Origin of the sequence: Sphingomonas sp. CFBP 13706, assembly GCF_014842355.1 — a bacterium.
Taxonomy (GTDB): Bacteria; Pseudomonadota; Alphaproteobacteria; order Sphingomonadales; family Sphingomonadaceae; genus Sphingomonas; species Sphingomonas aerolata.
This window is the reverse complement of sequence record NZ_JACYVM010000001.1, coordinates 230,687-458,949: the sequence shown is the minus strand read 5'-3', so window position 1 is coordinate 458,949 and position 228,263 is coordinate 230,687. Positions and strand designations below refer to the sequence as shown.

The window sequence follows — 228,263 nt, the reverse complement described above, 5'->3', positions numbered from 1 at the left end:
GGCCAGATCCGCGCGACCCTGCGGCGCAGGAAGCCGGGGATGGCGCGCCAGCGCTGCACGGCGATCCGGTCGGCATAGCTCAGCCAGATCACGAAGCCCGAGAGCAGGAAGAAGAAGTCGACCGCGAGATAGCCCTTGGCGAGAAAACGCTGCACGCCGTCGGACACGCCGAGCACGGCGCGGAGATGGAACAGCACGACGAACCAGGCGGCGACGCCGCGCGCGCCCGTCAGCGCCCTCAGTTCGCTCATGCCGGCAGGGGGCCGGGGGCGGGGCGTCGCATCGGGCGGAAGCTCGCGTCACGGCGCTTGCGCCCGAGATAGGTGTCGAGCCCGATCTGCGCACCGATCAACATGTAGATGAACGGCTGGAACGCGATCGCGATGAACGCCGCGCCGAGCAGATAGACGAGATGGCCGCTCTGCAATGCGGCGGCGAGCGGGCCGGCCCAGGCGAACTGCCCCTCCGGATCACGGTAGCGGCGGCGCAATATCTCCATCCGGACGAGGCCGCCGAGATTGAGGACCAGCCATAGCGCGAGCCCCAAATAGCCCTGTTCGCCCAGCATCTCGAAATAGGCGCTGTGATAGGCGCGCGCCTTGTCTTCCTCGACACGGCCCGGCGTGGCAGCACCGGTGCCGGCGAGGTCGTAGCGGATGCGGTTGCCGCGATAGGCCTCGAACCCACCGCCGAACGGATGCGATTTGGCATAGTCGATCGTCCACTGCCACACCGCGATCCGGGTCGAGGCGGATTCGTCGGCTTGGTAGGTCTTGATCGTGTTCATGCGGTCGGTGAAGGTCGAGGGCAGGAAGGGGATCGCGATCAGCCCGAGTGCGCCGAGCCCCGCCAGATACAGCGCCTTGCGCTTGACGACGCGCAGCGACAGGACCGCGAGCAGCGCGATGCAGAGCAGACCGGTGCGCGTCGAGGTGCCGACCGGGATCAGCAGGCAGGCGAAGACGAGCGCGACGCAGAAGCCGCGCACGCGCCAGTCGGGTCTGAAGATCGTCCCGTAGCGCATGAACCAGATGATGATCGGGATGATCGCGACCGCGACCGCGCTGATCGTGCTGCCTTCGTAGAGCCCCGAATTATTGTCGACCATCAGGTTCAGCTGGCCGTAACCGCCGCCGCCGCTGGCGATCGTCTTGATCCCGCCGACGATGATGATCGAGGCCGCCGATAGGATCATGAACAGCAGCAGCGCCTCGATCCGGAGCCGGGTGCGCAGCGTCAGCGGCAGGAACGCGGCAAAGGCGAGCGCCTTCCAGACCCAGTCCCATTTGTCCTTCGCCTCGATCGGGAAGTCCGCGGCGAGCGTGGTCGCCCAGCAATAGAGCAGCAGCACGACGATCAGCAGCTGACGCGGCGCGACGCGGGTGTCGCGCTTGTCGTCGGCGATCAGCCAGCCGCCGACCGCCAGCGCGACCGCGATCAGCGAGATGGGGACGGTGTTGAGCAGCAGATAGGTCAGCCGCTGCGGCGAGACGATGTCGATATAGACATAGGCGAGGACGAGCAGGAACGGACGCCGGAACCCCAGCGCGAAGATCGCAGCCAGAAAGGCGATGAAGGCGAGATCACGCACGCGGGCGGCGTCCGTCACGGTCGAGCGTGTCGGTACCCGTGCGATCGTCGTCGGATTTCGGCTCGGAATCGAGATCGGGGCGGCGCAGGAGCAGGATCGCGGCGATCATCATCAGGCCGTGCGTCAGGCCCAGCGCGAAATTGTCGATCATCGGCCCGCCTTTCCGTGTCTGCGCGGTCCCGTTGCCGCCCGTGTCCGTCGCAGCGGCATAGGCCATGGCGGTTGACGCGCCGTTAAGCGCTGTCATGGCAACACGCTACTCACGATGCGCATTCTTCATATCCTCGACCACGGCCTGCCCCTGCAGAGCGGCTATACCTTTCGCACGCGGGCGATCCTCAAGGCGCAGGAGGCGCGCGGCTGGACGGTCGCGGCGGTGACCGGGCAGCGTCATGGTCCGGCCGCCGCCGCGGTGGAGTCGGTCGACGGGCTGACCTTCCACCGGACGCCGGCGACGCGCCGGTCGGGGCCGCTGGGCGAAATTGCCGGGATCCGCGCCTTTGCCCGGCGGATCGAGGCGGCGGTCGATGCCTTTCGCCCCGATATCCTGCACGCGCATTCGCCGGTGCTCGATGCGCTGGCGGGGTTGATCGTCGCGCGGCGGCGCAAATTGCCGCTGGTCTACGAGATCCGGGCGTTCTGGGAGGATGCCGCGGTCGGCAACGGGACCGGGACCGAGGGATCGCTCGCCTATCGCACGACGCGTGCACTCGAGACCTGGGCGGTCGGCCGTGCCGACGGCGTCGCGGTGATCTGCGAGGGGCTGCGCAACGACCTGATCGCGCGCGGGATCGACGGGGGCAAGATCATGGTGTCGCCCAACGGCGTCGACCTGACGCTGTTCGGGGCGGTGCCGCCGCGCGACGACGCGCTGGCGGCGACGCTGGGGCTCGACGGCAGGGACGTGGTCGGCTTCATCGGCAGCTTCTATGACTACGAAGGGCTGGACGACCTGATCGCGGCGATGCCCGCGCTGGTCGCCGCACGGCCGGACGCGCGGCTGCTGCTGGTCGGGGGCGGGCCGATGGCGGATGCGCTGGCGGCGCAGGCCGCGGCCTCGCCGGTCGCGGACGCGATCCATTTCGTCGGCCGGGTGCCGCATGCCGAGGTCGAGCGCTATTACGGGCTGATCGACATCCTCGCCTATCCGCGCAAGCGGATGCGGCTGACCGATCTGGTGACGCCGCTCAAGCCGCTCGAGGCAATGGCGCAGGGGCGGATGGTGGCCGCGTCAGACGTGGGCGGACACCGCGAGTTGATTCGTGACGGGGATACGGGCACGCTGTTCCCACCCGACGATCCGCCAGCGATCGCGGCGGCACTGGCGGGGATGTTCGACGATCGCGCGGACTGGCCGTCGCGCCGCCAGCGCGCGCGGGCGTTCGTCGAGGGCGACCGTAACTGGTCGTCAAACATTTTGCGTTACGAACCGCTTTACCATCGGCTGATACAGGCTGAATGACGGACCATGGCATGACCGAATTCCATCGACAGTCCCCGATCCGCCACCTTCCCGTCGCCGCCGCGCTGCTCGTCGCGGTCGCCGCGATCATTGGCTTCGTCGCGATGCCGGGGACGCTGCTCGAGGAACTGGTCTGGCGGACCGGCGTCGCCGCGCTGATCCCCGCCGCACAGCCTCCGCTGGGGACGACAGCGCGCGTCGTCCTCGCGCTGGCCACCGCAGTCATCGGCGCGGCGGTGACCTGGTCGGCGCTGTTCCTGCTGGTGGGGCCGGGGGGCCTGCTGGTGCGTCCGCCGCGTCGCCGCGACGACGGCGTGCCAGTCGTCCGCCGGGCCGATGCGCACCCTGACGCGCCGCCACGCCGGCCGATGACCGCCGCCGATCTCGGCACGCCGATGATGGAGGTGACCGCGGCGAACCCGGTCACGCTCGAGCGGTCGATCCCCGCGGACCTCGACCAGCCGCTCGCGGCGTTCGACCCGCATGCGATCCTGCCGGTGCCGATGGCGCCGATCCGGCCGGTGACGCCGCTGGTGCAGGCGGAGGCGGCGCCGGTCGCGCCAGCCGCTCCGGTGGAAGACGAGGAGCGGGTCGAAGCATTAGCCGACGCATCCGTCGCGATCGACGAGCCGGTGGAGGCTGCGACGGTCCCGATCATGGTCAGCGAGCCGGTTGCGCCTCGGGTCTCGGTGGCCTGGTCGGCGCCATCGCCGGTTCCACCGTCAGCTGGGGCCGTCAACGGCGCGGCGCGGCATGAGCCGCGTCTGGTCGATACGCCGGCGCCGGCTGCATCGCCGTCACCGCCTTCGATCGAGTCGCTGTTGCGGCGGCTGGAGCAGGGTGCGACCCGGCGGCGTCAGGCGACATCGGGCTGACATACCGCGACCGCGTGAAACCGCTGTCGATACGAAGAAACCTCTGATACCGATTGCTCGAAAACGACGGTCGGAGGGGTCATGGCGCAGGTCGCGGATCAATCGAAGTTCGAAGAAGCGCCGCCGACGGCGGAGCCTGACGGGCAGGCGGGGGCGACCCGCTATGGCTGGTATGTGCTGTCGATCCTGTTCCTGGTCTATGTACTCAACTTCGTCGACCGGCAGATCATCTCGATCCTTGCCGAGGACATAAAGCGCGATCTGGGGCTGAAGGACCAGGATCTCGGGTTCCTCTACGGGACCGCTTTCGGGGTCTTCTATGCGCTGTTCGGCATTCCGCTCGGGCGGCTTGCGGACAATTGGCACCGGGTGCGGCTGATGACGATCGGCCTGACGCTTTGGTCGGTGATGACGGCGGTGTCCGGCCTGTCGCGGACCGGCGGGCATCTCGCGGCGGCGCGGATCGGCGTCGGCATCGGCGAGGCGACCGCCAGCCCGTCGGCCTATTCGCTGATCTCCGATTATTTCCCCAAAAGGCTGCGCGCGACCGCGTTGTCGATCTATTCGGCCGGGCTTTATGTCGGTGGCGGCTGCTCGCTGTTCATCGGCGGGGCGATCGTGCAGGGCTGGAACCGGGCCTATCCGGGGGGCGGGCCGTTCGGGCTGGTCGGGTGGCAGGCGGCGTTCATGGCGGTCGGCATCCCGGGGCTGCTGCTTGCGATCTGGATCGCGACGCTGAGGGAACCCATCCGCGGGCATGTCGAGGGGCTTCCCGAACCGGCGCCGCACCCCGCACCGTTCCGCGCCTTTGCCGGCGAGCTGCTGACGATCGTACCGCCGCTGACGCTGATCGGTGCGGCGATGGGCGGGGTCGGGGCGTTCGTCGTCAACCTCGCCGGGCTGGCGATCGTCACGCTGGCGGTTGTCGGGCTGGTGGCAGCGGGCGAACCCTGGCCGCAATGGGTGGCGATCGGGACCGGCGTCTATGCCGTATTCTCCTGGGCCTGTGCGCTGCGCCGCCGCGATCCGCCGACCTTCGCGCTGATCATCGGTACTCCGGCGTTCCTGTGCACGGTCGTCGCCTATGGCCTGAACGCGTTTCTGAGCTATGCGGCGAGCTTCTGGGCGGCGCCCTATGCGCTGCGCGTGCTCGGCGCGACGCCGTCGAGCGCGGGGTTCCTGCTCGGCGGGCTGGGCGCGCTTGCGGGGTTTCTCGGGCTGACGATGGGCGGGGTCATGTCCGACCGGTTGCGGCGGACCAACCCGGCGGGGCGGCTCTTGGTGGTGATCTTTGGCGCGGTAGTGCCGGTGCCGTTCCTGTGCCTCGCCTTCACCGCGTCGGCGCCGCTGCCCTTCTATGCCGGGATCTTCCTCGCGCAGATTACCGCGAGCTGTGCGCTCGGTGCTGCGGCGGCGACGACCCAGGACCTGGTGTTGCCGCGGATGCGGGGGACGGCGACCGCGACCTTCTTCATCGGGACGACCCTGATCGGGCTGGCGCTCGGGCCGTATCTGGCGGGCCGCATCTCGACGCTCAGCGGGAGCCTGTCGGTCGGGATGCTGTCGCTGCTGGTCAGCGTGCCGATCACGCTGGCCACAGCCGTGGCGGCGTACCGGCTGGTCCCCGCCGCCGAGGCTTCGCGCGAGGCGCGGGCCCGGGCGGCGGGGGAGGTCGCCTAGCCATGGCCCCTCGTTGAGGATGTCATGGCTAGGCTAAGTGGTTCAGCTCGGCTGGAACACGCCGCAGGCGATGCGGCCGCCGCTGTTGCCGGACGGATCGGTCATCAGATCGTCGGGACCGGCATGGACCACGAACGCCGAACCATCGGCATCGAGCAGCCCGGCCATGGTCGCGCCCGGGATCGTGACGCCGACCGTGCCGCGGCCGTCGGTGCCGGTGATCAGGTTGGGCAGATCGCCCTCATGCGGCCCCTGCGGGTTCATCGACCCGTGCTTCATCGATGTCGGGTTCCAGTGGCCCCCGGCGGTCGTGAAGTCGGGCGCGTCGCAGCGACCGGTCGTGTGGATGTGGACGCCGTGCGTGCCCGGCGGCAGCGCCTTGGCATCGACGGTGAAGCGCAGTCCGCCCGCGACGTCGGTCGCGGTCGCCCGGCCGACATCGACCCCGGCGGCGTTCATCAGCATCGCGCGCGCGCTCTGCCCGCCTGCGACCGGCGTCCCGGTCTCGAGCCCCTTCTGATCGCAGGCCGCCAGCCCGAGCGCTGCTGCACCGACCAGCGCAAATGTTGCAATCCGCATGTCCGTCTCTCCCTATTGATCCGACGCGAACCCGCCAAAGTCGCCGGCGGTTCCGGTGTCGGGTTCGAGCGGCCAGCGCAGCAGCGGTTCGTACCAGGCACCGTCGCGGCCGAGGTGGCTCTGGTACAACGTCAGGTGGGTCATCGCAAACGGCGCGCTGGCGAGCCCGGCATGGCGGGCGATCCAGCCGTCGATCTCCGGCGACGTGCCGAGCGACCGCGGCAGCCGCGCGAGCGTGACGTGCGGCAGATAGGCGCGGCGGTCGGGGGGAAGCCCGGCGCGGACCACCGCCTGATCGACCTTGCGGTGCAGCGCGGTGAGCGCGGCGTGCGGGGTGACGCCCGCCCAGAGGGTGTCGGTACGCCCCCGGCTCGCAAACTGGCCGACCGCGTGCAGCGCCACCGTTGGCGCCGCCGGCGTCAGCGACAGGCGGAGCCGGTCGATCTCGGTCACGATGTCGTCGGCCAGACGCGGATCGACCTCGCCAAGGAAGCGGATCGTGACGTGGAGCTGCTCGTCATCCTGCCAGCGCGCACCGCCGATCCCGTCCATCAGGTCGAACAGCTGTTCGCGGATGTCGAGGGGCGGGCGGAGCGCGAGAAACAGGCGTAACATCGGCAGGAATCATAGCGCCGATCACCCCGAATTGGGAACGTCTCCGCTTGAAAATCGTCCTTCCAGCACCGATGTTGCACGCAACCGGCATGTGGCCGGATAGAGGAGTTGTAATTTCAATGGCTAATTGGTCTGATCCCCGGCCTCGTGCCGCGCCGTTCGGAGCGACGGCCACCACCACCGGTTCGGCAGCGTATGACGCGGGTCTCCGCTCGTACATGCTGTCGGTCTATAACTATATGGGCTCGGGCGTGTTGCTGACCGGCATCGTCGCGCTTCTGTTCGCCTGGGGCGGTGCATCGTCGCCTGCCGCACAGGTGTTCATGGGCGGCGGTCCGCTGAAGTACGTCATCATGTTCGCGCCGCTCGCGATCGTGTTCGGCATGAGCTTCGGCCAGAACCGGATGAGCACCGCGACGCTGCAGATGCTGTTCTGGGGCTTTGCGATCCTGATGGGTCTGTCGCTGTCGACGATCTTCCTGGTCTATAGCGGCACGTCGATCGCCAGCGCGTTCTTCGCGACGGCTGCCGGCTTTGCCGGTCTGAGCCTGTACGGCTATACCACGAAGCGCGATCTGTCGGCGTTCGGGACGTTCCTGATCATCGGCGTCGTCGGTCTGCTGGTGGCGAGCATCATCAACATCTTCCTCCAGTCGGGTGTCATGCAGCTGGTCATCAGCGGCGTCGGCGTGCTGCTGTTCGCAGGTCTGACGGCCTATGACACGCAGCGTACCAAGAGCCTGTACATGCAGGTCGCGGGTACGGACATGGTCGGCAAGGTCGTGATCATGTCGGCGCTGAGCCTGTATCTCGACTTCATCAACATGTTCATGTTCGTGCTTCGCCTGTTCGGCAGCAGCCGCAACTAAGCGCTTCGCACCTTCTCTCAGTGACGGTCCGGCGGGAAACCGCCGGGCCGTTTTTGCATCCTGGCCAGGATTTAAGACCACAATGCGTCTCTCGATCGACGTTCATCTGGATTATGGAATTGCCGGCGACGCCGACGTGTTGCTGCAGATCGAGGCGGCGGCGATGCCCGACCAGCGGATCGAGGAACAATCGCTGACGATCTGGTCGGACAGCCCGATCCGCGCGGTGCCGGGCGAGGACGGCATCGGCCAGCGCTGCTGGGCGCGGGGACATGGCAGGCTTACCGCGGCGTACCGCGCGGTGGTGAAGGTCGAGCGGCCGGTCGTCGCGCTCGGCGCCTATGGCACCACGCCGCCGCGGCTGCTGCCCGGCGACGTCACCGCCTATCTGATGCCAAGCCGCTATTGCCAGTCGGACCGGTTCGAGGGGTTCGTCGCGCGCGAGTTTCCCGGGCTTGACGGCGGTGCGCTGGCGGCGGCGCTGAGTGCGTGGGTCGGCAACGCGCTCGATTATAGGATGGGATCGAGTTCGGGCGAGACGACCGCGCTCGACACCTTCGCGTCGAGGTCGGGTGTGTGCCGCGACTATGCGCACCTGCTGGTCGCGCTCGCACGCGCGGGGGGGATCCCGGCCCGGTGCGTCTCGGCCTATGCGCCCGGAGTCGATCCGCCCGATTTCCACGCGGTCGCCGAGCTCTGGCTCGATGGCGCGTGGCGGCTGGTCGATCCGACGGGGATGGCATCGTGCGGCGATATCGCGCGTGTCTGCATCGGGCGCGACGCCACCGACATCGCGTTCATGACGGTGTTCGGGCAGGCGACGCTCTGGACGCAGACCGTCCGGGTCCGCGCGCTCGACGACGAAACCGCGTGACCGGGTCGCGACGCGAGTCGCTCGTCGCAGGAGCAGGAACACCGGGCGTGCTGAACCGTTTGCGTCCGTAACGATTTTCACAGGAGTCTCGACATGACCGATATCGACAAACGCGCGCTCGACAGCCTGTCGGTGGCACCGGATGGGCAGGATGGCGATGCTGTCACCGGCCGGACCGATGGCCGCGACCCGCGCCAGGAGGCCGGTCAGGACAAGTCGATCGGCAAGCGGCTGCAGAAGAACCCGTCGAGCAACGATGCGCGTCTCGACAATGCGCTCGACGAGTCGATGGATGCGAGCGATCCGCCCGCCTCGACTCAGCCGGTGCACAATCAGGGGCCGGCGCCGTCGTCCGGCTATGATGCGGAAGCAGAACGAAAGCTGGCCGAAAAGAACGGCTGATCTATCCTGGGGTCTGCTCGCGCCCGGCCGATGCCGGGCGCGGGCGGCGCTCCGACGTCCCAAGTTCGATTGTTGCGTAAATACCGCCCTTGGCGAAAACTTTGATGCCTGGCCTCGACTGGTCGCATTGCGTGTTGCAGCGCAACAGATTTCATGGTCGCTTATAATTGTGACGTGACGATGCGTTAGGGACCATCCTCTGCCCCAAATGCATGGGAACGCCTGTTACTTGCAGCAAGGCGGGGTGACAATATGGCTTCACGGATGAAACCGGCAAAGGGCATCACGACGCTCGCCGAGATGAAGGAATTCGCAGGCTTTTCCAGCGCGACGCAGCGCTACATCCGGCGCTCGCTCGATGTCGGCCTCGACCGCGAGGATGCGATGACGCGCTGGTCGCGCGACGTCGTCGAGGAGGCCAGCATCCGCGCACAGGCGCGGCTCTATCTTGGCCTCGACGATGTTCGCGAGCTTCTGCCCGAGGATGCGGGACTTGGCGGGGCGGACCGTTTCCTGGGAAAACTGGTGACGCTGGCCGCGTTCGACCTGGGACAGGGGCGGCTGACGAGCTTTTCCGCCTTCCGGTTCCTGTACGAGCGGCTTGCCGGCGCGGATGTCCGACCCTGGTTGCCATCCGCCTTCTGCGCGGCGGCGGCGTTGCCGCATCTCCATCCCGAACTGCGCCGCAAGCTGCTCCAGTCGATCAGCGAAGCCGCGGCGACCGCGTCTGGCTGGTCAAGCCGCGAGCCGGTCTTCTTTCCCTATTGGGTGGAAAAGGTCGACAGCGGGACGTCGCTCGCGACCTGAGCGTTCAGCGGCAGGCCCGCCAGCCCATCGCGCCGCGATCCGCCTGATCGAGATGGAAGTGGTCGGCATGTGCGGCGTTGTAATCGGGCGAGAGCGTCGTCGCGAACAGCTGGCAGGCGCCGTCGCGTACCTCCCGGAGGAAGGCGGCCTTGGCGGCATCGCCTTTCCAGTCGCGGGCTACGGTAATCCGCGTGCCATTGCCCAGCCGAAAGCCGGCAATGTCGACCGCGTCGGCGGTCGAATGCTCGCTCCACGTGCCGGCATCGCGGCCGTAGATGCGGCGACAGCTATAGCTGCCGAAATGGTCGATGCTCGTGACTTTGGTGCCGAAATGCCGTTCGGCCGCGGGCTGGACGACATTCCATTCCCATATCGCGAGCGCGGCGGCGACCGGACAGGCGACGCCCAGCCCCGCGGGCGCGAAGTCGATCCGCCTTGCGCCGCCGGATGTGAACCGGACGCCGTCGCTATAGCCGCATTGGCCTTCACCGCTGCGGGGCGGCAGCGCGGTGTAGCGGACGCCGGCACGCTCGAGCGCGGCGCGACAGGCGGGATAGGACTGGGTCAGCGCAGTGAGCTTGCGCCCGGTCATCAGCCCGATCGGCTGGCCGAGGTCGAGCGGGGTCCAGGGCAGGTCCTGCGGACGACCGCGCAGTGTCGACCAGAGTATCAAGCCGAGGCCCGCGATCACCGCCAGTGCGACGATCCAGCCCAGTGTCCGTCGCACCGCACGCATCAGCCGTGCGCCACACGCGTGACGGGCTCGCTGGTCACTGGATAGCCGAGATCGTCGGGGATGCAGAAATGGTCGATCCCGTCGCGCGGCTCGATCCACGGCGTCACGGTGCGGACCGGTCTGCGCCGCGCGTCGGCGACTGCTTCGTCGAAGCCGGCGAACAGCGCGAGGCGTTCGAGGTTGCGGCGGGTCGGGAAGATCACCTGTGCGCGGCCGGCATCGGCATGCGCGAGGATCTCGGCAGCGGTCGCCCAGAGCAGGCGGACATTCTCCGTCTCGTCGACGCGGGCGGGGGCGGCGTCGGCGGGCAGGCGCGCGAGATAAAAGCGGGTGTCGAAGATGCGGGTCAGATGATGCGCCGGCCGCCACCGCGCGAAATAGGTGAGCATGTGCGGATCACAGCGGAGCCCCAGCGCGTCGAGCATCGGCCCCAGTTCCCGTCCGGCATGCAACGCCGCGCGCAGTGTCGCGAGCGTATCGGCGGACGGTGCGGGGTGAAGACCGATGGCGAGCCCGACCTCCTCGATCGTCTCGCGGATTGCGGCGATGCGGGCGGCGGTCTCGTCGATCGCAGCCTGATCGCTACGCTGCGGGATAAGTTGCTCTGCGAGCGTGCGGTCGGCCGGGTCGACCCGGCCACCGGGGAAGACAAGTGCACCGCCGGCAAACGCCATCGATCCCGCGCGCTCGACCATCAGCAGTTCGGGGGCGAGCGACGGGCGATCGCGAAAGATCACCAACGTGGCAGCCGGTATGGCGGGGGAGATCGGTTCGGTCATCGATCTGTGTAACGCGCGAAACCCGGATCGGGCCAGACGGCAGTATAGCGTGATTCAGGGCGCGACCGGCAGAGCGCTCAGAATGGCTTTAACGGTCGGGGAGGGCGATCAGCCCTCCCCGTGGCGCATCAATCGTCGCTGCCGAGCGTACGCTTGGCGGCATCGAGCGCGGCCTTGCCGGTCTTGCGCGAAGTCTTGCCGGCGTCTTCCGCAGCGGCTTCGACCTTCGAGCCCGCCTTGCGGCCGAGGCCGATTGACTTCGCCATCGCACGGCGTGCTTCCGAATAGGTCGCAGCGACCATCGGATAGTCGGCCTTCAGGTTGAAGCGTTCGCGATACTGCTCCGGCGTCATACCATGCGTCGTCAGGTGGCGACGCAGTGTCTTGTATTTCTTGCCGTCGATCATCGAGACAATGTGGTCAGGCGATGCAAGCGACTTGCGCGCCGTCACGGCGGGCTCATAGGTCGTCGCCTCGGCGGTATCGCCCGTCATCTCTGCGCCGGTCGTGAGCTTGGTCACGGCGGTGTGCATCGACAGGAGAAACGCAGGAACGTCTTCGGCAGCGGTGCGGGTGTTGGGGTTCGCCAGCCAGGCTGCCGTCAGTTCTGCCGCCAGTTCGACGGTATTGATGGTTTCGGTCACACGGGATCCTTGATTGTTGAAAAATTTTCCCCCTCCATTCGCGCGACTACGCGCTATTGGCAGAAAATGACACCCGCAAATATTATTAAAGCGCTCAATTGACCGGGAATTCTGTTCGCGACGTCGAATCCGGGCGCTGATCTTGCGATTTGCTGAGTTTATACGCGCGCCAGACCAACCCTATAGATCCTCACAAATACGCGCATTCGCGGTTGTAGCATGCGTGCGCTCGCAGCGGGTCCGACATCCGGCGCAGTCATCAGATCCGGCAGATCAGGTTGCGGATCGAGACGCCCGATCGGGACGTCGCGATTGGCGGACGCATCTTATCGCGCAGGGGCAGCCGGTCGGCGCGGCGTGATCTTGGTACCGAGCAGGACCAGCCCTTCAGGCCCAACACCGAAGCCGTGCGGAACGCCGGCGGGGATAAGCAGGACGTCGCCGGGGCGGAGCGCGCGGGTCGTGCCGCCCTCGATCCGCGCGCCGTCGGTCAGGCCGGGGTTGACGACATGCGGATCGACCAGGCGTCCGCCCGAAAGCAACGTCCCCGATCCCGCGACGACAGTCGCATATTCATTCTCATCGGGGTGCACCGCGGGACGGCCTTCGGCTTTCCAATATTCGAGCGCGACGACGCTGCCCCCGCCGCTGACGAGCGTCTGCATCGCAAAGCCCTGACCGGGTTTCATCGTCGCTTCGAGCGCCGCGACCGCGCGGGGGATATCGGTCGCCGCGGCGAAATCGCGCGCCGCCTCCTGGGCCGGCGCGACCGTGGCGACCGCGAGCGTCGCCAGCGCGAGCAGGACGCGCATCACGCCTTGGTGCCCGATGCCAGCCGGATCGTCCGCCCCTCGCGCGCCGAGCGATAGATCGCCTCGACGATACGCAGGTCGCGCAGGCCCTCCGCGCCCGACACGATCGGCTCGCGGCCGGTGCGGATGCAGGTGACGAGATGATCGAGCTGGCCGGCGAACTGGGTGCGGCCCGACGCCGCGGGCGTGACATCGCGTTCGCGGCCGTCGGCGCCCGTCCACATCCGGTTGTCGGCATAGCGGGTCGCGGGTTCGAGTTCGATCCGGCCGCGTTCGCCCATCAGCAGGATGTGGTTCTGGTTCGCGCTGTACATCGACTGGCAGCTGGCGATCGCGCCGGACGGGAATTCGAGCGTCCAGTCGATCATGTCCTCGACCTCGCGAAACCGCGGATCGGTGCGATCGGTGGACTCGCGCGCGGTCACCGCGACGGGCTCCTCGCCGGTCATGTAGCGCGCCGCCTGGAGGCTGTAGATGCCCATGTCCATGAGCGAGCCGCCGCCCGCCAGCGCCTTGTTCAGCCGCCACTTCGACGGATCGCGCTGGACGAAGCCGTGTTCGGACCGGACATAGCGCGTCCTGCCCATCGTCCCCGCGCGCGCGAGCCGCATCGCCTCGACATTGCAGGGCTCGAAATGGCAGCGATAGCCGATCATCAGCTTGCGATCCGCCGCCTTGCACGCCGCGATCATCGCCTCGCATTCGGCGACCGAGACCGCCATCGGTTTTTCGCACAGCACATGCTTGCCGGCACGCGCGGCCCGGATCGTGTATTCGGCATGCATCGCGTTGGGCAGGCAGATATAGACGATATCAATATCGGGATTGTCGCGGATCCGGTCGAAGGTCGCATAGCTGTAGACCGACCGGTCGGGCAGGCCATGTGCCGCCGCGACGCGCCGCGCCTTGGCAGGATCGCCGCTGACCACCGCGGCGAGCCGGCTGTGCGCGCATTTGGCGAATTCGGGGATGATGACGTCGAGGCCATAATAGCCCAGCCCGACGATCGCATAGCCGAGCTTGCGCGTCGGGTCAGCCGCCTGCGTGATCGCGGGCACCGCGGCCAGCGCGGTTGCGCCGATGACAAATTCGCGTCGTCCTATCGTCACGATCAGATCCCCCATCCTGCAAGCGCTGTCGGCCACCCTGTTCGGCTACCAGTTGTCGCGTGGCCATTACGACCTTGGTCGATCTTATCGCCGATCCGTGCCGTTAGCGCCATCCGCGCTGGCGCGGTCATCGATCCAGGCCCACACGTCGCGGATCAGTGTGTCGGGCGTGGCCTGCGCATCGAGCGTGATCGCGGTTTCGTCTGGCCCCGGACGCTCGAGCGTCGCGCGCTGGCTGTCGAGCAGGCTGGCCGGCATGTAATGCCCCGCGCGCGCGCCGAGCCGTCGTGCGAGTTCCGCCGGATCGGTATCGAGCAGCACGAACAGAAGCGGGACGCCCGCCGCAGCGCCGAGCCGCTCGCGATAGACCCGCTTCAGCGCGGAGCAGGCGGCGACAGCAAAGCCGTCCGTCGCGACCGCGTCGCCGATCGCGTGACCGACGCGGTCGAGCCAGGGCCAGCGGTCGGCGTCGTCGAGCGGATGGCCGGCGCGCATCTTGGCGACCGCCTCCGCGCTGTGGAAGCCATCGCCCTCGAGGAAGCGGTGGCCGGTCTGATCGGCGAGACGCTGGCCGAGCGTCGACTTGCCGCTGCCGCTGACGCCCATGACGATGATCGCGCAACCGCGCGGGACCGCGTGGGGCATGCCGTCGCCGGAGCGGGCCTGGGGGGAGGGGGTGGTTTGCACAGTTCCTGACTCGCGGGTTGAGCGCGTCCGGCGGCGCCTGGTTCCAGGCCTCTATCCGGTCGATCGCGACAATTGGCCATTACGACCATCGTCGCGCCCTTGTCGACCGGCGTCGGGACGGGCATCGAGACCGGCCAATCACAGAGGTCGATGCATGTCCGCTCGCAATCATCATGACGTCCTGATCGTCGGGGCCGGCCATGCCGGTGCGCAGGTCGCGATCGCACTGCGGCAACGCGGCTATGCGGGGACGATCGGGCTGATCGGTGACGAGACATCGCCCCCCTATGAGCGGCCGCCACTGTCGAAGGACTATCTGGCCGGCGAAAAGGCGTTCGATCGCATCCTGTTGCGGCCTGCCAGCTTCTGGGGGGAGCGCGGGATCACGCTGATCCCCGGGCGTCGCGTCAGCCATGTCGACGCGGCCGCGCATTGCGTCAGCCATGTCGACGCGCAGGCGACCGAGAGCGCCGACGCGACGAGCCTGCACTATGGCACGCTGGTCTGGGCGGCGGGGGGATCGCCGCGGCGGCTGGGGTGCGACGGGCATGATCTCGCCGGGGTGCACGGGGTGCGCACCCGCGACGATGTCGACCGGATGATCGCCGAACTGCCCGGCGTCACGCGGGTCGTGGTCGTCGGGGGCGGCTATATTGGGCTCGAGGCGGCGGCGGTGCTGACCAAGCTCGGCAAGCAGGTGACGGTCCTCGAGGCGCAGGACCGGGTGCTCGCGCGGGTGGCGGGAGCGGCGCTGTCGCGTTTCTACGAGGCCGAGCACCGCGCGCACGGCGTCGATCTGCGGACCGGCGTGACGGTGGCGGCGATCGAGGGCGCTGGCGGAGCCGCGTCGGGCGTGCGGCTGGCCGACGATACGGTGCTGCCGTGCGAGATGGTCATCGTCGGGATCGGCATCGTGCCTGCGGTCGCGCCACTGATCGCGGCAGGGGCCGGATCGGCGGGCGGTAACGGTGTGATGGTCGACGCGCAGTGTCGCACGACCCTGCCCAATGTCTTTGCGGTCGGGGATTGCGCGGCGCATGCCAGTCGCTTTGCCGGCGGGGACTTGATCCGCGTGGAATCGGTGCAGAACGCGAACGACCAGGCGGCGATCGTCGCCAAGGCGCTGACCGGCGTGGAGGAGGCGTATGGCGCGGTGCCGTGGTTCTGGTCGAACCAGTATGACTTGAAGCTGCAGAGCGTCGGGCTGTCGACGGGGCATGATCTCGCGCTGCTGCGCGGCGATCCGGCGAGCCGCAGCTTCTCGGTGGTGTATCTGAAGGCGGGGCGGGTGATCGCGCTCGACTGCGTCAACAAGACGCGGGATTATGTGCAGGGGCGCGCGCTGGTCGTCGCGTCGGCGCGGATCGAGCCGGCGCTGCTGGCCGATATCACGGTCGACCTGAAGACGCTGGTGCCCGTGGATTGACGTCCGGCCCGGCGGCGTGCAGCGTGAACCGCGTCATCTCTGACGGGCGGCCGAGCCGGACCGCGAAGCCCGGCCACAACCCGGTGCCGTTGCCGACATAGAGCGTCATCCCCGCGACGTCGTAGCGGCCGGACACGAACCCGCCATTGGCGCGCGCGAATAGCCGGTCGAAGCCGGGCGCGACGCCACCATGCGTATGCCCCGACAGCTGGAGCGCGACGCCGTGTGCCGCGGCGTTGCGCGCATTGCGGGGCTGGTGATCGAGCAGCAGTACCGGGGCACCAGCCGGCGCCCCCCGCAACGCGCCGTCGAGATCGGGACCGGGCTGGCCGACCGAGGGGGCGGACAGATCGGTGAGCCCTGCGAGCACGAGCTGCGCGTCGCCGCGGGACAGCACGGCGTGGCTGTTGGGGAGCATGCGGAAGCCGAGCCCGTCGAGATGCCGCATCCAGGCGGCGTAATCGAAGAAATATTCGTGATTGCCCGGGATCGCATAGACGCCGTCGGGGGCGCGGAGCGCGCGTAGCGGGGCGACGTCGGCGCGGCGCATCGCGACCGATCCGTCGATGAAATCGCCGGTGACGACGATCAGGTCCGTGCCCGCGGCATTGGCGCGGGTGACCACCGCCTCGGCCCAGCGCGCCGGGAACAGCCGGCTGATGTGAAGATCGGTGAGCTGGAGGATGCGATACCCCTCGAACCGCGGCGGCAGTCCGGTGATCGTGACCGCGACGTCCTTGACCGGCGGCACGCGCAGCGCGTTCGAGACACCGATCGCGGAGATCAGCGCCGCGAGCCCCGCGATCGCATAACGCAGCCCGTCGGGCGCGGCGGTCGTGCTGCGACGCAGGATCGCGGTCGCGAGCGTGCCGATGTCGAGCAGCAGCTGGAGCATCGCGAGCAGCACGATCGCCGCGAACGCCCAGTTGAACAGGATGACGACGCTGCGCGGAAATTCGGGCGCGAAGATCGATCCCGAGGACAGCCGGTTCCAGAAATGGAACTGCGAGGCGAACAGCAGCAGCAGCGCCACGCCGGCCTTGAGCCAGAGCGACATCGACAGCGGCCAGAGCCAGCGGGCAAGGACGACCAGGCAGGGCGTCGCGAAAATGAGATTGAAAATGACGGTCTCCGTTCGTCCCCGCGCCGCCTGTGGGGGAGTTGGCCGTGCGTCGCAAGGGCCCGGACCCGCCGACGCGAGCAGACCGGTCAGGCGGTGGCGGGTGGGCGCGCGGTCGAACGGCGCACCGTCAGTTCCGCCGCGACGGTGATCGGTGCGTCCGGCGGGGGATCGCCCGCCAGCCCTGCGATGATGAGGCTGACCGCGCGCGCCGACGCCTCGGCGATCGGCTGGACGATCGCGGTCAGCGGCGGGTGGGCGAGGCGGATGATCGGGGTGTCGTCGAAGCTGATCAGCGACAGATCCTCGGGCACGCGCCGCCCTGTTTTGCGCGCCAGTTCGAGCGTCGCGAGCGTCATCTGGTCATTGCTGCCGATGATCGCGGTCGGCGGCTCGGAGAGCGCGAGCAGCGTCCGGGCGGCGGCCCGGCCCGAGGCATGGCTGAAATCCCCCGATGCGAGCAGGTCGGTACAGGCCAGCCCTGCATCCGCCATCGCCGCGCGCCAGCCATCGACGCGCCAGCCGCTGAGTTCATATTCGGCAGGCCCGGCGATGAAGCCGATCCGCCGGTGGCCGAGCGCGACGAGATGCTCAGTCGCGATCCGCGCCGCGCGCGCGTCGTCCATCATCAGGCGGACGCCGGGCCCTTCGCTGATCGAGCCGATCCGCACGAACCGGATGTCCTGCGCCTCGAGCAGATCGATGATCAGCGGATTGCCCGAATGCGGCGGGGTGAGGATCACGCCGTCGGGCTGCAGCGCGGCGATCGCGCCCAGCAGCTCGCGTTCGATATGATCGCTGTGCGTATCGACCAGCTCGACGATCAGGCGATAGCCATGTTCGGCGCAGGTCAGCATCCCGCCGAGCAGCATCTGGTCGACCCAGTCGGTCCCTTGCCGCGCGCGCCAGTCGGCGATCGTGCGTTCGCGGTCGTTGAGCGCGAGGATCAGATAGGAGCGCGAACCGCCCATCCGCTGGGCGGCGATCGAGGGGACATAGCCGAGCCGGTCGATCGACGCCTGCACGCGCTCGGCCATTTGGGGGCGGACGCCGGTTTCCTTGTTGACGACGCGGCTGACCGTCTGCAGCGAGACGCCGGCGTCCGCTGCAACATGCTTTATCGTCACGGCCTGACGGCGCCTAGCCAAGATGCGGGGATCCCGCCGAGGCGGACGGCGCGGTGCTGCAGTAGTGCGCGACATAGGCGGCATGGTCGGGCAGCGCATCGACGGTCGCGTTGGTCGTGTCGCGCAGCCCGCCGAGCAGCCGGACGAGTTCGTCGTCGCGCATCTTGGTCGCGATCGGGTGATAGCTTTCCGGGACGATGCCCTGGCCGAGCATCACCTGGACCCAGCTATTCTCGGCGAACAGCTCGTCATTCTTGCGGAAGACGCGGCCGGTTTCGCGAAACAGCGCGATCTTGTGCGCGAGCGAGTCGGGCACCGGCATTGACGCGCATTGCCGCCAGAACGCGCTGTCGCGGCGGTCGGTCGCCTTGTAGTGGAGGATCAGGAAATCGCGGATCTGCAGCATGTCGGTATGCTGCTGTTCGTTGAATTCGGCGACGTCGCGCGGGCTGATCCCGGCCGATGGGAACATCCGCAGCAGACGGAGGATGGCGCGCTGGATCAGATGGATGCTCGTCGATTCGAGCGGCTCCATGAACCCGCCGGACAGGCCGATCGCGACGCAGTTGCGATGCCATTGCTGGCGTCGCGCGCCAGTGACGAAGCGGATCTTGTTCGGCTCGGTCAGGGTTGGTCCCTCGACGGTGCCGAGCAGACGCTCGAGCGCGGCATCGTGATCGAGATAGCGGCTGCAATAGACGATGCCGTTGCCGGTGCGGTGCTGCAGCGGGATGCGCCACTGCCAGCCGGCATCGTGCGCGATCGCGCGGGTATAGGGCAGCGCCGGCCGGACGCTTTCGGTCTGGACCGCGATCGCGGAATCGCACGGCAGGAAATGCGTCCAGTCGTCGAACCCGGCATGCAGCGCCTGTTCGATCAGCAGCGCGCGAAACCCGGTGCAGTCGAGGAACAGGTCGCCCTCGATCCGTGCGCCGGAGTCGAGCGTCAGCGCGGCGATGTCGCCGCTTTCGCCGTTCAGCTCGACCTGCGCGATCCGGCCTTCGACCCGGGTCGTGCCGTCGGCCTCCGCCATCTTGCGCAGGAAGCGGGCGTAGAGGCCTGAATCGAGCTGATAGGCATAGTTCATCCGGCCATCGGGAAGATGCGCGAACTTGCCCTGGAGTGCGGCGCGCAGTTCGAGGCAGTAATCGTCGAATGGCTGGTGATGCCCGCGCGTCAGCCCGTGCAGCCAGAAATGCTGGAAGCCCGCAGACCAGTGATCCTTGCCGGTCGTGCCGAACGAATGGAAATAGGTGTCGCCGCGATCCTTCCAGTTGTCGAACAGGATGCCGAGCTTGAACGTCGCCTGCGTCTCTCGCATGAACTCGGCTTCGTTGATCCCGAGCAGGCGGTTGAACGTCACGATCGGCGGGATCGTCGATTCGCCGACGCCGACGGTGCCGATCGCCTCGGATTCGACCAGCGTCACCGCGACCGTGCGGCCCATCGTCCGGGCGATCGCGGCGGCGGCCATCCAGCCGGCGGTGCCGCCGCCGGCGATGACGACGCGGTGGATCGGGGGCGTGGTCATCGGCTGAGTGCTCTCAGGAGGAAGGCGCGCAGCTTGCCTGCGCTGTCGGGCGTGAGCGGGGCGAGGACGCCGCGCTCGGCTTCGGGGATATGCGCCGCGACCGCGGGGTCGTCGGAGAAGACATAGTGATCGAACATGGCGCGCCAGTGACGTTTCTCGTCCTCGGGCAGGTCGCGGATCGCGAGCAATGCGTGGTTGAGCGCGTCCTGCGGCTGGCCGAGCCAGCGCGGCGTGTCGCGCCACCAGTAGTTCACCAGCACGTTGAAGTCCGAAAGCCCCTCGACATGGTGCCACCACAAGGCCGGGATGTAGAGCGCATCGCCGGCGTCGAGCTCGGCGACCTGCGCCTGCGCCAGCGCATCGCGAAAGCCCGGATAGGCGGCGAAGTCGGGGTCGTGAAAGTCGACCATGCTCACCGCGCGGCCTGCGGGCGTATTGTCGACCGGCCCGAGATAGAGATTGCGGAACTGGTCGCGCGGAAACAGCGTGAAGCGGCGACGACCGACCGCGACGCAGGCGAGATTGTCGGGCGCGTCGTTATGCGCCGCGATCCGCGTCGGCGTCCCCATCCAGATGCTCGCGAGCGGCGTGCGGCCGCCGAGGTCGACGTGATTGGCCTCGTGCAGTCCGGTAAAGAAATTCTGCATGTCGATCGAGGCGAGATAGATGGACGGTGCGCCGTCGACCCCTTCGTTCTCGGTCATCCGCGCAAAGATCTCGGGCAGCGGGGCGCGCATCATCTGGAAGTTCATGCCCTGCATGTCGCCGTAGAACAGCCGGCCGCCACTCTGCGGCGCACCGACCGAGACGGCAAAGGGCGTGGGCCGGGCATGGCGTTCGATATAGTCGCGCGCCGCACGTCCCGATTGCCGACCGGCCTCGACCATCGGCCAGTCGGCGACGAGCCCGCGGACGATGAACGGCGTCGTCGCCTGGCGCAGCAGCGTGTCGAGCGCCGCCGGCCCGCTGACGGCGACTTCGCGGATCCGCGGCAGGGCGGCGAAGATCCCCGCGGTGCCGGCGTCAGCCATGCGCGAGCCGTCGGTTCTTGCGCGCGACGAGATCCCCGATCTGGCCGAGCGAGGCGAGCGCCATGAAGATCGGTAGCAAATGGCCCTCGGCGTGAAGCTCGGCGATCGATGCGGGGTCGAGCGCTTCAAGGCGATCCTCGTCGATGACGTGATAGCCGACCAGCCGGTTCTTCGAGCCGTCCTCGAGCGTGACGTCGAGCGTCAGCGGTTCGAGCAGGTCGTGACGCTGGAGCGCGGCGAAGAACGCGGTCGCGGCGACATAATCCTCGTCGAGTGCTCGCAGCTGATCGGCGATGCGTTCGAGAAACGGCGTCGGGCGACCGGTATCGTCGAACACGCGCATGCCTTCGCCGGTGCCGATCCGCGGGCTCGCCATGTCGATATGCACCTGGCGCAGCGACGAGCCCTCCGGCCCACGACCGACGAGGAAGGGCTGGCTGTCGATCGCGAGCGGGCGATAGCGGGCATCCCAGCGCCCGTCCTCGAGAAACAGGTTTTCGCCCGCTTCGAACCCGAACATCGCGAGCGCGGTGAAGCCGTCGCGGGTCTGGTCGCGCTGGAAGAGGATCGGATAATGGGTCTGGACGCGGCGGAATTCGCTGGGGACGGTGATGCACGCCATCACGGCGTCGCCGAGCGCATCCGACCGGTCGGTGCGGATCCGCAGGTCGCGGTGCTCTTCGGGCGTCAGGATCGCGTGGTCGGGCATCAGGCTCTCGTTTCCATGGTAGCGCCCGTCATCGCATGCCGCAGGGCATCGAGATAGGCGCGATTGGTCGGCAGGGCGGCGGCGAGCATGCGTCCGTGCCGGTCGACCTGCTGCACCAGCATGTCGGCGGCACCGCGCGTCCCGGTCCGGACAGGCGTGCGGCGCGGCGCGGGAAAGCCCATGCCGTAGAGCACGTATTGATAGCTCGCCGCGGGAAAGATCTCGTCGACCATCGGGAAATCGGCGTGCGACGGGGGCTGGTCGGCCCATAGCTGGAGCAGCTCGGCGAGACGCCGCGGGATCGACCCGGGATCGCTGTGGTCACGCCAATAGGGCTCGTCGCGCTGGCTGAGGACATAGTGAAGCTTGAGGAACTCGACGATCCGGTCCCAGCGATAGCGGAACAGCGTGTTGAAGCGCGTGGCGTGGAGATCAATCGTGCGGCGGGTTGCCGGGAAATTGTCGAGCAGCGCCTCGACCGAGAGCTCGACGAGCACGATCGCGGACGCCTCGAGCGGCTCGAGGAAGCCGGCGGACAGACCGATGGCGAGGCAGTTGCGGTGCCAGAAGCGGTCGCGGTGGCGCGACTGGAACCGCAGCGGGCGAAAGTAGGGGAGCGGTGCGTCGGGGGCCGTCGCGCGCAGATAGCGAGTGAGCGTGTCCGCCGCCGCGTCGTCGTCGAGATGCGCGGACGAATAGACGCAGCCGATGCCACGACGCGCGGGCAGGCCGATATCCCAGATCCAGCCCGCGGCGTGCGCGGTGGCATTGGTCTGCGACGCGATCACGCTGTCGGCGGCGACCGGCAGCTGGACTGCGAGCGCGCGGTCATTGAAGAGTTCGCGTCCGCGGTCGATCGTGCCGACGCCGTAATGCTCGCCGATCAGCAATGCGGCATGACCCGTGCAGTCGAGGAACAGGTCACCCTCGATCCTGCCCGATGCGCGCGTGCGGACCGCGGCGATGTCGCCATCGGCCGCGCCATCGACGCCGACGACATGGTCGCGCAGGTGGCGCACGCCGAGCCGTTCGGTCGCGTGGCGGGCGAGCAGGGCCGCGAACTTGCCGGCGTCGAGATGATAGGCATAGTTCAGCGTGCCCGCATAATCGGGCATCGCGCGCTGGCGTGGGGCAAGGTCCTGGCTGCAGACGGCATGTTGCGCACAGAGCGCTTCGGCAAAGGCCAGACCGCTGTCGGACCAGGCCGAGGCGAGATCGCGGGGGGCTGCATCGGCGGGGGTCGTGAAGGGGTGGAGATAGCGGTCGTCGGGCGCGCCGGTGCGCCAGCCGTCGAAGCGCGAACCCTGTTTAAACGCGGCATCGCAGGCGAGGAGGAATTCGGTTTCCGAGATGCCGATCCGTTCGAGCGTGCGGCGCATCGTCGGCCATGTGCCTTCGCCCACGCCGATCGTCGCGACGTCGGGCGATTCGATCAGCGTGACCTGCAACGGGCGCTCGGCATCACGGTCCGCGCGGGCGGCGATCAGGCACGCGGCGAGCCATCCGGCGGTGCCACCGCCGACGATCACGATCGAGGTGATCGCGCGATCCATGTCCAGCCCGTCAGTTTGCATGTCCGACACTGTCATTCTGTGCCGCCCCGGCGCCGAAAAGACCACCCCCCGCGGGGGAGTGGTCGTTCCGTAGGCCGACGGCGCCGCGGGTCAGAAGTTGAACCGCAGGCCGGCTGCGTAGCGGGCATAACCCGGCTGCGCGAAGGTGGCGAAATTGTCCGAGCGACGGTGACCGCGACGGCCCTGGCCGGTGAGGTTGATGACCTCGCCGAACACGGCCAGCCCCGTGGTGACCTGATAGCTCGCGCTGGCGTCGACCTGCCCATAGGATTCGACATAGAGCGGATCGAAGGCGCCGCCGGCATAGAATTCGCCGCGCCAGTTATAGGCCACACGCGCCTGGATGCCGTTCTTGTCGTAATAGGCGACCGCGTTGGCGCTGTCGCTGAGCCCGGTCAGCGCGAACTGGCCGATGTTCGGATCGAGCGTGTTGTCATATTTCGCGTCGCCGTTGACGATCGTGTAGTTCAGGATGACGCCGAGCCCGGTGTTCCAGAGCCTGTGCTGGAGCGCGAATTCCCACCCGTCGATGTTGGCGGTCTGGTCGCTGTTGAACGGCTGGCTCAGCTGGAAGTTGAACAGATCGTCCTCGGGCAGACCGAAGATGTTGCCGTTCAGCAGACCGGAATCGCTGGTGCCCGTGACCTGCGACGAGGCGGGGAAGTTGCGCAGGATGTAGTCGCGAACCTGGAGATTGTCCGTCGTTCCAAGGGCTGCGACCGCCTGACGATAGCGGGGGCCCGAGCCCGGGTTGCGCAGGTTGAACGCGGACGTGTTGACCTGCGTCGTGCCGATGAAGTTCTTCACGTCCTTGTTGAAATAGCCGACCGAGATGTAGCTTTCGGCGCCGTAATACCATTCCGCCGACAGATCGATGTTCTTCGACTTGAAGGGGACGAGGTTCGGATTGCCCTGGCTGCCCGTGCCGCCGCCGATGCGCGGGTTGGAATCGATGTTCAGGCCACCCTGCAGGCTGCCGTAATCGGCGCGCGTGATCGTGTGGCTGTACGACGCGCGCAGCTTGACGTTGCGGAGGGGTTCGATGTCGAAATCGACCGCGGGCAACCAGTTGTGATAGCGGCCCTTCAGCGAGGTGAACGAATTGGCGCCGTAGGTGAGCGCGAATTCGTTCGCGCCCGTCCAGCGCGTGCCGTTCGGGATCGGCACCAGCGCCGACGAGTTCACCTGCGTCTCGTCATAGCGGACGCCGCCGATGAGGTGCGCCGGCATCGAGAACATGTCGAACTTGCCGTTGAACTGAATATAGGGCGAGATCGTGCGTTCGCGGATGCGGCGATCGTTGGTGTAATTGGCAAGGCAGGTGCCTTCCGCCGCGACGCCCGTCTGCGGTGCGCTGCAGATCGCATATTGCGAGCGCAGCAGTTCGGCCATCTGCTCGAAGTTGAACGTGTAGATCGACGGCGGCAGCGCGGGATCGTTCGACCCGGCGACACCCTTGAACTTGTCGGGCAGGCTGGTGAGGTTGAAGAAATCGTCGGGCACGGCCGCCGCGCCGAACGACGCACCGCGCGGGTCGACACCGCCCCAGGTCTCGTTCTGGATGAAGCCGTAAGCCGAGCGCACCTTGTTATCGACATAGGAGAAACCCCAGTCGATGCTGCTCAGGAAATCGCCGTCATGGTCGTAATGACCCTTCAGCTGGAGCTGGTTGATCTCGTTCTTGAAATAGGCGTTGCGGAACGCGTTGCCGGTCGGCGTGATCAGCGATGCATTCAGCGGGTCGATGCCGGGATACATCTGGTACGAGATGACCGGCAGGTCCTTCTCGAAATTGATCGTCTGCGACTGGACGCCGAAGATCGCGCCACCGATCGACGTGCTGCTGCCGTAATCATTGGTCGGCTTCGACACCGCGGTCGAATGATGCGCGTCGAGCGACATCGTGACGTTGCCGGGCGCTTCCCACGTCAGGTTGCCGCCGAGCGACTTGTTCTCGGACTTGTTCGCGGTCAACGAGTTGCTGTACGACAGATCCTTGCCGGGCGCGAAATTCTCCGAATAGAAGACCGGGCCAGCCGCGGGGCCATCGGTCCAGGCGCTGCGCGTGTCGCCGAAGTTGAACCAGATGCCGACGCTGCTGTTGCGGACTTCGACCTTGTTGCTCGAATAGGTGAAGTCGAGCGTGGCGGTCAGCGTGTCGGTCGGCTTGGCCTGCAGCACGAGCTGACCATTGATGCGCTCGCGATCGATGTCGACGACGTCGTAATTGGCGCTTTGCGGGATTTCATAGACGTCGGTCGGGCCCGGACGGTTGGTGATGTTAGCACCGCCGGGCGTGCCGGGCTGAGCGAGCGTGCCCCAGTTGTTCTCCGCGCCGAGAAAGCCGTCGCGGAAGCCGACGCCCGCCGAATTGTTGCTCGCCTTGCGCCGCTGATACGCGCCGCTGAGCAGGACGCCGATCCGGTCGTCGGCAAAGGTGGTGGACAGGATGCCCGACACTTCGGGAGTGATCGGGTCCTTGCCGTTGCGCGAGCTGTCGAGCACGCCCTTGACGGCGACGCTGCCGCGCGTGCCGGGCTTGTCGATCGGACGCGGGGTGCGGATGTTGATCGACGAGCCGATACCACCTGACGGGACCGCGGCGCGGCCGGTCTTGTAGACCTCGACCGCGGCGACGCCTTCGGAGGCGAGGTTGGCGAAGTCGAACGAGCGCGAGGCGGGCGCGCTGGCGCCGTCGCCGAGCGTCGAGGTCGGCATCTGGCGACCGTTGAGCGTGACGAGGTTGTACTCAGGACCGAAGCCGCGGACCGTGACGGTCGAGCCTTCGCCGTTCGAGCGGTCGATCGAGACGCCGGTGATGCGCTGAAGAGATTCCGCGAGGTTGGTATCGGGGAACTTGCCGATATCCTCGGACGAGATCGCGTCGACCACGCCCTGGCCGTTGCGCTTGATGTCGATCGCCTCGCGCAGCGACGCGCGGATGCCGGTCACGACGATGTCGTCGGTGACCGCGTTCGGATCGGCGGGCGTGGCAGGTGCGGCCTGCGGATCGATGTCGGACGGGCCGGGATTGCCGACCGTGGCTGCGGCATCCTGCGCCAGAGCGACGCCGGGGATGGCGGCGAACGCCAGTGCCGATGTGCCGATGACAAGACGCGAAAGCGAGCGAGCCGTGAAGCCACGCATGGTAATCCTCCCTGTAGCCGACGCTATGAGTGCGCCTTCCGTGTGAACGTTCACTTTCCCTTTTCGCGATTCGTGTCAAGGATTTGGGCTGCTGGTTGTGAACGTTCACTAAATATGCTGTGAACAGTGACAATGGTGCCACAGCCCGGCCGGACGCGTGTCGCAGTCCGCAGGGGGAGGCGGAAAACCGGAAGGGAATGAGGATGTCGACGGGGTATCGGGCGCTGATGCTGGGCGTTTCGCTGATGGGGATCGCGGCCATGGTCGAGGCGCGCGAAACGCCTGCGAAGGTGGCTCCGCCCAAGGCGCCAGCGACGGCGACGCAGGACGCCGGACCCGATGCGCGACGCCGGGCCGCGGCGATCGTCGCGCGCATGACGACCGACGAGAAGATCAAGCTGGCACACGGCCTGTTCCCGCCAATGGCGGCGGGCAAGACGACGGACACGCTGATCCCGTCGGCGGGTCATATCGACGGCATCGCGCGGTTGAGCGTGCCGTTGGTCCGCGAGAGCGACGCGTCGCTCGGCGTCGCCAATCAGGTCGAACAGCGCAAGGGCGACGTCGCGACCGCGCTGCCGTCGGGGCTTGCCACCGCGGCGAGCTTCGACCCCGAAATCGCGCGCGCAGGCGGTGCGATGATCGGTGCGGAGGCGCGGGCGAAGCGGTTCAACGTGCTGCTGGCGGGGGGCGTCAACCTGACGCGCGATCCCTGGAACGGGCGCAACTTCGAATATCTCGGCGAGGATCCGCTGCTGGCGGGCTCGATGGCCGGCGCGCATATCGCCGGGGTCCAGTCGAACCATATCGTCTCGACCGTCAAGCACCTCGCGCTTAATGCGCAGGAGACCGGTCGCATGGTCGTCGACGCGCGGCTCGGCGAGGCCGATCTGCGGATGAGCGACCTGCTCGCGTTCCAGATCGCGATCGAGCGCGGGAAGCCGGGCTCGGTGATGTGCGCGTACAACAAGGTCAATGGCGACTGGGCGTGCGAGAACAAGCATCTGATGACCGACGTGCTCAAGCGCGACTGGGGCTATCGCGGCTGGGTGATGAGCGACTGGGGTGCGGTGCATTCGACCGCGAAGGCGGCCAATGCCGGGCTCGACCAGCAGTCGGGACAGGAACTCGACAAGGCGATCTACTTCGGCGCGCCGCTCAAGGCCGCGGTGGCTGACGGCAGCGTGTCTCGGGCGAGGCTCGACGACATGATCGTCCGCTATCTGACCGGCCTGATCGAAACCGGCGCCTATGACACGCCGATGCCCGCCGCAGAGGCGCCGATCCCCTATGCGCGTCATGCCACCGTTGCGCAGGACGCGGCGGAAGCGGGGATCGTGCTGCTCAAGAACGACCGCGACATGCTGCCGATCGCACGCACGGCCAAACGCATCGTGCTGATCGGCGGACGAGCGGACGTCGGCGTGCTGTCGGGCGGGGGATCGAGCCAGGTCCGCTCGGTCGGTGGCGCGCCGATCGAGATCCCGCTGACCTCGGGCGCGGCGATGTCGTTCGCGCGCTATACCTATCATGCCTCGTCGCCGCTCAGGGCGATCACCGCGGCAATGCCGGGTGCGGTGGTGACCTTTGTCGACGGCAAGGACACCGAGGCGGCGGCGCGCGCCGCCCGCGACGCGGACATGGCGATCGTCTTTGCGACGCAGTGGACGACGGAGGCGCAGGACGTGCCGACGCTGTCGCTGCCCGACAATCAGGACACGTTGATCGCGGCGGTGGCGAAGGCGCAGCCGCGGACGGTGGCGGTGCTCGAAACCGGCGGACCGGTGCTGATGCCCTGGATCGATGCGGTGCCGGCGGTGCTGCAGGCCTGGTATCCGGGACAGCGTGGCGGCGAGGCGATCGCCAACATCCTGAGCGGCCGGGTGTCGCCGTCGGGCCGGCTGCCGATCACCTTCCCCGCCGCCGCGACCCAGGCGCCACGCCCGGCGCCGGTCGGTCTCGACCGGCTGACGTCGGTCGAGGCGCAGGCGGCCGCCAATCCCGCGAACGCCGCCGCGATCCAGCTCGAAAGCTTTCCGGTCGACTATGTCGAGGGCGCGGACGTCGGCTATCGCTGGTACGAGAAGCAGCGCCAGCGGCCGCTGTTCGCCTTCGGGCACGGGCTGAGCTTTACCAGCTTCGCCTATCGCAACCCGGTGGTGACCGGCGGCCGGCGGCTCAGCGTGACGTTCGACGTCGTCAATACCGGGCGCCGTGCGGGCGCGGACGTCCCGCAAATCTATGTCGCGCAGGCGGCGGCGGACGGGGCGGGGACGGCGACGCCGATGCGGCTGGCGGGTTTCACGCGGCTGACGCTGAAGCCGGGCGAGTCGCGGCGCGTGACGCTGACCGCGGAGCCGCGGGTCGTCGCGCAATATGACACCGCGCTGCCGGGCTGGCGGATTGCCGGGGGCCGCTACCGCGTCGCGCTGGCGCATGATGCCGCGGACCGGTCGCAGCTGCTGACGACGACGCTCGAGCCGATGACGATGAAACCCTGACCGGGGCTTAGACCAGCGGCGGCGGGGGTGGTTCGGGAGTTGCCCGACGACGGCGAGCGGGTCACAAGGGCGCCATCGTGCCGCGTTCCGTTTTCTCTCCCCCGCATCGTCGGTTACCGTCGCCCACGCCGCGACCGGCAGCTTTCCTCCTCGTCTGCGCACTCGCTTATGCGGGGGCGGTCGTCGGCTATCTGCCGCTGCTGACGCTGCTGCTGCCGATCAAGGTCGATCAGGTGGCGGGCGACGGTCGGCTCGATCTGCTGACGGTAACGGTGATCGCGGGAGCGATCGCGGCGAGCGTGGCGAATATCGGCTTTGGCTGGCTGGGCGACCGGTTGGTGAGCCGGGGCGGAGGCCGCCGCGGGATCATGGCGGGGGGCGTCGTTGCGACGATGGCGTCCTATGCGGGGCTCGCGGCCGCGACCACGCCTGCGTTGCTGGTGGCGGGGATCATCCTGTTCCAGGTCGCGCTGAACGCCGTGATCGCGCCGCTGATGGCGATCATCGCCGAAGAGGTGCCCGATGGCCGCAAGGGTGTTGCGGGCGGGCTGCTGGCGATGGCCAATCCGGTCGCGGCGACGCTGTCGGCCGCGCTGGTCGGGGCGAGCCGGTTCGGCGAGCCGGCGCGGTTCGCGGTCATCGCGGTCACCGTCGCTGCGTGCACACTCCCGCTCGTGATCGTGCGCGGGACTCGGCAGGCGGGGGCGCCGCCGCCGGTGTTGCGGTCGATGCTGCGGCGCGATCTGCTGCTCGCCTGGACCGCGCGGCTGCTCGTGCAGATCGCGGGCAGCGCGCTGTTCGTCTATCTTCTCTATTATTTCGAAACCGTCGCCCCCTCGGTACCGGAGTCGGTGCTCGCCGCAAGGATGGGGACCGTGATGATCGTCGCCTATAGCGTGCCGCTGCCGATCGCGGTGCTCGTCGGCCGGCTTGCCGATCGGACCGGGCGGACCAAGCCGTTTTTGTTCGCGGCGGCGCTGGTCGCGGCGGCGGGGCTGATCGCGATGATGGCGGCGCGCGACTTCGCCAGCGGTGCGGCGGCGTTCTGCGTCTATACGGGCGGGACGTCCGTCTTCCTGGCGCTGCACGCGGGCTTTGCGATGCAGCTGTTGCCGAGCGCGCGGCACCGGGGACGCGACCTCGGGCTGCTCAACCTCGCCAACACCCTGCCCGGGCTGCTCGGGCCGGTGATCACCTGGGCGCTGGCGACGCCGCGCGATTTCGATGCGGTGCTGGTCGTGCTCGCGGTGCTGACGCTGGGCGGGGGGATGATCCTGCTCGCGGCGCGGGGGCGGCGCTGAGGCTGACGGCGATCAGCGGCGCAACCGGTTCGGGGCAGGGCGCCAGTAGCGGACATAGTCGACCGCCATGCGCTGCGGGAAGGCGGTGTCGTCGATCCCCTTCTGCCCGCCCCAGTCGCCGCCGACCGCAAGGTTGAGGATCAGGTCATAGGGCCGGGTGAACGGCCAGGCCGCCTTGCCGCCGGGCTGGTCATTGGCGACGCGCATGACCGCGCGGCCGTCGACGCCGATCGTGATGACATCGGCGCGCCAGTCGAGCTGATAGCGATGATAGCGGGTGCAGGCGGTCGGCACGCGCTTCTGCGCGCCGCGCTGCGTGCCCTTGGTGTGGTTGAACGCGCCGCTGTGCACCGTCGCATGGACGACGTTCGGGTCCCATCCGACCAGCTCGACGATGTCGATCTCGCCCTCGTCGGGCCAGCGGCCGCCGCTCGGCAGCAGCCAGACCGCGGGCCAGCTGCCGCGACCGCAGGGCAGCATCGCGCGGACTTCGTAGAAGCCATAGCCGCGCGGCTCGCGGGAGACGAGCTTCGCCGAGCTGTAGCTCTGGCCGCCCCAGTCGGGGAAGCGCGCCTTCGACAGCGTCTCGCGACGCGCCTCGATGATCAGCGAGCCCTTTTCGATCCGTGCATTCCGGGGCCGGTCCTTGGCATAATATTGACGCTCGTGATTGGCCCAGCCCTCGGCATTGCGCGAGGTGTCGAACCGCCATTTACTGCGATCGATCGTCCGCCCGTTGAATTCGTCGGCAAAGGCGGGCGCCGTCTTGGGTGTCGGCATCGGTGCGTCGAGCCCGTAATTGGTCGCGCCGAGCGTCGCGGCCTGCGCGGCCAGCAGCAGGAGGATCATCGTGTCACCGCCGTCGGGGGCTTCGCAGCTTTGCGCTTCGGGGCGGGGTCAGGACACATGCGCGACGCTCTCCATTACGCCCCGGATCGTCGCCGCGATGTGCGGACGCGAGCCGGTGGCGTGACGGGTCTAGGGCAGCCCCGAGGCAAGCTCAACCGGGCGGCCTCGCCACGCGCAGGGCGTTTCGCAGCGGGAGACCGTGCACATCAGAACTGGCCGCCGATATTGAAGGTGATCAGCTTGCTGTCGTCGCCATCCGCCTTGAGCAGTGCCTTGGCGAGATCGATCCGCAGCGGGCCGAACGGGGAGGCCCAGTTGACGCCGATGCCGACCGACAGCCGCGGGCTGGCGCTATTGCCCGTATAGGTCTCGCGATAGGCGCCGAGCGAATAGCTGTAGGGCGTGCCGGTGTTGGTCGTGGTGCTTGCGCCGGCGGAATCGAGATAGAGCAGATTGCCGGCGCTGTCGGTATATTGGCGGGTCGCGGCGACGCACGCGATCGAGGTCGCGTTCGCGGCGGCACAGCTGTCGGTCAGCGTCGGCGTCCTGCCGCCGAACACCGCGCCGACGTCCATGTAGACGGAGGGGCGCAGGCCGAGTTCGCGCGCGCCCGAGCCAAGCGGCAGCTCGACCTCGAGGCGGGCCTGGTAATAGGCGGTGCCACCCAGCGCGGTCTGCGTGTTCGAACTGCTGTCGGTCGAGATCGTCGCGGGGATCGTGCTGGTGTCGTAATAGGTCCGCGTCACGCGCGGCCCAACGCCGCGGATATCGAAGCCGCGCATCTGCGGGTCGCCCAGATAGAAGCGGTCGGTCAGTCGCACCTGCTGCCCGAGCCCCCTGATATAGCCGCCCTCGGCATGCGCGGTGAGGATGAAGCGCGAGCCGAGATCGACATATTTCGAGTAGTTGGCGGTGCTGCGGAGATACCGCGTGTCGCCGCCGAGGCCGGCGAAATCCTGGCTGACGCTGAATTTGCTGCCCTTGGACGGGCGGGTGCGGCTGTTGGTACTGTCGAACACCAGCGAATAGCCGATCGACGAGGTCCAGCGATTGCCGACCGCGTCGCACAGATACTGGCCGGCGACCGCGGGATCGCACACGCCGTTCGTGTAATAGGTGTCCGCATCGAGCGTGACCTGATCATAGGACAGGCCGTAGCGGGCTGTGGCCGACCAATATTCGGTCAGCGGTACCGCCGCGCGGATCTGGAACCCGGTCGAAATCTGTTCATAGGTCGTGCTGTCGGTGTCGCCGGTGGTGCTGTACGAGCTGTAATCCCGCCGGAATATGTCGCCGCCCAGTGCGATGTTGGTGTCGAACAGATAGGGTTCGGTGAAGCCGAGATTGACCGATTTCGAATAGCTCGAATAGCTGACCCCGGCCCGTAGCTCCTGTCCCATGCCGCGGAAGTTGCGCTGGGTGATCGTGGCGGACGCGATGAAATTCTCAAGACTGGAATAGCCGGCGGAGAGCTGAAGCTCGCCGCTCGATTTTTCCTCGAGGTTGGTTTCGAGGATGACGCGATCGGGCGCGGAGCCGGGCTTCTGCTTGATCTCCGTCTTGTCCTGAAAATAGCCGAGCGAATTGATCCGGTCCTCCGAGCGTTTGACCTGGAAGCTGTTGAACGCGTCGCCCTCCGCCAGGCGGATCTCGCGCCGCACGACCTTGTCCTTCGTTTGTGTGTTGCCGTTGATCTCGACGCGTTCGACATAGGTGCGCTTGGCTTCGGCGATGTTGAGGTTGATCCCCATCGTCAGCGTGTCGGCGTCCTTCTGGAACTCCGGATTGACCTCGGTGAAGGCATAGCCGAACAGGCCGGCGGTCTGGCTCAGGCTGTCGACCGCGTCCTCGACCTGCTTGGCGTTGTACCAGGCGCCTTTCTTGAGCGGCAGCGTGGCGGCGAGCTTGGTGCTGTCGAAGTCGCGGATCTGGCTGTCGACGGTGACGTCACCGAATGTGTAGCGTTTGCCCTCCTCGACCACGTACGTGATGATGAAGTCCTTCTTGTCCGGGGTGAGTTCGGCGACCGCGGACGTGACGCGGAAATCGGCATAGCCCTGTGTCAGGTAGAATTGCCGCAGCTTCTGCTGGTCGTAGCTCAGGCGATCCTGGTCGTAGCTGGTTGCGGACGACAGCATGCGGCTGAGCCGTGCCTGTTTGGTCGCCATCTGCCCGCGAAGCTGCGCGTCCGAAAACACGCTGTTGCCGAGGATGTTGATCTGGCGGACCTTCGATTTCGGGCCCTCGCTGACCTCGAAGACGATGTCGACGCGGTTCTGGTCGAGGCTGACCATCTTCGGATCGACCATCGCGGCGAAGCGGCCCTGCCGGCGATAGAGCTCGACGATCCGCGCGACATCCTGCCGCACCGCGCTGCGCGTGAAGATCTGCCGCGGTGCTAGCCTGATCTCCTTGGTGATCTTGTCGCTCTTGAGCGCCTTGTTGCCCTCGACGACGATGCGGTTGATGATCGGGTTCTCGCGGATACGGACCACGATATTGCCGTCCTCGACCCCGGCGATCGAATAGTCGGCGAACAGGTCGCTGGCCTGTAGGTCCTTGAGGGCCTGATCGAGCGTCTCCGCCGTATAGGGGATGCCGGCGCGCAGCTTGGTGTAGCTCAGCACGGTCTCGGGCTCGATCCGCTGCGCGCCCTCGACGCGCAAGGTGCGGATCGTCCGGACGGCGGGATCGGCCGGTGGCGTCGGGGCGGGGGGGGTCGCATGCTGGACGGGCGCTGCGACCGCCGTGCCGCCGAGCGTGCCGGCCAAGGCCAGGGCCATCGTACTGGCGCCAAATTCGAACATCATGGGGAGGTCTCCGGGTGAGACCGGGCGCCTGGGCGGGCGATGTTTCCGGCGGATGGCGCGCGCCGGCCGGACTGCAACACTGGGTCACCAACGAGCGCGACCGCGCGGTCACCGGGCCCGGCTGACACATGGAGCAAGTGGCGGGAAATGTTCGGGACATGGTCGCTGGCTAGAGCGCCGTGCGGGCCAATCGGCTCGCCCGTTCATCCTGCGAGGACCATCGCCATGCGTGTCGCCATCAAATCCGTCCCGTCATCCGCGCCGACCAGCGCGCCGACGCTGCCGCCGCTCGTCGACAATCCGTTCGCGCCCGAAGTCTTCGCCACGGGGCTCGCCGGGCTCGCCAATCTGTCGGGCGTGATCGTGCTGACGCTGGAGAGCGCGCGGTGCGATCACACGCGCGACGCGCCGTCGGTCGAGCGGGTCGTCGTCGGGCGGGTCGCACTGACCAGCGGCGCCGCGCAGGATCTGGTCGCGGCGCTGAACCAGTTCCTCGAGCAGCAGGGGCTGAGCCCGAGCAAGGCGATCGCTGCCGGGTCGACGTTCCAATGAGCCGCGCGACCGTGCCGCCCCCAGCCGGTATCCGCGGGTCGTCGGCCACCGGCCTTACCGTGGCGATCGAAGCGCTGCGGTTCGGCGTTCGAGTACAGAGCCGCGCTGTGGATCAACGCGTGCGGAGCGTGACCGTCGTGTTCCGCCGACCGGCGGCGTGATGCATGCCTGATGTCCGCGTTGCGATCAAAGACACGATACAGTCTTGGTTGCGACATGGTTTGTCACAAACCGTGGCTGCGTAACAACAGGTCGAACGCATGACGGTTCGATGACGACTTAGCCGTTGTCGACCCCGTCAAATCCCTGCAGCTTTGCCGGACGGACCATATCCGTCATCGCAAAAAATGCCTCGCAACCCAAAGTGTTGCGGCTCAGGGAGTATCACCATGCGTCTGGACTTTCGCAAACGCCTTCTGGCGTCCACGCTTCTGCTTGGCTTGAGCGCACCGGCCGTCGCGCAGACCGTCGACCCGGCAACGCAGGCTGTGCCGGACGACGCCGCGCCGGCCGATGGCGAGACGATCGTCGTCACCGGATCGCGGCTGGGCGGTCTCCAGTTGCAGCAGGCGTCACCGATCGCCGTGGTCAGTGCGCAGGACTTCGCATTGTCGGGCCAGCCCAATGTCGAGAATGTCCTGAAGGACCTGCCGCAGCTGGTGCCGAGCACGACGGGTGCGTCGAACAACCCCGGGGGCGGGGTGGCGACCGCGGATCTGCGCGGGCTGGGTTCGACGCGAACGCTCGTCCTCGTCGATAACCGTCGCTACGTCGCCTATGACTCGAACCAGGTCGTCGATCTGAACACCATCCCCGCCGGGCTGATCGAACGCGTCGACATCGTCAGCGGTGGCCGGTCCGCGGTCTATGGCTCCGACGCGATCTCGGGCGTGATCAACTTCGTCATGAAGAAGGATTTCAGCGGCGCGGAAATTAATGCGAATTACCGCATCAACGAAGCGGGTGATGGCGGCACGTTCAACGGCAATTTGCTGCTCGGGGGGAATTTCGAGGACGGGCGCGGCAATGCGACGGTCTATTTCGATTATACCAAGCGCAACGGCATCCTGCAGTCGGCGCGCGACTATTCGCGACAGGCGCAGGTCGATGACGGCGAGGGTGGCCTGATCGCAGGCGGGTCGGGCTCGATCGAGGGCACGCGGTTCGCGATCGGCGGGGTGAACCGCAAGTTCGAACCCGATGGGAGCTTTTCGGCCTATAGCGCCGCGACCGACGCCTATAATTACGCGCCGTCCAACTATCTGCAGGTCCCGCAGGAGCGGTTCCTGATGAGCGCGCAAACGCATTACGACGTCAGCGATGCGCTGACCGTCTATGCCGAGGGCCAGTTCATCAACAACCGCGTGAAGAACCAGCTCGCGCCGACGCCGTTCACCGGGTCGGTCTCGCTCGACGCCGATTCCTCGTTTCTCTCCGCAGGCTCGCGCGCGCTGCTCCAGGGGCTCGATACGGATGGCGACGGCTTTGTTACCTCGACCATCTACCGGCGGCTTAGCGAGGTCGGCAATCGCGTGTCGAGCCTCGACAACACTGCCTATCGCACGGTGCTGGGCGCGAAGGGCGATATCGGTGGCGGCTGGAACTACGACGCCTATTACAGCTATTCGCGGACCAAATCGATCGAGAGCCAGACCGGCAACGTCTCGCGCAGCCGCGTGCTCCAGGCACTGCGGACGACCTATGACACCGGCGGCAATCTGGTGTGTTCGGATACGAGCAATGGCTGCGTCCCGCTGAACATCTTCGGGGCGGGCAACATCAGCGACGCGGCCGCCGCGTTCATCACCATTCCGGTGCAGAATTCGAGCACGATCAGCGAGCAGGTCGCCAGCGCGTCGATCTCGAACCGCGAGCTGTTCGATCTGGGTGCGGGCCCGGTCGGGATCGTGTTCGGGACCGAATATCGCCGCGAGCAGGGCAGCTACAATCCCGACTTCTCGCTGTCGTCGGGCGACGTGGTCGGCTTCAACGCGGGCGAAGGCCTGGGCGGCGGGTACAACGTCAAGGAAGTCTATACCGAGGTCGCGGTGCCGCTGCTCGCGGATCTGCCCTTCGTAAAGAAGCTCGAGGTCAACGGCGCCTATCGCTATTCCTATTATTCGACCGCGGCGAAATCGGTGAACACCTATTCGGGTGGCGCGGTCTGGTCGCTGATCGACGACATCGCACTGCGTGGCCAATATTCGAGGGCAGTGCGCGCGCCGACCGTGTCGGACCTGTTCAGCGGCGCGTCGCAAAATTTTCCCGCCGCGACCGATCCCTGCACGACCGCGGTGGCGCTGACGAACACCAATCTGAATGCGAGCTGCCTGTCGAACGGTGTCGCGGCGTCAATAATCGGCACCGCCTATGACGGCGGCAGCACGCAGATCCAGACGGTGAACGGCGGCAACCCCGCGCTGCGCGAGGAAACGTCCGACACCTATACCGCGGGCATCGTGCTTCAGCCGCGCTTCCTGCCCGGTTTCTCGTTCACCGCGGATTACTACAAGATCAAGATCGCGAACTATATCTCGACGGTCGGCACCACCAACCTGATCCGCGCCTGTTACGGCGACGCGGACAATGGCTACACGCCCTATGACGCGAGCTATTGCGGGTCGTTGCCGCGCGATGCGAACAGCTTTGCGATCACCGATGCGGCCAACACGCTGGCCAATACGGGGGGCGTGACGACGCGCGGGGTCGATTTCGAGGCGCGTTACGGCCTGCCGCTCGGCTTCGGGGCGTTCGGCAGCGACACCAGCCGGCTCGACCTGCGCTTCAGCGGTACGCGGCTGATCGCGTTCGACTATAATCCGCTGGCGGCGATCCCCGACCTGACGATCGACTGTGCGGGCAAGTTCGGTCAGACCTGTGGCAACCCCTATGCGAAATGGCGGCTGTCGACGCGCGCGACCTATTCGACCGGGCCGATGACGGTATCGGTGCTGTATCGCCATCTGTCGGCGGTGAAGGACGACGACAGCGCGACGACCTATGCGGTCGAGCGGATCAAGGCCTATGACTATTTCGACCTGACCGCGGCGTTCCGGATCAAGGACGGCTTCACCTGGTCGGTCGGGGTCAACAACCTGTTCGACAAGCAGCCGCCGATTCTGGGCGACAACCAGCAACAGGCGAACACCTATCCGTCGACCTACGACCCCTATGGACGTGCCTTCTTCGTCAGCACGAACGTGAAGTTCTAGGAGAAACGACCGGTACAACTGCGAAACACCCCGCCATCGATCGTGATGGCGGGGCTTTTCGTGTCTGGACGTCGAAGCCGGCAGGTCGTGGAAATATTCGGGACAAACCGCGCTGCGATATCCGGCACGACGGAATGAACCGGGGAGCCAGCCATGCCGATGCCATCACCGCGCACCACCGATTGCAGCGTCGGGCGTCATCTTCCCCGGTCGCGGCACCGCGATGTAGCCGGCGTGTCGATCCAGCGCGCCGCCTGCCGTGGATGCGGGGCGACGATCACCAAATCCGCGCTGAGCCGGCGCTGGATCATATCCGGGATGCTCGGCTGACACCGGCGCCGGAACGGGGAAAGTACGATGAAGATGATGATGACGAAACCGCGTTCGGCACGCTGGCTGGCCGCGATGCTGCTGCTCGGTGTGACCTGCACGGCGAGCGCGGAGCGCCCACGCGGGCCCGAGCGTGGGCCCGCAAATGTCGACGCGATGCAGGCCCGGGAGGCTGACGATATCGCGCTGCTGCTGCACCTGCGGCCCGATCAGCGTGGCGCGCTCGTTGCGTTTCTGTCCGCCTGGGGGCCGCCTCCGCCGCCGCGCGATGGCGGGGAGGGGCCGAACATGCGCCCGGGCCCGTCGATGCCGGGTGGCGAGGATTTCGCCCGCCATCTCGAACGGTTCGAAGCGCAGGCGACTGCGCACGCAGCGCATGACCGGTCGCGCTTGATCGCAGCACGCAGCTTCTACGACAGTCTCGACACGCCCCAGCGCGCGGGGTTCGAGGCGCTGATGCGGCTTCGCCATGCGCCCCCGGGTCCGGGTGGGCCGGGCGGTCCGTTGGGGGCCGGGCCGCCACCCGGCTGATGCGGCCTGTCAGCGCGCGGGCGTCAGCGGTGCCGTCCCGAGTTGGTCGTCGCCGTTGCGCCAGGTGTCGCCGCCTGCGCGCGGCACTTCGCGACGGCGGATCGCGCCGTCGCCATTGCGGTCGAGCGCGGCGAACCGGTCGGCGGCGGCCTTGGCGAACTCCGCCCGGTCGACGCCGCGGTTGAAATCCAGATCCGCCGACGTCACCGGCTCGGGCAGGTCGAAAAGCCCGAAGCGGCCGGCGCCGATCCGCAAGGTCGCGTCGGCGGTGCTGGTCCGGCGGCTGGCGGCGTTGCCACGCTTGCCCGGCCCGGTGTCGGGACGTCCCGCCGATCCGCCGCGTCCTCCACCGCGGACGCGGATTTCGGGGACGAGGATGTTTTCGTACCAGGCGATGTCCTCAGGATCGATCTCGCCATCGCGGCCGCGGTCGAGATGCGCGAAGACCCGGGTCGCATCGGCCTGAAACTCCGCGCGGGTGATCCGGCCATCGCCGTCGCGGTCGGCGCCCTGGAACCATAATGCCTGCGCGGCGCCGGCCTTCTGGGTCGAGCGGAACGGCTCGCCCATCGGGCTGATGAACAGCTGGCCGCGGCCCTGTTGCGGGCGCTGCCGGGCAGGTCGCGCCGGCTCGGGGCTCAACTGCGCTGTTGCCGCGGCATTCGGGGCGGGCGCCAGCGCGGCCAGCATCCCGCCGGCGATCACCGTCCATGCGCGCATCGACATCGGTCTTCTCCTGTCTCGGCGCCGGATCATGCCGGCAGAATGACGCGCACGATCAGACCGCCTTCGGGGCGATTTTCCAGCGTCGCGGCGCCGCCATGCGCATGCGCCACCGCGCGGACGCTGGCGAGCCCAAGGCCGGTGCCACCCGTGTCGCGGTTGCGCGACCGCTCCGCCCGGAAGAACGGCTCGAAGGCATGCGCCGCATCGGCGGCGGAGAGGCCCGGACCGCGATCGCCGACCTCGATCACCACCGTGTCGCGGTCGCGGTAGAGTTGGACCTCGGCATGCCCGGCATATTTGACGGCATTGTCGACCAGATTGACCAGCAACGCCTTGAGCGCGGGCGCATCGCCGTCGATCGCGAGCGACGTACCGGGCGACAATACCACCTGCTCGCCGCGGTCGGCATAATCATCGGTGATGCTTTCCGCGAGCGAGCGCAGGTCGAGCCGCTGGCGGCGGACATGCCGGGTCATGTCGCGGACGAACGCCATCGCGGCGCCGATCCGCTGGCTCATCTCCTGGATATCCTCCTCGCTGGCCTCGCGGATCTCGTCCGGCGCCTTTTCGAGCCGGAGCGCGAGACGCATCAGCGGCGTGCGCAGGTCATGCGCGACCGCGGCGATCAGCGTCGTGCGATCCTCGACATAGCGATTGAGCCGCTCCTGCATGACGTTGAAGGCGGTCGCGGCCTCCATGATCTCGGGCGGTCCGGTCAGCGGGATCGGATCGGCGCGGGGGTCGCGACCGAGCCGGTCGGCGGCGGCGGCGAACAGCGCGACCGGCCGCGCTATGCGTCGTGCTAGCACCAGCGCGACCGGTGCCGCGACCGCCATTGCGACGAGGAACCACAGGATCAGCCGCGCCTGCCACAAGCCGAACGCCGGACGCGCCGGGCGGATCGTCCGCCACTGGCCGTCGGGGGCATGAACCCAGACGACGAACGCGCCGAACAGCGTGTTGTCGACGACCGACTGTGGCGGCATCTTCGGCATGCCCATCGGCATGGGCGGACGAAACGCGCCCGCCATCAAGGGTGGACCATAGCGCCGCGCCTCGACGATCACCGCACGTGCCGGCACGCCCAGATCGGCAGCGATCACCCGGCCGAGATGACGATCACGCGCATCGCCCTGCTCGGTCGGCGGGGCGGTCGCGACCGCGATCGTCAGCAGCCCGCTCGGGTCGCGTCCGGCGCGCACGACCGAGGCGATCCGGCTGGTCGAATAGACCACCGGCGTCGGCGGCGGGACCAGCAGGACGGCGGCGAAATTGAGCAGCTGGACGAGCAGGACGGTGAACAGGATGAACGCGAAGATCCGCAGGAATAGCGGCCAGCGCCGCGGATGCCCGACCCTGGTGCCGGCCGGATTCGCAGCGGCCGTGCGTGGCGGCGTGGTCACAGCCGGATCACGCGGGGGACGAAGAAATACCCTTCGTTGCGGATCGTCCGGATGATCTCGTCCCCGCGCGAACGCAGCTTGCGTCGCAGCCGGCTGACCTGGACGTCGATCGCCCGGTCGAACGCATCGGTATCCGGGCCCCGCGCCGCCTCCAGCAGCGCGTCGCGCGCGAGCACGCGTCGGGGACGCTCGACAAAGGCGCGCAGAACCGCGAATTCGCCATCGGTCAGGTCGACGAGCATGCCGTCGCCGTCGAGCAGCTCGTGCGCAGCGAAATCGACCCGCCAGCCGAGAAAGCCATAGCTGCGGCCGGTCTCGACAGCCGCGCCGTTGCGTTCGCGCAGCGCGGCGCGGACGGTGGCGAGGATCTCGCGCGGGCTGCACGGCTTGGTCAGATAATGACTGGCGCCGATCTCGAGCCCGAGGATCCGGTCGGGTTCGTCGCCCAGCGCGCTGAGCATGACGACGGGGGGCGCGCCCTTGCGGGTCAGACGGCGACAGGCCGCAAGGCCGTCCTCGCCGGGCATCATCACGTCGAGCAGGATCAGCGCGATCGGATGCCGTGCGAGCGCGACGTCCATTTCCTGCGCATTGGTCGCGGTTTCGACGCGGTACCCGTGCATCCCCAGGCTCTGCGCGAGCAGCGTCCGGATCGCATGGTCGTCATCGACCACGAGCAGCATCGTATCGGCGGGTTCGGGAGCGGCGCAGTGCATCGCCGGCCACTATGCCACGTATGTGTTCGCGATGTTTCAGCGATTTCGCATCATGCCACGCCACCGCCGGTCGTTGCCGGCGCGACGGATTGCGCAACATCCAGACATATGCCGGAAAGAACTGACCTGCAGGCGAGGCGCATGATTTTGACCAACAGCGTTTCCGTCGCCGTGCCCGGCCCTGATCTTAATGCCGGCACGCGAGGGGCGGATAACAGCGCGCGAATCGTCATCGTCGACGACGATCCCGGGCTGCGAGAGTTGCTGACGGGGTTTCTGGTCGATCACGGCCTGCGCGCCGAAGCCGTGGCGAGCGGCGCCGCGTTGCGGACCCGGCTCGCGCATCGCCCCTGCGATCTCGTCGTGCTCGACATGATGATGCCCGGCGAGGACGGGCTGTCGGTGCTGCGCGCGCTGACCCAGACGCAGGATCCGCCGCGCGTGATCATGTTCTCCGCGCTGTCGAGCGAGATTGACCGGGTCGTCGCGCTCGAGCTGGGCGCGGACGATTATGTCACCAAGCCATCGAGCCCGCGCGAGATCCTCGCGCGGATCCGGTCGGTGCTGCGGCGGCAACGGGCGCAACTGGCCGTCGGTGCGTCGCCCGATCCTGCCGACCTCGCGGCAGCCGAACGACCCGTTGGCGCCGCAAGTCCCGTGCAGAGCCACGATCTGGTCGGCTTTGCGGGCTGGGCGCTGAACTGCCGGATGCGGACGCTGACCGCCCCCGACGGCACCAATGTCCGGCTGACCGATGGCGAGTTCCAGATGCTGCATCTGTTCGTGGCGCAACCGCAGACGATCCATTCGCGCGACGACATGATCGCGACGCTGGGGCGCAGCGACGGCCCGGCGAAGGGCCGCACGATCGACGTCAATATCAGCCGGCTGCGGCGCAAGGTGCAGCGGCACGACCGCACCGAACTGATCCGGACGGTACGTGGCAACGGCTATATCTTCATGCCGGACGTGTCCCCGCTCTGAGCGGCGGGCGGACCCGGTCGGCGCGTTGCGGGCTGCGGCCAGGAAAATAGCGTTGGGGCGGGATATTGGCGCACGCCGCGACGTTCATGTCCGACCACGGCTTCCCCAGCGTCGAATACCCGGCCTGGTAGGGGGCAAAGACGCGATCGGACAGACACTTCCATGGCCAAGACCCTTGCCGCATTGGCCAGCGACGTGCTGCGCGCCACCACCCGACCCGCGCGCGACGACGTACGAGAGGGGGCGCGCGAGGACGGCTATCTTCGGCTGGAGGATTATGGCGCGCTCGGCGACGGGCGGTCGGTCGCGCTGTCGGGGGCGGACGGGTCGATCGACTGGTGGTGCGTCCCCAATCTCGATTCGCAGCCGCTGTTCGACCGGCTGCTCGATCCGGAGGAGGGGGGACGGTTCAGCATCACCCCGACCGAGCCGTTCACCGTCGAGCGCCGCTATCTGCCCGGCAGCAACGTGCTCGAGACGCTCTTCATCACGGACAGCGGCCGCGCGCGACTGACCGAGTCGATGAACAGCGGTACGGCGGGCCGGTTGCCCTGGACCGAACTCGCACGGCGGATCGACGGGCTCGACGGTGCGGTCCGGTTCAGAATCGAGATGCGCCCGGGACGCAGGGCCAGCGGGGCGAGCCCGTATCAGTCGAAGATTGGCGAATATCCGGTTTTCCATGTCGACCGCGTGCTCGGGCTGTTCCTGCACAGCGATGGCGTGGTCGTGGAACGCACCGACGAGGCGGTGACGGGCGTGCTGACGGTCGCGCAGGGCCAGCGCGAGGTCGTCGCGATCGTCGCGGGTGAGGACGAGCCGCTGGTCGTGCCGACGATCGCCGACATCGACGAGCGTATTGATATTTCGGACGCGGAATGGCGGCAATGGTCGCACCGGATCGACTATGACGGCGAACGGCGCCCCGCGTTCATCCGCAGCGTCCTCGCGCTGAAGCTGCTGCTCTATTCACCGACCGGTGCGATCGCAGCCGCCGCGACCACCTCGGTTCCCGAAGGGATCGGCGGCAAGAAGAATTACGACTATCGCTACGCCTGGATCCGCGACGCCGGCTATACGATCAAGGCGTTTCTCGCCGCGGGGGCGCAGATGGAGGCCAAGGCGGCATTCACCTGGCTGCTGAAGCGACTGGCCGAACACGGGCCGCGCGTCTGCTATACGCTCGACGGCGCACTGGTCCCCGATCTGAGCGAAATCGACGTGCCGGGATATCGGCGGTCGAAACCCGTGCAGGTCGGCAACACTGCGACCGACCAGAACCAGCACGGCGTCTATGGCGACATATTCGAGACCGCCGCCCGCTTCGTCAGTTGCGGCAATATCCTCGATGCGTCGAGCGCCGAGCTGCTGTCGCATCTGGCGGACCGGTGTGCGGACGCGTGGCGGCAGAAGGATGCCGGCATCTGGGAGCTCGAAGAGTCGCAGCATTACACCATGTCGAAGATCAGCTGCTGGCAGGCGCTGGCGCGCGCGGTCGAACTGGCGGACCAGGGGCAGTTGCCGACCACGTGCCGCGACCGCTGGTCGCGCGAACGCGACCGGATCGCGCGGTGGATCGAGGATGAATGCTGGTCCGAGACCAAGCAGGCGTTCGTCTTCTACCCCGGCAGCGACAAGCTCGACGCGTCGCTCGCGCTGGCGGTGCGGTTCGGCTTCGACGGGCGCGAGCGGCTGGAAAAGACGCTCGACGCGATCGACCGCGAACTGGGGGCGGGGCCCTATCACTATCGCTACACCGACGTGTGGGCGGAAGAGGGGTGTTTCCTGGCGTGCACCTTCTGGATGATCGAAGCACGCGCTCTACTTGGCCAGCGTGATCTGGCAGAGGCGGCGCTTGCGGGCATTTCCGAGGCGCTCGATCGCGGCGTCGGGATCATGACGGAGATGGCCGATCCGAAGACCGGGATGTTTCTCGGCAACCTGCCGCAGGGTCTGTCGCACCTTGCGCACGTCATGGCGCTCGACGTGCTGGGCGGACAGGACGCCTGCTAGAAGTGCGGGCGGCGGGGCGTCTCACCGCCCCGCCGTCAGCCTGTCGCCGGACGTGTCAGCCCGCGTCGACGCCCTGTTTGCGCGCGCCGGTGATCATGCGCGCGGCGATCTGACGCACGCCGGCATCATCCTTGGTCTCGTCGGTCGCCGGGTCGCCGAGATGGTCGAGGCTGGCTTCCATGAAGTCGAGCAGCCCAGGGTGCTGCGCCTCGACATATTCCATCAGTTTGAACAGCAGATGTTCGGACGCGATCTCGCGCTGGCGGGCCATGATGGCGGTAGTGTCGGTCATGTCGAATTCCATGGTGTCGGGGAGGGAGTAAAGACGGTCGCAGGGGCGGGGCGGTCACCGTGTCGTCCGCCCCGCCCTCACGGCGTTTAGCGCTCTGCCACCTCGGAGGCGTCGAACTCGGCGAATGCGGCCTTGATGTCGCTGGCGCGCCCGGCGTCGGCGATATCGACCGAGACGATGATCTTGCCCTCGAGCGCGGCGTCGGCGCGCGACGCGGGCGTGGGATTATCGCCTGCGGTGTCGGCGCCCGCGCGTTCGTCGCCAGCGCTATTGTCCGCGCCGTCGGTCGTGATGAAGATGTCGGTCCGCTCGACCTGCATTTCCTGGACGAGACGTTCCACCGTCATCTCGGCTTCACGGCGCGTGTCGAACTTGGCTTTGAGAGTGGTCGGCATCAATGGCTCCTCGGGATGCGAAAGGTCCTGCACGACGGGCTTTCGGCCGTCCTGCAACGCGTGATGACAACGCGCATCGGCGGATTTCGCCCAGCCGTTTCGAAGAATTTGACCCGGCGGCAAAGGCGGATCGCCGATTTAGGGCTCACTCTGCCGGACCGGGCGAACAAGACCTGCTTCCGTGCGTTACACGGTGATTCCGGGAGGTGACGCCATGATGCAGGATGATGAACGATGGATGCGCGAGGCGATCGCGATCGCACGGTCGAAGGGATCGGATCCGTCGACCTCACCACTGGGTTGCGTGATCGTGCTCGACGGCAAGATCATCGCGGGCGAACGGAACCAGACGCACGAGCTTCCGGACGCGACCGCGCACGCGGAGATGATGGCGATCCGACGCGCCTGCGAGGATACGGGCGAACTCGAACTGCGCGGGGCGACGCTCTACTCGACATTGCAACCCTGCGGGATGTGCACGATGGCGTCGATCTGGTCGAAGGTCGGGCGCGTCGTCTATGGCGCCGGCCGCGACGACGTGCATCCGATGTATTTCGAGGCGAAGCACGTCGACACGCTCGCCTTCATCCACGACGCCTATCGCGACGATATCGTCATCGAGGGCGGGTGCCTGAAGGCCGAATGCGCCGTGCTCTATTATGGCCCCGACGCGGAGCTGCCGACCGACGAACAGGCCAATCTCTGACCTGAGGCGACGCGTCGGGTCAGGACTTTCCGACGCTCATGCCGCAACCCCGGGCGCGTCCTGGGCGCAATAGCGATCGACGAACGCCTGGTGCGGGGGCAGCCGCTCAACCTGTTGTGCGATCCCCGCCTTCAGGTCCGCGAGTGACGATCCGAGCCGTTCGGGCGGCATCATCCGCGCGAGGCGATGCCAGTCGCGCGGCTCGAGCCGCTGGCCCAGCATGACCTGGGTCCAGGAACTGACGCGGAACAGGTCGTCCGGCGACTGATAGGCCTGCGCTGCGTCGGCGAACAGCGCGATGCGCTCCGCCAGTGTGTCGGGGATCGGCATTGCGGCACAGGCCTTCCAGAACGGTTCGCTGCGCTGGTTCAAATGATAGTGGAGGATGATGAAATCGCGCACCCCTTCGATCTCGCGCCGCGTCTGCGCGTTGAACTGCGTAACGACCGCGGGGCTGATCCCGTCGAAGGGGAAGGCGCGGAGCAGCCGCGTCAGCGCGGTCATGACGAGGTGGATGCTGGTCGATTCGAGCGGCTCGACGAACCCGCCGGCGAGGCTCAGCGCGATGCAATTGCCCTCCCACGCGCGCAGGCGACGACCGGTCGTGAAGCGCAGCAGGCGCGGGTCGGTCAGCGGTTGGCCCTGGACGGACGCCAGCAGTCGGTCCTGGGCCGCATCATCGGAGAGGTACTCGCTCGAATAGACGATGCCGTTGCCGACGCGGTGCTGCAGTGGGATCCGCCACTGCCAGCCGGCATCGTGCGCGATCGCGCGGGTGTAGGGCCGGGCGGGCTCGACCGACGTCGTCTGCACTGCGAGCGCACGGTTAGCGGGAAGCCAGTGGCTCCAGTCTTCATAGCCGACACCCAGCGCATCACCGATCAGCAGGCCGCGAAACCCGCTGCAGTCGAGAAACAGATCGCCTGCGACACGCGAGCCGTCGGCGAGGATGACCGCATCGATATGGCCGGTCTCGGCCGAGCGATCGATCCCGGCGATCCGTCCCTCGATCCGGGTCAGCCCCGCGGTCTCGCAGCGCTCGCGCAGGAAGCGGGCATAGCGGCCCGCGTCGAAATGATAGGCATAGTTGAGTTGGGGACCCTGCTGACCGATGGTGAAGCGGCGCGCCTCTGCGGCCTGGAGTTCGAGGCAATAGTCGCCAAAGTCGCCGGCCAGACCGTTGGCGCGCGCTTCGAGCCAGAAATGCTGGAAGTCGCCCATCCAGGTGGACCGCCCGACATCGCCGAACGAATGGACATAGCGATCGTCGGGGCGTGCCCAGCCCTCGAACGCGATGCCGAGTTTGAACGTCGCGCCGGTGGCGGCCATGAACGCGCGCTCGTCGAGGCCAAGCAGTGCATGAAAGGCCTGGACCGTGGGGATGGTCGCTTCGCCGACGCCGACGGTGCCGATCTCGTCCGACTCGATCAGCGTGACGTCGACCAGCGCGCCGAGCTGTCGCGTCAGCAGCGCCGCGGCGAGCCAGCCGGCGGTGCCGCCGCCGGCGATGATCACACGGGTTTTCGGCGGGGTATCCATCGCATATCCCTTCATCGATTGAGCCGTTGCAACAGCGTGGCGCGCAGCCTTCGCGCGGCCATCGCATCCAGCGGTGCGAGTGCGCCGCGCGCGTCTGCCGGCAGATGCGCGCCGGCGCGCGCCGCATCGCCGAAGACATAATAGTCGAACAACGCCTGCCAGCCGCGCTTCTCATGCTCGGGCCGGTCGCGCAGGCTGAGCAGGCCGTGCAGCAACGTGTTCTGCGGCGTGTCCATGAAGCGCGGCGTCGTGTTCCACCAATAGTTGATCATCGCGTTGAACGGATCGAGCGCCTCGACCTGGTGCCACCACAAGGCGGGGTAGATGAGCGCGTCGCCGGCCTCCATCTCCGCGACTTCGGCCACGGCCAGCGCATCGGCAAAGCCGGGATGGCGGGTGAAGTCGGGGGCGTCGAAATCGACCATCGAGACGACCTGGCCCGCGGGCGTCGGTTCGAGCGGCCCTGGATAGAGGTTGGCGACCTGATCGGGCGGGAAGAGCGTGAAGCGCCGCCGCCCGACCAACGTGACCGCGATGTTGTTCGACATGTCGTGATGCGCCGACGCGGTCGTCCGGTTGCCGATCCAGATGCTGACCAGCGGCGGATGTTCGATGAGTTCGGGGTCGCCGAAGGGGAGCACCGCCTGGCCCCGGAGGCCGGGGAGATACTGATCGATGTCGGTCGAGCCGATATAGATGCTGGGTGCGGCAGGATCGTCGATGCTGGCGAGAAGCCGGTCGAGATAGGCGGACAGCGACCCGCGCTCGCGGGTGAAGTTGAGCGCGGTGCAGTCGGCCGTGTATCCGAAGCGGCCGCCTATGGCGGGGTCGCCGATATAGGCCGTCACCGGCTGGCCGCCATCGAACTGCTTGAGCCAGCCGACTGCGGCCGCGGGACCCTGACGGGCCGCGGCGACGAGCGGCACGTCGCGCGCGAGCCCTCGCAGGATCGTCGGGCGGCCCTCCGCGATCAGATCGGCGACGGGCAGGGTCCGCGCGTCCGCCCCTTCGATCACGCGTGTCAGGCGGGTGATGTCCGGCACCGGGGTCAACCGACGGCCGCGAGCCGCTGTTGCTTGTGTGCAATCAGCTGCTGGATGTTGCCGAGCGATGACGCGGCGAGGATGGCGAGCCGCAGGATGCCCGAGCGGTGCAATTGTTCGAGCGGCGGGCCGTTCAGCGCCGCAAGCTGCTCGAGGTCGACGACGAGCACGTCGGGTACGGTGTAGCGGCGCTCATCGCTGACATCGATGGTGAGCGTGACCGGCGCGAGCAGGCCGGTTTCGTCAAGCGCGGCATAGGCGGCGGGCGCGGATTCCATCCCCTCGTACAGCAGCCGCAACACGCCGGTGACGTGATCGAGATAGGGGGTGTTGCCGCCATGCTCGAGGAACAGCGGCAGGCCGGCCGGGTCACCGACGCGCGGATCGTCGAGATCGACCTGCAACATCGCCTCGCCGACATCGTCCTGTGCGGACCGGGTCATGCCGATGGAGAAGGGACCGCGCCGGTGGCTGGCGGGAACGTAGCGGCTCGTCCAGCGGTCGTCGGTGAGAAAGAGATTCTCGTCGCGGTCGAGCCCCAGCAGCGCATAGGCCTGAAGACCCTCGTCGCGGCGGCGGAACACGATTGCGAATTCGCGTTGCAGTTCCTCGAATTCGGCGGGGAAGACCAGCGCCTGATTGGCCGCGTCATTGAATGCGGCGCCGGCGCGCGGGCTGACGCGCAGGTCGGCATGATCGATATTGTTGATCTGTACGGGGTTCATCCGCTCCGGTCCCTTTTTGTCCGGGTCTATCAGCCAGGCGGCAAGGGACAACAGGAAAAGGCCGCGGCACGGTGCTGCGGCCCCTCCATTGCCCGATGCGGTGTCCGGCGCGCGCCGAGGCGCACGCCGGCCTGTGCTCAGAAGCGGTAGCGCGCGCCGAGATAGAAGCGCGGCTTCAATTCCTGCACATAGACCAGATTGGTCTCGGTGCGGGCATATTGGCGGAACGGCTCGCTCGTCAGATTGACCGCCTCGAGCGAGATCGAGAAGCTCTGCGCGATGTCGTAGCTGATGCTCGCGTCGAGCGTCCCGAAGGCTGCGGTGAAGAGCGGGTTGCGGTTGCCGCCCTGGTTTGTGCCCGACAGATATTTGTCGCGCCAGTTGTACGAGACACGCGCCGAAAGCCCGTTCTTGTCATAGATCCCGGTCAGGTTCGCGCTGTCGCCGAGGCCGGTCAGTGCGAAGATGTTGACGTTGGGATCGGCATAGGGATCGACGTTCACGTCGCCGTTGACCTTGGTGTACGACACCGCAAAGCCGAAGCCGGTCTGACCGAAGAAGTTGGTCCAGGCGACTTCGAACCCGTGGATGTTGCCCTCGCGGTTGTTGACCGGGCCGCTGATCGCGAACTCGAACAGGGGATCGTTGGGATCGGCGACGATATCGACCGCATTGGCCAGATCGACGACGAACTGCGTCCTCAGGCCACCCGTTGCGGGATCGATGTTGTTCTGGAACGCGGCGGATGCGGCCGCCTGGTTGCCGTTATTCTGCGTCAGCAACGCGGTGTAGGAGAACAGGTTGATATCGCTGAGCGGGAGGCCGTTGGCCTGGAGATAGGCCAGCGCGGTACCCGAGCGCGAACCGGCAGCGCCCGAACCCGGGTCACGCAGCCCGAACAGATTGCCGCTGGTGACCTGGTTGCCGATGAAGTTGCGGACGTCCTTGTTGAAGAAGCCGACCGACACGAAGCTCGTCGGCTTGTAATACCATTCGAGCGACACGTCGAAATTGTCCGAAACCAGCGGCAACAGCGCCGGATCCTGACGCGTTGCGCCCGCAGGGGCCGCACCGAGCGCGGTCGGGCGGTTCGGTGCCCCGGCGCTGACGGAGGCAAAGAGGTTGCCATAGTCGGGACGGGCGAGCGTGCGGCTGAACGAGGCGCGCGCCATGACGTTGTCGATCGGTTCGATGTTGAAATCGAGCGATGGCAACAGATTGTCGTAGCTCGCCTTGACCGTGACGGCGCCGCTGGGCGGCCCGCCATCGACCGCGAAGTCATTGTCCTGCGACCAGCGAATGCCGCTCGGCACCGACTGGATGCCGATCGACTTGACCCGCGTCTTTTCATAGCGGGCGCCGATCAGCGCATTGGCGCGGCGTCCGCCGAGTTCACCGGCCCAGGTGATCTGGCCATAGGCCGCCCAGGTCTTCTCACCGACGGTATCGTCCGAGGACGGGCTCGGCGAGACCGCGTTGCCGCGGGCGGCGTAGAAAGGCTCGAAGATGTCGAGCAGATCGACCGCGTTGGCGCGGAAGGCGACCAGTGACGAGCCTGTCGACTTCGGATCATATTTGTCGAACTTGCAGGTCAGGCAGAAGGTGTCGACGAGATCGCCGGCGAGTTCTGCGACGCGACCGGTATCCGTGATGCCCCAGTCACCGAGCGTCTGGATCGTGTTGACCGTGGTCGAGCGCATGTTCGCATCGATATAATTGCCGCCGACGTTGAACTTGCTGCCCCCGCCCAGGTCCCAGGCGACGTCGCCGCCGAACTGGTTGATCCGGGCTTCCTGGGTCGACGTGATCTTCCGTGCGACCTGGCTGCCCAGATCCGCGATGTCGAGCGTGTTGTTGCAGTTGCCCCCGCGACCACCGTTGGTTGCGGTGCAGTCGTTGATCGTCTCGGACTGCTGCGGGAAGCCGGTGGTGAAATCGACTTTGTGCGAGGAGCGTACCGGCGCACCGATCGAGATCGTCGTCGCCGACGTTCCGTTCGCGTTATCCGGATTGGTCTTCGACTTGGCATGGTTGGCGTCGAGCGTCAGTCGCAGATTGTCGGTGAAGTCCCACTTCACATTGCCACCGACCGAATAGAGCTCGGTCTTGGTCGCGAACCGCTGCTGCTCGTAACCCTTGTCCGCCTGGATCGACTCGGCGAGGATCACCGCGCTCTGCATCTGCTTGTTGTCGTCGAAGGTGACTTCGGTGAACGGACGCTGGAACCAGTTGGTCTGCTCGCTGCGCTCTTCGCTCAGCTTGTTGCGGGCATACATGCCGTCGATCGAGATTTCGAACCGGTCGGACGGCTTGAACTGGATGTTGGCCTGGCCGTTCAGACGCTCGCGGCGGTTCTCGGAGAACTGGTACCGGCTGTCGTTCGGTATCTGGACATATTCGGTCGTCGGGCGATTGGTGATCACCGTCGTCGGCCGGATATAGGCGCCCGCGGTGTTGAGGAAATCGGCCAGCGGCACGATGTTCCAGTAATTGGGGTTGGACTGAACCGAAGCGGATTCGCGCAGCTGATAGCTGCCGAACACATTGACGCCGAAGGTTTCGTTCGGGTTCTTGTAGTTGATCAGCCCGGACAGCTCTGGCGTGATCTTGCTCAGATCGCCTTCCGCCTTCTCGACCGAGCTGTCATACAGCCCCTTGGCACCAATCGACCCCGAAAGGCCGCTCTCGTTCGACGACAGCGGTCGGCGGGTGACGACGTTGATCGCCGCACCGATGCCGCCCGACGGGATGTTGGCGCGGCCGGTCTTGTAGACCTCGAGCGTGGCGACACCCTCGGATGCGAGGTTCTGGAAATCGAACGAACGACCCGTACCGGTCGCAAACGCGTTGCCGGTGCTCGTGTCGATGCTGGTCGCCGGAAGCTGGCGGCCGTTCAGGGTGACGAGGTTGAAGCCGCCGCTGAAGCCGCGGACGGCGACTTGCGAGCCTTCGCCGTTGGCGCGGCTGATCGAGACGCCGGTGACGCGCTGCAGCGATTCCGCGAGGTTGGTGTCGGGGAACTTGCCGATATCCTCGGCCGAGATGGCGTCGACGACGCCGGCCGAGTTGCGCTTGATGTCGATAGCGCGACCAAGGCTGGCGCGGATGCCGGTGATGACGATCTCGTCCCCGGGGGCCGATTGTGGATCCTGGCTCGCGGTCTGCCCTGCGTCTTGCGCGGTGGATGTCGCCGGAAGCGCTGGCTGCGCGGCAGTCGCAGGCGACCCTGTCTCGGTGCCTGGCGCCATTTGCGCGAAGGTCTGTGCCGGATTCAGCAGGCAAACGGCAACTGTGGCAATCGAACTCGAACGCACGAGTGCATTGAGTATGGACGAACCCCTCATCATTCTCTCCCCCTTTGCGGCATGACCGCAGCCCTTCCGAAACCGCTCTTATTGGCGGTGTGTGATAGGGCTACCATGGGCACGAATACTGTCAACGGTAATCTGTATTCTGTGTCGCGTATTTTAGACACAGTGGCAGTAAAGCCATAGCCGATAAAATAACTTAAATATGATTATTTAATACTTGAGACAGGGAGAGACCTGCCCCGTCATTGGAAAGCGGGGCGGGGCCTGTTCAGGCAGGTTCGGACCAACCGCAGGAACGGGCGAACCGATCACCCGGTCCGGCGGCACAGGCGGGGGACCGGCGCGACCGTCATGCCGGGCGCGTGCTCAGCGCTGCGGCGTGGTGAACAGCGCGAGCGGCACCGCGGCACCCATCGCCCGATAGCCCGCTTCGGACGGGTGAAGATGATCGCCTGAGTCGAACGCCGGCGCGAGACGGTCGGGACGGCGCGGATCGCGCATCACCCGGTCGAAGTCGATCACCGCATCGAAGACGCCCGAGCTGCGGATGAAGCTGTTGACCGCCTGGCGATCGGCCTCGAGCGCGGCGTCCGGGTGATAATAGTCATTGCCGCCGAACGGCATCACCGTGCCGCCGATGATCCTGATACCGTGCGCATGCGCGCGTTCGGCCAGCTGGCGGAAGCCGGCGGTCAGCTGCGCGACGAGCGCCGCATGGTCTTCGGGCGATGCCGGAGCGTCGCGCGTCAAGACGCCGAGATCGTTCACCCCTTCGAGAAGGATCGCCCAGCCGATGCCGCTGCGCGCGATCACGTCGCGGTCGAACCGGGCGACAAGGTTGGGGCCGAGCCCGTCGAGCAATATCCGGTTGCCGCCGATGCCGGTGTTGACGACGCCGAGTGTGCGTGTCGCCGGCGTCGCGCGCAGCCGTTCGGCGAGGATGTCGGGCCAGCGGGTGTTGCGTTCCGGGGCGACGCCATAGCCGTCGGTGATCGAATCGCCGATCGTAACGATCGTCGTCGGGCGTGCCGCGCCGGTGACCTGGGCGACGCGGGGACCCGCCACCTCGACATCGGCGAGCGCATACCAGTGCGGTGTCGCGGTCGCGCCTGCGAGGAGCGAGTCGGCAACGTGATTGCCCGCAACCGTGAAGCTGGTGGCCCGCGCACCGGGATGCCCGGTCTGGGGCGTGGCGGGATCGGGCAGATAGAGGCTGACGGCGAGGTCGGCCCCGGGCGCGAGCGCGAGCGCGATTGGATCCGAATAAATCTCCCCACCCGCCGGGATGACCGCGGTCACCTGTCCGGCAAAGCGCAGTGTCGTGCCGCCCGCGATACGCGCGGTGCCGAGAGCGGTCGGCCGGGCAATATGCGCCGCGCCGATCCTGAGCGGCTGCGTGCCGAACGCGTTGGACAGCCGTACGCGGACCTGCGTGCCGCCAGCGGATAGACGGACGACCTGTCGCAGCGTGATCGCGCCGGCGCGGTCGGCCGGCAACGCATTGTCGCCGGTCGCGATCATCTGCGCAGAGCCCCAGCTCCCGGTCCACCGCTGAGCCGGCGCGGCGCGCTGGGCATCCGCGCCGGTCGCGAGCAATGCTGCCAACAGCCACGCCGTCGGCCTGGCGACCGAAGATCCTACCGTCATCGCTTTCTCCATAAGGCCGCTCATTGCGGGTTGCCCGGCGCGTAGGCGGGGTGCTGCGCCTTGTACCAGTCGAGGTCATGCGCGGGCGCAGCGGCGCCGGCCGGCAGCGATCGGCCGTTCACCGACATCCAATAGGCGAGGCTGGCATCGCGCCACCACCGGGCCTCGCGCTCCTGGACGCCGAGATAGGTCGCGGTCTTGGCCCAGCGTTCGGCATCGACCTGGCCGCGCAATCCGTCCCAGCGCTGGCGCATGTCCGCGACATAGCCGACGCCGCGATCATAATCATGGACCATCTCGGCCCAGAGGCTGCGCCCCGATGCCATCGGCCGGTCCCATGACACGTGATGGAACCACAGCAGGTCACGCTCCGGCGTCGTCGTGGGATCGGCGAGACGGCGCGCAAGCTCTGGCGCATATTGCGCGACGGCGTTGCTGCCGGTGCGCGTCCGGTCGAAGCCGATTCCGGCCTTGTCAGCGCGGTGGTAATAGACCGGATTCCATTCCGGACGTTTCAGGTCGGCGACCCACGGGCCGGGCCCGTAATGATGGCCCGTCGCCATGACATGCGCGAGCCCGAGCGGCGTCATATAGTCGACCACCGCCTCGCGCGAGCCCATCATCATGTCCGTCACCGGTGCGACGATCGCGGGGTTCGGCCCGAAGGTCATCGCCGCCCATTCGCGCGCAACCGGCTGTGCGCCGATCGTCGGATCCCAGGCCATCCGCCCGAACGTGAACCAGTTCGCCTGATTGAACGTCGATCCGGCCCAGTCGCGGTCGCGGCCGATATTGGCAACCCCCGCCATGCCGGTCAGCGCGTGGCGATTGACGCCGCCCTCGACGATCTGGGCGACCGTCGCGTGCTTACCACCGGCGAAGGTCTCGCTGCCCAGCGTCTCGGCAAAGAGCGGCCCGAGATAGGCGAGGTGCGTCGCAAAGCCGAGATATTCCTTCGTGATCTGGAACTCGAGCATCAACGGTGTCCTGGGCATTGCCCCGAACAGCGGATGGAACGGCTCGCGCGGCTGGAAGTCGATCGCGCCGTTCTTGACCTGGACGATGACGTTGGCGGCGAACTTGCCGTCGAGCGGCTTGAACTCGGTATAGGCCTGTTTCGCGCGGTCGTCCGGGTCGGTATCGGCATAGACGAACGCCCGCCACATCACGATGCCGCCATGCGGTGCGACCGCCGCTGCGAGCATGTTCGCGCCGTCCGCATGGCTGCGGTGGTAATCGCGCGGCCCAGGCTGCCCCTCGCTATTGGCCTTGACGAGAAAGCCGCCGAAATCGGGGATCGCGCGGTAGATCTCGTCGCTCTTCGCCTTCCACCAGGCCGCAACCTGGGGGTCGAGCGGGTCTGCCGTCTTCAGCTTGCCAAGCTCGATCGGCGCCGAGAACCGGGCCGACAGATAGACCTTGATGCCATAGGGGCGGAAGACATCGGCGAGTGCGGCCGCCTTCGCGATATAGCTGGCGGACAGGCTGTCGGGCTTGGCGTTGACGTTGTTGAGGACGGTGCCGTTGATGCCGATCGACGCATTGGCGCGCGCATAGTCGGTGTAGCGGGGATCCTTGAAGTCGGGGAGCGTCCACCAGTCCCAGAGCGACTGGCCCGCATAGCCGCGCTCGACCACGCCATCGAGATTGTCCCAGTGGTTCAGCACGCGCAGCTTCACTCGCGGTGCCGAGGCGAGCGCGATCCGGTCGATCCGCCCGCCGGTCTGGATGTGGCGCAGCAGCGCGAAGCTGCCGTAGAGCACGCCGCGGTCGGTACGCCCCGTCACCAGCGTGACGTCGCGGCCGCCGAGACGCACCTGCCGCACAATGTAGCCTTCGTCGCCAAGGTCGTTCAGCGGCAGCCCGAGCCGGCCAACGTCAGCGTCTGCCGAGGTCGCCAGCAGGATCGGATGCGGGCTCGGACCCATGGCAAGAGCGTGTCCGGTCAGCCCCGCGAGACCGCGGCGAAGCTCGTCCGCGGCGACGCGCAACGTCGCCGACTGGCCGCGCACTTCGACCGATTCGGCATCCCGGTCGAGCGCCGTCGCCGCCTCTTTCGCCAGGGGACGGTAACGCATCCAGAGGTCGTAACCGTCCTCCGCCTGCGCCCCGGTCGTACTCGCCATCGCAACCGCGACCGCCACGCAAAGCCAACGCACTCGCATCATTCTTTCCTCTCCCGGCACAGCCTCCCGCATTGACAACGGGTCTGCTTGTCGAACATGTTATCGCTATCACGATGACGGCATCGACAGCAATGCCGCGTTTGAAGACAGGAGACGATGGGTGACCGGCACGAGTTTCAGGACAATCGCGACCAGTCGCCGCGGCATGCTCCGCTGGATGGGTTCGGCATCGCTCGCAACTTTGACGTCCGGTCTGGCCCCTGGAATGGCCGGCGCCGCGAAGGAGTCGCCGGTCTACCGCGATCCCCGCGCGCCCGTCGACCTGCGGGTCCGCGATCTCATGGCGCGGATGACGCTCGACGAGAAAGTCGCGCAGCTGATCACATTGTCGACGACGAAGCGACAGGTGATGGACGACGCGCTGCGATTCGACGCGGCGCGTGCCGATACGGCCTATCCCAATGGCATAGGCCAGATCGCGCGGCCGTCCGACCGGGGCGGTGCGGCGACCGCGGCCAACACGGCCGCCGCCGTTACCGGCCGCTGGCGTGCGCCGGCGGATACGATCGCGTTCGTCAACGCGGCGCAGCGCTGGGCGACGACCCGCACGCGGCTTGGTATTCCGATCCTGTTCCACGAGGAGGCGCTGCACGGCTTCATGGCGCCGGAGGCGACCAGCTTCCCGCAGGCGATCGCGCTGGCGGGATCGTTCGATCGCGACCTCGTTCGCCGGGTCAACGCGGTGATCGCGCGCGAGGTGCGGGCGCACGGCACGGTGCTGGCGCTGTCGCCGGTCGTCGACATCGCCCGTGACCCGCGCTGGGGCCGGATCGAGGAGACGTTCGGCGAGGACCCCTATCTGTGCGGGGAAATGGGCGTCGCCTCGGTGATCGGCCTGCAGGGCGAGGGCAAGACGCTGGCACCCGACAAGGTGTTCGCGACGCTCAAGCACATGACCGGGCATGGCCAGCCCGAAAGCGGCGAGAATGTCGCCCCCGCACCGATCGCCGAACGCGAACTGCGCGAGAATTTCTTCCCGCCGTTTCGCGCAGTCGTCGCGCGGACCGGGATCGGCGCGGTGATGCCGTCGTATAACGAGATCGACGGCGTCCCGAGCCATGCCAATCGCTGGCTGCTGAACGACGTGCTGCGCGGCGAATGGGGCTTCGACGGGGCGATCGTCAGTGATTATGCGGCGATCGGCGAACTCGCATCGTTGCATCACATCGCCGCGGACAAGGCTGAAGCGGCGCGCCTCGCATTGGCGGCGGGCGTCGATTCGGACCTGCCGGACGGCGAGGCCTATCGCTCGCTCGCCGATCAGGTCCGCGGCGGTCGGGTGGCGATCGAGGCGGTCGATGCCGCGTGCCTTCGGATGCTGACGCTGAAGATGCGGTCGGGGATGTTCGAACAGGCGATCGTCGATCCGCAAGCGGCGGCGCGGATGACCGGCAATGCGGAGGCGCGCGCGCTGGCGCTCGAGGCGGCGCGGCGATCGATCGCGCTGCTCGTGAACGACGGTGTCCTGCCGCTCACCCCGGGCGCGCAAAAACGCGTCGCGGTCATCGGTCCGAACGCGGCCGTCGCGCGGCTCGGTGGCTATTCGTCGATCCCCAAGGCGACCGTGTCGCTGCTCGAGGGGGTTCGCGCGCGGTTGAAGGGCAAGGCCGAAGTCGTGCACGCGCAGGGCGTCTTCATCACGCAGAGCGAGGACCGCTCTGCCAACGAAGTGCTGCTGGCCGATCCCGCGCGCAACCGGGACCTGATCGCCGAGGCGGTAACCGTCGCCAACACCGCGGACGTCATTTTGCTTGCGGTCGGCGACACCGAACAGACGAGCCGGGAGGGCTATGCCAAGACGCATCTTGGCGATCGCACCAGTCTCGACCTGCTCGGCGAGCAGAATGCGCTGTTCGCGGCGATGAAGGCGACGGGGAAGCCGGTCATCGTGGTCGCGATCAACGGCCGCCCGCCATCCTGGCCGAGCGTGACGGCGCAGGCAAATGCGGTGCTCGAATGCTGGTATGTAGGGCAGGAGGGGGGCACTGCGATCGCGGAGGCGCTGTTCGGGGACATCAACCCCGGCGCGAAGCTTCCGGTGACGGTCGCGCGGTCGACGGGGCAGCTGCCGGTCTTCTACGACGCGAAGCCCTCGGCGCGTCGCGGCTATCTGTTCGACACGACCGCGCCGCTGTTCCCGTTCGGGTTCGGGCTCAGCTACACCAAATTCGAGATCGGTGCGCCGCGCCTGTCGTCGGCGAAGATCGGGATCGCGGGCACGGTCACCGTCTCGGTCGACATCGCCAATGTCGGTGCGCGCGCGGGCGACGAGGTCGTCCAGCTCTATGTGCGCGATCAGGTGTCGTCCGTCGCGCGGCCGATCCTCGAGCTCAAGGGCTTCGAACGCGTGACGCTTGCCCCCGGTGAACGGCGCACGGTGCAGTTCACGCTCGGCCCGGATGCGTTCCGGTTCTTCGACATCACGATGCGCGAGGTCGTCGAGCCGGGTCTGTTCGACATTTCCGTCGGCGCCGACTCGACGCGCCTCAAGACCGTTATTCTCGAAATCGCCTGAAGGATTGTCATGCCCAGGATCGTCAATGCCCGCGTCATCGTGACATGCCCCGGGCGCAACTTCGTGACCCTCAAGATCGAGTGCGACGACGGCACCACCGGGCTCGGCGACGCGACGCTCAACGGCCGCGAACTCAGCGTCGCGAGCTATCTCAGCGATCATGTCGTTCCCTGCCTGATCGGTCGCGACGCGCACCGGATCGAGGACGTCTGGCAGTTTCTCTACAAGGGCGCCTATTGGCGGCGTGGCCCGGTGACGATGGCGGCGATCGCCGCGGTCGACACGGCTCTGTGGGACATCAAGGGCAAGCTGGCGGGGATGCCGGTCTATCAACTGCTCGGTGGCGCCGCGCGCGACGCGTGCATGGTCTATGCGCACGCCAATGGCACGACGATCGAGGACACGATCGCAGTCGCGAAGGCCGAGCAGGCCAAGGGCTACAAGGCGATCCGGCTGCAATGCGGCGTGCCCGGGCTTGCCTCGACCTATGGCGTCGCCAAGCACGGCGCGCGCTACGAGCCCGCCGATGCGGATCTGCCGAGCGAGAGCGTGTGGTCGACCGAGAAATACCTCCGCGTTGTCCCCGAGCTGTTCAAGGCGGCGCGCGAGGCGATGGGCTGGGACGTCCACCTGCTCCACGATATCCATCACCGGCTCACCCCGATCGAGGCGGCGCGTCTCGGCAAGGCGCTCGAACCCTATAACCTGTTCTGGATGGAGGATCCGACGCCCGCCGAGAACCAGGAGGCGTTCAAGCTGATCCGTCACCACACGACGACGCCGATCGCGGTGGGCGAGGTGTTCAATTCGATCTGGGATGCCAAGGACCTGATCGAGCACCAACTGATCGACTATATCCGCGCCACCGTCGTACATGCCGGCGGCATCACGCATCTGCGCCGGATCGCCGCGCTCGCCGACCTCTATCATATCCGGACCGGGTGCCACGGCGCGACCGACCTTTCCCCGGTGGCGATGGCCGCCGCGCTGCATTTCGGGCTCTCCGTCCCCAATTTCGGGATCCAGGAGCATATGCCGCACACGGACGAGACCGACGCGGTCTTTCCGCATGCCTATCGCTTCGATGCGGGCATGATGCATCCGGGGGAGGCGCCGGGCCTCGGCGTCGAGATCGACGAGGCGCTGGCCGAAACCCATGACTATCGGCGCGCCTATCTTCCGGTCGCGCGGCTGGAAGACGGCACGCTGTGCAACTGGTGAGCGCCGACGGACAGAGCCCCGCCGACCTCCCAAAACCGCGGGGCCGGGTCCGATGGTTAGTCTGCGCGCTGCTGTTCGCAGCGGTGGTGCTGAGCTATGTCGACCGGCTCGTCCTGCCGACGCTGAAGCCGGACCTTCAGCAACGCTATGGCTGGAGCGAGACGGGCTATGCCGATCTCGCCATCTGGTTCCAGGCGGCCTACGGGCTGAGCTATCTCGTCTTCGGCCGGCTGATCGACCGGCTCGGCGCGCGGATCGGGTACGCTCTCGCGGTGGCGCTGTGGACGCTCGGCCATGTCGGCCACGTCTTCTTCACCTCGACCAGCGGGATGATCCTTGCGCGGATTCCGCTCGCGCTCGGCGAGGCCGGGACGTTCCCCGCCGCGATCGCCGCGACCAACGAATGGTTTCCGCGGCGCGAGCGGGCGCTTGCGATCGGCATCTTCAACGCAGGGTCGAATGTCGGCGCGATCCTCACGCCGTTGCTGGTCCCGATCATCGCGGTGACGATGGGCTGGCGCTGGGCGTTCATCCTGACCGGGCTGCTCACGATCGTCTGGCTGATCGTCTGGCTCGGCTTCTATCGCCGCCCCCGCGAGCATCCCCGGGTCACGGCCGAGGAGCTCGCCTATATCGAGAGCGAGCCCGTCGAACCCGGTCGGCCCGTCGCGTGGCGGACGCTGCTGCGGCAACGCCAGACCTGGGCCTATATTCTCGGGCGGTTCCTCATCGACCCGGTGTGGTGGACGTTCCTGTTCTGGCTGCCGGACTTCTTCAACCGGCAATATGGCGTGACGATGCTCGCCTTCGGTCCGCCGCTGATCGCGGTCTATCTGCTCGCCGATGTCGGGTCGGTCGCGGGCGGCTGGTTCTCATCGCGGCTGATCGGACGCGGCTACAGCGTCAATCGCGCGCGCAAGACCGCGATGTTCGCCTGCGCCTTGTGTGCGGTGCCGATCGCGTTCGCAACCCAGGTGCCGAGCATGTGGTGGGCGGTACTGATGATCGGCGTGGCCTGTGCCGGGCACCAGGGGTTCTCGGCCAATCTCTATGCGCTGCCGGGCGACCTGTTGCCGCGCTGGGCGACCGGGTCGGTGGTAGGGCTGGGGGGGCTTTCGGGTGCAATTGGAGGCATGCTGATGGCGAAGTTCGCGGGTCGCATCCTCGAGACCGTCGGCAGCTATCAGCCGATCTTCATCGTCGCGGCCTGCGCCTATCTCGTCGCGCTCGCCGTCATCCATCTCGTCGTGCCGCGCTATGCGCCGGTGGCCCCGGACCGCTTGGGGTGATGCCGGCGGCGCGTGCTTCGCGGCCCGTCCGGACCCGCTAGACGTGGTGCTCGTGGCTTGCTTCGATCATCACCTGCGCGACCAGATCATAGGCGTCTTGCCAGGCTTGGTCGGTATCAGGATCGAAGTCCGCACCGGCGAAATGCGCGACGACATGGCGCAGCGAGTCGCCGATGATGGCGTAGTGATGATCCTTGGCGCCATACGCGACATGGCGTCGGCCCAGCGCCCTTAGTTCAGGACGCATCGCCTCGAACGCGGTCAGCCCGGTGACGATCTTGGCGAGCGTCTGCATGAAGAGCCGGCCCTGGACAATGCGGTCGTTCGTGAACAGCGCACGCGATTCCGGGGCGAGCGCGAAGAGCCGGTCGTAGAAGATCGTCGAGGCCTCGTCCGCCGCGAACAGGATATGGACGAAGCTGTCGCGGACCAGATCGATCTGTCGCGGCGTCACCGGACGAGGTTCACCAGGATGCCGGCCGACCGGGGTGGCCCGGGGATGGAGCGTCCGGTACTCGGCTCGCCCGACGGCGATCGTGGCGATATGGCATACATGCCTGTGACCTGTCGCATTCCGGCTCTCCCGACCCGCACGATTATGTACCGGTTTCAACAGCTTCACGATCGAGCGTCAATCCGCCATGTTGCACGCGTGTTACAATCGGCGCGAACCTCAAATCGTCGTACGGCGATCCCGGTGCGGCGGGAGTTTCGCCACAAGGGGGCGCGCCGAGCTTGACTGTTCGGCAGGTAAAGGTAGCGCTATCGAATTGACTTGGAGGAGAGAAGCTTTGGATCGCGTACCGGCACGGCCGTTTCGTTCGCGCGACTGGTTCGCCGACCCCGCCCGCTCGGACATGACGGCGCTCTATCTCGAACGCTTCATGAACTACGGGCTCACCCCCGCCGAACTGCGCTGTGGCAAGCCGATCATCGGGATCGCGCAGACCGGCAGCGACCTGTCGCCCTGCAACCGCATCCATGTCGAGCTCGCCAAGCGGACGCGCGACGGGATCATCGCCGCGGGCGGGATCCCGATGGAATTCCCAACGATCCCGATCTTCGAGAATTGCCGTCGCCCGACCGCGGCGCTCGACCGCAACCTCGCCTATATGACGCTGGTCGAGACGCTGTACGGCTATCCGATCGATGCGGTCGTGCTGACCACGGGATGCGACAAGACGACCCCCGCGGGGATCATGGCGGTGTCGACCGTCGACATTCCCGCGATCGTCCTGTCGGGCGGGCCGATGCTCGACGGATGGCATGATGGCGAACTCGTCGGCTCGGGCACCGTGATCTGGCGCAGCCGGCGCAAGCTGGCCGCGGGCGAGATCGACGAGGAGGAGTTCCTGGCCCGCGCCACCGACAGCGCGCCATCGGCCGGACATTGCAACACGATGGGGACGGCCTCGACGATGAACGCCGTCGCCGAGGCGCTCGGCATGTCGCTGACCGGGTGCGCCGCGATCCCCGCGCCGTACCGCGAACGCGGCCAGATGGCGTTCGAGACCGGACGCCGGATCGTCGACATGGCCTATGAGGATCTTCGCCCGTCGAAGATCCTGACGCGCGAAGCCTTTCTGAACGCGATCCGCGTCGTCAGCGCGATCGGTGGGTCGAGCAACGCGCAGCCGCACATCATGGCGATGGCGCAGCATGCCGGAGTCGCGCTCGACATGAGCGACTGGTCGACGCACGGCTATGACGTGCCGCTGATCGTCAACATGCAGCCGGCGGGCAAGTATCTCGGCGAGCGCTTCCACCGCGCGGGCGGGGTGCCTGCGGTGATGCACGAACTGGCCGAGTCGGGACTGCTCGACACGAGCTGCCTGACGATCACCGGGCAGAGCCTGGGCGACAATCTGACGGGTCGGGTGACGCGAGACCGCGAGATGATCCGCACGCTCGACGCGCCGCTGATGGAGCATGCCGGGTTCCTGGTGCTCAAGGGCAATCTGTTCGATCATGCGATCATGAAGACGTCGGTGATCTCCGACTCCTTCCGCGCGCGCTATCTGTCGACGCCGGGGGCGGAGAACCGGTTCGAGGCTCGCGCAGTCGTGTTCGACGGGTCGGACGATTATCACCACCGCATCAACGACCCCGCGCTGGGGATCGACGAGCGGTGCATCCTCGTGATCCGCGGATCCGGTCCGATCGGCTGGCCCGGATCGGCCGAGGTGGTCAACATGCAGCCGCCAGACGCCCTGATCCAGCAGGGGATCCTGACGTTGCCGACGCTGGGCGATGGACGTCAGTCGGGCACGTCGGACAGCCCTTCGATCCTCAACGTGTCACCCGAAAGTGCGGTCGGTGGCGGGCTCGCCTGGCTGCGCGACGGCGATATGATCCGGATCGATCTGGTCGCGGGGACCTGCGACGCGCTGGTCGATGCAGACGAGATCGCCCGTCGCAAGACCGAGCCTGCGCCGCCGATCCCGCCGAGCAACTCGCCCTGGGAGGAACTGTACCGTGAAAAGACGGGGCAGCTGGCGCAGGGCGGGGTGCTGGACTTTGCGGTGAAGTATCGCGGGATTGCCGCGAAGACGCCGCGGCACAATCACTAGGCGCCGAGCGCGCCACCGACAGGCCGGAATGGGGCGGGCGGGAGGAACACCTCCCGCCCGCCCTTTTTCATGGTCCGGATCAGCCGGTCATGTCTTCAAGTTCGCGACCCCGGGTCTCGGTGACCGCGGCGCGGACGAAGAAGAACGAGACGAGCGCGGCGATCGCATAGCCGAGATAGGTGAAGGCCAGCCCCGGCGAGAGGACGAGCGACGGGAAGCTGACCGAGATCAGCGCGTTGGCGATCCACTGCGCGAACCCCGCGACGGCGAGCGCCGAGCCGCGGATCTGCGTCGGGAACATCTCGCCCAGCATCACCCACATCACCGGCCCCCAACTGACGTTGAAGAAGATCACGTAGAGATTGGCGGCGACGAGGGCGATCAGCCCCGTATTGCCGGGCAGCGTGACGCCGACGCCCGAGGCGGCGGGCACGGCGTTCGAGAAGGCCCAGGCAACGATACCGAGCGTGACCGTCATGCCGGCCGACCCGACCAGCAGCAGCGGCTTGCGCCCGATCCGGTCGATCAGCGCGATCGTCAGGAGGCAGGCACCGATCGACAGGACGCCCGACAGGATGTTGATCTGGAGCGCATTGTCCTCGGTGAAGCCGACCGCTTCCCAAAGCGTCGCGCCGTAATAGAACACGACGTTGATGCCGACGAGCTGCTGGAACACCGCCAGGCCGATACCCGCCCAGAGGATCGGGCGGATCTTGCCGGTGGTCTTGTCGACCAGATCGGACAGCCGCGGCTTGTGGTGATCGACGGCGAGCGACGAGCGGATCTCGGCCACCTTGCGGCGGGCCTCGGCCGCGCCGAACAGGCGGGTCAGCACCACTTCGGCCTTTGCGTCATGACCCTTCACGACGAGATAGCGCGGGCTTTCCGGGATGAAGAACAGCGCGACGAAATAAATCGTCGCGGGGATCACCTGGAGCCAGAACATCCAGCGCCAGGCCTGATACCCGAGCCAGAACTCGGCGGTCGAGCCGCCGGCGAAACGGGCGAGCGCGAAATTCGCGACGAACGCGCCGGTCAGGCCCGAGATGATCATGACCTGCTGGATGCTAGTCAGTCGACCGCGGATATTGGCCGGTGCGACTTCCGAGATATAGACCGGCGAGGTGACGCTGGCGGCGCCGACGCCGAACCCGCCGATGATCCGCGCGATGATGAACAGCAGCGACGAATTCGCCGCCCCCGCTGCGAGAGCACTGACGATGAACAGGATTGCGGCCAGCATCATCGTGTTGCGACGGCCGATCACGTCGGACAGCCGGCCCGCCGCGAATGCGCCGACCGACGATCCGACCAGGATCGCGCCGACGTTGATGCCGATGCCCAGTCTGCCGAGGTCGAACGCCGCCTCGATCCCCTTTTGCGTGCCGTTGATCACGCCCGAATCATATCCGAACATGAAGCCCCCGATCGTCGCCACCGCGACGATGAGGGCGATCAGCGCGCTGTTGACGCCCCCCGTATCGGTGGGTGAGCCCGTGGCCCTGGCTGTAGCCGTGCCGTTCATTAGTGACGTCCTTCCTGATGGTGCACGCTCTGTTGGCGTGTTCAAGGTCTAGAGATTAAAGGTCCAAGCTGACCGGCATGACGGGAATGCCGCCAATGTCGGTCCGGAACGTGAAGATGTCGCCCGCGAGCGGTTGCGATGCGAGGCGCTCTGCCGACAGTCCCTGCCGCGCGGTCGTCGCAAAGGCGGTGCGGCCATCGTCCCCGCCAAGCGCGATCTTCGTGACGTTCGAGACGGGAAAGCGCACTTCGTCGGTCATCGTGCCATCGGGCGCGAACCGTCGTGCCGCCCAGCCACCGTAAAAGCCGACCCACACGCCACCGCCGGCATCGCAGATCGCTCCGTCGGGATAGCCCTTGCTCGCGTCGAACTTGAGGAAGGGGCGACCCGCGCCGATCGTGCCGTCAAGACCGATCGGGTGCGCGGCGATCGACAGGCCCAGCGTATCGACCAGATAGGCGGTGCGCCCGTCGGGCGAGATGGCGGGGCCGTTGGTGATGACGACGGGCGGTACGGCAGTCCTGCTGACGGCGCCGCGGTGCCACTGGTAGATATGCCCGGTCGGATGGACTTCCCTGTTGTCCATCGACCCGAACCAGATCCTGCCGGCGGGATCGACCGCGGCGTCGTTGAGGCGATTGTCGGGCAGCTCCGCCTCGATGCCGTTCATCAGCGTGAAGCTGCCGTCGCGCGGATCGAAGCGGTGGAGGCCCTTGGCGAGCCCGGCGACCCACAGGCCGTCCTGCGCGGGGAGGATCCAGCCGACATGCGATGGCGCGTCGAAGCGATCGAGCGCATGCGACGCGGGATCATATCGATAGACGCACGGCGCCTTGATATCGACGAACCACAGCGCCTTGTCGCGCGCCGACCAGACCGGTCCTTCACCGAGCTCGGCGCCGACCGAGGCGAGCAGGCGGGCTTCGCTATCCATGGATCAGCGCCAGCCCGCATCGATGAAATAATCGTGCCCGGTGCACATCCGCGCATCGTCCGACGCGAGGAACAGCACGAGTGCTGCGACGTCGATCGGCTGGATCCGGCCATCGAGGCATTGGGCGGCGACGATCTCGGCCTCCCCCTCGGGCGTGTACCATTTCTCCTGGCGCGGCGTCTGGACATTGCCCGGGACGATCGTGTTGACGCGGATGCCGTCGCGGCCGAGGTCGCGCGCGAGGCCGCGCGTCAGGCCCTCGATCGCTGCCTTGCACGTCTGGTACAGGACCAGATCGGGCAGCGCGAGATGCCAGCTGATCGACCCAAAGTTGAGGATCGTGCCGCCGCCGGCGCGCTTCATCGCAGGGACGACGGCCTGGGCTGCAAAGAACTGGTGCCGAAGATTGACGTTCAGCCGCTCGTCCCAATAAGCGGGCGTGACCTCGTCGACGCCGTGCCGGTCGTCATTGCCCGCATTGTTAATCAGGATGTCGATCCCGCCGAGCGCCTGCTCGAGCTTACCGAAAACGTCCTTAAGCTGATCGATGTCGGTCAGGTCGCAGCGATGATAGATCGGCACATGGGCCGCATCGACCGCGAGGCGTTCGAGCAGCGCCTGGCTGGGTTCGTCGGCGACGTCGACGAACGCGACGCGCGCACCCTGGGTGACAAACGCCTCGACCAGACCCGCGCCGATGCCCGATCCTCCACCGGTCACAAGGACTCGCTTGCCGGCGAGACTGGGATAGATGGCACGGCCTTCACCGGCGCTGGTCTGCTGCAACACGGGAGTCTCCGTCTGATCGTAGGTCATGCGTCGAGAAGGTTGCGGCGCGCGAGATTGGCCATCAGGCCGCCGATGCCCAGCGTCCATGCGGGCGCATCGCGCGAGGTGGTGACACGGTTGACGAGCGCGCCGAGCTTCGGGTTCGAGATGGTGACGACGTCGCCCATCTTGTGCGTGAAGCCGCGGCCGGGTTCGTCGCGGTCCTTGGTGGGGGCGAACAGCGTGCCGAGGAACAGGACGAAGCCGTCCGGGTAATGATGCTCGCTCATCGCCTGCGTGACGAGATCGGTCGGGTCGCGGCTGATCTCGCGCATCGAGCTATGCCCGTCGAGCACATAGCCGTCCTCGCCCTCGATCTTGAGCGTCACGTCGCTCGCGCGGACGTCGTCGAGCGAGAAGCCGTCGTCGAACAGCCGGATGAACGGCCCGATCGAGCAGGAAGCGTTATTGTCCTTGGCCTTGCTCAGAAGCAGGGCGGAGCGGCCCTCGAAATCGCGCAGGTTGACGTCGTTACCGAGCGTCGCGCCGACGATCGCGCCGCCTGCATCGACCAGCAGCACGACTTCGGGTTCGGGGTTGTTCCATGTCGAATCGGACCGGATCCCGATCGGGCCTCCCCAGCCGACGGTCGAGAGCGTCGGGCTCTTGGTGAAGATCTCCGCATCGGGGCCGATCGCGACCTCGAGATATTGCGACCACATCCCGTCCTCGATCAGCGCCGCCTTGAGCGCCGCCGCCTCGGCGGAGCCCGGCACGACCGAACGGACGCTGCCGCCGATCCGGGCCTCGAGCCGGCCACGCACTTCGACGGCCTTCGAAGCGTCGCCCCGGGCGCGCTCCTCAATGACGCGCTCGATCGCGGACACCGCGAACGTCACGCCGGCGGCCTTGACGCATTGCAGGTCGATGGGGCTCAGCAGGCGCGCAGGCGCATCGACCGCCGCGGACAGGTCGAGCGATTCGAGCGTGCCGAGCGACTGGCCGGCGGCTGTGTCGAACGTGCCGCCTGCGACGAGCGCCGACACGGTCGGCGCGACGCGGGACATGTCGAAGACTTCACCGCGGCTTACCAATATCGGCGTGGGGCCGTCGCCGAGATCAACCCGGCCAAGCAGCAGCGCGTTGCGCCAGTCCGCAGGCAACGCCGACAGGACCGGCGCGGCGATATGCGACATCAATTTCCCTCTCCACTCATGTTACCGCTATCGTATAGGCCATTGCCCGATCGTCAAGAGACGCGGACGAGATTGATCGTACAATAGGCTGCCCCGCTTCGGGACGAGCGGCGCGCCGTGGCCAGCGAGCGACGGACTTGTCCCGTTGAGACGCGATCACGCTTGCCATTCGCGGGCCCGTGCCTACCGTGAGCATATGGAAAATATCGCATCGCCGCTCGATCTGCTCACCTCACTCAAGATCGCCTTTGTCGAGCGTGACGAGGCCGCAGACGCCTTTGACGTGTTCAAGCAGGACGCGATCATGGCGCATGAACCTTCGCCCGCCGACGCACCGGCGATCAGCAGCGACGACGCCGCCGATGCTGCGGCGGGTGAGGTCGATGCGTTCGACGCGGAGGTCCGGGGGCTGCTGGCCGCGGCGTCGGATGCCGATGTAATTGCCGCCTATCGCGCGACGGAAGGCGAGGTCGGCGACCCCGCCGCCGAAGCGCTGCTCGGCGAGATCCGGCGGCGTCAACTGACCGCCTGAGCCGCTACGGCGGCGGTGCGCTCGATGCACAAGGGCCGCCGCCGCATGACGATCACTTCGCCGCGACCGCCTTCGCCACGACGCCTCGGTGCATGACGAAATCGACGTGCGTGAGCCGGTTCACGTCGTCGAGCGGGGACCCCCGCACCGCGATGATGTCTGCGGTCTTGCCGGGCGCGAGCGTGCCGATATCATCCCGCCCCAGCAGATCCGCCGCGCCGCTCGTCGCCGCGGCGATAGCTTGTGCGGGGGTAAGGCCGTTCTGCACGAGTAGCGCGAATTCGGTCGCATTGTCGCCGTGCTTCGACACGCCGGTATCCGTCCCGAAGGCGACCTTGACGCCGGCCGCATAGGCGCGGCGATGGCTGGCGGCCATTGCTGCGGCGGCAGACTCGGCCTTGACGATGGTGGCCGCGGGCAGGGCGCCGCCGCGTGCCTGCGCCAGTGCCGCGACGGGGGCGATCTCGGTCGGCACCAGATAGGCACCCTTAGCCTTGAAGAGGCGGATGGTCTCGTCGTCGAGAAACGTGCCGTGCTCGATCGAGCCGACCCCCGCCTCGAGCGCGGCGCGGGTTCCCTCGGTCGCGTGGCTGTGCGCGGCGACCTTGCGGCCGAGCATGTGCGCGGTGTCGATGATGGCGCGCATCTCGTCCGGGGTCATCGCCCGGCCAAGGCCGCCGCTGACGTTCGACAGCACGCCGCCGGTCGCCGCGAACTTGATGACGCGGGCACCGAGTGCGACCTGTGCCCGGACCGCGCGGCGGCAGTCATCGGGCCCGTTGCAGACATTGACCTCGCGACCATGCACCATATCGGCGAATTCCTCGGCGAGGCCGTTGCCGCCATCGCCGTGCCCGCCGGTGACGGAGATCATCTCGCCGGCATTGGTGATGCTCGGCCCTTCGATCGCGCCTGCATCGATCGCGTCACGCAAAGCACGGATACCGCGCGGATCGCCGCCAAGATCGCGGACCGAGGTGAACCCTGCGGCGAGCGTCTGCCGTGCATTGGCGACTGCGGTCATCTCGTCATCGAACCGGTCGCGGGTCATCGCCTCAAGCCGGGCGCGCATCGGGTCGCCGCCGATGCCCCATAGATGGACGTGCATGTCGACCATGCCCGGCATCACGAACGCGGTGCGCAGGTCGACGAGCGTCGCGCCGGCCTCAGGCGCCACGAACCCGTCACGCAGCGCGACGATCTTGCCGTCGCGGACGATGATCGTGGTCGCGCCGCGCGGCGCCTGGCCCGGACGATCGAGCAGCGTGCCGGCCTGAATATAGGTCACAACCGGTGGCGCCGTTTGCGCGTCGGCCGGCATCACGGTCGCCGCAGCCAGCGCGACCAGTATCGCGGTCTTCATGTATCTCTCCCCTTTGTTGCATGCTTGCCGATCCGCGACGTCCGGGCAAGCGTCGATGCGTGACGACGACCGTCGGCCGACACCTGCTCAAAGCTGCACTTGAGAACCAATAGCAATACGTGATAGTGCGGCATCCGTGATCTGGGGGGCTGAAGGCAGATGATGATCGTTCGAGACTGCGCGCAATGACGCTGCGCCGCGTGCTGTTCCAGATGCACTGGTTTCTGGGAATTACCGCGGGTTTCGTGCTCGCACTGATGGGCGTGACCGGCGCCGCGATGGCGTTCGAGGACGAGATCATGGCAGCGCTCAGCCCGGGGGTGGTGACCCTCGCGCCGCTGCCAAGTGGGGCGGGCGATGCGGCAAGGCTGTCACCCGATGCTCTGGTCCGGGCCGCATCCGCACAGCGCGGGGGCAAGCGGGTGCAGGATCTGACGATCGCGCGCGATCCCACACTCGCAGCGCAGGTTCGCTTCGCCGCGCAGAAGGGACAGCGCGGTGGCGAGCGCAGCTATATCGACCCGCGAACCGGCCTGTTGCTCGGCACAGCCACGGGCGCGGGGGTGTTCCGCACGATCGAGAACCTCCACCGCTGGCTTGCGCTGCCGGGTGGACGCAACGGCATCGGCAGCCAGCTGACCGGTCTCTCCGCGCTGGCACTCGTCTTCTTCGCGGTGTCGGGGCTGTATCTGCGCTGGCCGCGCCACCCGCTCGACTGGCGGGCCTGGTTCGTCCTCGATCTGCGCAAGACCGGGCGCAACCTGTACCGTGCGCTTCATGCGGTGATCGGCGGCTGGGTGCTCGTCTTCTACCTGCTGAGTGCGGCGACCGGCCTCTGGTGGTCCTATGACTGGTATCAGCGGGGTGCGCGGTACATGCTGACCGGTACGACCGAGCGGCCGGAACGTGGCGGGCGCGAGGGGCGCGCGCCGGGTGGCCGTCGCGGCGACCGGGGTGAGGTGGCGGAAGAGTCGCGACCGATCGCCCCGGCCTGGGCGGGGTTCCAGCGTAGCGAGGGCGCGCGTTTCGATCGGGTGACGATCACGGTCCCGCAGGGCCCGGCGCCCGTGACGATGCGGATGGTGCCGATCGGCGCGCGGTCCGACCGGATGACCGACGAACTCCGCTTCGACGCGCGGAGCGGTGCGCTGACCAAGGCGGAGCGCTATGCCGATCGCGGCGTTGGCGAGACGATCGCGACCAGCATCTATCCGCTCCACACCGGGGCATTCTTCGGTATGCCCGGGCGGATCGCGCTGTTCCTGACGAGCCTGACGATGCCGCTGTTCACGATCACCGGCCTGCTGCTGTATCTGGGCCGACGGCGGACCAAGCGGGCGCTGGCGGCGGTCGCGGTTCCTGGCTCGGCCGACAACGGGGGGGCGGACCGAACCGGCGTGCTGGTCGTCCACGCGTCGCAGACCGGCAGTGCCGAGCGTCTCGCACGCCTCAGCGCTGCGGCGTTCCCGGGTGCTGCGATCCGGCCGCTGGCGACGGTGTCGCCGGCCGGTCTGCGCGATGCCGGCACCGTCCTGTTCGTCGTGGCGACCTATGGCGAGGGCGATGCGCCGGATACCGCGCGGGCGTTCGAGCGCCGCGTCATGGCCGCGCCGGCCGATCTCGACGGCGTCCGCTACGCGGTGCTGGCGCTGGGCGACCGCGAATATCCCGACTATTGCGCCTTTGGTCAGCGCGTCGACGCGTGGCTGCATGCGAGTGGGGCGCAGCGCCTGTTCGACCGGATCGAGCTCGATGCGGCCGATGCGGACGGCGAACGCCAGTGGCAGCAACAGCTTCACGCGATCGGCGCGGATCCGGCGCAGCCCGACTGGCAGCCGGCGGACTATGCCGCCTGGCCGCTGGTCGCACGGACATGGCTCAATCTCGACAGCCCGGGCGCGCCGATGTACCGGGTCGAACTCGGCATTCCCGCTGGTACGCGCTGGGCACCGGGTGCGATCGCCGAGATCGAGCCGCGTCACGATCCGGCCCGCGTCGCGCGGTTCCTGGCCAATTGCGGGATCGTCGATGACGGCCGGGTCGCGGTCGCGCTCGCCAGGGCGACGCTGCCCGATCCGGCGACGTTCGATGCCGGAGGACGGGATCCGTTGGCGCTGCCGCCGCTTGCGCACCGCGAATATTCGGTCGCGTCGCTGCCGGAGTCGGGCCGTGTCGAGCTGCTCGTGCGGCAATGTCCCGCAGCCGATGGCGGGCTCGGCATCGGCTCGGGGTGGCTGACGGAAGTGGCGTTGATCGGTGATCCTATCGCCATTCGGCTTCGCGCCAATCCGGGGTTTGCGACACCGATGGATCCGGCGACCCCGCTCGTGCTGATCGGCAACGGCACCGGCCTCGCCGGGTTGATGGCGCATCTTCGCGAGCGGGCGCGGACCGGCGGCGCGCCCGCCTGGCTGCTCTATGGCGAACGCAGCAGCGCGTTTGATCGCCCGCTCGCCGCCGAACTCGATGCGCTGCAGGCCGCGGGTACGCTCGAGCGGATCGACCGCGCCTTCTCGCGCGATGCGGGCTGCGGGCGCTATGTCCAGGCGCTGGTCGCGGAACAAGCCGACCGGATGCTCGACTGGGCGGACCGGGGGGCGGCGATCTATGTCTGCGGCAGTCTCGTCGGAATGGCGGGTGCGGTCGATGCCGAACTCCGGATCATCCTCGGCGACGACCGGGTCGAGGCGATGAGCGAGGCCGGGCTGTACCGCCGCGACATCTACTGACCGCCGTCGACCTCAGCGCCGGTTCCGATCGGGGATGTCAGTCGACCCCCAGCGCCGGTCGCGACCGGCGATGTCAGTCGACATCCCCGTGTCCGTGGCCGACGGTGATCCGGGCGCCCGTATCAGCGCCCGCACTGCCGCTCTCCCACCAATAGGCCTGGCGCTTGCGCGTGCCGGTGATCGTCTCGTTCAGCGTTGCCGCATCATAAAGGCGGCCGCCGAGCATGACCTGCGCGACCTTGTCGCTGTTGCGGATGTCGCTTGTCGGGTCGGCGGACAGCACGACCAGATCGGCGAGCTTGCCGGGTTCGACCGAGCCGACGTCCTTGGCATACCCCAGCGATCGTGCCGACTCGATCGTGCCCGCACGCAGCGCCTCGATTGGGCTGAACCCGCCCCGGACGAAGCTCCACAGCTCCCAATGCGCGCCAAGCCCCGGCTGCTGGCCGTGCGCGCCGATCGCCACGGGCACGCCCTTGACGGCGAGCTTGCGCGCCTCCCGTGCGGTTGCGCCATCGACATAATCCTCCTCGGGCGCGATCTCGCGTCGCGCATTCTGCGCCGCGAGCAGTGCCGGCGGCGCATGGCGGGCGAGCAGCGGATGCCGCCACACGTCGCTGTGCGCGCGCCAATAGGGATCGCCCGCCGGCCCACCATAGGCGACCACGAGCGTCGGCGTGTAGCCGACCGTCGTCTGTGACCAGAGATCGACCACATCGGCGTAGAAATGCTCAAGCGGGACGTTGTGCTCGACCGTGGAATTGCCATCCTGCACTAGGCTCATGTCGAGCGTGTAGAGCGAGCCGCCCTCGGGCACGACTTCCATGCCTTCCGCCTGCGCTGCCGCGACGACCATCTGGCGCTGCTCGCGGCGTGGCTGGTTGTAGTTCTTCACGCTGCGCGCGCCCTGCGCCTTGAGGCGGCGGACGACGGCGAGCGCGTCCTCATAGGTGTCGATCTGCGCATAGACGTCGGGTGCCTTGGCGCCATAGACGATCTCACCGGTCGAGAAGGTGCGCGGGGCAAGCAGCATGCCGGCCTGCTGCATCTCGGCCGCCGGGAAGATTTCGGCGGAACGCGACGACGGATCGTGGATCGTCGTGGTGCCGAGCGCGAGATTCGCCATCGCCGACCAGTTCTGCTGCGGCACGATCTCGTCCTCGCCCTGCGGACCATGCGCATGCGCGTCGACCAGCCCGGGAATGACCGTCTTGCCCGCCAGATCGACGGTCTTCGCGCCTGCGGGGATGGCGATCGTGCCGCGTGGCCCGACCGCGACGATGCGGTCGCCGCGGATCAGGATCGTGGCGTCGTCGATGATCCCGCCATCGGCCTTCGCCATCGTCACGACGCGTGCGCCGGTCAGCGCCACCGTCGCGTCAGGCTTGGCGGCGGCGATGTCCATCGACAGCGAGGTGCCGGTGCGCGGCGCGACGAACTTCGGCGCGTCCTCACCCTTCGGCGTCGGCACCGCGCGGAAGAGCGCCGCGGTCTCGGCCGTGAAGAGCGTCGGGCCCGCGCTCCAGTGGATCTGCCGGCCGTCGTTCGACCAGTTGATGAAGTCCGCGCCGTCCCCACTGACGCGGGTGACGGGCAGGGGGCCGCCCTTGGCATCGGTCTCGACCGCCTGGCGGCCCGGCATCAGCGGCATCACGAACGCCTCGTAATTCTGGCGGAAGGCGACGTAATCGCCCTGTGGTGAGATCTGATAGTCATTGACCAGCTCGCCCGAGGCATGGACGCGGCGGTCCTGTCCGTTGAGGTCGGTGCTGATCAGCTGGCGCTTGTCCTTCTCGGTCGCCATCAGGAAGACGCGGTCGTTCGCGGCGCCGAATTGCGGGCCGCTCGCCTCCTTGGCAATCCGCACCGGCGCACCGCCGCTGGCGGCGACGCGGTACGCCCCGGCATCGGGATTGCCCCGCGCCGCGGTCAGTCCGCCGCCGGGGCCCTGTTCGAATACGATGGTGCGTGCATCGGGTGAGAAGCGCGGGCGGCGATAATGGCCGGCGAGTGTCGTGACGGTGCGCGGCGAGCCGCCGCCTGCCGCGATCGTCCGGATCTGGCCGAGTCCGGCATCCGTCCAGCCGACGAAAACGATCTGACGACCGTCGCGCGACCAGCTCGGGAACAGCTCGAATTCGTCCGCGCCGCGCGTCAGCCGTGTCGCGGTGCCGCCCGCAACGGGCTTGGTCCAGAGCTTGCCGAGCGTCTCGAACACGACGGTGCGGCCATCGGGCGACACACTGGCCCAGCGCGGCATCTTCGTCGCGAACCGGTCGGGTGCGACCGCGACCTGCGGATGGACTGCATCGACGATGACGCGCGTATCGTCGATGCGGAACGGGATCACTGCCGCGCCCGAGCCGTCGGGCGCCACCCGGCGCAGCTTGCCCCCCGCCCAGAAGACGATCGCCGTGTCGCCCGGCGTCCAGGCCATGTCGGGATAGACCCCGGTAACGGCCCAGGTTTCCTGCACGTCGCGGTCGAGCGGGCCATAGATCATGCGTTCGACCCCGGTCGCGAAGTCCTTCACCCATAATTTGGTGACGTTGTTCTCGCGCCGGACAAAGGCAATCCGCTTGCCGTCGCGCGACGGTGTCGGCCGGACCGAGCCGCCGACCCCCGATACTGCGGTGCTGACCTCGCCGCTGTCGACGTCATAGCGTTCAATATCGAACAGGTCGGTGCGCGAATTCTGCGCATATTCAAAGATCGGACCGGGCGAGATGTTGCGCGTGTAGAAGATGCTCTTGCCGTCGGGCGCGTAGATTGGCTCGCCCAGTTCCTTCTGCAGCACCTCGCTCGCGCGCTTGACGAGCTGGACGCCGCCGCCGCCCGAGACGTGATAGAGCCAGATCTCGCCCGTGCCGAGCGAGCGGCCGGTCGTGAAATGCTTCTTGGCGGCGATGAACCGGCCGTCCGGGCTCCAGCTCGGCTGGTTGAGCAGGCGGAAATCCTCGTTCGTCACCTGGCGCTTGTCGCTGCCGTCGACGTTCATCACCCAGATATTGTCGCCGCCGCCGCGGTCCGACGTGAAGGCGATGCGGCGGCCGTCGGGCGAGAAGCGCGGCTGATGCTCGAACGCCAGCCCCTCGGTGATGCGTCGCGGCGTGCCGCCCGTGATCGGCATGGTGTAGAGGTCACCGAGCAGGTCGAAGGCGATGAGCCGGCCGTCGGGCGAGACGTCGACGTTCATCCAGCTGCCCTCGTCCACATGCAGGGCGACCTCGCGCGTCTTCAGTCCACGCGGCTGCATGACGTCCCAGACCGGCGGCTTGGCGGACGATTTGGATGTAGCAGCCGAGGCATTGGCGGGCGCGGCGGCAGTGACCGGGGCTGCGGCGACGGGCTGGGGCGACGGGTTGGCGTCGGCGCGGGTCGTCACGGGGGTAGGCGCCGTCGCCTGATCCTCGGGCGCCTGGGTCCGTTCGACGGGCTTGGCGGCCGGTGGCGGCGTGGTCTGTGCGGACAATTCGGTGGCGACGAGGCAGAGTGCGATAGCGGTCAGTGCGCGGTGCTTCATGGTGTAGAGATCCCCCCTTGTGCGGCAGGGTCTAACCGATTGACCGCGATCGTCACTCGCAAATTTCTTTTATCGGGTCGCTTCTCGTCCTGTTGCCGCCGCTCCGCTTTGTACCGGTCTTGGACGTGATCTTCGCCGGTCGCGAGTGGATGGAAGGCGAGAGCACGTCACGCCGGGTCTAGAGCGTCGCGTCGCAAGCAAGTTTCTCCGCCTTGCTTGCGCTTTGGATGCGTTGACCGACGACCGATAGCAATGACCCCAGCGGATACAGTTCCTTGGCGGACGGACTCGCAACCGATGCGGAATGGTGCGGCCTGAAGAACGCAAAGTCCTGTCATTGATACCGATTGAGACCGTTACGACACAAAATCCATACCGCGTGTCATTTCCGAAATTATTGGTATTGTTTTGATATTTGGGACGTGACAGCATGTGCCTGTCCGAGGGTCCGGATGGTAATGCCGAACAAGGTCAGCAAGGTCACGGGGCGACAGATCCCGATGAAAGCGCGTCCTGTTGTTCATCGAACGCTTCCGAACAGGGTCGGCGGCAATCGATACGATGCATCACCGTTCATGTGACCCGATCGGCAACATGGGGGGTAATAGAATGGTGCTGTTCAAAGGGTTTCTGACTACGACATGTTGCGTCGCGGCGTTGTTTGCGATGCCGGCTCAGGCGCAGGCCCAGGCGTCGGATACAGGCGCGGGCGATGCTGCGCAGGAAAGCCAGACCGCGATCGGCGATCCCGTCGCCTCCGCCAAGCTCGCTGCAGATACCGAACGCACCGGCCAACGGCAGGAAGCGTCGGACATCGTCGTGACCGGCACGCGCATCGCGCGGCCGAACAACCGGTCCGCCGCGCCGATCGTGACGACGACCGCCGCGGAAATCGCGGCACAGGGCGCGACGACGATCGAGGAGGTGCTGAACCGCCTGCCGCAGGTGCAGGTGAACTCGGAACAGAATTTCAGCGATTCCGAAGGTCGTCAGCGCATCAAGCTGCGCAGCCTGGGCTATGAGCGCACGCTGACGCTGATCGACGGCCTTCGCATGGGCCTGGCCAACACGGTCGACGTCGGCATCATCCCCAACGCGCTGGTCGAGCGGATCGACGTGCTGACCGGCGGTGCCTCGTCCGTTTACGGATCCGACGCAGTGTCGGGCGTCGTCAACTTCGTGCTGAAGAAGAACTTCGAAGGCATCCGGCTCGACGCGAACTACAGCTTCTACAATCACGACAATGGCAGCAACGCGGTCACCGAGGCGGCAGGTCGCGCGGGTTTCGCCGCCAAACGCGGATTGACCAATGACGGTGGTCGTTCGGATGTCAGCCTGGCGGCGGGTACCAATTTGTTCAACGACCGGGTGAACCTCACCGGCTTCATCAACTACCGCCAGTCCAATCCGATCGAGCTGGTCGATCGCTCCTATTCGGTCTGCGAGGCGGTCCAGCCGACCAATACTTCGCCGCTCGGCTGTTCACGCGCGAGCTTCACCCCCGCCGGTACGATCATTCCGCAGTCGGGGCCGCGCGCCGGGCAGATCCTGGTCAACAATCCCAGCGGCAACGGGACCTTCATCCCGATCAACAGCGGGCCGCAGGGCTCGTCTGCCAACCCCTATGACAATTGGGCGGTCCAGCGCGCGTTCAACCGCGTCAACCTTGGCGGTTTCCTCACCGCCAAGATCAGCGATGACATCGAGCTGTACGGCAACGGGCTGTTCTATCGCGACAAGTCCTACAACACCCAGCTCAATCGCACCTTCAACTTCGGTGCGTACGGCTCGGATCCGTTTCGCGTGAATTGCGACAACGCATTCCTGTCGACCTCGCAGGCACAGGATCTGTGTGGCGCCAACGCCGGTGTCGCTGGACAATATGCGCCGATCGACGTCCGCTATCGCTTTGACGGGCTGCCACTGGTGCGGCAGCGCTTCACCAATGAAGGCTATCGTATCGTCGCAGGGCTGCGCGGGCGCGGCTTTGACGACGTGTGGTCCTACGATGTCGCGGGCATGATCTCGCGCGCGCGCCTCGACACCATCGACGTGCCGTTCGCGCGCTTCGAGAACATCAATCGCTCGCTCGACGTCGTCCGGGTCAACGGCACGCCGACCTGTCGTGCGGTCGTCAACGGGACCGATCCCTCCTGCGTGCCGTTCAACGCGTTCGCGCCGTTCAACCAGGATACGGCGCTCAACCAGTATCTCTACGGTGGCGCGACCGGCGGGATCAGCACGCGCATCCCGCGCCTGTTGCAGTTCGTCGGCACCGTCAGCGGCGATCTGGGCCGTTACGGTATTACCTCGCCGCTCGCGGATCAGGGTATCGCGATCGCGCTGGGCGCGGAATATCGTGAGGAGATGGAACGCACGATCGTCAATGAGGTCTTCCAGCAGAATAACGGCGGGGAGAACCAGCGCTTTACGCAAAGCATCCTCGAGGCCAATGCCGAGGTGCAGGCACCGCTGATCGAACATCGCCGCTTCGCCGAGCTGTTGCAGGTCAACGCCGGCTACCGCGTGTCGCAATATAATCGGCTCGCCGGCAAGTTCGATACCTGGAAGGTCGAGGGGCTCTGGTCGCCGGTGGCAGACATCACGCTGCGCGCCTCCTACAACAAGTCCCAGGCCGCACCGGGTGTCAGCACCGCGCAGGGTGCCGCCAACATCTTCTGGAACCAGGGCTTCTATGCCGATCCCTGTGCGCCGCGGGTCGACCCGTCGAACCCCAACGGTGCGCGACTGGCGCCGTCGGCGACGTTGCAGCAATGCCGCAACACCGGCCTTGCCGACAATCTCTATGGCAGTGCCTCGCTGATCTGCCCTGATGATCGGTGCACCGTGCGCGAGGGCGGGTTCAACCTGACGCCCGAAAGTGCCTTCACGAAGACCTTCGGCGTCGTGCTGCGCCCACGCTTCATACCCGGCCTGACGGTGTCGATCGACCGCTGGCTGATCGATCTGAAGGACCAGCTCGACTTCCTGCAGCCGCAGAACATCATCGGCGAGTGCCTGGCCACCGGGAACGAGTATTTCTGCCGCGGCATCGTCCGCAATCCCGGCACCGGTACGCTCTCGAGCTCGCCTGCGACCAGTCCGTCGACCGGTTGGGTGGCCCGCGGCTCGGCCAATGGCTACAAGTCGCAGTCGCATGGCTGGGATTTCCAGGGGCAGTATAATGTCGGTCTGGGCGGCGTCGGCCGGCTCGACATGAGCTTCAACGGGACGCTGATGACCCGCGTCGGCTCGCAATCGTCGCCGACGATCGAACCGCGCGACTGCGTGGGGTATTTCGGCAATCTCTGCGGCGAGAGCATGCCGCGCTGGAAGCACCAGCTCCGCACCACCTGGACCGCGCCCGACAGCACGACCAGCCTGTCGGTCAACTGGCGCCACCGCGGCGCGATGCCGCTCGACATCTATGCGCCCGAGGATACCGGCATTCCCGCCCAGGACGCGAGCGCCCGGCGCGATCAATATCCGGGTGTCGGTTCGTACAACTGGATCGACGTCGCGCTCAGCTTCGACATCAACAAGCAGATGACGTTCCGGCTGGCCGCCAACAACATCTTCGACCGCGATCCGCCGCTCATCCCGGACAGCCGTTCGCGGATCGGTCTGCTGCGTGGCAATACCGTGATGGGGTATGACCTGCTCGGCCGGCAGCTCGTGGCGGGTGTCTCGCTGCGGCTGTAACGCGACCGACTGATGTGATCGCCGGGGTCCGGATCGGGACCCCGGCGATTTTTCGAAATGCGCTACGGTCTGCGAACGCCGGATTTTAGCAGCCTTTAACGTCCTAGCTCCGTCGCTCCCGCTGGCGACAGCAAAGCGGCGGCGGCGGGCTGTTCGGGGGTTGCGAACGCCCCTTTGGCGACCGGCAGCAGCATCCTGCGCGCTTCATCTCGAAGGTCGCGGGCGATCAGCTCCTCACCGAGTTTCAGTCTTGGACCGGGCGCGGCGGGCGCAGACTGGATAATCTTGTACAGCCCCTCCACCGCGACATCCGGGGCCTGCTCGCCCGCCGTTGCAAAGCTGTCGTGATACGCGATCAGCGCAAGGCTGCTCTCCGGGTCCAGGCGGTTGGCCCTGACGATGAAACGTCTCGCGTCCGCAAGCCGCTGCCGACGTTCGGCCGCTGGAGTGCGCATGGCCAGTTGCGTCAGCGCCGTGCCTTTCCACACCAGCGCGCGCGTTTCCGTCGGTGACTGTGCAATCGCCCTCTCAGCGGCTTCAAGACAGGCTTCGGGATTGCCGGTGCGGCATTCGGCCTCGGCCAGGAGCAGATGGTTTTCGGTCAGGGTGGGGAAGCGGGTCGCGTTGTCGCGAAGCCGGTCGATCCATGCGGAGCGTCGCGCGAGCGCCTTCTCACGGTCGGGGCCGGCGTCGGGCACCTCGATCCGCGCGCCAAGTTCAAGCCGGCCACGGATCAGCCCGGCCTCCGCGCGGGTCAGACGGCGGATGCTGGGTTCCGGCGCGCGATTGGCCGGAAAGGCCATTTTCTCAGCCTGTAATTTGCGGCCTCGGTAGGCGGTCACTGCGCTTTGAAACTGGCTCGGATCGCCAAGGGCGCTCGCGGCGGTCGGCAAGTCGTCACCCCGTGCCAGGGCGTTCAGATAGCCGTGGAGCCGCGGCTTCCACTCCTCGGAGAAATACAGGAGGTGGACCAGCCGCCATGCGTGATAGGGCGTCCAGGCCCTACCCTTGCCCGAGAGATAACGCCCGTCGAGGATGTGCGTGACCGGATATAGACCGTAATGATGCATGACCTTCGCGTAGCCAGGCGGGGGGTGGCCATATTCGACGAAGTCGTCGCCGGCTTCCATTGTCGCGAACAATTCTCCGAACCCCTGCAGATACCAGCGCGGATACGCTGCCGGAAAATAGGTCATCAGGTAGTTCTGGGCGAAGGCGGCATAAACCCTGGATTCCGCCCATTGGCAAAAGGCAATCTCGTTCACTGGAAGCTGTTCGAGAATCTGGTTCACGTCGTACGTCGGCTGTCCGGTCGCCGTCACCCTGGGGCTTACGTAATAATCAACGATTGGAGGGTTTCTGTCCCGCCCGCGCGTGCAATTGCGGTTCGTCTTGCGGCCAACCGATGGCTGAAGAACCAGGTTCACGCCCTCCTCGGTTGTTGCAAGCACCGACCCTTCATCACGCGGATCATAGTAGATCGTCTTTTCGAACGCCTGCGGGAAGGGACCATATTGCCAGCGCAGGTCGGTCAGTCGAAGCTGTTCGAACGCTGCGACATCGCCGATCATCGTCACGGCGATCTTGATCGTCTCGTCAGGCTGATCCACCCGGCCATGCAGGACCGAGAGCAGGAAGTGCAGCTTTTCGAGATTGTGAGCGGTGCGTCGCAATGCCGTTTCGTCGCCCTGACTGAACACGACGACGTGCGGCGTTTCCGCCATTCGCCACTCGCTCATCTCCACCTTCGACTCGCGGCTTCGGTTGCCCGTGACGATGATGGTCGGGTCGCCATTCTTCACGGGTGCCGCAAGCTGCGCCTGCGCCGGGACGCTGACGGCCACACCCAGGATGAAGAGCAACCACCGCTTCATTTGTCTGAAGCCCCGCATTACCTCAAAGCATTCGGATGTACATGAAGCTCCTGACCGAGCCCGAAATCAAGTCATTCCGAGACCAGGGTACCGGTACAGACGATCTTCAAGCACCGTCTGTAAGAATGCTTGCTCCCATTCTGGACGTCCGGGCTCACCCGGTGCCCTGACAGTCACTCCGATTTACTAGCGCTGTTTATGAACCGGTTCGGTTCTCCGGGGATGCGAACGCGCCGGAGACGTGGCCTTGGGCGCTGTCATTAGCCTAAGCGAGGCAAGCTGAGACGACGCTTTGGCGGAAGAGGTGGGATTCGAACCCACGGTAGAGTTACCCCTACGCTGGTTTTCAAGACCAGTTCCTTAAACCACTCGGACACTCTTCCGCACCGTATCCGCACCGCCGCGATGGCGGAGGGGCGCGTGCGACCGGCATCTAGGTCGGGGTGGAGCGTTGCGCAACTCTTTCGCACGGAGGGGGCCGACCGTTCGACATGGCTTGCCACGATCGCACGGCTCGGGCAGCGCTGCGTCATGGATCTCGACGCGATGCTCACCCATTATTTCGGCACGACCGATCTCGATACGCTGGATACGATCGCCATCGATGACGGTCTCGAGCGCGTCCGGATCGCGTTCGGGACCGAGCGCGAGACCGGCCGGCGGTTTGCGCTGTGGGCCGTGCTGGCGACGCTCGGCGATGCGCCCGACCCTCGTGACGCGTTCAAGACCGCGACCGAGCAACAGGCTGCGCAGGCCTATGTGCGCGCGCTGCGGACGGCGGACACGCTGGACGACTAGCCCCCCCGTGGGGGCAGACGGATAGCTTTGGCAAGGCGGGCGTTGGGGACGCAACTCCCGACAGTCTAGCGAAAGCGAGCCCCATGCACATCGATCTCTCCGGACAGACCGCTATCGTCACCGGTGCAAGCTCCGGCCTCGGACGCGCCGCCGCGCTGCTCTTCGCGCAGGCCGGCGCGCGCGTCGCGGTCAATTACAACAGCAATCGCGAGGCGGCGGACGACGTGGTCGCGCGGATCGTGGCGGGCGGGGGCAAGGCGTTTGCCTGTCAGGCCGATACCGCGGACGAGGATGCCGTCCTCCGGCTGTTCGACGAGACCGTGTCGCGGTTCGGCGGCGTCGACGTCGTGTTCGCCAATGCCGGCATGCAGAAGGACGCGGGCTATGCGGACATGACGCTGGCCGACTGGAGTCGCGTCATCGACGTCAACCTGACGGGCCAGTTCCTCGTTTCGCGCGAGGCGGTACGCCGGTTCCGCGCGCAGGGTGATCGCGGCTTTGGCCGGGCGATCGGCAAGATCCTGTTCATGAGTTCGGTGCACGAGACGATCCCCTGGGCGGGGCATGCAAACTATGCCGCGTCGAAGGGCGGCAGCGGGATGCTGATGCGCACGCTGGCACAGGAGGTGGCGCAGGAGCGGATCCGGGTCAATGCGCTGGCGCCCGGCGCGATCGCGACCGACATCAACGCCGATGCGACCAAGGGCGATGCCGCCGACGCACTGCTCGAACTGATCCCCTATGGACGGATCGGCGAGCCCGACGATGTCGCGCGTGCGGCGCTGTTCTTGGTGTCCGATGCTGCGGACTATATCATCGGATCGACGCTGACCGTCGACGGCGGGATGAGCCTGTATCCGGGTTTTCGCGACAACGGCTGACCGCGGACGGAGCCCTGCCGCGACCCTCGAGGGTCGCGGCTCGTATCAGGCCTGGAACAGGTCTTTGTATTGGCGTGGCTGTGAGCGGAGATACTGGTTGGGCGCCTTCACATGGCCGCCGAGATGTGCGGCGGCATGCCACGGCCAGCGTGGATCGTAGAGAAGGGTCCGGGCTAGCGCGACGAGATCGGCGTCACCGGTACCGATGATCGCCTCGGCCTGTTCATAGTCGGTGATCAGCCCGACCGCGACGACGGGGATGCCGACCGCCTGCTTGACCTGACGCGCCAGCGGGACCTGATAGCTCGGCCCGACGGGGATCTGCTGGTCCGGGCTGAGGCCACCGCTCGAGACGTGGATCGCATCGCACCCGCGAGCCTCGAGCGCCTTTGCGAAGGCGACGGTCTGTTCACCGTCCCAGCCACCCTCGACCCAGTCGGTGCCAGATACGCGCATCGTCACCGGGCGATCCGCCGGGAAGGCGGCGCGGACCGCGTCGTACACTTCGAGCGGGAAGCGCATCCGGTTCTCGAGGCTGCCGCCATAATCGTCGTCGCGATGGTTGGCCAAGGGCGAGAGGAACTGGTGGAGCAGATAGCCGTGCGCGGCGTGCAGCTGGATCGCATCGATCCCGAGCCGTCCCGCGCGCGTCGCCGCGGCGGCAAACGCGTCGCGCAGTCGAGCCAGCCCCTCGCGATCGAGCGCCGTCGGCAGCGTATCGTCGGGCAGGAAAGCGGCCGGGGAGGGGGCTTCGGTCTGCCATCCCTTGTCGGCGCCCGGCGCGATCTGCCCGCCGCCCTTCCAGGGCACCTCGCACGACGCCTTGCGTCCGGCATGCGACAGCTGGATGCCGATCGGCATGTCCGACCAGCGCCGCACGCTCTCGAGTGTCCGCGCGATCGCCGCTTCGCTCGCATCGTCATACAGCCCGACATCGCCGTAGGTGATCCGCCCCTCGGGCGTCACCGCGGCGGCTTCGAGCATCATCAGGGCCGCCCCCGACAGCGCGAGATGCCCGAGATGGATCAGGTGCCAGTCGGTCATGCAGCCGTCGACCGCCGAATATTGGCACATCGGCGCGATGACGATCCGGTTGGCGAGATCGAGCTTGCCGACCTTGAACGGCGTGAAGAGCTGCGGACCGCTCATGCGGAAACGGCCGTAGCGATGGGGATGGCGCGCATCGTGAGAACCTCGTGCGATGGGGAATGCGCGTCAACGCACCGGGCCGGGATAGGAGCCGGCGGACGAGTGCCGGGCGCGCCAACTTGCAGCCGCCCGACTGGTCTTTGCGGATGGTCCCCGCCGTCCCGGCGCGTGCCGGAACGACAGGGTGGGACAGGGCTGTTTAGAACTTGGCGCCGAGCTCGACGCCGTAGAAGCGCGGTTCGCCGGCGATATAGGTGGGGATGCCGAAGCCGCCGCCCGTGTTGCCCGCGTCGATCAGGTAGCGCTTGTTGGTCAGGTTGCGCGCAAAGCCGCCGACGCGGTAGCGCCCGTCCGCGAGCTCGATACCCGCACGCAGGTTGACCAGCGTGTAGCCGCGCTGGCTGATCGCGGCGCTGTTGGGCAGTTCGAAGAACACCTTCGACCGGTAGTTGGCGCTCGGCGTCGCATAGAAGACCGCGCCGCCGACGGGCAGCCGGAGCGTCGCGCCGCCCGAGGCCGTGGTGCTCGGCTGGAGGCGGAAGCGGTTGCCGGCAAAGGTGCCCGCAGGCTGGTCCGCGATCCCGCCGTCGAGATAGGCGAAGGTCCCGAACACCGACAGATACTGGCCAAGCGCAAGATTGCCCTCGAGCTCGACGCCGACATTCTTTGCCGAGCCCGCGCTGCGCGTGACCGCGACGACCGCACCATTGGCGGGATTGACCTCGTTCACCGAGACCTGGAACCCGTCATAGGTCTGATAGAAGACGGATGCCGCGCCGGTGAACGGACCGACGCGCCCCTTGATACCGCCTTCGTAGTTCCAGACATTTTCCTCAGGCACGATCTGAAGATTGGGGCGTACGCCGTTGACGGCGTTGAGTGCCGCCAACTGGACGACCGGCGAGCGCCGGCCCTTGCTGATCGTGCCGTAGAGGCTGACATCGTCGTCGAGCTTCAACAGCGCGTTGAACCGCGGAAGGATCGCGGCGAAGCTCTGGTCCGCCTCGAACTTCACGCCATTGGTGTTCGCGGTCCCGAGCAGGCTGGTGCGGACGCCCAGCGCGGCGAGAATCTGCGAATTGGGCTGGATCGACGAATAGCCCGACTGACGATCCTCGATCAGGATGCGTGCGCCGGCGGTCAGCTCGAGCGCCGGGATCGGGATATAGGTCGCATCGGCGAACACCGAATAGGTGTCGTTGTTGCCGTAATTGGTGAACTCGGACGAATAGGGGATCTGCGTCGAACGGCCGCCGGTGAGGATCGCGGTGGCGCGGGTCGCCGCCGGGATCGTGCCGTTGGCGGCGACACAGCCCGGGCCGGTCGGGATCCCCGCGCCGTTCAGCGCGGTACGGAACTGCTGATAGGCCGTGGCGATCGAGCAAGCGATATAGGTGCCCTCCTCGGTCGAGAAGGGGACGCGCTGCGACCCGTTCTCGAAGAAGGCGTTCCACCCGAACGACGCGCGATATTTCGGGCCGTCGAACGCGAAGCGGCTCTCATGGCTCCACTGGTCGCCCTTCGCATCCTCGGCGAATTCGAGATACCAGGCCGGGCCGCCATCCGCGTCGAATATTTCGAGCGCGTCGAAGCGGCGATAGCCGTTGACGGTGGTGAAGGTGATGCCGGGCGACAGATCGACCGACACCGTCAGGTTGGCGTCGTAGACGTTGCGGTCGAGACCGAGCTTGCGCGCACCGAGCGCCTCGGCGCTGAACGGCGAACCCGAGAGCTCGGCATTGCCGTAATCGCCGGTCTGGCCGCCGGTCGGGGCATGCGAGCGGCTCTTGAATGCGGTGCCGGGATTGCGCTGACCGTCATAGGTCAGGACGAGGTCGGCGGTGACCGCATCGTTCGGCCGGAAGCGCAGCGAGCCGCGGATGCCGCGCTGGTCCTGACCGTTCAGATCGTCCTGATCGACCTTGCCCTGGTTCTGGTTGGGGATGTTCGCATCACCGGCGATGTTGCGGACATAGCCGTCGCGATATTTATAGGCGAAGGCGAGGCGCCCCGACAGCACGTCGTTGCCGGCGTTGATAAAGCCCGACACCTGCGTCCTGTTGTAATTACCATAGGAGCCGGTGATCGCACCCGAGGTGCCGGGCTGCGGCTTGGCGGAGATGAGGTTGATGGCGCCAACCGCGGCGGCGGTGCCGAACAGCGTCGCCTGCGGGCCCTTCACGACCTCGATCCGCTCGAGATCATAGAGGTCCTGATAGGCGCCGCGCGAGCGGCTGATGTCGACGCCGTTATAATAGAGCGTCACGCGCGCACCCTGCTGCGACGAGCCATTGTCCGAGGTGATGCCGCGGATCACGAAGCCGGGGTTGTTCGCGCTCTGCTCCTGGATCTGCAGGCCGGGAATATAGGCTGCGACTTCGGACAGCGAGTTGACGCCGATATCCGCCATCTTCGCGCCGGTGAGCGCGGTGACGGTCAGCGGCACGTCCTCGATCCGCTGTTCGCGCTTCTGCGCGGTCACGACGATGTCCTCGCCGCCCGTCACGTCGGCGCGGGCGGCTGGGCCGGTCGCCGGATCGGGTGCGACGATCGCCTGGGCAAGCGCACCCGTCGAACAGGATGCAGCAAGCGCGGCCAGAGCCAGGCGCGTAGAAATGGTCGTCATGAAGTCCCCCGATTGTCAGTGAGCGAGCACCTAGGGCGGGGTCGTTACGGTTCCGCGTCGGATACATGACCCGCGCGTGACGGCCTGTCATCGCGGCGTAACACCGTCGCAACGTGACTGACGCCGAGCGCCCCTAGCAGGCGGCATCACCGCAAAAGGCACTGTTATGACGATCAATCGCCGCGACGCCCTCACGCTCTTCGGCTCAGGCTCTGCGCTCGCACTTCCCGGCCTCGCCGCGGCGGCGCGCCCGAACGGCAGCGCGGGGGCAGCGCGCTTCGACCACGGCGTCGCGAGCGGCGATCCCTCGGCGGACGGCGCGATCCTGTGGACGCGTGCTACCCCGCAGGATCCGCAACAGGCGGGCGATATCGCGCTGACCTGGCATGTCGCATTGCGCGAGGGCGACACGCCCCTCCGTTCGGGCCGTATCGCGGCGCGTGCCGCGCGCGACTTCACCGCCAAGGTCGCGGTGACGGGGCTGAAGCCCGGAACCGAGTATCGCTACTGGTTCGAAACTGCGGCGGGCACGCGCTCACCCGTCGGCCGGGTCCGCACGCTGCCCCGCGGCGCGGTTGCGGATGTCGTCATGGGCGTGGTGTCGTGCCAGCTCTACCCCGGCGGGTTCTTCAACGCCTATGCTTCGATCGCCAAACTCGACCGGCTCGACGCGGTGCTGCATCTCGGCGACTACATCTATGAATATGCCATCGACGGCTATGGCGGCGACATCGGCAAGAAGATCGGCCGGCTGGTCGAGCCTGCGCATGAGATCGTGACGCTCGCAGACTATCGGATGCGTCACGCGCAGGTGAAGCGCGACGCCGACATGCAGGCGGCGCATGCCCGGGCGGCGTTCATCTGCGTGTGGGACGATCACGAGGTCGCCAATGACGACTGGATCGGTGGCGCCGAGAACCATGACCCGGCGACCGAGGGCGACTGGAAGGCGCGCAAGGCCGCGTCGATGCAGGCCTATTTCGAATGGATGCCGATCCGCGACCCGAAGCCCGGCGAGCCGTGGGAAGCGATCAACCGCAGCTTCGAGTTCGGCGATCTCGCGACGCTGGTGATGGTCGAGACGCGGCTGCTTGCGCGGAGCAAGCAGGTCGCGGCGAAGGGCGAGGCGATTGCGCCTGACGAATATGCCCCGATGATGGCGGAGCGCGCGCAGACGGGTCGCGAAATGCTGGGCGCACCGCAGCTCGCCTGGATCGAGCGGACGATGGCGGCGTCGGTCACGGCGGGCAAGCCGTGGCAGGTACTCGGCAACCAGGTGGTGATGGCGCGCGTCGCCGGCCCCGATCTCGAGAAGCAGCTCGGCCCCGATCGCTTCGCCGCGATGATGGCGCGGCTCCCAGAGAAATGGCGCACCGCGCTGATGGCGAGCATGGCATCCTATCGCGCGGGCCTGCCGTTCAACTTCGACAGCTGGGACGGCTATCCCGCAGCACGCGAGCGGCTTTATGCCGCGTTCAAGCGGTCGGGGTCGCGACCGGTCGTGCTGTCGGGGGATAGCCATGCCGGCTGGGCGAACGATTTGCACGATGCATCGGGGAAGCTCGTCGCGGTCGAATTCGGTGCGACCGCGATCACCAGCCCGTCCTATGGCTCGCTGATCCCGGGGATCGGGACGCTGATCGCCGACGCCAATGACGAGGTCCGCTTTTGCGATCAGGATCGCAAGGGGTTCATCGTCCTGACGCTGACGCCGGACCATGCCACCGCAGACTTCAAAACGGTATCGACCGTTGTTGCCAAGTCGTTTGAGGAGGCGAGCGTCGCGCGGTTCCGCGCCTCGGCCGCAGCCCCGGAAGCGAAACTCGAGCAGCTTGGATAACGGCGGCGACGCACCGGGTGACGCCGATCGGCGTCACCCGCTTTGCACGAGACCGCCGATAATTTCTCGTCGACAGGGAAAAGAAACCGAACCGGGAACATTGCCGAACGCAGGCGGGTTTTCGCCCTGACACGCCGCCGCGCTGCTAGAATGGTGGAGGTTGGCGTCAATCTGGGGGCTCGCTTTGCATCTTCTGCCTGATACGCTCGAGGCCGGTTCGGCCTATCCGCTCGGCGCCACGTTCGACGGGCTCGGGGTCAATTTCGCGGTCTATTCGGCCAATGCCGAGAAGATCGAGCTGTGCGTCTATGACGACAGCGGCCGCCGTGAACTGAAGCGCTACGTCCTGCCCGAATGGACCGACGAGGTGTGGCACGGCTATCTCCCCGATGCGCAGCCGGGGCTGTCCTATGGCTATCGCGCCTATGGCCGGTACGCACCCGAAGAGGGTCACCGGTTCAATCCTAACAAGCTGCTGCTCGATCCCTATGCCAAGGCGATGACGGGCGAGTTGCGCTGGACCGACGCGATGTACGGCTATCAGGTCAAGTCGGCGCGCGAGGATCTGAGCTTCGATCGGCGCGACAATGCGCTGACCATGCCCAAGGGTGTCGTGACCGACAGCCATTTCGACTGGTCGCGGGACGTCCGCCCCAACACGCCCTGGTCCGAGACGGTGATCTACGAGGCGCACGTCAAGGGCCTGACCAAGCTGTTCGACGAGGTGCAGCCCTCCGAACGCGGGACCTTCGCCGCGCTCGGCAATCCCAAGGTCATCGATCATCTAAAGCGGCTCGGCGTGACCGCGCTCGAGCTGCTGCCGATCCAGAGCTATACGCAGGACCGGTTCCTACAGGAGAAGGGGCTCCGGAATTACTGGGGGTACAACACCCTCAACTTCTTTACGCCCGAACGCTCCTTCTTCGCGACTGACAGTCACAACGAACTGCGCCGGTCGATCCGCCGTCTTCATGCGGCGGGGATCGAGGTCATTCTCGACGTCGTCTACAATCACACGTGCGAAGGGTCCGAGCAGGGGCCGACATTGTCGTGGCGCGGGCTCGACAATGCGAGCTATTACCGGCTGGTCAAGGATCAGCCGCGCTTCTCGATCAACGACACGGGGACCGGCAACACGCTGAACCTGACCAAGGCGCGGGTGATCCAGATGGTGGCGGATTCGCTGCGCTACTGGGCGACGAGCTTCGGGATCGACGGGTTCCGTTTCGATCTCGGGCTGACGCTGGGGCGGACCGATACCGGCTTCGATCCGGGCGCCGGCTTCTTCGACGTGCTGCGCCAGGATCCGGTGCTGGGCCGGCTCAAGCTGATCACCGAGCCCTGGGATATCGGCCCGGGCGGCTATCAGCTCGGCAATTTCCCCCCGGGCTTTGCCGAATGGAACGACAAATACCGCGACACCGTCCGCAAGTTCTGGCGGGGTGACCATGCGCAACGCGCGGATCTGGCGGCGCGCCTCACCGGGTCGGCGGATCTGTTCGATCGCCGTGCGCGGCGCCCTTGGGCGAGCGTCAATCTGCTCGGTGCACATGACGGCTACACGCTCGCCGACACGACCGCCTATGAAGAGCGCCACAACGAGGCGAATGGCGAGGACAATCGCGACGGCCATTCGAACAACTGCTCGCGCAACTGGGGTGTCGAGGGACCGACCGACGATCCCGCGATCGCGGAGACGCGCAAGCGGGTCGCGCGGTCGATGCTGACGACGCTGTTCGCCTCGCTCGGCACGCCGATGCTGGTCGCGGGCGACGAGTTCGGGCGGACGCAGGGCGGCAACAACAACGCCTATTGCCAGGATAACGAGATCAGCTGGCTCGACTGGACACAGGCGAAGACCCCCGAGGGCGAAGCGCTGATCGACTTCACCGCGCGCTTGGCCGCGCTCCGCCGCGACTATCCGATGCTTCGCGCGGGCAATTTCCTCTACGGCGAGGATACCCCGGCGGAGGGTCTGAAAGACATCGAATGGTGGGACGAGCGCGGCGTCCAGCTGTCGCCCGAGGACTGGGAAAACACCAATGGTCGTGCGCTGACGATGCGCCGTGCAGCGCTGTGCGAGGATGGCAAAATCCAGGTCGTGTCGTTGCTGCTGAACGCGTCGGAGGGGCCGCTGACCTTCACCATGCCACCGCCCTCCGAGGTCGAGCGTATGGTCCTGGTCGACAGCGCCAAGCCCGAGCAGCCGCCGATGCCGATCACCGACAGCTATGACCTCGCACCGCAGGGTGCGGCGCTGCTGTCCTGGACGATGGATCCGGCATGAGCGTTTGGGGCGCGACGCCGGCGAACGGCGGCACGACGTTCCGGCTCTGGGCGCCCGATTCCGACCAGGTGACGCTGGAGATCGACGGGGCTGCGCCGACGTCGATGGACGGGCAGGCCGACGGATGGTTCTCTACGACCGCCGATGTCGGGGCAGGGGCGCGCTATCGCTTCCGGATCGGCGAGGATCTGGTCGTTCCCGACCCCGCGTCGCGCCAGCAATCGGGCGGTGTGCATGGCTGGAGCGTCACCGTCGATCCCGTTGCGTATCGCTGGCAATCGACCGACTGGCGCGGGCGGCGCTGGGAGGAGCTGGTGATCATGGAGGTCCATGCCGGCACCATGGGTGGTTTCGCCGGGATCACCGCACGCCTGCCCGAGATCGCCGCGCTCGGCGTGACCGCGATCGAGCTGATGCCGGTCGCGGCGTTCGGCGGCACGCGCAATTGGGGCTATGACGGCGTCCTGCCCTATGCCGTCGCTGAGAGCTACGGCACGCCCGACGATCTGCGGGCGATGGTCGACGCGGCGCACGCGCTGGGCGTCGCGGTGCTGCTCGATGTCGTCTATAATCACTTCGGACCCGACGGGAATTATCTCGGCGCCTATGCTGGATCGTTCTTTCACAAGGACGTCGATACGCCTTGGGGCGGGGCGGTGGCGGTCGATGTCGAGCCCGTCGCCCGATATTTCATCGACAACGCCCTGATGTGGCTCACCGACTACCGGATCGACGGTCTCCGTTTCGACGCCGTCCACGCGATCGACAATGACCGGTTCCTCGATGCGATGGCGGCTGAGATCCGCGCGACGGTGACCGACCGGCCGGTCCACCTCGTCCTCGAGAACGAGCGCAACGACGCCGATCGGCTGCGGCCCGGCGGCTATGACGCGCAGTGGAACGACGACTTCCACAATGTCCTTCACGTGCTGCTGACGGGCGAGACCAGCGCCTATTACGCCGACTTCGCCGATCGGCCGGCGGAGCGTCTCGCGCGGTGCTTGGGTGAAGGGTTCATCTATCAGGGGGAGGGGTCGTCCAACCATGACGGCCGGACGCGCGGGACGCCGAGCGCGCACCTCCCCCCGACCGCGTTCGTGTCGTTTCTCCAGAACCACGACCAGATCGGCAACCGGGCGCTTGGCGAGCGGCTGACGTTGCTCACCGATCACGCGCGGCTGCGTGCCGCGACCGCATTGCTGCTGCTCTGTCCGCAGATCCCGCTGCTGTTCATGGGGGACGAGACGGGGAGCGAGACGCCGTTCCTGTTCTTCACCGACTTCCATGACGAACTCGCCGATGCGGTTCGCGATGGGCGGCGCCGGGAATTCGCGAAGTTTGCCGCGTTCGCCGACGAATCCGCCCGCGCCGCGATCCCCGATCCGAATGCGCGCGCGACCTTCGAAGCTTCGGTCGCCGAACCCGGTCCCGACGCCGATGCGTGGCGCGATCTTTATCGTACGCTGATCGCAGTCCGGCAGCGCGCGATCATACCGCGCTTGTCCGGCACGCGCGCAATGGGCGCCGAGGCGATCGGGCCGGCGGCGGTCGTCGCGCGCTGGACGCTGGGCGACGGCGCGGTGCTCACGATCGCGCTCAATCTCGGCGAGGATCCGGTCGCGTTTCCGCAGGCATCTGGCGAGATGCTGTTCGCGCAGAGCGATGCGGGGCAGCGCGCTAGCGTCGCCGTGTGGCTGGCGGCATGAGTCTGCTCCACGACCTCGCCGCCGCCGCTGGTTTGCAGCCCCGATGGCAGGATGCCGGCGGGCGCGCGCAGACCGTGGCCGACGAGGCGTTGCAAGCTATCCTAAGCGCGCTCGGGCTTCCCGCCGACAGCGAGGCGGCGATACGCGCGAGCCTCGTCATCGCGCGCGCGGCGCGAGCCGAACCCCCGTCGTTCGTGTCGGCAGACGTCGGTGCGCGGGTGTCGATCGGGGCAGGCGATGGTCCTGCGGTTCTGACGTTGGAGGACGGGGCGTCGCGTGCCGTGACGATCGTCGACGGGCAGCTGTCGGGCGTCACGGAGCCGGGATACCACATGCTCACGGTCGACAGCCGGGACATCCGCCTCGCGATCGCGCCACCGCGCTGCGTCACGATCGCGGACGTCAAGGCAGGACGCCGTCTCTGGGGCCCGGCGGTACAGATCCCGGCGTTGCGCGACGGCCGGGCCGCCGAGTTCGGCGACTTCGGCACGCTTGCGGACACGGTGCGCGCGTTCGCGACGCGCGGTGCCGATGCGGTGGCGATCAGCCCGACACATGCGCTGTTCCCGGCCGATGCGACCCGCTTCAGCCCCTATGCCCCGTCGAGCCGCCAGTTCCTCAACGTCATGCTCGCCGATCCGTCCATGATAGCCGGCGATGCGCCAGCGGACGCAGGGTCGCCGCCCGCGCTGATCGACTGGGCGGGCGCGATCCCAGATCGCCTCGCCGCGCTACGTCGACAGTTCGACACGTTGCGGGACACCGTACGGGCCAAGGTCGAGGCGTTCGCGGCAAGGGGCGGTAGTGACCTGCGTTTCCACGCCGCTTTCGATGCGCTTCACGCACATTTTTTTGCGCAGTCTGGTGCCCGGGGATGGCAGGACTGGCCCGCCGCCTATCAGGATCCCGATGGCGCCGCGGTCGCCGCGTTCATGACGGAGCAGCGCGATACGTGCGACTTCTACGTCTTTCTCCAGTGGCTGGCGGATGCGGGGCTCGAACGGGCGCAGCACACGGCACTTGATGGCGGCATGGCAGTCGGTCTGGTCGCGGATCTGGCGGTCGGCACGGATCCGGGCGGCAGCCATGCGTGGCGGCGGCGGGGTGATCTGCTGAACGGCCTGTCGATCGGTGCGCCACCCGACCCGCTGGGGCCCGACGGGCAGGCCTGGGGCATCACCGGCTTCGATCCGCGCGCGCTTGTGGCAAATGGCTTCGCCCCGTTCATCGCGACGATCCGCGCGGGTCTGGCGCATGCCGGCGGGCTTCGCATCGATCACGCCTTTGGCCTGCGCCGGCTATGGGTGGTGCCGGACGGCGCGTCGGCGGCGGATGGGGCGTATCTCGACATGCCGTTTGCGGACATGATGCGGATCATCGCGATCGAATCGCACCGCGCGCGTGCGATCGTCATCGGCGAGGATCTGGGGACCGTACCCGAAGGGTTTCGCGCGGCGATGGACGCACGGGCGATGCTGGGGATGCGCGTGCTCTGGTTCGAGCGCGACGGCGACGGTGATTTCATTCCCCCGGACTCCTGGTCGGTCGATGCGGTCGCGATGAGCGGGACGCATGATCTGGCGACGATCGCGGGCTGGTGGCAGGGGCGTGATATCGCCTGGAACTGGGCCCTTGGCCGGACAAGCGAGGCGGCGGACGAGGCGGCCGACCATGCCGCCCGCGCCGAAGATCGGTCCCGTCTGTGGACCGCGCTCGGTGCGCCGGGGCCACAGCCCGAGCCGAGCAACACCGCGCCGGTCGTCGACGCCGCGCTGGCGCATGTCGCACGGACGCCATGCGGTCTGGCGATCTTCCCGCTCGAGGACCTCGTCGGTCTCGTCGAGCAGCCCAATCTTCCCGGCACGACCGATGAACACCCCAATTGGCGGAGACGCATGCCAGACACCACCGACGCGCTCCTCGCGCGCCCCGACACTGCCGCACGCATCGCCCTGATCGAAACGGCGCGCGCATCATGACGCCACGTGCGACCTACCGGATGCAGTTCCACAAGGACTTCACCTTCGCGGACGCCGAGGCGCAGGTGCCCTATCTCGCCGCGCTCGGAATCAGCCATCTCTACGCATCGCCGATCGCGACGGCACGGTCCGGATCGACGCACGGCTATGACGTCGTCGATCCGACCCGGATCAATCCCGAACTGGGTGGCGAGGCGGGGTTTCGCCGGCTCGTCGACCGGTTGAAGGCGCACGGGATGGGCATGATCGTCGACATCGTTCCCAATCACATGGGTGTGGCGGGCGGCGAGAATGGCTGGTGGAACGACGTCCTCGCGAATGGTGCGTCGAGCCATTATGCGCAATTCTTCGACATCGACTGGCGCGAACCCGTCCTGCTGCCGATCCTGGGCGATCCGGTGTCGGTGGCGATCGCGCAGGGTGTGCTCGGCGTCGAATTGGTCGACGATGTGCCGATGCTCGTCGCCTATGGCGAACACGGTCTGCCGCTCCGCCCCGAGGATCACGCGACCGCGGCGAGCGACGACCTGACCGCGTTGCTCGATCGGCAGCATTACCGGCTGGCATCGTGGCGCACCGCAAACGACGATCTCAATTGGCGGCGGTTTTTCACGATCAACGATCTCGCCGGACTGCGCGCGGAAGATCCCGCGGTCTTCGAGGCGAGCCACCGCCTGTATCTTGACCTCTATGCCGAGGGGCTGATCGACGGTGTCCGGGTCGATCATGTCGACGGACTGACCGACCCCGCAGGCTATTGTCGAACGCTGCGCGCGCACTTCGATGCGATCACGCCAGCTGGCGCGGATCTGGCCTATATCGTCGTCGAGAAGATCCTGGCAGAGGGCGAACCGCTCGCCACCGATTGGGGGATCGACGGTACCAGCGGGTACGACTTCATGGCGCAAGTCACCGCGCTGTTGCATGACGAGGACGGCGCCGCACCGCTCGCCAAGCTCTGGGCGGATATCAGCGGGCGGTCGGCCGCGTTCGAGCCCGAGGATCTGCGCGCGCGTCAGGACATGCTGTCCTGGCAATTCGAGGGGCAGCTTGGCCGATGCGTTGCGGCGTTCGTCGTGCTGGCACGGTCGACGCCGCAAGGCGACGGGCTGACGGCGGGGATGATCCGGCGGGCGGTCGAGCGGATGCTCTGGGTCTTCCCGGTCTATCGCACCTATGGCACCGGCATCGCGTCACCCGCCGCCGACACGCCAATCCGAGAGATGGTGCGCGAGCGGGTCGCGACGCATCTGGCGCCCGGCGAAGGACCGGTCGTCGACCTGATCCTCGACTGGCTGGCCGGCAAAGGGCCGGGCGACCCGGATCTCGCCGCGGCGGCGGTGAGGCGGTTCCAGCAACTCTCGGCACCGATCGTGGCGAAGGCCGTCGAGGACACCGCCTTCTACCGCTATGGCCGGTTGCTGTCGCGCAACGACGTCGGGTTCGACCCCGCCGCATTCGCGCTGCCCATCGAGGCGTTTCATGCCGCGATGGCGGAGCGTGCCGCCCGTTGGCCGCGTGCGATGCTGGCGTCGGCGACGCATGATCACAAGCGTGGCGAGGACGTCCGTGCACGTCTCGCGGTGCTGAGCGAGATCCCGGTGCGCTGGCGTGAGACCGTGACGGGCTGGGTCGCCGCGGCGGCCGCTATCGACGACGCGGTCGATGCAGGCGACGCCTATATGCTGCTGCAGACGCTGTTCGGCGCGTGGCCCGAGGGGCTCCAGATCGATGAACGCGCAGGGCTTGCCGCCTATGCCGAGCGCATCGTCGGGTGGCAGGAAAAGTCGTTGCGCGAGGCCAAGCTGCGGTCGTCCTGGGAGGCGCCCGACGAGGCCTATGAGGACCGCTGTCACGTACTCGCCCGCGCCTTGCTCGACCCGGATCGTTCCGCGCGGTTTCTGCGCGAGCTGCATGACCTTGTCGAAGCGACCGCGGCGGCGGCGCAGGCGAATGCGCTTGTTCAGACGGCGCTGCGTTACACCGTGCCGGGGGTTCCCGATCTGTATCAGGGCACCGAGCTGGCGGATCTCAGCCTGGTCGATCCGGATAACCGCCGGCCGGTGGATTATGCCTGCCGCGCGCGCCTGCTCGAGCACGATGCGCCTGCAAAGCTCGCGCTGATCGCCCGCCTGCTCGCGACCCGGGCGGCCTCACCCGAAATCTTCGCCCAAGGCGACTACGCCCCTCTCGACGTGACCGGACCGCGTGCCGCGCATGTCCTCGCCTTCGAGCGCCGCGCGAATGGGCAGACGTTGCGGGTCGCGGTCGCGCTACGCTGCGCGGCGGAACTGCTCGATCAGTCGGGGGCGGCGGTTCCTGCGGCTTGGTGGGGTGAAACGCGGCTCGCCACTGGCGAGCGCGCAGCCGACCTTTTCGTGGACGGACCAGTCTTCGTCGCGGTGAGCAACTGATCCGGAGAGCGTCCCGCACAGGGCGGGACGCAGCTTATTTGCCGGCGAGATACGCCGCGATCGGGTCGATCATGTCCTCGGGGATGCGGCGCGCGATCACCGGCATCGTCGCCTGCGACTTGCGCGCGTCGACCACCGTCTCGTCGCCCCGCCAGTTGCGCAGACGCTGTGCGATGTAGGTGGCGCTCTGCCCAGCAAGCACCGGATAGGGCTTGCCCGGTGCATGGCAGCTGGCACAGGCGGGAAGCTGCTTGGCAGGCAGGCCCTCGCGGACGATCCGCGCGGCATTCACGCTGCCCGACGCTGTGGTCGTGCCGAGACCCGGCATGGCCGCGAAATGCCGCGCGAGCCGCGTCATCTCTCCGGGCGTCAGCGTCGCGGCGGCGTTGGCCATGACCGCGCTCTGGCGCTTGCCGGTCGCATAGGCCTGGAGTGCGGCACGCAGATAGGCGGGGCTATGACCGCCGAGCACGGGCAGGTCGGGCTGGCCACGGCCTCGGCCATCTGTGCCATGACAGCCGGCGCAGACGGCGATGCGTGCTGCGTCAGGACCGGCGGTGCCGCTGCCGGGGACTTCGGTCAGGGCGCGATAGGTCGCAGGCGACATCTCTGGCAACAGGCGGACGAAGGCGACCATGCGACGAACCTCGTCGTCGCGATCCTTGGCCGCCCAGCCGGGCATGCCGGTATATTTGACGCCGTGCTTGAGGATCCAGAAGATCTGCTTGTCAGTCCATTCGCGCGCATTCACCGCGAGATCGGGGGCGGGGGGCGTCGCCGCCTGCATCACCGGCAACGGACGCACGCCGGGCGCGCCATGGCACGAGGCGCAGCTTGCCCGGAACAGGCCCGCCGCGCTGACGAGGCCTTCATTCGCCTTGGGATCGTCGGGCGCGGTAAAGGCGGCGTGCGTGCGCACTGAATTGCGCATCGTCCAATGAAGGAACCAGTCGGTGATCTTCCAATGACCCGACGAGGCGGCGATGTTGAACACGCCCGACCAGGCGAACAACAGCCCGGCAAGCGCCAGCGCGACGATCGCGGCGATCGCGCGCGCCCAGGTAATGCGGATCGTCATGCCGTCGCGCTCCGTGTCTTCAACACCCCGCCGAGCATCGCGAGCCCGCCGAGGAAATAGCTTGCTGCGCCGACCATCAGCATGACGACGCCGCCGAGCTGCTGATCCTCGAGCGCGTCGAGGCCGTGCGCGGCGGGGTGCATCGCCATCATCGCGTAAAGCGGCCGCGGGGCGAGGCCGACGAGTGCGCCGAGCAGGGTCATGTGCATCGAGGTCAGCAGCATTGCGGCGACGCCCGATACGCGCCGGTCGGTCGCACCGCCGGTGCGCGTGCCGAGCACCGCGCTCCAGAGCAGCAGGCCGACCGCGAGGAAGCTCGCCTGTTCGAGCAGCAGAGCAACCGGCTGCATGTCGACGCGCAGCCGGAGCGCGGGAAGGTGCCAGAGCCACACGACGACCAGCTCGACCAGCGACATGGCCAGCGGAGTGACGATCGCCGGCCAGCGCTCGGCGGGATCGAACCGGCTGCCCGCGATACCATAAGCGAGGAACGGCGCAGCAACCGCGACCGCGATCATGTGGCCGGTCATGTGGCCGACCATGCCGAGCGGCGCGGCGGCGAACGCCCAGCCGATCGGCACCAGCGCGACGCCGAGCGCGAGGCTCGCGCGCCTCATCGGCAATCGCCGAAGACGATCACGGGCAGCGCGGTGAAGATCACCGCGACGAAGCTCAGGCCAGCGAGAAGCCGGGTCGACAGCGCAAGGAAGCGCAGCCGGTCGATCGCGGTCCCCTCGTCATGCGGCGGGGCGTCACCGGGCGTCTGCGACTGGACACGCGCGATATAGCCCGCGGCGAGGATGCCAAGCAGCGCGACGATCGTCGCGATCAGGGTCGCCACGGGAAAGCCCGTCAGCGCCGTCGCCGGCGTGGGGGACTTGGCGCACGTCACCGCGACCCACAGATAGCAGAACAGGAAATGCACGGCCCAGATCGTCGGCGGGACGATCAGCGTCCAAAGCGTGACCTTCAGGTCGCGCGCCCAGTGTTTCCGATTGTCCTTGGGTGTTGTCATGCGACCCCCGGGAACAGGCCGATCGTGCAGAACGTCACGATGCCCGTCAGTGCGAGGAAATGATGGTAGACGGTGATGTTGCGCAGGTCGGCGTCATAGACCGGCGTCATCTTGCCTGCGAGGCTGCGCGCGAGCGTATAGGCCTGCATGATCACGCCGAGCGCGGCGTGCACCGCTGTCCAGATCGCGAGCGTCCAGACGATCGCGGGATAGACGTGCAGCTCGGGGTCCATCCTCGAGTACCACGGCCCGGCGAGCCCGGCGAACAGGCTCGACAGCGTCGCGACGATGCCCAGAACCAGCAGCAGACGGCCCGCGGCGACGTTGCCGCGACGGTGCACCTCGCGCGCGCCGACGGTCGCCGCCCAGCCGGTCAAAGTCAGCGCCAGCGCGACCATCGGCCAGAATACGCCGGGCCCGTCTAGCCCCGCGCCCGTGGGCGGGAAATTGCTATGGATCGTCCAGAAGAAGAAATAGCCGAAGACGAGGCCCGAAAACGCGGTCGCATCCGCCATCATCGTGATGAACATCGCCCACCAGCCCGGCGCCGATGGCCCCGAGGTATAGAGCGGTACCTCGATCCCGTGACCGATATGCTTGGTTGGCTTTTCGGGGATTTCTGCGGTGCCGGTCCACAACCACCACAGCACGCAGGCGAGCGTCGCCACGCCGCTGAGCGCGGACAGGAGATAGAGGTGGTAGGTCGTCAGGATGAAGACGCCTGCCAGTGCGACCGCGGTCATCATCGGCTTCACGCTGGGCGTGCCGAGGCGGATGACCTGCAACGGTCGTGCGTCGAGCACGGTGGTGATGATCGACTCGCGCCGCATCTCCTCCGCGTCGGGTAGGAAGAAGCGGCCCTCGTCGACCTTCTGGACGAAGTTCTTCTGGTCCCAGATCGGATAGCGGCTCTCGATCAGCGGGACCGAGCGGATGCCCCAGTCCTCGTCATCGGGCAGCGCCAGCCATTCGAGCGTGCCCGCATTCCACGGATTGCGCGGCGCCTTGGGGCGGCGCGGCGACAGCGCGAGGTCGATGCACACGATCAGCACGCCGAGCGCGAACATGTAAGAGCCGGCGGTCGAGGCGAGGTTGAGCCCGCCGATGCCGAGTTCCTCGGGGTAAGTGAACACGCGGCGCGGCATGCCGAGCAGGCCCGACAGATGCATCGGGAAGAAGGTCAGATTCATGCCGACGAACATGATCCAGAACGCGGTCCGCCCGAGCCGATCCGACAGCTTCTTGCCGGTGACCAGCGGCCAGTAATAATAGAGCCCGGCGAACAGCGGCAGCAGCGTACCGCCGATCAGCACGTAATGAAGGTGCGCGACGATGAAATAGGTGTCGTGCGCCTGCCAGTCGAAAGGCGCGACCGCGACCATCACGCCGGTCAGACCGCCGATCACGAACACCGCGAGGCTGCCCGATGCATAGAGCAAGGGCGTCGACTTCTTGACGTTGCCCGCCCAGAGCGTCGCGATGAACACGAAGATTTGCACGCCGGTCGGGATCGCAACCGCCTCGGACGCTGCCGCGAAGAAGGCGAGGCTGATCTTTGGCAGCCCGGTCGTGAACATGTGGTGGACCCACAACCCGAAGCTCAGGAACGCGGTGCCGACCGCCGCCAGCACGATCCACGGATAGCCGAGCAGATGCCGCTGCGCGAAGGTCGGGATCAGCATCGCGAACAACGCGATCGACGGCAGGAAGACGATATAGACTTCGGGGTGGCCGAAGATCCAGAACAGGTGCTGCCACAGCAACGGGTCGCCGCCCTTGTCCGCGTTGAAGAACGGCCAGTTGAGCAGCCGCTCCATCTCGAACAGCACGTCGCCTGCGATCAGCGGCGGGAAGGCGAACAGGATCATCACCGCGACGACGAGGATGTACCAGGCGTAGAGCGGCATGAGGTTGAGCCGCATGCCGGGCGGGCGGCATTTGAGCACGCCGACGATCAGTTCGACGGCGGCTGCGACCGACGACACCTCGATGAAGCTGAGGCCGAGCATCCAGATGTCCGCGCCGAGCCCGCTAAGATCGGTCCGCGTCGTCAGCGGCGGATACATGAACCAGCCGCCATCGGGCGCGGCATCGAAGAAGATCGATCCGGAGACGAACACGCCGCCGATCAGGAAGCTCCAATAGCCAAAGCCCGACAGTCGCGGAAACGGCAGATCACGCGCGCCGAGCAGCTGTGGCAGCAGAATGATCGAGACCGCCTCGAACATCGGCACCGCGAACAGGAACATCATCATCGAGCCGTGCAGCGTGAACAGCTGGTTGAACGTGTTCGCGGTGACGAGATCGTTGTTCGGCACCGCCAGCTGCGTGCGCATGATCAGCGCAAGCACGCCTGCGAACAGCATGAAGCCAAACGCGGTCAGCGTGTACCAGACGCCGATCCGGTTGTTGTTGACGTCGGTCCAGCGGAAGAACCAGCCGCTCGGCGGTTTCCAGACCTCGCGCAGGCGATCCTCCTGGCCCTTGCGGACCGCGGGATCGTTCTGATCGGGGGCGACATAGGCCGGACTGTCGGTCGTCATTTCAGCCCCTGAAGATAGCTGGCGATCTGGTCGGCTTCGGCGGCCGACATCTGCGGGAAGGCGGGCATGCGGACGCCGGGCTTGGTCTTGCCGGGCTCACGCACGAACCGCGCGATATTGGCGTGGGTCATCGGCAGGATGCCTGCGGCAAGCGTCGGACGTGATCCGAAATGCGTCAGGTCGGGGCCGATCTTCGCCACCGGACCCACCCCGCGAACGCTGTGGCAGCCGCTGCAGCCATAGCTGGCGAACAACCTCGCGCCGGGCGATGCGGTGACCGTCGCGGGTCGCGCCTGTGCGGCCAGCCAGCGTTCGAATGCGGCAGGCTCCATCGCGACGACGTCGAATGCCATCAGCGCATGCCCCAGCCCGCAGAATTCGGCGCAGACCCCGCGATATGTTCCCGCCTTGGTCGCGCGGACGACCAGGCGGTTGGTGCGGCCGGGGATCATGTCCATCTTGCCGGCAAGCCCCGGCACCCAGAAGCTGTGGATGACGTCGGGGCTGCGCAGCGACAGCTCGACGGTCCGGCCGACGGGGAGGCGAAGTTCATTTGCCGCCTCGACGACCGCGCCGCCGGGAGGAGCATAGCGTACGCGCCACCAGAACTGCTCGCCATCGACGCCGATCCGGAGGTCGGCATCGGCGACCGGGCGGGGGCGCATCGCGGGCAACGCGTAGAGCAGCAGCGCGAGCAACAGGATCGACGGGCCGATCCCGCCAAGCCACAGGACCATCTTCATCCCGCCCTTGTGGGTCAACCGCCCCTCGGGCGCGCGGATCGCGTGCCGCATCAGCAGCGCAAGGCCAAGCGCCAGGACGACCGCGCCGATGACCAGCACGATAGTGATCGACAGCACCTGATCAGCCTGTTCGCCGAACGGAGCCAGCGTCGACTGGTGCCGGTTGCAGGCGCCAAGCGCCGGCAGGCACGCCCAGACGGAAAGTAAACTTGCCTTCCGCATCATCGCCTTAGCTTCCCCTTTGAGCAGATCCTCTAGCTGTGGCCGAAACGGCGTTAAACCCCTTAAATGAACTTTCCGTCATGAACTGGCACAACCTGGGCAGGGGTGGCTTGCATGTGGACTAGGCCAGGCGGATGAGGTCGCGGATACGACCGGCCAAAGCGTCGATCGCGAAGGGTTTCGTCATTACGTGCATGCCGGGATCGAGATGGCCGTTGCCGACCACCGCATTCTCGGCATAGCCCGTGATGAAGAGGATTTTGAGGTCCGGACGGCCAACGCGCGCGGCATCCGCCATCTGCCGCCCGTTCATCCCCCCCGGCAAGCCGACATCCGTGACCAGCAGGTCGATGCGCGTGTCGGACTGGAGGATCTTCAGGCCGGCTGGCCCGTCCGCGGCCTCGATCGCGGCATAGCCCAGTTCCTCGAGCACCTCTACGACCAGCATGCGAACGGTGGGCTCGTCGTCGACGATCAGGACGGTCTCGCCACGGATAGCGCGCGGGACCTCGGCAAAATCGGGCTGCGGTTCGTCCTCGTCCGACGGACCGAAATGCCGTGGCAGATAGATGCAGATATTGCTGCCTTCGCCGACCTCCGAATAGATCCGGACCTGTCCGCCCGACTGGCGCGCAAAGCCGTAGATCATCGACAGGCCGAGCCCCGTGCCCAGACCCAAAGGCTTGGTCGTGAAGAACGGATCAAAGGCCTTGGCGACGACCTCGGGCGGCATGCCGGTGCCGTTGTCGGACACACAGAGCGAGACATATTGACCGGGATCGAGATCGCGGTCGCGACCCATCCGCGCGTCGATCCAGCGATTGGCCGTCTCGATCGTCAGCCGTCCGCCCGTGGGCATCGCATCGCGCGCGTTTATGCACAGGTTGAGGATCGCGTTTTCGAGCTGGTTGGGATCGACGAGCGTCGACCACAGCCCGGCGGAGGCGACCACCTCGACGGCGACGTCGGGCCCGACTGTCCGGCGCACGAGCTCCTCCAGCCCGCCGATCAACCGATTGACGTCGGTCGGCCGGGGATCGAGCGTCTGCCGCCGCGAAAAGGCCAGCAGACGGTGGGTCAGCGCCGCGGCACGCTTGGCGGCACCCTGAGCGGCAAGCGAGTAGCGTTCGACATCGCCCAGCCGTCCCTGTGCGATGCGGATGCCGAGCAGCTCGAGGCTGCCCATGATTCCGGTCAGCAGATTGTTGAAGTCGTGCGCCAGCCCGCCGGTCAGCTGGCCCACGGCTTCCATCTTCTGGCTCTGGCGCAGTGCGGCCTCGACATCCATCAACTCGCGGGTGCGCGCGGCGACCTGATCCTCGAGCGTTTCGGTCCAGGCGAGCAGTTCGGCGGCATGCCGGCGGCCATCGTCGATGTCCGTATTGGTGCCGACCCAGCGCGTGATCTGGCCGCCGATGGTCCGTACCGGCTCCGCGCGAGCAAGAAACCATCGGTAGCCGCCATCAGTACTACGCAACCGGAACTCGGCGGCATAGGTAGTGCCCGTATCGCGTGCGGCCTGCCACGTCGTCGCCGTGGCCTCGCGATCGTCGGCGTGAACCAGTGACAGCCAGGTGCCGGATCCAGTTAGAGCGCCGGGCGAAATACCGGCATAATCATAGACCTGCTGGTTGACCCAGTAGATCTCGCCATCGGGACGCGCCGCCCAGATCAGGCTGGGCACCGCTTGCGCGAAGACGCGGAACTGTTCTTCACTCTCGCGGAGTGCTGCTTCCGCACGCAGCCGCTCGGTCGCCGCACGAACCCGGTCCGCGACCTCGCGCATAAGTTGGAGTTCCTCGTCCGCCCAGACTCGCGGCTGATCGTGATTGGCATAGAGCAGCGCGACGAACGCATCCTGTTCGAGCAACGGCATGTTGACGAACGACCATGCGCTGATCGCCTTCAGGCCGGCAGCACCCGCGGCGGTTCGCGGGTCGCGCTCGACATCGGCGATCACGACCGTGCGCCCTGCCTTCAGATCCTCGATATAGGACCCATAGTCGCGGAACTGCAGCATGCCCGCCAAGGTACGTGTTCCCGGCGCATTCCAGTCCCGCTCGACGGTGATCGTCTCGGCCAGGGTGTCGATCACGCCGTAGCCGACCCGACTGATCTGCAGGGCGTGGCCGAGGATTTCGGCCGCTGCATAGGCGATTGCCGCAGGGTCGGTCAGATCGCGGATCGCGTCGCCGAGCGCCAGCAACGCGGTCTGCCGCACGTCGGCGAGCTTGCGGGCGGTGATTTCGAAGCTGATCCCGGGAAAACGTAGCGCAGTCCCGTCGGCCGCGCGCTCGCAACGGCCCTGCGCGATCACCCAGCGGATCGTCCCGTCGCGCTCGAGCAAGCGATATTCGGCTTCGAAGGGGCCGCCCGATTGGACCGCCGCCTCGATTGCCTGCTTGGTACGCGCGCGGTCGTCCGGATGAATACCTTGAAAGAACGTCGTGATCGGTGCGCCCGCCGCCGCGGCTGCCGGATCCACCCCGTACAGCAGAGCGAACCGGGCATCGGCGGTGACGCGATCCCGGGCGATGTCCCAGTCCCAGGTACCGATCCCGCCGCCGGCCGAAAGCGCCAGCTGCAACCGTTCCTCGGCTTCGCGGGCGAGCGTCTCTGTCCTGTGCCGCTCGGTCACGTCGCTCAGCAGCACGGCGATCCTGGCCGAGGCCGGCTCGCCGATCCGCGCGACCTGTGCATCATAGCGCCGATCGCCCTGCGCCACGCGCGTCTCGAACCGGGTTGCGTGCCCGGTCCGGGCGATCTCGCCGAACGTCCCGATCCAATCGCCATCCAGTGCGGGCTGCAGCGCGTGCCAGGTCTGTCCGACCGGGTCGCGCAAGCCCGTCTGCCGGAGAAATTGCGCGTTCGCCTCGAGGAACCGACAATCGATCACGCGATCGCCGTCAAAGATCAGATCGACCAGCCCGAAGCCGATATCGATCGCGGTGAACACTTCGCGATAGTCGCCTTCGCCGGGACGTGCCGATACGCGCTGACGGTCGTTCCCGGGGACATTGTTCGGACTCGAGGGCATCGAATTTTCTACTCGCAGGAACACCAACTCGGGTCCGGCATACGACCAGCCATGCAGCCGGCGTCACTGGACCCGGGTCGTCAAACGCGAGACAGGCGGTGGTCGATCCCCGGGAAGTTTGGTGTCATGCGGAACGGACGCGCGCGCTGGCGGATGTCAGAGCGGACGCGACCCGTTCCGCCCAGGCGGCACAGCCCTCGGGCGCGCCGATCAGGTCCTGGCGGATCTCGATCTCCGCATAGAGACGCCGTGCCGGATAGGCGTGCCGCGGGATCGTATAATCGATCAGGTCCATCCGATAGGGCTCGTTGTCACCCACCACTAGGTCGGGCTCGCCCCCCAGGACCTCGAGCATCGCGAGGGCAAAGCGCGTGTCGCCGCCATCGTGCAGGATGCCGATATGCCAGGGCCGTATTGCCGCTCCGTCCGCGCCGCGCATCGCCGGGGTGAAGCTGTGCAGCGCAACCAGGATGGTCGGTTGTCCGGCGGCATCCCGGCGTGCGATCTCGGCCGCGATCGCCGCATGATAGGGCGCATGGATCACCGCATATCGCGCGGCTCGATCCGCCTCGCTCAGGTCGCGATTGCCGGGGATCGGCGTGCCGTCGCTGGTCTCGGCGATCGCATCGGGTTGCGTCTCGCTGCGGTTGCAGTCGACGACCAGCCGAGAATAGGTCTGATGGATGAAGACCGCGTCGAGCCGGTTCGCCAGCAACCGTCCGACCTCGCCGACGCCGATGTCCCAGCCGATGTGCCGTTCCAGTTCGGCATCGTCTAGACCGAGCGACCCGAGCGACACGGGCACTGAATTTCCAGCATGATCGCCGATCAGGAGGAACGATGATGCGCCTTTCGGGTTGACGGTGACGGTCGGAGGCCTGTCTCCTGCCGCGATCAGCGGTCCCTCGGTCCGGTTGGTCATGCGATACGGATCCTGAATGCCATTTCTCACACTTTCTCACGTGACGAGATACACTTACCGGCAACCGGTAGCATTTGGCGAGCACCGTATCATGGTCCGTCCGCGCGAAAGCCATGACCAGCAGCTGATTTCGGCCGAGCTGACCATAACCCCCGAACCGTCGGAGGTGCGCTGGCTGCACGACGTGTTCGGCAATTCGGTGGCGATCGCGACATTCGATCGCCGTGCGCGCGAACTCGTGTTCGACAGCCGGGTGCGGCTCGATCACAGCCCCGCCGAACTCGCGACGGTCGATATCGAGCAATACGCACGTTCCTATCCGTTCACCTATTCGTCCGAGGACATGCCCGACCTGTTGCGGTCGATCGAGCGCCAGCATCACGATCCGCACCGCGAGATCGATCGCTGGGCGCGGCGGTTCCTCGATCCCTCGGGGCGGACCGATACGCTGGCGATGCTGTCCGACATGACCGCGGCGATCCGGCGCGACTTCACCTATGTGCCGCGCCCCGAAAAGGGGACGCAGTCGCCGATCGAGACGCTTGCCCGCCGCAAGGGTACTTGCCGCGATTATGCGATGCTGATGATCGAGGCGGCGCGCGCGCTCGGCTTCGCGGCGCGGTTCGTGTCGGGCTATGTCTACAACCCCTCAAGCCGCGAGCAGCGGACGGGGGGCGGCAACACCCATGCCTGGGTCCGCATCTATCTGCCGGGATCGGGTTGGGTCGAGTTCGATCCGACCAACGGCATCATCGGCAGTCGCGGGCTGATCCGCGTCGCGATCGCCCGCGACATCTACCAGGCCGTGCCGATCTCGGGAAGCTGGGCGGGATTCCCCGGCAGTTTCCTCGACATGACCGTCTCGGTCGACATCGCGGTCGACGAGCCGAGCGCCGCCCCTACAGCCACAACCCCGCTCGCGCCGCAGCCGGTCCGGGCATGAGAAAGACGACCGCATGCTGATCCGCGCCGGCTATGATATTCGCTTTGAAGCCGATGTTCCGACGCCGCTGATGGCGATGCTGAGCCTTCACCCGTCGCGCAACCGCGATCTTGTCAAACCGCACCGGATCGTCGCGAGCCCCGACGTCCCGATCTACGATTATCTCGACGCGTTCGGGAATGTCTGCACGCGCATGACCGTCCCCGCCGGCGGCCTGACGCTGTCGTGCGACTTCACGATCGAGGATGACGGGCAGCCCGACCCGGTCGAGCCCGATGCCGTTCAGCATGCCGTCGAGGATCTGCCGGATGAGATCCTCGTCTTCCTGCTCGGCAGCCGCTATTGCGAGACGGACCGGCTGTCCGAAACCGCCTGGTCGCTGTTCGGGCATGTGCCCTCAGGCTGGGCGCGCGTGCAGGCGATCGTGCAGTTCACGCACGACCATATCGAGTTCGGCTATCATCATGCGCGGGCGACCAAGACCGCCTGGGATGCGCATCAGGAACAGCAGGGCGTGTGCCGCGATTTCGCGCATCTAGCGATCACGCTGTGCCGCTGCATGAACATTCCGGCACGTTATTGCACCGGCTATCTCGGCGATATCGGCATTCCCCCGGTCGACGCGCCGATGGATTTCTCGGCCTGGTTCGACGTCTATCTCGGCGGCCGCTGGCACACCTTCGACGCACGACACAACCAGCCGCGGATCGGCCGGATCCTGATGGCGCGCGGCCGCGATGCGACCGATGCCGCGCTCACGACGACGTTCGGGCCAGCGCGGCTCGTGGGCTTCGACGTCCACACCGACAAGGTCGACGCGGCGGCTTGAGCCCGCCGCAGCGTCGGTTTACGCTTGTCACCCCGCCGGCGTTCGTGCGAACGCCGCGACACCATTAAACAATGCTGCGATGCACCATATGCCTGCTTCTTCGACACCCGGTTCCGTCCCGAGCAACGCCAACGCGCTGCTGCTGCAAGCGATCGCGCTGCGCCAGTGCGTGACCGCGGTCTACAACCGGATGCATGTCAAACTCGCGCCGCATATCCTGTTCACGCGCCATGATGACGTGTTCGTCGATGCGGTCACGCTGCAGCGCGACGGACAGCCGCCCAAGGAGATCAAGCTCGGCACGTTCAAGCTCGCCGGGCTGAAGGATATCGTCGTGATAGACGAGGGTTTCCGGCCCGACGCCGTCTTCAACCCGCACGACATCAAATATGAGGGCGTGACGCTCTTCGTCGTCGAGCCGAACTGACCGCCAAACGGACTGGCGCCGTGGTTACGGCGCCGGCGGCAGCCATGCCGTCTCGATCTCGCCGTAGCGGTCGACAAAGCCCGTCCGCCGCATCTGAAGCTCCGGGTCGAGGATCCGGACCCGTCGACCGTTGCGCTCGATCACGCCGTCACGCTCGAGCGCGCGGATCGTCCGGTTGACGTGCACCTTGGTCAAGCCGAGCGCATCCCCAATATCGCTCTGCGTCAGGGGCAGGTCGAACGAATCGATCACGCCACCCGCGGTGACCCGCAGACGCGCCAGGATATCAAGGAGGAGCGTGGTCAGCCGCTCCGCCGCGCCCTTGCGGCCGATCGAAGTGAGCCGGTCGCTCATCGCGACATTCTCGGCCGCGGCGATGGCATAGAGCAGCCCGGCGAGCCGCGGCTGCTGGCGAAAGATCTGGCCCAGATCGGCCTTGGGTAGTTCGGTGACGGTACAGTCCGACACCGCGGTAAGCGTCGCCGAGGCCTGCGACCAGGCGATGCTGGACGTGCCGATCAGGTCGCCGGCATAGTGGAAGCGCAGGATCTGGCGGCCGCCGGCCGCGAGCCTCGCCGCCGAATGCAGCCAGCCATAATGGACGACGAACAGTGCATGGCTCGTCCCGCCCTCGGCCATCAGGATCTCGCCGGGCTTGAGCCGGATCTCGCGTTGCTCGGCGCGCGAGATCGCTGCGCGTTCCTCTTCCGTCAGCGCAAGATGGCGTTCGAGCCGCGCGATCAACCCACTTCGATGCATCGTTCCGCCCCTGCATTCGCCCTTGTCGGCGGCCCCTGTCGGCTGCCCATCTCGGCTGCCCGTTGCGGCCGCCCGTAACCCCATGCTCAACCATGCGGTTCGTCCGGTCGTCAACAGGTCGATTGGTCCGTATCAGCCTTTATCAAGCTGTCCCAGAATGATCGGCGTAAATCGATCGGCGATCCGATCGATGCCGCGTGTGTTCGGATGGACATGGTCGCGCTGCATCAGCGCGGCGTCGCCGATCACGCCATCGAGGATGAACGGATAGAGTCCCGCACCATAGGTCTTGGCAAGATCGGGCCAGATCGTGTCGAACGCTGCCTGATATTCGGGGCCGAGATTGGGGGGCGCCCGCATGCCCGTCAGCACGACCGGGATCTTGCGGCGGCGCGCCTCGTCCATCATCGCGGTCAGGTTGGCGCGGGTCTCGGCGGGCGCGATCTGACGCAGCACGTCGTTGCCACCCAGTCCGAGCAGGATGAGATCGGGTTTGCGGGGCAGGCTGTCGAGCGCGAAGGCGAATCGCTGGCGCCCGGCCGCGCTGGTGTCGCCCGAGACGCCGGCATTGACGATCGTCGCGTTGACGTCCTTGCGGCGGAGCGTCGCCTGCAAAACGTCGGGCAGGCTGTGACCGCGCGCGACGCCGTACCCCGCGTACAGACTGTCGCCAAAGGCCAGGATCAGGCGCTCGCGACCGGCCGGCGCGGGAGGCATCGCGACCGCTGTACCATCGACGGCCGTGTCGCCGCCCGCGCCGCGGGTGGCCGCCACAGGGGCCGGGCTATCCGCCGCCCGATCGCACCCCGCGAGGACCAGCGCTTGGAGAACCGCGGCGACTGCCACATATGAAGGCCTGTATCGCTCCAACGTAAAGTGCTCCATGTCCCGATCAACCTCCGACGATATGGTGATATCGGCCCGCAATGTCACGCTGACGCTCGGCAGTGCGAGTGCAGCGACCGCGATCCTCAAGGGCATCGATCTCGACATTGCGCGGGGCAGCAGCGTGGCGCTGCTCGGGCCCTCAGGGTCGGGCAAATCGTCGCTGATGGCGGTGCTGTCCGGGCTCGAACAGGCGAGCGGCGGAGAGGTCGAGGTGGCGGGACTCGATTTCGGCGCGCTCGACGAGGATGCGCTGGCACGCGCGCGGCGTGGTCGTATCGGCATCGTGCTCCAGGCATTTCATCTGTTGCCGACGATGTCGGCGCTGGAAAACGTCGCCGTCCCGATGGAGCTTGCCGGCATGGCCGATGCGTTCGCACGCGCCGCCGATGAGCTGGAGGCGGTCGGGCTTGGCCACCGAACCGGGCATTATCCGACCCAGCTGTCGGGCGGGGAGCAGCAGCGTGTCGCGATCGCCCGCGCGCTGGGACCGCGGCCGGACCTCGTCTTCGCGGACGAGCCGACGGGCAACCTCGATGCCGCGACGGGTGCGGCGGTGATGGACCTGCTGTTCGACCGACGCGCGGCGACGGGCGCGACGCTGATCATCATCACGCATGATCCGGTCCTTGCGGCGCGGTGCGATCGGGTCGTCGAGCTTGGTGACGGGCGTATCGTCCGCGACCAGTTGCGGTCCGTGACGGGCGCGGGGGCATGACCGACTGGCGGCTCGCCTGGCGTCTGGCCAGGCGCGAGCTCAACCTCCGGTTTCGCGGCCTGCGACTGCTGCTGGCCTGTCTGTTCCTGGGGGTCGGCGCGCTGGCGGCGATCGGCAGCCTGACCCGCGCGATCGACGGCGAACTGGCAAGTCGCGGCAGCACGATCCTGGGTGGCGACGTCGAATTCGCCACGTCGCAACGCGCTGCGACACTCGAGGAGCGCCGCGCGATGGCCGCGCTCGGCACCGTATCGGAGACGGTGCGCATGCAGGCGACGGCGGTTCGCGGTGCGGCCAGCGTGCCGATCGAACTGAAGGGCGTCGATCGGTCCTATCCATTGTACGGCACGGTCCGGTTTGCCGATGGGGGCGCAGCGGAGCCGCGCGACTCGGGGATCTGGATCGCGCCCGCGCTCGCCGACCGGCTGGGCGTCGGCCGCGGCGCCCGGATCCGGCTGGGTACGGCCGAGTTCGTGGTCGACCATGTCCTCGCCGAGGAGCCTGACCGGCTGGGCGAAGGCTTTACGCTGGGGCCCGTCGCGATCGTTTCGCAGCCCGGGATTGCGCGGACCGGCCTGATCCAGCCCGGCAGCCTTTACGAGACCAAATATCGCGTCCGCCTCACGTCGGGACTCGCGCCAACGCGCGCGGTCGACCGGATCAAGGCGGCATTCCCGTCCGCGGGCTGGGAAAGCAAGACCCGCGACCGTGCAGCGCCCGGTGCCGAGCGCTTCGTCCAGCGGATGGGCCAGTTCCTGTTGCTCGTCGGACTCTCCGCGCTCGTCATCGCCGGTATCGGGGTCGGGAATGGGGTCTCGTCCTATCTCGCCGCACGGCGGCAGAGCATCGCCGCGCTCAAGGTGCTTGGTGCGACGTCCGGGATGATCGCCCGGGTATACCTGATCCAGATCGTCGTTGTCGCCGGGATCGGCATTCTAGCCGGTTTGATCGCCGGCGCCGCGGCGGTGCCGTTGATCGTCGCGCTCGCGGGCGACGTGCTGCCGGTCGCGCCGAGCTTTGCAGTGCAGCCCGTGCCGCTGCTGCTCGCCGCCGCCTATGGCATGGTGATCGCGCTGGCGTTTACCGCGCCAGCACTGGTCGAAGCCGGAAGCGTGCCGGCGGTCGTGCTGTTGCGTGGCAATGCCGGCCAGCGGCGCGTACCGTTGCACCGGACGCTGCCCTGGGTCGCCGGTGGCGGGCTTGCGCTCGTTGCGCTCGCACTGCTGACCGCGGAACAGCCTGGGCTCAGCGCGGGGTTCCTTGCGGCGGTCGCGGCCGTGCTGCTCCTCCTTGCCGGGTTCGGCTGGGTCATCCGGATCGCGGCTGCGCGATTGCCGCGGGCGCGCCAGCCGCTGCTCAGGCTTGCGGTTGCAGCACTGCACCGTCCTGGCGCTCGCACCGGCACGCTGGTGGTCGCCCTCGGCCTCGGGCTGACGCTGTTCGTCCTGCTTGCTGCGATCCGGACGAGCATCGACGCGAATATCGCGCGGACCGTTCCGCAGCGCGCGCCCGCCTTGTTCGCGCTCGACGTTCCGCCGCAGCGCGAAGCCGAATTCCGCCGGACGGTCGCTGAGGCCGCGCGCAAGCCGGTCGTGACCACCGTGCCCGCGATGCGCGGCACGATCACGGGCTATGCAACGACGCGTGTCGCCGATCTAAAGACCTTGCCGGAAGGCGCCTGGGCGCTGCGTGGCGAACGTGGCCTGACCTATGCCGAGACGCTGCCGGACGGCAGCCAGATCACCGCCGGGCGCTGGTGGCCGCGCGGCTATGCCGGGCCGCCGCTGGTGTCGATCGACGAGCGGCTGGCCAAGGCGCTGGCTCTGAAGATCGGCGATCCGATCCAGTACAGCCTGCTGGGTGTCGAACGGAGCGCGCGGATCGCCTCGTTCCGGCGGATCAGTTGGGATACGCTCGGCTTCAACTTCGTCATGGTCTTTTCCCCCAACGCGATCGCCGACGCGCCGCATAATCTGGCGGCGACGATCGATCTCGACCGTGGCGAGGAGGGGGCGGTGATGCGCGCGCTGCTGCCGCGGTTTCCGTCTGTTTCGGTGATCGAGGTCCGCGACGTTCTGGGGCAACTGCGAACGATCGTGGGGCAGATGGCGACCGCGATCACCGCGGCGGCGTCGGTCGCGATCCTCGCCGGCATCGCTGTGCTGATCGGCGCAATCGCCGCGGCGCGTGAAGCGCGGACCTATGACGGGGTGATCCTGCGCACGCTCGGCGCGACTCGCCTCCAGGTGCTCGGCGTCCAGGCACTCGAATATGCGTTTCTGACGGTGATCCTGTCCGCGGTGGCGCTGCTGCTGGGGCTGGGGGGGGCGTGGTATGTCGTCACGCAGGTCTTCGCGTTCACATGGCTGCCGAGCTATCCGGCGGTGTTCGCGACGCTGATCGTAGGTGCGGGGCTGACGATGGCGATCGGGCTGATCGGGGCGTGGCCGATCCTCAGCGCCAGGCCAGCCCGGGCGTTGCGCGATCTCTGACCTGTTCCGGCCGCGGCACGAAATGGCGGCCGCGGCGTTTGCATGGGGTCGGGACGGCGCGATGGGCGGCCAAGGGGATTTTTGAGTGAGCAATGCAGTGGCAAACGGCGACGCGCCCGTCGACGCGACGAGCCCGTGGTCGATGTCGATGGCCACCTGGTGGTCGGTGCTGAAGCGCAGCTGGGCGGAAGCCAGCGACGACAATATCGGCCTGATCGCCGCGGGCACCGCCTTTTACGCATTCGCGGCGATCGTGCCGCTGCTCGCCTCGATCGTGCTGATCTACGGGCTGGTCGCGGACACGGCGACCGTCGTCGCCAATATCCGCGGTCTGTTCCAGGTGCTGCCGGCCGATGCCGCCAAGGTCATCGGCGATCAGCTCGCCACCGTGGTCGGGACGTCCGAGGGCAAGAAGGGGTTTGGCCTGATCCTAGCACTGGCACTTGCACTCTATGGTGCGTCGAAGGGGGCATCGTCGATCGTCACGGCGCTCAACATCGCCTATGAGGAACGCGAGACCCGCGGGTTCTTCGCGCTGTACATTCTCGCATTCTCTATCACCGCGGGCGCGGTGGTTCTGGCGCTGACCGCCGCGCTGTCGACCGCGGCCTTCGCATTGCTCGACAGCATGATTCCGGGGGCGCCAGATTTCGTCCTGACGCTGCTGCGGCTTACCAGCTATGCGGTGCTGGCAACGCTCGCCGTCACAGCAGCGGCGTGCCTGTACCGTTTCGGGCCGAACCGCGCGCATGCCAAATGGGCGTGGCTGACCCCGGGGTCGCTTGCAGCGACGCTGATCTGGCTCGCCGCGACAGTCGGCTTCGGTTTCTACGTCGCCAATTTCGGGAATTACGGCGCGACCTACGGCTCGCTGAGCGCGGTGGTCGTGCTGCTGACCTGGCTGTGGCTGTCCGCCTATGTCTTCCTGCTCGGCGCCGAGCTCAACGCGGAGCTCGAGCATCGCACCACCCGCGATACGACCACCGGGCCCGAACGTCCGGCCGGTGCGCGCGGCGCTGCCGTTGCCGATGCGACCGTGACGACGCCCCCGCCATCACACACGCCCGATATGCCAGAACCGGGCCGTGGCGTGCGAACCGCGCAGACCGCGGCCGCATCGCGGGCCGCGCGCGCGCCGATGCCGTCGGTTCTGCTCGCGGTCGGCGGGCTCGGTGCGCTGCGTCGAGGGTCCGGCAAGGCAGGCATGATCCTGCTGGTCGTCGGCGGAGCGCTCGCCTGGGCGGGTCGGACCTCCCCGGACGGTGACGACGATGTCCAGCGTTCCGCTTAAACTATTCTTCGACGGCGGCTGTCGTCCGAATCCGGGGCGCATCGAGATCGGGGTAGTCGTTCGCGGCGTGACCCATATCCTGGACGATTGCGGTCACGGCACCAACAGCGATGCGGAATGGCTAGCGGCGATCCATGCGCTGCGAGTTGCCCGCGAGCTGGGCGCGGTCTCGGTCGATCTGCGCGGGGACTCCGCGCTGGTGGTGGGGCAGGCGCGTGGTACCGCGCGCTGTCGATCGGCTGAGCTTCGCGCGCACCGCGACGCCTTTCAGACGCTCGCGGCGACGTTCGAGACGGTGAAGATCCGCCATGTCGGCCGGTCCCACAACCTCGCCGGGATTGCGCTGGCCCGCCTGCATCCGCGCTGAGCGCTAGGCCCTCCAACCGGCCCCCAATTCACGGTGCTGGTCGTGGCGCTCCAGCCTGCTATAGCGCTACCATCGCTGGCCCGTTCCTGACCGCCGACGACAGAGAGATGCGCGCGCTCCCGTCACACCGACTGGAGAACTGCGTTGGCCATCACTCCATCGTCCCCGACCCCCGCAAAGACTGCAACATCGCCCCTCGCGCTGATGATCCGGAAGCTCGAGACCCATGCGACGCTTGACCGACGTGATCGCGAGGCGATCCAGGCCCTGCCGCACCATGTCCGCACGTTCGATGCATCCGCCTATCTCGTCCGCGAGGGCGACAGTCTCCAGCATTGCTCGGTGCTAGTCTCGGGCTATGCGTTTCGCCAGAAGGTCACCGGCGACGGGTTGCGGCAGATCGTGTCGCTGCACATTCCCGGCGAGCCGCTCGATCTCCAGCATCTGTTTCTCGATCTCGCGGACCACAACGTCCAGACGCTGACGCGTGCCGAGGTGGCGATCATTCCGCGCGCGGCGCTGCAGGAACTCGCCTTGTCGCATCCTGCGATCGGTCACGCGCTGTTCGTCAACACGCTGGTCGAGGGATCGATCTTCCGCGAATGGGCGCTGAACGTCGGGCGGCGCGACGCCCGGACCCGGCTGGCGCATTTCCTGTGTGAAGTCGCAGCGCGGCTCGACGCGCAGGGTCTCGACGGGGTCAGGGGCTATGAGCTGCCGATGTCACAGGAACAGATCGGTGATGCGCTCGGGCTGACCGCGGTCCATGTCAACCGGACGATGAAGCTACTCGAAAGCGAGGGACTGATCGTCCGCACAAAGCGACGGATCGACATACCAAGCTGGACCGCGTTGCGCGAGGTCGCGGACTTTTCGAGCCGCTATCTCCACCTGCGAACGAAGGCCGGCTAGTCGCGCGCGGCAGCCAAGGCCTCAAGAATCGACGCCGCGAGTTCGGGACGGCAGATCAGCAGATCGGGGAGCAGCGGATCGACGCAGTTGTAGACCAGCGGGCTGCCGTCGATCCGCGACGCATGCAGTCCCGCGGCGATCGCAACCGCAGCCGGGGCGCAATTATCCCATTCATACTGGCCGCCGTCATGAAGATAGGCGTCGGCACGGCCATCGACGACAGCCATCGCCTTGGCACCCGCCGATCCCATCGGGACCATCGTCGCCCCCATCGCGACACCGACGCGACGGGCGATGTCCGGCGCACGCGAGCGGCTGACGACGATCCGCAGCGGTTCGCCTGGGGGCGCCCAGGGCCGTGCCGGATCGTCGGTCGCGAAGACCGCGTCGCGCGCAGGCACCGCAACCGCACCGACGCGCGGGACGCCATCGATCGCGAGGCCGATATGCACCGCCCAGTCGTCGAGGCCCTCGGCATATTCGCGTGTGCCGTCGAGCGGGTCGACGATCCAGACGCGCTGCGCTGCACAGCGGCTGCGATCGTCGAGCGATTCTTCGGACAGGATGAAATCGTCCGGTCGTTCGGCGCGCAGCCGGTCGATGATCAGCATATTGGCCTCGCGGTCGCCCGCCGCCCCCATCGCCGCCCCCGCGATCGTCCCTCGCGCCCGGATTTCCTGCAGGAGCGCGCCTGCCTCTAGCGCCACCGAGCGCGCGAGTCCGGCATCAGTCAGGTCGGTCGTCACAGGTCGTAGCTCCAGACGCCGATGACATGTTCGACGATGCGCTCGGCTGCGGCCTCCGGGCTCTCGCGGGTCGTATCGATGCGGATGTCGGGAGACTGCGGCGCCTCGTACGGGCTCGATATACCGGTGAAGTCTGCGATCTCGCCCGCGCGTGCCTTGGCGTAGAGCCCCTTGACGTCGCGTGCCTCGGCCGAGGCGAGCGGAGTGTCGACGAAGATTTCGACGAACTCGCCCGGCGCGACCATCGAACGCACCATGTCCCGCTCCGCGCGGAACGGCGAGATGAACGCGGTCAGCACGATCAGCCCGGCATCCGCCATCAGCCGTGCGACCTCGCCGATCCGGCGGATATTCTCGATCCGCCCGGCTTCGGTGAAATCGAGGTCGCGGTTGAGCCCGTGACGGATATTGTCGCCGTCGAGCAGGAAGCTGTGCCGGCCGAGCGCGAACAGCTTCTTCTCGACCAGGTTCGCGATCGTCGACTTGCCCGAGCCCGACAGGCCGGTGAACCAGAGTATCCTGGGCGACTGACCCTTTTGCGCGGCATGCGCCTCGCGCGTGACGTCGATCGATTGCCAGTGGACGTTCTGCGCACGGCGCAGCGCCGATCCGATCATTCCCGCCGCGACGGTCGCGTTGGTCGCGCGGTCGATCAGGATGAAGCCGCCGAGATCGGCACCGTCGGCATAAGGCTCGAACACGATCGCGCGATCGGCATAGACCTCCGCGACCCCGATATCGTTGAGCGCGAGCGTCGAGGCGGACAATTCGGCCTGCGTGTTCACGTCGACGACATGACGCGGCGGCTGGACCGTCGCCCCGACGACCTGGGTGCCGAGCTTCAGCTGATAGCCACGGCCCGGTACGAGCGGCGTGTCGGACATCCAGACGATGGTCGCGAGGAACTGGTCGGCGGCCTCGGGCGGCGCATCGGCGGCGGCGATCACGTCGCCGCGCGAGCAATCGACCTCGTCGGCGAGCACGATCGTCACGGACTGGCCGGCGACCGCCTCGGTCAGGTCACCGCCGAGCGCGACGATCCGGGCGACGGTCGTCGTCTTTCCCGACGGGACGACGCGGACGCTGTCGCCGGGGCGCACAATGCCGCTGGCGATCATGCCGGCAAACCCGCGGAATTCGAGATCGGGGCGATTCACCCATTGCACAGGCAGCCTGAACGGCTGTGCCTGGCGCGCGTCGACGTCGATCGGCACGGTCTCGAGATGCGCGAGCAGCGGCAGACCGGTGTACCAGGGCATCGTCGCCGCCTGGGTCGCGACGTTTTCGCCGGTCAGTCCCGACAACGGGATCGCGGTGAAGCGGTCGATACCGATCGACGCGGCAAAGGTCCGGTATTCCTCGACGATCGCGTCGAACCGCGCCTCGTCATGGCCGACCAGATCCATCTTGTTCACCGCGAGCACGATCTCGCGAATGCCGACAAGGTGCGCCAGATAGCTGTGACGGCGGGTCTGGGTCAGCACGCCCTTGCGCGCGTCGATCAGGATGACGGCCAGGTCTGCGGTCGACGCGCCGGTGACCATGTTGCGCGTATATTGCTCGTGCCCCGGCGTGTCCGCGACGATGAACTTCCGCTTTTCGGTCGAGAAAAAGCGATAGGCGACGTCGATCGTGATGCCTTGTTCGCGCTCCGCGGCAAGACCGTCGACCAGCAGCGCAAAGTCGATATTCTGGCCCTGCGTGCCGACCCGGCGGCTGTCCGCCTCGAGTGCTGCGAGCTGATCCTCAAAGATCGTCTTCGAATCATACAGCAGCCGGCCGATCAGCGTCGACTTGCCGTCATCGACCGAGCCGCAGGTGATGAAGCGGAGCATCGACTTGTTCGCATGCGTATCGAGATAGGCGTCGATATCCGACGCGATCAGCGCCTCGGGCGTATAGGCGGACATCAGAAATACCCCTCGCGCTTCTTCTTCTCCATGCTCGCCGCCTGATCATGATCGATCGCGCGGCCCTGACGCTCGCTGGTCGTCGTCAGCAGCATTTCCTGGATGACGTCGGGCAGCGTCGCCGCCTCGCTTTCGACCGCGCCGGTTAGCGGGTAGCAGCCGAGCGTCCGGAAGCGGATCGACCGATCGACCGCGACTTCGCCTTCGCGAAAACGGAACCGTTCGTCATCGACCATCAGCAGCATCCCGTCGCGCTCAACGGTCGGCCGCGGCGCGGCGAAGTAGAGCGGGACGATCTCGATCCCTTCGGCCAGGATATATTGCCAGATGTCGAGTTCGGTCCAGTTGGACAGCGGGAAGACGCGGATGCTCTCGCCCTTCGCGATCCGCGTATTGTACAGACGCCAGAGCTCTGGGCGCTGCGCTTTCGGGTCCCATCCATGGCTTGCCGAGCGGAAGCTGAAGATGCGCTCCTTGGCGCGGCTCTTCTCCTCGTCGCGCCGCGCGCCGCCGAACGCCGCATCATAGCCGCCCGCAGTCAGCGCCTGCTTCAGCCCGTCGGTCTTCCACATGTCGGTGTGGCGGCTGCCATGGTCGAACGGATTGATCCCGAGCGCTTTCGCCTCGGGATTGGTGTGGACGATCAGTTCCATCCCGGCTTCCGCTGCAGCACGATCGCGCAGGTCGTACATCGCGCGGAATTTCCACGTCGTGTCGACATGCAGCAGCGGGAAGGGCGGACGCGCGGGGAAGAACGCCTTCTTCGCCAGATGCAGCATCACGGCGGAATCCTTGCCGACCGAATAGAGCATCACCGGGCGCTCGGCCTCGGCGACGACTTCGCGCAGGATGTGGATGCTCTCGGCTTCGAGGCGTTGCAGATGTGTGAGCCCGGTCATTGCGTTCCCAGATAGGCCCGCGGACGCGGTGTGCGACGAACTTATACTGTTGGCCGCAAAAGCGCGATCAGTCGCGCGACTGGTCGACCGAGTCGATCAGCCGCCCGCCCGCCATGAATACCGCGGTCGAACAGGCCGCCGCGAGCAGCCAGCCGCCATAGCCGGGATACTGCTCCAGATAATGGCTGCCACGTTCGACCGCCCCGAGACCGAGCCCGTAGATGACGAGATACGCCTCGAACTTGGTCTTGATCACGAACAGGCGGCAGAAACGTTTCCACATTCCAGCAACCTAGCAACGCTCGTGCCAAGCGCGGAATTGCACCGTTTGCGCAGGGTCGGGCTTGGTTAACTGTCAATTAACCCGACACGGCAGAACTCTGTGCTTCTGACGCGAGAATACCAGAAAACCTCCGCTGTTTCCACCAAGAGAAAGGGTGTGAAATGGAAAACTGCCTAAGCGTCATTCCAGTTAATTTGCAGGGTGCGGCATGAGCCTCGCATCAGGCTTCCTAGCCACTGGACTGTTCATTGATGGCTTCGCTGGCGGGGGCGGGGCCAGCACCGGTATTGCGCAGGCGATCGGCCGCGACGTCGACATCGCGCTCAACCACAGCCCGTCGGCGATCGCGATTCATAAGGCCAATCATCCTGACACTATTCACTATTGTCAGGACATTCGAGCCGCCTGGCCGCTCGCGGTGACGCGCATGCAGCCCGTCGCGGGTATGTGGATGTCGCCCGACTGCAAGGAGTATAGCAAGGCCAAGGGCGCGCCGGTGAAGGACCGAAGCATCCGGTCACTGGCCGACGAGGTGCTTCCCTGGCTTCGCGATGTGCGGCCTACAATCGCGTACCTGGAGAACGTAGAGGAGTTCGAATACGCGGCGCCGCTCGACGCTGACAACAGGCCGATCAAGGGACAGGAAGGCAAGGCGTTTAAGCGCCTCGTCCGCCAGTGGCGCGGCGAGGGGTACAAGGTGACTTGGTGGGTGCTGAAGGCCTGCGACTTTGGCGCGCCGACCAGCCGGAAGCGGCTTTACGTCGTCATGCGTTGTGATGGCCTGCCTATCGTGAAGCCGGCGGTGACGCATGGCGCGCCGGACTCGCCGGGCGTCCGCAGCGGGAAGCTGCAGCCATACCTGACAGCCGCCAGCTGCATCGATTGGTCGATCCCGTGTCCTTCGATCTTCGATCGGGACCGCGAGCTCGCCGAGGCGACAAAGCGCCGTATCGCGCGCGGCGTCGTGCGCTACGTCATGCAGCGGAAGCCGTACCTCGTGAATTCGACGACCGCGTCGCACATCACGAAGTTTCATACCGGCAGCACCGGGTCGCCAATCGACAAGGAGATGCCGACCGTCACCGGGAACGGTAATCCGACCCGCCCCGCCGGCGCGATGCCGCTGGGGCTAGTCGAAGCCCATCTGGAAAAGTTCAACGCGGACAGCCGACCGAAGTCGGTCGCCGATCCACTTTGCACCGTCATGGCGACGTCAGCGAAGCACGCACTGGTCAAGACGACGCTCGCGCCTTTCGTGACCTATGGGCAGCACGGTGGTGCGAGCCGATCGATCGAAGATCCGCACCATACTATTGCTGCATCGAGCAAGGACCAGAACTGCATCGCAGCCGCGACGCTCGTCCAGACGGGCTGCGGCGAGCGTGAAGGGCAGGCGCCGCGGTGCCTTGACGCTGAGAAGCCGCTCGGCACGATCATGGCCGACGGCAACAAGCATGCCGCGGTCGCAGCTTTCCTGTCGACGTTCAACGGCAGCAACACGACTGGCGGGGGCGGCGAGGTTGAGGAGCCGTTCAAGACGGCGCGCGCCGGCGGGCAGCACCATTCGGTGGTCGCCGCGCATATGGCGCAGTTCAACAGCAACCCCGACGGCTCGGTCAACGCCGGACACGACATGCGCGACCTAGTCAGCACGATCGCCACGCGCGGACCGCATCAAGGCGTCATCGAGACAACGCTTGTCGAGGAAGGTGACCTGCCGCCGGAGATGCTTGACCGGGCGGTGCTGACCGCGGCGTTCCTCGTCAAATACTACGGGGAGGGTGGACAGAGCCAGGCTGCGGATCGTCCGCTCGACGTGGTCACGACGAAGGCGCGCTATGCGGTCGTCACCGTCACAATCGACGCCGTCACCTATGTGATCGTCGATATCGGCCTGCGGATGCTCAAGCCTCGTGAGCTCGCACGGGCGCAGGGCTTCCCTGAGGGCTATGTGCTCGACCCGATCGTCCGGAAGATGCTGCGCGGGAAGTGGGTTGAGGCCCGGCTCACGATCGCCGAGCAGATCAGCGCGATCGGCAATAGCGTCTGCCCGCCCGTCGCTCGAGCACTGGTCGCGGCGAACCAACCGGGGATCGTTCCTCTGAGGCTCGCCGCATGACCGCCCTCCGGCCGGTCCAGCGCATCGAGGCGCGGCAGTTCGTACTGGACCATCACCGCCACCACGGATGGGTGTCGGGCTTCCTATGTTGCATGGCCTGGCGGGGGAGGGAGACGCGCTGGTCGGCATCGCCGTCATCGGCCGCCCCGTCGCCCGCGCACTGCAGGACGGGCTGACCATGGAGGTCACCTGCCTATGCACCGACGGGGAGGCAAACGGCTGCTCAATGCTCTACGGCGCGGCGCGGCGCGCGGCGGTCGCCAAGGGATACCGGCGGGGCCTGACGTACATCCTTGCGAGCGAGACGGGCGCGTCGCGGCGCGCGGCCGGGCTGGCGTTTCCTCTGGCGCGTCCCCGGCCGCAGCTGGGACACGCCATCGCGCCCGCGGACCGACAAGCACCCGACCGAGGACAAGCACGCCTACGGCTGGGGCGATTGGCCTGCCGCCGCATGATCATCGACACCCTCAATCCCCGATACAGGAGCGCGAGAGCATGACCGATGAAACTATGATCGCGGCCGCCCGGCTCTTTGCCGCCGCAATCGAACACATGCAGGAGGGCTACGACTGGGACGGCTGCGACTTGCAGGCTACGTGCAAAAAGATCGGCCTGACAAAAGAGCGGCTGTACGACCCAGCCAACGACTTCGGCATCGAGGCCAGCGACGGTGACATGGTCTGGGTTCCTACCGCCGAAGGCCAAGCATTGCTCGACTTTGCCCGCGCACAGGGCAGTCTAGAGAACGCCTGTGGCTGATCCGAGGGCGGGCAGTGCATGGACACTCGGATCGGTACGGGATAACTTATCCGCATGAACCTAAAAGATAAACATGATCGTTGGATCTTGCACTTTTGGGGCTTTGGACTCGCGGCCGTTGTCGTCGGCTTCTTTGCCCAGGGGGAAATGGCGCTTGCAAACCCTGTCCACCTTGCAACGATAGGTCTTGGTGCCGGGCTCGCAATAATTGCCGGGCATTCTGTCGCTTTAGCGGACGACGGCAAGGGCAAACTTGCAACGGCAATCGCGACTATACTGACCATCGCCGTTGGCGGGCTAGTAATATATGAAGGCGCCGCCGCTGATAAGGATATACAGGCAAATATTGCCCGTTGCGCAGTCATCCAGCAGGATATGCTGTCCGTAGCACCCCGCCGCACAGACGGTGCTGACCTATTCCAAGCCCTCGGATGCAAGCCTCATGGTGATGGCATCGTGCATTGGCCGGCCAAGGTGCCCAGCCAGCAGATTGCTCCACGGCATGCGATATCAAGTCCCCGCGGAGATCGGCCGCAGTCCTCGTCACGATGAGCGGCCGGAAGCGCTGGACCTACCTCGACCAGATGGTCGGCACAGGGGAGATTCAAACCGCTCGGTGCGCCTCTGGACCGATCCGGTCGCGGCACATAGTCTCTCCGATCAAGGAGAATGACAATGGTGACCGACGAGAGTCTGAAGACGACAAAGAACGCGACGGCGGTGATGGTTACGGTGCTCGTTCAGGTGCTGGAAAAGCACATGCCAGGCATTGAAGCGGACTTTCGTGAACGGCTCGGACTTGCCTATGCCGAGATAAGAAACGATTCTGACGACCTGAACGGCTTGGAACTGCTAAACTGGACGCGAACTTACCTCACAGGATTTAGTCCTGTCGCAGGTCGGGGCAGCCCGTTTTTAGAAGGGTATGAGCCCTAAGTGCCCTACTCGGGGCCTTCCTCATCAGGATAGCATCCGCGAGACTTTGCGTGTTGAACGGCGCATAGGTGCGCGAGCTGGGTAGCCGGGGATGGAGTGTTCAGTGAACCCGTTGAAGATCGTCGTTTTAATCATTTGGAGCATCGGGTTCGTATTTGGCGGCCTTATCGTGCTATCCATCTTCACGATGGGCGACTGTCCGGAAGGCCCGAAACGTGCGGCATGCGTGATAGCGACGAAGAGAACTTTTTGGGTGATAGCGACCATCGAACTAGTGGTTTACTTCAGATTGACGTGGTCTCTGTTTCTGCCAAGCGGGCGCAAGCGGTAGGCAAGTAGCGGTCCGGTTTAGGCTCCCCATTCGGGACCATCTTCATCCGGATAGAACGCGTGGGGATCGTAGACCGGTCGCTGCGCTGGCCCCGCTTGGCGAGGAGGCGGGCGCTTCGGAACATCGGCGACCGGGTCGGGCAGGGTTAGGCGCGCCACCTCCCAATCGGATCCGGATATAGGCGCCGCTTCCGTGCATCGCCTGAAACACGGCGATCGTCTCGGCTTCCTTCATCCGCTTGCCGATAAGCGGCGCGCGCTCGGCGCTGTCATAGCCCAAATTGGTGCCGCGCTTGGCTGGAATCGTTGTCCGCACCGCTTCATACCGTGCGCAGTTGGTGCCAATTTGGGGCGATGCTGGGGTAAGTAATCCATGGAAGCAGTGCTGTTTTCTCGCCAATAAAGCCATTGTAAATTGGGGGGAGAGAAATGCGTATACGTATAATGGTGGCGGGCCTCATCAGCCTGTTATTCGCCCAGCCTACTATGGCTGCCAACATAGTCGTCGCCTTCGGTAACGGCTCCACGTTGGGAAACTTCGAATATGACTCGGACAGCCTTCCAACTCGTGTCGAGTCGTGGTGGGAGGGTACTGAAGCCGAAATATATAACACGGGTCAGCTCAAATCGCTTAATATTATGGGATCTGATGGTCTACTTCGTCCGGTTACACTGAACGCATATAGCTTCATACAAGCTTATAGGGCTGGTGACTTTCTGTATTTGAATGTTGTGTCTCATTCAAAGGAAAGTGGGTGGTTTGAGTTGGGAGCTGAACTTTACTATAATCCTAAAGTATCGGTCAACCTGCCTACATTTTATAATGATAAGTACATGAGCGGTTATGTGCACTACGAAGCCCCAGACGGCATCTACGACTATTCATTGACGAGTTTTGGGGTTCAGCCCACCACATCGGTGCCCGAAACGGCGACTTGGGTTAGCATGCTCATGGGATTCGGAATGATAGGCGGCGTCGCTAGGACAACCCGTCGTCGTAGGAAAAATCTTCTCACCGCGGTCGCTTGAGATTTGCCATTTTGAGTCAGAGGGTCATCTAAACGGTGCTTCGTGGGTGCATATTTGGATCTGCGCTGCGAGCGGGATATGCGTGCTAACAGGGATGGTGTGGTTTTGACCAGGCGAGCCATCCCTACCCCAAAAGGCGTTGTTCAGGCGCTTTTTCGGTAGAGATGGCACGCCCGGAGGGCCTTCAACAATCGTGCTGCTTTCCCTCGCGAGATAGGTCGGCTGGCGTCGCTAAGTATCGTCCTGCCGTGGATCAATACGCGGAACGATGTGCAGCCACTGGTCGCTGATCGCCCTACGGGAGAATCGGCATGCTGCGTACCTTGCGTCCTGAAATTCTGAACGTCTCAGCAAACGAGGGGAGGGTGCTGATCGATGGGCCGGGCCTTGCTGTCACGCTCGACATCGAAGCGGCATCAGTCCTATCCGATCAGCTGCTGGCTGGGTGCACCTCCGCACGCCGGCAACAGCGTGACGCGATCGGTCAGGCGCCCCATTCGGGACCATCCTCATCCAGGTAGAACGCGTGGAGATCGCAGACCGGCAATCACGCTGGATCGAGATTCCGGTAACTGGCGTGCGCGTCAGGCACCAGTTCGAGCAACGCGGCACGCATTGATTTGACGGCGTCCCGTTTCCCAATGCTATCTCCGCGGGCCTTGGCGATTGCGTCGAGTTCGTCAGGACCCAGGGTTCGCCCCAGCAGTCGCTCATAGTACGGGACGAACTTGCTGGGCTTCATATGGCCAACATAGGTCAAACCGCACTTCAAGACCAATGTTAAGCGCCAAACTCGGGGCCTTGTTCGTCCGGGCGGAATGCGAGGGGTCATAGACCGGCCGCTGGGCCGGCCGCACCTAGCGGGGAGGCGGGGGTTTCAGAACATCGGGGACCCGATCGGGCAGGGCAGAACGCCGCCTCCGAGCCGTATTCGGATGTACGCTCCGCTTCCGTGCATCGACTGAAAGACGGCGATTGCCTCATCTTCCTTCATCCGCTTGCCAATCAGCGGCACGCGCTCGGCGCTGACGTCGCCCAGCTGGATGCCGCGCGCGCTAAAGATCGCAACGGCGTTTTCGTCGTATGGGTTGGCCGGCTCGAGGCCAAGCTCGACCGCGTCGCCCGGCGCGCAAAGCATGCCTTCCATACGTCGGTTGCTCTTGCTCGTGTTCTCGTTCGGGAGGTCGATGCCGACTATGGAGGTAGTCAGTTTGTCCATGGCGATGATGTAATGTTTTGCCCGGCGTGTCGTAGAGACTATCCTATCCGGGCCTACCGACGACTCGACGTTTACGGAGTTGAAATGAACGATCCTAGAACATGGTTTCAGCCAAAGGTCGTTGGCATAGGATGGACGCCGCGAACGTGGGAGGGTTGGGCGCTCATTGCGGCCGTGATTGCCGTCGGAGCAATTGTCGGAAGACTTGACCCTTAAAGCAGCTCATTGCGATGTGCAGATAGTTTGCCCGAATCGGCCGCTGACGCATAGCCTTGCTCGATGATGAGCGACCGAGAAGTGTGGCTGAAGGCGTGGGACGTTGTCCGGACGCATGGCGTACTGGAGTCGGCACCTGTCGTCGCCACTCTGCTCGATATAATGGGCGATGATCCCCACCACTCCGATTGGGCGCGCGTTGCTGCAGCTGTCGATGCGATCAACGAGGGGCCGCTGCAGTAGTGTGGCGTAGCGAACGCCTGTGATTGGTTATATGGTAGGCGGTCTGTTTAAGACTGCGTACACTGCTAGGTAAAAGGCAGTGAAACCCCTTGGCCTTGCTCATCTGGCTTGCACCGATGAGATGCCGGTAAAGAATATGACGCGATCGAGAACGCAAAAATGCCCGGCTCGGAAAGCCGGGCATTTTTACTTCAGCCGTTGTAAGGTTCACCATTGTCCTAATCACGGACTTCTTTACACCCTGCGGGATGTGTCAATTATGACAATGGTTATTCCCAAGCTGATGACAATATTACCCGCGGATGGGCTTGCCGATTGGCCAGTAGCGCATTTGAACCCCCAAAGTTAAAAGTGCTCGTCTTTCGACAAGGGGATTTATGCATTAAAGATGTTTAGTAATTGCAACTTCACGCGGTTAAAGTCGATTAACTGCAAATTTTTGCTGCCGATGCTGCCCGCGCGTTGCTGGCTTCGGTATATGCGCCCGTTCGACGCAGCTGCCGCACAATGCCGATGAACGAGGCCGTCACACTCTGCCTCCGACGGATTTAGTTATCCTGCTGCGCGCCCGCCCAAACATCACGACGGACCAGCGCTCGGGGCAGTGATGCCAGAGACAGCGCAGGGCGGAGCGGACCGCTGGTGTGTCTACGCGACCGTTAGCTGTCTCACTGAGCGTGGCTCGGAGGCTTGGACCACCAGGCCTGTGCATCGGATGCTGCTGAGATCCAGACAACGTCGCTATGCCCTTAAGATAAATCGCATAATCAATCTATAATATGATACGTTAGACCATTCAGGCACCTGCGGCTTGACGATAGGAGATGGATGGTCGTCGTACTGGATACTGAGTGCTTTACCGCGACGCCCTGGAAAAGCTGCGTTCGGCTTGAAGGGGCAGGGATCACGCTGACCCTTTCCCCCGCAGCGGCCATCAAACTCGCGGATTCGCTTATAGACGCCAGCGCTGTGGCCCTAGGGCAGGTGGCGATGAAGGAAGCTGGGCTGCGACTTAAGCCTGACTGATTGTAATCACATTTGAAAAGTTCACCGTATGAACTGATTGTTTGAGGCTTGCGCTTCAGCTGTTGCACTGGTCGTATATGGTGCGAAGGTGTGCGTTGCGAGATACTATAACGGATCAACCACAATAGGCGTTGAGCCTCTGAAGCAGACTTTCGCAAAGCCCCGCTTTCTATTTCGCTTCGACGAAAACGCTTATTATTAGTTCATCATATTAGTGTTGATTGTCACTAGGATGCCGTAGACTTCTTGATCGACTTTGCTTCGTACATGATCTTATCGGCAATTCGAATGGCCTGCTCAAAGTCGCTTCCTGTGGCAGCGCCCAAGCTACACGTTGCACGCCACTGTGAGGTTTCCAGCGCAGCTATCAACGCCTGATGAATGGTGCTAGACTTTCGCTCACCCGCGGCCTCGTCTCGAACTGTTAAGCAAAACGCAAATTCATCACCTCCAAGGCGTGCAGTGATATCGTAAGGCCGAACGGACGCGCTGAGTGCATGGGCGACGATACGCAGCACCTCATCGCCTGCGGCATGTCCATACTGGTCGTTTACCGCCTTAAATCCATCCAAGTCTATCACGCCACACAATAGGATCCTGCGATCTCGAGCAGCCGAAGACTCTTGTCGCTTGCCCTCACGTTGAAAGGACCTTCGGTTGCCCAGCCCTGTGAGTGGGTCCATCAACGCGTTCCTGCTCTCGTGGTCGAACGCTCGACGGAATGCACTCACGAGGAGGATTATAAAGATCACTCCAAGGACAAGCATCGAGGCATTCCAAACAGCCGCTGCGGCAGTAATAGAGGTTGCCCTAGCTGACAGTTGATCGGCGAAGCCATTTAAATGTAGCGTTGTGACAATTGCCGAGGTGCCGGCGATGAGGCCAGCGATCCGTCCGAAGCACCAAGTCGTTAGACATAGTGGAACAAGGTAAGCTGAGTTCAACGAGTAGAGCGGGCCCGTCACAGCATCGAGGACAAAAAGCCCCGCCCAAATTGGCGCGATCCATGCGAGAGCGGACATAGGGCTTAAGCGTGCAGACTTTCGCATTACGCTTTCTAACAGCGTTGTTTCCGCGCTGCGGCGAGCCTTCAATGGAAAACTATCAAATCTAGCTGCTTTCCGTCGAGCTATGCGCGCGCCCATGTCGGCGGGTATTTTCCGTTCCGCGCCGGTCGCTCGATCCGTCATTGGGAATGTCCGAGTGCAGCGGCCTTCTGATCGAGTTGGAGGTAGCGACGGTTAAAGCCTGCTACGCTTTTGAGCTGGTCCCAGGCAGGAAACGAAATTAGGTGGCGGTCTTGCTCGAGAAGGCCGTCCTTTATTAGACCCTTGATCGTTCTGTTGACGTGAACCGCTGTCAATCCGACAGCATCGCCAATCTGTTGCTGCGTCAAAGGCAACCTAAATGGCTGATCTTCTGCTAGCCGGCATGGATCAAGCCTACTCGCAAGCTCGCAGAACAGATGCGCTATCCGCGCTCGGGCATTACGGCGTCCGATATTCACGATCCACTCGCGAGAAATCGAGGCCTCGATCAGAGCGCTTGCCATTATCGCATTCAAAATGATCGGGCGCTTGCAGGTCAAGTTGCGGATTAACGTCTCGTCTACCGCGGCTACCATACAGTACGCTGTCGCCTGCACGCTGCAATCATTATACGGAAATTGCATATGCTGAATGTTAATTATGTCACCCGGTAGTCGAAAGCCGACAATCTGGCGAAATCCATCACCCGTAACTTTATATGCAATAGCAAACCCTGAGACAAGAACCTGAAATTCCGTAGACGTGGCGTCGTTCTTTATTATATGTTTGCCCGGATTGTAGAAATGTAACGAAAGGGGAAGCGCCACTATGGCCGCACAATCATCCACTGCCAAGGCTGTGTTTAAAGCAAACTTCTCGAGCATCGGCGAAAGTGGGGCACCAAAGGTCTGCAAAAAACTGTCCCAACAGAATGCGTGCAAGACCACGCGCACCTAAATTCGACGTCTTAATTTCGCGTCTCGTTGTACCTAGCACGTACTAACGACCTATGAATGCAATAAATGTGCCTCAAAACGACACCATGTCCTATCGGTAATTTCAGGCCTCGATGAAGGCCTCGAAGCGTCATTCTAAAGCCCTGTCATGGAGACGCTGCTTAAAGCTTACCAAATATTTCGTCACGACGGCTGGACGCTCTACTGCCGCTCTGGACGTTATTCAGAAGGTGTCTTTGCGGGGCGTGATACCTTGCTCGGATTGGGCAATCGCGCATAGTTCTAGGATATGACCACACCGTCAGTGCATTCCGATGTCACTAAGTTCCGCGATGATCGTAGTTCGCTAGAGGCATACGAGCAAACCGATAGGAATGACGGCGATCCGATAGCGGACACGCTGACGATCGAGATTAGGCGGCGTAAGCTCGGGCTATGATGAGCACTCGAGAAGTTTGGCTTAAGGCGATGACGATCGTCGAGGCACGTAGACTATTTGTATCAGAGCCGATGGTCGATACCTTGCTGCAGATCGTGGGCCCCGAAGCCGAGATCGGCGATTGGGCGCGTGTTGCTGCCGCTGTCGACACGATTAACAACGGGCGGATGCATTAACGTGACCCGCGGAATGATCGTCCATAAACCGCTGCTGTGACAAGTGTGTCATAACGAGAACTTGCAAGGGGCGGTGGGCCTTTGCAATGCGCCACGGGACGGGGTTAAATCCAAACATAACCAGATCTTAGCGCCCCTGACGGACGATAGCCCCATGAACACCTATCGCCGCTCGATGGCTAATGCCGGCACCAATCCGCTTGATCGGCGGTGCTCAAACCGAACGGCCATGAGTCATCCGGCCGTACTTATAACGTCTCTTGGAGATAAGCATTCGGCAATCATTCAAAATGTGTCGACTCTGGGCTTCAAGATTCGCTCAGAATACGGGGTCACTGTCGGACGGTTTCTCTCAATCGATATACCGGGGCTCGCTACGTACTCGGGCTGGGTAGCTTGGTCTTATCGTGATCAATTCGGGCTTGACGTGGCCAACGCCATTCCGGAGCCAGTTATCCAACACATCATCGCGATGGCCGTACAGGCAGGCGAAGGTCCAGCCCCAGGCTTTACCTGATGATCGAACGGGCGTCGCCGCAGCGATGAATGCGACCGCCTCTAATCGGTGGCGTCAGAGCCCAAGGTGTATCCGCATAAACCGGGCGAACCGAGTAGAGACACCATAGCCAACCGAGGTCGCCAGGATAATAGCGATTGGGAGGCCCCAAACGATCGCGAGTACGCCGTACAGAATCATCATGCGAGAATGATGGCAGAAATACTGATCGCGACTAGTGACAATTTTCATTCCATGGGGCGAGGGTGTCGCGAAACAAAACCAATGCCTACTATATCGTAACGTCGTGCGCGGGTTAGTGTCGGGAAGCCTGCAGGCAGCACAACCGCACTAGTTCGCAACCGGCGCATTAATCATCTAGTCGTTGAACCGACCGAAGCGCTCTACCTGCCCGCAGACAGGTCGCTGCAGCTTCGGTGAAACGCCCGGCTCTTTCGAACCGGGCGCCCTGATCACTTAATTGGCTTGTCGACGATCCAATAACGCATTTTCGGTCCCCTTCTAGGCTGCTAGAAAACGCCGACCATCTCGGCGCAACCAATGCTAAAAGGTTAATATTTCATTAATACTAATTGCTAGCAGTGTATTGGCGTCCGTACGACGATCCGGTGTCCTCAAGAGGCAGGGTGAGCGATCTACAGTAGAATTCTTCGTGCGTTTGCGTGCCGTTGGTGTCGACAATGTTCGGTGCGAGAGGTGCGGCAAGCGCCCGAAGGCCGCGCGGCCTGGGCGGCTGCATCGCGGCCCGGTCGGCTCGACGACGACGATCCGATCAATGAACCTGACCGAAGAGCCCTACCTGCCCGGGGACGAGGCGCTGCTGGACTATTAGCGCCCCACCAGCCGCTCTACATAGCTCGAGACTAGGACGGGATTTGTTCACGCTGACGCGCCAGCGACGGTCGATTTCGCCGTCTGAGTTCTTAACAAGATAATTTGCCGTTATGCATTGACCCGGACCGTGCCGCGAGAGCAACGACCGCCAGCAACTCGCATGAAGGACGCCCCTTGACTGCCCAAATCGACGTGCTCATGTCGACCTATAACGCCGGCCGGTTCCTGCCTGAGACCTTGGCCAGTATCCAGGCGCAAACGATTCGAGACATCCGGATCATCATCGTCGATGACGGCTCGACTGACAATTCACCGGAACTGCTCGCACAGGCCGCGCGACAGGATCCGCGCATCCACGTCATCACGCAGGCCAATGGTGGGATCGTCGCGGCACTCAATGCGGGGCTTGCGGCCTGCACCGCCCCTTTTATCGCCCGGCATGATGCCGACGACCTGTCGAACCCAGACCGGTTAGAGCGGCAGATCCGCTATCTCGAGGCAAACCCCGACTGTGTTGCGGTCGCGGGCGCGGCACGGCAAATCGACGCGGACGGGCGCTGGCTCGGCACGCTGACGCGGCTTCGCGATCTCGCGCGCGCTGATCCGTTCAGCATCCCTGCAACCGAGCCCTACCTGCTTCAGCCGATGTTGATGGTGCGTGCCGAAAGCTTTCACGCGGCCGGTGGCTATCGCCCTCTACTGATCGCGGAGGATTCCGATCTGTATTGGCGGCTTCAGGGCTTCGGTCGGCTGCACAATCTTACCGAACCGCTGGGCAGTTACCGAATGCATGATGGCAGCATTACGAGCCAGTCGGTCATTGCCGGGCGCCGCGGGGCCTTGTGCGCGCAGCTCGTCGCAATCTCGGCGCAACGTCGCATGCGAACCGTGCCGGATCTAGTGTTCGATCCCGCGCTGTACGACGCAATCAAGCAGGCGACGACGATGGCGGACCTCTACACGGTGGGATGCGCGCAGCTGACCCCGGCGGAGCAGGACTGGCTTGCAGTGGCACTCTCTGCGAAATTCGTCGAGCTGTGCTTTTACAGACCGTTCGAGCCATCGGTCGAGGATTGCCGGTTTATCCGTGATGCACTGAACGCGCATGGCAATATCATGACGCCGGACAATCGCGTCACGCTGCAGGAATTGATAATCGGAACCGCCGTGCGCCTCGCCATCAAGGGGCTGATCGCAGAGGCATTGGTGCTAGCGCCGGCGAAACGCCTGCCGACCGTGATGGCACGGATCCTATTCCGCGTCGCGCTCCCGGGCACGCTGCGGACCCGGGTCAAGACGCTCGTCGGGCGGTGACCCGGGACGATAGGCTGGCTAGGCGGACCGGCGTCGAGCCGCCAGGCCGCGCAGCTCGGTGATGATCGGGTGACGGTAGTAGAGAAGCGCGAGCGCCCAGAGCAGACCACCGGCCACGACCGACATCGCGACTTGCACGAACGGGGTCCGGGCATCCCATCCGTGCCACATCATCAGCAGGAGCGGCGGGCAGATCGCTGCGATGGTGACCACCGCGCTGCGTCTATAGATAGGGAGAAAGTCTCCGTCGTGGCTTCCCGTCATTCTCTTGATGTGCGGCAGATAGAGGAATACGGCGAACATGCCTTCGGCGACGCGGCCCACCATGGCGCCGGTGAGGCTGAACAGTGCGCCGGTCACGAACAGCGCAACCCCAACAGTCGCCCGGATAATTTCGAACCGTGCCTGTTTCGAGGTCTCCTTCGCGACCACAAAGAGCTCCCACGCCATCGTAACCGAAACCCACAGGATTCCGTTGAAGCACAGCACCGCCAGCGGAAGCGCAAGCGCGGTCCACTTCGCGCCGTAGAGGATGTAGACCATTGGCCCCGCCAGAACGGCCATGCCGGCGAAGGCCGGCCATAAAATCGCGGTCATGAATTCGAGCACTCGAAGGTAGCGTAACCGCAACGGTGCGCCGTCGCGTGCGATCTGGGCAAAGTCGGCGATTAGAACCCGCGCGAGAACGGTATGCACGTTATCCGACAGGATGCTGAAAAGGTTGTTCGCGCGGGAATAGAGACCGAGGGCCGACAGCCCGCTAAGATTGCCCAGCGCAAAATTCGATACTTGGTTTTGCATCTGTACGACGCCATTGATCATCAGCATCCGTGAGCCGAACTTGTAGATGTCGCGCCAGTGACGGGTGCCCAGGCGGAACTGGACGTGGCGCGGGGCGACGAGGCAGGTCGCAACTGAACCCATGACGGCCGTTATGACGCTGCCATAGGCGAGGCTCATGTAACTAAAGCCCGCGATCGCGAATAGGACTGTGCAGACCGTCCCCGTCAGAGAACTTATCAGGCGGATCGTTGAGATCGATTTGAAGTTTCCCTCTCGCTGGAGCAGTCCGGTTGGGACCAGCGACAGAGCATTGATCAGCGGCGTCCAGGCGATCCAGAACAGCACCGTCTGAACCCCGGGATCTTTGAACAGCGCCTGGCCTAGCAGGCCGAATGCGACAATGATCGCGCTGATAGCCAGAGACAGCAGAATGTTGACACTAAAGACCGACGACAGGACATCGCGATCCACGACGTCGGCGCGGATCAGATAGTTGCCAAGGCCAAGCGACTGAAACGCGGTGATCATGCCGACCGTTGCAAGCGCAATCGCGAACACGCCAAGCTCGTACGGGGTCAGGATCCGCGCCAGCACGACCGAGCTGCCAAACTGTATGACGAGCATCCCCGTCTGACCGATTGCCGCCCACAGGAATGAACGGCGAATGGAGCCGGGCGCCTGCCCCTTGTGATCAGATGCGACGTCCATAATTCAAGGCCCTTAAGCAAGCCCTATCCGGCAGCGAATAGGGCCCGGTATCCATGGTTTGGGGGGTGCCGACGCCCTGAAAGCCCATCAGGCTTGAAGCTCGGCTATATCGGTAGTGATTGATCGGCGCTCTGCCGGCGGCTCTACGCGTAATCGATGGTCGCAGGCTCGCAAGAATTCAAGTGCGGCGACCATCGGGGCAGGCCGCGCGGTCGCCAGATAGGCGGTTGCGCAAACGCGGTGGGGACATTCATGGTTAGGCCGGACAGATACGAGATGGGATCAAGCCCTTCGGTGCTGACAAACATTGGGATCACTGGACTGACCGAGGGCCACGCGTCCCAATAGCTTCGTTCCGGCACCGCCGCCAAGAAAAACGTCCGGCATCACCGCGTTGGCGGAAGTTTTTGATTTATTGCTGTCACCCTAGCGGAATCAGCCGGGGCGGCGTGCAGGCGTGCCGGTTGCTCTTGCTCTTGTCCTCATTCGGGACGTCGATGCCAACGATGGAGGCGGTCAGTCCGTTCACGAAGATAGTTTGCCCGAATCGATTGGCCACGCCTAGGTTGGAGATATGTCCGAGCCCCTGATTGCTTCACCCCTCCTAGCCGAACTGCAGCGGCTTCTGGCTGCGCAGGATGTGATCGCGCTCATGCCGACCCCGGGGATCGACACGTCGGTCGGATCGATGTGGGCGGACCCAATGTCGGCAGTCGCGATCGTCGACATGCAGCAGCAGATTGGTGAACTAGTCGTCGGGGCAACGGATGAGGACCTGATCAAGGCCTATAGAGAAACCGATGGCGAACGAGACAGCCTGGATGCTGAAGCACTGCTCGCCGAGATCGAGCGACGTAACCTCGACAAGTGAGCGTACGCAAGATCGTCCATACGATCGCCGCGGATAAGACGAAGGACGTCGCCGTGTTCGAGCATGACCTTGGACCTGACGTGATCGTTCAGGTCCGCAGCGAGCATGGCCGCGTACTGAAGATGCGCGCCGACGTGCTTCCCGACCGGGTGGTGGTCCACTTCAAGGACGGCACGACGGAGCGACTGAGCGTGGTCATAATTGGCTGATGGCGCACGCTGGGCCGATGGAAGATCGAGAGGTCTGGATAAAGGCTGGCGCGATCCTTGCCGAACACCGCGAACATACCGAACAATATATCGTCGATAAGATGGTCGCTGCCATCGGAGACACTGTCGCTGTGAAAAATTGGCACCGTGTTGCCGCTGCTGTTGACGCGATCAATGCGGGACAACTGCAGTGAGCAATCCGGCCCCCGTGGACCTCGAAAATATGCGGTTTCGCAGTATCCGGACCATAGATCTGATCTGCGGCTGTGAACGGCATAAGGAGGACGAGGTTCACTGGTTCAAAATGGCCGACTGGTTTTAAGACCGCTCATAGGCGTTTCGATTGACTCACGGCGCCGAGAACATTCATGATTTGTTAAGCAATAAAAGGGGACGAATCATGCTGAAAATTGCTATTGCGGCGGCACTTATTGGTTGTTCGGCGGGGGCGCAGGCCGAGATTGTCACTCTCAATTTTTCGGGTACTTTTGGCGCAGATGCATATGGCTACTATAAGCCGGGAGACGCAATTACCGGTCAAATCGTCTATGATCGTCAGTTTACAGAGTATAATGACCTAGTTAATGGCGCAATATCGATTGGCTATACGACTTCTCTCGGTGAATACCTGTCTCCAGTGCTGTATGCATCGTATGATGAAGCGACAAAAACCGCCAGCTTCGCTGGAGCTCGATCGATCCCGATCTTTTATACCAGCTTCGGCGGAGTAGATAGGCAGCCTGGGTATCTACCGACGCTTTCTGAATACTTAGGTAAATTGGGAAGTTTTTATCTGTTAGAAGCCGACGGTCGACCAGACGGTGAGGGGTTTTTCAGCGGCGGGACGGGGACATTGACTGTTGGCGGGATTAGCGCCGTGCCAGAGCCGGCAACTTGGGCAATGATGATCCTCGGCATTGGAATCATAGGCTGCGCGTTTCGTCGCCGTTCGAAAGCGTCGGAAGTCAAAGTCACGGTCAAAATTTCGGGTGTTGCCGCCTCGTAGATTTAGGCGAGCTGCACAAAGGGACGCCCGGCTCCCTAGAGACGGGCGTCCAACTGTCACATTGCGTTGTAATAGCCCGCGTACAGCTTCTCGAGGGTGGCATTGAACGTGCCACCATTGGCATCCGCGTCTTTCGCTCGATCACGGCCGTACGCCGTGCGCCCCTTGGCCGAAAGCTTCTTGTATGCGCGGTTTTCCTTGTCACTCATGGCGAGTTCCTTTGGTGGAGTGATCCAGGTCGACAATGGTATAGAGGCCCCCAGAGCAGTTAGCTCCGAGGATCCGTATAAGCCTCCCGATGACCTGATTATCGGGGGATGCATGAAACGAGAGGGTCGGCTTGCCGCTGCGGCGCCATAGCTTCCGGAATTTTGACAGAAGCGGTGCGAGCAGCTGAGGTTGCTCGACAGATAAGAAGTTAATGTACCAGCCGCTCTCGGCGGCATCCCACGCGATTTGCGCGACGGGGGTCTGCCCTTGCCATGCTATCAGGCAAGGGCCGGACTGGCGAAACTCGGTGCACCCGGCCATGGGCACCACCTCCTTTCACATTGAGCCTTTCGATCGCATGGCGAGCATCGTCGCCTAGGAGCGCGGCCTTATGCTGTCGGCGCGGTAACTAGCGGGCTGAACCCCGTTGGAGGCGCGTAAAGCGTGGCTGGCCCGGTGCTGAGCCGCGCGCTGGCGCCGATACGGTTCGTCGAGAATGCCGGGATGAAGTCGGTCATGTTGGGAAGGGCAAAACCGCCCGTGCCTGCGGCCGGATTGAAAGAGCCAAGCCAAATGCCGTTCTTTGAATAATACATGACTGCTGGCGATATTGTCCGGTCAACGGCCACACCGATAACGTCTCCGCTCGTGAATATGGCATAGACGGCCGTGCTCTCTTTGTTGTTGTAGAAGATTTTGCCGGTCCCAGGAACTAGGCCGACAGACCGCGTCGTGCCGCCCAAGAAAGTAGTGGTTGCGACGATGGAATCAGCCAAGCCAATCGGCATATTCACCGGGCTACCCGCGTTGACTGCCGTCACCTCAAAATAGAACTTGCCGGTGCCGGGTGTGGCCGCGCGAGTAATCTGATCGCCGCTGCCCGAGGTGTAACTCGAGACGAGGTTGCGGTCTGACAGGGTGTAATTCGCGCCCTTATCTGTGCTGCTCCACATTTGCGATGCCGATACGGCGACACTTGCGGCCACCAGCGTAGGTGCGCCCACGAATGCCGCGCTCGAGATGATTGCGGGGGTAAGGGTCGGCGCCGTCGCAGGGGACATAATCGGCCGGCCGACCAAAGCCGTGGAGGCGATCAACGCGGGGATAATTGCTGCGACGCCGGCGGGTGCGGCCGTGGGAGCGCCGACCTGCGCAGTTGAAGCGATCAGCGCCGGCGAGATCGTGACGGCGATGGCAGGGGATAGCGCAGGCATGCCGACCTGCGCGACCGACGCGATCAATACAGGCTCGATCGTCGCGCTATCGGCAGGGGAGAGCATTGGTGAGCCTACTTGCGAGGTCGAACCGATCAGCGCTGGGCGAATGTCGCCCGCTGCGGTGAAGCCGGACCACGGCGCTTCGATAAGCAGCACCGACATTCCTACGCTCGTGACCGTGGCCGCGCGACGTAGGCGTGTAATGAAAAGCTTTGGCGTCACGATTCCGCCCTCCCTGCGGCGATGGGCTGGATCACGGGGAGACTTAGCTGAAGGCCCAGCCATTGGTCAGGGGATGTGTCCGTGCGCACCACGTCGATCTGGGCCGTGGTGTTCGTCAGCCGTTTCGTCGCCGCAGCCGGAATTTTAAGCTCGATCGTGTCATCACCGATACGCGCAATGGTACCGTCATCGGTGCTTAGCGTCGCTACCGCAGTGCCGCCGGCGTAGACGGCGACATCCGCGATAAGCGTGCAGCCTTCCGGAAAGGGGCTAATGTCGTCGTCCGAATCCGGGCGCACCTGTAGCTGGATCGTATAAGGGTATCCCCGCGCGAGGGCGGCGACGTTCTGCGTGGTCGTGCCCAAGGCGCGGCCCTCCTGATTAAAGGTTGAAGATGCCGGCCGATGGCCACGTCACGTTCTGATTCCCGCCGTCGGGCGTGAATGGCAGCCCCGTCGCGGCGTCGATGAAAGCGATAAGATCGGACGTCGTCGCGTCACCCGTGTCGCGATAGATCACGAGCGCCTCGACATTCGCGGCCGTGCTCGTGCCCGCAGGGACCGACGTGAACACGATGTCGGCCGCGTCGAACACGCCGCTGGCCACGGTCTTGCTCGTAAGGGCCACGGCGGTCGCGACGCGCGCTGCGGCGGGGATCGAGGACAAGAACTGGTGCGTATCCGAGAAGGTATAGGCTCCGGTGTCGACCAGTTGCACCTTCACGGTGCCAGTTACCAGGTTGACGCCAGCGCCGAGGAGGCTCTGCTTGTAGAGTGAATAGAGGCGGTTCGCCATGACGGTAGTCCTTCGTTTGGAGAGGGTGGATTATTGGCGCGGTGCGCGATCGGGCCAACGCGGCGCGGCAAAGCTGCAGGGCCACGAGGCGCCGCGGGAGAGAGAGCCTACCGCCCGGTCAGCTGCGCGACATAGGGGCTGTCCGCGGCAGTCTTGAACGTACCTTTCGGCGACTCAACCTTGAACGCATAGCCCTCGGGCCACGCGCGGCCGCCGCCCCAGACGGTTGTTCCCAGAATCACGTCGCTGTTCGCCTTAACCGCAGCCATCATCGCAGCGCCGACCTCGGCGCACGATGCTGGGATGCCTGAATGCCGGCCATAGGCGAACTCGGTGAAGTAGCCCTTGATGCCGCGCTTGCGCATCGATGCCGCCCATTCGCCAATACCAGCGTCACCGGTCGTTGCGCATGCCGCCTTCGTCCCGCTGCTACCGCTGTCGAGGTACCGGTGCCCGCTGAAGAACGTCTTGTTCAACGGGTCGCCGATTCCGCCCACGCGGTCGATCGCATCACCCATGCCCTCGGCCGGGGCCTTCGCGCTTTTGAATTTCACGAAGCGGAACGTCGCGCTGTAGCCTGGCGAGCCGTAAAGGATCGGATTGGTGATACCGTTCGCCCGGAACAGCGCGACCGTATCCTTCGTGTCCTGCGCCGACACCATCCACTGGTTCGCCCCGGCCGGATATTCCTTAACCGGCTCGTTCGCCAGCTCGATCAGGGTGTCGGCAGAGAAGGCTGGCAGGACTCCACGCCAGAACGCCCACGCATCGGCTGCGGAGTGCCGCTTGTAGTCATGCCGGTCGAGGATGACTTGCAGCCCCTTGCCCTGCGCATAGGCGACCAGCGCGGCAATTTTCGCCAGGTTGTCACCGCGCAGATGCAGATCCTGCACCGGCAGTCGGATCAGGGTGAACCCCTTTGCCGCATATGCATCGATATCCGCGGGGGTTGGGCAGAGCGCCGTCGACGCAGCGAACTCGCAGCCTGACAGGTTGACGCCGAACCGCGTCGAGGACGGACGCGGGGCGGCGTCCATCGGCCGATAAACATAGCCCTTGCCGGCTTCGTAGCCGATTAGGGCCAGCGTCGACGCGCCGACCATGTTCCAGCCGCGACCATTGGCGCGATCGATCCACGCAGCGAAGGTGCGGTCGCGGCTGCCGTCCGCCTTCATCTCACGCCCCATGGCCTTGCGAAGGACGAGCGTATCGCCCTCACGGACCTCGTAACTCGGCGTCGGATCGGCACCCGTCACGACGTGGACGGTCTGCGCTACCGCCGGGAAGGCAAGCAGCATCAAGGCTGCGAACATAGCTCGAAGCATAATTCGTTCTCCAGTAGTTAGCGTGAAGATCAGATGCCGTTCAGCAGAATAGCTACCTGCGGGGCATCGCCGGTCGGGGAGGGGTTGTAGGTCGTGTCGGGAATGGCTGCGTACACGGAGGCTTTGTAGAAGCCGGCCGCGCCACCGAGCCAATAAGTGAAACCGATCCACACATCGCGGTTCGCCTTCATATACTGGACAAGATTGGTGCCCTCCTGCGAAGGCACACCTTGGCTCGACAGACTATCGTTGGGGCTCCATCCAAATTCGCCCAGCCATGCCTTGAACGGTTTGGCGCGTGGCGCGCCACCGACGGTCGTACGGCACCAACCGGTCGCCCCGACAAGCACGCTCGCGCCCTTGCCTGCCTGTGCGGTTGCCGACGTGCCAGAATTGCCGGGATCAAGGTACTGGTGCATGTCGAATACCCAGTTGTCGGCAGGATCTCCGTTAGCGCCCGTCCACCCCGGCTGGTTGAAGGTATCCCAGATTGCACCCTGCTTGTTGGCCCAGTCCTTAGCACCGGAATGATCTGGCCCCGCCGAGAGCATGACAAGTTGGTTGGCACCCTGAGAGCGTACGGCCTCATGCAAGATGCGCTCCTGTGCCGTTTTCCACTGAAGCGCGGTCTGACCGCGATCCCCCTTCGGCTCGTTCATCAGATTCCAGATAACGTTCGGATAGTTTTTGAAGAGAGCGACCAAGCGCTTCCAGCAGTCAACAATCCGGTCGGTGGCCCCCTCGTCGACTTCCGCCACCAGATAATAGTCTAATCCGATGCCAAAATAGTCCCAGCAGCCGCCGTAATTATGCATATCGAGGACGACATACTGGCCATTCGCTAGAGCTCGATCCAAGCGCTCCTTGATGTATCCAATCTGGTTAGCTCGGATTGGTCCAAAAGCTCGAGGCTGTACACGCTGCAGCTGGAAGGGAAGGCGAATGGTGCCGAAGCCCTTGCTCGACCAGTAGTCGAATTCGGAAAGACTGCCGTACGTGTACGATGTGCCGTGCGTGTCTCGCGTATCGGCCATGCCGGTTTCGCCGCCCGATATGTTGACGCCGAAGTAATTTCTGGGCGTAAACGTGCCGGTAGCTGCAAGAGATTGCTCTAGAGGGGCTTTCTCGGTTGCCGCCGTCTTGACGGTCATAACGGACGAGGCGCCAGCGGTGTTTTTCACTTCGAGCGTAAAGGTCGTATCAGCGGCCGCGTTGGGCGTGAACCGAACCGCCCGCAACGCCGCCTGCGTGGCCGCGGCGTTGCCAGCTGGGATACTGTAGACCAGTCCGGTTGCCGTACCACCGCCCCCGCTGAGGACGCCGTTCGCCGCCGACATAGTGATCGTCGCTGTCAGCACGTCGGACCCACCAGCGGTCGCTACGCCTATGGCAGTTGCGGCACCAGGCGCAACCTTCGGCGCCGTCGCCGATGCATTTGGCGCCTCACGCAGCAGCGCGAATGGCAGCCCGACGATGCCATTCCAGCCATCCTTGTTGTTCTGTGTGGTGACCACAGGCGGGTAGATTGTGGCTGGAATGGCAGGCCACGGCGATGCATAATAGCTGTTCAGTCGAGCAGTCAGGCTTGCAATTTCGGCGTCGGTTAGTGCGCCGGTGAAGATCAGACGGTTGCGATACTTAGCCTTGCCGCGATTGTTGGAGTTATCGGCGAACCGGAAATAGCCCTCATCGAACTGCGCGCGATCCCAAGTGGTCAAGCCGCCGAAGGTGTCCGTCTGCTCAACAAGCACATTGTTTCGGAAAGCCTGGAGGCCGCTGATCGTATCGGCCCGGAAGCGATAGGCGTAGGTGTAATATGCATCGGTAAGCAAGCCAGCGCTTACGGTAAAGGTCGGCCCCTTTACCGTAGCGTCGAGCACGCCAACGTGCATTCCGTATTTGCCTTGGAGAACGCCTATGGTTCCGTACGCGCTACTCGTTGACGGGAAAAGATAGTCGCCCGAGATATACTGCATATCGAGCAGCAGAGTGTGGCCGCTGAGGTTGTTGAGGTTCGTAGGCAAATAGGACTTGCGACCCGGATTACGCACTTCGACCGGATAGCCTTGGCCGTCGTCAAGCGTCCACACTGGCTGATCAGAGACCGTGTTCGGCATATCATGGTTGCTGTTTCCAGACTGGTCCCATGTCTTAACGCGGTAAATCAGAGCCGTGTCGCTGCCCGCCCATTCCGCGATCGCTGCTCGATTGAGGCGGGGATCGGTTGGGCTCGTGCGGCCCCAATCACCCACGGCGCCATCATAGTTGCGCCGGAGCGTGACTGCTGGCCCGCCGTAGGTCGAGTTGAGAATCATGTTCTCGGACAGGATCGACGATACAGGAGCAGAAAGGCTTGCGAATCCATCATCAACCGTCGAGCAAATGATTGAGCCCAACCCGTCACCCGCAGCCATTGCGCCGATCGCGGTAAGTTCGGTTGCGGCGATCTGCTGGGCAATATTGACCTGATAGGTACCCGCACCCCGCGGCACGCTGCTGGCGCCCGTGATGTAAGTCCCGGGTGCAATGCCGGGTCCATTCAGCAGCTGACCTATCGCCAGCTTGCCGCCGACATTGGTCGCCGTGAGGGTGTTGCCGGAAATTGCCCCGGTGAACCTTACTGGCTCCGCCCCGTCGTTGACGATAGTCATGCCCGGGATGGATGCGGTCAGCTTTGCCACGATCGGCTGCGTGCCGGGCGTGTAAGAAAACAGCACGCGTGGATTGCGCCCCGCGGGCAACACGACGTTCGCCGGGAAGCTGCCGCCAGCGCCATTGTCGCTGAGCGTTACAGCCTTGGGCGCGACCAAGTTGCCGCGATATTCAAGAACGCAGGGCGCCGAAGGCTGCCCGGGTGTTGCGCGGGGAGGGCTGCTGAAACGTACCAGCGTCGGTTCGGGGGCGCCGGTCTTCTTTGTGATCATGGCCATTGCGAGCGCTTGCAACAGCGAGCCATCCGCCATCGTCTCGGGTTCGAGGCTCTGCGGGTAGGCGCTCCACGCCGGACCCGCCGACCATAGGAAGTTGAGCAGCCCGTTCTGCCGGCAATAGTCGATGCCGTTTGAGCCGACCGTCAGCCAGCGCTCATCGCTGTTCGGAATGCCCATTTCACCGATGATGCCGAAAATGCCGTCAACCGGCTGGCAGTTGTGCGACTTCAACTCATCAACGAACGGCTTGATGCGCGTTTCGAAAATGGTTGGATTGGTACTGACCGCGGGCGGTGCCTGGCCGAATGCGCTAGACTCTGCGTCATAGTCGAAGCGCGTGCCCGAGCTATCGCGATCGGGATAGACATGCCCGGCATACAAGGTCCGGTTGTAGGCGTCGTTGTGTACAAAGCCATTCGGGCGGTTAAAGCCCGAATCCCAAGTTCCGCTGTAGTGGTTGCCTCCGCGCACGATCACAACCGAGGTATCTTTTGCGCGGATTGCCGTCGTTGCAGCGTCAAAAAGCTGCGGCACGATCAGGCGCAACTGCTCGTCGCCCTCGACCGGCGTATAGGTATTGTCGGCAGCGAAGACGAAATACTTATCGCCGTAGTTTTCCGGCTCGTTGTAGAGATCGTGACCCCATACGCCTGGGTAGCCCACGAGCTCTGCAGCCAGCTTCGACCACATGTCAGAGAATGCGCTGATCGGCACATCCGCTGAAAGCCCGGGCTTACCGTTGATGGTGCCGTTGTTGTAGCCGTAGCTGTGCATGTCGGTCAGCACGAGCAGACCGGCTGCATGGGCGTAATCGATCTGAAGCTTGTACGACGCCAGGTAGGCGGCATCAAACGGTCCGAACAACACCGGCTGCAAAGACGGCCACGAAAAAGGGATGCGGACGTAAGACATGCCGCGTGAGGCGTAGTGCGCGTAACCTTGAGGGGATTCCGCGGACGCAACCGCTACGTTTTTGCTGCGATATTCCATTCCCGACATGTTGAGGGCGAGCGCCGAGATCGGCGTCGGTGAGGATGAGGGCGTGGGCGTTGGCGTAGGGGTGGGCGTTGGGGTCGGCGTGGGAGTGGGCGCCGGCGCCGTTGGCGATGTCTGCTGCCCGGCGCTATTGACCCTGACAACGCTCGTGCAGATTTCGACCGTCGGCGCAGCCATCAGCATCGAGTCCGCACCGTCGGCGGTCTCAGGTGCGCCGAAGACACGGCCGGCGAAGTATCGTTTCGCACCGTCCTGGAAGGTCACGCAGAAGGCGTAAAGCTTCTGGCTCTCGTCGTCGGCCGCGACCTGCAAAAGCGCTTGCCCCGCGTCTGCGGCATCGATCGAGATCGACGGCTGCAGCGCGCCATAATCAGCCGAGCCCTTGTACTTCTTCTTCGGGCCCATCAGCGGCTGGAATTCGACCTTGGCGAAACTGGCGCCGAAGGAGCCGAGCTTTTCGACCTGTCCAATCTCGAGGAAGGTCAGCGCTGCATAGCCAACCGCCTCGAAACTGGAAGGCAGCGCCGCCGAGATAGCGAGCGACGAGCCAGCTGCTGTCTGAGAACCCATAGTTTAACTCCCGAATATGATTCCGCCGAGGCGGGCGTCAGCGCGGCCAAGCGTCGACAGCGAGGCCGCGCCGCGCGTCGCAAAGGGCGAGGTCGGCGCGGGCGTCGCGCAGCGAGCCCTCGGCGTCTGCGCTGTTGGCGCTACCGTCCGGCTGCCGGCGCACCGGCGTTGCCGTGCAGGGCTTCTTCGCCTCGGCCGGCACTGGGGGGATCGCCGGCGAATAGCTCAGCGTCGAGCGCGTCGATGCCGCGCACGCGGTCAGCAGGAAGGCAGGCAGCACGGCCAGCATCAGTTTGCGCATAGGTCCTCGCGGTGTCAGTGGATCGAAGGATGATGGGTTCGCGATTTGCGAGGCGGTCGGCGAAGGTCGTGAGCGCCGTGGTCTGCTGGACGGCGAACCGCGTTTCCGCCGCGGTGCGCAGCTGCTCGGCCTTCGCGATTTCCGCGCTCCACGCCGCCCGTTCGGCCTTCAGCGTGGCGGTGCGGTCAGCGAGCGTGTCCCGGGTGAGCAGGAATCCGGCGAGAAGGCCGATCATCGGCACTGCCCACCAGAAACGCCGCAGCAGGGCGAAGCCCGCCGCCCAGGTCATGCTTCGTTCGAAGATGAGGGGACGCCCGCGGTCGCGGTCATCAACCGCGGCGCGCCGATGACTGCGCGCCCGATCGGCCAGCGCCGCGCGATGCAGCGCGACTTCTCGAGCCGCATGATGCTGACCCGGTCGCCCTGATTTCCGCCGAGGACGTGATAGTGCGTCTTGTCCTCGCCGACGTAGAAGCCGACGTGACCGCCACCCGGCCGCTCGAACACCAGGACCGCGCCAGCCGCGATGCGCTCGGCCGCGATGTTGGTGCCCCAAGTCGCCCACGCCTTGGCGCGAACCGCGACCGGCGCGGCCGGGATGCCATCTTCGGTGAGGCAGTTCGCGACGAACAGGCCGCACCACGGCACGCTGTCGGCATTGTAGACCATGCCCAGCACCTTCGCGCCGAGCTTCTTTGCCCACCCCATGATGGTCGGGCTGTTCGCCGCCCCCGGCGCCTCGCGGGTGCCAAGAAGCGACCGGGCATGGCGAAGCCACGCCGGCTCTAATGCCGTCGTCATGCTTAATTCCTTACAATGGTGAGGCGTTTTCGAGTTTGGCGCTGTTCAGATTGCGCCAGAGGGTTCTTCAAAGCTCCGGCCGGCCCGCCTCGCGCTTTTCCCCTTGTCGCTGAGGCGGGCCGTTAACAAAATATTAACCACAATTAGTCATTTTGCAGATGAGGCTCTGCCTCCCCGTGAAGGGTTCCCTGCTCGTCACGATGCCGCCCCAGCTACGACGAGCAGGGAGTAGGGCGCGACGGTGTGACTGCCTGACACTGAAAGCCTCGTACGATTTCGTAGAAGCACCCGGACACGGCAAGCCACGCCAGCTCTGATGCCGTCATCATCTTTCTTTGTTTTGAGGTGAGGCGATCTGCCAGGCTGCTCGTTAGCGATGCGCTAGGGTCCACACCCACCGTGCCCTGGTCGGCCCGTCCTTGGCTGACCCTGGGGGCGGGCCGTTAGGCCTCGGGTTTGCCGGGTGGCTGGAACAAGTCGCTGCCGCGCTTCACCCAAGCGAGACATGCGCTGATGATCAGGACGCCAGCAGATCCCAGTCCCGTGCCGTAGGCGAGCGCCCAGAAGGGTTCAGGACGAAGCCGGATGATGATGCCGGCGGTGAATAGCAACGTCAGCATCGAGACGGGCAGATCGACGTTCCAGCGATGGTCCTTGCGGTCCTCTTGGCTGACGTAAAACCGCACGGCGAGACATGCGCAGATGCCGGCGATCATGCTGCCAGCTTCGAACGGATATCCGAGAAAATGCCAGATCTGAGGCGTGCTTTCCGTCACGACCGCCGCCTTGTCTTTAGCTATGGCCGCAGCCGCTACCGGTAATGCCGCCCCCGCGGTCGCGATAAGCCGCCACATTAGCGCGTGCTCACCACGCCGATCGCGGCGATCAGGCTGAGAAGAGTTATGCAGACCGGGCGCTTCAGCTGATCCCGGCGCGCCCAGATCCGCAAGGGCAGGGGTTCGCGCTTAAGATGGTCCGCCATCCCGCGGCCGGAGATCTCGAACAGCGCCAGCGCGAGCAGACCGATCGTGAATGCAATCGGATCCGTCATGCGCTGGAGCGTCAACAGCCAGGCGGTTGAGGCGGCCTTCTCCGGATCCCACCCCCAAAGCACCATCGCTGCCGGACCGAACCGAACCGCCATGGCGAAGCTGACCGCGCCACCGAACGCGCGCCACACTGTCACCGGGTGATGGAGCTTGTCGTGCTGGCGGTTCCGCCAGATGTCTCGCGCCATCTTGATCGCGAGCATGAGGGCGATGACGAATCCTGCCGTGAAGCCCGCAAGGTTCAGCACGACGAGCCAGCCATGGCCGTTGAACGAAGGTGGCGCGAGCGTCATCGGCCCTTTCGCAACTGCCTGAGCCGCGAAGCTACTGTTGTTCATGATGGAGTCCTTCAGGGTTTGGGCACGCGCCCGGTCAGGCCGACCAGTTCCAGTTGACGGCAGCATATGCCGCCCGCTTGGCGGCGATCGTCGCGGCAGTCCGAATGTCCCGCTTGGCTTTCTGCGCGACGGCCTCGATCCGTGCATTTTCCGAGGCGGACGTATTCATTCCGTTGTCGTAGCGCGACAACACTGCAGTCAGGGTTTCGCCCGTCAGTATTGATTCCATGGTCGCGAACGGGAAGCGCTTCTTCTTGTCGCTGAGACCGAGGCCGTTGAGCAGCGAAGCCGCGATCGTCCGGCCGTCGATCGCCTCCGTCGCCTTGCGGTTGTAAACGTACTTTTTCGCCCCGCCGTCGGTGAGGACGGTCATCTGCAGCTTCTCTCGTTCGGCATCTACCGCGGCGAGCAGCCGCGTCTGTAGCTGCTCGATCGTCTCCACCGGCGTGACAAAGCTGTCCTTCACAACCTTGCCCGATGCCACGTGAAAGCCGCGCGGATCTGTCGTCGGGTCATATTCTGCGTATGCATAACCATCGGACGGCGTTGGCAGAATGTCGGCCGAGATGGTCCCGGTGACAATCCTGCTGGCGATTTCGTAAAGCGCGAAGTTCTTCATAGCGCTGTCCAGTAGACTGAGAGGGCCGGGCTGCTGATGTACGACCAGTTGCGCTCAGTCGTTCTTACCGCGACCCTCCATCGGATCGTCACCTCGCCAAACGTATTCAGGATTCGGATGGTGTAATTATCCAAACGACCCGAAGCGCCGAAGCCGCTTTCCGGCAGGGGGACCGTAGCGAGAACCCCATTGTCCGCAGCATCCAGGATCTCAAATGTCGGCTGGGTGTCGCGGGTCCCGTTTGTCGTTCCGCCAATGAACCCACTGAACGTGATGTATATCGACCCGCCCGAGCGGATAAACATATCAGCGCCAAGGTTTGGAATGTATTGTTTGCTGGCTTGCCCGGCCCCGCCGTAACTTCCTGCGACAGAGCTCGCGGTCGAGCTTGTCATGGTCGACCGGTCCAGCGCTTTGATCGTCACGGTGCCATTAAAGATCGCATTTCCGTCAACAAGCAAATTGGCGCCAATGTAGAAAACGCCGAGCGATCCGTCAGACTTCGACAGGCTGATTTTGGTACTGCCGTCAGGTGTCGAGCCGGTGACCTGCCAGAAAACACTGGTTCGGCCGTCGATTCCGGCAATGGCGCCGGCCTGCTGGGCGATGGTGGCGGCGCTGCCATTGTATTCGGCTCGCAGCTGCGCCAGCGTCGATGCCACCGCGCCCGCTTTGGCATCGGCGATTGCCGTGGCGCGATCTTCGATCCTAGCCGACAACGCCGTGTTGAGCCCACTGTCTACCTGGTACGCAAGCTGCGCTTCGAGCGCCGCCGCTCGTTGGGCAGTGGCGTATCGGTTCGGCAGATCTGCGATCACGTCCTCGCTCGACTGGATCCGTGCATTCACATTCGTGTCGACCTGCGTCAGGCGGTTGTTGACGTCGTCGGTGAAGGTGTTGAGCGCGCTCGGAGCCTGCCGCGACATCTGCGCCTCGAGCGTGCTCGTCCGGCCTACATAGCCCTGCTGATCCGTCGACAGGCTGGTGATGCGCTGATCGTAGCCGCCGAGTGTAAGATTGACGCCCTGGAACCGGGTCGAGACGCTCGTTGAGAGATCTGCGACCGATTCATTGGCTGTTGCCGCGGTTGTTGCCGCCTCCCTGATGGCGGCATCAGATCGCAGCTGGACAGCACGACCGCTGCCCGGCGACCAATCGTTCCAATCGTTCTGGCCTTCACGGGCAGCCCCAACATAAGGCCGCCAGAACCAAGCGTAACTGTCGTTCTCGCCTTCGAAGGTGTTGTATTTACGCAGAACCAGCCGTGCTGAAATAGCGGAAGCTGGCACACGCTGCGACCGTGAGCCGATCTGATCCCAATTTTGCGGGTCCGGGCCACCATTGCCATTGCGGGGTGCAGGGTACTCCCCTCCATAACCGACGATCGTCCCATCGGCAGCATAGTAGAATATGCTGACCCAGTTGACCGCGCGGTGGCTAGCACCAAAAACGTAGAATTGAATAAAGCTATTTGGGGAAACGGCGAACGGATCGCTTAAAACCTCTATGGCGACTCCGTCACCGCCATCCGCCCGACCAGCTTGCGTCAACGAAAGGTTGTTCTCGCCACCGGCCATCCAATACGCGCCAGCGGCATTGCGAAGCATCATCCCGGTTGGGAGATTCGATGCCAGCGACCAGCCATCGAGAGTTACAAAGTCGGTATTGCTGAGCAGATTGCCGCCACCGCGGGACAGGCTGCTAGTCACTTCAGCGACTGATTGCGCAACGGCGCTGTCGCGTTCGATTGCGGCGGTGTCGACCCGGCGGATCTCGGCCCTTACGTCCGTGTCGTCATAGCCGCCACTGGCCGAGATTGTATCGATCCTCCGAGCGAGCGCCTCGTCGGCATCGCTGAGAGCATCGTACTGCTGACTGATCCGAACGTTCGTTTCAGCATCGAGGCCAGCGAACTGAGTGACGACCTCTTCGATGCGTTGGGCGATCGACCGCCGTGCGTCCGATAGGGCAGTGACCTGATCCGTGATGCGGGAGTTCGTCGCGGCATCGAGGCCTTCGTATGCCGTCGCGACATTCTGGATCGCGGTAGCAAGCGCGCGATCGCCATCGGCTCGGACAAGATCGATACGTTCGATCAGCGCCCGAACATCCTCGCCGCTCGGTCCAGTGCCGCCCGCCGCTATCGCGTCGACACGTCGCGTCAGATCCTCGTCGACGCCCTGGGCCCGATCAATCTCCGCCGCAAGATCCAGCACGGCACGATCAAGCTTGGCCTGAGCTTCGGCGATCCGCCTATTTGCCTCAGCGACGGCCGCGTCCGCAGCAGCTTGAGCCGCTTCGATGCGTGCGGTCGCCTCCGCGACAGCGGCGTTGATCGCAGGTATCGTGATGTTGTCGAGCCGGTCGATTATCTCGCTCGCCGGGACGCCGCCAACGGCGTTGGTGTCCTTAGAAGTGTTGTTGCCGGTGACGTCTGCATTGTCCGCCGGCTTCGTCCCGTTTGGATCAGTGACGTCGGGCCACGCCACCGAGCTGCCTGGGGCGAACGGCACGACGGGCGCCGCTTGGCTAAGCCCCTCGATGGACAGCGACAGCTTGCTGACGGTATCACCGAGCTCGATCGAGAAGTCTTTGAAGAACCCGTAGACGGTAAGGCTGTCGAGGCCCGTCTGGCCGATCCAGAGCGACGGCTGCGCGCGCACGGCCGTGATGCGGTTTGCCACCATGTCAACCGCATCTGTCCGGATGAGCGCCCGCGCCGTCATGCGCTTCGCCCACGCGCGCTCGACGATGGTCACTTCCCCGAACTGGTCGACGTCCTTCCGGCTGAAGTCGGTGATGCCGGCTGTTGGCGAAGCCTCGGTCAGACCGAGCGTCGTCACGCGACCGATCAGCAGCGTGCCGACAGACACGGGCCCGGTGCCCGCGATCGTCACGGTCACCGTTCCGGCATTTGCCGGCAGATCGAGGAAAGTGATCGCCCCAGCGCCGGCATCCGTTGTGCGATCGTAGCCGGTTGCGTGCACGCGGACGCTGGTGGCGACGACGTCGAGCAGCGCCACAGCGTTCGCCGCGTCTGCGTTGAGCACTACCTGGATCGAATTGACGCTGGCCGTCGAGGTGCCGAGCGCTTCGTCGAACATCGCCCAGCGGTTCGTGGGCCCAACGTCCAGCCACTGGCCCGACACGGCCGCTGGGTCGTTGCCGACATTGCCCCCGGTCAGGTTCTCATACAGCCGGTGCGTGGTGGCCCGCATGACGCGCGCCCCGAGCGCGTAGGTGGCCGTCGACGACCATTCTACAGCGTCATTTTCGGGAACGGTGCTGGAAGCGAGCGCAGCGTCGGTGACCGTGATCGGTTGGATCAGATGCAGGGGTGAGGAATCCCCGGGAGGCGCAGGATCACCCGGGACGTCTTCAGATGCCGCGGTCTCGGCCAGCCCTTCAACGGTCAGGGTGCAATAGCTGACTGCCGGCGTTGCAAGGTCGAGATCGAAGTCCTTGTAGAAGCCGCGCATCGACAGGCTCGCAAAGCGATCGTCGGCGACCCACAGGGCAGGGGTTGCGCGCAGGGTGGCGAGGCGCCGCTGCAGCGCGTCGACGTCGCCGATCGGAACGCCGAGCTTTACCGACATGCGGCGCGAAAAGCCGCGCTCCACAACCGTCGTGACGCCAAAATCGTCAGTGACGCGACGGCTGAAGTCGGTGATGCCAATCGTTGGCGTCGTCTCGACGTTGCCGAGCTCGATCGTCTCGCCTTGGTCGGTAATCACTCTCATGCTGCGTTACCCACCGCGATGGCATCGCCGCCGCTTGCGGCCGAGACGTTCTCCAGCACCTTCGCCGACCGGTTCGCGGCGCTGGCGACGCTCGCGAGCCCAGAAACCAACTCACTGCGCAACTCTGCGAGCTCGTTGCGTAGCGCGTCGGTCGCGTCCGCCGCATCATCGTTCGCGGCAACGTTGCCCGTCACCGACTGCGCCGCCGCCACCGTATCCATGTTTTGCGCGGCGGTGACGGGCGCGCTAGTGCCCTTCGCCAAGGCGGTGACGACGCCATAGGTGGCTTCGAGGCTGGCAGCAGTTTGGGCCTGAACGCGCGCGAGTTCCTGCCGGCTCGTTGCCTGCTCGGCCGCAGCCGTCAGCAGGGCCTGGCTGAGCGCGGGCAGGCTCTTTGCCGCATCTTGATCACCAGCGCGCGCTGCGGAGCTGGCTGCATTGAACTGGCCCTGCAGCGTCGCAAAGCCATTGCCATTGGCAGCGTCGGTCAGCCCGCGGATCCGCTTTACCTCGTCCATGATGCTGTCGCCGACCGAGGTCCAAGCGTCGGACAGCGCCTTGGCGGCCGTGGCGGCTGCCTGCGCATCCTGGATTGCGTAGATCTCCTGCTGAAGCCCGCGGTTGCTCGCATCCAGCTTTGCCAAGTCGAGCGCGCGAAGTGCCGCAGTGTCGCCGCGCAGTTCGAGCAGCTGGCGCTGGAGATCCTGCCGCTCGCTGGCGATGTCGGCTGCGCTCTTGGCTCCCTCCATTGAGGTCTGCAGGTCGGCGAACGCCGGTGCGAGCTTTAGCAACGTGGCGTAGGTCGACTGCCCGGCCGTGGTGGTCAGGTCCTGCGCTTCAACCAACTGGCGGAACGCGGCAAGCGTCGCCGGCATAACCAGCCCTAGGCTACCGAACACGCCGTTCAGCTGCGCGGTCTTGGCAGCGGCCTGCTCTTCCTTCGAATAGAAGGTCTCGAAGTACGCACCGGCCGCGTCGGTCAACGCCGAGACGCTGTCGAACTGATCGGCCAGGCCAAGCTTGACCGCGATCCCCATGGCCTGCGTGTTGGTCCCCAGCATGTCGAGCGATGCGCCGACCGCCTCGACAGTCGAGGCGACGCGGACGAGTGTCTCGAACGTGCCTTCACCGACCTTCTGGAACTGCGCGACGGCTGGGAACGCTGCAGCCGCCATACCATCGGCAGCGGCGCCGAAAATTGCGGTCAGCTTCTCCTGGATTTGCTCGCCGGTCAGGTCCTTCAGATCGATCTTGCCAATGTTGATGACGAAGCTGTTGAGGCGGTTCTGGATGTCGCCGGTCGCGGCGCCGAGCGGCCCGGCCGACGCCACGATCGCATCGTTGAACTGGCGCAGGATCAGCGTGAACTGGTTCTCGAGCGCCGGATCGGCTGCGCCGTATTTGGTCGAATATTTCGTGCCGGTCGAGATCCCGAGGAACGACGACTTCTTCTTCACGTCCGAATAATAGGACGCATCGAAGCCGTTATTCAGGACGCTGCCGACCGACTGCGGCCCGCCCGACAGACCGTTGCCGATGACCGAGGTCTTCGTGCCGAACAGTCCGCTCAGGATGCTGCCGATCACCGGGATCTTGGTCAGCACCGCGCCGATGCCGGCACCGATCGGGCCGCCGATCGCCATGCCGATGCCTGCCATCGTCGCCGTCGCGTTGCTCTTGAACCCGGTGTTGACACCGGCACTCGCATCGATGTTGCCGGCGCGGACGACGAGGGCTGCGACGCCCCCGATCTGGCTGTCGATCGACTTGAGCGACGCGGCCATGTTGCGCGAATAGGACAGCGTCACGGTGTCGACGTCCTTCAAGGCGTCGATGGCGTTCCGGATGCTCTCGCTCTTTGCGGATGAATCTCCTAGGACGGTGCCGGTGCCGCTGTTGGTAGGCGCCTGGTTGTTCTTGCCACCATCGCCGAACGAGCCGGCGACCGACACGCCGATCCCGGCCAGCGCGGCGACCGTTGCGGCGCCCGCAGCGATGTTGAGCGGGAAGGGGAGACTCTTGATCGCGTTGACAACGGCTTCGGTCGCCCCGACGGCGATACGCGCGACGCTGTTGGCGATCTTGCTGCCGGTCTCGATCGCATCCTGCGCGATCGCTCGAACCGACATGGCGAACTGGACGAGGCGGAATGCCTTCTCGGCGGTCGCCAGCGTCTGATAACCGGTCGAGCCTTCCTTGAAGAACCCCTTGGCGGCCGCGGTCATGTCGCCGAACGCGCTGATCTGCTGCGACGACGACCGCAGCGAGAAGAGACGGTTTTCGCGGTCGATCTTCTTCTGATCGTCGCCCGCCGCATCGATCGCCGCCTTGTGTGCTTCCTGCAGCTTGGCCTGATCGGCATAATAGCCGGTCATGACGGTCAGCGCGTCGCCGATCGCCGAGCCGACGTTGCCGAACGCATCGGCCATGCCCTGCGCGGCGCGCTGCGCGGTCTGGTCGATCGTGTCAAACAGATCTGCCGTGGCGCGCAGCTCGGCATTGAGCTCCGCCTGCTTTTCGACGACCTGCTGCGCACCGACTGCGATCTCGACCTGCTGCTCGACATAGGCCGCGCGGTCGCCGGGATTGTACTTCTGCGCCTCCTGCGTGGCCTTCAACGTCGCGAGCGCACGCACCCGCTCCATGTCGGTTGCGCCGACGAGGCGAAGCTCCTCGCGCATTTGGGCAAGCCGGTCGTTGCCTGATGCCATATCGGTGTTGAATTGCGCGCTGCGCTCGGCCGTGGTGAGATCGGCGCGCGCCGCGCGCTGGTCGGCCAGCGCCTTGGTTGCGCGATCGGCCTCGGTCGTCAGGCCCCGCGTGCGGGCAGCCTCGATCGCGGCGAGCAATGGCAGATCCGCGATCTGATCCTTGACCAGTTCAGCCGCCCGCGCGGCAGGCACGAGGCCGGCTGCGACCTGCGCGTTGACCAGCATCTGCGCCGCGACCTGGTCGCGCGCGGTCGCGGTTGATTTGGCGACGTCCGAGACGCGCTGCGCGATCGCGAGGCGCACCTGACGGTCGACCGACGCCTCGATGTCGGCGCGCTGCTTGATCGCCTTGCTCTCGGCCTTCACGCGGGCCTCGGCGATCAGCGCTGCGGCGCCGGAGACGCCATAAGCATCCGCCAGCTTGTACAGGTTGCGGATCTGCGCCTCGATCGCTTCCGAATCTCGCACGAGCGACGCCGCATGGCTGTCGACGGGCGTCTTCTTCGTCGTGCGATCCGCCTTGATCTCATTGGCCTTCTTCAGCAGCCGTTCCTGCGACTTGCTGATGATGTTCTCGGCAGCCGTGGCGAAGAAGCTGTTCGTCCCGTTGACGACCTGCCCGGCGCCCCGCGCGTAGCCCTTGCCGAACGCCTTGCCGAGGCTGTTGCCTGCGCCTGTCACGGCCGTCGCTGCGTCGCTCTGGCCCATGGCCTTCAGGATCGGGCCGGCAAAGTCACTGATCGCGCTGCCGATCGACTTCAGCCAGCCGGCAACGCGGTTGTAGATGGCGTTGAAGATCTGCGCGATGCCGTTGCCGGCCCACTGCGCCGCGGCGACGACGGGGGCGAAGAACTGCGCGACGGCCGTAGCTGCGGCCGAGACATAGGCCGACACCGAGGTCGAAATGCTGCTCCACAGCTCGACGATCGCGGCATAGGTGCCGGTGAACGTGCCATAGATCGACGCGAGGAAGCCCTGCACCTGCTGCGCGTCGTTCGGCGAGAACAGATAGTCCATCAGCGACTTGCCCGACCCGCCCAGGTTGAGCCCGTCGGTGATCGTCTTCCAGACGCCGGCAACCATGTCGCCGGTCGTGACCGACTGATCACCGAGCTTCTTCATTTCCTTGTGCGTCAGCCCGAGACCCTCGGCGAATTTCTTCATGCCGGCGTCTTCGTTGATCTGTTCTTTCCACCGGTAAAGCGCGACGCCAGCGACACTCGCGACGGCGATCACGGGTGCGAAGGCAAGCGCGAGTCCACCCATCTGCATGGCGAAGCCCTTCACGCCGCCCTCGGCCATCTGGGCGACCTGGAAGATCTGGCCTGCCTGGCTTGCGAAGATCTGGAACGGCGCCGCGCCCATCGCCGCCATCGTCGCAACGTCGTTCAGCTGGAACGACAGCTGCGTGAGTGTGCCTTTGCCCTTCTTGGCGACCCGATCCATATCGTCCTGGGCCTGAGTGCTTTGGCGCAGGCGGCTGGTCAGGACCTCCTGCTGGCGTGCATATTCAGCCGGAGCCGTCGCGCCCGCATGATAGAGCCGCGTCGACTCTGCGATCTCGGCGTTGAGCTTCTTCGTCGACACATAGAGCGGGTCGGTCGACATGCGCAGCTGTTCGGCTGCGGCTGCATCCGCGACTTGGGCATCGTGCGACGCACGCACGGTCGACGCCAGCAGAGCATGCTCGCGCGCCAGCTGCTCGGTTGCCAAACCCTCGATGCGCATGGCGGCCGCATTGGCCTCGCGTTTCGCCGATTCGTCGATCGCCTGCTGCGCGCCATAGTCGCGCATGCCCTGCTTAGCGCGCGCCTCGAACATTGCGCTGGCGAGTGCTGCCTCACGACGCGCCTTCGCATCGAGGGCTGCGGCCGCAGCAAGGCTGGCTGCCTCTTCCTCGCGCAGCGCCACGACACCCGCTTTCACGCGGGCCTCGAACATCTGATGCGCATAGGAGGCCTGACGCAGGGCTTCCGCCTCGGCGGTCACCGCAGCCGCGGCTTGGTTGGTCGCGGTGACGAGTGCAAGCTCCTCGCTGCGGATCCGCTGGGCGAGCTCGGTCAGGCCCTGCTGCTCGGCTGCCAGCGCGGCGAACTCGGCCTTCGCGCTGCGGACCTCCTCACGGGTCTTGCCGAACACGCTGTTCTGCCGCTCGAGCTGCGCCACGAGCCGCTCGCCAGCCTTTTCAGCACTCGCGATCGCCTGCCGCGCGCTCTGCATTTCACGCGACGTCGCATTGCCGAACGCGACCACATTCGTCGTGCTGGCCGCAAGGTCGACCATGCCCCGGGTCGCGCGCTCGATCCGATTGGCATCGGCGAGCACCTTGGCCTCGGTCGAGTCCATGGCGTCTTGCAGCTGCATCAGACCACCGAAGGAATCGCCGGTGTCGATGACAAAGCCGACCTCAAGCCTCGGGGAGGAATCGTCCATGGACATGCGTCATCCTCCCCGTTTGATCAGCCCAGCACGGCGCGCAGTTGGGCTTCTTCGATCTCAAGCTCGCGCTGTGTGACCGGCGCCCGCCATGGTGGCGGGCAGTTCTCGCTTTCGGCGACCCGCCCTTCGGCGAGATAGGCTTTCGATAGTTCGCGGATCAGCCGCGCTTCCCAAGGCTGCAAGCGCACGCAGGTGTTGTCCTGCCACGCCGCCAGTTCGCGCGAACTGATCGGGACCGCGCCCATGCCCGCCGCCTCAGTCAGGCCCATCTCGATGAGCCAGTCCGTAATATGCGGCGCCGGGTTAGGTGGCATCGGCGGATTGATCTTCTTCCGCTTCAAGTCGTCGATCCGGCTCAGCCTCGACACCGCCGGTTCTTCCTTGCCCCGCCTGCTGCGGGCATCCGGCTTTGGCGTGGCATGCAGCCACGCCATCTGCCGGACGTAGAGCTTCAGGCCGCCTTCGAGGCGGCGCTGAAGTTTCCCCAGTCGCCGACGAACTTCGCGACCTGCTTGGTGATGAAGCCGAGGCCCTGGTTCGCGTAAACGGCGCGGTGGAGATCGTCACCGGTGACGGGCTCGGTCGCACCGTCGGGCTGATATTCGAAATTTTCGAAATGCGAGGTGATCGCGGCGAGATCCTCGGCGGTCTCGGCGACGCGCTCCTCGGGGGTGGCAGCAGTGATCTTGCCGTCATTGTCCTGCATGCGCTTCAGCGCGCGCGCCGACTGACGGGATTCGACGACGCCGTAAGCCTTGCTACCCGGGCCATGGACATGGATGCGGACGGGGAGGGTGCGCTCGTCGTCAGCGAACAGCAATTCGCCGGCTGGGCTCTTGACGTGGAGGGCGGCCGTGGCGGCCACGGCGAGCGAGGCAATGTTGAGCTTCATAGAAAGAGTCCTTCGCGGGAGGATGGTGCGCCAACCCGGCTCGCGACCCGCGACGACGGGCCGAGCTGGCGCATAAGGACCGGCGTCGCGGGCGCCGGGTAGAGGAGGGGTCAGGTGGCCGGCGCGGCGACCTTGACGATCTTGGTGCAGATCTCGATCGTGGGAGCGCCGGTCAGCATGCTGTCGGCACCGTCTGCGGTTTCCGGCATGCCGAAGTTGCGGCCACCGAAATATCGCTTGGCGCCGTCCGAGAAGGTGACGCGGAACGAATAGAGCTTCTGGCTCTCGTCGTCGGCCGACGTCTGCATGATCGCCTGGCCGGCGTCGGTGCTGTCGAGCGCCATCGACGGTTGCAGGGCACCATAGTCGGCCGAGCCCTTGTACTTCTGCTTCGCGCCCTTGAGCGGCTGGAATTCGACCTTGGCGAAGCTGGCGCCGATCGAACCGAGCTTCTCGACCTGGCCGACGTCGGTGTAGGTCAGAGCGGCGTAGCCAGCGGCGTCGGAAGTCGCCGGCGAGGCGACGGAGATCGCAAGCGATGAGCCTGCGGCAGTCTGTGAACCCATGATGATGATCCTCGTAACGTAATACCGGCAGGGCCGGCGGGGTGTCGTCCGCCGGACGGCGAGCGATCAGGTTAGCCGCGGGCGGGCTTTGCCTCGGCCGGGGTGCTGTCGACCGCGACGACCAGCCCGGCCGCCAGGAAGTTGCCGAACTCGCCTTCGGTGAAGTCGTACGAGGATTTGGCAGCGAAGCGCCGCTCGGTGGTGGCGTCGGTGAAATCGCGGGTCGCTTTGCCGCGGACCATCTTCGGCTTGTTATCGGGCATGGTGGTTTCCTTTTCTCTCACGCTGCCGCGTCGAAGCTGACGCGGAAGTCCTGGGTCTGTTCGAAGCTGTTGCCCGGACCGCGCAGGTCGGGGCCGCGGCCGGCGGTCAGCACGGAAACATTTGCGGCGCCGGCGATGCTGCCGGTCTTCCCTGCGCATGCCTTCACGACCAGCTTCATTGCAGCGACCTGGTCGCGGTAGCTGGCCGCCCGCACGGTGACCGAGATGCGCTCGATTGTGCGAACAGTAGCCCCGCGCACGAGCGTTTGCCGTTCAACGTTGCTGGTCATCCGCACCAAGAGCGTCGGCAGCACGACACCGTCGGGAAGCGCGCCAGCTTTGATCTGACCTGCAGGAATGGCCGCGATCAGCGGCTCGTCCAACTGCAGCAGCGCGCCAATGATAGCGACACCGGTCATGCGTCTTCGCCTTCCAGTTCAGCGGTTCCGGCGATTCCCGAGCGGGTCACGCGAGCGTTGATGAAGCTCTGCGCCGCGGCGATCGCCTCGGCGCCCTTGATATCGAGCGCTGGACGTAAGAACGGGTTCGGCTTGGCGCCCGGGTGGAAAATGGTGTCGCCAACGAACTTGCCGCCGATGACCATCGTGCGCTTGTCCGTGGCGTTGATGCGCGCGACGCTCTTGCCGCCGCTTTCGTCTTTCGAGACCGAGATGAAATGCGCGTCGGTGCCATATTCGAGCCAGTTGGCAATCGAGCGGCCCCAGCCCTTTCGAACGGCGATCGTCACCGTCAGGCGCCCAGCCTCCGACTTGCTCCGCATTTCGAGCGCCTCGTCGACATCAGACGAAATTGACCGCTCCTTTGCCTCGGCTAGGATGATCTTGCCGCCGGCCCGCGCCGCGCCGCGCAGCAGCTTATTCTCCACCTCGGCAGGCAACTGCGCGATGTAGCGGCGAACCGATTGGCCGCCCCGGCTGGTAGCCATCAGGCGCCGTTCCCGGCCGTGCTGTACTCCTCGACCATGAACTCGACGCCCGAGCGCTGCCGGATGATCGCGGGGCCCGCGATGATCTGCATGATCCGATCGCCCATCACGAACCGCATATTGCTCGTGATGTCGTCCCGGATCCGCATGCGGACCCGGGCTGGCCGGGTGGCGACATTGATGCCCTCGGCGAGCTTCTCGCCGCGGCTGGGCAGCATATCGACGACGCCCGCCCAGACCTCGTCTTCAACCAACTCCCATTTGCCGGATCCCGCACCGTCGAAGGCCTCATCGGCAACGGGGCGCTCGATGCGGATAACGTCGGGCAATTCGCCGGCAGTGAGCTGGGTCATACGACGAACTTGCGCAGGGGAGCGATGAGGAACGTGATCGCCAACGGCAATTCCGTCAGGTTTTGCCCCGCCGCCTCGCGATTGGCGTACCATTGCCCAACGAGCAGGAGCACCGCCTGCGCTGCAACAGCGCGATCGCGCACCGCCGTCGTCGATAGATCGTTGACGAAGTCGCACCCTGTGGCGCCCTCAATCGCTCGAACCGCTGCTGCGATGAGGATGACGAGATATGCGTCCTCGCGGCTGGACGATCCGAGGCGAAGGTGCGTCTTCACGTCCGAGAGGGTGACGAGCTCAGCCACGGGTGAAATCACGCCCATCGCGCCCCTTCTTAACCGCCAGCCGCCAGCCGGTGTCGGGGCCGTCCGGCTTATCGCCGGTATCCTTCTGCGCGATCCAGAGTGAACCGCCGAAGGTTACGGCGTCGCCCAGCGTATAGGCCTGGCCTTCCTTGAAGACGCCGCGGTCGATCACTGCCGGGACGGTGAGGTCGAAGGTCTTCACCTGCTCACCGCGAACGAATTTGAGGGTCGCCTGGCGCTCCCCGGTCTGCTCGATCGACATATCGTCGAAGCCCAAGCCGGGGTCGCCGTCCTTCCCATCGACGCGACCAAGCGGGCACATCTTGCCGTCGCTCAGTGTCACGACCAGCGCACCGGTGCGGTCGATCATCGCGCCAGCGAGGCCGACGCCGTCCTTTGCAACAGGCAGCGCGGCAACAGCGCGCTCGACGGCCGATGCAATGATCGGCTCGACGTCGGCGACGGTGACGCTTTTGCCATCAGCAGGGGTTGGCAGCGCCGCGACTGCGGATGCTACGGCCTCAGCGATGATCGGCTCGACATCAGCGACCGTGACGCTCTTGCCATCGACCGGCGCCGGCAGCGCCGAGACTGCGGCCGCAACCGCCGCGTCGACCGGCGCAATAACGTCGACCGGGGGCAGTGCGGCGACAGCGCGCTCAGCTTCCTGAGCAATCAGCGGGCGCACATCGTCGATCGTGACGCTCTTGCCATCGACCGGCGCAGGCAGCGCGGCGACCGCAGCAGCGACTGCTGCCTCGACCGACGGAATGACGTCGACCGGCGGTAGCGCGGCAACGGCCCGCTCGGCCTCGGCAGCGATCAGCGGCTTCACGTCGTCCAGCGTGACGCTGACGCCATCCTTGGCAGGGGGCAGATCGCCGACAGCCCGCGCAACGGCCGCGGCGACAAGGGGCTCAACGTCGGCGACCGTGACGCTGGTGCCGTCGCGCGGCGCGGGCAGGGCGGCGATCGCATCGTCAATCATTCGCCGAATGCTTGCTTCATCCGGCGACGCATCCCGTGCCTCGACAATTGCAAGGCGGGCGAGCAGCGGCGTGGTAGCCTTGTCGACAGCTTCACGGATAATGATTGCTGTGGCCTCGGCCATCGCTTTGGCATCAAGCATTCAGCAACTCCCTGCAATATTCTTTGTACAGGGCGGCGGTCGCGCGCGATTGCTCAGCAACTTCTGCGGGATCAGCCGGAGGGGCCGCCGCAGGCGTCGTATCGCCTTGACCCTTCGCCCACGGATCTTCTCGCGCGTCGCGTTTCGCTAGCGCCGCCAAGCTGTAATTTTGCTCTTGCAAGTACGGCGTGTCGCCGCCGGGGATCGGCCCGAGGTCGAGCCGCCGACGCGCTTCGTCAATTTTCTTGATCCCAGCCCCGGTGGCCAGCGCTTCGGCTTCGATCAGCGCCTTGGTGTCCATTCGCAGCAGGCCGTCGAGGTCGAACTCGGTGCCGATGCCCATGCCCTCGCCGATGCCGAGGCCCTCATCGAGGCACAGCTCGGCAGCCTCGATCAGCGATTGCAGCGCCTGCGTGTAATATTCGAGGTTGAGGCTCTCGACGTTGCTGTTCGTCGGCAAGTTGCCGATCCCCAGCTTGTACGGGGGCACATGGAAGGTCGAGCAGACCACCTCGGCGGTCCACTTCAGCTGGTCGATCAGCTCGGCATCCTTGGCGGTGACGGCCATGTGCTCATATTTCAGGCCATCGCCGAGCACGGCCACGCGGCCAGAGTTTTTGCCGCCGTAATACTCGTACCAGTTGGCTTTGAGCTCCGCTGCGGACTCAGGGCTGATCTTGCCCGGCGCCGACAGCAAGCCGCCCGGGCGCGACTGGTTGCCGAAGAAGACGGCCGAATTGTCCTGGATGCGCAGCCCCTGCGTCGCCGCGAGGCCGTTCGCATAGATCGGCGACACGCCGACCAGCGGGTGGAACAGGCAGTTGAACCGGTCGTGGATGATCTCGCGCGCCGGCACGACCATCGGGCCAGCGATCTCCGAAATATCGTCCTGCTGCAACTCGTAGAAGATGCTGCCGTCGTCGGCGACCAGCGGCTTCACCCGATGAGGGTCGAGCACGTAGAGCGCAATCACGACGTTGCGTGCGTCGCGGCGCTTCAGGACGTAGGTATTGCCGCTGCTGAGCTTCGACAGGAACCACGATTCGAAGAACTGGATCCGGGTCTGAAAGCCGTTGGGCTTGCGCAGCACCGGCGAATAGGCGGGGCGGGTGGTTTCGGCCCAGATGCCATGCTTGTCCTGGCTGACCAGCTTGACGCGCAGCTTAGAAATGTCCGACGCGATGAGCGTCATGCACGAAAAGACTGCGTGGAAGGCCAGCACCGCGGTCTGGTTTACCTCGACGTTCTGCTGCCACGCGCCGCTGAAGCTTTCGCGGACGATCGGCATCCAAGGGCCCGAGGGCGTGCTGACGATGCGCGCCGCCTTCTCGCGAATGATGGGCAGGCCGCCTTCAGTTTCGGGGTCGGCCTGCCCGGTGGTGATCTGCCGGGAGCGCCCGAACTCCCGGCCGAGAATCCGCATCAGGCGCTCGCGACCTTGGCGATCTCTTCGAGCAGGCGCTTGTCGCCCCAGCGGGTGCTGACGGTGATGCCCAGCTTGGCGGCCTTGTCACGCAGCTCATCGAGCGTCGGTGCCGCGGCGGACGGATCTGCCGACGCGTCAGCTGCGCGCGCTTTCTTGATCGCAATCAGGATGCGGGCGTCTTGGTTGCTCGCCTGGAATGGGTCGCCCGCCTGAAGCGCGCGGGTTGCGTACCTCATGTCGCGGGTGGCGATAAGGTCAGGCATAGGTGTCTCCTCAGTTGATAGGCGGGCAGGATTGCTGCCCGCCTATCCGTCTGGCTCGCTGGTCGATTAGACGCCTGCAGCCACCGGCTCGCCCCAGCGGACAGCCGTCAGGTATGCGACCGCGGTCGCGCGGCGACGACGCCAGTTGATGGTGCGCTCGGCACGCAGACCAACCAGGTTGTTCTGCCACAGCGAGACCAGCTGCGTGCCGGTACCGGCGAGGCCGTCCTGCTGAAGGGCGCTATCCTTCATCTCGAGCGACGCTTCGCGGCTCATGTCGACTGCGATATCGCCCTCGTCGGCCTCGTAGATGTCGGCCGCGTTGACGAGCGCGACGGTCTGGCCGGCATATTCCGACACGATGACCGGCAGGCCCTCGAAGGTGCCGCCGAGCATGGTCATGCCGGCGAATTCCTTCTGCCCGAGGGCGTTGCTCATCATCGACAGGCCGAGCGCATTGGTCGCCGACATGATCCAGACGCCGGTCGTCAGCGAGTTGTTGGCCGCGATGAATGCAGCCATCACTGCTCGCACATCGGCACGCACCGCGTCCGCATCCCGGCCCGACGACGCCTTTGCGCTTGCGCCGTTGGTCACCGATGCCGGGCGGACGGTGTCAGCGCCGGCATTGGTCGGATCGATGAACGCCAGATCCTGGGTCTCGACCAGCGCCGCCTTGAGTGCGTCGCGCACGACCGCTTCCGAACTCGGGTTCGAGCTGCGGATGTTCTCTTCGGTCAGCACGGCGATGTTGGCGACCTTGAGACGGCCGAGCACGCTGCGCTTGAAGTCGAACGACGTCAGCGGCTTGGGCTTGCCTTCGCCGACCCAGTAGCCCTGACCACCGCCGGTCTGAAGGATGACGGGCTCGTCGAAGCCGATCTTCCGGAGCTCCGGAATGCCGTTGGTCCCGAACTTGCCGAGAATGGTGGCGGGACGAAGGAACTCGGCGAAGTCGACGAACGCAGCGCCCTCGGGGCTGTGCAGCGCCGCGGCCCAGCTGCCGGGCTGGTTCGAACCGGCTGCGACTGCGGCCTTGATCGTGCCGACGACGTCGCTGTCGGCACCATACATGCGCTCGGCCACGACCATGACCGGCTCGGAGTCGAGGCGCGAGACGGCGCGGGCCTTGGCATAGCGCGCGAAGGCGATGCCAGGAGCGAGCTTGGGCTGCGCCTTGACCTGGGTCAGGCCGCCGCGCTGCGCGGCTGCGGCCGAGGGGTCGCGCACGTCTTCGATCGGCTTTGCCGTCTTGGCGATGGTGCGCTCGGCGGTGCGCAGGCGATCGAGGTGCTTGTCGATCGCGACGACGTCTGCGGAATGGCCGTCATATTCCTCCGACTGCGAAGCATCGAGCGTGGCGCCATCGGTGGCGGCCTTGGTCATGATCGCGTCCATGGCACCGACGACCGAGGCGCGCTTGGCCTCGTACGCCGTGATCTGTTCAGCAAATTTGGTCACTTTAAATCCTTCGAATGGTGTTGATGACGAATGGCTTCGCCCGATCGCGGGCGGGGTCATCCAGCTTCACCACGCGAACCGATTTGCCGACCGCGGCAGGTTCTGGGTTGGCGGGAATCTCGGGGTCGGGAACGCCGGCTTCCTTGCGCAGGGCGGCGTCGATCGACTTGATCTGGCTGATGATGGCATCGCTGTTCGCGGGGATCGTGACCGCGGACAGCTCGTAAACCTCGGTCTCCGTGTACCGGATGCCACCGTTGTCCATGTAGCTGTACTCGATCGGCCGGAAGCCGATGCTGACCGCACGGACCAGGCCGAGCTTGATCGAGTGCCACGCCTCGTCGAGGCGGTCCTTCAGCGTGCCGGGCTCATCCAGCTTGGCGACCGTGGCCTCGAACACGATCCCCTTGGCGGTCGGCTTCTCGAAGGTCACACTGCCGATCGGCTGGTCATGCTTATGCTGCCACAGCAGGGAGATCGGATTGGCGAACTTGACGCCCAGCGGCTCGATGATGTCGCCGACGCGGTCAACGCTGGGCGACGTGGCGATGCCCCGGATAATGCGGGCGTCGTCGTCAGCCGACTTGATGGTCAGCACACTGAATGCGCGGTTCTGCATGAGGAGGCCTTTCAGAGGAACATGACCTGCAGCCCGGCGCCTGCGGCTTCCGGGTTGCGGGTCATCAGCATCACCGCGTTGAAGGCGGCGACGAGGGGATCGATCTTCGCCTTGCCGGCGATTTGCTTGGTGATCAGGACGGCATTGCCGCGCTGCTCCGCTTTCGCATTACCGACGCACCACGCCATCAACTCCTGATTGCCATGGACAAGCGTGCCGTCTTTCAGCTTGCGTTCCGTGCCCCACACGGCGCCGGAGAGGCGAAAGCCTTGGCTGACAGCCAACATCTGCTCAGCGGAGAAGCCGCGCCCGGATAGCTCGTCGACCAGTGCCGTCACCCCTTGGGGATCGAGCCCGATGGCCGCTTCCTCGGGAAACAGGCCCGCGTCCTTCACGCGCTCGAGCAGATCGGCGACGTCGACGAGATCCTGCGTCGGGGTGACGCATTTCACGAGCGTGCCATGCCCGATGAAGTCGTTCAGGCGGCTCGCAATATCCTTGCGCCGATCGAACACGTCCTGTTGCGCCCAGGCCCGGCACCAAAGCAGCCACTGCTTTGTGACCTTGTGCCGGCCAAGCAGCGCAAGGCCGAGAAGATCGTCGAGGCCGCCACCGTCGCCACCGGCGACGATCACCTCGCAGACCTCGAGCAAATGCTCGAAGGTGCCGTCCCAAAGCGCCGCCGGTGCAGCCGCGCCCTCCCAATAGGTAGCGCCGATCCACGCATCGTGGCGCAGGCCGACACCGATCTCCACGTTCAAATGCTTGGCGTAGAAGACCTGCTTGGTGCCGTCCTCAGCGTTGGCGACCTTGCGGAACTGGCTTTCGAGCCATTGCTGGCTGACCGACCTCCCGATGTTGGGGTTGGTGATGTAGAAGTTCGCCGGGTCGAGGTGCTCGTCCGCGGCGATCATATCCTCCGGGAACTCGTAGAGCACCGGCAGAAACTCGGGGTCGTCGACCACGCCGTCGCGGACGTCGCGGGCATAGGCCAACTTCTCTTTGAACACGCCAGCGGGCGGTTCGTCGGACTGCGTCGTCAGGTAGAGAGTGTATCCCTCCGGTCGCGACACTTGGCCGCCCGAGGCCTCGCGAAACATGGCGTCCGCCGTTGCCTTCTTGCCGAAGAGCCAGAGCTCGTCGACCAGCACCCGGCTGGCCTTCTTGCCCGACACCGTCGCGCTGTCCGCCGCCACCACCTTGAGCGTCGCCTTCGTGACGCGGTTGGTGATCAGCCTGATATGCTCCTGGATATGCAGGAGATCGCCGAGCTCCTCATCGGCGCGGATCATGTCGCAGGCTGGCTTGAAGCTATTGCCGGCCACCTCGATGGTTGGCGCGAGGATCAGGTTCTCGTCGGACGGGCGCCAGCCGCAGATCAACTCGGTCAGCATGATGCCCGCGGCGATCGTCGACTTGGTGTTCTTCTTCGAGACGAGCAGCAGGCCCTCGCGGACCATCTGCTGCCCCGTATCAGGGTTATAGGCGCCGAAGATCGCCGCGGCGAAGTCCAGCAGCCAGGTGTCCGCGCTCTCGCCGATCGTCCATGTGCGCCCCGTCGCCGGGTTGATGCCGAGGTCGGCAATGCTCAGCGACGAGAAGACCTCCATCTTGGCTTCGGCCGAAGCCGGGAACAGCGGCGAGAACGGGATCAGAGTGCCGCGTGCCCGGATCCGGGCCTTCCAGTCCGGCAGCGCCGTCGACCAGGTCGGCACCCTAGCTCACGGCTTTCAGCGTTGGCGGCCCCATCGCGCCGAACCGGCGCCCGCCGCCGACGGCGTTTGCCCGATCTTGCGTCGCAGCCTTCTTGCCTTGAGGCGCGGACGCTTCGTTTAGGGTCTTCAATGCCAGGGCCAGCGTCTTCATGGTGTTGGCCCTGTTCGTGAGGCTGACGGCGCGCATCATCGTCGCGCGCCGATCCTCTTCATCATCACCATCGGTCGCCTCGATGATCATGTCCTCGAGTTCGCCGCGCCGGCTGGTGATCACGTCGAGCTCGTCGAGCATTCGCCAGACGAGGCCCCGTCCGCCATCGGCGATCTTGCCGGCCTCGACCGGTTCGTCCGCATTGATTGGCGCCGGCGGGGGCGGGGAGCGCTCAGGTTCGCACCGGTTCGCAGTGCGAACCTTGCGGGGCTCGCGAACCCACTTTTCGGCCTTTGCTCGCTTACGAATAGCCGTGTCGGATATCTCATGCCGATCAGCTATTTCCCGAATGGAATCATCGCCGGCCAAGTATTCGAGCTCGATGCGCGACCAGTCCGCAGTAGTTTTGCGAGCTGCCATTGCGGAGCTCCTCGGCTCAAAGTTCGCACCCTAGGAGACTCCAGCAGGATTTATTGTCTGCGTGAGAGCCTATGGGGTCCAGCAGGGCGCGCCCTGCCGATGGTCGGACCCTCCCCCCCGGGGGTGGGGCGGCGTGGTCAGTGTCGTTGGGCGCGCTCAGCGCGCTGCTTGCGGCTGTTGTGGCAGGGAGCGCACAGGCACTGCAGGTTGCGCTCGTCCCAGAAAAGGACCTCATCGCCGTGATGCTGCCGCTTGTGGTCGACGACGAGCATCGACGTGTCGGCAGTCATGAACCCGCACCCGGGCCACTGGCAGGTGAACATGTCGCGGGTCAGGATGACCATGCGCAAAGCCCGCCAGCGCGCCGTCTTGTAGAGCTTGCGCCAAGGCGCGTGCAGGATGCGGTCCTCGTCGCGGGTGCGCTCTACAGGCGGTAGCGAACCAAGCCCTGGCCGCAAGGAGGTGAGGAGGTTGGGCAGCGCCTTGAGCTTGCCCATTAGCGACCGCGTGCCTGATAAACGTGCGACTGATTCGCGGTTAATTTACGACTCAGGAGCAAACGATGAACGAAGTTGAGCGATTTGCGGCCGAGGGCGATGATGGCCACCGTTACACCGTGATAGTGTGGGCGAATATGACCGAGTTCCGCGACCTCGACCGCGGCATCACTACGCATCGCGGGAGCACCGTATACCAGCTTCTCGACGGCACACATGTAAACCTCAAGGAGCCCGGCGTCTTCGAGATCTGGGATACTGAAGAATGCATTCGGAAAGTCATGGATTGACCACTTCTGCAGATACAAGGACCCGCCTCGGCTGAAGATGCCGACGCCGACCTGCGCATCGCTCAATGGCCGCAGCGTCCATTCTTCGCGAGGAAGTAGGACTAGCGGCGGCAGCGGATCGATGGGCAGCGACATATGCACTCTCGCTCCGTAACTGATTAGCGCCCACGTACGGCGGCGCGCAGGTCGATCGCTGCCTGCTCAGCTTGGTCGATCAGACGCTCGCTGCGACCATGGTGCCGAGACCCTGCTCGCATGTCTTCGGCAATAAGCAGCACGCGCATGCCAATAGCCTCGACACGGTCAGCAGTAGCGGGTCGGAAGATTGATGCCACACCATCTCCTGCGCCATTCAGCAACGTTGCTCTGAGTAATACGGACACTGCACGACGCTCCCGAATTTCACAGCAAGATTTCGCGGGCTGCTAAGCTATAAGCGTTGCCGGAGGGGACTTGACGACGCTCTCAGCAAGGCTCCCAATAAAAAACGACCCGACTCGAGGTCGAGCATTGGAGAGTTAAGATGCTGAGTACGTATGAGCTTAAAAGGGATAGGCCATCAGCGCGTTGCCCCAGCGAAGCCAATAGCGATCACGGCTCGGAACAATCACCATGGCCTGACGATCATATCGCGGATAATGACCACGGCTTATTCAACATCGTCGGCAATAATACAGTTGCCTACTCAGATCACGGATCCGCTACAAGGTCCCGATAATGCCGCCACTCAGGGGATTGGCGAGCCAGTCCCCTGAGTATTGATAACCGCGTGGAGAGCATGCGACTTACGGCATACCGTGGGACAATCGCCCGCAGCATGGCTGCTGCGTAAGGGCATGAGGGCGTCTCACACTGCTCCTCCCATTCCGCGTCTCATCTCACGCTCAATTACCTGGTGCCGTCAAATCACCGAGATTCTGCGCGCAAGCGCGCCTGTGCGCCCTGTGCCCTCGCAGCGCAGGCTTTGAAAATTCCCAGTGCGGCGGTTCCAGCGACAGCCGGTTGAGACTTGAGGGCTGCAGCAACAGTTGCGGGAACCCGCCCATCCAGCCGCCCCATATAGAACGCCGCCGTCAAATTCGCGACCTTCCGCGTTGGCTCGTTCTCAGCCTGCTCGCCGACGGCACTGGTTACAACCAGGCACCGGACATCGTCGTTCACCGTCTGCGCGTGCGCCGGAGCGGCAACTAAGATGGATGCTAGAACCAGACTGACGACGTTCTTCATATAAAGTTCCTGAGCGTAGTGGGCCATCAAGCATAGGCCACATCAACGCACAAAGTAACGTCGCGTCTGACCATACCGTAAGACAATCGCTCGGTGCCTAGCTCCAGAGTGAGAGGACGAGGGTGGCTAGCCAACGCGCTCTCGAAGGTTCTGCGCCGGTTGCTCGACATCCTCGATAAGTGGATCGCTGCGACCATGATGGCGCGATGAACTGCGCACATTTCTAGAGATCCGAAGTAGGCGCATGCCGATCGCCTCGACATGGTCAGCTGTGGTGAGCCGCAATTGCGGTGCCGCCATCGTCAACCTCTGTGGGCCTTGCAGCCACTAGCTTCTGTGCTAGCTCGTCGCAGTCTATCGGGCAAAAGCCTCGACCCTTAGAGCGCCCAAAGCGTTTGGGCCGATAGCCATTCGCATGCCATAAACTCAGCACCTGCTCGACTGGAACGCCCAGCCGAGCCGCTGCTTCGCTCGCCGATAAAGCGCTCTTCGTGAGAGGCTCAGACGGCGAGAACGAACCGAACATAGTCCACCCGGCCGCCGCGGAGTTGAGCGCCTTGTTAAGGGCGGGTCGCAGACGACGAATATATCGCGCTTCGGCCGCCAGCAGCTTGTCTGGAGCGAAAGGAATAAAAGAGACGGCGTCGAAGTCTTTGACCCCTTCACCGATGTGATCAGCGACCCGCCGTCTGACGTTGACCGCTTGGCCAACATAAACGACGACACCTTCCCGATAGAGGAAGTACACACCGCTTCGGTTAAAATCGGCAAGGCCTTGGATAAGAGCGAAGAGGCCTATCTCGCCAGTCACCCCAATCCCCATAGCTTCGCACTTCCCACCCGCGTATCGGTTGGGGGCAACGGGGAGGATACCTCTGCGCTCGTTGCAGCTGCTCAAGCAGCGTCTGCCCGATCCTGTACCGCATCTGTTCCCAGTAGCCAAGACCCGATCTTCAGATTGATGCCCGCGAACGCGACGAGCACAAATTTGCCATCCCCATCTTGGACAACCTCGCCGAACAGGCCCGCTGCTGCACCTTCGGTAACTCGCACTTGCTGCCCCACGGCAAATGCTTGGCGCTGCCCCTGCTTCGCCGCGCGCTTGCACCGGTCTTCGATTCTGCGCGCACCGGCGACTTCCGCGTCGCTGATCAGCGGTATGCCGCCAAGGTGCCGAAAAACTGAGAACCCAGGATGGTCGCTGAAAGGCAGGGAGGCCAGCCGCAGTAATTCATCACGGTGAATTGCGCGTGCGAACACGAACGTGGGCATTATCGGCGCCGCGTACTCCACCCGCTCGCGCGTCCGCCCGCGGCGGCGATTCAGCGTCTGCACTGGGCTCCATACGTCGAAGCCGGCCGCCTCAAGAGAGGCGACCAGCGGCAGCGTGCGCGACGCTCTTGTTCGAAGGATGCACCAATCATTTCCCCGCCCCATCGTCTCAACCCTCGCTCTTATAGGTATGTGTCATGCTGCCATCTGCTCAGGGTCACCTGCGATCGCGTCGCCAGGATCGACGCCGAACATGCGCACGTAGTCCTCGCGGCTCGGCATTCGCGCGCCGCGGTCAGGATTTCCGCCCTGCGGCTTTGGTCGGCTTGGATCGGCAGCCGCTGCGAAGCGACCGCCGAGCGCGGCGACGATCTCGGCGGCTTCTTCCGGTCGGCAGCGCTCGACAGCGGGATCATCGGCCCCGCGACGTGCGCGCGCTTCGATCAATTGCGAAAGGCGCCACTGCCGCTGGATCCGCGGGGGGGCGGGCTGGCTCATTGCAGCAGCGCGGATCTCGGCGATCGAGGGGAAGAACTTCATCGTCCGCGCCGCAGCCATCGCACCAGCCATCAGCACGTCCGCGGGAATATCGCTCAGCTGCTCGGCGTAGACGTCGAGACGGGCGCTGGCCTCTTCGACCGACACCCGCGCTGCGGGATAGGCGACGACCAGCTTTGCCATGACGCGATCAACAGCGCGCGGCGAGCTCGTCCGAGGCGCGGCGCGGTAGACGGCCAGAGCCTGCTCCGCGTCCGCGAGCTCGACATCGGTCAGCACGGGCAGCCGGGTCGGCAGGGGGTCAGTCCCAAGCACCAGCTCGGCCAGCCTCCCGTTCAACGAGGGCTCTTGCCATCGGGGTGAGGTCGTTACCGCGGTACGCTGGTCGACGGTCATGAGTTCGTTTGCCATTGAAGCTCTTCCAGTTTTTGACCCAGGTTCTCCACGAAGCCTGCCAATCGAGGCTCTTCGTGCCTTGCGTGGTGTGCCGGTCGATGAAGTGCTCGACCTGCTCGGCTTCGAGGCCAGGCGGCCACGCTGCCATGGCCTTCCCGGTGATCGAGTCCGGCTTCACGATCGGTGTGAAGTCGAGAGGAACAAGCGTGCCCGCAGCATCGGGCTTGCCCGCCACCTTCGGGGGTATGGTGGTTCTTGGTAGTTTGGGTGCAGGTGGTGCGGGGGTTGGCGCACCTCCTGCGGGGCGCACTTCCTGCACCGGTGCATCTTGTGCGGGGGTGCAGGAAGTGCGGGGGTGAACGGTATAGACCACGCCCTTGCCGGGGCGCTCGGTGCGAGTGAGGTGGCCGGCCGCAGCCAAGGACTTCACGGCGTTCTGCACAGCACGCTCGGACAGCTTCGTCTTGCCCACCAGCCCGGCAGGCCCGTTGATCCCCGGCCAGCACTGCGCAGCGTCGTTCGCCATAATGGCGAGCACGTTCAGCACGCTCTGTTCGGGCGCACTGATCCCGACGACGCTCATGGCGGCGCGGCACAGGTCAAAGCCGGTGATCAGGGTCACTTAGAAAATCACCTGCTGCATGGCGATCGCGCGCTTCAGCTCCGCGATCTTGGGCCGGGCCCGGTTGAAGCGTTCGTGCTGGGCACGCGGCGGGCGGGCCAGCCGGCGGGCGCGCGCATCGGCGATCCCGCGATCGATGTCGGCGTCGAGCCGCGCGAGGCGGTCCTCGATCGATGGGCGCGGCTGGGCCACAGGGGCTCGACCGACGACGGCGCGTTTGATCAGGCCCCACATGGCTCAGATCATCCCCAGCGACTGAAGGTAGACCTCGAGGATCGCCTCCTGCTCCTGATACTCTTCCCGCTTCAGCTTGCGGATCGACAGGATCTTGCGGATCGCCTTGGGGTCGTAACCGCGGCCCTTGGCCTCGGCGAACACGTCCTTGATGTCGTCCGAGATTCCCTTCTTCTCTTCCTCGAGCCGCTCAGCGCGCTCGATCAGCAGCCGCAGTTCGTCAGCAGCCACTTGGCCGCCTCCCATGCCTTCGTTACGCTCTTCGGTCATTGTCATGCTCCTTGGTGAACTGGCTTCGCCCATTCGGGCGTGTGCTCGCATCCGATGTCGCCACGGACACCGCAGCGGAAACACGGGTCGCGCGAGACGAGGGATTCGGAAGGCATCGGCTTGTCGGCTGCGACAGCCGCCGGGCGGTCATTGCGCTTCCGGGTGAACACGCGCTTCTTCGAGATGATCGTGATGTCGAGATCGACGAGATAGATCTCGCGGCCGTTGCTGCAGTGCTTCACGCGCAACCGACCGGCCTTCGCCATGCGGGCGATCGCGTGCGCCGGCGTGGATACGCTGGTCGCGCCGAGCGCTTCACAGAGCGTCAGGTTGCTCGGGCAGACGTCGCCGGCGAGCGCCGCCTTCACGAGCAGGTCATAGACCGTCTTCTGCGTCGCCTGCGCTTGGAGGGCGCTCTTGTGCGTCACGCTGCGTAATCCCGTGGAAGGTCGTAGGGGATCGATGCGGACCGGTGGCTGCACCCGATGTCCGCGCGGATGCCGCAACGGAAGCACGGCGTACGATCAATCACCGGGGGAAGCGGCTCGCGGGCCTCGGCCCGGGCGCGTGCCACTGCCGCCTCTGCATCGCGCTGTACCCCGTCTTGGCGCTTGGTCGACAGAAGCTTGAGGCCGGGCTCAACGATGTAGACCTCGCGCGAGCCCTTCTCGGAATCAACGCGGATGCGGCCGGCGGCGGTGAGACGGCGCATCGCCATCATTCCAGGGAATGTTGAGCTCATACCGAGCACAATTCCGAGCGCCCGGTTCGTCGGGCATGGCTCCCCAGCGAGCGCGGCGCGCACCAGCTCGGCATAGACGAGCTCGTCGGTCTGCCCTTTAGGAAGCTGATGCCCGGCCATTATGCAGCGAGTGCCCGACGAAGCTTGCCGGGATCGGCTGCCGGCTTTGGTGCCATGCGGCTGATCTCGCCCGCTTGGTCGATCTCGATCACGACGTCATCGAGGCCGAAGATCTCAAGTGAACGCTGCTCGATCTCAACCGAAAGCCGTCGGATGGCGACCTCGGCATCGGACCCCACAACCGTGAGGGCGGGGTTCGTGCGGTGCGCGATATACCCGCCCTTGCCGTCAGCATCAGCGACCGCGATCAGCAGGCCGTCGAGTACCAGTTCCCACCGACCGCGCTTCGGCTTCGTCCAGGTCAGCGTCAACGGCTGAGCCGAGGCCATGTAATCCGAGAACGAGATGCCCCAGTCCCGTGCGTAATCGCGGGCGGCATGGCGCGGCGTGCGGATCAGCTCGGCTGCCTCGCCCAGCGTCTTCCCCTGCTTGGACAGGTTGGACAGGTAGCAAGCGACCATCGCCTTCTCGGTCGACACGCCAGCCTCGGCAGCGACCTGCGAATACAGGCGTCCTTCATTCTGCATGGGAACCTCCATTGCGCTTCACGATTGCGAGGACGCGCTCGGCGGGAAGCGCGTAGGATCGCGCGAGCGTTTCGATGTTGAGGGGGCCGATGGACGCCTTCACGTGATCGGCGAGGACGCCTTCACGGCGGAGCGCCTCGAGCTGAGCTTTGTCAGTGCGCTTCATGCTGCGATCACCGGCGAGAGCCACCGCGTCCGCGTTTCGCGATCGTGCGGCTTGGTCCAGACAATCCAGCAGAAGTCGGTCGTGCCGCCCTTGAACGCCTTCGCACCCATCTCCGCGATCATCGCGCCGGGCGGCATGCTCGGGCGGCGGGAGAGGATCAGGACGTCGCTGGGCGGGAACTCGGTGAACAGGCGGTACCGCGCCGCGCTGGCGAGGAACGACAGCTGCTGCAGGACACAGACCCGGTGGTCGGCGAGCGCCAGCATCCGCCGGGTGATCTGCTCGGCCATCTTGAAAGGCGGGTTCGTGACGATCGATAGGCGGACGCCGGGCGGGACGAACAGGGGCGCGCATTCACCAGTCGCGTCGTGGATCCCGTCGCCAAAATCCCACCGGGTAACGACGTCGCTCGCATAGGTGGTGAACCCGCGATCGCGGAACGTGTTGGGAATCGTGCCGCCGCCCGCGCAGGGATCCCAGATCGAGTGACCGGCGAAGTCGACCGCATCGGCCAGCTGCTCGACGCACCAGCGGGGCTCGACGTACCAGTCGTGCGCCGCGCGCGCGTAATCGCCAACCTTGTAGCCGCGCGAGGCATTCGGCGCCGCGCGCAAGAGACCGTCCGCAGAACCGGGCTCAACCGGCACTGCGCTATTGAGCGCGTCCATAGTCATCTCCGTTGCGGGGTTTTCCGCGTGTTATTCGTTGGCTTCAGGCGACCACAGAGAGCGGCTGACGGATCTCGGTGCATCGTTGGATCCAGCGAGCCGACGCGGCGTGAAGGTCGCGCATCAACTTCTCGCCGGCGAGGTACTCCTGGGGGACGATCGCGCGACCGCCGGGGCCGTTCGGGTGCTCTGCCTCGTTCAGCATGACGAGCACACGAGCGATCAGCAGGCCGCAGTCATCGGCGTCACAGACCGCTTCCTTATCGACCAGACGCTTGCCCTTGGCCTCGAAATAGTCGTCGAGCACTGACGGCTCAGCGTCCATGGCGCGGTCGATGGTCTCAAGCGTCGGGAGCGATCCGGCGAGCTGCTTGTCCAGCGCCTGGATGCTGCACTCGATGCGATCGGCGAACGTGCCTTTGCCGTGACGGTCGATGCCGCGGGCCCATCCACGCATCACTTTGGCGTGCAACTGCTGTTTCGTGAGACGTTGCAGTGCAGCAACGACAGTTGGGCCGGTCATCGACCATTCTCCTGCTCATGGAAACTGAGACCCTGATTACCGCCCCGAAGGCTGTTCGCCTCGCCGTGGCGCGCGCGCTGCTCGAGCATCGCAACCTCGTGACGGCAGCAGAGGTCGATACCCCAGATCAGCACAGCCGAGCCGACCGTGATGATGATCACCATCGCGACGATGGACCAGTGGTCCGTCACAGGGCGTTCCCTTCGGCGTCGAGGACGACCCTGCCGTATGCCGCTGCGTCCCTGCCCGACATCAGCGACTGGATGAAACGGTGACGCTGCCAGACCGCATGGGCATGGCCCAGCAGGAAGCACGCAGCACACGCGATGCAGATCATGATGATGTTCATGCAGCTTTCCGATCTCTGGAGGGACGAACCGGCGCTTGGCATTACCGAACCGCAATTGCGGCTCGGCAACCGCAGGCCGTGCAGTGCGTGAAGTCGAGAACAGGCGCCTCGATGTGCAGCGCTTCAGAAACGGCATGCATTGCATATCGCCCGCCGTTGGCGAGGATCAGCGCGCACGGGCCACTGGCAACGCGAGCAGGCTCGACCGATGGAATGGAGAGGACCATCTATTCAGGCCCTTGGCCGGGGAAGCTTGCGGCCTCCCCGGTCTCGGCTACGGTGTTGGTGCGAACAACCACCGGAGTACTAAAGCCATGGAGCGGACTTACCGATACATCGAGGACGAGACGGTTATCCTCGATGACGGCTCGGATTACACAAATGCCATCTTTCGGCGTTGCAGGCTCTCGTACACGGGTGGTGCGGTCCGGATTGACGAAGCCCTGTTTTTCGACTGCGAGTTCGCCTGGGCGGACGAGGGCGAAGGTGCCGGTGAAGTGCACGCGGCCATCTTCCGAAGTCTTTATGCCAGTGGCGTCCGCACCCTGCACCTCAATGAGGATGGGAGTTACGCGGCGCAATGAAGGCACGCCCGTTAAAGGGCGAAAGATTGGTGCTTTCGCCATTTACGCCGCCTCCTGCTGTTCGATGGGGGAGGCCGGGTACGACGACATGAAATCGACAATACGCCGGGCAGTCTTCAACGTAAGCGAGCGGTCCGCTTTCAGGTTTGAGATCAGATTGGCGTCGCCGATCGAGAGGCGTCCGAAGGTCGACGGCTTAAGCCCGTGCGTCGAGCAGAACCGATCGATCTGGGCTAGAATGTCCGCGTCGCTCGCCAGCGTCGTAACCATGAAGATCGTATAGTCGGATGTTTCCGACCTTTCAAGTCGGAAACTTCATGCTTCCGACCCGACCCGACGTGTGTGAAGCATCCGACATGGTGGACATAAGTGATCTGCGCGGAAAACGGCTGTACGATTCCCTGATCGCGCTAAAGCCGGCCGACATGGCCGAAACTGATTGGGCAGTCTTAGCAGGGCTGAACCGGGGATTTTTCTCAAACCTGAAAAGCGGCGAAGGTAGCCCTCGGCTGGTGTCCGTGCGCAAGCTGCTGAACGCCGTTGGAAAGACAGAGGCCGATCTCGATCCAAACGCTCCGGCAGCACCACCCCCAGCGAAGCGCACCTCCAATCTGCAAGTCGCGCCGTCCCCGGTCATTGATAAAGACTTTGACATGGTTGAGATTCAGCAAATCGACCTAGCCTATGGCATGGGCGGCATGTTCACTGACGTCCCTATCGAGATCGACGTCCTGAACTTTCCGAAAATATGGGTCGAGACGATCACATATTCGCCGCCCAATATGCTAACTTGGGCGCGGGGGCGCGGCGATTCCATGTTGCCGACAATCAGTGATGGCGACGTGGTATTGCTAGATCGCTCCCAGACTCGCGTAGCAGAGCAGGATGCGATCTGGGCATTCACTGTCGGTGACGTTGGTTCGATAAAGCGCCTCCGCATCAAAGGAGACCGCTACATTATTTTGTCCGATAACCCAGCGGTACCCGACGACGAGGAGCATCAAGATTTTGTTCGGATCGTTGGCCGAGTGATATTTGTGGGTGCCAAAAAATGACAGACCCTCTTGTAACACATGAAGAGTTGGCCTTGGCGATGGAAACAATCCGGCGCTACGTCTTGATGAGCGGCGCCTTAACTGTTGCCGTGCATACCGACAAGCAAGAGGAGATAATGAAAAGTTTTAAGGAAGAGGACGAGCATTATGTTGAGTTCGTCGCCGCTCTGAGGGGGAAATGACCGACGCTAGCGCGGTAGCGCAAGCCCTTCTGGCGATGGCGCGCCAGACCGGCGCCCCTCCCTTGCCGCCCACTTCCGAACCGCCTAGATCGGAGGGCATGGACCCATGGCAGCAAAGCGTCGAGGCTCGGCTATCAAGCTTAGATGCTCGTCTTGGGAAAATCGATCCGAACATCGCTGATATCAAAACTGACACAGCGGTGCTGAAAGCGACCGTAGCATCGAAGGCCGGTCTTACGACTTTGGGCGATCGGCTGCTTCTAAGGATGCAGATTTACGCGGGCCTGATGGTTGGTGCGATCGCTGTTGCTACGGCCGTTAGCAAATATTTGTAACGGCGCTCGCCGCGGTTAGAAATATCCGACTTAAGGTTTGACAGGTCGGAAATAACCGACGTATACGTTTTCTATCAGGCCAGCCCGGCCGGGTAGGAGATCGACGTGGCCGATCAGGCTTCTACAGATTGGATCGAGTGCGATGGGGCAGGGTGCCCTGTCTCGGATTGCGCGCGTGTCCACGTGCAGTTCCGGTACGATTTAGACCGTCAAACAGCGGAGCTGGCGAACCCCGCCATCGGCGTCCCGGCGCATGTCTACGGCGACTGCTGGATTCATCAGGGCGCTAAGTCTGACATCGTAGCTTGCCGGGTGGTCGCATGAGCGCGCGGCCGCATTGCGAGGGCCATTACTGGGCCAAGCAGACCGCCAGTTGCGACCTCGGCTATGAGGAAAGCATCACTGGATCGTGGGAAGTCGTACAGACTTACGACAACGGTGGAGACGGATTTAACCTGCGCGTGTTCGTGCCGGGCTGCGCACACAGCGAGCCGGTCGAGAACTTCGTCTGGGGCCCGCGCGTCATTGCGCCGAAGGGCTGCGAAGCGTGATGCGCGTGGACACCCGCCCGCGCCACCGCAACAGCGGCAAGGCCGATCTTGAGCGCCGCTTTCCCACGCATCTCTCTTGGCTGCGCAAGCGCGCCTGCCTGATCGAGGGCAGGGCGGGGCACGTCTGCTCGGGCCGAATGGAGGCGTCGCATTCCGACGCCGACGGTTCGAAGGGAATGGCGCTGAAGTCGCATGACTTCACGGCTGTCCCGCTGTGCTCCGCTGCGCACGCCGAGAAGGATTCGATCGGCCTCGAGACGTGGCAGGCGAAGTACAAGGTCAATCACGCCGAGGCGGGCCGCGCGTATGGCGCGCAGTCGCCGCACAAGGCCCGCTGGGCTCATGTCGAAGGCGCGCCGCGATGACCGGCCCGACAATGACCTGCGATCCGGACCTCGATTCCGCGATCACCGAGTTTCGCTATGTCGCGCAGCGCCTGCGCACGCTCGACCAGCAGATGCTGACCGCCGCGGTCGACCGCTACAAGCACTTTGCCGCGATCAAGCACGAGCGGGCCGAGCTGTGGGCGAACCTGCGGGGCAAGGCTGAGAAGCTGCAGCTTGTGCCCGAGGACCACCACCTTGGCGCCCGCGCGCTGCTGCTAGTCACCGAGGTCGCGTGGATCCTTCATGCCCGCACGCGCCGCAAGCCAACCCCGGCGATGATCAAGGCGATGGTGCGCGACATGGGCGAGCTCGCCGAGCGCGAACGCGTCGAAGCCGAGGCCGACAAGGTCGAGACGGAATTCCGCATGCGGACCCTCGCTGTCCGCGTCTCGGCCGCAGAGGCCGTCACCCGCTACATCGAATTGAGCGCAGCATGACCTATGCCCAACGCCCGCGCCCCATGGGCGAGATCCTCGGCCGCCAGCCGGCGCGGATCCTCGTCACCCCGTCGAAGACGCCGAGCGCTTGGTATGGCGCGATCCGCGGTGCGGTGAAGACCGGGTTCGGCGATCACAGCATCACCGGGGGCGCGCGGTTCACCGAGCAGCAGAACGAGGCGCTGATCAGCCGCGGCATGGATATTCTGACCGCTGAAGCCATGACGGTGCAGCGCAACGCGGGCGACCACGAGATCTGCAACGGCACCGGCCTTCCCGGCGTCTACCAGTTCGAGTGCCCGGTCCTGTCGCGCCGCGCCGATGGCCGGGTCCGCGTCATCGCCCCCAGCGGTGCCGAGAAGCTCGTCGAGAGTGACGGCTGGACCAGCCCGCGCCGCTCGCGCCGCAGGTTCGCGGCATGAGCTACCTCGACCCCGCTGGCGCCGCAGCGCGCGCGCCGCTTCCCCCTGTCCCCGATCTGTTGGGCGTCGTCTCTTCGGAGATTCTGATCGACCTGATGATCGCCATCCTCACCCTCGGAGATCGCCCGTGAACTGGACCAACATCATGCACGGTGCCGGCTGGATGAGCCTCTTGGCCATCGCAATCATCGCGGCCGTGATCTTCTTCGAAGACGTCTATCGACGCTGGCCCCAGATCATGACCGCGCTGCGCGGCAACGATCGGCCCGGCTTCGTGCCCCTCTCCCCGACTGCCTCGGTCCGTCCCCTCCGGACTCGTCATTCCCGGCTGCCCGTCGTCGAGGCCGACGCCCAGCCAACCCATTCCGTGAGCGCCGGATGAAGCCCCTCGCTCGCCGCTTAACCCCTGCGAAAGGCCCCTCCATGGCTGCCGAACCTATGCGCTCCGACGTCCCGCGTACCGACTGGCCCGAGGCGGTCAAAGCACAGGTCGAGATCTGGCAGGGCGTTGCGGCTGCCGCCTCACATATCGCGCACGCGCGCCGCACGATGTTCCTCGCTTACGTCGCGGAGGGCTTCGCCGAAGCGCAGGCCCTCGAACTCATCAAGACGATGTGAGCGGCATGAGGATGCACAGCCAGATCGGCCGCAACTCAGCCGGGCCCCGCGAGAGCCAGCGCGTGCTCGACCAGGCCGAGGTCCTCGGCCGCCGCGACCGCCTCATGCAGCAGCCGTCATCCGCCGCGCGCAGCGACGCTCTGACCACCATCCGCGCCCAGCTGCGCAGCATTGATCGAAGAGTTTCCCGTGGCTGATCCAGTCGACATGGCGAACGACGTGGCCCAGGCCGCGCTCGACCGCAGCATCCGCGCCGCGCGCGCGCTGATCCCGATCGGCGTCGCCGGTGGGAGCCAAGAATGTGGCGAGCGGGCAGCACACACTGGCAGCGGGCGCCCGAATCACGACGAACGTACCGCGAAGTCTGTTGCAGGCCGCCGTACCGTCACGCCGTTTCGACAAAATCGCGGCATCATACTGCGGCGGAGATACTCAGCCCGGAATGCCCCAGTTGGCGTCCTCGTTAGCGGCCTTAGCCGTTCGAACCAGATGCTCGACGTAGTTCTGAAAAACCGGAACTGTAAACGTGACGAGCGTCGGTTCGCCCTGTGGCTCTTTGAACGTCAGGACAACGAACCGGCTGCCTTCCTCGTCAAGTACGAGCCCGGCCTCCATCGCACCAGTGCCGCTGGGAGTGATGATCGTCGCTGCCATGGTAGTGCCTCTATGGTCGTCCAAAGAGCGGCTTTAGCGCAGCGGAACCGCCGCGTCAGCGTCCGTCGAGCGTTACGCTGCGTCGGAGGCCGTTTGCGACGCGCCGCGGTCATTGGCAGCAACAAATGTGTTAGTCGCGGATACGACACGAGCTGTACCGCCTCGCGCCTTCGTCCAGCGATATTCCAGATAAAGTGCAATCAAAGAAAACATGGCGACCTCGAGACGAGTCCTGCTGGATGGCAGGACAGGCTCGGCACATGTGACGGCTCGCTAGGCACTTCAAATGCGCTTAATCAAATCGCCGTTGCGCCAATCGAAAACGCACATTGTCACCCCACCACGGGAATGTCGTCAATCAGGGCGGCGAGCGAACCGTCTTTGAAGGTGTGCGGTCGCACAATTCTATCGGGAAGGGAGATTTTTAGATGGCGCCGTTCAAGCGGCTTCATAGCCCGAACCTTTTGGGCCATTAATAGCAACGACCCCTCGAACAGAAGCTCGTTTCCTTCGTCGTCTTTTTGCGCTGCTGGCATCCGCACCAATGTTGCGGCCTCGGTCCACGGGAAATCCATTTATTGTATTCCTAAAAACGTCCCGCGTTTGGTCATCATACCACATCGGCGCCGCTATGCCATTGATCATACAAAGGATCGGAGACGGCATATTTCGCCGGTGAACACTCAGCACCGTAGCACGCTGCACCTCGTGGCGTGCAGTTGACATGGTGCGCTTATCGCCCCGGGGGGCGGGCCTTGTTCATGCCACCCAAAAACCCTCACCGCTGGGTCCCGCAGCCGCTGGTCTCGCCGTGAAAGCTCACTTTACATATCAAGAAGGACAGAACCGATGAGCGCAGCTCCGTATTGGCCGCGCATGCTCAAGCGGGCGAACGCCGCGAAATACTGCGAGCTCACGCCGCAGCAGTTCGACGCGGAGGTGTTCGCCGGCCGGCTGCCGGGGTCGGTCGCGATGTCGGGCGGGCCGCGTTGGGATCGCGCCGCACTCGACGCGAGCCTCGACGAGATGTCGAGTGGGGCCAACGACTGGCGGAAGGATCAGCCGGGCCTTGCCGCATGACCTGCCCAAATATGTAAAGCGGGTGCGGTCGAAGGGCCGCGAGTACCTGTATTTCGACACCGGCAAGGTGGTCGACGGCAAGCGGCTGATGACGCGCCTGCCGCCGCTCCGGTCAATGGAGTTCGGGGGCAGCTATGCGGCACTGATGGGCCACCGCAATCGGAAGACGAAGGCGACCCTCGTGACGGTCCCGGTTCTCGTCGACATGTACCAGCGCGGGGCCGCCTACGGTGCCTTAGCGCCGACATCGCGCAAGCTGTACGACATCTATCTTCGCCGCTTAGAGCGCGCGCTGCCGACCGCCCCGGTCAATGGGATCACCCGCGGCGACATGCGGACGGTGCTGGACAAGATGGCTGCGACGCCGGGTGCCGCGAACGCCTTTCTTCGCACAAGCGGCGCGCTGTTCGCCTGGGCTGTCGATCGCGAGCACATCGCGAAGAACCCGTGCGACGGAATTACGATGATGGATGGCGGGGAACACGAGCCTTGGCCGCAGCATGTGCTGCGCGCGGTTCTCGCCGCCGAAGACCCCACGGTGCGCCTGCTGGCGCATCTGCTCTACTACACCGCGCAGCGCCTCGGCGACGTGCTTAGAATGACCTGGTCGGATGTTGCTACCGATCGCGTCGAGGTCCGCCAAGACAAGACGAAGAAGCGGCTAAGCATCCCGGTCCATAGCGCGCTGAGCGCGGAGCTTGCGAAGCACGAGCGGGTTGAGGGGGCGATATGCCGGACGCCGCGCGGGGCGCCGCTGCGGGACGACAACGCCCGCAAGATGCTGAAGGCTTTCTCGGCCGCTGCCGGCGCGCCCAGCGTACCGCATGGCCTGCGCAAGAACGCCGTGATCGCGCTTCTCGAGGCCGGGTGCTCAACCGCCGAGACCGCATCGGTCAGCGGCCAATCGCTGCAGATGGTCGAGCATTACGCCCGACAGCGCAACCAATCGACGCTCGCCGATGCCGCCCTTGCGCGGTGGGAGAGCAAACCGTGAACGTACAAACAGTGGAAAACTCTGCTCGCGACTCGCGCAATTCCGCCAACTCGGGTTATTTGTCAATTAACCCGACAAGATCGAGGGCCTCGAGCAAGGCACGATGCGCGGCCTCGATCCGGGCGACGAGCGCCGCGTCGCCAATCGCATTCGCGTCGATCGTCTCGGGCCAGTGCTCGGTGACGAGGCCGGCGATACCGTCGAGGCTGGCGTGATCGACGAGGAAGCGGGGATCAACCGTCCGGGGATCGGCGACGACCCGCAGGCGCAGGCAGGCGGGGCCGCCGCCATTGGCCATCGATTCGCGGACGTCGACGATTTCGAGCGCGCGGATCGGTCCGTTGCCCGCGACATGCTCGCTCAGCCAGCGCCAGACCGGTGCGTTGCTCCGCGCTTCCTCGGGCAGGATCAGCGTCATGCCCGCGGCGCGCGAGACGAGCTGCGCGTTGAAGAGATAGGAGCTGACTGCATCTTCTAGGCTGACGCGGGCGCTGGGCACCTCGACGATCTCGACCGAGGGCATCAGCCGTCGCAAATCTTCATAGAAGCGGTCGGTGTCGGCAAAGGCCTGCTCGTGCGTGAACAGCACGGTTTCGTTCGCAACGGCGACCACGTCGTTGTGGAAGGCGCCTGCCGCGATCGCCGCATCCGACTGGCGGACGAACAGGGTCCGCGCGGGGTCGAGCCCGTGCCGGCGCGCGATCGCCTCGCTGGCCTCGCGATGCTGCCGCGCGGGAAACGGGCCGCCGGCTTCGCCATAGACGAAGATCTCGACGCCTAGTGCACCGTGTGTTTCGCACAGGCGCATATGGTTGGCCGCGCCCTCGTCGCCGAACGGCAGCGGGACGGGCGGGTGCACCGCAAAGGCCGGGTTGGCGAAGGCGATACGCAGCTGTGCGAGTGTTGCTGGCCATTCGTGGCTGCGGTGCGGCATCGTGCCGAGGTTCGCGACGCTCAGGTGGCAGCGACCGTCCGCGGTATCAGGGGCGGGCGATACGGTCGCGGCATTGGCCGCCCACATCGCCGAGGCCGACATCGCCTGCGCCTGCAGATGCCTGGGTGCATCCGCATACCGGGTCGCGAGCGCATCGAGCCAGCGATGATCGGGGCGGGGGTGGGGGAGGAGGATCCCCTGCACCAGCCCGAGGTCGAGGTTCGCGCGCATCTTCGCGATCCCCTGCAGCGCAGCGGCGCGGGGCCGTGCTACAGCACCCGCATTACGGGTCGCGGCCAGGTTGCCGGGGCTCAGCCCCGCGTAATTGTGACTGGGACCGATCAGGCCGTCGAAGTTGATCTCGACCAGGTTGGTGCCGCGCATCAGAGGCGCGCCACGTGAAGGACGGATGCGCCTTCGCTAACGTCCAGCGCCGCTGCACAGCCTTGCGAGAGGGCGATGCCATCGGCCACCGGGCGGATATCGCCGAACGCACACCGGAAGTCAGCCAGCGTGCCCGTCGCGACCAGCGCTTCGGTCGTGACGTCGCTGGCGGGCGGGGTATCGGCGATCGTCACGACCTGGGCCGTGCGCGCATCCGCGATCGAGCGGACCTTGTCGGTGCGCGCGGTCATCGTCGGCCCGCCGTCGAAGATGTCGACATAGTTTTCAAACGCGAACCCCTCATTCTCGAGCATCCGCATCGCCGCCCGGCCGGAGGGGTGCGGCAGGCCGATCGCGGCACGCGCGGTCTCGGACAGCATCGCGGTGTAGATCGGATGCTTGGGCATAAGGTCGGCGATGAACTGATGCCCGTTGATCGCATTGAATTGATCGGCGTCCTGGAAATTCATCCCGAAGAACCGCCCCGCCAGACCATCCCAGAACGGCGAACCACCCGCCTCGTCGATGATCCCGCGAAGCTCGGCCAGGATCCGGTCGGCAAATCGGGCGCGATGCGCCTTGATGAAGAGATAGCGGCTGCGCGCGAGCAACAGGCCGAGCCCGCCGGCCCGCTCGCCCGGATGCAGGAACAGGCCGCCGACCTCGCTCGACCCCTCGAGATCGGTGGCGAGGCTCAGCATGTCGGCGCGGAAGGTTCGCGAGAGCTCGCGGCTGTGCTGCGTCAACGTGCCGATCCGGTAGCTGTAGAAGGGCCAGCTCTGACCGACATGTGTGAACAGCTGGCATGTGCCGCGGACCTCCCCCGTCAAGCAATTCTCGAGAACGAGGACGAACAGCTCGTCGATGACCACGCCGTCCTCGCCGGGCGCGGTCCGTGCGAAAGCGGCATGGCTGCGTTCGAGCTTGGCGCGCAGCGCGCGGCGGTCGGGGGGCAGGTTGGTAAACCCCCCGCCGGTCAGCTTGGCCATCTCGTACAAGGGCTGGAGGTCGCTATCGACCGCCGCGCGGATCCGGAAACTCACAGATGCGTCCTCATAAGCCGTTCTCGCAGATTCGCAGGATGGTGACCGCGGACAGCGCCGCCCGCTCGGTCAGACTCTCGGGGATCATGAATTCGTCCGGCGAATGGATCGCGCCACCGCGCACCCCCATGGTGTCGACGACCGGCACGCCGGCGGCCGCAATGTTGTTGCCGTCGCACACGCCCCCGGTTGCTTTCCAGGCGATGTCCAGGCCCAGGTCCGCGCCGCTCGCCTTGACCAGCGCGAACAAGTGCGCGGCTCCCGTATCGATCGGCTTGGGCGGACGATTGAACCCGCCATGGACCACAATCTGAACGTCATGCTCGGCCGCGACCCCCGCGACGACGGCGTCGATATGCGCGCGGGCCTGGGTGATGTCCTCGCGCGTCGCCGGGCGGAAGTTGATGCGAAGGACGGCGACTTCGGGAACGACGTTGTTGGGTCCGCCCCCATCGATCCTTGCGGGATTGACGGACAGCCCGGGCCTGCGGAGCTTTGACAGCCGGACCGCGATGTCGGCCGCGGCGACCAGCGCGTTGCGGCCCTCCTCGGGATTGCGGCCGGCGTGCGCACTCCGGCCGCGGACGGTGATCGAAAAATTGCCCGTGCCACCGCGTGCGCCGGCCAGCGTGCCGTCAGCAAGCGCCGGCTCGTAGGTCAGCGCTGCAATCTTTCCCTGCGCCGCGCGTGCGAGAAGAGCGGCGGACGAGGAGGAGCCGGTTTCCTCGTCCGAGTTGATCACCACGTCATACCCGATCCGCCGACCCAGCGGGCTGGCCTCGATCGTCTTGAGCGCGGCCAGCATCACGGCCAGCCCGCCCTTCATGTCGGCGACGCCCGGTCCGTTGAGCGTGCCATCCGGCAGATGCCGCAATGTCTGGAACATGTGGTCGCGCGGATAGACCGTGTCCATGTGACCGGTGAACAGCATGCGCATCGCGGCATCCGGGCGAACGCGAAGATGGAGATGCCGCCCGTGCTCCAGCGGGTTTATGGTGCCATCGGTCGCCACGCCATCGGCCGGTTCGGGCTCGACGAGTGTGATATCGCCGGGAAGACACGAAAACGCGTCGGCGAGCAGCCCCGCCATCGTCGCCAGCCCCTCAAGGTTGCGCGGGCCGCTGTTGACCGCGGTCCAGCTTTCCACCTGCTGCAGCATCGCGGCCGCATCAAGCCTGGCGACCGCGCCGGTTTCGTCGTGCGAAAGTCCTCTCATCCCCCGACCCTAGCCTCGCGCGGCGCGGGGGGGAACCGTCAGAAGCTGTAAACCAGCGCGGCGCGGCTGGTCGTGTCTGTCGTCATCGATCCCGCCGGCGGTTCGCTTTCATATTGAACGGCATAGGACAGCGAAGCCGATAGTGGACCGATCAGTTTCGCGGTCAGTGAGGTGGTTCCGCCAAGCGTGCTGTTGAACCGCTGGACATAGGCAGACGCAACCTGGGTAACCGACAGGCCGTTGGTGATCCGCCAGCTGAAGTTCAGCGTCCCGCGTCCGGCGATCGCGCTCTGGTTCGTGTTGTCCGTGAAGTCGGTGTTCCGATATGCCGGCCCCAATTCGAGATCGAGCTTGGTCCTCGCGGATTTCAGCACGCTGTACCCGCCGCCGACCGAGACCGAATAGCGGTTGTTATAGCCGAGGAACCGATCCCCTTCATACTGCGCCGCACCATAGATATAGGCGCGGTCGTCGATCTTGTAGTTGGGCTCGTAGGACGCGAGATAATGCTCTCGCACGGCGACATTCTGATTTTCCTGGTAATCCGCCTGGGCGTGAAACTTCTGCCGCCACCGCAGGCCTTCTCGGGTCAGGTCGACGACCGCAGTACCGCCCGCCGTGTCCGAATTGCCGGTCGTGAGATAGCCGCCGACTTCTGCCCGGCCACTCCAGAGGTCGAGGAAGCTGGCCTGACGGATGACCTGCGTGCGTTGGGCGGCGCGATCGGCCTTCCATTTTTCCGCGATTGCCAGGACCGCGTCGCCGCTAAGCGGATCGGCCGCGCGCGCATATTTGACGATCGTCGAGACATCGCTCTCGTTACCCGCATCGAGTGCGGCATCGAGCATCGCCCGGATATTTTCCGGAATCATCACGGTCTGGGCGATGGCGGGCGCGGGGGCCAATGCCGTCACCAGGAGGCCGGCGAGAAGCGGGAGACGGAAACAGCGCATAATCGGGTCAAAATCGCGACAGGAGGGGGGGCTGGATCGGCACACAGGGTTCCGTAGCGTCACCATGCCGCGTTGGGAACGGTTCAGCGCGGTCCGCTTGCGCCGAGATGTGGCGCGAAGGCGGCAAGTACCTCCTCGTAGAGGCGCTTCTTGAACGGGACGATCACTGCCGGGAGTTCGGCGGGGTCGATCCAGCGCCAGGCATCGAATTCCGCATGCTCGGTGTCGATCGCGATATCCCCGTCATCGCCGTGGAAGCGGTAGAGGAACCAGCGCTGCCGCTGGCCGCGCCACCGGCCCTTCCAGACCTTGCCCAGAAGTTCGGGGGGAAGATCGTAGACGAACTCGCCCGGGGCCTGCGCGATCAGCGTGACCTTGTCGGGCGAGACGCCGGTTTCCTCGCCGAGTTCGCGAAGGGCCGCGGTCTCAGGAGCCTCGCCGGGGTCGATCCCGCCCTGCGGCATCTGCCAGGCGTCGAGCGTCGAGTCGCTGCGGCGGCCGACGAACACCCGGCCCGCTCCGTTGATCAGCATGATGCCCGCGCAGGGACGATAGGGCAGGGTGGTCGGATCGGTCATCCCTGCCCATTCGAGTGTTTCCTGACCGCCCGCAAGCCCGAAGACGGTCGAGCCGCGCCACGCGATCATGCATCCTCCGAAAGGACTCCGCGTTGAGCGAAGGACATGGTGGTAGCGTATGATAGGAGCAGGGGGATGAGGCGGACCTTGGTGAAGTGGCGGGGTTTGTCCGCGCCGTCGGCGATCGGCGCGGATCAATCGTACGGTCGGTCGCGATGATCCATGTCGTCCACCATCCCGATTATGTGACCCCGGCGCCCGCCCGGTCGACCTATCGCTGGAACAAGAATGGGCTCATCCGCGATCTGCTGCGCGCGCATGGCAGCGCGGTGGCCTGGCACGAGCCGCGCGCGACGCCGCGCGAATGGCTCGAGGCGGTCCATGAGCCGGGCTATGTCGCCGAGGTTCTCGAAGCCCGCGTGCCGCCCTTGAAGGAACGCAGGATCGGTTTTCCGGTCAGCGCCGCCGTTGCCCGCCGCGCCGCGATCGTTCCCGACGGCACCTGGGTCGCCGCGGTGCTCGCGCTGCGCCACGGCTTTGCCGCCAATACCGCGGGCGGCAGTCATCATGCGCTCGCCGATACGGGCGCGGGCTACTGCGTGTTCAACGATCTCGCCGTCGCTGCGGCCCGCCTGGTCGAGGAGGGCAGCGTCGAGCGGGTCTTGGTGGTGGATTGCGACGTCCATCAGGGCGATGGCACCGCCGCGCTGCTCGCGGGCCGGCCGGGCATCGCCACCTATTCGATCCATGCGGACAAGAATTTTCCGGTTCGAAAAGCGCAGTCGACGCTCGACGTACCGCTGCCTGACGGCGTCGACGATGACCAGTATCTGGCGACGCTGGAAGAGACGCTGGTCCCGTTGCTCGATTCCTTCGGCGCCGACCTGATCCTGTATCAGGCGGGTGTGGATCCCTTTGCAGGAGACCGGCTCGGCCGGCTGTCGCTGACGCTCGACGGACTGGTACGACGCGAACGCCTGATAGCGCGGCTGGCGATCGAGCGCGGCATCCCGCTGGCGAGCACCGTCGGCGGCGGCTATGGCGACGATGCGCTCGCCATTGCCGAGCGCCATGTCACTGCAATCATGACACTCGGTGCGGCATTCGAGGATGCCAAGGGAACCGCAACGGCCTCCAAAGTGTAGCAGCAGGCGATGACAACACCCGTACTTCTCTGGCTTCGCCAGGACCTTCGCCTGCATGATCACCCGGCGCTCGTCGCCGCTACGCAGGAAGGGCCGGTGATCCCCGTCTATATCCTCGATGACGACGCGCCCGGCGACTGGGCAATCGGCGGTGCACAGCGCTGGTGGCTCCATCACAGCCTCGAGGCGTTCGCCAAGTCGCTCGACAAGAAGGGCTCCCGCCTCGTCCTGCGGCGGGGCGATGCGGTTGCGACGCTTCGGTCGCTGATGGCGGAGACGGGCGCGGAGCGGGTGTTCGCGACACGCCAGTATGAGCCATGGTGGCGCAAGGCCGAGGATGCGCTCGGCGACGCGATCTGCCTCCATGACGGCAACCAATTGGCCCGGGTCGAGAGCGTGACGACCGGAGCAGGCGGGCAGTTCCGCGTCTATTCGTCGTTCTGGAAAGCACTGTCGCAGATGATGCCGCCACCGGAACCGGTCGCGATGCCGCGCAAGATCGACGCGCCGGAGACGTGGCCCGAATCGGACGCACTGGAGAGCTGGAAGTTGTTGCCGACCAAACCCGACTGGTCGGGTGGCTTTTCCGACTGGCGCCCCGGCGAGGATGCAGCGCGGAAGGCGGTGGCGCGGTTCGCGGACGTCGCCGACGATTACGACCACGACCGCAACATACCCTCGACCGAGGGGACGTCCCGGCTGTCGCCGCATCTTCACTTCGGCGAGATCAGTCCCCGCCAGGTCTGGCATGCTGTGTCAGGGCATGGCGACGGCGTCACGACGTTCCGCAAGGAGGTGGCGTGGCGGGATTTCACGCAAGGGGTGGTGCTGGCGCTCCCCGATTATGGCCGCCGCAACGGAAGGCCGGCGTTCGATGCGCTGCCATGGCGCACCGGCAAGACGGCGGCGGCCGATCTCAAGGCGTGGCAGACCGGTCGGACGGGCTATCCGATCGTCGATGCAGGAATGCGGCAGCTCTGGGCGACAGGCTGGATGCACAATCGCGTCCGGATGATCACCGCGAGCTTCCTCGTCAAACATCTGCTGCTCGACTGGCGCGAGGGCGAACGCTGGTTCTGGGACTGCCTGGTCGATGCCGACTACGGCAACAATTCGGTCAACTGGCAATGGGTCGCGGGCACGGGGGTCGATTCGAACATGTTCGGCCGGATCATGGCACCGCTGTCGCAATCGGAAAAATTCGATGCGGGCGACTATATCCGACAATGGGTGCCGGAACTCGCCAAGGTTACGGGCGACGCGATCCACGACCCGGACGAGTCCGGGTGTCGGCCGCGCGACTATCCGGCCAAGATCATCGGTCACCGCGAGGCACGCGAGCGCGCGCTCGAGGCGGGGCGGCACGCGCGCTGACGCCTTTTGGCACGCGCCTCTTTCCTAGGTGGCGACGCTGTTGCATGGAGCGCCGCGATGACCGCCGCCCATGCCTTTGACGACGCCGCTACAGGGCGCGCAACCAGTGCCGCACGCCTGACCGCGCCGATATTCCACCGCCTGCTCGACCGGATCGATGCAGGACTCGAGAGCGGCGGTATCGAGGCGAGCTTGCCTGACGGTACCCGCCGTTTGCTGGGAGGGCGTGCACTCGGGCCGATGCCGATCGTCACCGTCCATCGCTGGCGGGCGCTGGTGCGGTTGGCGACGGCCGGATCGGTCGGCTGGTATGAAGGCTGGACCGCGGGGGACTGGTCGAGCCCGGATCCGGTCCCGTTGTTCGACCTGTTCATGCGCAACCGTATATCGCTGGGCCGGACGGCGCGATCGGGTGGGGTTGCGCGACTCTCGGCTCGCGCGTGGCACTGGATGCGGCGCAATCACCGGACGGGATCACGGCGCAACATCGCCGCGCACTATGATCTCGGCAACGATTTTTACGAGACGTGGCTCGATCCCAGCCTGACCTATTCGAGCGCGCTGTTCGCCGAGCCGATCAGCGAGGCCGAACCGCTCGAGCACGCCCAGACGACGAAGCTCCAGGCCATCCTCGACAGGACGGGTACGCAGGCCGGTGACCGGATCCTCGAGATCGGCTGCGGCTGGGGGTCCTTCGCGGCCCTGGCCGCGCAGTCCGGTGTCGACGTGCACGGTCTCACCCTGTCGACCGAGCAGAAGCGACAGGTCGACGCGCGGATGGCTGAGGCGGGGCTGACCGGGGTGACCGTCTCGCTAACCGATTACCGCGACGTCGTCGGCACCTATGACGCGGTGGCCAGTATCGAAATGGTCGAGGCGGTGGGCGAGGCCTATTGGCCGGCCTATCTCGACGCGGTCGCACGGGCGCTGAAACCCGGCGGCCGTGCCGCGCTTCAATATATCACGATCGACGATGCGATCTTCGATGCCTATTCGACGAGCGTCGATTTCATCCAGCGCTACGTGTTTCCCGGCGGCATGCTGCTGTCCGAGCCGCGGTTCCGCGCTCTGGCGGAGGCGCGCGGGTTGACGTGGGAGGATCAACGCAGCTTCGGGCTGCACTATGCAGAGACATGCCGGCGTTGGCGGGCCGCGTTCGACGCCGCTGTCGCGCAGGGGCGCCTGCCGGCACGGCTCGACGCGAAGTTCGTCGCGCTATGGCGCTATTACCTGATGTATTGCGAGGGCGGGTTCCGCGGTGGCGGTATCGACGTCGCACAGGTGACGCTGGTGAAGCGACGCTGATCGTCCGCCCCCCGCAAGGGAAGGTTTTAGGCGACGCGCTCGAAATGGCCGGGTTCGAACCCGTCGACAGCCAGCGCGACGATACGGTCAGCGACGACCTGCGGATCCTTGACCGAGTTCGGATCCTCGCCCGGATAGGCGCGTGCGCGCATCTTGGTGCGGGTCGCGCCGGGATCGACGATAGCGGTGCGTATGCCGCTGATCTCGGCCATCTCGTCGCCGTAAGCGCCGAGCAGCGTCTCGAACGCCGCCTTGGAGGCACCGTAAAGCCCCCAATAAGCGCGCGGCTTGCGGCCGACGCTCGACGTGACACCGATCACGCGCGCCGACTTCGCCTTTTTCAGCATCGGATCGAACGCAGCGATCAGGGCCGCCTGCGCGCTGACGTTGAGCGTCAGGACCTGCGCCATTTCCTTCGGATCGATCGCCGGGACTGACGACAGTGACCCCAGCATGCCCGCATTCAGCACGAGGATGTCGAGCGCATCCCAGCGATCACCGATCGCACTTGCGAGCCGGCCGATCGCCTCGCTCTCGGCGAGGTCAAGCGGCGCGATCGTCGCGGACCCACCGGCGTCATGGATCGCCGTCTCGACCTCTTCGAGGCCGCCCGGCGTGCGCGCGGTCAGAACCACATGCGCGCCCTTTGCAGCGAGCGCGATCGCGGTGGCGGCGCCGATGCCGCGGCTTGCACCGGTGACCAGCGCAAGCCGGCCTTCGAGAGGCTTGTCGGTCATTCTAGCTCCAGGACTTGTCAGATGACGCGTTCGGCGAGCATCGCGAACTGATCGACCTCGGCGCCCTCGTCATGATCGGTCAGCGTGGTCGGGTAATCGCCGGTGAAGCAGGCATCGCAATATTTCGGACGAATATCCGCGCGCTTCGCCTCACCGAGCGCCTTGTACAGCCCGTCGATCGAGATGAAGTTGAGGCTGTCGGCGTGGATGAAGCCGGTCATGCCGCCCAGATCGAGCTTGGCTGCGAGCAGCTTGGCGCGCTCCGGCGTGTCGACGCCGTAGAAGCAGGAGTGGCGGGTCGGCGGGCTGGCGATGCGCATATGGACTTCGGCCGCGCCCGCCTCGCGCATCATCTGGACGATCTTGAGCGAGGTCGTCCCGCGGACGATCGAATCATCGACGAGGATGACGCGCTTGCCCTTGATCAGCGCACGGTTGGCGTTGTGCTTCAGCTTCACGCCGAGATGGCGGACCTTGTCGCCCGGCGAGATGAAGGTGCGACCGACATAATGCGAGCGGATGATCCCGAGCTCGAACGGAATCCCCGATTGCTGCGCATAACCGATCGCCGCGGGGGTGCCCGAGTCGGGGACCGGGATGACGAGATCGGCATCGACCGGCGATTCGATCGCGAGCTGCGCGCCGATCGCTTTGCGCACCGAATAGACCGAATGGTCGTCGACGATCGAATCGGGGCGCGAGAAGTATACCCATTCGAAGATGCACGGCCGCGCCGCCATCGGCGCGAACGGGCGGATCGAGCGGATCTCGGACCCTTGGACGATCACGAGCTCACCCGGCTCGACCGCGCGGACGAAGGTTGCGCCAACGACGTCGAGCGCGACCGTCTCGGACGCAAAGATCACCGCGTCGCCAAGCTTGCCCATGACCAGCGGCCGGATGCCCAGCGGATCGCGGCAGGCGATCATCCCCTCGGGCGTCATCACGATGAGCGAATAGGCACCCTCGACCTGCTTCAACGCATCGATGAAGCGATCTAGCAGCGTGCGATAGTTCGAGGTCGCGACGAGATGGATGATCGTCTCTGTGTCGCTGGTCGACTGGAAGATCGAGCCGCGACGGACGAGTTCACGACGCAGCCGCATCGCGTTCGAGATATTGCCGTTGTGCGCGATCGCGAAACCACCCGTCGACAGCTCGGCGTACAGCGGCTGCACGTTGCGGAGTGCGGTTTCGCCCGTCGTCGAATAGCGGACATGCCCGCAGGCGACCGTGCCCGGCAGCGCGCGAATCACGTCGTCGCGATCGAAGTTCCCTGCGACATGGCCCATCGCGCGGTGCGTATGGAAATGCGCCCCATCAAACGTCGTTATGCCGGCGGCTTCCTGGCCGCGATGCTGCAGCGCATGGAGGCCCAGGGCGACAAGCGCCGCCGCGCCGTCGGTGGCCGAGACGCCAAACACCCCGCATTCTTCACGGAGTTTGTCGTCATCATAAGGGTTTGTGGTCAGCATGCCGGGTCTCACGTCGTGCGGAGCATGCCCTATAGTCGCGGTTCACGCGTTTGTCGCCTCCTTGTAATAACATTGCGCAATGGGTTTGATCTCTCACGTCGCTTCGCCCCCGCTTTCTGGTATGTCCCCGAGCATGACACACAGCCGCGACACGGGCCTGACGCTCGATCCGAAATTCGATTCCTCCGGCCTGCTGACGGCGGTCGTCACCGACCGCGTCTCGGGCGATGTCTTGATGGTGGCGCACATGAATGCCGACGCGCTGGCGAAGACCCAGGCGACCGGAGAAGCGCATTTCTGGTCGCGGAGCCGGCAGGCCTTATGGCGAAAGGGGGAAACGTCGGGCAATGTGCTGCGCGTCGCCGAACTCCGGATCGACTGCGACCAGGACGCGATATGGGTGATCGCCGATGCCGCGGGGCCGGCCTGTCACACCGGCGAACGTACCTGTTTTTTCCGGCGTATAGAGGGTGATGGCCTGGTGACCGCCGAATGAGCCACAGGCGTGGCGGGCTTATGCTCCTGCTGTGGCTGCTGGCCGGATGCGACGGTGCGTCGACGAGCATCACCAATACCGAGAGCACGCCCGGTTCGCGGCTCGAGGCGGCGGCGCGGAGCGCGGGTATCGTTGGTGATCCCGGTGCCGCGCTTCAGGGCTCCTGGGCGCGCGATACCGACCGGATCTGCATCATTGGGACCGAGCGGGTCAGCCGGATCGGCGTCAGCGTCGATTATGGCGAAGCTCAGAGCTGCGCTGCATCGGGGACAGTCGAGCGCTCCGGCGAGCGGCTGCAGATGACGTTCGGCAAATGCGCATTCGATGCGCGGTTCGACGGGGATCGCATCACGTTCCCCGCCGACATGCCCGAAGCGTGCGAAGCGCTGTGTGCGGGACGTGCCTCGCTTGCCGCGGTGACGGTCGATCGGTTGAGCGAGTCGCGGTCCGAGGCGGCCACGCTCCGCTCGAAGGCGGGCAAATTTCTCTGCCGAGATTGACGTTGACGTAAACGAGAGCTAAATGTTCCGGCATGGCGACCAGAGCATCCCCGGCAGAACGGGCATCTCCCGAATCCTATGCGGTGATCGAACCGCGGCATGATCGCGACCATTTCACGATATCGGATCTGTCGAGCGAGTTTGACGTGACCGCACGCGCGCTTCGCTTCTACGAAGACGAAGGGCTGATCGCGCCCGAGCGCCGCGGCACGCAGCGTATCTACTCGCACCGTGACCGTGCACGGCTCGCATGGATCCTGCGCGGCAAGCGTGTCGGCTTCAGCCTTGGCGAGATCCGCGAGATGATCGACCTTTACGACGTCGGCGACGGGCGTCGTGCGCAGCGTCAGGTCGTGATCGAGCGCAGCCAGTCGCGGATCGCGCTGCTGACCGCGCAGAAGCGGGATATCGACGCCGCCATCGACGAACTCACCAATTTCGTGGCCCTTCTCGAAGTCGGCCGCGCCAACGACCAGCAAGGATAGACCATGCCCCAATACACGCCCCCCGTCCGCGACACGCGCTTCGTCCTCGAACAGGTCGTCGGCCTCGACCGCTACAGCAACCTGCCGGGCTTCGATGCTGCGTCTCCCGACGTCGTCGATGCGGTGCTGGAAGAGGGCGGCAAGTTCGTCGCCGAAGTGCTGTTCCCGCTCAACCTGTCGGGTGATCAGCAGGGCTGCACCCGCCACGAGGACGGATCGGTCACGACGCCAGACGGCTTCAAGGAGGCGTACAAGCAGTATGTCGAGAGCGGCTGGGCGACGCTTGGCAACCAGCCCGAATATGGCGGGCAGGGGATGCCGCACGTCGTCTCGACCGCGTTCCAGGAATACATGATCTCGTCGAACATGGCGTTCGCGATGTACCCCGGCCTGACGCATGGCGCGATTGCCGCGCTGGTCGCCAAGGGGTCGGACGCGCAGAAGGCGATGTACGTGCCGAAGATGGTGTCGGGCGAATGGGGCGGGACGATGAACCTGACCGAGCCGCAGTGCGGCACCGATCTGGGCCTAATCCGCACCAAGGCCGAGCCGCAGCCGGACGGATCCTATGCGATCACCGGTACGAAGATCTTCATTTCGAGCGGCGAGCATGACCTGACCGCGAACATCATCCACCTCGTCCTTGCCAAGACGCCGGGCGCACCCGACAGCTCGAAGGGCATCTCGCTGTTCGTGGTGCCAAAGTTCCTCGTCAACGAAGACGGTTCGCTCGGCGATCGCAACGGCGTCACCTGCGGGTCGATCGAGCACAAGATGGGGATCCACGCCAACTCGACCTGCGTGATGAACTACGATTCGGCGACCGGTTGGCTCGTCGGCGAGGAGATGAAGGGCCTCGCCGCGATGTTCATCATGATGAACGCCGCGCGTCTGGGTGTCGGCCTTCAGGGGCTGGGCGTGGCCGAGGTCGCGTATCAGAATGCGGTGCAATATGCGCAGGACCGGCGCCAGGGCCGCGCGCTGACCGGGCCGAAGGAGCCGCAGGAAAAGGCGGACTCGCTGTTCGTCCATCCCGACGTTCGACGCATGCTGATGGAAGGCAAGGCGATGACCGAGGGGTTGCGCGCGCTGATCCTGTGGACCGCGCTGCAGGGCGATCTCGAGCATAACGCCGCGACCGAGGAAGAGCGTCAGCTGGCGGGCGACATGATCAGCCTGCTGACCCCGGTCATCAAGGGCTATGGCACCGACAAGGGCTATGAGATCGCGACCAACGCGCAGCAGGTCTATGGCGGTCATGGCTACATCGCCGAATGGGGCATGGAGCAATATGTCCGCGATGCGCGGATCGCGATGATCTATGAGGGCACCAACGGTGTGCAGGCGATGGATCTGGTCGGCCGCAAGCTCGCGCAGAACGGTGGTCGCGGGATCCAGGCGTTCTTCAAGCTGGTCGCGGACGACGTCGCTGCCGCGAAGGGGGATACGGCCACCGCGGGCTTTGCCGAGGCGCTGGAAAAGGCGAACGGCCAGCTTCAGGCGGCGACGATGTGGTTCATGGCGAACGGCATGAAGAACCCCGAGAATGTCGGTGCCGGCGCGGTCAGCTACATGCATCTGATGGGCATCGTCGCGGTCGGCGCGATGTGGCTGCGGATGGCGGTTGCCGCGACAAAGCTGAAGGCGGCCGGTGAGGGCGAGACGGCGTTCCTCGACGCCAAGCTGATCACCGCACGCTTTTATGCCGAGCGGATCCTACCCGACGCGGGCGCGCTGCGACGCAAGATCGAGGGTGGCGCGGAGTCGCTGATGGCGCTGCCGCCGGAGATGTTCATGGCGGCGTGATCGCCATCCTGCAGAAGTGAGGGGCGCGGGCATCGGGATATCCTCCCGCTGCCCGCGCCCTTTTTCTTGTCCGTGCCGCGTGGACAAAAAAAGGGGAGCCGTTGCCGGCTCCCCTGTCGCTCTATCGATGGTGGTCCGGTCAGAAGCTGACGCGGACACCGGCGTAATAGCGGCGGCCGAGCGGATCATAGGTGCCCGCATCGGTATCCTGGCCTGCCGATGCACCGATATCGGCGAGGTATGGCGGCTTGTTGTTGAGCAGGTTGGACCCGCCGACATAGAATTCGAAGCCTTCGCCGGCCTGGAAGCGGAGCTGCGAGTCGAGGTAGAATTGCGGTTTCACGCGGTAGTCGGGGTTGCTGCCCGGGCGGGCGCCCGTCAGCTGGTCGTCGAGGCTTGCTTGGCTGATCCACGTGCCCGTCATCGTCAGCCCGACGCCGTCGATGTCATACGACGCGTTCGTCGTGAAGCGATCCCGCGATGCGCCGATTTCGCCGGCGAAATAGTCGCGCTCCGAACCCGGCAGCGGTACCGTGAACCCGCTGATCAGATGAGTGTAGGACACCTTCATGCCGAGCGTCCCGCCAAGGCCGAGGCTCTCGAGATTCTGGCGATAGGCGACGGTCGTGTCGATACCCGACGTCTTGATGCCGCCGCTGTTGAGCGGGCTGCTGTTGACCTCGTCGAGCGACCCGGCGCTGTTTGCACCCTGCGCGGCAGCGCGGCGGACCACCAGATTGCAGAAATCCGAATTCTCGGCGTTGTAGCACTGGTTCAAGATGAACTGCAGCGGCGTGGTGGTGATCGCCCCCTTGATCCGAATGTTGAAGTAATCGACCGTCACGACCAGGTTGCGCAGCGCGTCGATCGACCGGGGGTTGATGACGACGCCCGCAGTGAACGAATCACCCTTCTCTTCCTGCAGGTCAGGATTGCCGCCAGCAAAGCTGGTGATGCCCTGACGATCCGCCTGTCCGATCGTGAACTGACCGTTCTGTGCGATGTTTGCGGCAACACCGGGGGCTGCGCGGCAGTTGACGGCGAGCGTGCCGGTCGCGGCCGCGGTCACGCCTGCGCAGGGGTCGACCAGACCGTTCGGGAAGTCCTGCTGGTTCGGCTGGAACAGCTCGTTGATGTTGGGGGCGCGAACCGAGCGTGCCTGCATCACGCGGAAGCGGACGTCCTCGATCGGCGCCCACTCGCCGCCGTAGTTATAGCTGTAGGTCGTTCCGATCGTCGAGTAGTTCGACACGCGGATCGCACCGCGCACCGACAGCGAATGGAAGAACGGGCGATCCTGGAGCAACGGCACGATCGTCTCGGCGAAACCTTCGATCAGGTCGAAGCTGCCGCGCGTGGACGGCAGTGCGTTGTTACCATTCAGGCCCTGCTGCGTGAGAAGATCGAACACGTTGCTGCTCGTCTCGCGACGATATTCGGTGCCGATGCTGACGCCGATCGGATCCGCGCCGAACAGCGAGAACAGCTTGCCCGAGACGTTCGCGCCGCCAACCGTCTGCGTGACCTTCGTCGACAACGTCGTCGGCACCGCGAGGTACGAGGCGGCTGGTGTGAGTGCGCCCGCACCGTAGATGTTCGCAGGAATGCAGCCGGCTGCGCGTGCGGCGGGATCGGCGCAGACGATCTGGCCACTCGTCGGATCGCGATACGCATTGAGCGCCTGGGTGAAGTTCAGGCTGTTATACTGGCCGTTGCCGGTCTGGTTCTCGACCGTCTGGCCGTAGATGCCATAAACCTCGTAGTTGAAGCGGTCCTCGAGGAACTTGCCGTTGGCGCCGCCCGCAAACCGGAACAGCTCTCGGCTCGACGAGCTCGTGCGCGGACCGAAGTCGTTGAGGCGACGATCGAAGCTGATGTCGCGAAGACCATCGCCATTCTTGTCGGTGGCAGCGTTGAAGATCGCATCCGGCACGAACGGATTGCGGTACTGAACACCACCAACGATGCTCTCGATCGCGATCTGGCCGTCATTGGGAATATCGACGAGGTCGGAGCTCAGCGGGAATGCCTCGATGACCGTCTTGACCTTCGTCTTGGCGTAGTTGCCCTCGACGAACAGGTTGAGCGCGGGCGAAACCTCGAAGTTCGCACGACCCGCAGCGGTGTAACGCTCAACCGGCACCGCAAGATAGCGGAAGTCCGAGCGATTAAACCCAGGCGCGTCGGGGCACGCGGCGCTTGAACATTCGAAGAGTGAACCATCGGGGTTGTAGCTGAAGCCGCGACGGTTGTCGCCGGTACCCGTGACATAGCGTCCCTGTGGCGCAAAGCCCGACAGCAGCGTGCTACGCGTAAACAGGTCGGCATCGTTACCGGTCGTCAAGGCGAGGCTGCTCGAATCCACCGCGCTTGAACCCGCCTCGGTGAAGCGATCCTTCTTCAGCACGGTGCCCTGCTTCGAATAGCCGCCGAACAGCATGATATTGCCACGGCCATCGGCGAAGTTCTTGCCGACCAGCGCGTTGACCTGGCGATCGGCGCCATCGCCATATTGCGAAATGCCCATCTGGCCGTCGAGCTGGATGCCCTCGAACTTCGTCTTGTAGATCATGTTGACGACGCCCGCGACGGCGTCCGAGCCATAGACCGCGGACGCGCCGCCGGTCAGGACGTCGACGCGCTCGAGGAACTGGGTCGGGATGACGTTGAGATCGACTGCGCTGCTGCCGGGCAGGCCCGCGACGAAGCGACGGCCGTTAACGAGGACCAGCGTGCGGTCGTCGCCGAGGTTGCGCAGATTGACCGTCGCTACGCCCGCGCCCTGCGTCGCGAAGCTCGAGTTGGTGCGGCTGACGCCCGGCGTGCCGAAGGCCGGATTCTGGAGCAGGACGTCCTGCACGTTGATCGCACCGGCCTGCTGGATCTGTTCGATGCCGACGCTCTGGAGCGGCGAGGCGGCGGTGGCCGACGGCGATGCGATGCGCGAGCCGGTCACGACGATCTCGCCTGCCGGCGCTTCTGCAGCACCCTGCGGGTTCTGGTCCGTCGCGGTCTGGGTCGGGGTTGCCGACTCCAAAGCCTCTGCTTGAGCGGCCGCCTCGGGCGTGGCCGCAGGCGTCGCGGGCGCGGTTTGTGCGGCAGCGGGGAGCGTGGAAACCGCAACGAGGAGGCTCGTGGCGAGCAGGCTGCGACGATAGGCTGGGGTCATTTAATACTCTCGACTGAAACATTCCGACGAAGGGGCAAAGCCGCTGACCTTCGTCGATGCGCCGCCGTTAGGCCGCGCGGCGCGGCCCGATCCACCCGATTGAGACGAATCGGATCGTTTTTTTACAATGTGTTTCATCCTTGCAACAGTCTGGAGGGATTGGGTTTCCAGCGCCTCGGGCTGACGCGCCGGAGCCGCCAAGCGTGCAGGTGAGGCACCCGATCAGCCGCATGCGATTTCCCGATCGCCGTCTTCCCCCGGGGGGCGCTGTTGGCGTAGACGGAGCCATGGCGGTTACCGTGTTTCCCGATCTCGTTGCGAAGAGTGTCTCCGGGACATGACGGTCCCCGGAACATGGGCGACCGTTCTGGCCGGCGTTGCGACGCTGCTGCTGCTCGGGCTTGGCGGGCTGCTGCTGTTCCTGGGATTGCGCGCGCGCGCCGGTGTCGCGACGACCCTCGCTGAGAATGCGACGATGCGCGCGTTGCTCGATGGGTCGCCGGCCGTCGCGACGGTCGTCCGCTCGGATGGACGAGTGGAGATGCCGCAGCGGATGGCGGACTGGCTGGGTATTCCGGCGCCACGCTATCTGATGGATCTGGCGGGTGAGGAATCCGGGCTCTCACCCGAGGATGCTGCCGCGCTGACCGCTGATGTGACCGCTGCACAGCGTTCGGGCCGGCCCTTCGTCCGTGCCGTCCGCCCCGTCGGTTCGACGCGGGCCATCACGCTGCGCGGCGCGCGTGCGCCTGGTGCGATGGGGGCAACTGGCAGCATCCTGATCTGGGCGTTCGATGCAACGGACAGCGAATCCGAGATCAAGCGCCTCGGCACCGAGACGGCGCGGCTTGGTGCCGCCTATGAGGCGCTGACCGGGCTGATCGAAGCGGCGCCGCTGCCGATGTGGTACCGGGCGCGCGATCTCAGGCTGTCGATGGTCAATTCCGCCTATGTCGCGGCCGTCGAGGGCCAGGATGCGCAGGACGTGGTCGCGCGCGGCCTCGAACTCGTCGAGGGATCGGGGCGCGGCGGGCCGCTGGCGGGTGCCGCCGCCGCGCGCGAGCAGGGGCGGCCGCACCAGCAGGTCCTGCCCGCGACGATCGACGGGGCCCGTCGGTCGCTCCAGATCTATGACGTGCCGCTGCCGACCGGCGGGGTGGCGGGCTTTGCGATCGACATCGAGGATCTCGAGCAGGCGCGCTCGGGCGCCAAGCGCTTTGCCGAGGCGCAGCGGGCGATGCTCGACCGGTTGTCGGCGGGGGTCGCGCAGTTCGGTGGCGACCACGGCCTGGTCTTCTGCAACCAGCCGTTCCGGCGCATGTTCGCGATGCGGGCGGAGTGGCTCGCCGACCGTCCCGAATTCGACCGCGTGCTCGAACGGATGCGCGAAGCGGACCGGCTCCCCGAGGTCCGCGACTTTCCGGCATGGAAGGCCGAGCGTCGCGCATGGTTCATGCAGACCGGGACCATGCCGAACGGCGGCGCGAGCGAGGAGATCTGGCACCTGCGCGGCGGCACGCATTTGCGCGTTGTCGCCCAGCCCTTGCCCGATGGCGGGCTGTTGCTGATCTTCGAGGACCGCACCGAGCATGTCCAGCTCGCCAGCGCGCGCGACACGCTGCTTCGCGTCCGAACAGCGACGTTCGACAATCTGTTCGAGGCACTTGGCGTGTTCGCCGCCGACGGCCGGCTGCAATTGTGGAACAACCGGTTCAGGGTACTGTGGGGCCTCGAGGAGGAATTCCTTGCCGGCCATCCGCGTGTCGACGTCTTTGCGGATGCGGCGGCGGGCAAGTTGATGACGCCCAACCGGTCGGCGCTGATCCCCGATCTCGTGCGATCGGCGACCGCCGGACGGCAGCAGCGCGGGGGCCGCGTGGCCTTTGCCGACGGCCGGCATTTCGAATTTGCGGGCGTCCCGCTGCCCGACGGCAACGCATTGTTCACGATGCTCGACATTACCGACAGCCGGCGTGCGGAGCAGGCCCTGCGCGAACGCGCGAACGCGCTCGAGGCGGCGGACAAGGTGAAGACGGCGTTCGTCGCGAACATGAGCTATGAACTCAAGACGCCGCTGACGTCGATCAGCGGTTTTGCCGAGATGCTGCACGGTGGCTATGCCGGGCCGATGAGCGAACAGGCCGGGGGGTATCTCGAGGCCATTCTCGAATCGGTCGAGCGGCTCGGGCTGCTGGTCGACGACGTGCTCGACCTGACCCGGACCGAGAGCGAGAGCACCGAGATGGTGCGCACCGATGTCGAGCTGGCGGTGGTCGCCCGCGCCGCGGCGGGCTCGATCCAGGCCACTGCGCGGCGCCGCAAGCTCGACTTCGCGATCGAAATCGGGCGCTCGACAGGGCGCATCTGCGGCGATCCCAAGCGACTGCGCGAGATCGTCGAGCATCTGCTGCGTCACGCGGTGGCCGGTACGCCGGAGGGGGGACGGATCCTCCTGCACGCCGACGGCAATGCGACGCATGCACGGATCGTCGTGTCGGATGACGGCGCGGGGATGAGCGCGGAGGGTGTCGCGCATGCGTTCGACCGGTTCGCCGAATCCAAGACGATCGGCGATCGTGCGCTCGGGCTCGGGCTGCCGCTCGCCAAGCAGTTCGTCGAGGCGCATAACGGCACGATCGATCTCGTATCCGAACCCGGAAACGGCACGCTGATCACGGTCGAACTGCCGCGGAGATGATCATCGCTTTGAAGAGACACGCACGCTGCGCGGGTTCCAGCGCATGACGGTGCTGCGGTTAGAGGATCCCGCCGCGACCGAGGCGTTCGGCGCGAAACTGGCAGCGCACGTCAAGGCGGGTGACGTGATTGCGCTGACGGGGACGCTTGGCGCGGGGAAGACGAGCCTGGCACGCGGCCTGCTGGCCGCGCTCGGTCTGATCGGCGAAGCGCCATCGCCGAGTTTCGCGATCGTTCAGCCCTATGCACCCCCCGAGGTGCGTCTGCCCGTGCTGCACGTCGATCTGTACCGGATCGATGATCCGGACGAGATCGTCGAGCTCGCGCTTGACGACGCGCGCTATGATTCCGTGCTGATTGTCGAATGGCCAGAGCGGGCGGGCCCAGATTATTGGCCGGACGCGCTTCGGCTCGACCTCACGATCGAACCGGACGGCACGCGCGGCTTGACAGCCGGAGTGCCGGAGGGTTGGACGCGGCGATGGCCGATATGACACCCCCGGCGGGCGCCGCCGCATTTCTCGACGCGCATGGCTGGACGGGGGCGACGCTCCTGCCGGTTGCGGGGGATGCCTCCTTCCGTCGCTATTTCCGCGTCGTCGCCGGGCCGCGCCACGCGATCCTGATGGACGCGCCGCCGCCTCATGAAGACCCGCGCCCGTTCATCGCTGTCGCACAGTGGCTGGTCGAGCGGACGTTCCGGGCACCCGCGATCCTCGCGAGCGACCTGACGCAGGGGCTCGTGCTGATCGAGGATTTTGGCGATGATCGGTTGCGCGAGGCGATCGACGCATCGTCCGATGAGGGCATGGCGCTCTACGCGCCCGCGATCGACCTGCTCGGGCGTCTTCACGCGTATCCGGCCGGACCGTTCGCACCCTATGACCGTGCCGTCCTGGCGCGCGAGGCCGCGCTGTTCGTCGACTGGTATTGCCCGGCCATCGGGATCGTCCCGGACCGGGCGGGCTGGGATGCGGCATGGGACGCCGTGTTCGATCACGGGATCGCGACCGACCCGGTCACTGTCCTGCGCGATTATCATGCGGAGAACCTGATGCTGCTCACGCCGGACGGAGCGCTCGGCCTGCTCGATTTCCAGGACGCGCTCGCCGGGCACCCGGCCTATGACCTCGTGTCGCTGTTGCAGGATGCACGGCGCGACGTCGACCCTATCGTCGAGGTGGCGATGCTCGCGCGCTACCGCGAAGCGACGGGCGTTGGTGACGATTTCCTGGACGCCTATCATGTGCTCGGCGCGCAGCGGAACGCCAAGATTCTTGGTATCTTCACGCGGCTGTGGAAGCGTGACGGCAAGCCGCGCTATCTAACCTTGTGTCCCCGGGTCTGGACGTATCTCGAGCGTGACCTGGCCCAGCCGGTGATGGCGCCGGTCGCGGCCTGGTTCGACGCCAATGTGCCGGCCGCTCGGCGCGGCGACCCGCTGGCGTTGGCGGCATGAGCGGCCAGCGCATGATCCGTCCGATCCCGCGCGGGACGGTGCCCGAGACGGCGATGGTGATGGCGGCCGGGCTCGGCAAGCGGATGCGGCCGTTGACCGCGACGCGCCCCAAGCCGCTGGTCGAAGTGGCCGGCAAGGCGCTGATCGACCATGTCTTCGATCGGCTGCAGCGTGCCGGGATCGCGCGCGCGGTGGTCAATGTTCACTATCTTGCCGATACGTTGCAGGCGCATGTCACCGATCGTTACCCCGATATCGAGGTCGTGATTTCGGACGAGCGTCGCCGGTTGATGGAGACGGGCGGCGGGCTGGTTCAGGCACGTCCGCTGCTCGGCGATGCGCCGGTTCTGGTGGTCAACAGCGACAATCTCTGGATCGACGGACCGGTCGACGCGATCCGGCTGCTCGCGTCGCGCTGGGACGATGCGACGATGGATGCGCTGCTGCTGATGGTGCCGCTCGCTCGCGCGCACAATCATGGCGGTCCGGGCGACTTCCATCTCGCAGCGGACGGGCGGATCACCGGACGACGCAAGCCGGGGCGGGTCGCACCCTTCGCCTTTACGGGCATTCAGATTCTCCACCCGCGCGTCATCGCGGATTGGCCCGAGGGACCGTTTTCGACGAACCTGTTCTGGGACCGTGCGATCGCTGCGGGTCGGGCATTTGGCCAGGTTCACCAGGGCCTGTGGTTCGACGTGGGCACCCCCGCGGCGATTCCAAGGACCGAGGCGATCCTCGCCGGTGGCTGAACGGACGGGGCCGACCCTCTACACCATCCCCGCCCATCGCGCCTTTGCCGATGCGCTGGTAGCGGGGCTGCTCCGGCGGGCAGGGCAGGATCCGCTGGCGCTCGCCCGCGCACTGATCCTGTTGCCCAACAACCGCGCGATCCGGGCCGTGACCGATGCGTTCGTGCGGGCGAGCGGCGGGGGGCTGGTTCTGCCGCGCATGATCGCGCTGGGCGACACGGGGCTGGGCGAAGCGGTCGGCGCCGCGCTCGATCCGGCGGACGACGCCGATCCGCCGCTGCCAGCGGTGCCGCCCTATCAGCGGCGGATGATCCTTGCGCGGCTGGTGTCGGAAGAACGCCGGCGTGGGGGGCATCCGATCGATGCGGCCGAGGCGGTCCGACTTGCAGGCGAACTCGCCAAGACGCTCGACCAGCTGCTCGTCGAGGAAGTTGCGCCAACGCGCCTGCACGAGATCGAACTCGGTCCCGAACTGACCGAACACTGGCAGCGCGCATTGTCGACGTTCGACGTCGTGCTGCAGCGATGGCCGGGCGAACTGGCCCGCCTGGGGCGGATCGATGCGGCGACCCGGCGCGCCGCGCTGCTCGACAGATTGGTGGTGCGATGGCGTGCGACGCCGCCGGCCGGGCTGGTCTGCGCCGCGGGCGTCACCGACTCCGCGCCGTCGGTCGCGCGCGCCCTGCGTTGCGTCGCAGACCTGCCAGGCGGCATGGTGGTGTTCGCGGATCTCGATCTGCACCTGCCCGACGAGGAGTGGGATGCGCTGGGCCCCCACCCGCGAAACCCGGATACCGGGCTGACGCGGCGGTCGATCGAAACGCATCCGCAATTCCATCTGAAGCTCCTGCTCGAGCGCATGGGCGTCGGGCGCGCCGAGGTCGCGACCTGGCGCGAGGGCGGTGGCCATGACGCCGACACGACGCGAAGCCGCGCGATCGCCAATGCACTGGCCCCCGCCGACTTCACCGGAAAGTGGACCCGGCTGGGCGCGGAGGATCGCCGCCTGAAGGGGGTGACGGTCGCCGAACTGGCAACGCCCGCCGAAGAGGCGCAGGCGATCGCGCTGGCCTTGCGCGGCGTGCTGGAGGAGCCGGGACGGACAGCCGCGCTCGTTACGCCCGATCGCGCTCTGGCGCGGCGTGTCGCGGCGCATCTTGGGCGCTGGCAGATCCTGATCGACGACAGCGCGGGCCGGCCCTTGTCGATCCTCCCGCCCGGGACCCTCATCCTCGCGCTGGTCGAGGCTGCGGCACAGCGTTTCGCGCCGCTCGCGTTGCTGGCGTTGCTGAAGCACCCGCTGGTCCGCAGTGGCGTTACCCGGCTGGCGTGGCTCGACGGCGTTCGCGCGCTCGATCGCGCGTTGCGCGGACCGCGGCCCGCCGCGGGGCTCGATGCTGTCGATGCGCATCTGCGTGCCGGAACGGCGAAGCGCTGGTGGCCCGAGGCGCAAGCGCTGCTCACGCCGATCGCCACGGTTTTCGAACGCGGCGCTCAGCCGCTCGGCCCGTTGCTGGCGATCGTTCGCGAGACGGCCGCGGCGCTGTGCGGGGATGAACTCTGGGCCGGTCCCGCGGGGCGTGCCGCGGCGCAATGCCTCGCTGATCTCGAGATCGAAGCCGATGCCGGCCCGCCGCTTGTCGATCCGGTCGAACTTGCGCAGCTCTTGCGGACCTTGCTCGACGAGGTTGCGGTGCGGCCATTGCAGGGCGCGCATCCGCGTCTGGCGATCTACGGCCTGCTCGAGGCGCGATTGCAGACCGCAGACCTGATGGTTCTGGGCGGGCTGAACGAAGGTATGTGGCCGGGCCGTCCTGCGCCGGACCCGTGGCTTGCACCGCGGATCCGCGCCGAACTCGGGCTGCCGGGACTCGAGCGGCAGGTAGGGACGTCGGCGCATGATTTCGCCCAGGCGCTCGGCGCGCCGCGGGCGATCGTCACACGTGCGCGCCGCGACGCCAAGTCGCCGGCATTGGCGTCGCGACTGTGGCTGCGGTTGCAGGCACTTGCGGGGGACAGGTTCGAGCGCGCCGAGGCGCTCGAGGCATGGACACGCGATCTCGACGATCCCCGGGCGCACCGGCCCTCCGACCGTCCGGCGCCGTCGCCGATCGCTGCGCTGCGGCCAAGGCTGATTTCGGTGACCGAGGTCGACCGGTTGAAGGCCGACCCCTATGCCTTCTACGCGCGCAGGGTGCTCGGCCTGATGCCGCTCGACCCGGTCGATGCGGATCCGAGCGCGGCGTGGCGCGGCACCGCGGTACACGACATTCTCGAACAATGGTGGAAGCACGACGCCTGCGCGATCGATGCATTGCGGCCGCGTGCCGAGGCGATGCTGCGCGACGAGCGGACGCACCCGATGATGCGAGCGCTCTGGCAGCCGCGGCTGCTCGAGGCGATCGACTGGATCGCGGGCACGATCGCGGCGCAGGCCGTCGACGGCCGGGTCGTTGCCAGTGCGGAAGGCAAGGGCGAGATCGCGATTGCGGGGGTGACGCTGCGCGGACGGTACGACCGTGTCGACCGGCTGCCGGGCGGGGAACTGGCGATCATCGACTACAAGACCGGCAAGCCACCCTCGGCGACCGCGGTGCGCGCCGGCTATAGTCTGCAGCTGGGGCTGCTCGGCCTGATCGCCGAGCGCGGCGGCTTTGCCGATGTCGCGGGCAAGGCGGGTGCGTTCGAATATTGGTCGCTTGGCAAGAAGCGCGATGCGTTTGGCTATGTCGAGAGTCCGGTTGATCCCGAGGGCAAGCGCGACAAGATCCCGACCGCGGAATTCACCGCGACGGCGGCGCACAACTTCACCGAGGTCGCGGGAAACTGGCTGACCGGCAGCGCCGCCTTCACCGCCAAGCTGGTACCGGAATATGCGCCTTATGCCGAATATGACCAGCTGATGCGCCGGGATGAATGGTATGGCCGTGAATAGCGGCGAGCTCCGCACCTTACCCCGGCTCAAGGGCGCACAGGCCGCAGCTAGTGACCCCCGCGCCCATGTCTGGCTGTCCGCATCGGCGGGAACGGGCAAGACCCAGGTTCTCGCGGCGCGTGTTTTTCGCCTGTTGCTGCGCGGCGTCGATCCGGGTGCGATCTTGTGCCTGACCTTCACTAAGGCGGGTGCGGCCGAAATGGCGCAGCGGATCAACGGGCGGCTCGCCGCCTGGGTGCGGATGCCCGGCCCCGCGCTGGGTGCCGACCTGATTGCCCTGGGGGAGGTCCCGGACCAGGCGTTGCAGGATCGTGCGCGGACGCTGTTTGCCAAGGTGCTCGACGCGCCGGGGGGCGGGTTGCGGATCCAGACGATCCACGGTTTCTGCCAGGGCCTGCTGGCGGCGTTTCCGGTCGAAGCGGGGTTGACCCCGGGTTTTCGCCCCCTGGAGGCGCGCGAGGAAGCCGGGCTTGCGCGTGAGGCGCTGGCGGGGATGCTAACGGACGCCGAGCGTGAGGGGCGGGAACGTCCCGTCGAGATCGTCGGCCGCTTGTCGCTGCGGATGGGGGAGGGCGGTGCCGAGGGGTTCCTGATGGCCTGCGCCCGCGCGCTGCCCGCGCTTGAGGCTTTGCCGTCGGGTATCCGGCCCTGGTTGCGCCGGACGCTCGAGCTGCCCGCCGGCGATATCAACGAAGCGGTCGCGGACTGGTGCGAGGCGCTGGATATCGACGCGATCACGCGGATCGGCGCGGCCAACCGGGCGTGGGGGACCGCGACGGGCCTGAAGCAGGCGGCCATGGTCGAGGCGTGGCTCGCGTCGCCGGACCGTGCGGCGATGCTCCCCGATCTCGCAGGCGTCGTGCTGACGGCCAAGGGGGAGCCCCGCAAGGCGCAGAAGAAGCTGATCGATCTCGAACCTGACTATGAGATCCTGGCACAGGATGTCGGCGCGGCCTGCGCCGATATCGCATCGATGATCCAGCGCGTCGCCTATGCCGATCTTCTCGCCGACGGGCTGGAGGTCGGGCGCGATTATGCGCGTGCCTATGCACTCGCGAAACGGCGCGTCGGCGGGGTCGATTTCGACGATCTGATCGCGACGACCGTGGCGTTGCTCGACCAGCCCGGGATCGGCGAATGGGTCCGCTACAAGCTCGATCAGGCGACCGAGCATGTCCTGATCGACGAGGCGCAGGACACCAATGCCGACCAGTGGCGGATCGTGCGAGCGCTGGCCGACGAGTTCTTTGTCGGGCGCGGCATCTATGCCCCTTCGACGCGCACGCTGTTCACGGTCGGCGACTGGAAGCAGGCGATCTTCGGCTTTCAGGGGACCGACCCGTTCAACTTCGCCGCCGCAGAGCTGCATTTCGGGCGTCGCGCGCTCGAGGTTGCGGGCGACGACGAATGGCCGGAGGCGGAGCGGGGCCTGCCGCTTGAGCGGCTGTCGCTGACCCACTCCTTCCGATCGACCCGGCCGATCCTCACGTTCGTCGATGCCGCGGTCGCCGCGGCGGGCGACCCGGGTCTTGGCGCGATCGGCGAGCTCGAGGTCCATGCCAGCGAGGTCAAGGGTCCGGGCAGCGTGACGCTGTGGCCACCGGTCATCGCAGGGGGGAGCGAGGACGACGAGGAGGGCTGGGTCGACGATGCGGTCCGCAAGCTCGCGGGCGATATCGCCAAGGCGGTCCGACGCTGGCTCGCGCCCGATGGGCTGATGCTCGAGAGCAAGGGGCGACGGCTGCGCCCCGAGGATGTGATGATCCTCGTGAAGCGGCGCGGCGATCTCGCGTCGCTGATCGTCGCGCGGCTTTATGCCGAGGGCGTGCCCGTCGCGGGTGTCGACCGGCTGCGCTTGAACGCACCGCTCGCCGTCCAGGATCTGCTCGCGACGATCCGCTTCGTGTTGCAGCCGGAAGACGATCTGAGCCTGGCATCGCTGCTCGTCTCGCCGCTGATCGGCTGGACGCAGGACGAACTTATGGCGGCGGCGCCGCGCGAGGCCGGGCCGTTGTGGCGGCATCTTCAGCGGACGCAGCCCGCCGAGCGCCTCGCGCCGCTGCTCGCGATGCTCGCACGTGCGGACATCGCGACTCCCTATCAGTTTCTGGAGGAGCTCCTGTCCGGGCCACTCGACGGACGGCGCAAGCTGATCCTGCGGCTGGGGACCGAAGCGCGCGATCCGATCGAGGAACTGCTCAACGCAGCACTGACGTTCGAGAGCAATACGACACCGTCGCTGCAGCGCTTTCTCGACTGGTTCGATCGCGGCGATGTCGACATCGTCCGTGATCCGTCGACGCCGCTTGATGCGGTGCGCGTGATGACCGCGCACGGCGCCAAGGGCCTGCAGGCACCGCTGGTGATCCTTGCCGATGCGACCGCCGACCCCGCCGCCGCACCGCGATCGATCCTGAAATGGACTCCCGAGGACATGGTCGCCCCGTTGCCGGTGTTCCGCCCGCGCAGCAGCGAGCGGGGTGGCCCCCTTGATGCCGTGGTGACGGCAGCCGAGCGGCGCGAACTCGAGGAGCATTGGCGGCTGTTCTATGTCGCGGCGACCCGCGCCGAGGAACGCCTGGTCATCGCGGGCGCGCTCGGTACGCGGGCGCAGGGCGTTGCGCCGGTGACGAGCTGGTATGGCGCCGCGGATCGTGCACTGACGGCGTTGGGCGTGGCGGATGCCGAGGGCGAGCGGGTCTTCGTCGGCGACGGGACGGAGCTTCCGGTACCGGTCAAGCCCGCGGCGAACGACGTTGTCGTGCCTTCCCGGACGATACCCGACTGGGCCCGGCACGCGGCACCGAAGGAGTCGCGACCGTCGCGCCCGTTGTCGCCATCTGCGCTCGGCGAGGATGCGGTGTCCGACCCGCCGCCGACCCCGGAGATGCGGCTTGCGGCCGAACGCGGCGCGTTGATCCACAAGCTGCTCGAGCGCCTTCCCGCTGTCGACGGCGCTTCGCGGGCGGCGGCGGCGGATCGCTGGCTCGGCCAGGCCGGCGGTGTTTCCGATCCCGCCGCGCGTGCGGAAATTGCAGCGAGCGCGATCGGCGTGATCGAGGATCCGCGCTTCGCCGACCTGTTCGGTATCGACTCGCTTGCCGAAGCGCCGATCGCGGCCACGCTGGCGGACGGCATCGTGGTATCGGGAACCGTCGACCGGCTGCTGATCGGTGCGGAGACCATCCGGGTGATCGATTTCAAGACCGGGCGGCGTGCGCCGCGCGGACTCGACGAGGTGCCGGACTATCATCTCAAGCAGATGGCCGCCTATGCGGCGGCGTTGCGGGTGATCTTTCCGGGGCGGACGATCGAGGCGGCGTTGCTCTACACCGCGGCACCCCGATTGATCGGGATATCGGCCGATATGCTCGACAGGCACAAGCCGCGCTATGCGATGACGGAGCAAAGCTAGGCTGTCGACGGTTGAGACGCGTGCAGCCGAACCCTAGATTACGGTATAACGAAGGAGATATTTCAGTGGCGACCAAGCAGATCACCGATGCGAGCTTCAATGCCGACGTGCTGAACGCCGACGGCCCCGTGCTCGTCGATTTCTGGGCCGAGTGGTGCGGGCCGTGCAAGATGATCGGGCCGAGCCTCGAGGAGCTGTCCGAGGAACTGGGCGAGAAGGTGACAATCGCCAAGCTCAACATCGATGAGAACCCCGATGCGCCGGGTCAGTATGGCGTGCGCGGAATCCCGACGATGATCCTGTTCAAGGGCGGCGCCCCGGCAGCAACCAAGGTTGGTGCGGCACCCAAGGGTCAGCTCAAGGCGTGGCTTGAGGGCGAACTCGCGTAAGACGATACGCTGCTGCGACCGTTACCCCAGCTTTCGCTGAGGTGACGGTTCGTAGTGAGCTCAGCTTCGATAGTCGGCATTGATCGAGATATAGCCGTGCGTCAGGTCGCAGGTCCACACCGTGGCCGCACCGTCACCCAGCGCTAGATCGACGCCGATCTCGATGTCCTGCCCCTTCAGATGATCCGCAACGGGCGCCTCGTCATAGCCGCTGAGCGCCAGCCCGCCCTCAGCCACTTGCGTGTTGCCGAACCGGATCGACAATGTGTCGCGGTCGGCAGGCTCTCCTGCCTTGCCAACGGCCATAACGACACGACCCCAATTGGCGTCCTCGCCAGCGACCGCCGTCTTGACCAGAGGCGAGTTGGCGATGCTCATAGCAACTCGGTGTGCGCTGCGGTCGCTCTCTGCGCCGGTCACCTGGATCTCGATCAGCTTCTGCGCCCCTTCGCCGTCGCGGACGACCAGCAGGGCAAGCTGATGGCATAGATCGGCCAGTGCCGCGCGGAACGCGTCCGCGCCGATGCTGTCGTCGTCGCTGAGCGGGGCGTTGCCGGCCTTCCCCGTTGCGAATGCGAGCACCGTGTCGCTGGTCGAAGTGTCGCTGTCGACGGTGATGCACGAGAAGCTCGGCGCATTGGCCTTGGACAGTGCGGCCTGGAGAAACGCGGGCTCGACCGCGGCATCGGTAAAGATGAAGCCAAGCATCGTCGCCATGTCCGGCGCGATCATACCCGAGCCCTTGATGATGCCGACCAGCGTCACGGTCTGATCGCCGATCACCGCGGTCGTCACCGCGCCCTTGGTAAAGGTATCGGTGGTCATGATCGTCGCGGCGGCGTCCTCCCAACCGCACGGTGCGGCCGCGAACGCGGCGTCGAGCCCGGCTTCGGCCTTGTCGATCGGCAACGGTACGCCGATCACGCCGGTTGAGGCGACGAACACGTCCGAGGGCTGGCAGCCGAGGTGCGCTGCTGTCCGTGCGGCGATCGCCTCGACTGCGGCGCGGCCACGCGCACCAGTAAACGCGTTCGAATTGCCCGCATTGACGACCAGCGCACGTGCCTGGCCGAGCGTCAGCGCCGCACGGCACCACTCGACCTCGGGCGACGGACATTTGCTCTGCGTAAGGACGCCCGCAACGACCGTTCCCGGATCGAGCGTCACGAACGTCAGGTCGCACCGGTCCCAGGCCTTGTAGCCGGCACGCGCGACATGAGGCACGACCCCGTCGATCAAAGGGGCGGCGGGGAAGGGCAAGGCGAGCGGCGAGATCTGCATCCGGCCTTCATAGTCGCTGCGGTCCGGCCCGCAAGATCGCGGGTTGCGTCTGACAGACGCCCGTCGACCGGTGTCCCGTGCGGTTGGGGGCTATCGCATGACATCTGCGCGCGTCGACGGTCGACGAGCGTCCGTCAGGGTCGTCGTTCCTACGCACGACGCCGTCCCCTTACGGATCGAACGTCCGCGCGTTCGCCGGGTGCTTCCGTCCGACGAATGGTAGATTTTACACGCAAGCTCGCATACAGCCGGTCCCGCATGAATCTGCTGCTCCTCCTTTCTGCCCTCCTGTCCGCGCTGACCGGCGCGGTGCCGGGTGTGCGTGGGCAGTCCGCACAGGCGGTGGCGCAGGGCAGCATTTGCGCGCAGACCGCGGCGGTGGCGGTGGCAAAGGTCGCGGTACGACCGGTCGCCGCGCTTGCCTCGCTCGACGACGTTGCCACCTCGGCGACGCTGCCCGTCGTCGCGATCATCACGGCTCCTATCTGGATGGACCGTCGGCGCGAATAGCGTCGCGCGCCTGATCTCTCGGCCTGCGGGCCACTCCTCCTCTTTGCGCGTGCGTGCCCCCGCGTGCCGTCGCGCCCTATAATCAGGAAATCAGCCCATGTTCGGTGGCTTTGCCAAATCGCTGTTCGGGTCGTCCAACGACCGCTACGTCAAGTCGCTCAACCCGATCCTCGCGAAGATCGCATCGTTCGAGCCTTCGCTCGTCGCGATGTCGGACGAGGAATTGTCCGGGCAGACCGCGAAGTTCCGTGCCCGACTCGCTAACGGCGAGAAGCTCGACGACTTGCTTCCAGAGGCATTTGCCACGGTGCGCGAGGCGGCCAAGCGCGTACTTGGCCAGCGGCATTACGACGTGCAGATGGTCGGCGGCATCGTCCTTCACCGCGGCGAGATCGCCGAGATGCGTACCGGCGAGGGCAAGACGCTCGTCGCGACGCTCGCGACCTATCTGAACGCGCTGCCGGGCGACGGCGTCCACGTCGTCACGGTCAACGACTATCTCGCGGCACGTGACGCGGAGTGGATGGGGCAGGTCTATACCTTCCTCGGCATGACGATCGGCGTGATCGTGCCAAACCTATCGGACGAGGAGCGTCGCGCCGCCTATGCCGCCGACATCACCTACGGCACGAACAACGAGTTCGGCTTCGACTATCTGCGCGACAACATGAAGTATGAGCGCAGTTCGATGGTACAGCGCCGCTTCAACTTCGCGGTGGTCGACGAGGTCGATTCGGTCCTAATCGATGAGGCGCGGACGCCGCTGATCATCTCGGGGCCGACCGACGACAAGTCCGAGCTGTATATCCAGGTCGATGCGGTCGTGAAGCAGCTCGTCCCCGGTGACTATGACAAGGACGAGAAGCAGAAGACGATCATCCTCACCGAGGACGGCACCGAGAAGGTCGAGCGGATGCTCGAGGCCGCGGGGCTGCTCGAAGGCGCCAACCTGTACGATTTCGAGAACACACAGGTCGTCCATCACCTCAACCAGGCGCTGCGCGCGATCGTGATGTTCAAGTCGGACATCGATTACATCGTCAAGGACGGCAAGGTCATCATCATCGATGAGTTCACCGGTCGCATGATGGACGGCCGGCGCTGGTCGGACGGCCTTCACCAGGCGGTCGAGGCCAAGGAAGGCGTCCAGATCGAGCCCGAGAACCAGACGATGGCCTCGATCACGTTCCAGAACTATTTCCGCATGTACCCCAAGATCGGCGGCATGACCGGTACGGCTGCGACCGAGGCGGCCGAGTTCTACGACATCTACAAGATCAACGTCGTCAGCATCCCGACCAACGTCACGGTCAAGCGCGTCGACGAGGAAGACGAATTCTACAAGGACACCAAGGACAAGTTCGCGGCGATCGCCAAGAAGATCAAGCATCACGCCGATCTCGGCCAGCCCGTGCTCGTCGGCACGGTATCGATCGAGAAGTCCGAGCTGCTGAGCGAGTTCCTCGTCGGCGAGGCGGTCGAGCACAAGGTGCTGAACGCGCGCTTCCATGAGATGGAGGCGCACATCGTTGCGCAGGCCGGACGCAAGTCCGCCGTGACGATCGCGACTAACATGGCGGGCCGCGGCACCGACATCAAACTCGGTGGCAATCTCGAATTCCGCATGCTCGACGAGCATCCCGATCTGGTCGAGGGCACGCCCGAATATGCCGCCGAGGCGGCGCGGATCGAGACCGAGATCGAGGCCGAGAAGCAGGCAGTGCTCGCCGCGGGCGGCCTGTTCGTGCTCGGTACCGAGCGTCACGAGAGCCGGCGCATCGACAACCAGCTGCGCGGGCGCTCGGGTCGTCAGGGCGATCCCGGCCTGTCGCGCTTCTACCTGAGCCTCGACGACGATCTGCTGCGGATCTTCGGGCCGGACACGCTGTTCGCCAAGATGATGCGCAACAATATCGAGGACGGCGAGGCGATCGGGAGCAAGTGGCTGTCGAAGGCGATCGAGACCGCGCAGAAGAAGGTCGAGGCGCGTAACTACGACATCCGCAAGCAGGTCGTCGAATATGACGACGTGATGAACGAGCAGCGCAAGGTCATCTACGAACAGCGTGCGGACATCATGGATGCCGATACCGTCGGCGACGTGGTGACGGACATGCGTGCGGAGACGGTCAACGTCATCGTTGGCGAAGCCTGCCCGCCCAATTCCTATCCGGAACAGTGGGACATTGCAGGGATGAAGACGCGGCTTGCCGAGGTGCTCAACCTCGAGCCGCAGATCGAGGCGTGGCTGCTCGAAGAGGCGATCGATCCCGAGATCGTCGAGGAACGCATCCGTGCAATGGCGGACGAGGCGATCGCGACGAAATCCGCAGACCTCGACACCGAGACGTGGACGTCGGTCGAGAAGTCGATTCTGCTGCAGAATCTCGACCATCACTGGAAGGAGCATCTGGCGACGCTCGACGCGCTGCGCCAGGTCGTCCATCTGCGCGCCTATGCGCAGAAGACGCCGATCAACGAGTATAAGCAGGAGGCGTTCTCGCTATTCCAGCGGATGCTCGAGACGATCCGCGAGGACGTGACCAAGACGATCGCCCACGCGCAGTTCCAGATCCAGGCGCCGGTCGGCCTGCCCGAGCTGCCCGATTTCATCACGACGCATTTCGACCCGTTCACCGGCGAAAATGACAGCCTCGACCAGGCGCGGGGCATGTCGGGGCACATCACGTCGCAGCTCCCGCCGATGCAGATCCCGCAGCCCCAGGCCGCGGATATCGGCGAGGATCCGGCGAATTGGGAAGGCGTGGTCAGCCGCAACGCGCCATGCCCATGCGGGTCGGGGCGCAAATACAAGCAGTGCCACGGCGCGGTCTGAACGCTGCTTTGACGGGCCGGCCGTTTAGCGGCTGCGCCCGGTTGGCAGCATAGCAGGCAATAAAAAGCCGGGCCGTCCCACATGGACGGTCCGGCTTTTGCTTGTACGCTTGGTTGCGGCGGTGCGGCCGCGACGCTGCTTACTTTGGCAGGATGACGCTCGGCCCGATATTGTCGACGACCTGCTTTGCATTGAACGCACGGATGTTGTCGCGCGGGATCGGCCCCTTGCGCATCACGATCTCGGCCGTCGCTTCGTAGCGGTCGATCGTGCGGACGTCGAAATCGTTGCCCCATGGGCCGCCGAAACCGCCGCCGCCAAAGCCACCGAAGCCGCCACCGATATAGGGATCCCAGCTCCGCCAGCCGAAGCCGCGGCCGCGATAGCGCCACGACGGGCCCCAATAGCCACCAAAGCCGCCATAACCGAACCCACCGCCGATTCCGGGAGTCGAATAGGTGCGCGACTGAAGATTGGTATCGCGATCCGCCATCAGGAAATAATCATATCCCTGCTGGAGCGTGAGTTCCGCCGCGCGGAAGAAGAGATAGCGTTCGACGGTGTCGCGCGACGTGACGCTGTTTCCCGCGAAGCTGACGAGGAAGCGGTTATCCTCGATCCGGCGATCGCTATAGCCGGTACGGTTGAACCCCTGGCCAGTGGCCGGGCGGTAGGTGGTTTCGGTCGCACAACCCGCGACCAGCAACGTGCTCGTGGCGAGAGCTGCCAGCAGGACCTTGCGACCAGGCATGATGAACATGATTGTCGTCTCCGTTCGCGGCGAATGCGGCGAAACGCCTCACATTAGCCTTCAGTGGCGGAACGGTTGATGAACGGGATTGGTCCACGGGTCTATGACGGTGATTGAATAAACCACCTCGGCGCCGTCATAGGCCGTCGTCCGCGACGCAGGATCATTCCCCGATCAGATGAAGCGCCAGCGAGCGACCATGGGGACGACGGCGATGCTCGAACAAGTAGATTCCCTGCCACGTGCCGAGCGCGAGCGTGGCGTCGATCACTGGGATCGACAATTGTACCTGTGTGAGAGCGGCGCGCAGATGCGCCGGCATGTCGTCGGGCCCTTCGTCGTCGTGCAGATACGAACTTGATTCCGGTGCGATGCGCTCGAAATAAGCCTCGATATCCGTTCGGACCTCGGGCGCGGCGTTTTCCTGGATGAGCAGCGATGCGGAGGTATGGCGACAAAACACCGTCAATAACCCGGACTGCATCGCCTGCGCATCGACCCAGCGCCGGATCGGGGCGGTAATGTCGACTAGCCCCTGCCGGCGGGTATCGATCGTGATCTGGGTCGTGGACTGCCGCATCGCTGCGCTCCTATGTAACTGCCTAGCCGGTCAGGTCCGTGACGGTGCTCAACGCCTGTAGGCACGGCCTTGGTCGCTATCGGCATCCGCCGGGACGTCGCGACCCAAATTGATCTCGTCATAGAGTTTGAGAAGATCGCTGACCTCCGCGATGACGGTTTCCTGCTCGGCGCGCCAGCGTGCCGTCGCGTCGTGCGTCGGTGTGCCGCTTTTGCCATCGTGAAGCGTGAAACCCTGATCGATCAACCAGATGGTATCCGCCGCACGGGCCCGCTGCCGCCGCAGATGGAATACCCATTGTTCGATGACGCCGGAAGGAACGAGTCTGTCGATTTCACCCATGGTCGGCGCCTACCCGACCTGCGTCGTGATTGTACAGCAGACGTTGCAGGTGGTCCCGAATGGCGGAGTCTCGACCCAGGAAACGGGTCTTGTGGAAGGCTGGAAAGTTCCGCCGGTTTTCGCCAAAACGCCTCGATTCAGCACGCTTTCGGGAACCGCTCACGACCAAGCGTGTTGAAAAGGTGGTAAAAAGCGTGTGTATTTTGACTGCATCCTGTCACCGGAACCCGATCAATGCCTGTTATGTCCCACCGACCCGAGCGCGACCAGCCCGCGTTTCACCGCGTCGATCAGTCTCCGCCACGCCTGTCAGACCGCTATGGCGCAGACCGGCTTGACGCCCTTTACCGGCGTGCCGCGGCCGATCGTGACCGGTTTCGCCAGCAGCAGCTGATCGCGATGCAGCCAAGCCTGCTCGAACGACTGCTCGGCAAGTTTCGCCGCTAAAAGGGGTCGACTGATAGCTACGCGTCGACCGGGAAGGTCGTCGCATGGCGCAGTCCCTGAATTTCCGCCCAAGTGATGGGCCGGTCACGACCGACGCATTCGATGATCAATGAGTCGGCATCTTCGGCGGACAGTTCGTCCGCGGCTTTTATCATGTCTTCCAGCGAGCCTGTAGCGAGCTGCTCATCCGCGACCGGCACCGCATCCTCGCCGTTGACAGGGCTTTCGGCAGCCGCGCGTCGGAGCAGTTTTGCCGGCATTTTCCACATTGTCTTGAACACGTTTACGCTCCAGCCCCCTGGCACGACCGCGATGCCGCAGGTTGCGCCAATGGTCTAGACCATCGCCGCATGCCTGCGCCGATCGCAGCATCTCACGCGACGAATCGCACGATCCGTCCGATACGGGCGAGTTTGGCGTTGTCGTTGCGGACTGGGGGCGAACAGCACGTCTATAACGGCACCCGCGGTAGAGCCCAAGGCCGTGCGGTAATGTTGCCAATGGGCCGTCGATCGCGCGCATGGGGCGCAGGGCAGGGGCGGACCCGGTCCTTACACTCAGGGCGTTTCTGGCGAAGATCTGCGTTCCGTCTTCTTCGAAGCGCAGATCGATTTTCAAGGGCTGGGCCTTCGAGTGCCTCCGATCAGGCCGGCGAGTTGCCCGTCCCACCATTAAGTGAAGCGGAATGTTTGTGGGCATCGTTGGAGGAGGCTCGGGCAGGCGCCGCATCCGCGCTGCTCCCGGCGAGCATGCCGTTCAACGAACTGCCGGTCATGCCGAGTTCCGCCATCAGGCCATCGATGAGCGGGCCGCCGACGCGGTAGCGCATAGCGGCTGCGACCGCAGCGTCGGCGAGGTTGCCTTGGCCGCCCCCGGACGCGCCATCGCTGCCACTGTCACCGTGCAGACCCCGCGCATCTAGGATGCTGATCTTGTCGATGTTCTCCATCGGCTTGCTCGCCGCAGCGATGATCGCGGGCAACGCTTCTAGCATTGCGCGGCGGATCAGCAGTGCGGTTTGCGAGTCACTCAGCAAGTTGGTCGCCTCGTTCAACGACGCCTGACCTGCCGCGTCGACCTTGAAGGCCGCCTCGCGGCCTTCCGCGCGCGCCTTCTCTGCATCTGCTTCGGCGGTTGCTTTAGTACGCAGGGCGCTTGCTCGAGCCTCCGCGGCTTCCTTTTCGGCGGTCGCAGCGACGGTGATGCCAACGGCCTCTTCCTGCGCGCGCTGGGTAGCGGCGATCACGGCGACATTCTTGTTTCGGTTGGCGATCTCGGTCGCCTTGGCAGTAGCGACGCTTTCCTCGGCTCGGACGGCCAGCGCGCGTGCCTCGTTGGCGGCAGCTGTGGCGGTCGATTCCTCTTCCGACTTCTGCGCGGTCTGCACCGCTGTTGTGATGCGTGCGATCTCGATCGTCCTGTCGCGCTCGATCGTCGCGGTCTGGATCGCGCCGTCACGCGCAATCGTGGCGGTCTGGATCACCTTGTCGGCTTCGGTCTGCGCGACGGTCTGCGCCTGGCCCGCGGTGATGCGGGCGATCTCGGCGAGGCGCGTCTGCTCGGCTTCGGCGGTGGCGATCGCGGTCGCCTGCTCGGCGCGGCGGGCGGACAGCGTCTGCTCCTGCGTCAGGCGCGCCTGTTCGGCGGCCTGCGCGATCTCGAGCGACTGGTTGTTGGCGTCGAGGTTACGCTGTTCGATCTCGACGCGGTTGGTTGCGACGATGTCGTTGCGGATCTTCTTGCGCTCCTCGATCGTCCGCGTGAGCACGGTCAGCCCCTCGGCGTCGAACGCGTTGTTTTCGTTGAAATGCTCGAACGCGGTCTGGTCGAAGTGCGTGATGCTAACGGACTCGAGCTGGAACCCGTTCATGTCCAGGTCGGTCATCAGCGCCTCCTGCACCTTCTGGATGAAGTCGGCGCGGTTGGCGTGGAGGTGCTCCATCGTCATCGTCGCCGCGACCGAGCGCAGCGCGGACACGAGCTTGCCGTCGAGCAGCGACTTCACCGCGTCGGGGCTGTTGACCGAATCGCCAAGCGTCTGCGCCGCGGCAGCGATCGATTCCGCGTCGGGCTTCACCTTGATGTGGAACAGCCCGACGACATCGACGCGCAGCTTGTCGAGCGTGATCAGCGCGTCCTTGTTGAGGCGCGAGACCTCCAGCTTCACCGTCGTCAGGCGGACCTGCATCAACTCATGAAGCACCGGGATCACCATGATGCCGCCGTTGAGCACGACTTTTTCGCCGCCGAAACCGGTGCGGATCAGCGCAACGTCCTTGGTTGCACGCCGGTAGAGCCGAGTCAGAATGATGCCGATCACGACGAGCGCGAACAGCACGATACCGGCGTAGATAAGGACGTTCAGAAACTGTGCGGGCATGAAACCCTCCCCGGTTATGATTGTGGTCAGATCGACTGCAGGAGCGCGTTGGCGTCGGGCAGCGCGTAGAACAGTTTGCCGTCGCGGCGGACGATCAGGGCGGTCTCGCCGGTGGCGATCACGTCCGCGTCGTCGTGCGGCTCGACCATGATGAAGTGCGCCTGACCATGCTGATCGACAATCTTTGCACGGGCCGGCGATCCCCGGCGGGCGGTGCCTTCGAGGATGGTGCCGCGGCGGCGGAGAAAGTCGTCGGTGGAGATCACGCTGGTTTCGAAGCCGGGCATGATCCGGGCAAGCCCGTTGGCGGCCAGAGTGTTGAGCAGGCTGCCAGCGACCAGCGCACCACCCGAGGCGAGACCCCAGTTCAGTGGGCCGCCGGTCAACGCGGTCGCGCCCTGCTGAATGGCTATCCCGGTGAGCGTGAAGCAGCCGAGTAATGAGGTCAGCCAGATCAGGATCGGCAGTTCGTGACCGAACCCGAGCCAATCGAGCACGCCGCTATCGGTTTCGGCATAAACGTCCGCGTCGAGATCGAGGTGGCCGAGCCCAAGGCCGATCGCTTCGATCAGCCCGATCCCGACCATTATGACGAACGCGATCGCGAACGGCGCGTAAGCGGGCGTCAGGAAGATCGCGAACATAAGCCGTGGCGCTGCTGGGGGCTCTGCTTGTGCATCGGCGAACTGGTAGCGGACAGACGACAACGCTTCGTTACGAAACGCCGGCCGATCCGGATTTTGAACTCCATGTGTCGATGCTCCCCGAAGGGAGGCTAGCCCTGCGCCAAGACATTCGCAACGCGCGCTGAGGACACCGCCCGGGTTTGGATTCATCATCTGCACAGGATCTGCACGACAAGCGAACGGATCGGATGCGGACCTCGCGATCTGACGCTCGCGGGACCGCTGCAAAGCAGAACCTCGACAATCGGGGAGCGCGAAGATGAATCGTCATGGAAGACTGATGGCCAAGATCGGCGCTGTCTTGGCGCTGAGTGTCCTGGCGGAGATACTGATCGACGACGGCAAGGGCGCGGTGGTTGGGGGTTCGCGTTTGCCTGGACTACCGCCCTGTTGCTGACGCGACGGGCGATCTGGAAGGACGGATCGGCGCGATTGACGTTGATTTCCTGCGCCGGATTGGCGGTGGTACTCGTCGACGATCCAAGCCTCCTCGGCTGGGTTCTGTTCTGGACGGCTGTCTCGCTTGCCGCACTCCTGCCGCGGCACCGGTTCGACGATGCGCAACATCTGGGCAAGCCTGCGGCCAAGTCCTTACACGACGGGTCGATCGCGATTCGAAGATCGCTCGATCGGTACGGTGTTCGAGCCAGGCGCGGTGACGCTGATCCTGTCGCTCGTGACGTTCAATACGATCTTCGCGGTTGAGAATGGGCTCGACATTGTGTTCCTGTCGAGCGGCGCGGGAGTGCCCTCGGGCGTGACGATGGCGGACTATGCGCACCGTGGCACGTATTCGTTGATCGTAACGGCAGCGCTCGCCGGCGTATTCGTGTTGTTGGCATTCCGTCCGGGCAGTACAGCCGCGTCGCTTCCGCTGGTGCGGCGGCTGGTGACGGTCTGGCTCGTCCAGAACCTGCTGCTGGTCGCGTCGAGTGCATTGCGAACGCTCGATTATGTCGACGCCTACGGGATGACGGTGCTGCGACTGTCGGCACTTCATGGATGGGACTCGTGGCCACGGGCCTGGCGCTGATCGGCTGGCGATTGCTTGTCGATAGGTCGGCGGCGTGCCTGATCAACGCCAATGCGCTGGCGGCTGTGACTGCGTTGGTGACGGCGAGCGTTGTGGATCTTGGCGCGGTCGCGGCGGCTTGGAATGTTCGCACAGCGCTCAAAATGGGTAAGACGGGGCCGCCGCTCGACCTCTGCTATGTGGGGCGGCTGGGGCCATCGTCGCTCGTCCAACTGGAAACGCTGGAGCAGCATGCACGCGAGCCGCGGCTGCGCGATCGTCTGACGTATCTGCGGTGGGAACGTCAGACCGAAACGGCAGATGCGCAGGCCGATTGACGTCTGTGGACCCCGCGCAACGCGCGACTGCTTGCGACCGTCCGCGGGATGTTCGGCACCAAGGCGCCGCGTTTGCGGTCTGCACCGGACGGACGGCGCTGTGACGGGCTGATTCTGCCGCCGCCCAGGATAGAGATTCTATCAGCGGCGCCGTCCGCTCCGGCACCGAACACGTTAGCGCCGGACACGCCCTCACTTGCCGCTTTATCAAAGACGGTGACAGTATTGAATAGGTTGCGCTGGTGGAGCCGAGGGGAATCGAACCCCTGACCTCTGCAGTGCGATTGCAGCGCTCTCCCATCTGAGCTACGGCCCCGCGCGGTCCGGCGACGCCGGATCTTGCGATATTAGCGATGGCGCCGCCGGCTTGCAATCCACCGCCGCGCTCTCCCCCTCATGTTTTGGACACGGGACATTCATCGCGAACGCGGCTCGCACGGGCGCACCCGGCAACGGCCGGCGGAACTTCGATCAGGGCGCGGGCGATTGACGGGTAGGCTCGCTGTAGACGGGCACGTCATGTGTGCTCTGCCGCTTGGCGGGGGATCCGTTCTGCGCCATACCCGAGTCATGAAACCTCAACGACAGGAGTCAAGAATGTCCCGTGCATGGAGCCTGAAGACGCGTCCACAAGGCATGCCAAAGCATACCGACTTTGAGATGATCGACGTTTCACAGTCCGAACTGGCCGACGGCGAAGTGCGCATCGCCAACCGCTGGCTCTCGGTCGATCCCTATATGCGCGGTCGCATGAACGACGTGAAAAGCTACACCCCGCCGTTCGAGCTGGGCAAGCCGATGCAGGGCGGTGCGATCGGCGAAGTCGTGGAAAGCCGGGCCGAGGGTCTCAAGGCAGGTGATCTCGTCCAGCATATGGCGGGGTGGCGCGACGAAGCGACGCTGCCCGCAAACCAGGTCCAGAAGCTGCCGGATCTGGCGGTCGATCCACAGGCATTTCTGGGGCAGCTCGGCATGCCGGGCATGACCGCCTATTTCGGTTTGCTCGAGGTTGCCGCTGCCAAGTCCGGCGATACCGTCTTCGTTTCGGCCGCGGCGGGCGCGGTGGGCTCGACCGTCGTTCAGGTCGCCAAGGCCAAGGGCATGACGGTGATCGGCTCGGCAGGCGGCGCGGACAAATGCGCCTGGGTCAAGTCGCTCGGCGCTGATGCCGTGATCGACTACAAGTCCGGTACGCCGGTCGTGAAAGCTCTAGGCGAAGCTGTGGCCGCGCTCGGGTCGGGCGGCATTGACGTGTATTTTGATAATGTCGGCGGCGAACATCTCGATGCGGCATTGGCGCACGCCAAGCTGCACGCCCGGTTCGCGATCTGTGGCATGATCGACGTCTACAATAGCGGCGCGGCGACTGAACTGCGCTATCTCGCAAGGCTGATCGGTAACCGTATCCAGATCCGCGGCTTCATCGTCAGCGATTTCATGGATCGGGCTGCGGAATTCTACACGGACATGGGCGCCCTGCTGAAGGCGGGCACGTTGCAGCGGCAGGAAACCGTGCATGATGGCCTCGACGCGATGCCCGACGCGTTCCTTGGGCTGTTTTCTGGTGGAAATACCGGAAAGATGCTCGTCAAGCTCTGAGCATTTAGCCCCCTCCCGGCAGTGCGGGAGGGGGCAGTTAATCAGATCGCGCCGGAGAAGGTGTCGCACACCTTCGGGTCTCCGCTGTCGAGACCACGACGAAGCCAGGTCTGACGCTGCGCCGAGGTGCCGTGCGTGAAGCTGTCCGGCACAACCCGGCCCTGAGCCTGCTTCTGAAGCGTGTCGTCGCCGATCGCCTGCGCAGCGGTCATGCCCTCCTCGATGTCACCAGGCTCGAGACGGTCGCGATTGGCAGCCGCCCAGACACCGGCGAAACAATCAGCTTGCAGCTCCAGGCGAACGGACAGCGCATTGCCCTCGCTCGATCCGGCGCGCTGCTGCGCGCGTGAAACCTGGCTCGACGTGCCGACCAGATTCTGGATGTGGTGGCCAAATTCATGCGCGATGACATAGTCCTGCGCAAAGTCGCCGCGCGCGCCGAACCGGTTGGCCAGCTCGTCGAAGAAGCTGGTGTCCAAGAAGATTCCGTTGTCGGTCGGGCAGTAGAAGGGGCCCATTGCCGCCTGTGCTGCGCCGCAGCCCGAACGGCCATTGTCGTCGAAGAAGCTGAGCTTGGGCGCCTGGAACTGTTCGCCGTTTTTCGCGAAGATCGCGGCCCAGGTCTTTTGCGCCGAACTGAAGGCGTTGCACGCGGCGCGTCGCTCGGGGTTCAGCGTGCAGATCGACTGCGCGTTGGTGCCGGAACCCTGTTCGCCGCCGCGGCCGGCCCCACCTTGCGCTATCTGCCCGGAGGGTGCGCTGGGCGCCGAGCCGCCACCCAGCATGCCACCGATATTGCCGAGGCCGCCGAACAGCGCCATCACGATCAACACGACGACGATGCCGCCGCACCCGAAACGGCTGCCGATCAGCGGCAGTAGGCCGAACAGAAGGCCGCCGCCTCCGCCGCCGCCCGAACCGCCGCCGCGGCCCTGATCCTCGACGTTGATGTTGGGGTCGAAATCATCGAGCCGCATGGTCTTAAGACTTTCATTCTGGAGTAGTAACGAAATGCATGGGACGATGCGGAGTTGCATCCGATTGGCTTGCCGGGTCTAATCGTATTCTGCCGACCTTTGGAAGGCATGACAAAGCGTTGTACGGCAGGCGGGGCGTTCTGGCCGCGTCAAAATGGGGGACGAGACAATGTTTCTGGCGGGCAGGACGGCGGTCATCACCGGATCCACATCGGGGATCGGTCTTGCCTATGCGCGGGCCTTTGCGGGGGAGGGGGCCTGTGTCGTTCTCAACGGCTTTGGTGACGCCGCGACGATCGAGGCGGAGCGTGCGGCGCTGAGTACGATCAGCGGCGCGACTGCGCTTTACGATGCCGCCGACATGACCCGCCCCGACGAGATCGCCGCACTGGTCGAGCGCGCGGTCGCGGAAACGGGGAATTGCGATATCGTCGTCAACAATGCGGGCATCCAGCATGTCGCGGGGATTGCGGATTTTCCCGTCGCGACCTTCGATAGGATCATCGCGATCAACATGGCGTCGGCCTGGCATATGATGCGGGCGGCGATTCCGCATATGCGGCGCCGAGGCTGGGGCCGGATCATCTCGACCGCGTCGGCGCATTCGCTGGTCGCTAGCCCGAACAAGTCGGCCTATGTCATGGCCAAGCATGCCATCGCCGGACTGACCAAGACGATCGCACTCGAAACCGCGACCGATAACATCACGGTCAACTGTATCTCGCCAGGCTATGTCTGGACGCCGCTGGTCGAGGATCAGATTCCGGACACGATGGCGGCACGCGGGATGACCCGCGAGCAGGTCGTCAACGACATTCTGCTCGCCGCGCAGCCGACCAAGGCCTTCGTCACGCCGGAGCAGGTCGCAGCGCTCGCACTCTTCCTGTGCCGCGACGAGGCTAGCGCGATGACCGGCGCAAATCTGTCGATGGACGGCGGTTGGACGGCAGCATGACAGGTGTCGGCGGTACCCGTGCCGACGCGCGACGCGCGATCGGGGCGTTGGCGACATGCGTCTTGCTCGTCGCCTGCGGGGGCGGAAAACGGATCGCCAGCGCGCCGTCCCCCGAAGTCGAGCGAACCGATCCCACCGGACGAGGGGCAGGATGGCGCACGGCAGCGACGGTTGCCGACCGCGCAAGGCTGCGCGACTGGCGCGATGCGTGGATGGATGCGCTTGCGCAGATCCCGCAGCGTGAGATTGCCGCGGATCCTCAATTGTTCGATCCGGACCGGGCACTCCCCGATCCGTTGCCACCGATCGGCACCTATCGATGTCGCACGATCAAGCTCGGGGCGCCTGGAGCGGGCGCGTCACGCTTCATTGCCTATGGCTGGTTCTCGTGCCGCATCGAACAGCCTGCACGCACGGGGGGAGACGGGGAACTGGCGTTCAAGCGGCTGGGGGGATCGCAACGTCCGTCCGGGACGCTATACCGCGAATCGCGGGCAGATTCGGCTCCGCGACCGCGTGCGATCTTCCTCGGCAGCATGGCGTTGGGCGACGAACAGCGTCCAATGCGCTACGGCACGGACGCAAATCGCGACCTGGCGGGTGTGATGGAGCGCATCGGTGACCGGCGCTGGCGGCTGATACTGCCGCATCCACGCTTCGAATCCCTGCTCGACATCGTCGACATCATACCGATGGAATAATCCCGGACTATCGGGTTTGTCGCGATCAAACGCAA

212 protein-coding genes, 2 tRNA genes and 1 pseudogene (1 of these 215 cut by a window edge) are annotated in these 228,263 nt (G+C 65.5%); 87 read left to right on the top strand and 128 right to left on the bottom strand.

The window, feature by feature from the left end; genetic code table 11:
* The 3 genes in view from IFS44_RS02030 to IFS44_RS02020 are tightly spaced (each overlapping or abutting the next) and all read right to left on the bottom strand, a layout consistent with a single transcriptional unit that may run on beyond the window.
* On the bottom strand, positions 1-251 hold the 5' portion of the coding sequence (locus IFS44_RS02030) for an acyltransferase family protein (RefSeq protein ID WP_192097300.1). Its footprint begins 841 nt before the window's first position; only the first 251 of its 1,092 coding nucleotides appear in the window; its start codon is at positions 249-251; the stop codon falls past the left edge of the window.
* The gene (locus tag IFS44_RS02025) at positions 248-1,591 is read right to left on the bottom strand and encodes a putative O-glycosylation ligase, exosortase A system-associated (protein WP_192097299.1); all 1,344 of its coding nucleotides are present in this window, start codon (positions 1,589-1,591) and stop codon (positions 248-250) included. Before IFS44_RS02025 ends, IFS44_RS02030 begins: the two co-directional genes overlap by 4 nt.
* A complete protein-coding gene (locus tag IFS44_RS02020) occupies positions 1,584-1,808 on the bottom strand; it encodes a hypothetical protein (RefSeq protein WP_206757809.1) in 225 nt (74 codons plus the stop codon). Before IFS44_RS02020 ends, IFS44_RS02025 begins: the two co-directional genes overlap by 8 nt.
* A 48-nt stretch (positions 1,809-1,856) precedes the next feature.
* On the opposite strand from IFS44_RS02020, the gene IFS44_RS02015 reads away from it, so the two are divergent.
* The 3 genes from IFS44_RS02015 (at position 1,857) to IFS44_RS02005 (ending at position 5,608) form a co-directional block, all read left to right on the top strand.
* A complete protein-coding gene (locus IFS44_RS02015; RefSeq protein WP_192097298.1) occupies positions 1,857-3,053 on the top strand; it encodes a TIGR04063 family PEP-CTERM/XrtA system glycosyltransferase in 1,197 nt (398 codons plus the stop codon).
* A gap of 11 nt (positions 3,054-3,064) precedes the next feature.
* Complete coding sequence (locus IFS44_RS02010) at positions 3,065-3,928, top strand: hypothetical protein (protein WP_192097297.1); 864 nt, start codon at positions 3,065-3,067, stop codon at positions 3,926-3,928.
* Between the two features lie 81 nt (positions 3,929-4,009).
* Entirely contained in the window at positions 4,010-5,608 is a 1,599-nt protein-coding gene (locus IFS44_RS02005) for a spinster family MFS transporter (protein ID WP_192097296.1), read from the top strand.
* A 42-nt stretch (positions 5,609-5,650) separates the two neighbouring features.
* On the opposite strand, the gene IFS44_RS02000 is transcribed toward IFS44_RS02005, so the two are convergent.
* Entirely contained in the window at positions 5,651-6,187 is a 537-nt protein-coding gene (locus IFS44_RS02000; RefSeq protein WP_192097295.1) for a superoxide dismutase family protein, read from the bottom strand.
* A gap of 12 nt (positions 6,188-6,199) precedes the next feature.
* Complete coding sequence (gene thpR / locus IFS44_RS01995; protein WP_192097294.1) at positions 6,200-6,802, bottom strand: RNA 2',3'-cyclic phosphodiesterase; 603 nt, start codon at positions 6,800-6,802, stop codon at positions 6,200-6,202.
* Between the two features lie 119 nt (positions 6,803-6,921).
* Between thpR and IFS44_RS01990 the strand changes: the two genes are divergently transcribed.
* The 4 genes from IFS44_RS01990 to IFS44_RS01975 all read left to right on the top strand — a co-directional run bounded on the left by IFS44_RS01990 (position 6,922) and on the right by IFS44_RS01975 (position 9,754).
* A complete protein-coding gene (locus tag IFS44_RS01990; RefSeq protein WP_031440668.1) occupies positions 6,922-7,671 on the top strand; it encodes a Bax inhibitor-1/YccA family protein in 750 nt (249 codons plus the stop codon).
* A gap of 82 nt (positions 7,672-7,753) precedes the next feature.
* Positions 7,754-8,545 (top strand): transglutaminase-like domain-containing protein, encoded by a 792-nt coding sequence (locus IFS44_RS01985; protein WP_031393946.1) that lies wholly within the window; start codon positions 7,754-7,756, stop codon positions 8,543-8,545.
* Between the two features lie 93 nt (positions 8,546-8,638).
* Positions 8,639-8,947 (top strand): hypothetical protein, encoded by a 309-nt coding sequence (locus tag IFS44_RS01980; protein WP_192097293.1) that lies wholly within the window; start codon positions 8,639-8,641, stop codon positions 8,945-8,947.
* 264 nt (positions 8,948-9,211) lie between these two features.
* A complete protein-coding gene (locus IFS44_RS01975; RefSeq protein WP_244649826.1) occupies positions 9,212-9,754 on the top strand; it encodes a hypothetical protein in 543 nt (180 codons plus the stop codon).
* 4 nt (positions 9,755-9,758) lie between these two features.
* Here the strand turns inward: IFS44_RS01975 and IFS44_RS01970 are convergent, their stop codons facing one another.
* The 6 genes from IFS44_RS01970 to IFS44_RS01945 form a co-directional block, all read right to left on the bottom strand.
* Positions 9,759-10,490: an extensin-like domain-containing protein gene (locus IFS44_RS01970; protein ID WP_192097291.1), complete on the bottom strand. Its 732-nt coding sequence runs from the start codon at positions 10,488-10,490 to the stop codon at positions 9,759-9,761.
* Positions 10,490-11,269, bottom strand: a complete 780-nt coding sequence (locus tag IFS44_RS01965; RefSeq protein ID WP_192097290.1) for an NUDIX hydrolase — start codon at positions 11,267-11,269, stop codon at positions 10,490-10,492. Before IFS44_RS01965 ends, IFS44_RS01970 begins: the two co-directional genes overlap by 1 nt.
* Before the next feature lie 128 nt (positions 11,270-11,397).
* A complete protein-coding gene (locus tag IFS44_RS01960) occupies positions 11,398-11,913 on the bottom strand; it encodes a MucR family transcriptional regulator (protein WP_031393951.1) in 516 nt (171 codons plus the stop codon).
* A 326-nt stretch (positions 11,914-12,239) separates the two neighbouring features.
* Positions 12,240-12,725 carry a cupin domain-containing protein gene (locus IFS44_RS01955; RefSeq protein WP_192097526.1) on the bottom strand — a complete coding sequence of 162 codons (486 nt, stop codon included), beginning with the start codon at positions 12,723-12,725 and terminating at the stop codon, positions 12,240-12,242.
* On the bottom strand, positions 12,725-13,834 hold the full coding sequence (locus IFS44_RS01950) for a Gfo/Idh/MocA family protein (RefSeq protein ID WP_311723669.1): 1,110 nt from the start codon (positions 13,832-13,834) through the stop codon (positions 12,725-12,727). Before IFS44_RS01950 ends, IFS44_RS01955 begins: the two co-directional genes overlap by 1 nt.
* An 84-nt stretch (positions 13,835-13,918) precedes the next feature.
* A complete protein-coding gene (locus tag IFS44_RS01945; protein ID WP_244649824.1) occupies positions 13,919-14,479 on the bottom strand; it encodes a gluconokinase in 561 nt (186 codons plus the stop codon).
* Positions 14,480-14,675: 196 nt separating this feature from the next.
* On the opposite strand from IFS44_RS01945, the gene IFS44_RS01940 reads away from it, so the two are divergent.
* Positions 14,676-15,947 (top strand): NAD(P)/FAD-dependent oxidoreductase, encoded by a 1,272-nt coding sequence (locus IFS44_RS01940; protein WP_192097288.1) that lies wholly within the window; start codon positions 14,676-14,678, stop codon positions 15,945-15,947.
* Here IFS44_RS01940 and IFS44_RS01935 read toward each other — a convergent pair.
* From IFS44_RS01935 to IFS44_RS01905, 7 genes are all read right to left on the bottom strand, one after another.
* A complete protein-coding gene (locus tag IFS44_RS01935; RefSeq protein WP_197977713.1) occupies positions 15,910-17,004 on the bottom strand; it encodes a metallophosphoesterase in 1,095 nt (364 codons plus the stop codon). The two genes, IFS44_RS01940 and IFS44_RS01935, sit on opposite strands and share 38 nt — an antisense overlap.
* Positions 17,005-17,156: 152 nt before the next feature.
* Positions 17,157-18,215: a LacI family DNA-binding transcriptional regulator gene (locus IFS44_RS01930; protein WP_244649822.1), complete on the bottom strand. Its 1,059-nt coding sequence runs from the start codon at positions 18,213-18,215 to the stop codon at positions 17,157-17,159.
* A complete protein-coding gene (locus tag IFS44_RS01925; protein ID WP_192097286.1) occupies positions 18,208-19,725 on the bottom strand; it encodes a tryptophan halogenase family protein in 1,518 nt (505 codons plus the stop codon). Before IFS44_RS01925 ends, IFS44_RS01930 begins: the two co-directional genes overlap by 8 nt.
* Positions 19,722-20,756 carry a cupin-like domain-containing protein gene (locus tag IFS44_RS01920; RefSeq protein WP_192097285.1) on the bottom strand — a complete coding sequence of 345 codons (1,035 nt, stop codon included), beginning with the start codon at positions 20,754-20,756 and terminating at the stop codon, positions 19,722-19,724. Before IFS44_RS01920 ends, IFS44_RS01925 begins: the two co-directional genes overlap by 4 nt.
* A complete protein-coding gene (locus IFS44_RS01915) occupies positions 20,749-21,465 on the bottom strand; it encodes a SapC family protein (RefSeq protein ID WP_192097284.1) in 717 nt (238 codons plus the stop codon). Before IFS44_RS01915 ends, IFS44_RS01920 begins: the two co-directional genes overlap by 8 nt.
* The gene (locus IFS44_RS01910) at positions 21,465-23,018 is read right to left on the bottom strand and encodes a tryptophan halogenase family protein (RefSeq protein ID WP_192097520.1); all 1,554 of its coding nucleotides are present in this window, start codon (positions 23,016-23,018) and stop codon (positions 21,465-21,467) included. Before IFS44_RS01910 ends, IFS44_RS01915 begins: the two co-directional genes overlap by 1 nt.
* A gap of 111 nt (positions 23,019-23,129) precedes the next feature.
* Positions 23,130-26,186, bottom strand: a complete 3,057-nt coding sequence (locus tag IFS44_RS01905) for a TonB-dependent receptor (protein WP_192097283.1) — start codon at positions 26,184-26,186, stop codon at positions 23,130-23,132.
* Positions 26,187-26,389: 203 nt separating this feature from the next.
* Between IFS44_RS01905 and IFS44_RS01900 the strand changes: the two genes are divergently transcribed.
* Positions 26,390-28,687 (top strand): beta-glucosidase, encoded by a 2,298-nt coding sequence (locus tag IFS44_RS01900; RefSeq protein WP_244649820.1) that lies wholly within the window; start codon positions 26,390-26,392, stop codon positions 28,685-28,687.
* A gap of 77 nt (positions 28,688-28,764) precedes the next feature.
* On the top strand, positions 28,765-29,988 hold the full coding sequence (locus IFS44_RS22740; RefSeq protein ID WP_192097282.1) for an MFS transporter: 1,224 nt from the start codon (positions 28,765-28,767) through the stop codon (positions 29,986-29,988).
* Between the two features lie 12 nt (positions 29,989-30,000).
* On the opposite strand, the gene IFS44_RS01890 is transcribed toward IFS44_RS22740, so the two are convergent.
* Entirely contained in the window at positions 30,001-30,837 is an 837-nt protein-coding gene (locus tag IFS44_RS01890; protein ID WP_192097281.1) for a glycoside hydrolase family 16 protein, read from the bottom strand.
* Positions 30,838-31,043: 206 nt separating this feature from the next.
* Complete coding sequence (gene bamA, locus IFS44_RS01885; protein WP_192097280.1) at positions 31,044-33,647, bottom strand: outer membrane protein assembly factor BamA; 2,604 nt, start codon at positions 33,645-33,647, stop codon at positions 31,044-31,046.
* 225 nt (positions 33,648-33,872) lie between these two features.
* On the opposite strand from bamA, the gene IFS44_RS01880 reads away from it, so the two are divergent.
* The 4 genes from IFS44_RS01880 (at position 33,873) to IFS44_RS01865 (ending at position 38,272) form a co-directional block, all read left to right on the top strand.
* Positions 33,873-34,199 (top strand): hypothetical protein, encoded by a 327-nt coding sequence (locus tag IFS44_RS01880; RefSeq protein ID WP_244649819.1) that lies wholly within the window; start codon positions 33,873-33,875, stop codon positions 34,197-34,199.
* Positions 34,200-34,639: 440 nt separating this feature from the next.
* Positions 34,640-37,411, top strand: a complete 2,772-nt coding sequence (locus tag IFS44_RS01875; RefSeq protein WP_244649817.1) for a TonB-dependent receptor — start codon at positions 34,640-34,642, stop codon at positions 37,409-37,411.
* A 153-nt stretch (positions 37,412-37,564) separates the two neighbouring features.
* On the top strand, positions 37,565-37,741 hold the full coding sequence (locus tag IFS44_RS01870; RefSeq protein ID WP_192070341.1) for a hypothetical protein: 177 nt from the start codon (positions 37,565-37,567) through the stop codon (positions 37,739-37,741).
* 27 nt (positions 37,742-37,768) lie between these two features.
* Positions 37,769-38,272 (top strand): Spy/CpxP family protein refolding chaperone, encoded by a 504-nt coding sequence (locus tag IFS44_RS01865; RefSeq protein WP_192097278.1) that lies wholly within the window; start codon positions 37,769-37,771, stop codon positions 38,270-38,272.
* Between the two features lie 9 nt (positions 38,273-38,281).
* On the opposite strand, the gene IFS44_RS01860 is transcribed toward IFS44_RS01865, so the two are convergent.
* From IFS44_RS01860 to IFS44_RS01850, 3 genes are read right to left on the bottom strand one after another with little or no spacing between them, the layout of a single operon-like run.
* Positions 38,282-38,998, bottom strand: coding sequence for a hypothetical protein (locus IFS44_RS01860; protein ID WP_244649815.1), 717 nt, complete (start codon positions 38,996-38,998; stop codon positions 38,282-38,284).
* A gap of 26 nt (positions 38,999-39,024) precedes the next feature.
* A complete protein-coding gene (locus tag IFS44_RS01855) occupies positions 39,025-40,401 on the bottom strand; it encodes an ATP-binding protein (RefSeq protein WP_192097277.1) in 1,377 nt (458 codons plus the stop codon).
* Positions 40,398-41,117, bottom strand: a complete 720-nt coding sequence (locus tag IFS44_RS01850; protein ID WP_037528413.1) for a response regulator — start codon at positions 41,115-41,117, stop codon at positions 40,398-40,400. Before IFS44_RS01850 ends, IFS44_RS01855 begins: the two co-directional genes overlap by 4 nt.
* A 141-nt stretch (positions 41,118-41,258) precedes the next feature.
* Between IFS44_RS01850 and IFS44_RS01845 the strand changes: the two genes are divergently transcribed.
* Both IFS44_RS01845 and IFS44_RS01840 read left to right on the top strand, forming a co-directional pair.
* Complete coding sequence (locus tag IFS44_RS01845) at positions 41,259-42,101, top strand: response regulator (protein ID WP_192097276.1); 843 nt, start codon at positions 41,259-41,261, stop codon at positions 42,099-42,101.
* Between the two features lie 162 nt (positions 42,102-42,263).
* The gene (locus IFS44_RS01840; RefSeq protein WP_192097275.1) at positions 42,264-44,114 is read left to right on the top strand and encodes a glycoside hydrolase family 15 protein; all 1,851 of its coding nucleotides are present in this window, start codon (positions 42,264-42,266) and stop codon (positions 44,112-44,114) included.
* Between the two features lie 55 nt (positions 44,115-44,169).
* Here the strand turns inward: IFS44_RS01840 and IFS44_RS01835 are convergent, their stop codons facing one another.
* Positions 44,170-44,406, bottom strand: a complete 237-nt coding sequence (locus IFS44_RS01835; RefSeq protein ID WP_037528414.1) for a hypothetical protein — start codon at positions 44,404-44,406, stop codon at positions 44,170-44,172.
* Between the two features lie 86 nt (positions 44,407-44,492).
* Positions 44,493-44,801 carry a hypothetical protein gene (locus IFS44_RS01830; RefSeq protein WP_031441090.1) on the bottom strand — a complete coding sequence of 103 codons (309 nt, stop codon included), beginning with the start codon at positions 44,799-44,801 and terminating at the stop codon, positions 44,493-44,495.
* 214 nt (positions 44,802-45,015) lie between these two features.
* On the opposite strand from IFS44_RS01830, the gene IFS44_RS01825 reads away from it, so the two are divergent.
* Entirely contained in the window at positions 45,016-45,507 is a 492-nt protein-coding gene (locus IFS44_RS01825) for a nucleoside deaminase (protein ID WP_031441091.1), read from the top strand.
* A gap of 36 nt (positions 45,508-45,543) precedes the next feature.
* On the opposite strand, the gene IFS44_RS01820 is transcribed toward IFS44_RS01825, so the two are convergent.
* From IFS44_RS01820 to IFS44_RS01795, 6 genes are all read right to left on the bottom strand, one after another.
* Positions 45,544-47,061 carry a tryptophan halogenase family protein gene (locus IFS44_RS01820; protein ID WP_244649813.1) on the bottom strand — a complete coding sequence of 506 codons (1,518 nt, stop codon included), beginning with the start codon at positions 47,059-47,061 and terminating at the stop codon, positions 45,544-45,546.
* A complete protein-coding gene (locus IFS44_RS01815; protein ID WP_192097273.1) occupies positions 47,058-48,089 on the bottom strand; it encodes a cupin-like domain-containing protein in 1,032 nt (343 codons plus the stop codon). Before IFS44_RS01815 ends, IFS44_RS01820 begins: the two co-directional genes overlap by 4 nt.
* Positions 48,090-48,094: 5 nt before the next feature.
* Entirely contained in the window at positions 48,095-48,814 is a 720-nt protein-coding gene (locus tag IFS44_RS01810) for a SapC family protein (RefSeq protein ID WP_192097272.1), read from the bottom strand.
* 137 nt (positions 48,815-48,951) lie between these two features.
* On the bottom strand, positions 48,952-52,062 hold the full coding sequence (locus tag IFS44_RS01805) for a TonB-dependent receptor (RefSeq protein WP_244649812.1): 3,111 nt from the start codon (positions 52,060-52,062) through the stop codon (positions 48,952-48,954).
* A gap of 429 nt (positions 52,063-52,491) precedes the next feature.
* Positions 52,492-53,772 (bottom strand): SGNH/GDSL hydrolase family protein, encoded by a 1,281-nt coding sequence (locus tag IFS44_RS01800; protein ID WP_192097270.1) that lies wholly within the window; start codon positions 53,770-53,772, stop codon positions 52,492-52,494.
* A 20-nt stretch (positions 53,773-53,792) separates the two neighbouring features.
* On the bottom strand, positions 53,793-55,937 hold the full coding sequence (locus tag IFS44_RS01795) for an alpha-glucuronidase family glycosyl hydrolase (RefSeq protein ID WP_244649880.1): 2,145 nt from the start codon (positions 55,935-55,937) through the stop codon (positions 53,793-53,795).
* Positions 55,938-56,103: 166 nt separating this feature from the next.
* Between IFS44_RS01795 and IFS44_RS01790 the strand changes: the two genes are divergently transcribed.
* From IFS44_RS01790 to IFS44_RS01780, 3 genes are read left to right on the top strand one after another with little or no spacing between them, the layout of a single operon-like run.
* Positions 56,104-58,473: a glycoside hydrolase family 3 N-terminal domain-containing protein gene (locus IFS44_RS01790; protein ID WP_192097511.1), complete on the top strand. Its 2,370-nt coding sequence runs from the start codon at positions 56,104-56,106 to the stop codon at positions 58,471-58,473.
* A gap of 9 nt (positions 58,474-58,482) precedes the next feature.
* A complete protein-coding gene (manD, locus tag IFS44_RS01785) occupies positions 58,483-59,694 on the top strand; it encodes a D-mannonate dehydratase ManD (protein ID WP_192097269.1) in 1,212 nt (403 codons plus the stop codon).
* Positions 59,691-60,983 carry an MFS transporter gene (locus IFS44_RS01780; protein ID WP_192097268.1) on the top strand — a complete coding sequence of 431 codons (1,293 nt, stop codon included), beginning with the start codon at positions 59,691-59,693 and terminating at the stop codon, positions 60,981-60,983. The genes manD and IFS44_RS01780 overlap by 4 nt, the downstream gene beginning before the upstream one ends.
* A 37-nt stretch (positions 60,984-61,020) precedes the next feature.
* On the opposite strand, the gene IFS44_RS01775 is transcribed toward IFS44_RS01780, so the two are convergent.
* Positions 61,021-61,437, bottom strand: coding sequence for a globin domain-containing protein (locus IFS44_RS01775; RefSeq protein WP_192097267.1), 417 nt, complete (start codon positions 61,435-61,437; stop codon positions 61,021-61,023).
* A gap of 337 nt (positions 61,438-61,774) precedes the next feature.
* On the opposite strand from IFS44_RS01775, the gene IFS44_RS01770 reads away from it, so the two are divergent.
* The gene (locus IFS44_RS01770; RefSeq protein ID WP_056407987.1) at positions 61,775-63,553 is read left to right on the top strand and encodes an IlvD/Edd family dehydratase; all 1,779 of its coding nucleotides are present in this window, start codon (positions 61,775-61,777) and stop codon (positions 63,551-63,553) included.
* A gap of 79 nt (positions 63,554-63,632) precedes the next feature.
* Here the strand turns inward: IFS44_RS01770 and IFS44_RS01765 are convergent, their stop codons facing one another.
* The 4 genes from IFS44_RS01765 to IFS44_RS01750 are packed head-to-tail and all read right to left on the bottom strand — an operon-like array spanning position 63,633 to position 67,976.
* The gene (locus IFS44_RS01765) at positions 63,633-65,078 is read right to left on the bottom strand and encodes a sugar porter family MFS transporter (RefSeq protein ID WP_192097266.1); all 1,446 of its coding nucleotides are present in this window, start codon (positions 65,076-65,078) and stop codon (positions 63,633-63,635) included.
* Positions 65,079-65,133: 55 nt separating this feature from the next.
* On the bottom strand, positions 65,134-66,012 hold the full coding sequence (locus IFS44_RS01760; protein ID WP_192097265.1) for an SMP-30/gluconolactonase/LRE family protein: 879 nt from the start codon (positions 66,010-66,012) through the stop codon (positions 65,134-65,136).
* A 3-nt stretch (positions 66,013-66,015) separates the two neighbouring features.
* Positions 66,016-66,828, bottom strand: a complete 813-nt coding sequence (locus IFS44_RS01755) for an SDR family NAD(P)-dependent oxidoreductase (protein WP_051916430.1) — start codon at positions 66,826-66,828, stop codon at positions 66,016-66,018.
* Positions 66,825-67,976, bottom strand: a complete 1,152-nt coding sequence (locus IFS44_RS01750; RefSeq protein ID WP_192097264.1) for a fumarylacetoacetate hydrolase family protein — start codon at positions 67,974-67,976, stop codon at positions 66,825-66,827. Before IFS44_RS01750 ends, IFS44_RS01755 begins: the two co-directional genes overlap by 4 nt.
* 196 nt (positions 67,977-68,172) lie before the next feature.
* Between IFS44_RS01750 and IFS44_RS01745 the strand changes: the two genes are divergently transcribed.
* Positions 68,173-68,508 (top strand): hypothetical protein, encoded by a 336-nt coding sequence (locus IFS44_RS01745; protein WP_107933366.1) that lies wholly within the window; start codon positions 68,173-68,175, stop codon positions 68,506-68,508.
* Between the two features lie 52 nt (positions 68,509-68,560).
* Here IFS44_RS01745 and IFS44_RS01740 read toward each other — a convergent pair whose 3' ends face one another.
* Positions 68,561-69,871: a metal-dependent hydrolase family protein gene (locus IFS44_RS01740; protein ID WP_166748030.1), complete on the bottom strand. Its 1,311-nt coding sequence runs from the start codon at positions 69,869-69,871 to the stop codon at positions 68,561-68,563.
* A 185-nt stretch (positions 69,872-70,056) separates the two neighbouring features.
* On the opposite strand from IFS44_RS01740, the gene IFS44_RS01735 reads away from it, so the two are divergent.
* Positions 70,057-72,600, top strand: coding sequence for a PepSY domain-containing protein (locus IFS44_RS01735; RefSeq protein ID WP_192097263.1), 2,544 nt, complete (start codon positions 70,057-70,059; stop codon positions 72,598-72,600).
* 73 nt (positions 72,601-72,673) lie between these two features.
* Here the strand turns inward: IFS44_RS01735 and IFS44_RS01730 are convergent, their stop codons facing one another.
* Positions 72,674-76,123, bottom strand: coding sequence for an amidohydrolase family protein (locus tag IFS44_RS01730; protein ID WP_192097262.1), 3,450 nt, complete (start codon positions 76,121-76,123; stop codon positions 72,674-72,676).
* A 609-nt stretch (positions 76,124-76,732) separates the two neighbouring features.
* Between IFS44_RS01730 and IFS44_RS01725 the strand changes: the two genes are divergently transcribed.
* The gene (locus IFS44_RS01725) at positions 76,733-79,825 is read left to right on the top strand and encodes a TonB-dependent receptor plug domain-containing protein (protein ID WP_244649810.1); all 3,093 of its coding nucleotides are present in this window, start codon (positions 76,733-76,735) and stop codon (positions 79,823-79,825) included.
* 95 nt (positions 79,826-79,920) lie between these two features.
* On the opposite strand, the gene IFS44_RS01720 is transcribed toward IFS44_RS01725, so the two are convergent.
* Both IFS44_RS01720 and IFS44_RS01715 read right to left on the bottom strand, forming a co-directional pair.
* Positions 79,921-81,699: a tetratricopeptide repeat protein gene (locus tag IFS44_RS01720; RefSeq protein WP_206757807.1), complete on the bottom strand. Its 1,779-nt coding sequence runs from the start codon at positions 81,697-81,699 to the stop codon at positions 79,921-79,923.
* 293 nt (positions 81,700-81,992) lie between these two features.
* Positions 81,993-82,082: transfer RNA gene (locus IFS44_RS01715), tRNA-Ser, on the bottom strand.
* Positions 82,083-82,119: 37 nt separating this feature from the next.
* On the opposite strand from IFS44_RS01715, the gene IFS44_RS01710 reads away from it, so the two are divergent.
* Together IFS44_RS01710 and IFS44_RS01705 are read left to right on the top strand one after the other, a co-directional pair.
* Positions 82,120-82,497 carry a hypothetical protein gene (locus IFS44_RS01710; RefSeq protein WP_236559017.1) on the top strand — a complete coding sequence of 126 codons (378 nt, stop codon included), beginning with the start codon at positions 82,120-82,122 and terminating at the stop codon, positions 82,495-82,497.
* Positions 82,498-82,580: 83 nt separating this feature from the next.
* Positions 82,581-83,378 carry a glucose 1-dehydrogenase gene (locus IFS44_RS01705; protein WP_031441113.1) on the top strand — a complete coding sequence of 266 codons (798 nt, stop codon included), beginning with the start codon at positions 82,581-82,583 and terminating at the stop codon, positions 83,376-83,378.
* A 45-nt stretch (positions 83,379-83,423) separates the two neighbouring features.
* Here the strand turns inward: IFS44_RS01705 and IFS44_RS01700 are convergent, their stop codons facing one another.
* Both IFS44_RS01700 and IFS44_RS01695 read right to left on the bottom strand, forming a co-directional pair.
* Positions 83,424-84,527, bottom strand: a complete 1,104-nt coding sequence (locus IFS44_RS01700; protein WP_159510897.1) for an NADH:flavin oxidoreductase/NADH oxidase — start codon at positions 84,525-84,527, stop codon at positions 83,424-83,426.
* Between the two features lie 199 nt (positions 84,528-84,726).
* Positions 84,727-87,153, bottom strand: coding sequence for a TonB-dependent receptor (locus IFS44_RS01695; protein WP_192097260.1), 2,427 nt, complete (start codon positions 87,151-87,153; stop codon positions 84,727-84,729).
* Between the two features lie 166 nt (positions 87,154-87,319).
* Here IFS44_RS01695 and IFS44_RS01690 point away from each other — a divergent pair, with 166 nt between their 5' ends.
* The 5 genes from IFS44_RS01690 (at position 87,320) to treY (ending at position 97,379) form a co-directional block, all read left to right on the top strand.
* Positions 87,320-88,993: an alkaline phosphatase D family protein gene (locus IFS44_RS01690; protein WP_192097259.1), complete on the top strand. Its 1,674-nt coding sequence runs from the start codon at positions 87,320-87,322 to the stop codon at positions 88,991-88,993.
* A gap of 184 nt (positions 88,994-89,177) precedes the next feature.
* Positions 89,178-91,280, top strand: a complete 2,103-nt coding sequence (gene glgX, locus IFS44_RS01685) for a glycogen debranching protein GlgX (protein WP_192097258.1) — start codon at positions 89,178-89,180, stop codon at positions 91,278-91,280.
* The gene (treZ, locus tag IFS44_RS01680; protein ID WP_192097257.1) at positions 91,277-92,986 is read left to right on the top strand and encodes a malto-oligosyltrehalose trehalohydrolase; all 1,710 of its coding nucleotides are present in this window, start codon (positions 91,277-91,279) and stop codon (positions 92,984-92,986) included. The genes glgX and treZ overlap by 4 nt, the downstream gene beginning before the upstream one ends.
* Positions 92,983-94,965 carry a 4-alpha-glucanotransferase gene (malQ, locus tag IFS44_RS01675; RefSeq protein WP_192097256.1) on the top strand — a complete coding sequence of 661 codons (1,983 nt, stop codon included), beginning with the start codon at positions 92,983-92,985 and terminating at the stop codon, positions 94,963-94,965. The genes treZ and malQ overlap by 4 nt, the downstream gene beginning before the upstream one ends.
* Positions 94,962-97,379 (top strand): malto-oligosyltrehalose synthase, encoded by a 2,418-nt coding sequence (treY, locus tag IFS44_RS01670; RefSeq protein WP_192097255.1) that lies wholly within the window; start codon positions 94,962-94,964, stop codon positions 97,377-97,379. Before malQ ends, treY begins: the two co-directional genes overlap by 4 nt.
* Before the next feature lie 34 nt (positions 97,380-97,413).
* On the opposite strand, the gene IFS44_RS01665 is transcribed toward treY, so the two are convergent.
* From IFS44_RS01665 to IFS44_RS01635, 7 genes are all read right to left on the bottom strand, one after another.
* Positions 97,414-98,457 (bottom strand): c-type cytochrome, encoded by a 1,044-nt coding sequence (locus tag IFS44_RS01665; RefSeq protein WP_192097254.1) that lies wholly within the window; start codon positions 98,455-98,457, stop codon positions 97,414-97,416.
* Entirely contained in the window at positions 98,454-99,074 is a 621-nt protein-coding gene (locus tag IFS44_RS01660; protein ID WP_192097253.1) for a cytochrome c oxidase assembly protein, read from the bottom strand. The genes IFS44_RS01665 and IFS44_RS01660 overlap by 4 nt, the downstream gene beginning before the upstream one ends.
* Positions 99,071-99,472, bottom strand: coding sequence for a hypothetical protein (locus IFS44_RS01655; protein ID WP_042467339.1), 402 nt, complete (start codon positions 99,470-99,472; stop codon positions 99,071-99,073). The genes IFS44_RS01660 and IFS44_RS01655 overlap by 4 nt, the downstream gene beginning before the upstream one ends.
* Entirely contained in the window at positions 99,469-102,015 is a 2,547-nt protein-coding gene (ctaD, locus tag IFS44_RS01650) for a cytochrome c oxidase subunit I (protein ID WP_192097252.1), read from the bottom strand. Before ctaD ends, IFS44_RS01655 begins: the two co-directional genes overlap by 4 nt.
* The gene (locus IFS44_RS01645) at positions 102,012-102,980 is read right to left on the bottom strand and encodes a cytochrome c oxidase subunit II (RefSeq protein ID WP_192097507.1); all 969 of its coding nucleotides are present in this window, start codon (positions 102,978-102,980) and stop codon (positions 102,012-102,014) included. The genes ctaD and IFS44_RS01645 overlap by 4 nt, the downstream gene beginning before the upstream one ends.
* Before the next feature lie 121 nt (positions 102,981-103,101).
* Complete coding sequence (locus tag IFS44_RS01640) at positions 103,102-106,017, bottom strand: PAS domain-containing protein (RefSeq protein ID WP_192097251.1); 2,916 nt, start codon at positions 106,015-106,017, stop codon at positions 103,102-103,104.
* A 124-nt stretch (positions 106,018-106,141) separates the two neighbouring features.
* Positions 106,142-106,939 carry an N-formylglutamate amidohydrolase gene (locus IFS44_RS01635; RefSeq protein ID WP_192097250.1) on the bottom strand — a complete coding sequence of 266 codons (798 nt, stop codon included), beginning with the start codon at positions 106,937-106,939 and terminating at the stop codon, positions 106,142-106,144.
* A 16-nt stretch (positions 106,940-106,955) separates the two neighbouring features.
* Between IFS44_RS01635 and IFS44_RS01630 the strand changes: the two genes are divergently transcribed.
* From IFS44_RS01630 to IFS44_RS01620, 3 genes are all read left to right on the top strand, one after another.
* A complete protein-coding gene (locus tag IFS44_RS01630) occupies positions 106,956-107,882 on the top strand; it encodes a transglutaminase family protein (RefSeq protein ID WP_056675681.1) in 927 nt (308 codons plus the stop codon).
* A 13-nt stretch (positions 107,883-107,895) separates the two neighbouring features.
* A complete protein-coding gene (locus IFS44_RS01625) occupies positions 107,896-108,711 on the top strand; it encodes a transglutaminase-like domain-containing protein (RefSeq protein WP_192097249.1) in 816 nt (271 codons plus the stop codon).
* 88 nt (positions 108,712-108,799) lie between these two features.
* A complete protein-coding gene (locus IFS44_RS01620) occupies positions 108,800-109,138 on the top strand; it encodes a hypothetical protein (RefSeq protein WP_042467360.1) in 339 nt (112 codons plus the stop codon).
* Between the two features lie 24 nt (positions 109,139-109,162).
* Here IFS44_RS01620 and IFS44_RS01615 read toward each other — a convergent pair whose 3' ends face one another.
* On the bottom strand, positions 109,163-109,897 hold the full coding sequence (locus tag IFS44_RS01615; RefSeq protein ID WP_031395205.1) for a Crp/Fnr family transcriptional regulator: 735 nt from the start codon (positions 109,895-109,897) through the stop codon (positions 109,163-109,165).
* A 132-nt stretch (positions 109,898-110,029) separates the two neighbouring features.
* On the bottom strand, positions 110,030-110,671 hold the full coding sequence (locus IFS44_RS01610) for an arylesterase (protein ID WP_342366303.1): 642 nt from the start codon (positions 110,669-110,671) through the stop codon (positions 110,030-110,032).
* 133 nt (positions 110,672-110,804) lie between these two features.
* Here IFS44_RS01610 and IFS44_RS01605 point away from each other — a divergent pair, with 133 nt between their 5' ends.
* From IFS44_RS01605 to IFS44_RS01585, 5 genes are all read left to right on the top strand, one after another.
* Entirely contained in the window at positions 110,805-111,500 is a 696-nt protein-coding gene (locus tag IFS44_RS01605; RefSeq protein WP_244649808.1) for an ABC transporter ATP-binding protein, read from the top strand.
* Positions 111,497-113,992 (top strand): ABC transporter permease, encoded by a 2,496-nt coding sequence (locus IFS44_RS01600; protein WP_192097246.1) that lies wholly within the window; start codon positions 111,497-111,499, stop codon positions 113,990-113,992. Before IFS44_RS01605 ends, IFS44_RS01600 begins: the two co-directional genes overlap by 4 nt.
* An 85-nt stretch (positions 113,993-114,077) precedes the next feature.
* Positions 114,078-115,283: a YihY/virulence factor BrkB family protein gene (locus tag IFS44_RS01595; protein ID WP_342366302.1), complete on the top strand. Its 1,206-nt coding sequence runs from the start codon at positions 114,078-114,080 to the stop codon at positions 115,281-115,283.
* Positions 115,264-115,650 carry a ribonuclease HI family protein gene (locus tag IFS44_RS01590; RefSeq protein ID WP_183935501.1) on the top strand — a complete coding sequence of 129 codons (387 nt, stop codon included), beginning with the start codon at positions 115,264-115,266 and terminating at the stop codon, positions 115,648-115,650. Before IFS44_RS01595 ends, IFS44_RS01590 begins: the two co-directional genes overlap by 20 nt.
* 204 nt (positions 115,651-115,854) lie before the next feature.
* Entirely contained in the window at positions 115,855-116,562 is a 708-nt protein-coding gene (locus IFS44_RS01585) for a Crp/Fnr family transcriptional regulator (RefSeq protein ID WP_192097503.1), read from the top strand.
* Here the strand turns inward: IFS44_RS01585 and IFS44_RS01580 are convergent.
* From IFS44_RS01580 to IFS44_RS01565, 4 genes are read right to left on the bottom strand one after another with little or no spacing between them, the layout of a single operon-like run.
* Entirely contained in the window at positions 116,559-117,308 is a 750-nt protein-coding gene (locus IFS44_RS01580) for a 3'(2'),5'-bisphosphate nucleotidase CysQ (protein ID WP_244180752.1), read from the bottom strand. The two genes, IFS44_RS01585 and IFS44_RS01580, sit on opposite strands and share 4 nt — an antisense overlap.
* Positions 117,305-119,218, bottom strand: a complete 1,914-nt coding sequence (cysN, locus tag IFS44_RS01575) for a sulfate adenylyltransferase subunit CysN (protein ID WP_192097245.1) — start codon at positions 119,216-119,218, stop codon at positions 117,305-117,307. The genes IFS44_RS01580 and cysN overlap by 4 nt, the downstream gene beginning before the upstream one ends.
* Positions 119,218-120,162, bottom strand: coding sequence for a sulfate adenylyltransferase subunit CysD (gene cysD, locus IFS44_RS01570; protein ID WP_198526928.1), 945 nt, complete (start codon positions 120,160-120,162; stop codon positions 119,218-119,220). Before cysD ends, cysN begins: the two co-directional genes overlap by 1 nt.
* A 22-nt stretch (positions 120,163-120,184) precedes the next feature.
* On the bottom strand, positions 120,185-120,400 hold the full coding sequence (locus IFS44_RS01565) for a hypothetical protein (protein ID WP_031441137.1): 216 nt from the start codon (positions 120,398-120,400) through the stop codon (positions 120,185-120,187).
* Positions 120,401-120,608: 208 nt separating this feature from the next.
* Between IFS44_RS01565 and IFS44_RS01560 the strand changes: the two genes are divergently transcribed.
* From IFS44_RS01560 to IFS44_RS01550, 3 genes are all read left to right on the top strand, one after another.
* Positions 120,609-122,519 (top strand): DNA cytosine methyltransferase, encoded by a 1,911-nt coding sequence (locus IFS44_RS01560; RefSeq protein ID WP_192097244.1) that lies wholly within the window; start codon positions 120,609-120,611, stop codon positions 122,517-122,519.
* Positions 122,520-122,604: 85 nt separating this feature from the next.
* Positions 122,605-123,018 carry an XF1762 family protein gene (locus IFS44_RS01555; protein WP_197977712.1) on the top strand — a complete coding sequence of 138 codons (414 nt, stop codon included), beginning with the start codon at positions 122,605-122,607 and terminating at the stop codon, positions 123,016-123,018.
* Positions 123,015-123,278, top strand: a complete 264-nt coding sequence (locus IFS44_RS01550) for a hypothetical protein (protein WP_192070269.1) — start codon at positions 123,015-123,017, stop codon at positions 123,276-123,278. Before IFS44_RS01555 ends, IFS44_RS01550 begins: the two co-directional genes overlap by 4 nt.
* 60 nt (positions 123,279-123,338) lie before the next feature.
* Here IFS44_RS01550 and IFS44_RS21880 read toward each other — a convergent pair whose 3' ends face one another.
* Complete coding sequence (locus IFS44_RS21880; protein ID WP_206757806.1) at positions 123,339-123,497, bottom strand: hypothetical protein; 159 nt, start codon at positions 123,495-123,497, stop codon at positions 123,339-123,341.
* Positions 123,498-123,953: 456 nt separating this feature from the next.
* On the opposite strand from IFS44_RS21880, the gene IFS44_RS01545 reads away from it, so the two are divergent.
* Entirely contained in the window at positions 123,954-124,214 is a 261-nt protein-coding gene (locus IFS44_RS01545) for a hypothetical protein (protein ID WP_192070268.1), read from the top strand.
* A 777-nt stretch (positions 124,215-124,991) separates the two neighbouring features.
* A complete protein-coding gene (locus IFS44_RS01540; RefSeq protein WP_206757805.1) occupies positions 124,992-125,573 on the top strand; it encodes a hypothetical protein in 582 nt (193 codons plus the stop codon).
* A 547-nt stretch (positions 125,574-126,120) separates the two neighbouring features.
* Here the strand turns inward: IFS44_RS01540 and IFS44_RS21875 are convergent.
* Positions 126,121-126,315, bottom strand: a complete 195-nt coding sequence (locus tag IFS44_RS21875; protein ID WP_206757804.1) for a hypothetical protein — start codon at positions 126,313-126,315, stop codon at positions 126,121-126,123.
* A 135-nt stretch (positions 126,316-126,450) separates the two neighbouring features.
* Positions 126,451-126,792 carry an HIRAN domain-containing protein gene (locus IFS44_RS01535; RefSeq protein ID WP_192097242.1) on the bottom strand — a complete coding sequence of 114 codons (342 nt, stop codon included), beginning with the start codon at positions 126,790-126,792 and terminating at the stop codon, positions 126,451-126,453.
* 282 nt (positions 126,793-127,074) lie between these two features.
* Between IFS44_RS01535 and IFS44_RS21870 the strand changes: the two genes are divergently transcribed.
* Positions 127,075-127,251 carry a hypothetical protein gene (locus IFS44_RS21870; RefSeq protein ID WP_206757803.1) on the top strand — a complete coding sequence of 59 codons (177 nt, stop codon included), beginning with the start codon at positions 127,075-127,077 and terminating at the stop codon, positions 127,249-127,251.
* 1,253 nt (positions 127,252-128,504) lie between these two features.
* Here the strand turns inward: IFS44_RS21870 and IFS44_RS01530 are convergent.
* Both IFS44_RS01530 and IFS44_RS01525 read right to left on the bottom strand, forming a co-directional pair.
* On the bottom strand, positions 128,505-129,299 hold the full coding sequence (locus IFS44_RS01530; protein ID WP_206757802.1) for a GGDEF domain-containing protein: 795 nt from the start codon (positions 129,297-129,299) through the stop codon (positions 128,505-128,507).
* Between the two features lie 164 nt (positions 129,300-129,463).
* Positions 129,464-130,219 carry a Crp/Fnr family transcriptional regulator gene (locus tag IFS44_RS01525; protein ID WP_192097240.1) on the bottom strand — a complete coding sequence of 252 codons (756 nt, stop codon included), beginning with the start codon at positions 130,217-130,219 and terminating at the stop codon, positions 129,464-129,466.
* Positions 130,220-130,729: 510 nt separating this feature from the next.
* Here IFS44_RS01525 and IFS44_RS01520 point away from each other — a divergent pair.
* The 3 genes from IFS44_RS01520 (at position 130,730) to IFS44_RS01510 (ending at position 133,541) form a co-directional block, all read left to right on the top strand.
* Complete coding sequence (locus IFS44_RS01520) at positions 130,730-130,876, top strand: hypothetical protein (RefSeq protein ID WP_167396771.1); 147 nt, start codon at positions 130,730-130,732, stop codon at positions 130,874-130,876.
* Positions 130,877-131,030: 154 nt separating this feature from the next.
* Entirely contained in the window at positions 131,031-131,393 is a 363-nt protein-coding gene (locus tag IFS44_RS01515; RefSeq protein WP_192097239.1) for a PilZ domain-containing protein, read from the top strand.
* A 1,008-nt stretch (positions 131,394-132,401) separates the two neighbouring features.
* Positions 132,402-133,541: a glycosyltransferase family 2 protein gene (locus IFS44_RS01510; RefSeq protein ID WP_197977711.1), complete on the top strand. Its 1,140-nt coding sequence runs from the start codon at positions 132,402-132,404 to the stop codon at positions 133,539-133,541.
* An 18-nt stretch (positions 133,542-133,559) separates the two neighbouring features.
* Here the strand turns inward: IFS44_RS01510 and IFS44_RS01505 are convergent, their stop codons facing one another.
* Positions 133,560-135,032 carry a lipopolysaccharide biosynthesis protein gene (locus tag IFS44_RS01505; RefSeq protein WP_192097238.1) on the bottom strand — a complete coding sequence of 491 codons (1,473 nt, stop codon included), beginning with the start codon at positions 135,030-135,032 and terminating at the stop codon, positions 133,560-133,562.
* A 574-nt stretch (positions 135,033-135,606) separates the two neighbouring features.
* Between IFS44_RS01505 and IFS44_RS01500 the strand changes: the two genes are divergently transcribed.
* The 4 genes from IFS44_RS01500 to IFS44_RS01485 all read left to right on the top strand — a co-directional run bounded on the left by IFS44_RS01500 (position 135,607) and on the right by IFS44_RS01485 (position 137,118).
* A complete protein-coding gene (locus IFS44_RS01500) occupies positions 135,607-135,903 on the top strand; it encodes a hypothetical protein (protein WP_192070258.1) in 297 nt (98 codons plus the stop codon).
* Complete coding sequence (locus IFS44_RS01495) at positions 135,900-136,112, top strand: hypothetical protein (RefSeq protein ID WP_192097237.1); 213 nt, start codon at positions 135,900-135,902, stop codon at positions 136,110-136,112. Before IFS44_RS01500 ends, IFS44_RS01495 begins: the two co-directional genes overlap by 4 nt.
* A gap of 17 nt (positions 136,113-136,129) precedes the next feature.
* On the top strand, positions 136,130-136,306 hold the full coding sequence (locus IFS44_RS01490; protein WP_192097236.1) for a hypothetical protein: 177 nt from the start codon (positions 136,130-136,132) through the stop codon (positions 136,304-136,306).
* Positions 136,307-136,512: 206 nt separating this feature from the next.
* A complete protein-coding gene (locus IFS44_RS01485; protein ID WP_192097235.1) occupies positions 136,513-137,118 on the top strand; it encodes a PEPxxWA-CTERM sorting domain-containing protein in 606 nt (201 codons plus the stop codon).
* 56 nt (positions 137,119-137,174) lie between these two features.
* On the opposite strand, the gene IFS44_RS01480 is transcribed toward IFS44_RS01485, so the two are convergent.
* From IFS44_RS01480 to IFS44_RS01260, 46 genes are all read right to left on the bottom strand, one after another.
* Complete coding sequence (locus IFS44_RS01480; protein WP_192097234.1) at positions 137,175-137,327, bottom strand: hypothetical protein; 153 nt, start codon at positions 137,325-137,327, stop codon at positions 137,175-137,177.
* Positions 137,328-137,717: 390 nt separating this feature from the next.
* Positions 137,718-138,707: an SPRY domain-containing protein gene (locus IFS44_RS01475; protein ID WP_192097233.1), complete on the bottom strand. Its 990-nt coding sequence runs from the start codon at positions 138,705-138,707 to the stop codon at positions 137,718-137,720.
* Positions 138,708-138,763: 56 nt separating this feature from the next.
* Positions 138,764-139,132 (bottom strand): hypothetical protein, encoded by a 369-nt coding sequence (locus IFS44_RS01470; protein WP_192097232.1) that lies wholly within the window; start codon positions 139,130-139,132, stop codon positions 138,764-138,766.
* A 16-nt stretch (positions 139,133-139,148) separates the two neighbouring features.
* Positions 139,149-139,562, bottom strand: a complete 414-nt coding sequence (locus tag IFS44_RS01465) for a hypothetical protein (RefSeq protein ID WP_166748155.1) — start codon at positions 139,560-139,562, stop codon at positions 139,149-139,151.
* A 107-nt stretch (positions 139,563-139,669) separates the two neighbouring features.
* Positions 139,670-140,875: a cellulase family glycosylhydrolase gene (locus IFS44_RS01460; RefSeq protein ID WP_192097231.1), complete on the bottom strand. Its 1,206-nt coding sequence runs from the start codon at positions 140,873-140,875 to the stop codon at positions 139,670-139,672.
* Between the two features lie 41 nt (positions 140,876-140,916).
* Positions 140,917-145,383, bottom strand: coding sequence for a glycoside hydrolase family 5 protein (locus IFS44_RS01455; protein ID WP_192097230.1), 4,467 nt, complete (start codon positions 145,381-145,383; stop codon positions 140,917-140,919).
* A gap of 140 nt (positions 145,384-145,523) precedes the next feature.
* Positions 145,524-145,973: a hypothetical protein gene (locus IFS44_RS01450; protein ID WP_192097229.1), complete on the bottom strand. Its 450-nt coding sequence runs from the start codon at positions 145,971-145,973 to the stop codon at positions 145,524-145,526.
* A complete protein-coding gene (locus IFS44_RS01445) occupies positions 145,970-146,485 on the bottom strand; it encodes a TIGR02594 family protein (RefSeq protein ID WP_192097228.1) in 516 nt (171 codons plus the stop codon). The genes IFS44_RS01450 and IFS44_RS01445 overlap by 4 nt, the downstream gene beginning before the upstream one ends.
* Before the next feature lie 443 nt (positions 146,486-146,928).
* On the bottom strand, positions 146,929-147,339 hold the full coding sequence (locus IFS44_RS01440) for a hypothetical protein (protein WP_192097227.1): 411 nt from the start codon (positions 147,337-147,339) through the stop codon (positions 146,929-146,931).
* Positions 147,339-147,872: a hypothetical protein gene (locus IFS44_RS01435; protein WP_192097226.1), complete on the bottom strand. Its 534-nt coding sequence runs from the start codon at positions 147,870-147,872 to the stop codon at positions 147,339-147,341. Before IFS44_RS01435 ends, IFS44_RS01440 begins: the two co-directional genes overlap by 1 nt.
* Before the next feature lie 34 nt (positions 147,873-147,906).
* Positions 147,907-148,491, bottom strand: coding sequence for a hypothetical protein (locus IFS44_RS01430; protein WP_192097225.1), 585 nt, complete (start codon positions 148,489-148,491; stop codon positions 147,907-147,909).
* Positions 148,488-152,231, bottom strand: coding sequence for a hypothetical protein (locus IFS44_RS01425; RefSeq protein WP_192097224.1), 3,744 nt, complete (start codon positions 152,229-152,231; stop codon positions 148,488-148,490). Before IFS44_RS01425 ends, IFS44_RS01430 begins: the two co-directional genes overlap by 4 nt.
* Positions 152,228-157,375: a hypothetical protein gene (locus IFS44_RS01420; RefSeq protein WP_192097223.1), complete on the bottom strand. Its 5,148-nt coding sequence runs from the start codon at positions 157,373-157,375 to the stop codon at positions 152,228-152,230. The genes IFS44_RS01425 and IFS44_RS01420 overlap by 4 nt, the downstream gene beginning before the upstream one ends.
* Before the next feature lie 26 nt (positions 157,376-157,401).
* Positions 157,402-157,815 carry a phage tail assembly chaperone gene (locus IFS44_RS01415; protein WP_244649806.1) on the bottom strand — a complete coding sequence of 138 codons (414 nt, stop codon included), beginning with the start codon at positions 157,813-157,815 and terminating at the stop codon, positions 157,402-157,404.
* Between the two features lie 17 nt (positions 157,816-157,832).
* Positions 157,833-158,273 (bottom strand): hypothetical protein, encoded by a 441-nt coding sequence (locus IFS44_RS01410; protein WP_192097222.1) that lies wholly within the window; start codon positions 158,271-158,273, stop codon positions 157,833-157,835.
* Between the two features lie 110 nt (positions 158,274-158,383).
* Positions 158,384-158,839 carry a hypothetical protein gene (locus tag IFS44_RS01405; protein WP_192097221.1) on the bottom strand — a complete coding sequence of 152 codons (456 nt, stop codon included), beginning with the start codon at positions 158,837-158,839 and terminating at the stop codon, positions 158,384-158,386.
* Between the two features lie 71 nt (positions 158,840-158,910).
* Complete coding sequence (locus tag IFS44_RS01400) at positions 158,911-159,102, bottom strand: hypothetical protein (protein WP_192097220.1); 192 nt, start codon at positions 159,100-159,102, stop codon at positions 158,911-158,913.
* 17 nt (positions 159,103-159,119) lie between these two features.
* A complete protein-coding gene (locus tag IFS44_RS01395; protein WP_192097219.1) occupies positions 159,120-159,521 on the bottom strand; it encodes a hypothetical protein in 402 nt (133 codons plus the stop codon).
* Complete coding sequence (locus IFS44_RS01390) at positions 159,518-160,048, bottom strand: HK97 gp10 family phage protein (RefSeq protein WP_192097218.1); 531 nt, start codon at positions 160,046-160,048, stop codon at positions 159,518-159,520. The genes IFS44_RS01395 and IFS44_RS01390 overlap by 4 nt, the downstream gene beginning before the upstream one ends.
* On the bottom strand, positions 160,048-160,401 hold the full coding sequence (locus IFS44_RS01385; RefSeq protein WP_192097217.1) for a head-tail adaptor protein: 354 nt from the start codon (positions 160,399-160,401) through the stop codon (positions 160,048-160,050). The genes IFS44_RS01390 and IFS44_RS01385 overlap by 1 nt, the downstream gene beginning before the upstream one ends.
* Positions 160,398-160,721, bottom strand: a complete 324-nt coding sequence (locus IFS44_RS01380) for a head-tail connector protein (RefSeq protein WP_206757801.1) — start codon at positions 160,719-160,721, stop codon at positions 160,398-160,400. Before IFS44_RS01380 ends, IFS44_RS01385 begins: the two co-directional genes overlap by 4 nt.
* A complete protein-coding gene (locus tag IFS44_RS01375; protein ID WP_192097215.1) occupies positions 160,696-161,832 on the bottom strand; it encodes a hypothetical protein in 1,137 nt (378 codons plus the stop codon). The genes IFS44_RS01380 and IFS44_RS01375 overlap by 26 nt, the downstream gene beginning before the upstream one ends.
* Positions 161,825-163,255, bottom strand: coding sequence for a phage portal protein (locus IFS44_RS01370; RefSeq protein WP_192097214.1), 1,431 nt, complete (start codon positions 163,253-163,255; stop codon positions 161,825-161,827). The genes IFS44_RS01375 and IFS44_RS01370 overlap by 8 nt, the downstream gene beginning before the upstream one ends.
* The gene (locus tag IFS44_RS01365) at positions 163,255-163,521 is read right to left on the bottom strand and encodes a hypothetical protein (protein ID WP_192070235.1); all 267 of its coding nucleotides are present in this window, start codon (positions 163,519-163,521) and stop codon (positions 163,255-163,257) included. Before IFS44_RS01365 ends, IFS44_RS01370 begins: the two co-directional genes overlap by 1 nt.
* A 66-nt stretch (positions 163,522-163,587) precedes the next feature.
* Positions 163,588-164,982 (bottom strand): phage major capsid protein, encoded by a 1,395-nt coding sequence (locus tag IFS44_RS01360; RefSeq protein ID WP_192097213.1) that lies wholly within the window; start codon positions 164,980-164,982, stop codon positions 163,588-163,590.
* Between the two features lies 1 nt (position 164,983).
* Positions 164,984-165,601: an HK97 family phage prohead protease gene (locus IFS44_RS01355; RefSeq protein ID WP_192070233.1), complete on the bottom strand. Its 618-nt coding sequence runs from the start codon at positions 165,599-165,601 to the stop codon at positions 164,984-164,986.
* Between the two features lie 11 nt (positions 165,602-165,612).
* Positions 165,613-167,316, bottom strand: a complete 1,704-nt coding sequence (locus IFS44_RS01350; protein ID WP_192097212.1) for a terminase TerL endonuclease subunit — start codon at positions 167,314-167,316, stop codon at positions 165,613-165,615.
* 1 nt (position 167,317) lies between these two features.
* Complete coding sequence (locus tag IFS44_RS22065; protein WP_244649804.1) at positions 167,318-167,887, bottom strand: hypothetical protein; 570 nt, start codon at positions 167,885-167,887, stop codon at positions 167,318-167,320.
* A 137-nt stretch (positions 167,888-168,024) separates the two neighbouring features.
* Positions 168,025-168,384 carry an HNH endonuclease gene (locus tag IFS44_RS01340; RefSeq protein WP_192097211.1) on the bottom strand — a complete coding sequence of 120 codons (360 nt, stop codon included), beginning with the start codon at positions 168,382-168,384 and terminating at the stop codon, positions 168,025-168,027.
* Complete coding sequence (locus IFS44_RS01335; RefSeq protein ID WP_192097210.1) at positions 168,384-168,809, bottom strand: hypothetical protein; 426 nt, start codon at positions 168,807-168,809, stop codon at positions 168,384-168,386. Before IFS44_RS01335 ends, IFS44_RS01340 begins: the two co-directional genes overlap by 1 nt.
* A gap of 23 nt (positions 168,810-168,832) precedes the next feature.
* On the bottom strand, positions 168,833-168,958 hold the full coding sequence (locus IFS44_RS22565; RefSeq protein WP_268745772.1) for a hypothetical protein: 126 nt from the start codon (positions 168,956-168,958) through the stop codon (positions 168,833-168,835).
* 622 nt (positions 168,959-169,580) lie between these two features.
* Positions 169,581-169,901, bottom strand: coding sequence for a hypothetical protein (locus tag IFS44_RS01330; RefSeq protein ID WP_128082055.1), 321 nt, complete (start codon positions 169,899-169,901; stop codon positions 169,581-169,583).
* Between the two features lie 265 nt (positions 169,902-170,166).
* On the bottom strand, positions 170,167-170,712 hold the full coding sequence (locus tag IFS44_RS01325; RefSeq protein ID WP_192097209.1) for a GIY-YIG nuclease family protein: 546 nt from the start codon (positions 170,710-170,712) through the stop codon (positions 170,167-170,169).
* An 83-nt stretch (positions 170,713-170,795) separates the two neighbouring features.
* On the bottom strand, positions 170,796-171,236 hold the full coding sequence (gene nusG / locus IFS44_RS01320; protein WP_192097208.1) for a transcription termination/antitermination protein NusG: 441 nt from the start codon (positions 171,234-171,236) through the stop codon (positions 170,796-170,798).
* Positions 171,237-171,368: 132 nt separating this feature from the next.
* A complete protein-coding gene (locus IFS44_RS01315; protein WP_192097207.1) occupies positions 171,369-172,010 on the bottom strand; it encodes a hypothetical protein in 642 nt (213 codons plus the stop codon).
* Positions 171,973-172,689 carry a hypothetical protein gene (locus IFS44_RS01310; RefSeq protein ID WP_192097206.1) on the bottom strand — a complete coding sequence of 239 codons (717 nt, stop codon included), beginning with the start codon at positions 172,687-172,689 and terminating at the stop codon, positions 171,973-171,975. Before IFS44_RS01310 ends, IFS44_RS01315 begins: the two co-directional genes overlap by 38 nt.
* Positions 172,690-172,923: a hypothetical protein gene (locus IFS44_RS01305; protein ID WP_192097205.1), complete on the bottom strand. Its 234-nt coding sequence runs from the start codon at positions 172,921-172,923 to the stop codon at positions 172,690-172,692.
* A gap of 3 nt (positions 172,924-172,926) precedes the next feature.
* Positions 172,927-173,169, bottom strand: a complete 243-nt coding sequence (locus IFS44_RS01300; RefSeq protein ID WP_197977735.1) for a DUF2312 domain-containing protein — start codon at positions 173,167-173,169, stop codon at positions 172,927-172,929.
* 26 nt (positions 173,170-173,195) lie between these two features.
* Entirely contained in the window at positions 173,196-173,621 is a 426-nt protein-coding gene (locus tag IFS44_RS01295) for a hypothetical protein (RefSeq protein WP_192097204.1), read from the bottom strand.
* Entirely contained in the window at positions 173,618-174,055 is a 438-nt protein-coding gene (locus IFS44_RS01290) for a hypothetical protein (protein WP_192097203.1), read from the bottom strand. Before IFS44_RS01290 ends, IFS44_RS01295 begins: the two co-directional genes overlap by 4 nt.
* Positions 174,055-174,582, bottom strand: a complete 528-nt coding sequence (locus tag IFS44_RS01285; RefSeq protein WP_192097202.1) for a hypothetical protein — start codon at positions 174,580-174,582, stop codon at positions 174,055-174,057. Before IFS44_RS01285 ends, IFS44_RS01290 begins: the two co-directional genes overlap by 1 nt.
* A complete protein-coding gene (locus IFS44_RS01280) occupies positions 174,572-174,748 on the bottom strand; it encodes a hypothetical protein (RefSeq protein ID WP_192097201.1) in 177 nt (58 codons plus the stop codon). Before IFS44_RS01280 ends, IFS44_RS01285 begins: the two co-directional genes overlap by 11 nt.
* The gene (locus IFS44_RS01275; RefSeq protein WP_192097200.1) at positions 174,745-175,416 is read right to left on the bottom strand and encodes a hypothetical protein; all 672 of its coding nucleotides are present in this window, start codon (positions 175,414-175,416) and stop codon (positions 174,745-174,747) included. Before IFS44_RS01275 ends, IFS44_RS01280 begins: the two co-directional genes overlap by 4 nt.
* Before the next feature lie 43 nt (positions 175,417-175,459).
* A complete protein-coding gene (locus IFS44_RS01270) occupies positions 175,460-175,939 on the bottom strand; it encodes a hypothetical protein (protein WP_192097199.1) in 480 nt (159 codons plus the stop codon).
* Entirely contained in the window at positions 175,936-176,130 is a 195-nt protein-coding gene (locus IFS44_RS01265; protein WP_192097198.1) for a hypothetical protein, read from the bottom strand. Before IFS44_RS01265 ends, IFS44_RS01270 begins: the two co-directional genes overlap by 4 nt.
* Positions 176,127-176,288, bottom strand: a complete 162-nt coding sequence (locus tag IFS44_RS01260; RefSeq protein WP_192097197.1) for a hypothetical protein — start codon at positions 176,286-176,288, stop codon at positions 176,127-176,129. Before IFS44_RS01260 ends, IFS44_RS01265 begins: the two co-directional genes overlap by 4 nt.
* Positions 176,289-176,323: 35 nt before the next feature.
* Between IFS44_RS01260 and IFS44_RS01255 the strand changes: the two genes are divergently transcribed.
* Positions 176,324-176,872, top strand: coding sequence for a hypothetical protein (locus tag IFS44_RS01255; protein WP_192097196.1), 549 nt, complete (start codon positions 176,324-176,326; stop codon positions 176,870-176,872).
* Between the two features lie 42 nt (positions 176,873-176,914).
* Here IFS44_RS01255 and IFS44_RS01250 read toward each other — a convergent pair whose 3' ends face one another.
* Positions 176,915-177,142, bottom strand: coding sequence for a hypothetical protein (locus IFS44_RS01250; RefSeq protein WP_192097195.1), 228 nt, complete (start codon positions 177,140-177,142; stop codon positions 176,915-176,917).
* A 17-nt stretch (positions 177,143-177,159) separates the two neighbouring features.
* Here IFS44_RS01250 and IFS44_RS22060 point away from each other — a divergent pair, with 17 nt between their 5' ends.
* The 11 genes from IFS44_RS22060 to IFS44_RS01200 all read left to right on the top strand — a co-directional run bounded on the left by IFS44_RS22060 (position 177,160) and on the right by IFS44_RS01200 (position 181,055).
* Positions 177,160-177,927, top strand: coding sequence for a S24 family peptidase (locus IFS44_RS22060; protein WP_244649802.1), 768 nt, complete (start codon positions 177,160-177,162; stop codon positions 177,925-177,927).
* Positions 177,924-178,109 (top strand): hypothetical protein, encoded by a 186-nt coding sequence (locus IFS44_RS01240; protein WP_192097194.1) that lies wholly within the window; start codon positions 177,924-177,926, stop codon positions 178,107-178,109. The genes IFS44_RS22060 and IFS44_RS01240 overlap by 4 nt, the downstream gene beginning before the upstream one ends.
* Positions 178,106-178,444, top strand: a complete 339-nt coding sequence (locus IFS44_RS01235; protein WP_192097193.1) for a hypothetical protein — start codon at positions 178,106-178,108, stop codon at positions 178,442-178,444. The genes IFS44_RS01240 and IFS44_RS01235 overlap by 4 nt, the downstream gene beginning before the upstream one ends.
* A gap of 320 nt (positions 178,445-178,764) precedes the next feature.
* Positions 178,765-178,995, top strand: coding sequence for a hypothetical protein (locus IFS44_RS01230; RefSeq protein ID WP_192097191.1), 231 nt, complete (start codon positions 178,765-178,767; stop codon positions 178,993-178,995).
* Complete coding sequence (locus IFS44_RS01225; RefSeq protein WP_192097189.1) at positions 178,995-179,360, top strand: hypothetical protein; 366 nt, start codon at positions 178,995-178,997, stop codon at positions 179,358-179,360. Before IFS44_RS01230 ends, IFS44_RS01225 begins: the two co-directional genes overlap by 1 nt.
* Positions 179,357-179,818: a hypothetical protein gene (locus IFS44_RS01220; protein ID WP_192097187.1), complete on the top strand. Its 462-nt coding sequence runs from the start codon at positions 179,357-179,359 to the stop codon at positions 179,816-179,818. The genes IFS44_RS01225 and IFS44_RS01220 overlap by 4 nt, the downstream gene beginning before the upstream one ends.
* A complete protein-coding gene (locus IFS44_RS01215; protein WP_192097185.1) occupies positions 179,815-180,240 on the top strand; it encodes a hypothetical protein in 426 nt (141 codons plus the stop codon). The genes IFS44_RS01220 and IFS44_RS01215 overlap by 4 nt, the downstream gene beginning before the upstream one ends.
* Positions 180,237-180,371: a hypothetical protein gene (locus tag IFS44_RS22560; RefSeq protein WP_274604192.1), complete on the top strand. Its 135-nt coding sequence runs from the start codon at positions 180,237-180,239 to the stop codon at positions 180,369-180,371. Before IFS44_RS01215 ends, IFS44_RS22560 begins: the two co-directional genes overlap by 4 nt.
* Positions 180,368-180,622: a hypothetical protein gene (locus tag IFS44_RS01210; protein WP_192097183.1), complete on the top strand. Its 255-nt coding sequence runs from the start codon at positions 180,368-180,370 to the stop codon at positions 180,620-180,622. Before IFS44_RS22560 ends, IFS44_RS01210 begins: the two co-directional genes overlap by 4 nt.
* A gap of 41 nt (positions 180,623-180,663) precedes the next feature.
* A complete protein-coding gene (locus tag IFS44_RS01205) occupies positions 180,664-180,858 on the top strand; it encodes a hypothetical protein (protein ID WP_128082269.1) in 195 nt (64 codons plus the stop codon).
* Between the two features lie 5 nt (positions 180,859-180,863).
* On the top strand, positions 180,864-181,055 hold the full coding sequence (locus tag IFS44_RS01200; protein WP_192097181.1) for a hypothetical protein: 192 nt from the start codon (positions 180,864-180,866) through the stop codon (positions 181,053-181,055).
* 235 nt (positions 181,056-181,290) lie between these two features.
* On the opposite strand, the gene IFS44_RS01195 is transcribed toward IFS44_RS01200, so the two are convergent.
* Both IFS44_RS01195 and IFS44_RS01190 read right to left on the bottom strand, forming a co-directional pair.
* A complete protein-coding gene (locus tag IFS44_RS01195) occupies positions 181,291-181,512 on the bottom strand; it encodes a hypothetical protein (protein WP_146163707.1) in 222 nt (73 codons plus the stop codon).
* A gap of 332 nt (positions 181,513-181,844) precedes the next feature.
* Positions 181,845-182,087, bottom strand: coding sequence for a hypothetical protein (locus IFS44_RS01190; RefSeq protein WP_183937573.1), 243 nt, complete (start codon positions 182,085-182,087; stop codon positions 181,845-181,847).
* Positions 182,088-182,361: 274 nt separating this feature from the next.
* Here IFS44_RS01190 and IFS44_RS01185 point away from each other — a divergent pair, with 274 nt between their 5' ends.
* The gene (locus tag IFS44_RS01185) at positions 182,362-182,592 is read left to right on the top strand and encodes a hypothetical protein (protein WP_037527986.1); all 231 of its coding nucleotides are present in this window, start codon (positions 182,362-182,364) and stop codon (positions 182,590-182,592) included.
* Positions 182,582-183,586 carry a site-specific integrase gene (locus tag IFS44_RS01180; RefSeq protein ID WP_192097179.1) on the top strand — a complete coding sequence of 335 codons (1,005 nt, stop codon included), beginning with the start codon at positions 182,582-182,584 and terminating at the stop codon, positions 183,584-183,586. The genes IFS44_RS01185 and IFS44_RS01180 overlap by 11 nt, the downstream gene beginning before the upstream one ends.
* Positions 183,587-183,641: 55 nt before the next feature.
* Here the strand turns inward: IFS44_RS01180 and IFS44_RS01175 are convergent, their stop codons facing one another.
* The 5 genes from IFS44_RS01175 to IFS44_RS01155 form a co-directional block, all read right to left on the bottom strand.
* A complete protein-coding gene (locus IFS44_RS01175) occupies positions 183,642-184,904 on the bottom strand; it encodes an N-succinylarginine dihydrolase (protein ID WP_192097177.1) in 1,263 nt (420 codons plus the stop codon).
* Positions 184,904-185,947, bottom strand: a complete 1,044-nt coding sequence (locus tag IFS44_RS01170; RefSeq protein WP_192097176.1) for an arginine N-succinyltransferase — start codon at positions 185,945-185,947, stop codon at positions 184,904-184,906. Before IFS44_RS01170 ends, IFS44_RS01175 begins: the two co-directional genes overlap by 1 nt.
* A gap of 10 nt (positions 185,948-185,957) precedes the next feature.
* The gene (locus IFS44_RS01165) at positions 185,958-187,163 is read right to left on the bottom strand and encodes a hydrolase (protein ID WP_192097174.1); all 1,206 of its coding nucleotides are present in this window, start codon (positions 187,161-187,163) and stop codon (positions 185,958-185,960) included.
* Positions 187,164-187,201: 38 nt separating this feature from the next.
* Complete coding sequence (locus IFS44_RS01160; protein ID WP_342366300.1) at positions 187,202-188,077, bottom strand: DUF481 domain-containing protein; 876 nt, start codon at positions 188,075-188,077, stop codon at positions 187,202-187,204.
* A gap of 122 nt (positions 188,078-188,199) precedes the next feature.
* On the bottom strand, positions 188,200-188,694 hold the full coding sequence (locus tag IFS44_RS01155; protein WP_192097494.1) for an RNA pyrophosphohydrolase: 495 nt from the start codon (positions 188,692-188,694) through the stop codon (positions 188,200-188,202).
* Positions 188,695-188,909: 215 nt separating this feature from the next.
* On the opposite strand from IFS44_RS01155, the gene IFS44_RS01150 reads away from it, so the two are divergent.
* The 3 genes from IFS44_RS01150 to IFS44_RS01140 are packed head-to-tail and all read left to right on the top strand — an operon-like array spanning position 188,910 to position 192,518.
* The gene (locus IFS44_RS01150) at positions 188,910-189,839 is read left to right on the top strand and encodes a histone deacetylase family protein (RefSeq protein WP_192097493.1); all 930 of its coding nucleotides are present in this window, start codon (positions 188,910-188,912) and stop codon (positions 189,837-189,839) included.
* A gap of 9 nt (positions 189,840-189,848) precedes the next feature.
* Entirely contained in the window at positions 189,849-191,213 is a 1,365-nt protein-coding gene (locus tag IFS44_RS01145) for a cryptochrome/photolyase family protein (RefSeq protein ID WP_192097172.1), read from the top strand.
* A 57-nt stretch (positions 191,214-191,270) separates the two neighbouring features.
* Positions 191,271-192,518, top strand: coding sequence for an SAM-dependent methyltransferase (locus tag IFS44_RS01140; RefSeq protein ID WP_192097170.1), 1,248 nt, complete (start codon positions 191,271-191,273; stop codon positions 192,516-192,518).
* A gap of 26 nt (positions 192,519-192,544) precedes the next feature.
* On the opposite strand, the gene IFS44_RS01135 is transcribed toward IFS44_RS01140, so the two are convergent.
* Both IFS44_RS01135 and purF read right to left on the bottom strand, forming a co-directional pair.
* Positions 192,545-193,255: an SDR family NAD(P)-dependent oxidoreductase gene (locus IFS44_RS01135; protein WP_192097168.1), complete on the bottom strand. Its 711-nt coding sequence runs from the start codon at positions 193,253-193,255 to the stop codon at positions 192,545-192,547.
* Positions 193,256-193,272: 17 nt separating this feature from the next.
* Positions 193,273-194,730 carry an amidophosphoribosyltransferase gene (gene purF, locus IFS44_RS01130; protein ID WP_037527979.1) on the bottom strand — a complete coding sequence of 486 codons (1,458 nt, stop codon included), beginning with the start codon at positions 194,728-194,730 and terminating at the stop codon, positions 193,273-193,275.
* A gap of 133 nt (positions 194,731-194,863) precedes the next feature.
* Between purF and hisI the strand changes: the two genes are divergently transcribed.
* The 4 genes from hisI to IFS44_RS01110 are packed head-to-tail and all read left to right on the top strand — an operon-like array spanning position 194,864 to position 198,017.
* Complete coding sequence (hisI, locus tag IFS44_RS01125) at positions 194,864-195,226, top strand: phosphoribosyl-AMP cyclohydrolase (RefSeq protein ID WP_192097166.1); 363 nt, start codon at positions 194,864-194,866, stop codon at positions 195,224-195,226.
* Entirely contained in the window at positions 195,223-195,726 is a 504-nt protein-coding gene (locus IFS44_RS01120; RefSeq protein WP_244649800.1) for a hypothetical protein, read from the top strand. Before hisI ends, IFS44_RS01120 begins: the two co-directional genes overlap by 4 nt.
* Before the next feature lie 32 nt (positions 195,727-195,758).
* Positions 195,759-196,211: a MerR family transcriptional regulator gene (locus IFS44_RS01115; protein WP_031396539.1), complete on the top strand. Its 453-nt coding sequence runs from the start codon at positions 195,759-195,761 to the stop codon at positions 196,209-196,211.
* Between the two features lie 3 nt (positions 196,212-196,214).
* Positions 196,215-198,017: an acyl-CoA dehydrogenase C-terminal domain-containing protein gene (locus IFS44_RS01110; protein ID WP_192097164.1), complete on the top strand. Its 1,803-nt coding sequence runs from the start codon at positions 196,215-196,217 to the stop codon at positions 198,015-198,017.
* Between the two features lie 139 nt (positions 198,018-198,156).
* Here IFS44_RS01110 and IFS44_RS01105 read toward each other — a convergent pair whose 3' ends face one another.
* Positions 198,157-201,186 carry a TonB-dependent receptor plug domain-containing protein gene (locus IFS44_RS01105; RefSeq protein WP_192097162.1) on the bottom strand — a complete coding sequence of 1,010 codons (3,030 nt, stop codon included), beginning with the start codon at positions 201,184-201,186 and terminating at the stop codon, positions 198,157-198,159.
* A 337-nt stretch (positions 201,187-201,523) separates the two neighbouring features.
* On the opposite strand from IFS44_RS01105, the gene IFS44_RS01100 reads away from it, so the two are divergent.
* The 7 genes from IFS44_RS01100 to trxA all read left to right on the top strand — a co-directional run bounded on the left by IFS44_RS01100 (position 201,524) and on the right by trxA (position 212,833).
* Complete coding sequence (locus IFS44_RS01100; protein WP_192097160.1) at positions 201,524-203,884, top strand: PAS domain-containing sensor histidine kinase; 2,361 nt, start codon at positions 201,524-201,526, stop codon at positions 203,882-203,884.
* A gap of 43 nt (positions 203,885-203,927) precedes the next feature.
* A complete protein-coding gene (gene tsaE / locus IFS44_RS01095) occupies positions 203,928-204,377 on the top strand; it encodes a tRNA (adenosine(37)-N6)-threonylcarbamoyltransferase complex ATPase subunit type 1 TsaE (RefSeq protein ID WP_192097157.1) in 450 nt (149 codons plus the stop codon).
* Positions 204,374-205,342 (top strand): aminoglycoside phosphotransferase family protein, encoded by a 969-nt coding sequence (locus tag IFS44_RS01090; RefSeq protein WP_192097492.1) that lies wholly within the window; start codon positions 204,374-204,376, stop codon positions 205,340-205,342. Before tsaE ends, IFS44_RS01090 begins: the two co-directional genes overlap by 4 nt.
* On the top strand, positions 205,339-206,094 hold the full coding sequence (locus tag IFS44_RS01085) for a nucleotidyltransferase family protein (RefSeq protein ID WP_192097153.1): 756 nt from the start codon (positions 205,339-205,341) through the stop codon (positions 206,092-206,094). Before IFS44_RS01090 ends, IFS44_RS01085 begins: the two co-directional genes overlap by 4 nt.
* A complete protein-coding gene (addB, locus tag IFS44_RS01080) occupies positions 206,087-209,029 on the top strand; it encodes a double-strand break repair protein AddB (protein WP_192097151.1) in 2,943 nt (980 codons plus the stop codon). Before IFS44_RS01085 ends, addB begins: the two co-directional genes overlap by 8 nt.
* Positions 209,016-212,444, top strand: coding sequence for a double-strand break repair helicase AddA (gene addA, locus IFS44_RS01075; protein WP_192097150.1), 3,429 nt, complete (start codon positions 209,016-209,018; stop codon positions 212,442-212,444). Before addB ends, addA begins: the two co-directional genes overlap by 14 nt.
* A 65-nt stretch (positions 212,445-212,509) precedes the next feature.
* Positions 212,510-212,833 (top strand): thioredoxin TrxA, encoded by a 324-nt coding sequence (gene trxA / locus IFS44_RS01070; RefSeq protein ID WP_031393340.1) that lies wholly within the window; start codon positions 212,510-212,512, stop codon positions 212,831-212,833.
* 60 nt (positions 212,834-212,893) lie between these two features.
* Here the strand turns inward: trxA and argJ are convergent, their stop codons facing one another.
* Entirely contained in the window at positions 212,894-214,114 is a 1,221-nt protein-coding gene (argJ, locus tag IFS44_RS01065; protein ID WP_192097148.1) for a bifunctional glutamate N-acetyltransferase/amino-acid acetyltransferase ArgJ, read from the bottom strand.
* Positions 214,115-214,372: 258 nt separating this feature from the next.
* Here argJ and IFS44_RS01060 point away from each other — a divergent pair, with 258 nt between their 5' ends.
* The gene (locus tag IFS44_RS01060) at positions 214,373-214,624 is read left to right on the top strand and encodes a hypothetical protein (protein WP_192097147.1); all 252 of its coding nucleotides are present in this window, start codon (positions 214,373-214,375) and stop codon (positions 214,622-214,624) included.
* A gap of 97 nt (positions 214,625-214,721) precedes the next feature.
* Positions 214,722-217,460 carry a preprotein translocase subunit SecA gene (secA, locus tag IFS44_RS01055; RefSeq protein WP_107933656.1) on the top strand — a complete coding sequence of 913 codons (2,739 nt, stop codon included), beginning with the start codon at positions 214,722-214,724 and terminating at the stop codon, positions 217,458-217,460.
* Positions 217,461-217,599: 139 nt separating this feature from the next.
* Here the strand turns inward: secA and IFS44_RS01050 are convergent, their stop codons facing one another.
* The 3 genes from IFS44_RS01050 to IFS44_RS01040 form a co-directional block, all read right to left on the bottom strand.
* Entirely contained in the window at positions 217,600-218,220 is a 621-nt protein-coding gene (locus IFS44_RS01050) for a CC0125/CC1285 family lipoprotein (RefSeq protein ID WP_183937588.1), read from the bottom strand.
* Positions 218,221-218,374: 154 nt separating this feature from the next.
* Positions 218,375-218,791 (bottom strand): secondary thiamine-phosphate synthase enzyme YjbQ, encoded by a 417-nt coding sequence (locus IFS44_RS01045; protein ID WP_031439041.1) that lies wholly within the window; start codon positions 218,789-218,791, stop codon positions 218,375-218,377.
* 48 nt (positions 218,792-218,839) lie between these two features.
* Positions 218,840-219,133 carry a hypothetical protein gene (locus tag IFS44_RS01040; protein ID WP_192097146.1) on the bottom strand — a complete coding sequence of 98 codons (294 nt, stop codon included), beginning with the start codon at positions 219,131-219,133 and terminating at the stop codon, positions 218,840-218,842.
* Between the two features lie 243 nt (positions 219,134-219,376).
* Here IFS44_RS01040 and IFS44_RS01035 point away from each other — a divergent pair, with 243 nt between their 5' ends.
* Positions 219,377-219,580 carry a hypothetical protein gene (locus IFS44_RS01035; RefSeq protein WP_031393347.1) on the top strand — a complete coding sequence of 68 codons (204 nt, stop codon included), beginning with the start codon at positions 219,377-219,379 and terminating at the stop codon, positions 219,578-219,580.
* 17 nt (positions 219,581-219,597) lie between these two features.
* Here IFS44_RS01035 and IFS44_RS01030 read toward each other — a convergent pair whose 3' ends face one another.
* From IFS44_RS01030 to IFS44_RS22055, 4 genes are all read right to left on the bottom strand, one after another.
* A complete protein-coding gene (locus IFS44_RS01030; protein WP_192097144.1) occupies positions 219,598-219,861 on the bottom strand; it encodes a hypothetical protein in 264 nt (87 codons plus the stop codon).
* A 362-nt stretch (positions 219,862-220,223) separates the two neighbouring features.
* Positions 220,224-221,960, bottom strand: a complete 1,737-nt coding sequence (locus tag IFS44_RS01025; protein WP_244649797.1) for a flotillin family protein — start codon at positions 221,958-221,960, stop codon at positions 220,224-220,226.
* 26 nt (positions 221,961-221,986) lie between these two features.
* Entirely contained in the window at positions 221,987-222,604 is a 618-nt protein-coding gene (locus tag IFS44_RS01020) for an OB-fold-containig protein (RefSeq protein WP_192097142.1), read from the bottom strand.
* A gap of 309 nt (positions 222,605-222,913) precedes the next feature.
* Positions 222,914-223,213 (bottom strand): hypothetical protein, encoded by a 300-nt coding sequence (locus IFS44_RS22055; RefSeq protein WP_244649795.1) that lies wholly within the window; start codon positions 223,211-223,213, stop codon positions 222,914-222,916.
* Between IFS44_RS22055 and IFS44_RS22875 the strand changes: the two are divergent.
* Positions 223,203-223,996 (top strand): annotated as a pseudogene (locus IFS44_RS22875) (DUF4153 domain-containing protein). The gene IFS44_RS22055 and the pseudogene IFS44_RS22875 overlap by 11 nt on opposite strands.
* 240 nt (positions 223,997-224,236) lie before the next feature.
* Here the strand turns inward: IFS44_RS22875 and IFS44_RS01010 are convergent.
* Positions 224,237-224,312 (bottom strand) — tRNA-Ala (locus IFS44_RS01010).
* Between the two features lie 281 nt (positions 224,313-224,593).
* Here IFS44_RS01010 and IFS44_RS01005 point away from each other — a divergent pair.
* Entirely contained in the window at positions 224,594-225,595 is a 1,002-nt protein-coding gene (locus tag IFS44_RS01005; RefSeq protein ID WP_192097141.1) for an NADP-dependent oxidoreductase, read from the top strand.
* 41 nt (positions 225,596-225,636) lie between these two features.
* Here the strand turns inward: IFS44_RS01005 and ypfJ are convergent, their stop codons facing one another.
* Positions 225,637-226,572 carry a KPN_02809 family neutral zinc metallopeptidase gene (gene ypfJ / locus IFS44_RS01000; RefSeq protein WP_037528455.1) on the bottom strand — a complete coding sequence of 312 codons (936 nt, stop codon included), beginning with the start codon at positions 226,570-226,572 and terminating at the stop codon, positions 225,637-225,639.
* Between the two features lie 169 nt (positions 226,573-226,741).
* Here ypfJ and IFS44_RS00995 point away from each other — a divergent pair, with 169 nt between their 5' ends.
* Together IFS44_RS00995 and IFS44_RS00990 are read left to right on the top strand one after the other, a co-directional pair.
* A complete protein-coding gene (locus IFS44_RS00995; RefSeq protein WP_192097491.1) occupies positions 226,742-227,527 on the top strand; it encodes a 3-hydroxybutyrate dehydrogenase in 786 nt (261 codons plus the stop codon).
* Positions 227,524-228,228: a DUF4893 domain-containing protein gene (locus IFS44_RS00990; RefSeq protein WP_192097139.1), complete on the top strand. Its 705-nt coding sequence runs from the start codon at positions 227,524-227,526 to the stop codon at positions 228,226-228,228. The genes IFS44_RS00995 and IFS44_RS00990 overlap by 4 nt, the downstream gene beginning before the upstream one ends.
* The last annotated feature ends 35 nt before the right edge of the window (positions 228,229-228,263 follow it).

Bases quoted from the DNA above. Each gene is read 5' to 3' on its own strand.
- IFS44_RS02020 (WP_206757809.1), bottom strand. From the start codon at position 1,808: ATGGCCTATGCCGCTGCGACGGACACGGGCGGCAACGGGACCGCGCAG.
- IFS44_RS02015 (WP_192097298.1), top strand. From the start codon at position 1,857: ATGCGCATTCTTCATATCCTCGACCACGGCCTGCCCCTGCAGAGCGGC.
- IFS44_RS02010 (WP_192097297.1), top strand. From the start codon at position 3,065: ATGACCGAATTCCATCGACAGTCCCCGATCCGCCACCTTCCCGTCGCC.
- IFS44_RS02005 (WP_192097296.1), top strand. From the start codon at position 4,010: ATGGCGCAGGTCGCGGATCAATCGAAGTTCGAAGAAGCGCCGCCGACG.
- IFS44_RS02000 (WP_192097295.1), bottom strand. From the start codon at position 6,187: ATGCGGATTGCAACATTTGCGCTGGTCGGTGCAGCAGCGCTCGGGCTG.
- thpR (WP_192097294.1), bottom strand. From the start codon at position 6,802: ATGTTACGCCTGTTTCTCGCGCTCCGCCCGCCCCTCGACATCCGCGAA.
- IFS44_RS01990 (WP_031440668.1), top strand. From the start codon at position 6,922: ATGGCTAATTGGTCTGATCCCCGGCCTCGTGCCGCGCCGTTCGGAGCG.
- IFS44_RS01985 (WP_031393946.1), top strand. From the start codon at position 7,754: ATGCGTCTCTCGATCGACGTTCATCTGGATTATGGAATTGCCGGCGAC.
- IFS44_RS01980 (WP_192097293.1), top strand. From the start codon at position 8,639: ATGACCGATATCGACAAACGCGCGCTCGACAGCCTGTCGGTGGCACCG.
- IFS44_RS01975 (WP_244649826.1), top strand. From the start codon at position 9,212: ATGAAACCGGCAAAGGGCATCACGACGCTCGCCGAGATGAAGGAATTC.
- IFS44_RS01970 (WP_192097291.1), bottom strand. From the start codon at position 10,490: ATGCGTGCGGTGCGACGGACACTGGGCTGGATCGTCGCACTGGCGGTG.
- IFS44_RS01965 (WP_192097290.1), bottom strand. From the start codon at position 11,269: ATGACCGAACCGATCTCCCCCGCCATACCGGCTGCCACGTTGGTGATC.
- IFS44_RS01955 (WP_192097526.1), bottom strand. From the start codon at position 12,725: ATGCGCGTCCTGCTCGCGCTGGCGACGCTCGCGGTCGCCACGGTCGCG.
- IFS44_RS01945 (WP_244649824.1), bottom strand. From the start codon at position 14,479: ATGCCCCACGCGGTCCCGCGCGGTTGCGCGATCATCGTCATGGGCGTC.
- IFS44_RS01940 (WP_192097288.1), top strand. From the start codon at position 14,676: ATGTCCGCTCGCAATCATCATGACGTCCTGATCGTCGGGGCCGGCCAT.
- IFS44_RS01935 (WP_197977713.1), bottom strand. From the start codon at position 17,004: ATGTCGCTCTGGCTCAAGGCCGGCGTGGCGCTGCTGCTGCTGTTCGCC.
- IFS44_RS01925 (WP_192097286.1), bottom strand. From the start codon at position 19,725: ATGACCACGCCCCCGATCCACCGCGTCGTCATCGCCGGCGGCGGCACC.
- IFS44_RS01920 (WP_192097285.1), bottom strand. From the start codon at position 20,756: ATGGCTGACGCCGGCACCGCGGGGATCTTCGCCGCCCTGCCGCGGATC.
- IFS44_RS01915 (WP_192097284.1), bottom strand. From the start codon at position 21,465: ATGCCCGACCACGCGATCCTGACGCCCGAAGAGCACCGCGACCTGCGG.
- IFS44_RS01910 (WP_192097520.1), bottom strand. From the start codon at position 23,018: ATGGATCGCGCGATCACCTCGATCGTGATCGTCGGCGGTGGCACCGCC.
- IFS44_RS01905 (WP_192097283.1), bottom strand. From the start codon at position 26,186: ATGCGTGGCTTCACGGCTCGCTCGCTTTCGCGTCTTGTCATCGGCACA.
- IFS44_RS01900 (WP_244649820.1), top strand. From the start codon at position 26,390: ATGTCGACGGGGTATCGGGCGCTGATGCTGGGCGTTTCGCTGATGGGG.
- IFS44_RS01890 (WP_192097281.1), bottom strand. From the start codon at position 30,837: ATGATCCTCCTGCTGCTGGCCGCGCAGGCCGCGACGCTCGGCGCGACC.
- bamA (WP_192097280.1), bottom strand. From the start codon at position 33,647: ATGATGTTCGAATTTGGCGCCAGTACGATGGCCCTGGCCTTGGCCGGC.
- IFS44_RS01880 (WP_244649819.1), top strand. From the start codon at position 33,873: ATGCGTGTCGCCATCAAATCCGTCCCGTCATCCGCGCCGACCAGCGCG.
- IFS44_RS01870 (WP_192070341.1), top strand. From the start codon at position 37,565: ATGCCGATGCCATCACCGCGCACCACCGATTGCAGCGTCGGGCGTCAT.
- IFS44_RS01865 (WP_192097278.1), top strand. From the start codon at position 37,769: ATGAAGATGATGATGACGAAACCGCGTTCGGCACGCTGGCTGGCCGCG.
- IFS44_RS01860 (WP_244649815.1), bottom strand. From the start codon at position 38,998: ATGTCGATGCGCGCATGGACGGTGATCGCCGGCGGGATGCTGGCCGCG.
- IFS44_RS01850 (WP_037528413.1), bottom strand. From the start codon at position 41,117: ATGCACTGCGCCGCTCCCGAACCCGCCGATACGATGCTGCTCGTGGTC.
- IFS44_RS01845 (WP_192097276.1), top strand. From the start codon at position 41,259: ATGATTTTGACCAACAGCGTTTCCGTCGCCGTGCCCGGCCCTGATCTT.
- IFS44_RS01840 (WP_192097275.1), top strand. From the start codon at position 42,264: ATGGCCAAGACCCTTGCCGCATTGGCCAGCGACGTGCTGCGCGCCACC.
- IFS44_RS01835 (WP_037528414.1), bottom strand. From the start codon at position 44,406: ATGACCGACACTACCGCCATCATGGCCCGCCAGCGCGAGATCGCGTCC.
- IFS44_RS01830 (WP_031441090.1), bottom strand. From the start codon at position 44,801: ATGCCGACCACTCTCAAAGCCAAGTTCGACACGCGCCGTGAAGCCGAG.
- IFS44_RS01825 (WP_031441091.1), top strand. From the start codon at position 45,016: ATGATGCAGGATGATGAACGATGGATGCGCGAGGCGATCGCGATCGCA.
- IFS44_RS01820 (WP_244649813.1), bottom strand. From the start codon at position 47,061: ATGAAGGGATATGCGATGGATACCCCGCCGAAAACCCGTGTGATCATC.
- IFS44_RS01810 (WP_192097272.1), bottom strand. From the start codon at position 48,814: ATGAACCCCGTACAGATCAACAATATCGATCATGCCGACCTGCGCGTC.
- IFS44_RS01805 (WP_244649812.1), bottom strand. From the start codon at position 52,062: ATGGCGCCAGGCACCGAGACAGGGTCGCCTGCGACTGCCGCGCAGCCA.
- IFS44_RS01800 (WP_192097270.1), bottom strand. From the start codon at position 53,772: ATGACGGTAGGATCTTCGGTCGCCAGGCCGACGGCGTGGCTGTTGGCA.
- IFS44_RS01795 (WP_244649880.1), bottom strand. From the start codon at position 55,937: ATGCGAGTGCGTTGGCTTTGCGTGGCGGTCGCGGTTGCGATGGCGAGT.
- IFS44_RS01790 (WP_192097511.1), top strand. From the start codon at position 56,104: ATGCTCCGCTGGATGGGTTCGGCATCGCTCGCAACTTTGACGTCCGGT.
- manD (WP_192097269.1), top strand. From the start codon at position 58,483: ATGCCCAGGATCGTCAATGCCCGCGTCATCGTGACATGCCCCGGGCGC.
- IFS44_RS01765 (WP_192097266.1), bottom strand. From the start codon at position 65,078: ATGAACGGCACGGCTACAGCCAGGGCCACGGGCTCACCCACCGATACG.
- IFS44_RS01760 (WP_192097265.1), bottom strand. From the start codon at position 66,012: ATGGATAGCGAAGCCCGCCTGCTCGCCTCGGTCGGCGCCGAGCTCGGT.
- IFS44_RS01755 (WP_051916430.1), bottom strand. From the start codon at position 66,828: ATGACCTACGATCAGACGGAGACTCCCGTGTTGCAGCAGACCAGCGCC.
- IFS44_RS01750 (WP_192097264.1), bottom strand. From the start codon at position 67,976: ATGTCGCATATCGCCGCGCCGGTCCTGTCGGCGTTGCCTGCGGACTGG.
- IFS44_RS01745 (WP_107933366.1), top strand. From the start codon at position 68,173: ATGGAAAATATCGCATCGCCGCTCGATCTGCTCACCTCACTCAAGATC.
- IFS44_RS01740 (WP_166748030.1), bottom strand. From the start codon at position 69,871: ATGAAGACCGCGATACTGGTCGCGCTGGCTGCGGCGACCGTGATGCCG.
- IFS44_RS01735 (WP_192097263.1), top strand. From the start codon at position 70,057: ATGACGCTGCGCCGCGTGCTGTTCCAGATGCACTGGTTTCTGGGAATT.
- IFS44_RS01730 (WP_192097262.1), bottom strand. From the start codon at position 76,123: ATGAAGCACCGCGCACTGACCGCTATCGCACTCTGCCTCGTCGCCACC.
- IFS44_RS01725 (WP_244649810.1), top strand. From the start codon at position 76,733: ATGGTGCTGTTCAAAGGGTTTCTGACTACGACATGTTGCGTCGCGGCG.
- IFS44_RS01720 (WP_206757807.1), bottom strand. From the start codon at position 81,699: ATGAAGCGGTGGTTGCTCTTCATCCTGGGTGTGGCCGTCAGCGTCCCG.
- IFS44_RS01705 (WP_031441113.1), top strand. From the start codon at position 82,581: ATGCACATCGATCTCTCCGGACAGACCGCTATCGTCACCGGTGCAAGC.
- IFS44_RS01700 (WP_159510897.1), bottom strand. From the start codon at position 84,527: ATGAGCGGTCCGCAGCTCTTCACGCCGTTCAAGGTCGGCAAGCTCGAT.
- IFS44_RS01695 (WP_192097260.1), bottom strand. From the start codon at position 87,153: ATGACGACCATTTCTACGCGCCTGGCTCTGGCCGCGCTTGCTGCATCC.
- IFS44_RS01690 (WP_192097259.1), top strand. From the start codon at position 87,320: ATGACGATCAATCGCCGCGACGCCCTCACGCTCTTCGGCTCAGGCTCT.
- treZ (WP_192097257.1), top strand. From the start codon at position 91,277: ATGAGCGTTTGGGGCGCGACGCCGGCGAACGGCGGCACGACGTTCCGG.
- malQ (WP_192097256.1), top strand. From the start codon at position 92,983: ATGAGTCTGCTCCACGACCTCGCCGCCGCCGCTGGTTTGCAGCCCCGA.
- treY (WP_192097255.1), top strand. From the start codon at position 94,962: ATGACGCCACGTGCGACCTACCGGATGCAGTTCCACAAGGACTTCACC.
- IFS44_RS01665 (WP_192097254.1), bottom strand. From the start codon at position 98,457: ATGACGATCCGCATTACCTGGGCGCGCGCGATCGCCGCGATCGTCGCG.
- IFS44_RS01660 (WP_192097253.1), bottom strand. From the start codon at position 99,074: ATGAGGCGCGCGAGCCTCGCGCTCGGCGTCGCGCTGGTGCCGATCGGC.
- IFS44_RS01655 (WP_042467339.1), bottom strand. From the start codon at position 99,472: ATGACAACACCCAAGGACAATCGGAAACACTGGGCGCGCGACCTGAAG.
- ctaD (WP_192097252.1), bottom strand. From the start codon at position 102,015: ATGACGACCGACAGTCCGGCCTATGTCGCCCCCGATCAGAACGATCCC.
- IFS44_RS01645 (WP_192097507.1), bottom strand. From the start codon at position 102,980: ATGCGGAAGGCAAGTTTACTTTCCGTCTGGGCGTGCCTGCCGGCGCTT.
- IFS44_RS01640 (WP_192097251.1), bottom strand. From the start codon at position 106,017: ATGCCCTCGAGTCCGAACAATGTCCCCGGGAACGACCGTCAGCGCGTA.
- IFS44_RS01635 (WP_192097250.1), bottom strand. From the start codon at position 106,939: ATGACCAACCGGACCGAGGGACCGCTGATCGCGGCAGGAGACAGGCCT.
- IFS44_RS01630 (WP_056675681.1), top strand. From the start codon at position 106,956: ATGCCATTTCTCACACTTTCTCACGTGACGAGATACACTTACCGGCAA.
- IFS44_RS01625 (WP_192097249.1), top strand. From the start codon at position 107,896: ATGCTGATCCGCGCCGGCTATGATATTCGCTTTGAAGCCGATGTTCCG.
- IFS44_RS01620 (WP_042467360.1), top strand. From the start codon at position 108,800: ATGCCTGCTTCTTCGACACCCGGTTCCGTCCCGAGCAACGCCAACGCG.
- IFS44_RS01615 (WP_031395205.1), bottom strand. From the start codon at position 109,897: ATGCATCGAAGTGGGTTGATCGCGCGGCTCGAACGCCATCTTGCGCTG.
- IFS44_RS01605 (WP_244649808.1), top strand. From the start codon at position 110,805: ATGGTGATATCGGCCCGCAATGTCACGCTGACGCTCGGCAGTGCGAGT.
- IFS44_RS01600 (WP_192097246.1), top strand. From the start codon at position 111,497: ATGACCGACTGGCGGCTCGCCTGGCGTCTGGCCAGGCGCGAGCTCAAC.
- IFS44_RS01590 (WP_183935501.1), top strand. From the start codon at position 115,264: ATGTCCAGCGTTCCGCTTAAACTATTCTTCGACGGCGGCTGTCGTCCG.
- IFS44_RS01585 (WP_192097503.1), top strand. From the start codon at position 115,855: ATGATCCGGAAGCTCGAGACCCATGCGACGCTTGACCGACGTGATCGC.
- cysN (WP_192097245.1), bottom strand. From the start codon at position 119,218: ATGTCCGCCTATACGCCCGAGGCGCTGATCGCGTCGGATATCGACGCC.
- IFS44_RS01565 (WP_031441137.1), bottom strand. From the start codon at position 120,400: ATGTGGAAACGTTTCTGCCGCCTGTTCGTGATCAAGACCAAGTTCGAG.
- IFS44_RS01560 (WP_192097244.1), top strand. From the start codon at position 120,609: ATGAGCCTCGCATCAGGCTTCCTAGCCACTGGACTGTTCATTGATGGC.
- IFS44_RS01555 (WP_197977712.1), top strand. From the start codon at position 122,605: ATGTTGCATGGCCTGGCGGGGGAGGGAGACGCGCTGGTCGGCATCGCC.
- IFS44_RS01550 (WP_192070269.1), top strand. From the start codon at position 123,015: ATGACCGATGAAACTATGATCGCGGCCGCCCGGCTCTTTGCCGCCGCA.
- IFS44_RS21880 (WP_206757806.1), bottom strand. From the start codon at position 123,497: ATGCCCGGCAATTATTGCGAGCCCGGCACCAAGACCTATCGTTGCAAG.
- IFS44_RS01545 (WP_192070268.1), top strand. From the start codon at position 123,954: ATGGTGACCGACGAGAGTCTGAAGACGACAAAGAACGCGACGGCGGTG.
- IFS44_RS21875 (WP_206757804.1), bottom strand. From the start codon at position 126,315: ATGAAGCCCAGCAAGTTCGTCCCGTACTATGAGCGACTGCTGGGGCGA.
- IFS44_RS01535 (WP_192097242.1), bottom strand. From the start codon at position 126,792: ATGGACAAACTGACTACCTCCATAGTCGGCATCGACCTCCCGAACGAG.
- IFS44_RS21870 (WP_206757803.1), top strand. From the start codon at position 127,075: ATGAGCGACCGAGAAGTGTGGCTGAAGGCGTGGGACGTTGTCCGGACG.
- IFS44_RS01530 (WP_206757802.1), bottom strand. From the start codon at position 129,299: ATGTCCGCTCTCGCATGGATCGCGCCAATTTGGGCGGGGCTTTTTGTC.
- IFS44_RS01520 (WP_167396771.1), top strand. From the start codon at position 130,730: ATGACGATCGTCGAGGCACGTAGACTATTTGTATCAGAGCCGATGGTC.
- IFS44_RS01515 (WP_192097239.1), top strand. From the start codon at position 131,031: ATGAACACCTATCGCCGCTCGATGGCTAATGCCGGCACCAATCCGCTT.
- IFS44_RS01505 (WP_192097238.1), bottom strand. From the start codon at position 135,032: ATGGACGTCGCATCTGATCACAAGGGGCAGGCGCCCGGCTCCATTCGC.
- IFS44_RS01500 (WP_192070258.1), top strand. From the start codon at position 135,607: ATGTCCGAGCCCCTGATTGCTTCACCCCTCCTAGCCGAACTGCAGCGG.
- IFS44_RS01490 (WP_192097236.1), top strand. From the start codon at position 136,130: ATGGAAGATCGAGAGGTCTGGATAAAGGCTGGCGCGATCCTTGCCGAA.
- IFS44_RS01485 (WP_192097235.1), top strand. From the start codon at position 136,513: ATGCTGAAAATTGCTATTGCGGCGGCACTTATTGGTTGTTCGGCGGGG.
- IFS44_RS01480 (WP_192097234.1), bottom strand. From the start codon at position 137,327: ATGAGTGACAAGGAAAACCGCGCATACAAGAAGCTTTCGGCCAAGGGG.
- IFS44_RS01475 (WP_192097233.1), bottom strand. From the start codon at position 138,707: ATGTCGGTGCTGCTTATCGAAGCGCCGTGGTCCGGCTTCACCGCAGCG.
- IFS44_RS01465 (WP_166748155.1), bottom strand. From the start codon at position 139,562: ATGGCGAACCGCCTCTATTCACTCTACAAGCAGAGCCTCCTCGGCGCT.
- IFS44_RS01460 (WP_192097231.1), bottom strand. From the start codon at position 140,875: ATGTTCGCAGCCTTGATGCTGCTTGCCTTCCCGGCGGTAGCGCAGACC.
- IFS44_RS01455 (WP_192097230.1), bottom strand. From the start codon at position 145,383: ATGGGTTCTCAGACAGCAGCTGGCTCGTCGCTCGCTATCTCGGCGGCG.
- IFS44_RS01450 (WP_192097229.1), bottom strand. From the start codon at position 145,973: ATGACCTGGGCGGCGGGCTTCGCCCTGCTGCGGCGTTTCTGGTGGGCA.
- IFS44_RS01445 (WP_192097228.1), bottom strand. From the start codon at position 146,485: ATGACGACGGCATTAGAGCCGGCGTGGCTTCGCCATGCCCGGTCGCTT.
- IFS44_RS01440 (WP_192097227.1), bottom strand. From the start codon at position 147,339: ATGTGGCGGCTTATCGCGACCGCGGGGGCGGCATTACCGGTAGCGGCT.
- IFS44_RS01435 (WP_192097226.1), bottom strand. From the start codon at position 147,872: ATGAACAACAGTAGCTTCGCGGCTCAGGCAGTTGCGAAAGGGCCGATG.
- IFS44_RS01430 (WP_192097225.1), bottom strand. From the start codon at position 148,491: ATGAAGAACTTCGCGCTTTACGAAATCGCCAGCAGGATTGTCACCGGG.
- IFS44_RS01425 (WP_192097224.1), bottom strand. From the start codon at position 152,231: ATGAGAGTGATTACCGACCAAGGCGAGACGATCGAGCTCGGCAACGTC.
- IFS44_RS01420 (WP_192097223.1), bottom strand. From the start codon at position 157,375: ATGGACGATTCCTCCCCGAGGCTTGAGGTCGGCTTTGTCATCGACACC.
- IFS44_RS01415 (WP_244649806.1), bottom strand. From the start codon at position 157,815: ATGGCGTGGCTGCATGCCACGCCAAAGCCGGATGCCCGCAGCAGGCGG.
- IFS44_RS01410 (WP_192097222.1), bottom strand. From the start codon at position 158,273: ATGAAGCTCAACATTGCCTCGCTCGCCGTGGCCGCCACGGCCGCCCTC.
- IFS44_RS01405 (WP_192097221.1), bottom strand. From the start codon at position 158,839: ATGGGTTCACAGACTGCCGCAGGCTCATCGCTTGCGATCTCCGTCGCC.
- IFS44_RS01400 (WP_192097220.1), bottom strand. From the start codon at position 159,102: ATGCCCGATAACAAGCCGAAGATGGTCCGCGGCAAAGCGACCCGCGAT.
- IFS44_RS01395 (WP_192097219.1), bottom strand. From the start codon at position 159,521: ATGACCGGTGTCGCTATCATTGGCGCGCTGCTGCAGTTGGACGAGCCG.
- IFS44_RS01390 (WP_192097218.1), bottom strand. From the start codon at position 160,048: ATGGCTACCAGCCGGGGCGGCCAATCGGTTCGCCGCTACATCGCGCAG.
- IFS44_RS01385 (WP_192097217.1), bottom strand. From the start codon at position 160,401: ATGACCCAGCTCACTGCCGGCGAATTGCCCGACGTTATCCGCATCGAG.
- IFS44_RS01380 (WP_206757801.1), bottom strand. From the start codon at position 160,721: ATGGGCGTGATTTCACCCGTGGCTGAGCTCGTCACCCTCTCGGACGTG.
- IFS44_RS01375 (WP_192097215.1), bottom strand. From the start codon at position 161,832: ATGCTTGATGCCAAAGCGATGGCCGAGGCCACAGCAATCATTATCCGT.
- IFS44_RS01370 (WP_192097214.1), bottom strand. From the start codon at position 163,255: ATGCGGATTCTCGGCCGGGAGTTCGGGCGCTCCCGGCAGATCACCACC.
- IFS44_RS01365 (WP_192070235.1), bottom strand. From the start codon at position 163,521: ATGCCTGACCTTATCGCCACCCGCGACATGAGGTACGCAACCCGCGCG.
- IFS44_RS01355 (WP_192070233.1), bottom strand. From the start codon at position 165,601: ATGCAGAACCGCGCATTCAGTGTGCTGACCATCAAGTCGGCTGACGAC.
- IFS44_RS22065 (WP_244649804.1), bottom strand. From the start codon at position 167,887: ATGGCAGCTCGCAAAACTACTGCGGACTGGTCGCGCATCGAGCTCGAA.
- IFS44_RS01340 (WP_192097211.1), bottom strand. From the start codon at position 168,384: ATGGGCAAGCTCAAGGCGCTGCCCAACCTCCTCACCTCCTTGCGGCCA.
- IFS44_RS01335 (WP_192097210.1), bottom strand. From the start codon at position 168,809: ATGTCGCTGCCCATCGATCCGCTGCCGCCGCTAGTCCTACTTCCTCGC.
- IFS44_RS22565 (WP_268745772.1), bottom strand. From the start codon at position 168,958: ATGCGCGTGCTGCTTATTGCCGAAGACATGCGAGCAGGGTCTCGGCAC.
- IFS44_RS01330 (WP_128082055.1), bottom strand. From the start codon at position 169,901: ATGAAGAACGTCGTCAGTCTGGTTCTAGCATCCATCTTAGTTGCCGCT.
- IFS44_RS01305 (WP_192097205.1), bottom strand. From the start codon at position 172,923: ATGTGGGGCCTGATCAAACGCGCCGTCGTCGGTCGAGCCCCTGTGGCC.
- IFS44_RS01300 (WP_197977735.1), bottom strand. From the start codon at position 173,169: ATGGGAGGCGGCCAAGTGGCTGCTGACGAACTGCGGCTGCTGATCGAG.
- IFS44_RS01290 (WP_192097203.1), bottom strand. From the start codon at position 174,055: ATGGCCGGGCATCAGCTTCCTAAAGGGCAGACCGACGAGCTCGTCTAT.
- IFS44_RS01285 (WP_192097202.1), bottom strand. From the start codon at position 174,582: ATGCAGAATGAAGGACGCCTGTATTCGCAGGTCGCTGCCGAGGCTGGC.
- IFS44_RS01280 (WP_192097201.1), bottom strand. From the start codon at position 174,748: ATGAAGCGCACTGACAAAGCTCAGCTCGAGGCGCTCCGCCGTGAAGGC.
- IFS44_RS01275 (WP_192097200.1), bottom strand. From the start codon at position 175,416: ATGGACGCGCTCAATAGCGCAGTGCCGGTTGAGCCCGGTTCTGCGGAC.
- IFS44_RS01270 (WP_192097199.1), bottom strand. From the start codon at position 175,939: ATGACCGGCCCAACTGTCGTTGCTGCACTGCAACGTCTCACGAAACAG.
- IFS44_RS01260 (WP_192097197.1), bottom strand. From the start codon at position 176,288: ATGAACATCATCATGATCTGCATCGCGTGTGCTGCGTGCTTCCTGCTG.
- IFS44_RS01250 (WP_192097195.1), bottom strand. From the start codon at position 177,142: ATGGTTACGACGCTGGCGAGCGACGCGGACATTCTAGCCCAGATCGAT.
- IFS44_RS22060 (WP_244649802.1), top strand. From the start codon at position 177,160: ATGTTTCCGACCTTTCAAGTCGGAAACTTCATGCTTCCGACCCGACCC.
- IFS44_RS01240 (WP_192097194.1), top strand. From the start codon at position 177,924: ATGACAGACCCTCTTGTAACACATGAAGAGTTGGCCTTGGCGATGGAA.
- IFS44_RS01235 (WP_192097193.1), top strand. From the start codon at position 178,106: ATGACCGACGCTAGCGCGGTAGCGCAAGCCCTTCTGGCGATGGCGCGC.
- IFS44_RS01230 (WP_192097191.1), top strand. From the start codon at position 178,765: ATGAGCGCGCGGCCGCATTGCGAGGGCCATTACTGGGCCAAGCAGACC.
- IFS44_RS01225 (WP_192097189.1), top strand. From the start codon at position 178,995: ATGCGCGTGGACACCCGCCCGCGCCACCGCAACAGCGGCAAGGCCGAT.
- IFS44_RS01220 (WP_192097187.1), top strand. From the start codon at position 179,357: ATGACCGGCCCGACAATGACCTGCGATCCGGACCTCGATTCCGCGATC.
- IFS44_RS01215 (WP_192097185.1), top strand. From the start codon at position 179,815: ATGACCTATGCCCAACGCCCGCGCCCCATGGGCGAGATCCTCGGCCGC.
- IFS44_RS22560 (WP_274604192.1), top strand. From the start codon at position 180,237: ATGAGCTACCTCGACCCCGCTGGCGCCGCAGCGCGCGCGCCGCTTCCC.
- IFS44_RS01205 (WP_128082269.1), top strand. From the start codon at position 180,664: ATGGCTGCCGAACCTATGCGCTCCGACGTCCCGCGTACCGACTGGCCC.
- IFS44_RS01200 (WP_192097181.1), top strand. From the start codon at position 180,864: ATGAGGATGCACAGCCAGATCGGCCGCAACTCAGCCGGGCCCCGCGAG.
- IFS44_RS01195 (WP_146163707.1), bottom strand. From the start codon at position 181,512: ATGGCAGCGACGATCATCACTCCCAGCGGCACTGGTGCGATGGAGGCC.
- IFS44_RS01190 (WP_183937573.1), bottom strand. From the start codon at position 182,087: ATGGATTTCCCGTGGACCGAGGCCGCAACATTGGTGCGGATGCCAGCA.
- IFS44_RS01185 (WP_037527986.1), top strand. From the start codon at position 182,362: ATGAGCGCAGCTCCGTATTGGCCGCGCATGCTCAAGCGGGCGAACGCC.
- IFS44_RS01175 (WP_192097177.1), bottom strand. From the start codon at position 184,904: ATGCGCGGCACCAACCTGGTCGAGATCAACTTCGACGGCCTGATCGGT.
- IFS44_RS01165 (WP_192097174.1), bottom strand. From the start codon at position 187,163: ATGAGAGGACTTTCGCACGACGAAACCGGCGCGGTCGCCAGGCTTGAT.
- IFS44_RS01155 (WP_192097494.1), bottom strand. From the start codon at position 188,694: ATGACCGATCCGACCACCCTGCCCTATCGTCCCTGCGCGGGCATCATG.
- IFS44_RS01150 (WP_192097493.1), top strand. From the start codon at position 188,910: ATGATCCATGTCGTCCACCATCCCGATTATGTGACCCCGGCGCCCGCC.
- IFS44_RS01145 (WP_192097172.1), top strand. From the start codon at position 189,849: ATGACAACACCCGTACTTCTCTGGCTTCGCCAGGACCTTCGCCTGCAT.
- IFS44_RS01140 (WP_192097170.1), top strand. From the start codon at position 191,271: ATGACCGCCGCCCATGCCTTTGACGACGCCGCTACAGGGCGCGCAACC.
- IFS44_RS01135 (WP_192097168.1), bottom strand. From the start codon at position 193,255: ATGACCGACAAGCCTCTCGAAGGCCGGCTTGCGCTGGTCACCGGTGCA.
- purF (WP_037527979.1), bottom strand. From the start codon at position 194,730: ATGCTGACCACAAACCCTTATGATGACGACAAACTCCGTGAAGAATGC.
- hisI (WP_192097166.1), top strand. From the start codon at position 194,864: ATGACACACAGCCGCGACACGGGCCTGACGCTCGATCCGAAATTCGAT.
- IFS44_RS01120 (WP_244649800.1), top strand. From the start codon at position 195,223: ATGAGCCACAGGCGTGGCGGGCTTATGCTCCTGCTGTGGCTGCTGGCC.
- IFS44_RS01115 (WP_031396539.1), top strand. From the start codon at position 195,759: ATGGCGACCAGAGCATCCCCGGCAGAACGGGCATCTCCCGAATCCTAT.
- IFS44_RS01110 (WP_192097164.1), top strand. From the start codon at position 196,215: ATGCCCCAATACACGCCCCCCGTCCGCGACACGCGCTTCGTCCTCGAA.
- IFS44_RS01105 (WP_192097162.1), bottom strand. From the start codon at position 201,186: ATGACCCCAGCCTATCGTCGCAGCCTGCTCGCCACGAGCCTCCTCGTT.
- IFS44_RS01100 (WP_192097160.1), top strand. From the start codon at position 201,524: ATGACGGTCCCCGGAACATGGGCGACCGTTCTGGCCGGCGTTGCGACG.
- tsaE (WP_192097157.1), top strand. From the start codon at position 203,928: ATGACGGTGCTGCGGTTAGAGGATCCCGCCGCGACCGAGGCGTTCGGC.
- IFS44_RS01090 (WP_192097492.1), top strand. From the start codon at position 204,374: ATGACACCCCCGGCGGGCGCCGCCGCATTTCTCGACGCGCATGGCTGG.
- IFS44_RS01085 (WP_192097153.1), top strand. From the start codon at position 205,339: ATGAGCGGCCAGCGCATGATCCGTCCGATCCCGCGCGGGACGGTGCCC.
- addA (WP_192097150.1), top strand. From the start codon at position 209,016: ATGGCCGTGAATAGCGGCGAGCTCCGCACCTTACCCCGGCTCAAGGGC.
- argJ (WP_192097148.1), bottom strand. From the start codon at position 214,114: ATGCAGATCTCGCCGCTCGCCTTGCCCTTCCCCGCCGCCCCTTTGATC.
- IFS44_RS01060 (WP_192097147.1), top strand. From the start codon at position 214,373: ATGAATCTGCTGCTCCTCCTTTCTGCCCTCCTGTCCGCGCTGACCGGC.
- secA (WP_107933656.1), top strand. From the start codon at position 214,722: ATGTTCGGTGGCTTTGCCAAATCGCTGTTCGGGTCGTCCAACGACCGC.
- IFS44_RS01050 (WP_183937588.1), bottom strand. From the start codon at position 218,220: ATGTTCATCATGCCTGGTCGCAAGGTCCTGCTGGCAGCTCTCGCCACG.
- IFS44_RS01045 (WP_031439041.1), bottom strand. From the start codon at position 218,791: ATGCGGCAGTCCACGACCCAGATCACGATCGATACCCGCCGGCAGGGG.
- IFS44_RS01040 (WP_192097146.1), bottom strand. From the start codon at position 219,133: ATGGGTGAAATCGACAGACTCGTTCCTTCCGGCGTCATCGAACAATGG.
- IFS44_RS01035 (WP_031393347.1), top strand. From the start codon at position 219,377: ATGTCCCACCGACCCGAGCGCGACCAGCCCGCGTTTCACCGCGTCGAT.
- IFS44_RS01025 (WP_244649797.1), bottom strand. From the start codon at position 221,960: ATGCCCGCACAGTTTCTGAACGTCCTTATCTACGCCGGTATCGTGCTG.
- IFS44_RS01020 (WP_192097142.1), bottom strand. From the start codon at position 222,604: ATGTTCGCGATCTTCCTGACGCCCGCTTACGCGCCGTTCGCGATCGCG.
- IFS44_RS22055 (WP_244649795.1), bottom strand. From the start codon at position 223,213: ATGTTGCGCATCGTCGAACCGGTGCCGCGGCAGGAGTGCGGCAAGCGA.
- IFS44_RS01005 (WP_192097141.1), top strand. From the start codon at position 224,594: ATGTCCCGTGCATGGAGCCTGAAGACGCGTCCACAAGGCATGCCAAAG.
- ypfJ (WP_037528455.1), bottom strand. From the start codon at position 226,572: ATGCGGCTCGATGATTTCGACCCCAACATCAACGTCGAGGATCAGGGC.
- IFS44_RS00995 (WP_192097491.1), top strand. From the start codon at position 226,742: ATGTTTCTGGCGGGCAGGACGGCGGTCATCACCGGATCCACATCGGGG.
- IFS44_RS00990 (WP_192097139.1), top strand. From the start codon at position 227,524: ATGACAGGTGTCGGCGGTACCCGTGCCGACGCGCGACGCGCGATCGGG.